Here is a 198,932-nt window from a genome sequence, read left to right as displayed (position 1 = left end):
AAGCACAGACACACCCAAGCGGGAATAGCTCAGTTGGTAGAGCACGACCTTGCCAAGGTCGGGGTCGCGAGTTCGAGTCTCGTTTCCCGCTCCAAATTCTTACCTCAATAAAAATATCCACAACGAATAATCGCGTTGGGGACGTTTTGTTTCGTCATTGACATACTCTTGTAAACAGACTTATCCACAGGTTCGGGTATTATTCCTGGAATGCAAAAAGCTTCGCCGGGTAAATAGTATCATTTTAACTAATTGAAATTATTGACTTAATTATCATTTCAAATTGTTAATGCGATCACTTGACGATTTTTTCCTTCTTGAATATCAATGTGTTTTTATTTTTATACACAAGCTGTGGATGACTTAAGCGTCGCGCGGCAGACCCTTCTCAATGACCCTGACCAAACGTTGTTTCTTCGGTAGCTGCACCTCAACTACGCAGGCATTTCGCTTCTCGATTTGCTGAGCAACCGCCCAGTCTATGTGTTCGTCGAGAAGTGGGTGCTCACCTCTGCGACTTTCCAGCGCGAGAATAACAGCGTCATTCCAGGGAGCATTACCCAACGCAACGGCGATATTTCGCAGCCAGCGCAGGTGGCCAATACGACGAATGGCAGACCCCTCCGTGACTTTTAAAAACCACGCTTCGCTCCAGCTAAACAGCTCTATTAACTCCGGAGCATGAAGCTGCTTGCGCGGGTTGAAGTCATCCTCTGTCGTCAACTGTGAATAGCGGTTCCACGGGCAAATGAGCTGGCAATCATCGCAGCCGTAAATTCGATTCCCCAACAATGGACGAAACTCTTCCGGTATCGGGCCTTCCAGTTCGATAGTGAGATAAGAGATACAGCGGCGCGCATCTACGGTGTAGGGTTCAACGATGGCCCCGGTGGGACAGATTGTCATGCAGGCGACGCATTTCCCGCATCCTTCTTCTGCTGGTTGGTCGACCGGCAAGGGTAAATCGATCAGTAATTCCCCGAGGAAGAAAAATGAACCGGCTTCGCGATTGAGGATTAGTGAGTGCTTACCTGTCCAGCCAAGCCCGGCTTTTTCCGCCAAAGGACGCTCAAGAATGGGCGCAGAATCGACAAAAGGTCTAAAATTCAGCGAAACGCAGTGCTGTTGAATCATCTCTCCCAGCTTTTTTAAGCGGTTACGTAGCAGCTTATGGTAGTCGCGGCCAAGCGCGTAACGGCTGACGTAACCCAGAGAAGGGTTCTTCAACGTGCTGGCAAAGGCCGCTTTGGCAGGAAGATAGTTCATACGTACGCTGATGACACGTAGTGTACCGGGCAATAATTCGTGGGGGCGGGCGCGCATCATGCCGTGACGGGCCATCCAGTCCATCTCTCCGTGGTATTGTTTATCCAGCCAGGCCTGCAGTTTGGGCTCTGCTTCGCTGAGGTCGGTATCGGCAATACCGACCTGCTGAAAGCCAAGCTCCAGCCCCCACTGCTTAATATTTTGCGCTAACTGATTGAGATCGAGGGGCTCTGACATGACGGACCATACAATGAAGAAAAACCCCGCAAGTATACCACACTCCATCTGGCACGCCGATGATATCAGGCGGATGGAGCGAGAGGCGGCAGACAGTTTAGGGCTGACGTTGTATGAGCTGATGCAACGGGCGGGAGAGGCGGCGTTTCAGGTCACCCGTGAGGCCTATCCGAACGCCCAACACTGGCTGGTGCTATGTGGTCACGGCAACAACGGCGGTGATGGTTACGTGGTGGCAAGACTTGCCAAAGCGCAGGGTTTTAATGTTACGTTGCTGGCGTACGAGAGTGATAAACCGCTCCCCGAGGAAGCGCAGCAGGCGCACGACGCCTGGCTTAACGCCGGTGGCGTTATTCATGCTGCTGATATTAACTGGCCAGACAGCGTGGACGTCATTATCGACGCGCTGTCAGGTACTGGCTTAAAAAACGCGCCGCGTGAACCTCTCCCGGCGTTGATCGAACGTGCCAATAGCCACCCAGCCCCTACAATTGCAATCGACATTCCCTCCGGCCTGCTTGCGCAGACGGGGGCGACGCCGGGGGCAGTCATCAACGCTGCGCATACCGTTACCTTTATTGCGCTCAAGCCAGGTCTGCTTACCGGTAAAGCACGCGATGTCACCGGACGTCTGCATGTTAACGCACTCGGGCTGGACGACTGGCTGGCGGGGCAGAACGCGCCGCTGCAACGTTTTGATGCTCAACAGCTTGCGCACTGGCTAACGCCGCGTCGGCCCACCTCACACAAAGGCTCCCACGGTCGGCTGGTGATTATCGGCGGCGACCACGGCACGGCAGGTGCAATACGTATGGCCGGTGAAGCGGCGTTGCGTGCGGGGGCCGGGCTGGTCAAAGTATTGACGCGCAGGGAGAACATTGCGCCTGTTCTGACTGCCAGACCAGAACTGATGGTCGATGCGCTGACGCCGCAGACTCTGGAAGAGAGCCTGGCATGGGCGGATGTTGTGGTGATAGGACCAGGGCTTGGTCAGCAGGAGTGGGGCAAAAAAGCGCTGCAAAAAGTGGAGAATTTTCGCAAACCGATGCTCTGGGATGCGGATGCGCTGAACCTGCTGGCAATCAACCCCGATAAACGTCACAATCGCGTGATCACGCCGCATCCAGGTGAAGCCGCGCGACTGCTGGGCTGTTCCATTGCAGAAATTGAAGACGATCGCTTACTTTGTGCACAACGTCTGGTAAAACGGTACGGAGGCGTAGTAGTGCTGAAAGGCGCGGGTACGGTTGTTGCTGCTGAACAAGCTGAGTTAGGTATTATTGATACTGGCAATGCAGGGATGGCCAGCGGCGGAATGGGGGATGTGCTTTCCGGTATTATTGGCGCATTGCTCGGACAGAAGCTTACCCCGTATGATGCAGCATGTGCGGGATGTGTTGCGCACGGAGCGGCGGCGGATGTGCTGGCGGCGCGTTTTGGTACGCGCGGCATGCTGGCGACAGATCTCTTTACCACGCTACAGCGTATTGTTAACCCTGATGTGATTGACGTTTATCATGATGAATCGAGTAATTCCACTACCTGATGAGCAGGCAACTTTAGACCTGGGACTGCGGGTAGCCAAAGCCTGTGACGGCGCGACGGTTATATATTTGTACGGCGACCTGGGGGCGGGTAAAACCACTTTCAGCCGGGGATTTCTGCAGGCGTTAGGTCATAAAGGTAATGTAAAAAGCCCCACCTACACGCTGGTTGAACCCTATTCACTCGATAACTTGATGGTATATCACTTCGATTTATACCGACTTGCGGACCCGGAGGAGCTGGAATTTATGGGGATCCGCGATTATTTTGCCAATGATGCCATCTGCCTGGTGGAATGGCCGCAACAAGGTAAAGGTGTACTGCCAGACCCGGACGTCGAAATACACATTGAATATCAGGCGCAAGGTCGAGAGGCGCGCGTAAGCGCAGTCTCCTCATCGGGTGAATTATTGCTGGCGCGTTTAGCCGAATAACCTTAAGGGTGGCGGGATGATTTATCGCATCAGAAACTGGCTGATGGCAACCCTGGTCCTGCTGTGCGCGCAGGCAGGGGCCGCCAGCCTCTCCGATCTTCAGGTTTCCAATGGCAATCAACAGGCGCGGATTACGCTGAGCTTTATTGGCGAGCCTGAATACGCCGTGAGCCAGGACGGGAAACGCACCGTCGCGCTGGATATAAAACAAACCGGAGTGATTCAGGGATTACCGCTGCTGTTTAGCGGCAATAATCTGGTGAAATCTATCCGCTCCGGCACGCCAAAAGATGCGCAGTCCTTGCGTCTGGTGGTGGATTTAACCGAGAACGGCAAGGCCGAAGCCGTTAAACGCCAGAACGGCGGCAATTATACCGTTGTGTTTACCATCAAAGCGGATGCGCCACCGCCGCCGCCTCCACCTCCAGTGGTTGTTAAGCGTGTTGAAACGCCGGTTGTCGCCCCTCGTCCTGCCGAGCCTGCGCGTAACCCGTTTAAAGCAGAGAACGATCGCACCACGATGGTGACCAACAGTAATACCTCCACACGACCTGCGGCGCGCGCCAGCACCGGCAGCGGTGAAAAAGTGGTTATTGCCATTGATGCCGGACACGGCGGGCAGGATCCGGGGGCGATTGGCCCTGACGGCACGCGTGAGAAAAACGTCACGATTGCCGTGGCGCGTAAACTGCGCAGCTTGCTCAATGATGACCCAATGTTTAAAGGCGTACTCACCCGTGATGGCGATTACTTTATCTCGGTGATGGGGCGTTCAGACGTCGCACGTAAACAAAACGCCAATTTCCTGGTTTCTATTCACGCGGATGCCGCGCCAAACCGTGATGCCACAGGTGCTTCCGTTTGGGTGTTGTCGAACCGTCGGGCGAACAGTGAGATGGCCGGCTGGCTGGAACAGCATGAAAAACAATCGGAGCTGTTGGGCGGCGCGGGCGATGTGCTGGCAAACAGCCAGTCCGATCCTTATCTCAGCCAGGCCGTACTGGATCTGCAGTTCGGTCATTCGCAGCGCGTCGGGTATGATGTGGCGACCAGCATGATCGGCCAGTTAGAACGTATTGGTTCGATGCATAAGCGCCGTCCGGAACACGCCAGTCTTGGCGTACTGCGTTCGCCTGATATCCCATCTGTGCTGGTTGAAACCGGCTTTATCAGTAACAACAGCGAAGAACGTCTGTTGGCGAGCGATGATTACCAGCAGCAACTGGCTGAGGCGATATACAAAGGATTGCGTAACTATTTCCAGGCGCACCCGATGCAAACCGGACCGCAGGGCGCGCCGGCGCAAACCGCCAGCGCCATATCGGCGGGTAACACGTTAACAAATTAAGGATTAGCCATGCCGATTCAGGTTCTACCGCCACAGCTGGCGAACCAGATTGCCGCAGGCGAGGTGGTAGAACGGCCTGCGTCAGTGGTGAAAGAGCTGGTGGAAAACAGCATCGATGCCGGTGCGACGCGCATTGATATCGATATTGAGCGCGGCGGCGCGAAGCTTATCCGTATTCGTGACAACGGCTGCGGGATTAAAAAAGACGAGCTGGCGCTGGCGCTGGCGCGTCATGCCACCAGTAAAATAGCCTCGCTTGACGATCTTGAGGCCATCGTTAGCCTCGGATTTCGTGGCGAAGCGCTGGCAAGTATCAGCTCCGTGTCTCGTTTAACCCTGACGTCGCGCACACAAGAGCAGCCTGAGGCCTGGCAAGCCTATGCTGAAGGGCGCGACATGGATGTGACGGTAAAACCTGCTGCGCATCCAGTGGGAACCACACTGGAGGTGTTAGATCTGTTCTACAACACCCCGGCGCGGCGCAAATTTATGCGCACCGAGAAAACTGAATTTAATCATATCGACGAGATTATTCGCCGCATTGCGCTGGCGCGTTTTGATGTGACGATTAATTTGTCTCACAACGGCAAAGTGGTGCGTCAGTACCGGGCAGTGGCCGCGGATGGGCAGAAAGAGCGCCGGCTGGGCGCGATTTGCGGCACGCCGTTTCTGGAGCATGCGCTGGCGATTGAATGGCAGCATGGTGATTTGACGCTGCGCGGCTGGGTGGCCGATCCTAACCACACAACGGCGGCACTGGCAGAAATCCAGTATTGTTATGTGAATGGTCGGATGATGCGAGATCGGCTGATCAACCATGCTATCCGCCAGGCCTGTGAAGATAAGCTGGGAGCCGATCAACAACCCGCTTTTGTGCTGTATCTGGAAATCGATCCGCATCAAGTGGATGTCAACGTACACCCAGCTAAACATGAGGTCCGTTTCCATCAATCCCGCCTGGTGCACGATTTTATTTACCAGGGCGTGTTGAGCGTCCTGCAACAGCAGCTTGAAACGCCGCTGCCGTTGGCTGATGACGACGAACCCGCTCCAAGGCACATCCCGGAAAACCGCGTTGCTGCCGGACGTAACCATTTTGCCGAGCCGGCTCCCGCGCGTGAACCTGCGACACCGCAGTACTCAGCTGGCGCTGGAAACGGCAGTAGTGGCGCAGGCCGTCAGGCGAGGGCCAGTTGGCCTCATGCCCAACCCGGATACCAAAAGCAGCAGGGCGAAATTTATCAGAAACTGATGCAGACGCCGGCTCCAACGCGTAAAACGCCGGTCTCTGAAACATCATCGGTACCTCTGAGTGGCAGTAGTCAGGGCTTTGGCCGGGTGCTAACGATTGTCGGTGCAGACTGCGCGTTACTCGAGTGCGATGGCCATATTCGGTTGCTGGCATTACCGGTGGCTGAGCGTTGGCTGCGTCAGGCGCAATTAACGCCGGACCAGGGGACCGTTTGCGCCCAGCCGTTGCTGATCCCTTTACGTTTAAAAGTCAACGCCGATGAAAAAGCGGCGCTGCAAAAAGGACAGAGCCAACTGGCTGAGCTGGGCATTGAATTTCAACTGGATGCGCAGCATGTGACCATCCGGGCGGTGCCTTTACCCTTACGCCAACAAAATTTACAAATCTTGATTCCTGAACTGATAGGCTACCTGGCGCAGCAATCCGTATTCGAGCCGGGTAATATTGCGCAGTGGATCGCACGTAACCTGATTAGCGAGCATCCACAGTGGAGTATGGCACAGGCGATTACGCTGTTAGCGGATGTTGAGCGGCTCTGCCCACAACTCGTGAAGGCACCGCCGGGTGGTCTGTTACAACCTGTTGATTTACATTCGGTAATGAATGCCCTGAAACATGAGTGATACCCGTAAGGCGAGCCTGCCAAAGGCGATTTTTTTGATGGGGCCAACGGCCTCCGGTAAAACGGCACTCGCAATTGAATTGCGTAAAGTTTTGCCCATAGAGTTGATAAGCGTTGATTCCGCCCTTATTTACAAGGGAATGGATATCGGTACAGCAAAGCCCGATGCAGATGAATTACAGGCCGCGCCGCACCGATTACTGGATATTCGCGATCCGTCGCAAGCGTACTCCGCTGCGGATTTTCGTCGCGATGCGTTAGCCGAGATGGCCGACATCACCGCCGCGGGGCGTATCCCGTTGCTGGTGGGCGGCACAATGTTATATTTCAAAGCCTTGCTTGAAGGGCTGTCGCCGTTACCGTCGGCGGACCCGGAAGTCAGGGCCAGAATTGAGCAGCAGGCGGCAGAGCAGGGTTGGGACGCGTTACACCGACAGCTTCAGGACATCGATCCGGTGGCTGCGGCGCGTATTCATCCAAATGATCCGCAAAGACTTTCCCGGGCACTGGAAGTTTTTTTCATTTCGGGTAAAACTTTAACGGAGCTGACACAAACGTCAGGAGATGCTTTGCCGTATCAGGTGCATCAGTTTGCAATCGCCCCGGCGAGCCGTGAACTGCTCCATCAGCGAATTGAGCAGCGTTTTCATCAGATGTTAGCTTCAGGTTTTGAAGCAGAAGTCCGGGCGCTTTTTGCCCGTGGAGATTTGCATACGGATTTGCCTTCCATTCGTTGTGTAGGGTATCGCCAGATGTGGTCATACATTGAAGGTGAAATTTCATACGATGAAATGGTTTATAGAGGTGTTTGCGCCACGAGGCAGTTGGCGAAGCGACAGGTAACCTGGTTGCGTGGTTGGGAAGGGGTGCACTGGCTTGACAGTGAAAAGCCTGACCTAGCGCGAAACGAAGTATTACAGGTTGTTGGTGCTATCGCGAACTGAATGTGTACAATTGAAACGTATCGTGCGCAATTTTTCAGAATCGAAAGGTTCAAAGTACAAATAAGCATATAAGGAAAAGAGAGAATGGCTAAGGGGCAATCTTTACAAGATCCGTTCCTGAACGCATTGCGTCGGGAACGTGTTCCAGTTTCTATTTATTTGGTGAATGGTATTAAGCTGCAAGGTCAAATCGAGTCTTTTGATCAGTTCGTGATCCTGTTGAAAAACACGGTCAGCCAGATGGTTTATAAGCACGCGATTTCTACTGTTGTCCCGTCTCGTCCGGTTTCTCATCACAGCAATAATGCCACCGGCGGCACTGGCAGCAACTACCATCACGGTAGCAACGCGCAAGGTTCATCTGCGCAACAGGACAGCGAAGAAACCGAATAAGGTTATTAGCTGTTTTACATACGGGGAGCCAGCGATCCTGCGTTCCCCGTTGATTTATATTAAGGGGTTGACGCTTGTTTGACCGTTATGATGCCGGTGAGCAGGCGGTACTGGTACACATCTATTTTTCGCAAGACAAAGATATGGAAGACCTCCAGGAGTTTGAATCTCTGGTTTCTTCCGCCGGTGTCGAAGCAATGCAGGTGATTACCGGGAGCCGTAAAGCACCGCACCCGAAGTATTTTGTTGGTGAAGGTAAGGCAATCGAAATTGCCGAAGCCGTAAAAGCGACTGGCGCTGCGGTGGTGATTTTTGATCATGCTCTGAGCCCCGCCCAGGAACGTAACCTGGAACAGTTGTGCCAGTGTCTTGTTATCGACAGGACCGGTCTTATTTTAGATATTTTTGCCCAGCGTGCGCGCACCCATGAGGGTAAGTTGCAGGTTGAGCTGGCGCAGTTGCGCCATATGGCTACGCGTCTGGTCCGTGGCTGGACCCACCTTGAAAGGCAAAAGGGCGGGATTGGTTTGCGCGGTCCGGGTGAAACCCAGCTCGAAACCGACCGTCGTTTGCTGCGTAATCGCATTTTGCAAATACAGTCGCGCCTGGAAAAAGTTGAAAAGCAACGTGAGCAGGGGCGGCAGTCGCGCAAGAAAGCGGATGTCCCAACCGTATCACTGGTGGGATATACCAACGCCGGAAAATCCACCCTGTTCAACCAGATCACCGAAGCCCGGGTTTATGCAGCGGACCAGCTGTTTGCGACCCTGGACCCAACGTTGCGCCGCATAGACGTGGCGGACGTGGGTGAGACCGTGCTGGCGGATACCGTAGGGTTTATCCGCCATTTGCCGCACGACCTGGTGGCGGCATTTAAAGCCACCTTGCAGGAAACACGTCAGGCAACATTGCTGCTGCACGTTATTGATGCTGCAGATTTTCGTGTGCAGGAAAACATCGAGGCAGTCGACACGGTGCTCGAAGAGATCGATGCGAATGAGATCCCGACCCTGCTGGTGATGAATAAAATCGATATGTTGGATGACTTTGAGCCGCGTATCGATAGAGATGAAGAGAATAAACCCATTCGCGTTTGGGTATCAGCGCAAACGGGGATTGGTATACCACAACTTTTTCAGGCTTTGACTGAGCGACTTTCCGGTGAGGTGGCGCAGCATACGTTGCGTTTGCCGCCGCAGGAAGGGCGTTTGAGAAGCCGGTTTTATCAACTTCAGGCAATAGAAAAAGAGTGGATGGAGGAAGACGGCAGCGTAGGTCTGCAGGTTCGTATGCCGATCGTAGACTGGCGTCGCCTCTGTAAACAAGAACCGGCACTGGAAGACTATGTTGTCTGATCTGACGGATATGGCCTGAAGATTTTTTCGCCTCTATACCTTGTGGATTTTGTGCGGCAGGAAGGCGGCAAGTCCTGAAATCTCCAGGAGCATAGTCAACTATGTGACTGGAGTTGAGGGACGCAGCCAACGCATCGGCAGCGCAAAAGACGCAGGTATAGCATCGCATAACAAATATGGAGCACAAAAATGGCGTGGAATCAGCCCGGTAATAACGGACAAGACCGCGACCCCTGGGGAAGCAGCAAACCTGGCGGCAACCCTGAGGGAAATGGAAACAAAGGTGGTCGCGAGCAGGGACCTCCCGATCTGGACGATATCTTCCGCAAACTGAGTAAAAAGCTCGGTGGTCTGGGTGGCGGTAAAGGTACTGGTTCTGGCGGCGGTAGTTCATCGCAAGGCCCGCGTCCGCAACTGGGCGGTCGAGTTTTTACTATCGCAGCGGCCGCCATCGTCATTATCTGGGCGGCTAGCGGTTTCTATACCATTAAAGAAGCGGAACGTGGCGTGGTGACACGCTTCGGTAAATTCAGCCATTTGGTTGAACCGGGTCTGAACTGGAAACCGACCTTTATCGATGAAGTGACACCGGTCAACGTTGAAGCCGTGCGTGAACTTGCCGCATCCGGCGTTATGCTGACCTCTGACGAAAACGTCGTGCGCGTCGAAATGAACGTACAGTACCGCGTGACCGATCCGCAGCGTTACCTGTTTAGCGTAACCAGTGCGGATGACAGTCTGCGTCAGGCAACTGACAGCGCCCTGCGTGGGGTTATCGGTAAATACACCATGGACCGTATCCTGACCGAAGGGCGTACCGTTATTCGTAGCGATACCCAGCGGGAACTGGAAGAAACAATCCGTCCGTACAACATGGGTATCACCTTGCTGGACGTCAACTTCCAGGCAGCACGTCCGCCGGAAGAAGTAAAAGCCGCGTTTGACGATGCTATCGCAGCACGTGAAAACGAACAGCAGTACATTCGTGAAGCAGAAGCGTACACCAACGAAGTTCAGCCGCGTGCAAACGGTCAGGCTCAGCGTATTCTGGAAGAAGCGCGTGCGTATAAGACTCAGACCATCCTGGAAGCACAGGGTGAAGTGGCTCGCTTCGCAAAAATTCTGCCGGAATATAAAGCCGCACCGCAAATTACCCGCGAGCGTCTGTATATCGAAACCATGGAAAAAGTGCTGAGCAATACCCGCAAAGTCCTGGTTAACGATAAAGGCAGCAATCTGATGGTTCTGCCGCTGGATCAAATGCTGAAAGGTGGTAGTGCGCCAGCAGCAAAGACTGACAGCAGTTCAAACCTGTTGCGTCTGCCGCCAGCAACGACTTCCAGCACTGGAGCAAGCAATACATCGTCCACCAGTCAGGGCGATATTATGGACCAACGCCGCGCGAATGCGCAGCGTAACGACTACCAGCGTCAGGGGGAATAACGATGCGTAAGTCAGTTATTGCGATTATCATCATCGTTCTGGTAGTTCTGTTCATGTCTGTCTTTGTGGTCAAAGAAGGCGAGCGCGGTATTACTCTGCGCTTTGGTAAAGTTCTGCGTGACGATGAAAACAAGCCGCTGGTCGTTGCACCAGGCCTGCACTTCAAGATTCCGTTTATTGAATCCGTGAAGATGCTCGATGCGCGTATTCAGACCATGGACAACCAGGCCGATCGCTTTGTTACCAAAGAGAAGAAAGACCTGATTGTTGACTCCTACATCAAGTGGCGCATCAGTGACTTTAGCCGTTACTACCTGGCAACGGGCGGTGGCGATGTTTCTCAGGCGGAAGTCCTGCTGAAACGTAAGTTCTCTGACCGTCTGCGTTCTGAAATTGGTCGTCTGGACGTGAAGGATATCGTTACCGATTCCCGCGGTCGTCTGACCCTGGAAGTTCGTGACGCGCTGAACTCCGGTTCTGCTGGCACGGAAGATGAAGTGGCGACTCCGGCAGCAGATAGCGCGATTGCCGAAGCGGCTGAACGTGTTCAGGCTGAAACGAACGGTAAAGTACCGGTCATCAACCCGAACAGTATGGCGGCATTGGGCATCGAAGTGGTTGACGTGCGTATTAAGCAAATCAACCTGCCTGCTGAAGTGTCCGAGGCTATCTACAACCGTATGCGCGCTGAGCGTGAAGCGGTAGCGCGTCGCCATCGTTCACAAGGCCAGGAAGAGGCGGAAAAACTGCGTGCAACGGCGGACTATGAAGTCACTAAAACGCTGGCAGAATCTGAGCGTCAGGGCCGTATCATGCGCGGTGAAGGCGATGCAGAAGCCGCTAAGCTGTTTGCCGATGCGTTTAGTCAGGATCCTGACTTCTACGCCTTCATCCGTAGCCTGCGTGCTTACGAGAAGAGCTTCGAAGGCAACCAGGACGTGATGGTCATGAGTCCGGACAGCGATTTCTTCCGCTACATGAAGACACCGAGTTCCGCGACACGCTAATCGCGTTCCAGCGGTTTTAAAGCAGCAAAACCACCGGCATCTCCAGGGATGCGGTGGTTTTCTTTTTATATAAGGGCGATGGATGAATTCAACAATTTTGCTGGCGCTCGCGCTGGTTTTGGTGCTGGAAGGGCTGGGTCCGATGCTTTATCCCAGCGCATGGAAGAAAATGATCTCTGCAATGGCGCAACTTCCCGAAAATATTTTGCGTCGTTTTGGTGGAGGTCTTGTGGTTGCGGGCGTTGTGGTCTACTACATGTTGAGGAAAACGATTGGCTGATTAATAAGTAGACTAATTTGCAGATTTTCGCATGCAAAAAGTGCTGTATATCTGAAAAAGCGGTGGTAGAATCCATTTTTAAGCAAACGGTGATTTTGAAAAATGGGTAACAACGTCGTCGTACTGGGCACCCAATGGGGTGACGAAGGTAAAGGGAAGATCGTCGATCTTCTGACTGAACGGGCTAAATATGTTGTGCGCTACCAGGGTGGTCACAACGCAGGCCATACTCTCGTAATCAACGGTGAAAAAACCGTCCTCCATCTTATTCCATCAGGTATTCTTCGCGAGAATGTCATCAGCATCATCGGTAACGGTGTTGTTCTGTCTCCGTCCGCGCTGATGAAAGAAATGAAAGGACTGGAAGATCGTGGTATCCCGGTTCGCGAGCGCCTGCTGCTGTCTGAAGCTTGTCCGCTGATCCTTGATTATCACGTTGCGTTGGATAACGCTCGTGAGAAAGCGCGTGGCGAGAAAGCGATCGGTACTACCGGTCGTGGTATCGGTCCGGCTTATGAAGACAAAGTAGCTCGTCGCGGTCTGCGTGTTGGCGATCTGTTTGATAAAGCAACCTTCGCTGAAAAACTGAAAGAAGTGATGGAATATCACAACTTCCAGCTGGTGAATTTCTATAAAGTTGAAGCAGTTGACTACCAGAAAGTGCTGGATGATGTGATGGCTATCGCCGACATCCTGACCTCGATGGTTGTTGATGTTTCCGATCTGCTGGACCAGGCGCGTAAGCGTGGCGATTTCGTCATGTTTGAAGGTGCGCAGGGTACGCTGCTGGATATCGACCACGGTACCTATCCGTACGTAACGTCCTCCAACACCACCGCAGGTGGCGTGGCAACCGGCTCCGGCCTGGGCCCACGTTATGTGGACTACGTTCTGGGTATCATCAAAGCTTACTCTACTCGTGTAGGTGCGGGTCCGTTCCCGACTGAACTGTTTGATGACGTTGGCGAGTTCCTGTGCAAACAAGGTAACGAGTATGGTGCGACCACCGGTCGTCGTCGTCGTACCGGCTGGCTGGACTCCGTTGCTGTACGCCGTGCAGTACAGATTAACTCCCTGTCTGGCTTCTGCCTGACCAAACTGGACGTACTGGACGGTTTGAAAGAGGTGAAAATCTGTGTCGCTTACCGAATGCCGGATGGCCGTGAAGTAACGACTACTCCGCTGGCAGCAGACGACTGGAAAGGTATCGAGCCGATTTACGAAACCATGCCGGGCTGGTCTGAATCTACCTTCGGCGTGAAGGAACGTAGCGGTCTGCCGCAGGCTGCACTGAACTACATCAAGCGTATTGAAGAACTGACCGGTGTGCCGATTGATATTATCTCAACTGGCCCAGACCGTACTGAAACCATGATCCTGCGCGACCCGTTCGACGCATAATTCTGGTTATAGCGTGGCGTCGAATGGCGCTGCGCTTGCAATATCTCAAGCCGGATAAGGTGCTTTGCATCAGAATCCGGCTTAAAATCACGTAAGTTCCTCGCTTTTTTCCTTCCCGAACTGAAATAAATTAGCGACCTGGCTGGTGGCTGGTTTATCATCAATATAATTAATACCACCAGGTTTATCCGTTTTATCCCTTTTCCTGAGGTTGATGTGCAGTTAACAAGTTTCACCGATTACGGATTACGTGCGCTAATCTACATGGCGTCACTTCCCGAAGGACGTATGACCAGTATTTCTGAGGTGACAGAAGTCTACGGCGTGTCCCGTAATCATATGGTCAAAATAATCAATCAACTTAGCCGGGCGGGCTTTGTTACTGCTATTCGAGGAAAAAATGGCGGTATCCGCTTGGGTAAACCCGCTAAGGATATTGGTATTGGTGATGTGGTTCGCGAGCTGGAACCCTTATCGTTGGTCAACTGTAGCAGCGAGTTTTGCCACATTACCCCGGCCTGTCGACTCAAACAGGCGCTTTCTAAGGCAGTGCAAAGTTTTCTCACGGAGCTGGACAACTACACACTTGCTGATTTGGTTGAAGAGAATCAACCGCTTTATAAATTATTGCTGGTGGAATAATGAAGTCCAAAGTATTTCGCGTCGCATCGCGGCGGCAACTGAGCGAGTCGCCAGGAGCTTACAAAAGTAAGTTACTGGTGGGAGCAAAGGCAGCCAACAAAGAGGCGTCGTGAAAGACGAAGGAATTCCATCAGAGCTGACAATGGAGGAACCTCAATGTCACAAGATCCTTTCCAGGAACGCGAAGCTGAAAAATACGCGAATCCTATCCCAAGCCGGGAATTTATCCTCGAACATTTAACTAAACGTGAAAAACCGGCCAACCGCGATGAGCTGGCCGCTGAACTCAACATTGAAGGTGAAGAGCAGCAGGAAGCACTGCGCCGCCGTCTGCGCGCGATGGAGCGTGACGGACAACTGGTCTTCACCCGTCGTCAGTGCTATGCGCTGCCGGAGCGTCTCGACCTGCTGAAAGGTACCGTTATTGGCCACCGTGATGGCTACGGCTTTCTGCGCGTTGAAGGCCGCAAAGATGACCTGTACCTGTCCAGCGAGCAGATGAAAACCTGCATTCATGGCGATCAGGTACTGGCGCAGCCACTGGGCGCGGACCGTAAAGGTCGTCGCGAAGCGCGTATTGTGCGCGTACTGGTGCCAAAAACCAGCCAAATTGTCGGTCGCTATTTCACCGATGCTGGCGTTGGGTTTGTCGTCCCTGACGACAGCCGTCTGAGTTTCGATATTCTGATCCCGCCGGAAGAGGTGATGGGCGCTCGTATGGGGTTTGTGGTCGTCGTTGAACTGACCCAGCGTCCGACTCGCCGCACCAAAGCGGTGGGTAAAATTGTTGAAGTGCTGGGTGACAACATGGGAACCAGCATGGCCGTTGATATGGCCCTGCGTACTCATGAAATCCCATATATCTGGCCGCAGGCTGTTGAGAAACAGGTCGCCGGACTGAAAGAAGAAGTGCCGGAAGAGGCGAAAATAGGACGTGTCGATCTGCGCGACCTGCCGCTGGTGACTATCGATGGCGAAGATGCGCGTGACTTCGACGATGCGGTTTACTGCGAGAAGAAACGCGGCGGCGGCTGGCGTTTATGGGTGGCGATTGCCGACGTAAGCTATTACGTTCGCCCGCCGACTCCGCTGGACCAGGAAGCCCGCAGCCGTGGCACATCCGTTTACTTCCCGTCGCAGGTTGTCCCGATGCTGCCGGAAGTGCTTTCTAATGGATTGTGTTCGCTCAACCCGCAGGTGGACAGGTTGTGTATGGTCTGTGAAATGACCATTTCGTCGAAAGGCCGTTTAACCGGCTTTAAATTCTACGAAGCGGTCATGAGTTCCCATGCACGTCTGACCTACACCAAGGTCTGGCACATGCTGCAGGGCGACCAGGAGCTGCGTGAGCAGTACGCACCGCTGGTCAAACACATTGAAGAGCTGCATAACCTCTACAAAGTGCTGGATAAAGCCCGCGAAGAGCGCGGCGGTATCTCGTTTGAAAGTGAAGAGGCGAAGTTTATCTTCAATGCTGAACGCCGTATTGAGCGTATTGAGCAGACGCAGCGTAACGACGCGCACAAGCTGATTGAAGAGTGCATGATCATGGCGAACATCTCAGCGGCGCGATTCGTTGAGAAAGCCAAAGAGCCAGCGCTGTTCCGTATTCACGATAAGCCGACGACCGAAGCGATTAACTCGTTCCGTTCCGTCCTGGCAGAGCTGGGACTGGAGCTGCCAGGTGGCAACAAACCTGAGCCGCGCGATTACGCTGAACTGCTGGAGTCGATTGCTGACCGTCCTGACGCAGAAATGCTGCAAACCATGCTGCTGCGTTCGATGAAGCAGGCGATTTACGATCCGGAAAACCGTGGTCACTTCGGCCTGGCGCTGCAATCTTATGCACACTTTACTTCACCGATCCGTCGTTACCCGGATCTCTCCTTGCACCGGGCGATTAAGTATCTGCTGGCGCAGGAGCAGGGCCATAAAGGCAACACCACGGAAACGGGTGGCTACCATTATTCGATGGAAGAGATGCTGCAACTGGGTCAGCACTGTTCGATGGCCGAGCGCCGTGCTGACGAAGCCACACGCGATGTCTCTGACTGGCTGAAGTGCGACTTCATGCTGGATCAGGTGGGGAATGTCTTCAAAGGCGTGATTGCCAGCGTCACCGGATTTGGCTTCTTTGTCCGTCTTGATGAGTTGTTTATCGACGGTCTGGTGCATGTCTCCTCCCTGGATAACGACTACTATCGTTTCGACCAGGTTGGGCAGCGCCTGACGGGGGAATCCAGCGGTCAGATGTATCGCCTGGGCGATCGCGTGGAAGTTCGCGTGGAAGCAGTCAACATGGACGAGCGTAAGATCGACTTTAGCTTGATCTCCAGCGAACGTGCGCCGCGTAATGAAGGTAAAACTGCGCGCGAAAAAGCCAAAAAAAGCGATGCGGGTAAAAATACCGGTAAACGTCGTCAGATGGGCAAAAAGGTGAATTTCGAGCCGGATAGCGCTTTCCGCGGTGAGAAAAAAGGCAGAGCCAAACCTCAGGCGGAAAAGAATGCGGCTGAGAAGAAAGGCGACAAAAAAGCGAAAAAGCCATCGGCAAAAACGCTTAAAATTGCTGCCGCCACCAAAGCTAAACGTGCGGCGAAAAAGAAAGTCGCACAATAACTGCCATAAACAGTAAGCCGGGCAATCTCGTGTTGCCCGCGTTATGCATAAACTATTAACGAGTACATTCATGAGTGAAATGATTTACGGCATCCATGCGGTGCAGGCTCTGCTGGAACGTGCGCCTGAGCGCTTCCAGGACGTCTTTATTCTCAAAGGTCGTGAAGATAAACGCCTGCTGCCGCTGATCCACGCACTGGAAGCACAGGGTGTTGTCATTCAACTGGCTAACCGTCAGTTTCTGGATGAGAAAAGCGAGGGTGCGGTACATCAGGGGATTATTGCTCGTGTGAAGCCGGGCCGTCAGTATCAGGAAAACGATCTGCCGGATCTGATTGCTACGCTCGATCAGCCGTTCTTTTTGATCCTCGATGGCGTCACCGACCCGCATAACCTGGGGGCATGCCTGCGTAGCGCCGATGCCGCTGGCGTACATGCTGTAATCGTACCGAAGGATCGTTCCGCTCAGTTGAATGCTACGGCGAAAAAAGTGGCCTGCGGTGCGGCAGAAAGCGTACCGCTGATCCGCGTGACCAACCTGGCGCGCACCATGCGTATGCTGCAGGAAGAGAATATCTGGATCGTCGGAACCGCTGGCGAAGCCGACCATACTCTCTACCAGAGCAAAATGACCGGACGTCTGGCGCTGGTGATGGGCGCAGAAGGTGAAGGTATGCGCCGTCTGACCCGTGAACACTGTGACGAACTCATCAGCATCCCGATGGCAGGTAGCGTTTCGTCGCTGAACGTTTCAGTTGCGACGGGCATCTGCCTGTTTGAAGCAGTCCGCCAGCGCAGCTAAACTATCTCCCTTATTTCTCTCTTCTCTCAAGCCATCTTTCGGGATGGCTTTTTTGTGACCGTTGTCCCATGCGTTCTCTCTGCTGCCTGACCATACTTAAAGCGACGGCCATTGACGGAGGGAGACACAATGCACTGGCAAACGCATACCGTTTTTAACCAACCTGTACCTCTCAATAACAGTAACTTATATTTGTCCGACGGCGCGCTGTGCGAAGCGGTTATCCGTGAAGGCGCTGGCTGGGATAGCGATCTTCTCGCCAGTATTGGTCAGCAGCTAGGGACTGCCGAGTCGCTCGAACTGGGTCGTCTGGCCAATGCTTTTCCACCTGAACTATTGCGCTACGACCCGCAGGGGCAGCGGCTGGATGATGTGCGTTTTCATCCTGCCTGGCATTTGCTGATGCAGGGATTGTGCGCCAACCGTGTGCATAATCTGGCCTGGGAAGAAGACGCGAGGCAGGGAACATTTGTTGCCCGGGCGGCGCGTTTCATGCTACATGCACAGGTTGAAGCAGGCACGTTGTGTCCGGTGACCATGACGTTTGCCGCTACGCCGCTGTTACTTCAAATGTTACCCGCCCCCTTTCACGACTGGCTGACGCCGCTGCTAAGCGACCGTTATGACTCGCATTTACTGCCCGGTGGGCAAAAGCGTGGGCTGCTGATCGGCATGGGCATGACCGAGAAGCAGGGTGGTTCAGATGTGCTGAGCAATACCACACAGGCAGAACGTCTTGTCGACGGCTCGTATCGGCTGGTGGGACATAAGTGGTTTTTCTCCGTGCCGCAAAGCGATGCCCATTTGGTGCTGGCCCAAGCAAAGGGCGGCTTATCCTGCTTTTTTGTACCGCGATTTTTACCTGACGGGCAGCGTAATGCCATCCGTCTTGAACGACTGAAAGATAAGTTAGGCAACCGCTCCAACGCCAGCTGCGAGGTTGAATTCCACGATGCGATTGGCTGGCTATTGGGCGAAGAAGGGGAAGGTATCCGCCATATCCTGAAGATGGGCGGGATGACGCGTTTTGACTGCGCGCTCGGCAGTCACGGCATGATGCGACGTGCTTTTTCCATCGCGATTTATCATGCGCACCAGCGACAAGTTTTTGGCAAGCCATTGATTGAACAGCCGATGATGCGTCAGGTATTAGGCCGGATGGCGCTCCAACTGGAAGGTCAGACGGCGCTACTGTTTCGGCTGGCGCGGGCCTGGGACCGTCGTGCTGATGCCAAAGAAGCGCTGTGGGCCAGGTTGTTCACGCCAGCAGCGAAATTCTCCGTTTGCAAGGTCGGTATGCCGTTTGTGGCTGAGGCGATGGAAGTGCTGGGCGGGATTGGCTATTGCGAGGAGAGTGAGCTGCCGCGCCTGTATCGTGAGATGCCGGTAAACAGTATCTGGGAAGGCTCCGGCAACATTATGTGCCTTGATGTATTGCGGGTACTGACAAAACAACCCGGCATCTACGATATGCTCAGCGAAGCCTTTGCGGAGGTAAAGGGGCAGGATCGGCATTACGATCGAATGGTGCGTCAGTTGCAGCAGCGTTTACGTAAACCCAGTGAGGCATTGGGACGGGAGATTACGCAGCAGCTTTTCCTGCTCGGTTGCGGGGCGCAGATGTTGCGTTATTCTTCTCCGCCAGTGGCGCAGGCCTGGTGCCAAATGATGCTTGATACGCGGGGTGGACTACGATTGTCTGAACAGGTGCTGAACGATTTGCTCCTGCGGGCAACGGGGGGGTTACGGTAATAACTTGCCTGATGGCGACGCGGGTGCGTCTTATCATGCCTACGCTCAGTCCAGGTCAGATAAGTTTACGCCATCCGGCAATCTGTTACGCATAAAGTATGGCCTGTACGCGCCAGTTGTCGGGCTGCTGGTCTTCGTACATCTGAATGATCCGATACCATGAGGCACCTTGTTCATCCGCTTTTAACGCGATTACACGTTCTACATCCTGCAGATTTCCTGCAATGTTACTGACAGAGATCAGGCCAATTTCGTTCAGGCCCGTAACGCAGTCAGCACTGGCGAATTCGGCAGACTGCGCCGTAGTGCCTGCCAGTCCGGCAGAAAGCAGCAGTGAGGATAAGGCAAGAGATTGTTTCATCGTCAGCTCCATTATTCGTACCCCTACACACGGCAGGGCATTCCATCGCGATAATAAACCTCAAGCTTCCTGCTGTTGGTTTATTGTGCACAGGTAAACGCATAGAGGCGCAAAGCAATGTAAAGCTGACTAAATTTCAACCCAATGTTATTTACGATACAAAATTGCCTGTGAATACCATTGGCCTGTCACGATGGTTTCATCTACTAATAAAACCACGTAGTAATCAGCTTTAGCCGCGACGGCTTTGGCACGGATCTCTGCCAGCGCATCATCCGGAGAGCCTCTTACCAGCGCGCTAACCGTCCCTAATCGCTGTAACCCATTACTCTGGTCACGGCGGATCTCCTGCGGGTGGTCGGCAACGGGCGGTGCGGGTTGCGGCGTTCCCTGTAGCACGCTACAGGCGCTTAAAAACATAACCAGCAACAAAGAGGCAAACCGACGCATAACTCTATCTCGTTTCCTGATAGCCATAGTGTAGTGCCTTATTAATTTCCCTTTAGGGGAATGTTCCCGAATTGTTATCTCTCACGCGATTTTCGAATGAAAATGTTGCGAAAGCGTAACCCAGTTCTCAACATTATGAATCATTGCCGAACACATTCGCTTGCGTTAAGCATTGCTGCATGGCATACCAGAAAAAAAGGGGCAACAAATGATAGAAATTGAGACACGACAGTTAGCTGGTATCCCTGTCCTGCACGCCGTTCCGGCTGGTAAACGCGAATGTTCACTCCCTTGTATTCTCTTTTATCACGGGTTTACATCTTCAAGTCTGGTCTACAGTTATTTTGCTGTTGCGCTGGCTCAGGCCGGATTTCGCGTCGTCATGCCAGATGCGCCCGAACATGGCGCCCGCTTTAAAGGTAATGCTCAGGAGCGAATGTTCCGCTTCTGGCATATATTGCAGCAAAACATGCAGGAGTTTACGACGTTACGTGCGGCTCTGGTGGCAGAAAATTGGCTTTCAGATGAGCGGCTTGCCGTCGGTGGGGCATCGATGGGGGGAATGACTGCATTGGGCATAATGGCGCGCCATCCTGAGGTTAAATGTGTAGCCAGCCTGATGGGCTCAGGCTATTTTACCCGGCTTGCGCAGACGCTTTTTCCTCCTTTACAGGTTCAGACCCCAGAGCAACAGGCGGAGTTTGATGCCGTTATCGCCCCGCTTGCCGAATGGGATGTTACGCATCAGTTGCCACGCCTTGCCGACAGGCCGTTGCTGCTGTGGCATGGACAGGATGATGATGTTGTACCGGCTGTTGAAACCTTCCGCTTACAGCAAGCGCTGATTCAGGCAGGTTTGGACAACAATCTGACCTGCCTGTGGGAAGCGGGTGTACGACATCGCATCACGCCAGAAGCGTTGGCCGCAACAGTGACGTTTTTCCGCCAGCACCTTTAAACGCGCATAATGCTCACGCCCTGAGCTTCAAGCTGTTGCAGAATCTCAGGGTTTGCATTTTTGCCGGTAATGAGCATATCGATTTGATCGGCGCGACTGAACAGCATTCCCGCACGTTCACCGACTTTACTGCTATCGACCAGCACCACCAGTTTACCCACCACGTTAAGCATCTTCTGCTCGGCCATCGCGGTCAGCATATCGGTTTTATACAGTCCGTCCGCGGTCAACCCTTTGCCGCTGGTAAACATCCAGTGTCCGGCATACAGGCTATTTTCACTGCCTTGCGGGCTAAGCGTGATGGATTGGCTTTTGTTATATTGCCCTCCCATGATGATCACGCTGTCATGCTCCTGGTCGATCAGATAGTTCGCCAGCGGCAAATAATTGGTGATGATCTGCACCGGCTTGCCGCACATTTCGCGACCCAGCAGGAAAGCGGTCGATCCGCAGTTGATCACTACGCTTTCACCCGCATTCACAAGCTGGGATGCTGCCTTGGCAATGCGAACTTTTTCATCGTGGTTCTGCGCCTGGTGAAGATTCATTGGCGTCCAGCGCGGCCGCTGCTGGGTAATAGCTTCTGCGCCGTTGCGTACTTTCTTGAGTTTGCCGCTTTCGTCGAGCTTGTTGATGTCCCGGCGCGCAGTGGCGGGTGAAATCCCCAGACGCTCAACTACGTTCTCAACGGTAACAAAGCCCAACTGCGCCAGCATATCCAGCAATATTTGATGTCTTTGTGCTTCAGTCATGAGCTATTCCGATACAAATTGATTTGAAAAGATGATATTTGAAATAGCCTGGAAATACTAAAGTAAATGGGAAAAAAATGCCGGGATGGCCCGGCATTTTGTGTGGATCACAAGAACGATTTAAACGGTAAATCCGGTTCAATGGTGAAGCAGTCATCAAAGCCGCGCGGATAGTGATATTCAAAGTTATCTTTGTCCAGCGGCCAGGTGAACTTGCCACCTACCTGCCAGATGAATGGCTTAAAGCCATACTTAAGGCGATCTTTTTTCATCTCCCACAGTACGCGGATCTCCTGCGGATCGGCCTGAAAGTTTGACCAGATATCATGATGGAAAGGGATCACCACTTTTGTATTCAGGGCCTCCGCCATACGCAGCATGTCAGAACTGGTCATTTTGTCCGTAATACCCCGTGGGTTCTCGCCGTAGGATCCGAGTGCGACGTCGATCTGGTGCTCGTTGCCATGCTTTGCATAGTAGTTGGAGTAGTGTGAGTCGCCGCTATGATAAAGCGTACCGCCCGGCGTTTTGAACAGATAGTTTACTGCGCGGGCATCCATACCATCCGGCAGTACGCCAGCGGCTTTCTGATCGGCGGGCAGGGTGATTAACGCAGTACGATCGAACGCATCAAGCGCATGAATTGCAATATCTTTCACTTTTACCACATCGCCTGGTTTTACCACGATGCAGCGCTCTTTTGGTACACCCCAACCGATCCACAGATCCACACAAGTCTGCGGTCCAATAAACGGCACGTCGTCGGCACAGTTCTGCATGACGGCTGCCGCAACATTTACGTCGATGTGATCGTTATGATCGTGCGTGGCCAGCACCGCATCGATCTGACGAATGGCAAACGGATCAAGAACAAACGGCGTGGTGCGCAGGTTTGGCTGCAGCTTCTTCACCCCTGCCATGCGTTGCATCTGGTGACCGGTTTTCATCAGCGGGTTACCGTGACTCTGTTTGCCCGTGCCGCACCAGAAATCGACGCAGACGTTAGTCCCGCCTTCCGACTTCAGCCAAATTCCGGTACAGCCGAGCCACCACATCGCGAAAGTACCTGGTGCGACCTGTTCCTGCTCGATCTCTTCATTCAGCCAGCTTCCCCACTCCGGGAATGTGCTCAGGATCCATGATTCACGCGTGATGCTTTTTACTTTACTCATCGCAATTACCTTCATGTTTGTTCAAGTTGAATCAAATTGTGATTTGTTTTGATTGATACTGACATCATTTTCTCAAGAAGGCAATGCGTTGATTTTTGGTGTTGAATGAAAAATTGTTAACAAATTACAACGTGACAAGATGGTTTATATGAAATGTATTTTTGTATTTTATTGTTTTGATTGGTTTTATTTTGAAGCGAATGAATTAGGAGTAAATCCACTCTGCAAGTAAGAGAATTATTTGCGTACTGCATCACATTTAATCAAATTCAATCTTGTTGTGATTACTTTTGAAAATTAGAGTGAGGGCACAACATCCTGGGCATCTGTAATGAATGTTCAGCAACTTCGTCTACTGGAGATCGTTATGGAGATCCTCTACAACATCTTTACCGTCTTTTTTAATCAGGTCATGACCAATGCACCGTTGCTGTTGGGTATTGTGACCTGCCTCGGCTACATCCTGTTGCGTAAAAGTGTCAGCGTTATTATCAAAGGCACGATCAAAACGATTATCGGTTTTATGTTATTGCAGGCAGGGTCGGGCATTCTGACCAGCACGTTTAAACCGGTAGTGGCGAAGATGTCCGAGGTTTACGGTATCAACGGTGCGATTTCCGATACCTATGCCTCCATGATGGCAACCATCGAACGTATGGGGGATGCCTATAGCTGGGTAGGGTACGCGGTACTGTTGGCGCTGGCGCTAAACATTTGTTACGTGCTGCTACGGCGGATTACCGGTATTCGTACCATCATGCTGACCGGGCACATCATGTTCCAGCAGGCGGGCCTGATCGCCGTCTCTTTCTACATCTTTGGCTATTCCATGTGGACCACCATCATCTGTACCGCGGTGCTGGTGTCGCTCTACTGGGGCATTACCTCCAATATGATGTACAAGCCGACCCAGGAAGTGACCGACGGCTGTGGTTTTTCCATCGGTCACCAGCAGCAGTTCGCCTCCTGGATTGCTTACAAAGTCGCGCCGTATCTGGGTAAGAAAGAGGAGAGCGTAGAAGATCTCAAGCTGCCAGGCTGGCTGAATATCTTCCATGACAACATCGTTTCTACCGCGATTGTGATGACCATCTTCTTCGGGGCGATCCTGCTCTCTTTCGGCATTGATGTGGTTCAGGCGATGGCGGGTAAAACCCACTGGACGGTGTATATCCTGCAAACCGGTTTTTCGTTTGCTGTCGCTATCTTCATCATCACCCAGGGCGTACGTATGTTCGTTGCTGAACTTTCAGAAGCGTTCAACGGTATCTCTCAACGCCTGATCCCGGGCGCGGTACTGGCCATCGACTGCGCGGCGATTTATAGCTTTGCTCCTAACGCGGTGGTCTGGGGCTTTATGTGGGGGACCATCGGCCAACTGATTGCGGTGGGCATCCTTGTGGCCTGCGGCTCTTCCATTCTGATTATCCCAGGTTTTATCCCGATGTTCTTCTCGAACGCCACTATCGGCGTATTTGCTAACCACTTTGGCGGCTGGCGCGCAGCGCTCAAGATTTGCCTGGTGATGGGGATGATCGAAATCTTCGGCTGCGTCTGGGCGGTGAAGCTCACCGGTATGAGCGCCTGGATGGGCATGGCGGACTGGTCAATTCTGGCACCGCCGATGATGCAAGGCTTTGCCTCCATCGGCATGGTGTTTATGGCCGTCATTATTCTGATTGCACTGGCTTATATGTTTTTCGCAGGACGCACGTTGCGTGCTGAGGAAGACGCAGAAAAACAACTGGCAGAACACTCTGCTTAATAAGGAGTTCCGATTATGACCGTACGTATTCTGGCTGTGTGTGGCAATGGGCAGGGCAGTTCCATGATCATGAAAATGAAGGTGGACCAGTTTTTAACCCAGTCAAATATTGACCATACGGTAAACAGCTGCGCCGTGGGTGAATACAAAAGTGAACTGAGCGGAGCGGATATTATCATCGCCTCTACGCATATCGCCGGTGAGATTACCGTTTCTGGCAATAAATATGTCGTTGGCGTACGCAACATGCTGTCTCCTGCCGATTTTGGACCAAAACTGCTGGAAGTGATCAAAGCGCATTTTCCGCAGGACGTGAAGTAAGGGGCGGCATATGAAATTACGTGACTCGCTGGCAGACAATAGTTCCATCCTTTTGCAAGCCGAGGCCAGTACCTGGCAGGAAGCGGTAAAGCTTGGCGTGGATCTGCTGGTTAAGGCTGATGTGGTTGAACCACGCTACTACCAGGCCATCCTTGATGGCGTTGAGCAGTTTGGCCCGTACTTTGTGATTGCGCCAGGCCTGGCGATGCCGCACGGCCGTCCGGAGGAAGGGGTCAAGAAAACCGGTTTTGCGCTGGTGACGCTGAAAACGCCGCTGGTGTTTAACCACGAAGATAACGACCCGGTCGATATTCTGATAACGATGGCGGCAGTTGATGCCAACACACATCAGGAAGTGGGCATCATGCAGATCGTGAATCTCTTTGATGACGAAGCCAATTTCGACCGTTTACGCGCCTGCCGCACCGCGCAGGAAGTGTTGGATTTAATTGATAACGCCACTGCGGCGGCTGTTTAAAAGGATACTAAAATGTCATTACCTATGTTGCAGGTTGCGCTGGATAACCAATCAATGTCTTCCGCGTATGAAACGACGCGTCTGATTGCCGAAGAGGTCGATATCATTGAGGTGGGCACTATTCTTTGCGTGGCAGAGGGCGTGCGCGCCGTTCGCGATCTGAAAGCGCTTTACCCACATAAAATTGTACTGGCGGACGCCAAAATTGCCGATGCGGGGAAAATCCTCTCCCGCATGTGTTTCGAAGCCAACGCTGACTGGGTCACCGTCATCTGTTGTGCCGATATCAACACCACCAAGGGTGCGCTGGAGGTGGCGAAAGAATTTAACGGTGATGTACAGATTGAACTGACTGGTTACTGGACCTGGGAGCAGGCGCAAGAGTGGCGTGACGCAGGGATTGGGCAAGTTGTATATCACCGCAGTCGTGATGCGCAGGCGGCGGGCGTGGCGTGGGGAGAAGCGGATATCAGCGCGATCAAGCGTCTGTCCGAGATGGGCTTTAAAGTCACCGTCACCGGCGGTCTGGCGCTGGAAGATCTGCCGCTGTTCCAGGGAATTCCGATTCACGTCTTTATTGCCGGCCGCAGTATTCGCGATGCCGCCTCTCCGGTGGAAGCGGCCCGTCAGTTCAAACGTTCTATCGCCCAACTGTGGGGATAAGGAGCGACTATGTTGTCGAAACAGGTCCCGCTCGGTATTTATGAAAAAGCACTCCCCGGCGGGGAGTGCTGGCTGGAACGCTTGCAACTAGCGAAGGAACTGGGCTTTGACTTTGTCGAAATGTCGGTTGATGAAACCGACGCTCGCCTGGCGCGTCTTGACTGGAACCGCGAGCAGCGACTGGCGCTGGTGGCCGCTATCGCCGACACCGGGATACGGGTACCGTCCATGTGCCTGAGCGCTCATCGTCGTTTTCCGCTTGGTAGTGAAGATGATGCGGTACGCGAACAGGGGCTGGAGATCATGCGTAAAGCCATTCAGTTTGCGCAGGATATCGGTATTCGCGTTATTCAAATGGCGGGTTACGACGTTTATTACCAGCAGGCCAATAACGAAACGCGTCGTCGGTTCCGCGATGGGCTGAAAGAGAGCGTAGAGATGGCGAGCCGTGCACAGGTGACGCTGGCGATGGAAATCATGGATTATCCACTGATGAATTCGATCAGTAAGGCACTGGGATACGCCCACTATCTCAACAATCCGTGGTTCCAGCTGTATCCCGATATTGGCAATTTATCGGCGTGGGATAACGACGTGCAGATGGAGCTGCAGGCGGGAATGGGCCATATAGTTGCCGTACACGTGAAAGATACCAAACCCGGCGTATTCAAAAATGTGCCGTTTGGTGAAGGGGTTGTCGATTTCGAACGTTGTTTTGCGACGCTCAAACAGAGTGGGTATTGCGGGCCATACCTGATTGAGATGTGGAGCGAAACGTCGGACGACCCGGCACGTGAAGTGGCGAAGGCGCGCGACTGGGTGAAAGCGCGTATGGCCAACGCGGGCCTGGTGGAGGCAGTGTAATGCAAAAACGTAAACAGCAGGTTTTTGAGGCCAACATGGATCTGCCGCGCTACGGGCTGGTGACGTTTACCTGGGGTAACGTCAGCGCCATCGACCGCGAACGCGGGCTGGTGGTGATCAAGCCCAGCGGCGTCGACTACCAAACAATGACAGTGGATGACATGGTGGTTGTGGATCTGCACGGTAATGTGGTGGAGGGACGCTATCGTCCTTCTTCCGATACCGCCACCCATCTGGCGCTGTATCGCCGTTATTCCTCTCTCGGCGGCGTGGTGCATACCCACTCAACCCACGCAACGGCATGGGCGCAGGCAGGTCTGGCAATTCCTGCGCTCGGCACGACGCATGCTGACTACTTCTTTGGCGATATTCCCTGTACCCGGGCTTTAACTGAAGCTGAAGTTCAGGAGGAGTATGAACTTAATACCGGTAGGGTGATTATTGAAACGCTCGGGGAGGTGGAACCTTTACATACGCCTGGCGTAGTGGTGTACCAACATGGCCCGTTTGCCTGGGGCAAAGATGCTCACGACGCGGTACATAACGCTGTGGTGATGGAAGAGGTGGCAAAAATGGCATGGATTGCGCGTGGCATTAATCCGGCGCTCAGCCCCATCGACAGTTACCTGATGAATAAGCACTTCATGCGTAAGCACGGCCCAAATGCCTATTACGGCCAGAAGTAAGAAAAAACGTTCCGGAGCCAACTCTTCATGGGGATGAGATCGGTCTGGCTTCGGGATTGTTTTGCAAAAAAAAGCCCCCAGTGAAGGGGGCAAGTCAAACTGTGGCAATGTTCTCGTTGGTTGTTTCTGGTGCTAGCGATAAATATCTGCACTGGCGTGCATATTTCCGTTACTACCGGGTTCCCTGGTGAGGATCACGTGATAGTAGGTTGCGCCTTGCGCATCGGTTTCTTCATTCAGGGCCTGAGTGGCTTCACTTTCAGTGGCGAAGTTATGATTTATGTAAATAACGCCTAAGCTCTGCACATCATCCATATTCCTGGCCTGATGATTGTCAATTTTGATGGCTGCCGTTGCATTTGCACTGAGCAAAAGTACAGCCAGAAGGGTCAAAACACGGGCTCGCATATGTACCTCCTCGACTGCGGTCTCTGGTTAGCTCTCTCCTGTGAGTGGATAACTTCTGATTTAATTTTAACCGCTGCCGGCGCAGTCGATAGCGACCATTTCTGATGCAATTGTTCAAAAAATTACCGCAAAGCCATCTTTTCTTTAATTAACAATCAGCTGATGCCTTCCGCTACGGTTAAAAATACCTGCCTTACGCGCATAAGCTCTTACCAAATAGTCAATTTAATCGGGTGAGTACGCCGTTTATAGTGAGCCAGATAATTAATATAACTTTATGATAATTAGGTAAAAACTTATGGATACTTCATTCATGGATTTCAGCTATTTCGTGATTATGTTTATGGTCGCGCTGGTGGCTGGCTTTATTAACGTGGTGTCGGGCGGCGGTGGTTTTCTCTCTATTGGCGCTCTCTTAATTTCTGGTTTACCCCCGGCTAATGCGCTGGCAACCAATAAAATTCAGGCACTGGGTAGCTCGCTAACCTCCGGAATTTACTTTTTACGCCGGGGACATATTAATGTGCAGGAGCACAAATATGTCTTTTTATCTGCCTTTATCGGTTCTGCGATGGGCACAACGCTTATCCAGTTTATTGAACCGGACGTGTTGAAGAAACTGCTGCCGATCCTGATTATCGCGGTCGCTATCTACTTTATTTCTGCGCCTAATCTTAGCGAACCGAAAAGGAAGCAGCAGGTATCCCTGTTTCTCTTCTCGTTGATCTGCGGGGGAGGTATTGGGTTTTATGATGGTTTTCTCGGTGCCGGGGCCGGCTCCTTTTATACGCTCTGCTATATCCTGCTGTGGGGGTACAGTATCGATAAAGCGCAAATCCACTCGAATTTTATCAACCTGGCGTCGAACATTGCCTCGATTCTGTTCTTCATTTTCGGCGGTAAAATGATCTGGTCGCTGGGGCTGGTGATGTTTGTCGGGCAATCCCTTGGCGCACGTCTGGGTGCGACAGTCGTACTGACGCGCGGCAAGAAAGTCATCCGACCCATGATTGTCATCGTCTCTATTTGTATCAGCGTCAAAATGCTGCTGGATATGTATTAATGGCGACATGATAAATAATCGTACAAGCACCTTGAGTTTAACTGCTGACCCCAGTATTATGACGCGTCATTTTTCAGCCGACCTTTAACACGTTCCTTGCCTCCATGGGCCTCGGCTGACCCAGACAGGAGGCTGAATAATCCGTAAGGAGCAATTCGATGCGTCATTACGAAATCGTTTTTATGGTCCATCCTGACCAGAGCGAACAGGTTCCGGGTATGATCGAACGCTACACTGCTGCCATCACTGGTGCAGAAGGCACGATCCACCGTCTGGAAGACTGGGGCCGCCGTCAGCTGGCTTACCCGATCAACAAACTGCACAAAGCTCACTACGTTCTGATGAACGTTGAAGCGCCGCAGGAAGTGATCGATGAGCTGGAAACTACCTTCCGCTTCAACGATGCCGTTATCCGCAGCATGGTTATGCGTACTAAACACGCTGTTACCGAAGCATCTCCGATGGTTAAAGCGAAAGACGAGCGCCGTGAGCGTCGCGATGATTTCGCTAACGAAACCGCAGATGATGCTGAAGCTGGGGATTCTGAAGAGTAATTTCTGATGACCAACCGTCTGGCGTTGTCCGGCACCGTGTGCAGGGCTCCCCTTCGAAAGGTCAGTCCATCAGGAATTCCTCATTGCCAGTTCGTGCTTGAGCATCGTTCTGTGCAGGAGGAAGCCGGGTTTCACCGGCAGGCGTGGTGCCAAATGCCCGTTATTATTAGCGGACACGAAAACCAGGCCATTACTCACAGTATAACGGTCGGTAGCGCAGTGACCGTTCAGGGGTTCATCTCTTGCCACAAGGCAAAGAACGGCCTGAGCAAAATGGTTCTGCATGCCGAGCAGATTGAATTGATAGATTCTGGAGACTAGCCATATGGCACGTTATTTCCGTCGTCGCAAGTTCTGCCGTTTCACCGCGGAAGGCGTTCAAGAGATCGACTATAAAGATATCGCTACGCTGAAAAACTACATCACCGAAAGCGGTAAGATTGTCCCAAGCCGTATCACCGGTACCCGTGCAAAATACCAGCGTCAGCTGGCTCGCGCTATCAAACGCGCTCGCTACCTGTCCCTGCTGCCGTACACTGATCGTCATCAGTAATCGGTCACGGTCCATTAATACGACTTTGAGAGGATAAGGTAATGCAAGTTATTCTGCTTGATAAAGTAGCAAACCTGGGTAGCCTGGGTGATCAGGTTAACGTTAAAGCGGGCTATGCTCGTAACTTCCTGGTACCACAGGGTAAAGCTGTTCCTGCTACCAAGAAAAACGTTGAATTTTTCGAAGCGCGTCGCGCTGAGCTGGAAGCTAAACTGGCTGACGTTCTGTCCGCTGCTGAAGCTCGTGCTGAGAAAATCAACGCACTGGAAACCGTAACCATCGCGTCTAAAGCTGGCGACGAAGGTAAACTGTTCGGTTCCATCGGTACTCGCGACATCGCTGACGCTGTAACTGCAGCTGGCGTTGAAGTAGCTAAGAGCGAAGTTCGTCTGCCGAACGGCGTTCTGCGTACCACTGGTGAGCACGAAGTGAGCTTCCAGGTTCACAGCGAAGTGTTTGCTAAGCTGACTGTAAACGTAGTTGCAGAATAAGTTTTTATTCTGATGACCGCGTAAAAGCGCCGGCCCTGTGCCGGCGTTTTGCTTTTCTGTTCCCCCGCTTTTCTCTCTGGCTATTCTTTATCCTTTTCGGGATAATCACAAAAATAAAACATTATTTCAAAGTGGTGATGGAATGGAACCAACGCACCAACCTCTGTTTGCGCGTAAAAATGTTGTCTATCTGAGCGCGGCGTTCTGCTGCCTGCTGTGGGGGAGCGCCTATCCGGCGATCAAAAGCGGATATGAGATCTTCCAGATTGCCACGGATGACATTCCCTCAAAGATTGTCTTTGCCGGATATCGCTTTCTGTTTGCGGGAATATTGCTGCTAATGCTGGCGATGGCGCAGCGAAAACCGATTGGTCGGTTAAGCCCGCGTCAGTACGGCCAACTCACGCTGTTGGGGCTGACGCAAACCTCGCTGCAATACATCTTCTTCTATATTGGCCTGGCTTTCACGACGGGGGTGAAAGGGTCCATCATGAATGCGACCGGGACCTTCTTCAGCGTGCTACTGGCCCATTTTATCTACCATAATGACAAACTGAGCTACAACAAAGCGCTGGGCTGTATCCTCGGCTTTGCTGGGGTGATGGTAGTGAACTTTAGCAGCGGAATGGATTTTAGTTTTAGCCTGTTAGGAGACGGCTCAGTAGTGATGGCGGCCTTTATTCTTTCTGCTGCCACGCTATATGGAAAACGTATTTCTCAGACGGTGGACCCGACGGTAATGACAGGGTACCAGTTGGGCGGTGGCGGTCTGGCGTTGGTTATCGGTGGCTACGCTTTTGGCGGCACGCTGACCGTACACGGTGCGTCTTCGGTAGCAATTCTGGGCTACCTGACGTTACTCTCTTCGGTCGCCTTTGCCTTGTGGAGTATTCTGCTCAAGCATAATCGTGTGGGGATGATTGCGCCGTTTAACTTCCTGATCCCGGTTTCGGGGGCGGTGCTGTCGGCGATATTCCTCGGCGAAAACATTCTCGAATGGAAATACGCACTGGCGCTGGTGCTGGTCTGTTCGGGGATCTGGTGGGTGAATAAGGTGAAGCGCTGACGCTTCACCTTGATGCCTGATGGCGCCGCTTAACGGGCGCGAATAAAACTGCCGTTTGGCTGGCGGGTAAACAGAACCTGCTGGCCATTCCCGGTATCAATGGTTAATCCCGTCACCACGCCATTGGCATTCTGCCTGATCTGCACCATCTGACCGTCTTTCAGGTTGCTTAGCGGTTTTCCCGCGCCTTCAACCTGCGCCATTGCATACACATCGGTTGGCGGGAGGTTATGGTCACGGAAGACCTGGGCCAGCGTTTTGCCCGAGTCTACGCGATAAGAGCGCCACTGTTGCTCAATTCCGCTATCCTGTTGGAAAGGTTGCGTCTGCGGCTGAGATTGCTGCGCCTGCGGCTGCGCATCAGGTTCTCCTTCCTGGATTGGCTCTGGAGCAACCGGAGCGACCTGGCCGGGATCGTTTTGCGGGGCGACTAACTGTGCCTGTAGCTGAGCCTCGGTTGGTGGCTGCGACTGTGACTGTAAATCCAGCTGGGCAGTACGCGTCACCACAGGGGCATCGCTGGTGTCACTGGAAGGAAGCAGGAAACCTATCACCAGCACGATAGCAGCAATAATAATGCCGCGGCGGTGCATAGGCGGTAGCGGATCCATAATGCGAAAATTGTCCGGTGCATGCCAGATTTTCGCCAGGGTTGGTTTTAATTCAAAGCGCCCGGGCATGGCTTTCCTCCTGCTCCGCGTCTCGTTCCTCGATCATAGAGTATAGATGGCTAACGCTATGATGTTCGTCATATTACCCGCTTTCGTGACGTCAACGCGGGATATTCCTATTGTTTATGTTTCCTCGCGATTTGTCATCTGTTCCCGAGACAAAGTTTTACCGGATGCGGCATGGCTGATATGCTGCCCGCTACTTTACATCCGATGAAAGGAAATATGATGGCTAACCCGACTTTTGACACTATCGAAGCGCAAGCAAGCTACGGCATTGGTTTGCAGGTAGGACAACAGCTGAGCGAATCCGGACTGGAAGGACTGTTGCCTGAAGCGCTGGTAGCGGGTATCGCTGACGCGCTGGAAGGTAAGCACCCGGCAGTGCCGGTTGATGTTGTGCATCGCGCGCTGCGTGAAATCCATGAACGCGCTGATGCAGTACGTCGCGAACGCTTCCAGGCTATGGCGGCTGATGGCGTCAAATATCTGGAAGAAAACCGTGAGAAAGAGGGTGTGAACAGCACTGAATCCGGTTTGCAGTTCCGTGTTCTGACTCAGGGCGAAGGGGCTATTCCGGCGCGTACTGACCGCGTTCGCGTGCATTATACCGGTAAACTGATCGACGGTACCGTGTTTGACAGCTCTGTCGCACGTGGCGAACCGGCTGAATTCCCGGTTAACGGCGTAATCCCTGGCTGGATTGAAGCACTGACCCTGATGCCGGTAGGTTCGAAATGGGAACTGACTATTCCTCAGGAACTGGCTTACGGCGAGCGTGGTGCTGGCGCGTCCATTCCTCCGTTCAGCACGCTGGTGTTCGACGTTGAGCTGCTTGAGATCCTGTAAGCAGTGACTTCTGTTCCCCCCGAGGCCGGGGGGAGCAAAAAAATAGCGTGAAAAGCTATAGTTACGTCGTTGTCGATATTTTATCTTGCAAATGCCGCATCAGCGTGTATTTTTGTGAGCTGATTCGCGCTATCAGAGTGATATGACACTCACTTTAAACATTAAATTAACATTATATCTAAATCTTAGTATTCATCCCGCCAATTCTTACCTAATATCGATGAGTCCTGATAACAGGATCGTCGTATCATAGACACACTAAAGGCCGTAGAGCCTGAACAACACAGACAGGTACAGGAAGAAAAAACATGGTAGATCAGGTAAAAGTCGACACCGCTGAAGAGGCGTCGTCTGAACAGTCGCTACGGCGCAATCTCACAAACCGTCATATTCAACTTATTGCTATTGGTGGTGCTATCGGTACTGGCCTGTTTATGGGCTCCGGTAAAACCATCAGTCTCGCCGGACCGTCGATCATCTTTGTATATATGATCATCGGTTTTATGCTGTTTTTCGTGATGCGGGCAATGGGTGAATTGCTGCTCTCGAATCTGGAGTACAAATCGTTTAGTGATTTCGCCTCCGACCTGCTCGGGCCGTGGGCCGGGTATTTTACCGGCTGGACCTACTGGTTCTGCTGGGTCGTTACTGGGATGGCAGACGTTGTCGCGATTACCGCGTATGCGCAATTCTGGTTCCCCGAACTGTCAGACTGGGTCGCCTCGCTGGCGGTGATTGTGCTGCTGCTGAGCCTCAACCTCGCCACCGTAAAAATGTTCGGTGAGATGGAGTTCTGGTTTGCGATGATCAAAATCGTCGCCATCATCGGCCTGATTGTCGTCGGTCTGGTGATGGTGCTGACGCACTTCCAGTCGCCAACCGGCGTTCAGGCATCGTTCACGCATCTGTGGAATGACGGTGGCTGGTTCCCGAAAGGTCTGAGCGGCTTCTTTGCCGGCTTCCAGATAGCGGTGTTCGCGTTTGTGGGTATTGAGCTGGTGGGAACGACCGCTGCGGAAACCAAGGATCCTGAGAAATCTCTGCCGCGCGCCATTAACTCGATTCCAATCCGTATTATCATGTTCTACGTGTTCGCGCTGATCGTGATTATGTCCGTAACGCCGTGGAGCTCGGTAGTACCAACCAAGAGCCCATTCGTTGAACTGTTTGTGCTGGTTGGTCTGCCTGCTGCGGCGAGCCTGATCAACTTTGTGGTTCTGACTTCAGCTGCCTCTTCCGCAAACAGCGGCGTGTTCTCTACCAGCCGTATGCTGTTCGGCCTGGCGCAGGAAGGCGTTGCACCGAAAGCATTTGCCAAGCTGTCTAAACGCGCAGTTCCGGCGAAGGGGTTAACCTTCTCCTGTATCTGTCTGTTGGGCGGCGTGGTGATGCTGTACGTGAACCCGAGCGTGATTGGCGCGTTCACCATGATCACCACCGTGTCGGCGATTCTGTTCATGTTCGTCTGGACCATCATTCTTTGCTCGTACCTGGTGTACCGCAAGCAACGTCCTCACCTGCATGAAAAATCAATCTACAAGATGCCGTTAGGCAAGCTGATGTGCTGGGTATGTATGGCGTTCTTCGTCTTCGTACTGGTACTGCTGACGCTGGAAGATGATACTCGTCAGGCGTTGATGGTGACGCCGCTGTGGTTCATCGCGCTGGGTCTGGGCTGGTTGTTTATCGGTAAGAAACGTATGGCGGGTATGCGTTAAGCGTTGTCATATCGGACACAAAAAAGGCCACATAAGCAGTGGCCGAATTCGGACTTCAGGAAGGCGCTCTCGGGCGCCTTTTTTTATTCACCTGCGAGGGCACGCGGGAACAACACATTGTTTTCCAGGCTGATGTGTTCCATCAGGTCATCGATCATTTCGTTAATGCCGTTATACATGGCTTTCCAGGTGGTGCAGGCTTCTGGCGGCGGCGTCACGTTGTGGGTGATGTGTTTGATCACTTCCACCAGTTCACCCGCATCGTCATGTTCGCTTTCCATCACGCTGATTGGCCCCATCGCCTGGCTACCCATGCCCTGTTTGATCATCGGGAACAGGATCTGCTCTTCTTTCATCATGTGGCTGGACAGCTCTTCATGCAGCATGGTCAGGTTTTTCGCCAGACCGCGCGGTACGTTCGGTTTGTCTGCGTGAACGCGTTCAACTTTTGTGGCCTGCAGGATCAGCTCCGGCAGCTGTTCGCGGTGTCTGTCGTGATAACGCACGATGATATGGTCGATGATTTCAGCCAGAGCCACGGTACGCCAGTCTTTCTCCAGCGGCTGTTCAGCCAGCTGCGCAAGCTGCGCCTCAATAACGTCTAAATCCAGCTCTTTACGCGCGGCAGCGCGTGCCAGCGTTTGCTTACCGCCGCAGCAGTAATCCATATCGTATTTACGAAACAGGGCCGAAGCGCGAGGAATAGAGAGCGCCAGTTCACCTAAAGGTTGATCGCGATAAGACATTGCCGTTACCTCATTCTCAATAATATAAGATGTATTTTAAATACAACTTATGGCGAAGGATATAACCCTTTCGGGGTGGGGTGTTTTGTGATGAACGTCACGAAAATTTCTTATTTCGTTAAGGTGCTGAATCTTATTGGAAAGGTGAGGGGCGGCGAAAAAAGCGGCTCGACAGGATTAAATAAGCGCACGCCGCTGCCGATAGTTAGACCTCAGACAATACCTGCATAATAAAAAGGCTACAGATGTTCAAACGAATCAAAGTGATAACCTTACTTATCACCGTGTTACTCGCCCTGGGCGCAATGCAGCTCATCTCTGCGGGCGTCTTTATTGGCGCGCTCAATAACGATAAGCAGAACTTTAACGTGTCTCAACTTTCCAGCCAGAATGTGGCCGAGTTTACCGATGCGTGGATTAGCCTGAACCAGGCTCGCGTCACGCTCAACCGGGGCATGCTGCGTTTACAGGGAACGATGGCTAGCGAGATTAACGGCGGTCAGTTGAAGGAGCTGGTGAACACAGCAAATCGCCTGTTGGCCGAATCGAAAGAGCATTACGATAAATACTACGCTCTACCGGAAACGCCGGGGCTGGATGAGCATCTGGCCGATCGACTGGAAGAACAGTACGGCATCTATTCTGCGACGCTGGCAAAAATGAACGCGCTGCTGGCTGAAGGAAAGCTGGAAGAGATGTTCAAGCAGAACGCCGAGCAAAAGCAAACGGCCATGCAGGAAGTTTATCGGGAATGGCGTAGCGCGCAAACGGCGCTGGCCACTGCCGGGGTACAGGACAATGAGAGTGACTACCAGAAGATAATCTGGCTACTGTCCGCGGTGATGCTGATTGTCGTCACCGTAATTATCGCCAGTTGGCTGGCGATGCAGCGAGTGCTGCTCAAGCCGCTCCACGAGGTGATGGGACATATTCGCCATATTGCCGCAGGTGATTTGACTCACCGCATCAACGCCGATGGCAGTAATGAAATGGCGCTGCTGGCAGGCAACGTCCGCGACATGCAGCAGGCGCTGGCGAACACGGTCAGCGTGGTGCGTGACGGGGCTGACACCATCTATACCGGCGCGGGTGAAATTGCCGCTGGCAGTAACGATCTCTCTTCACGTACCGAACAGCAGGCCGCCTCTCTGGAGGAGACTGCAGCCAGCATGGAACAACTTACCGCAACCGTGAGACAGAACGCAGATAACGCGCGTCAGGCGACCAGTCTGGCAAAAAATGCTTCGCAGACGGCGCAGAAAGGCGGGACCGTGGTTGATGGCGTGGTGCGTACGATGGATGAAATCGCCACCAGTTCCAGCAAAATTGCGCAAATTACCACTGTTATCGACGGCATTGCTTTCCAGACCAACATCCTGGCGCTGAACGCGGCGGTAGAAGCGGCGCGCGCTGGCGAACAGGGGCGTGGCTTTGCTGTAGTCGCAGGTGAGGTGCGCACGCTGGCGCAGCGTAGCGCTCAGGCGGCAAAAGAAATTAAGGCGTTGATTGATGACTCAGGGAATCGGGTCAATGCCGGTACGGCGCTGGTGCATGAGGCGGGTGAGACGATGGCGGAAATTGTCAGTGCCGTCACCCAGGTTACCGATATTATGGGAGAAATTGCGTCGGCCTCTGATGAACAGAGTCGGGGTATCGATCAGGTCGGTCAGGCGGTGGCTGAGATGGATCGCGTCACGCAGCAAAACGCCTCGCTGGTGGAGGAATCCGCTTCCGCCGCAGCCGCGCTCGAAGAGCAGGCCGCACGGTTGAACCAGACGGTGGCGGTGTTTAAAGTTTAACGTCTGCTCCGGCCTACAAGATATTATCCAGTAGGCCGGATAAGCGGAGCACCATCCGGCACATTATGATTGTGAAACCACCATGACGCTGGGTTTCTGCGGCTTGGCTCTGACGGCTATCACTACCCCAACCATCAGCAGCGTAATACCGCTTACCGTCAGCAACGGTGGAAATTCCTGGCGCAGTATAAAGGTGTACAGCAGGCCAGCCAGCGTTTCGAAGACAATCAACGGGCCGAGGATCACTGTCGGCAGCTTCTGGCTGGCGACGTTCCAGCACAGTGCGCCAACCCAAGAACACAATACCGCAATGGCTATCATCAGGCCGATAAACACGGCTGGACGCGGACCGAAGGGCAGAGCGAAGTCCGGCGTTTGCCCGTTCAGCCACAGGCAGGCGGCAATATAGCCGAGCAGAGAAACAGGCAGCGTTACCAGAGCCTGAGCCGTCGCCCACATCATCGGGTGCTTATCCGGATTCTCGCGCAGCCAGCGGGCATTACGCAGCGCATACCACGCCCAACACACCACCGAAATCAGCGCCAGTGCGATGCCAGAGCCATATCGCCAGCCGCTAAAGTCAGGGAGTCCCTGATTCAGCTCCGAGATATTCACGCACAGCAGGCCTATACCAATCAACACCAGCGCAGGCGACAAACGCCACCATGATAATTTGCCGTCACGCTGGCTGTAGAGGAGGTTAGCGAAGACCGGGATTACCACCGGCAATGTACCAATAATCATCGTGGAGACCGGTGCGCCGGTGCGCTGGATGGCGCTTGCCAGGCAAACGTAATAAATCAGATTCCCCATCATTGTTAGCGTCAGCGCAGTTACCCAGTCTTTCCGCCCGAGTTGACGCAGGCGCACACGTCCCAGCCAGGCAATCGGCAATGCGATCAGCCCCAGCGCCAGATAGCGCCCCATCGACTGCAATACCGCCGGGTATTCCGGTACGATCAGCGGTCCAACAAAAATTAATCCCCACATCAGCCCGGCCAGCAGGGCATACAACACACCGCTAATCATTTTTGATATCCACATCGCTTAATAATACGTCGAGTGTAGGCAGGAAAAATGCCGCCGTATTGTATGAGATTGCTGATCAACGCCGGACGACTTGTTTCTGATAACGCACTGGCGTAATGCCGTAGCGATGGGTAAACGCGCGGGTGAGATGCGACTGGTCGGTGAGGCCGGTTGCGGCGGCGACCTCTGCGGCGGGCATACCGCAAGTGAGAAAACCTTTGGCTCGCCACAGGCGGATCGCCATCAACATCTGGTGCGGCGTGACGTGGAAATGAGATTTAAACTGGCGCTGAAAATGCCAGGGACTCAGCGATGCAACCCGCGCCAGCTCGTCGAGCGTGACCGGATGCATATAATTATCGTGCAGATACTCGCGTACTCGTTCAAAGCGATGCGCCCCCTCCGGCAATACCGGTGCATGGCGGGCCAGCGGCTGGAACGTGTCGATCAGATCGAGCAATAGTCCTTTTTGCGCCAGCGGATCTTCCGTGTTCCACAGGCCGTGGATCAGCGAGCAGATCTGGCGCGAGCGCAGCGGATCGTGACGCGTTACGTCATGAAACCACCAGTGGCGGATCCCAGTGACCTCTTCCAGAAGATCGGGCTCAAGATAAATCATCCGATAGCGCCAGCCATCGGCGGTTTCGGCCTCGCCGGTGTGCAGCTCATCGGGATTCATGGTGACGACGGAATGGGCGGGGGCCACGTACTGCGTGCCGCGATAACGAAAACGTTCGGCTCCGGCTTCTATCGCGCCAATGCCGAATGCTTCATGTGTGTGCGGCTCAAAGGCGTAACGTGAGATGTGCGCATGATACAGCTCTACGCCCGGCACCTGCGCCAGATGGCGAAAGCGGGCGCTGTCTTTCTCATCAATAAACTGCTCAGGTACACCTTGCACGTTTTCTCTCCCCACGCATCATCCTGTCATTATCAGAGAGGATGCGTGGGGATGCCACCACAATTAACTAATTTTTAACACTTACACGATGCCTTTGACGCTGTCAGCCAGCGAGGTGGTCGGGCGACCAATCAGTTTGCTCAGCGTATGGCTGTCGTCGAACAGACCGCCTTTGGAGGCGCCAGTGTCTGAGTCAGCCAGCATGTCCGCCAGTCCGGCAGGCAGACCTACACCTTTTAGCGCGGCGGCAAAATCAGCTTCGCTCAGGTTCTGATACACCACTTTTTTACCACTCTGTTTTGCCAGCTCGGCAGCCAACTGACTCAGGGTCCAGCCTGCGTCGCCCGCCAGCTCATAGGTTTTACCGGCGTGACCGTCTTCACTGATGACGCGCGCGGCGGCAGCGGCATAGTCGGCGCGGGTCGCTGAGGCAATTTTGCCTTCACCTGCAGCCCCGATAAACACGCCATGTTCCAGAGCAGCCGGTGCGCTGGCGAGATAGTTTTCGGTGTACCAGCCGTTACGCAGTAGCGCGTAGGCGATACCGGATTCAGCCAGCATCTGCTCGGTTGCCACATGCTCATCAGCCAGCCCCAGCGGAGAGGTGTCGGCGTGCAGCAGGCTGGTGTAGGCGATAAATTTCACGTGAGCGGCTTTCGCTGCATTAATCACGTTGCGATGCTGCGGGGCACGTTGTCCCACTTCGCTGGAGGAGATCAGCAGTAGCTTGTCGATATCCTGTAAGGCAGTTGTAAAGGCGGCTTCATCGCTGTAATCCGCCTGACGAACGGTAATGCCCTGCTGACTAAGCGCCGTCGCTTTAGCGGGATTACGCACGATTGCCACAATCTGGCTGGCAGGAACGGTTTTCAGCAGAGATTCAATAACGTGTTGGCCCAGTTGGCCGGTGGCGCCGGTAATCGCGATCATGGGGTGACTCCTTGGTATTGGTCTTGTGTTTAATCACGCTAACACCTAAACTTACTTTTAGTAAGTACGTACAAAAAGGTTAGTATGAAAATGACAGCTTCGACGCTCTCCCAGCAGTTACGCGATGGCAACTTGTTTGCCGAACAGTGTCCCTCCCGCGAGGTGTTAAAACACGTCACCAGTCGATGGGGCGTGTTGATTCTGGTGGCGCTGCGCGACGGTACGCACCGTTTCAGCGATTTGCGCCGTAAGATGGGCGGGGTCAGTGAAAAGATGCTGGCGCAATCCCTGCAAGCGTTAGAGCAGGACGGGTTTATCAATCGGGTGTCATATCCGGTAGTACCGCCGCACGTGGAATATAGTTTGACGCCGTTGGGTGAGCAGGTGAGCGATAAAGTCGCCGCGCTGGCGGACTGGATAGAACTGAATTTGCCGCAGGTTTTAGCGCAGCGGGAAGAGCGGGCGGCGTAAAGTATTGTCGGATGGCGGCTAACGCCTTATCCGGCCTACAGATTATTTCGACTCGTAGGCCGGATAAGACGCTATTGCGTCGCATCCGGCACGAAAATTACTTACTTAAATCCAGCTGGTAAATGGCGAAACCGATGTCATCGGTCGCGACTTTTTTCAGCGGATACTGGCCTTTCTCTTTAATAAACGCCGCGGCTTTATCAGACGGTGATGTTTCAAAGCGAATATCCAATGGCGTATCGCTGTGAATTGGCGCCAGACGCCAGTTGTTATCTGCCGCCGGATGAATTTCACCGGCACGCTTCGTCTCCGCACCAATCCACGCGGCCAGCACCGAGCGGTTTTCATCCGGAGAAGCAAACGCGATGTGGTTGTCGCCGGTTCCGGCAAACTTACCGCCGTAGGCGCGGTAGTTGTTGGTCGCGACGAGGAAGGTAGCATTCGGATCGATTGGTTTGCCGTTAAAGGTCAGATTTTTAATACGTTCCGCTTTCGGATTAATGGTCTGACATTCCCCGTCGTAGCGGGCGGGTTGTGAAACATCAATCTGATAATTCACGCCATCAATCACGTCGAAATTATAGGTACGGAAGCCGTCCCAGTTAATCAACGACTGTGGTTTGCTGCTGTGGATATCAATCTGATTGAACTGCCCGGCGGAACATTCCAGCCACTCTTTCACCTCTTTACCGCTGGCTTTCACCACCACCAGAGTGTTGGGATAGAGATACAAATCAGCGGCGTTACGGAAGGTTAACTGGCCTTTTTCGACTTCTACAAAGCTTGCCGGATCGTTCTTACGCCCACCGACCTTAAACGGCGCGGCGGCGGAAAGTACCGGTAGTTTTGCCAGATCCGGATCGCCCTGAATAAAGTGTTCCACATAGGCTTTCTGCGCGTTGTTCACCACCTGTACGGTCGGGTCATCCTGTACCAGCGCCAGATAGCTGTACATATTGTCGGCGGATTTACCGATCGGTTTGCTGACAAACTCACGCGTGGCGTCGTGATCGGCTTTCAGGATCTCAACGATTTTTTTGTCTTCTGCTGCCAGTGATTTTTTCGCTGCCGCGTCATAAATCGGACGTGCTTCGGCTTTCGCCTGGGTGACCTGCCATTTACCGCTGTCGTTATTCAGCACTAAATCCACCACCCCCAGATGATCGCCCCACATACCCGGCATTACCGCCGAAACCCCATTCAGCGTACCTTTTGCGATATCTGCACCTTTGATGTTGGCAAAGTCTTTACCAGGGAAAACGGCGTGAGCGTGGCCAAACATAATGGCATCCACGCCTGGGACTTCACTGAGGTAATAAACGGAGTTTTCCGCCATGGTTTGATACGGGTCGGCAGAAAGCCCGGAGTGAGCAACTACCACCACGACATCGGCTCCTTTTTCTCGCATTTCGGGAACGTATTTGCGTGCAGTTTCCGTAATGTCGTTCACCGTCACTTTACCGCTGAGGTTGGCTTTATCCCAGGTCATAATCTGCGGTGGCACAAAACCGATATAGCCAATCTTCAGCGTCTGCTTTTTCCCTTCTTTGTCGACAACCTCAGTGTCTTTGATCAGATAAGGCGTAAATAGCGGCTTTTTGGTCTTAACGTCGATGATATTGGCGTTAACGTAAGGGAACTTCGCCCCTGCCAGCGCGTTGTGCAGATACTCAAGACCGTAGTTGAATTCATGGTTGCCGAGGTTACCCACCGCGTAATCCAGGGTATTCAGCGCCTTATATACCGGGTGAGTTTCGCCCGCTTTCAGCCCTTTGGCCGCCATGTAATCCCCGAGCGGGCTGCCCTGAATCAGATCGCCATTATCAACCAGCACGCTGTTTTTGACTTCTCCACGCGCAGCGTTGATAAGACTTGCCGTACGTACCAAACCGAATTTTTCAGTCGGTGTATCTTTGTAATAATCGAAATCCATCATATTGCTATGCAAATCAGTGGTTTCCATTATACGCAGATCGACGGTCGCGGCATTGACGCTGGCTGCAATCAGCGTTGCCAGAAGCGTTGCACTAAACTTAATCATCAGGGGCATCCTTTTAAGATCTAAGCCACAAAAGAAAATGTATATAAATCTTCTTGCTTACAGAACTGTGAATCATGACATGAATATAGCGTTTAAAACCGCAGACGCTATCACAGTTGGCGGATCCCCTGACGATCGGGTATAAGTAAAACAACGAGTTAACACCACTGACAGAAACGAGGTGGAGAATGCTAGAACATGTATGCCAGCTTGCACGGAACGCGGGCGATGCCATTATGCAGGTCTACGATGGAATCAAACCGATGGAGATTACCAGCAAGCAGGATGATTCTCCGGTCACGGCGGCGGATATCGCCGCGCACAAGGTGATCCTCGAGGGATTACTGGCGCTGACGCCGGATATTCCGGTTCTGTCTGAAGAGGCGCCTCCTGGCTGGGATGTTCGCCAGCACTGGCAGCGCTACTGGCTGGTGGACCCGCTGGACGGGACCAAAGAGTTCATTAAGCGTAACGGTGAATTTACCGTCAATATTGCGCTGATCGAGAAAGGAAAGCCGGTTCTGGGCGTGGTTTACGCGCCGGTAATGAAAGTGATGTACAGCGCAGCAGAAGGTAAAGCGTGGAAAGAAGAGTGCGGCGTACGTAAACAAATTCAGGTTCGTGACGCGCGTCCGCCGCTGGTGGTCATTAGCCGCTCGCATGCCGATAATGAATTAAAAGAGTATCTGCAACAGTTGGGCGAGCACCAGACCACGTCGATTGGCTCATCGTTGAAGTTCTGCCTGGTGGCGGAAGGGCACGCACAGCTGTACCCGCGTTTTGGGCCCACTAACGTATGGGACACCGCCGCGGGCCACGCTGTTGCCGCCGCAGCCGGAGCGCACGTTCACGACTGGCAGGGGAAACCTCTGGATTACACCCCACGTGAATCGTTCCTCAACCCCGGCTTCCGCGTATCTATTTACTGAGCAATTTGTGCAGCAGGGCAATTACCTGCTGCACCTCTTCCTGCGTTAATGCGCCATCTTTTGCCCACTGCACGCGTCCGTCCTTGTCGAGTACGACGATAGCGGAGCTCTCTTCATCCAGTTGCCAGGCTTTACGCGCAATGCCATTGCTGTCGACAATGAATTGCGACCACGGGTAGAGCTTCTTATTGCTCTCCAGACTGCTGCGCACAAACATACCGGAGCCGGGGATGGCGTCATCTGTGTTGACGATAGTGGTGGTCTGGTATTTGTCGTGCGGCAGGTTGGCGGCTTTGATTGCCTCGATCAGTGTCGCATTTTTCTCTTTGGCGGAGGTGCGTCCGGCAATGTGTTGCACAATTCGCACTTTCCCAGGCAACTGCGCGCTATTCCAGCTTTTGTAGCTAAACTTATCGTTATCGAGAATCAGTTCGCCGCGATCGGCGATCCCCACCGGTGGTACGCGTTGGTCAGTCTCAAACTTATGTGCGGAGGCAATCATCGGCAGCAGCAGAAACGACAGCGCCAACAGTTTTCGTAAGGTCATAGGTTTTCCTTCTTTCTTTTATTTTGCAGGTGATCCGACCACTTGGGTCTGGAATTTAATCATATGTGCGATTGATGCTTTTTCCCGCAAGCGCGATGCCAGTTTGCGGACGGGCGCACAAATCCTGCGAAAAATGAAGGCTTATACTGAAGACAGCGAAGCGTTGAAAAGATAATTCTGAATAATTGTAACCTGAAGGTAAATAAACTTATACACGCTGGAAACATCAACGAGATAGTCTATAGTCATAGGGCATTAAAATTTGCGCCTGAGGATTGTCGGACCGATTGTGGTACCGCAAAGGCGTAATGCTCAGCAGGAGACAACAATGAAAATTTTCCAACGATACAACCCGCTGCAGGTGGCGAAGTACGTGAAGATCCTGTTTCGTGGACGGTTATATATCAAGGATGTAGGCGCTTTTGAATTTGATAAGGGTAAGATTCTTATCCCAAAAGTGAAGGACAAGCTGCATTTTTCCGTGATGTCCGAAGTTAACCGTCAGGTCTTGCGTCTGCAAACTGAGATGGCTTGATCAAGTGCTATGCAGTAGTTAAAAAAACGGCTCCTGGACAGGAGCCGTTGATGTTTCTGTAAGGCGTTACGACGCCTTTGCCTCTTCTTTTGCATCTGGCAGTTTTGGTACCAGAACTGTAGGTTTGCTGTCCAGACGCGTCACCAGCAGCTGATCGATCTTGTAGTTATCGATATCCACCACTTCAAATTTGTAGCCAGAATACTTCACCGAGTCGGTGCGTTTCGGGATTTTACGCAGCATGAACATCATAAAGCCGCCGATGGTTTCATAGTTGCCGGACTGCGGGAACTCGTCGATATCCAGCACGCGCATAACGTCATCAATCGGCGTACCGCCATCAACCAACCATGAGTTCTCATCACGCGCCACAATCTGCTCTTCCAGACCCTGGCCAACTAAATCACCCATCAGCGTGGTCATCACGTCGTTAAGCGTGATAATTCCCACCACCAGCGCATACTCGTTCATGATGACGGCAAAGTCTTCGCCTGCGGTTTTGAAGCTTTCCAGTGCTTCAGAGAGCGTCAGCGTGTCCGGGACGATCAGCGTATTGCGGATCTGTACGCCGCTGTTCAGCGCCATGCTTTGGTTCGCCAGTACGCGGTTGAGGAGATCCTTTGAATCGACATAACCAATGATGTGGTCGATATCTTCGTTACACACCAGGAATTTGGAGTGCGGATGTTCCGCCACTTTGTTCTTCAGGCTTTGCTCATCTTCATGGAGATCGAACCAGATAATATTCTCGCGCGAGGTCATTGAAGACGGGACGGTACGCGATTCCAGTTCGAACACATTTTCAATCAGCTCATGCTCCTGTTTGCGCAGAACACCCGCCAGCGCACCGGCTTCGACCACGGCGTAAATGTCGTCTGAGGTGATGTCGTCTTTTCGCACCATTGGGATCTTAAACAGACGGAAAATGTTGTTTGCCAGACCGTTAAAGAACCACACCAGCGGGCGGAAGACCAGCAGGCAGAAGCGCATCGGGTTGATGATACGCAAAGCCACAGCTTCTGGCGCAATCATACCGATGCGTTTCGGGGTTAAATCCGCGAACAGGATGAACAGGCCAGTAACCAGCGAGAATGACAGAATAAAGCTTAACTGTTCGGACAGCTCTGGAGCGAAGTACTTCGAGAAAAGGCTGTAAAACGCCGGGGAGAATGCTGCATCACCGACGATACCGCCGAGAATGGCGACCGCGTTAAGGCCAATTTGCACGACGGTAAAAAACATGCCGGGGTTTTCCTGCATCTTCAAAACACGTTGTGCGTTTACGTTGCCTTCATCGGCAAGCAGTTTAAGTTTTATTTTGCGTGATGCAGCAAGCGAGATCTCAGATATCGAGAAAAACGCACTCACGGCGATCAGGCAGAGAATGACTAAAATACTGTTTAACATATCTTATCTGACCGTTCAGGTCAGATCCTCGGAAGGGAGAAGTTGATACTCGTCGTCTTTCAAGCTGCAGGTGCGTTAGCTGCACTCATTCACCCCAGTCACATAGTTATCTATGCTCCTGGGGATTCACGAGTTTGCCGCCTGCCTGCAACTCGAAATCCATAGAGTATAAATCCAATGGAATATTCAATGAAAACCGGTCCGAAGGGAGTGGACCGGTAATTTCAGAAGCTAGTATAGCGTAAGGTACTGTAAAGTCGCCAGAGGGGGGAAATTATCCTTGTGGCGGCAGGCAAACGCCAATTCCGCCAATGCCACAATATCCATAAGGATTTTTATGCAGATATTGCTGGTGATCGTCCTCGGCATAGTAGAAAGGCGTTGCCGTAGTGATTTCTGTGGTAATGGTGCGCTCGTCGCCTGCGGCGGTCATAGCTGCCTGAAAACGCTCAAGGCTGGCCTGTGCGGCAGCGGTTTGTTCCGGCGTTAACGGGTAAATGGCGGAGCGATACTGCGTACCCTGGTCGTTCCCCTGACGCATGCCCTGCGCCGGATCGTGATTTTCCCAGAACACCTGCAGCAGTTGTTCGTAGCTGATAACATGCGGGTCATAGACGATGCGTACCGCTTCGGCATGCCCGGTGTCGCCAGAACACACTTCCCGATAGGTTGGGTTTGGGGTGTAGCCGCCGGTGTATCCGGCTGCCGTGCTGTATACCCCGGGTAATGACCAGAATAAACGCTCAACGCCCCAGAAACATCCCATGGCGAAATAAGCGGTCTCCATACCGTCGGGCACGTTGGTCATCGAATGTTGGTTAACCGCATGCAGCGTTGCCACTGGCATCGGGGTGTTGCGTCCAGGTAGAGCATCTGCTTGAGTAACAAGATGCTTTCTATCAAATAAACTCATGGCCGTTCTCCCGAAATCAGTCATTTGGGTTAAGGTTGTAACGAGACGCGTCTTTGCCCACAATAAACGGCGTGAATACGTCTAGAGTTAAACATAAGAAATATTTGGGTTGTCGTCTGTTTTTCAACTCTTATTGTTGATTTTTTGTTAAGCCGAGGAACGGCATAGTATTTTTTTCCAGGGGTGGGAAAAAAGGATATTCAGGAGAAAATGTGCCACATATCCGTCAGTTATGTTGGGTGGGATTACTGTGCTTAAGTGGCTCCGCCGCCGCCGCGAATGTTCGCTTACAGGTCGAAGGATTATCAGGACCGCTGGAGAAAAACGTCCGTGCGCAGCTGTCCACGATTCAAAGTGATGAAGTCACTCCAGACCGACGCTTTCGTGCGCGCGTTGATGATGCCATCCGCGAAGGGCTAAAAGCGCTGGGCTACTTTGAGCCGACTATTGATTTTGAACTACGTCCACCGCCGGCGAAAGGCCGCCAGGTGCTGATCGCCAAAGTGACCCCCGGCGAGCCGGTGCTGATTGGTGGCACCGAGGTGATTTTGCGTGGTGGCGCGCGTACGGATAAAGATTATCTGGATCTGTTGAAAACGCGCCCGGCAATCGGCACCGTGCTGAATCAGGGGGACTATGACAACTTCAAAAAGTCACTCACCAGCGTGGCGCTGCGCAAAGGTTATTTCGACAGTGAATTTAATAAAAGCCAGCTTGGAATAGCGCTTGAGCGCCGCCAGGCGTTCTGGGATATCGATTACAACAGCGGCGAACGCTATCGCTTTGGGCATGTCACCTTTGAAGGCTCGCAAATTCGCGATGAGTATCTGCAAAATCTGGTGCCCTTTAAAGAAGGTGAAGAGTACGAGTCGAAAGATCTGGGCGAACTGAACCGTCGTCTGTCGGCGACCGGATGGTTTAACTCCGTGGTCGTCGCGCCGGAGTTTGATAAAGCCCGCAAAACCAAAGTGCTGCCGCTGAAAGGCGTGGTCTCACCGCGCACCGAAAACACCATCGAAACCGGGGTCGGTTATTCAACTGATGTTGGACCACGGGTGAAGACCTCGTGGAAAAAGCCGTGGATGAACTCCTACGGCCACAGCCTGACGACCAGCGCCAGCATCTCTGCGCCAGAGCAGGTTCTTGATTTCAGCTATAAAATGCCGCTGTTAAAGAACCCGCTGGAACAGTATTACCTGGTGCAAGGCGGCTTTAAGCGTACCGATTTAAACGATACCGAGCAGGACTCCACGACGCTTGCGGTTTCCCGCTACTGGGACCTCTCCAGCGGCTGGCAGCGCGCGATTAACCTGCGCTGGAGCCTCGACCACTTTACCCAGGGTAACGTCACCAACACCACTATGCTGCTCTATCCGGGCGTGATGATCAGCCGGACGCGTTCACGCGGCGGCTTGATGCCTGTCTGGGGCGACTCTCAGCGTTATTCTATTGATTACTCCAACACCGCCTGGGGGTCAGATGTTGATTTCTCCGTTTTCCAGGCGCAAAACGTCTGGATCCGCACGCTGTACGATCGCCATCGCTTTGTGATGCGCGGCAACCTCGGCTGGATTGAGACCGGAGACTTCGACAAAGTACCGCCGGACCTGCGTTTCTTCGCCGGGGGCGATCGCAGTATTCGCGGCTATAAATACAAATCTATTTCGCCGGAAGGTAGCGACGGCAAGCTGAAAGGGGCCTCCAAGCTGGCAACTGGCTCGCTGGAATACCAGTACAACGTGACCGGTAAATGGTGGGGCGCGATGTTTGTCGATAGCGGTGAAGCGGTCAGCGATATTCGCCGAAGCGATTTCAAAACCGGTGCCGGGGTCGGCGTACGCTGGCAATCACCAGTGGGCCCTATCAAGCTCGACTTTGCCGTCCCGGTCGGCGACAAAGATGAACATGGTTTACAGTTTTACATCGGTCTGGGGCCTGAATTATGAGTTTATGGAAGAAGATAAGCCTCGGCGTGCTGATTTTTATCCTGCTGTTGTTAGGCACGGTGGCGTTCCTCGTCGGTACCACCTCGGGCCTGCATCTGATCTTCAAAGCCGCTAATCGTTGGGTTCCGGGGCTGGAGATTGGTCAGGTCACCGGTGGCTGGCGGGATTTATCACTGAAAAATATTCGTTATGACCAGCCTGGCGTGGCGGTGAATGCTGGCGAAGTACACCTGGCCGTGGGGCTTAACTGCCTGTGGAACAGCAGTCTGTGCGTCAACGATCTGGCACTGAAAAATATCAATGTGGCGATCGACAGCAAAAAGATGCCGCCATCCGCGCCGGCTGAGGAAGAAGAGAGCGGTCCGCTTAACCTTTCCACGCCTTACCCCATCACGCTTTCACGCGTGGCGCTTAACAACATCAATATCAAAATCGATGACACCACGGTTTCCGTGCTGGATTTTACCTCTGGCCTGAACTGGCAGGAAAAAACGCTGACGTTGAAGCCAACGTCATTACAGGGGCTGCTGATTGCTCTGCCCAAAGTGGCGGAAGTGGCGCAGGAAGAGGTTGTCGAACCGAAGATTCAAAACCCGCAGCCGGATGAAAAGCCGCTCGGCGAAACGCTAAAAGATCTGTTCTCACAGCCGGTGCTGCCGGAAATGACCGATGTCCATCTGCCGCTCAATCTCAATATTGAAGAGTTTCGCGGCGAGCAACTGCGCGTGACCGGAGATACGGATTTAACGGTCCATAGCATGCTGCTAAAAGTGAGCAGCATTGACGGCAACATGAAGCTCGACGCGCTGGACATCGACTCGAATCAGGGAACGGTAAAAGCCAGCGGCACGGCGCAACTGACCGACACGTGGCCGGTTGATATTACGTTAAACAGCACGCTAAACATCGACCCATTAAAAGGCGAAAAGGTGAAGCTGAAGGTCGGCGGCGCGCTGCGCGAGCAGCTGGAAGTCGGCGTCAATCTGTCTGGTCCGGTGGATATGGACCTGCGTGCACAGACGCGTCTGGCTGAAGCCGGATTACCGCTCAACATTGAGGTGGTGAGTAAGCAGGTTTACTGGCCGTTTACCGGTGAGAAACAGTTCCAGGCCGATGACATCAAACTCAAACTGACCGGTAAGATGACCGACTATACGCTGTCGATGCGTACCGCCGTGAAAGGTCAGGATATTCCACCGGCTACCATCACGCTGGACGCCAAAGGCAACGAGCAGCAGATCAATCTCGACAAACTCAGCGTTGCGGCGCTGGAAGGGAAAACCGAGCTGAAAGCACTGGTGGACTGGCAGCAGGCGATCAGCTGGCGTGGGGAGCTAACGCTGGATGGTATCAACACCGCAAAAGCGATCCCGGACTGGCCGTCAAAACTGAATGGCCTGGTGAAAACTCGCGGCAGTCTGTACGGCGGAAGCTGGCAGATGGAGGTTCCCGAGCTGAAGCTGACCGGCAACGTGAAGCAGAATAAGGTCAATGTGAACGGTTCGCTGAAGGGGAACAGCTACCTGCAGTGGACGATCCCGGGCCTGCATCTGGAACTGGGACGCAACAGTGCGGACGTAAAAGGTGAACTGGGGGTTAAAGACCTCAACCTCGACGCGACGATTGATGCCCCAAGCCTGGATAACGCGCTGCCGGGGCTGGGTGGTACGGCGAAAGGGCTGGTAAAAGTTCGCGGTACGGTTGAAGCACCACAGCTGCTGGCGGATATTACCGCCCGTGGTCTGCGCTGGCAGGAACTTTCCGTTGCTCAGGTACGTGTTGAAGGGGATGTGAAATCGGCCGAGCAAATCGCCGGTAATCTTAATGTTCGCGTAGAGCGGATTGTACAACCTGACGTGAATATTGGCCTGGTGACGCTCAACGCCAAAGGCAGTGAAAAGCAGCACGAGCTGCAGTTGCGCATTCAGGGTGAACCGGTTTCCGGGCAACTGGATCTTGCCGGGAGCTTTGATCGCAAAGAACAGCGCTGGAAAGGAGAGTTAAGCAATACCCGCTTCCAGACGCCGGTCGGTCCGTGGTCGCTCAACCGGGCTATCGCGCTGGATTACCGTAATCAGGAACAAAAAATTAGTATCGGACCGCACTGCTGGAACAACCCGAATGCGGAGCTGTGCGTACCACAGACGATTGATGCGGGCGCGGAAGGGCGCGCGGTGGTGAATCTAAACCGCTTCGACCTGGCGATGCTAAAACCGTTTATGCCGGAGACAACCCAGGCCAGCGGCGTGTTCACCGGTAAAGCCGATGTGAGTTGGGACACCACCAAAGAGGGGCTGCCACAGGGGCAGGTCACCCTGAGCGGACGTAACGTGAAGGTCACGCAAAGCGTGAATGATGCGCCGCTCCCCGTGGCGTTTGAGACGTTGAATCTGACCGCCGACCTGCACAATAACCGTGCCGAGCTGGGCTGGCTGATTCGTCTGACCAACAACGGACAGTTTGACGGACAGGTGCAGGTAACAGATCCGCAAGGGCGCCGTAATCTGGGCGGTAACGTCAATATTCGCAACTTCAATCTGGCGATGGTGAACCCCATCTTCTCGCGCGGTGAAAAAGCGGCAGGGATGATCAACGCCAACCTGCGGCTGGGCGGCGATGTGCAAAGCCCGCAGTTGCTCGGACAGCTGCAACTGAGCGGTCTGGATATAGACGGTAACTTTATGCCGTTTGACATGCAGCCAAGCCAGTTAGCCGTTAACTTCACAGGAACACGCTCAACGCTGGCGGGTGTGGTGCGTACGCAGCAGGGAGAAATTAACCTGAGCGGCGATGCCGACTGGAGTCAGATAGACAACTGGCGGGCGCGCGTCGCGGCTAAAGGCAGTAGGGTACGTATTACCGTACCGCCAATGGTCCGCCTGGATGTCTCGCCGGACGTGGTCTTTGAAGCCACGCCAAGCCTGTTCACCCTTGATGGCAACGTGGATGTGCCGTGGGCGCGTATCGTGGTACATGACCTGCCGGAAAGCGCGGTTGGGGTTTCCAGCGATATGGTCATGCTTAACAACAATCTGCAGCCCGAGAAACCGCAGACTGCCGGCATTCCGATCAACAGCAACCTGAACATCCACGTCGGTAACAACGTGCGTCTTGACGCCTTTGGTCTGAAAGCGCGTCTGACGGGCGATCTGAAAGTGGTGCAGGATAAGCAGGGGCTGGGGCTGAACGGCCAAATTAATATTCCGAGCGGTCGCTTCCATGCCTATGGTCAGGATCTGATTGTGCGTAAGGGCGAGCTGTTGTTCTCCGGTCCGCCGGATCAGCCGTTGCTCAACATCGAAGCGATTCGTAACCCGGATGCCACCGAAGACGACGTGATCGCTGGCGTTCGCGTCACTGGTACCGCCGATGAACCGAAGGCGGAGATCTTCTCTGACCCGGCAATGTCGCAGCAAATGGCGCTTTCCTACCTGCTACGCGGACAAGGGCTGGATAGCGAGCAGAGCGATAGCGCAGCGATGACCTCAATGCTTATTGGTCTGGGGGTTGCACAAAGTGGTCAGGTTGTGGGTAAAATCGGGGAGACATTTGGCGTAAGCAATCTGGCACTGGACACGCAAGGGGTGGGCGACTCATCTCAGGTGGTTGTCAGCGGATACGTACTGCCAGGTCTGCAGGTGAAATATGGTGTGGGTATATTTGACTCCTTAGCGACACTCACGCTACGTTATCGTCTGATGCCTAAGCTATATCTGGAAGCAGTGTCTGGCGTAGATCAGGCACTTGATTTGCTCTATCAGTTCGAGTTTTAGCAATGCGAATATTTGTCTACGGCAGTTTACGAACCAAACAAGGCAACAGCCACTGGATGACCAATGCCCTGTTGCTGGGAAATTTCAGTATCGATAACTACCAGTTGTACAGCCTGGGCCACTATCCAGGCGCCGTTCCGGGAAATGGAACAGTACACGGGGAAGTTTATCGTATTGATAACGCCACGCTGGCAGAGCTTGACGCTCTGCGTACCCGCGGCGGTGAATACGCACGCCAGTTAATTCAAACGCCGTACGGAAGTGCATGGATGTACGTGTACCAACGTCCGGTTGATGGCTTAACGCTGATTGAAAGCGGTAACTGGTTAGACAGAGACCAGTACTGATGTGAACACGCCACCTTCGGGTGGCGTTGTTTTATGTACCTGTTGCACTTGTATCAGGGCACAAAAAAGCCCCGACATGCGGGGCTAAGCATCAAAAGTAAAACTTACTTCTTCGCGCGCTCGAAGGAAGCAACGATTTCAGCTTTAGCAGCTTCAGCGTTGTCCCAACCGTCAACTTTTACCCATTTGCCTGCTTCGAGGTCTTTGTAGTGCTCGAAGAAGTGGGTGATCTGCGCTTTCAGCAGTTCCGGCAGGTCGGTCACATCTTTGATGTGATCGTATTCTTTGCTCAGCTTGGTGTGCGGTACAGCAACCAGTTTCGCATCTTCACCGGATTCGTCGGTCATTTTCAGTACGCCAACCGGGCGGCAACGAATCACTGAACCTGGCTCCAGCGGGTACGGAGTCGGGACCAGAACGTCTACCGGGTCACCATCCAGAGACAGGGTGTGGTTGATGTAACCGTAGTTGCACGGATAGAACATCGCGGTGGACATGAAGCGGTCAACGAACAGGGCGCCGCTCTCTTTGTCAACTTCGTATTTGATCGGATCTGCGTTAGCAGGGATCTCGATAACAACGTAGATATCTTCCGGCAGGTCTTTACCGGCAGGGACGTTGAGTAAGCTCATGTCTGTTTCCTTTAAATAAGCTATGGCAAACAAGTGGCGGGTATTATAGCCAACTCGCGCGGAATGTCTCCGCTTGTTTTCGCTTTCTCTGCGTGCATTTTCTTCTTTTCGCCTCTCTCTCGTGACAGAAAAATCCATATCTTCAGCCGCATTTTTCATAGCGAGATGAAAGCGATTACAAAGTTGTGATTAACGTTTTATTTACTTTTTTGAAGTGTGATGTAACGCAATCCGTTACATGCTCAATTGTCTATAGTTTTTTCGCAACGGTTAATTAACCAACAATAATCACCCTACGAGGACGCACTTATGTGGAAGCGCTTACTTTTAGTCACAGCAGTTTCGGCAGCCATGTCGTCTATGGCAATGGCAGCCCCTTTAACCGTAGGATTTTCGCAGGTTGGCTCTGAATCCGGCTGGCGCGCAGCAGAAACCAACGTCGCGAAAAGCGAGGCCGAAAAGCGGGGAATTACGCTGAAAATCGCTGATGGCCAACAAAAGCAGGAAAACCAGATTAAAGCAGTTCGCTCATTTGTTGCGCAGGGCGTCGACGCCATCTTTATTGCGCCGGTCGTGGCAACAGGTTGGGAGCCGGTTTTAAAAGAAGCGAAAGATGCCGACATTCCGGTCTTTTTGCTTGATCGTTCTATCGATGTAAAAGACAAATCTCTCTATATGACCACCGTCACCGCCGACAACGTGCTGGAAGGCAAATTGATCGGCGACTGGCTGATTAAACAAGTGGACGGCAAGCCGTGTAACGTCGTTGAGCTGCAAGGGACCGTCGGGGCCAGCGTGGCGATCGATCGTAAAAAAGGCTTTGCTGAAGCCATCGCCAGTGCGCCAAACATCAAAATTATCCGCTCTCAGTCCGGTGACTTCACCCGCAGTAAAGGGAAAGAAGTGATGGAGAGCTTTATCAAAGCAGAAAACAACGGCAAGAACATCTGCATGGTTTACGCCCACAACGATGACATGGTGATCGGTGCTATCCAGGCGATCAAAGAAGCGGGTCTGAAACCCGGCAAAGATATTCTCACCGGTTCTATCGACGGCGTACCGGATATCTACAAAGCGATGATTGACGGTGAAGCCAACGCCAGTGTCGAACTGACGCCGAATATGGCGGGGCCGGCATTCGACGCGCTGGAGAAATTCAAAAAAGACGGCACGATGCCTGAGAAGCTGACCATTACCAAGTCGATCCTCTATCTGCCGGATACGGCGAAAGAAGAGTTAGAGAAGAAGAAAAACATGGGCTACTAAGCCTTCATGAAAATGCCGGGGGGGCTGCGCTTGCCCGGCCTACATTACGCTCTTTTGTAGGCCGGATAAGCGTAGCGCCATCCGGCGTGATGCAGGGGGAATCATGACCACCGACCAACATCAGGAAATCCTCCGCACCGAAGGATTAAGCAAATTCTTTCCCGGCGTCAAAGCGTTGGATAACGTGGATTTCAGCTTGCGTCGCGGTGAAATTATGGCGCTGCTGGGGGAAAACGGAGCCGGCAAATCGACGCTCATCAAAGCGCTGACCGGCGTTTACCATGCAGATCGCGGCACTATCTGGCTCGAAGGCCAACCGATCTCCCCCAAAAACACCGCCCATGCCCAGCAACTGGGGATTGGCACCGTGTACCAGGAAGTGAACCTGCTGCCCAATATGTCGGTCGCCGATAACTTATTTATTGGCCGTGAGCCGCGGCGTTTTGGCCTGCTTCAGCGCAAGCAGATGGAAAAACGCGCGACGGAGCTGATGGCGTCATACGGTTTTTCCCTTGACGTGCGTGAGCCGCTGAACCGCTTTTCCGTGGCGATGCAACAAATCGTCGCCATCTGTCGGGCGATCGATCTCTCCGCGAAAGTGCTGATCCTCGATGAGCCGACCGCCAGTCTCGATACCCAGGAAGTTGAAATGCTGTTCGGACTGATGCGTCATCTGCGCGATCGGGGCGTCAGCCTGATCTTCGTCACTCATTTCCTCGATCAGGTTTATCAGGTCAGCGATCGCATCACCGTTCTGCGTAACGGCGGCTTCGTTGGCTGCCGTGAAACCCGGGAATTACCGCAAATTGAACTGGTCAAAATGATGCTGGGTCGCGAACTGGATACCCATGCGCTACAGCGTGCGGGCCGCACATTGCTTAGCGATAAGCCGGTGGCGGCCTTTAGCGACTTTGGCAAAAAAGGCACCATCGCGCCGTTTGATCTACAGGTGCGTCCCGGTGAGATCGTCGGTCTCGCAGGGCTGCTGGGATCCGGGCGAACGGAAACGGCAGAGGTGATCTTCGGTATTAAACCCGCCGACAGCGGAAGTGCGCTGATCAAAGGCAAACCGCAGACCTTGCGATCGCCGCATCAGGCTTCGTGTCTGGGAATCGGTTTCTGTCCGGAGGATCGCAAAACGGATGGCATTATTGCCGCCGCTTCGGTGCGGGAAAACATCATTCTGGCATTGCAGGCGCAGCGCGGCTGGCTGCGGCCTATCCCACGGAAAGAACAAAACGAGATTGCCGAGCGTTTTATCCGCCAGCTTGGAATTCGCACCCCCAACGCTGAACAGCCGATCGAGTTTCTCTCCGGCGGCAATCAGCAAAAAGTATTGCTCTCGCGCTGGTTACTGACCAAACCGCAATTCCTGATCCTCGATGAACCCACGCGTGGGATCGACGTCGGCGCACATGCCGAGATCATCCGCCTGATCGAAACGCTGTGCGCGGATGGTCTGGCGCTGCTGGTCATTTCATCCGAACTGGAAGAGTTAGTGGGCTATGCCGATCGGGTCATTATTATGCGCGATCGCAAACAAGTGGCCGAGATCCCACTGGCTGAACTGTCCGTACCGGCGATCATGAACGCCATTGCGGCCTAAGGAGACTATGGTGATGCCTCAATCCCTCCCTCAATCCAATCCGCCTAAACGGCGGTTCCGTTGGCCAAAGGGGATGCCACAACTGGTGGCGCTACTGCTGGTGCTGCTGGTGGATAGCCTGGTCGCCCCGCACTTCTACCAGGTGATTTTGCAGGATGGTCGGCTGTTTGGTAGCCCGATTGATATTCTCAACCGCGCCGCTCCCGTGGCGCTGTTGGCGATTGGTATGACGCTGGTGATTGCCACCGGCGGCATCGACCTTTCCGTGGGGGCCGTCATGGCTATTGCTGGCGCCACTACTGCGGCGATGACGGTGGCCGGGCACAGTCTACCGGTGGTGCTGCTTGCCGCCTTAGGCTCCGGCATTCTGGCTGGGCTGTGGAATGGGATTCTGGTGGCCATACTCAAGATCCAGCCGTTTGTCGCCACGCTAATCCTGATGGTGGCCGGGCGTGGAGTGGCGCAGCTTATCACTTCCGGGCAAATCGTCACTTTCAACTCGCCCGAGCTGTCGTGGTTTGGTAGCGGCTCGCTCTTACTGTTCCCTACGCCGGTAATTATTGCACTGCTCACGCTGGTGGTGTTCTGGCTGCTGACGCGGAAAACGGCGCTGGGTATGTTTATCGAAGCGGTGGGTATCAACATTCGTGCGGCAAAAAACGCTGGGGTGAACACCCGCATTATCGTGATGCTCACCTATGTGCTGAGCGGCCTGTGCGCGGCTATCGCTGGCATTATCGTCACGGCGGATATTCGTGGGGCAGATGCCAATAACGCCGGATTATGGCTGGAACTGGATGCCATCCTGGCGGTAGTCATCGGTGGTGGCTCGCTAATGGGCGGGCGCTTTAACCTGCTGCTGTCGGTGGTAGGCGCGTTGATTATTCAGGGCATGAACACCGGGATTTTGCTGTCGGGCTTCCAGCCGGAACTGAATCAGGTGGTCAAAGCCGTGGTGGTGTTGTGTGTGCTGGTCGTGCAATCACAACGCTTTATCAGCCTGATAAAAGGAGTGCGTGGTCATGATAAAACGTAATTTACCGCTGATGATCACCCTCGGCGTGTTTGTGCTGGGCTACCTTTACTGCCTGACGCAGTTTCCAGCTTTTGCTTCCACCCGGGTGATTTGCAATATCCTGACCGATAACGCTTTTTTAGGGATTATTGCCGTGGGCATGACCTTCGTGATCCTCTCTGGCGGGATCGACCTTTCCGTTGGCTCGGTGATCGCGTTTACCGGCGTATTTTTGGCGAAGGCCATTGGCTATTGGGGTATTTCCCCGCTGCTGGCGTTCCCCCTGATTTTGCTGATGGGCTGCGCGTTTGGCGCATTTATGGGGTTACTGATTGATGCGCTGAAGATCCCGGCATTTATTATCACTCTGGCGGGAATGTTCTTCCTGCGCGGCGTCAGCTATCTGGTTTCAGAAGAATCCATCCCGATTAACCATCCGATTTATGACACGCTCTCAAGTCTGGCATGGAAAATTCCTGGCGGCGGTCGCCTGAGCGCGATGGGGTTGTTAATGCTGGGCGTGGTGGTGATTGGCATCTTCCTTGCGCACCGTACGCGCTTTGGTAATCAGGTTTACGCCATTGGCGGCAACGCCACCTCTGCTAACCTGATGGGCATTTCTACTCGCAGCACAACGATCCGCATTTATATGCTGTCTACCGGGCTGGCGACGCTTGCCGGCATTGTGTTTTCCATTTACACCCAGGCGGGTTATGCGCTGGCGGGCGTTGGCGTTGAGCTGGATGCGATTGCCTCAGTGGTGATTGGCGGAACGCTGCTAAGCGGCGGCGTGGGAACGGTGTTGGGTACGCTATTTGGCGTGGCGATCCAAGGGCTGATCCAGACCTACATTAATTTTGATGGCACATTAAGTTCCTGGTGGACGAAGATCGCGATTGGCATTTTATTGTTTATTTTTATAGCGTTACAACGCGGTCTGACGGTGCTTTGGGAAAATCGTCAAAGCTCGCCGGTTACCCGAGTGGGTACGGCGGCAACACCAAAGTAACATCCTGATTTTCCAGAAAACATTTAAATACCTAAACTTTTTCCGGTTGTAGTCGATAGGTTCTGTACAGGTCTGTTTTAACCCTACAACCGGAAATATAACGATGCCAAAATCCCTTTCAATTCGATCAAGTTTGTTGGTGTTATTGTCTTTGCTGACTTTCCTTCTGTTACTGACCGGTGGTATGGGGCTATATGCCTCTACGCGTGTCATTACATCATTGATTTATAACGGTATTATGAGCACTGCGATGTTGACTGCTATCGTATTGCTGGCGGTTATTTGGTTTATGCTGCGAAATAAGTTTCTCAAACCGCTGGATAATATGGTTGAGCAACTGGAACGTCTGGCGACGGGGGATTTATCACCGTTTACCACGCTGTCGGCCAGCGCTGAATTCAACCGCCTGAACGCGGCAATGGATGACATGCGCCATGCGCTGGGCGACTCGGTACAACGCGTACGCGATGCCAGTTCGCAAATTGATATTGGCAGTCGTGAACTGACGGCCGGGAACCAGCATCTGGCGCAACGCACTGAATCGACAGCCACTTCACTGGAGCAGACCGCCGCCAGCATGGAAGAACTCACGGCGACGGTGAAACAGAATGCGCAGAACGCGGAACAGGCTCACCAACTGGCAAAATCGGTGTCGGATACCGCCGATCGCGGTAGCGAAATGGTGTGCTATGTGATCGAGAAAATGCGCGATATTTCCGGCAGCTCCAGCCGAATCGCCGACATCCTCAGCGTAATCGACGGTATTGCTTTCCAGACCAATATCCTGGCGCTCAACGCTTCCGTTGAAGCGGCGCGCGCCGGTGAGCAGGGGCGGGGCTTTGCGGTTGTTGCAGGTGAAGTACGTAATCTGGCCAGCCGCAGCGCCGAGGCGGCCAAAGAGATCCGCACGTTAATCAGTGATTCACACACCCACGTAGGGGAAGGTAGTGAGCTGGCGCAGCAGGCGGGCGAAACCATGGATGAGATTGCCAATGAAGTCATGCGCATGACCAAACTGATGCGTGAAATTGCCAGTGCGTCCCAGGAACAGAGTCGCGGCATAGAGCAGGTGAATATTGCGGTGATTCAGATGGATGAAACGGCGCAGCAAAATGCGGCGCTGGTACAGCAGTCGTCAGCGGCTACCCGCTCGCTGGAAGAACAGTCTTCAGCGCTAATCGAAGCAATGGCCGTATTTAAGCTACAGACAGCGTAACCGCGCGTAGGCCGGATAAAGGCGTTTACGCCGCCATCCGGCAATATCACCGTATTGTGCCGGATGGCACTTCGCTTATCCGGCCTGCAACGTGCTGTAGGCCGGATGTTGCGCTTACGCGTCCGGGAACTCGCGGATAAAGCGTTCTACATCTTCAACCATATGGTCGTTACCCACGAAGAAGGAGCGGCGCTGGTGCAGGCTTTCCGGGATGATATCCAGAATACGATTTTTACCGTCGCTCGCCTTGCCGCCCGCTTGCTCGGCCAGCAGGGCCATTGGGTTGCATTCATACAGCAGACGCAGTTTCCCTTCCGGGTGGCTGGCGGTGCTTGGGTACAGGTAGATCCCGCCTTTCAGCAGATTGCGATGGAAGTCCGCAACCAGAGAGCCAATGTAGCGCGAGGTGTACGGGCGCTGGGTTGACTTATCTTCTTCCTGGCAGAATTTAATGTACTTCTTCACGCCGTTCGGGAATTTGATGTAGTTACCTTCGTTAATGGAGTACGTGCTGCCTTTCGCCGGGAAGCGCATACGTTCCTGGCTGAGGCAGAATACGCCCAGAGAAGGATCGTAGGTGAAGGCGTGCACGCCACAGCCGGTGGTGTACACCAGCATGGTGGAAGAACCATAAACCACGTAACCTGCAGCAACCTGCTTGTTGCCCGGTTGCAGGAAATCCTCTTCCGTGACCGGAGTACCGACTGGGGTTACGCGGCGGTAAATAGAGAAAATCGTACCGACAGAGACGTTAACATCGATGTTGGATGAGCCATCCAGCGGATCCATTAGCACAACGTATTTAGCGTGTTCACAGCCTTCAAAGACGACGATTTCATCTTCTTCTTCCGAGGCAATGCCCGCCACAATGTCGCGCGCCTTCAGTGCAGCTTTCAGTTTTTCGTTCGCGAACAGATCGAGTTTTTGCTGAACCTCTCCCTGCACGTTCTCAGCACCGCTGGCACCCAGGATATCGACCAGACCGGCCTTGTTGATATCGCGGTGGATGATCTTGGCGCCCAGCTTTATTGCCGACAACAAAGCAGTGAGTTCACCGGTAGCATGAGAAAACTCGTGCTGCTTTTCGACAATAAATTCACCTAACGTTTTCATAACACTTTCCCTGCAATTTATGTGGAGTAAAGCGACCGCAACAATATTAACAAATATTTCCATTGTTGCGCTTAGGTGAATCGCGCCAGCAAACTGCGGAATATCCTGAAATGCGTTTCTCACTTGCCGGACATGTGCGTAAAATGGCCCCCAGATTAAAAAAGGATAGTGACGTATGCGCATTCATATTTTGGGAATTTGTGGCACTTTCATGGGCGGTCTGGCGATGCTGGCGCGCTCGCTCGGTCATGAAGTAACCGGTTCGGACGCCAATGTGTATCCGCCGATGAGTACCTTACTTGAGAAGCAAGGCATTGATCTGATTCAGGGTTACGATGCCAGCCAGCTCGACCCGCAGCCGGACTTAGTGATCATCGGCAATGCCATGACCCGTGGTAATCCGTGCGTGGAAGCGGTTCTCGAGAAGAACATTCCGTTCATGTCTGGCCCGCAGTGGCTGCATGACTTTGTATTGCGCGACCGCTGGGTACTGGCGGTTGCGGGTACGCACGGCAAAACCACCACCGCCGGAATGGCGACCTGGATCCTCGAAGCCTGCGGCTATAAGCCTGGCTTTGTGATCGGCGGCGTACCGGGTAACTTCGAGGTTTCTGCGCGTCTGGGCGAAAGCGACTTCTTCGTGATTGAAGCAGATGAGTACGACTGCGCGTTCTTCGACAAGCGTTCTAAATTCGTGCATTACTGCCCGCGTACGCTGATCCTCAACAACCTTGAGTTCGATCACGCGGACATCTTTGACGATTTGAAAGCGATCCAGAAACAGTTCCATCACCTGGTACGTATCGTGCCGGGCCAGGGACGCATCATCTACCCGGAAAACGACATCAATCTGAAACAGACGATGGCGATGGGCTGCTGGAGCGAACAAGAGCTGGTGGGCGAACAAGGTCACTGGCAGGCGAAAAAACTGACCACCGATGCTTCTGAGTGGGAAGTGTGGCTGGACGGTGAAAAAGTCGGCGAAGTGAAGTGGGGCCTGGTGGGCGAGCACAATATGCATAACGGTCTGATGGCGATTGCGGCCGCGCGCCATGTGGGCGTCGTGCCTGCAGATGCAGCTAATGCGCTCGGTTCATTCATTAACGCCCGTCGTCGTCTTGAGCTGCGCGGTGAAGCCAATGGCGTGACGGTGTATGACGATTTTGCCCATCACCCGACGGCCATTCTGGCAACGCTTGCGGCGTTGCGCGGTAAAGTGGGCGGTACGGCGCGCATCATCGCAGTGCTGGAGCCTCGCTCGAACACCATGAAAATGGGCCTGTGCAAAGACGATCTGGCGCCGTCGTTAGGCCGTGCGGACGAAGTGTTCCTGCTGCAACCTCCGCATATTCCGTGGCAGGTAGCCGAAGTCGCTGAAGCCTGCGTTCAGCCGGCACACTGGAGTGGCGATGTGGATGCCCTGGCAGATATGGTGGTGAAAACCGCGCAGCCAGGCGATCACATTCTGGTGATGAGCAACGGCGGATTTGGTGGTATTCATCAAAAACTGCTGGATGGCCTGGCGAAGAAAGCTCAGGCAGAAGCGGAAGAGTAAAAAAATGCCCGGTGGCGCTACGCTTACCGGGCCTACAACGTGTTAACGGATTGTAGGCCGGATAAGGTGATTGCACCGCCATCCGGCACTTTCAGCAGACGAAGAGGTTAGGCTTCGTTTTCCGCCAGTTCACGCAGATACTGGAAGATCTGACGGGAAGATTTTGGCGGCTTGTTGCCCGCTTTTTCTTTCCTGGCGTTACGCACCAGCGAACGCAGTTGCTGGCGGTCGGCGTCAGGCCACAGATTCATCACTTCTTCGATGGCTTCATCGCTACCGTCAACCATACGGTCACGCAGTTGCTCCAGCTTATGGAAGACAACGACCTGCTGGTTGTGACGATTTTTCAGCTTGTCCAGCGCCTGACGGATAGGATCAACATCGCGCTGGCGCAACATTTTGCCAATCAACTGCAACTGGCGGCGACGTCCTTCCATCTTAATACGCTGGGCCAGCTCAATGGCGGCACGTAAATCCGCATCAAGCGGGATCTTATCCAGCGCGTTTTTCCCCAGATCAACCAGTTCCGCACCCAGGCGTTTTAACTCCTCGGCATCGCGTTTAATTTCACTTTTACTGACCCAGATAATTTCATCGTCTTCGTCTTCGATGTCATCACCGGGAACGTCGTCGAGCCAGTCTTCGGGCTGCTTTGTCATTTCAGGCTCCTTAAAAAAAGAGGCTAATGTTACCAGTTAAGATGCGCACTGAAAAACGGTTCTCTGTTAGACTTCAGAGAAACTCTCTCTACATTATGGCATTTGCGATGAAAGTAATCTCACAAGTTGAAGCGCAGCGTAAGATTCTGGAAGAAGCAGTCTCGACGGCACTGGAATTAGCGTCAGGTAAGTCGGATGGCGCGGAAGTCGCTGTGAGCAAGACCACGGGTATTAGCGTCAGCACCCGTTATGGTGAAGTGGAGAACGTCGAATTCAATAGCGATGGTGCACTGGGGATTACGGTTTACCACCAGAACCGTAAGGGCAGCGCATCGTCCACCGATTTAAGCCCGCAGGCGATTGCACGCACCGTGCAGGCTGCGCTGGACATTGCACGTTACACTTCGCCGGATCCGTGCGCAGGCGTGGCAGATAAAGAACTGCTGGCCTTTGATGCGCCCGATCTGGACCTGTTCCACCCGGCGGAAGTTTCCCCTGATGAAGCCATCGAACTGGCCGCTCGTGCTGAACAGGCGGCGCTGCAGGCTGATAAGCGTATCACCAATACCGAAGGCGGCAGCTTTAACAGCCACTATGGCATCAAAGTGTTTGGTAACAGCCACGGCATGCTGCAGGGCTACTGCTCCACGCGTCATTCCCTTTCCAGCTGCGTGATTGCGGAAGAAAATGGTGATATGGAGCGTGATTACGCCTACACCATTGGCCGGGCGATGGGCGATCTGCAAACGCCGGAGTGGGTGGGGGCTGACTGTGCTCGCCGTACCTTATCACGCCTGTCTCCGCGTAAGCTGTCCACCATGAAAGCGCCGGTGATTTTCGCCAACGAAGTGGCGACCGGACTGTTCGGACACCTGGTCGGCGCGATCGCCGGCGGTTCGGTGTACCGCAAATCCACCTTCCTGCTGGATTCGCTGGGCAAACAAATTCTGCCGGAATGGCTGACTATTGAAGAACATCCGCACCTGCTGAAGGGACTGGCGTCGTCGCCGTTCGACAGTGAAGGGGTACGGACTGAACGCCGTGACATCATTAAAGAAGGCGTGCTGACTCAGTGGCTGCTGACCAACTATTCCGCACGTAAGCTGGGGCTGAAGAGCACTGGTCATGCAGGCGGGATCCACAACTGGCGAATTCCGGGACAAGGTCTAAGCTTCGAGCAGTTGCTCAAAGAGATGGGCACAGGCCTTGTGGTTACCGAGCTGATGGGCCAGGGCGTAAGCGGCATTACCGGCGATTACTCGCGCGGCGCGGCGGGCTTCTGGGTCGAAAATGGTGAAATTCAGTATCCGGTGAGTGAAATTACCATCGCCGGTAACTTAAAAGAGATGTGGCGCAATATTGTGACCGTGGGGAACGATATTGAAACGCGCAGTAATATCCAATGTGGTTCGGTATTGTTACCGGAGATGAAAATCGCCGGGCAGTAATACTCGTTAAGGCGTTAATTTTTAATAATAAAAAAGGAAGTGAGCAATGCGTAAACACCTGTTAGCGATCGTCGCGGCTTCAACGCTGGTTCTTGGTTCTTCTGCGTTTGCAGCCGATCTCGAAGATGACATGGGGATCCTCAACGACAACCTGAAAATTGTCGAAAAAACGGATAATGCGACTGAACTGAAAGACGCGTTAACCAAAATGCGTGCAGCCGCGCTGGACGCGCAAAAAGGTACGCCGCCGAAGCTGGAAAACAAATCCCCGGACAGCCCGGAGATGAAGGATTTCCGCCACGGCTTTGACACGCTGATCGGCCAGATTGACGGCGCGCTGAAGCTGGCGAACGAAGGTAAAGTTAAAGAGGCGAAAGCCGTTGCGGAAGAGCTGAAAACCACGCGCAACGAAAACCACAAGAAGTTCCGCTAATCTGCGCTATCCGGCCTGCATACCTGTAGGCCGGATAAAATCCTCCGCTACTGCACGCCCCATAAGTAAACGCTATCCCCATCACATTTTTTCATTTTTATCGTCCATTCATTGTTCGCACTTCCTTCCATTTTGCGGCCCACTCTTGCGATCTCAATCACATTCTTCCGGTGATAAATCGTGGTTCCAGCCCTTTTTGCGGCACAGATCACTATCGCTGCACACCTTTCCACTTCGAAGTGGAAAACAACTCGCTACAAACTTATAACCTCCGTCGCTAATTTACCCTCAGAGACATTAACGGGGTAAGACGAGTGAATAACGGAGCTGTAATGAATGACATGGGGGAATCGGTGGAACTGGCCGACCGCATGCTGGCGCAGGTGTATGCCTTGCTGCGTGAACGCAACATTATTCCCAACGCCGTACAGGAACAGATGCTGACGTCGCATGTTCGCGCCATGGCGCACCGCTCGGTAACGGGTGAACCCTTACCAGAAGTCGATGCCAGCTTGTTTGATGAAATATCTGCCGAGTCAATGGCGCTTGCCCGCGACGTGGTCGCCGAGTTTGGCAATCTTCCTGAGGAAGAGGCCTGGCTGCTGTCGGTGCACTTTGAAGTCGCGAAAGACAACCTTTAAGGAGAAAAAGATGGAACAGATTACCGTAGTGATTGGCGATCGTCTGGGTAAAGGCCAGAAAGTGGCGGCAGGCGTAGAGAAAGCGGGTGGCCGTGCTGTTGTGGTGCCGGGTGTTGCAGCAGATATGAAGCTGGGTGACGTGATGAAGGCGGAAAACGCCACCTTTGGTATCTCGTTTTGCGGCAGCGGTGGTGCGGGTGCGATTACTGCGCAGACCAAATACGGCTACAAAGCGAAATACGGCATGCGTTCGGTCGATGAAGGGGTAACCGCCATCAACGAAGGGTGCAACGTACTGGGATTCGGCTTTATGGACAAAGAAGAGCTCGGCGAGCGCCTGGTGCAGGCCTGGCAAAAGAAACACGGCGCTTAAGCATGAAAGAGCAATTCACCACCACGGTGAGAGTCACGGGTAAGGGCGAGACCAAAGCTCGCGCCTTTGCCGATGCCCTGAACCACGTTCAGGCTGCGGTGATGAAAGCGTCGCCGCATATCTTACTGCGTATTGAGCCACAGGATGTGCAGGTTGTTCAAGCGCGTGAATCGGTGCGTAAAGAGGCGTTTTTATTCCTCTTTTTGCGCCGGGAAAGACGCACTTTCAGCGTGGAGCTGGACGTGACCGTCAACGTGACTGCCATCAATCTCGACAAGGTGGATTTCGTTACGCAACGCTGATTTTCTATTAAAAGGCATAATTATGTTCCTGATAATATTAATAAAATCGCTCATCATCGGCGCGTTGGTTGGCGTTGGTGTCGGCGCTGGGGCTGCACGCATGTTTCATGCGCCTACCACTCAAGGGATGGGCGCGTTTCGTACTCTTGGAGAACTGAATTCCTGCGAAGGGGATCCGGCTTCTCACTTCTCGTTCGGCCTGGGCTTCTTCTTTAACGCCTGGGCTTCCTCCGTTGCGGCGGGGGCGTTCACTCAGGACGTCGACCATCGCATCATCCCCAACTGGGGCGCCGCCGCGCTGATGATTAAAAATCGCAACGTCGGTGAAACGCTGCACGATCCTAAGCGCATGGCAATTGCCTGCGGCGTTATCGGGATGATCGTGGTGACCTTCCTGAACCTCACTGCGTCATCCGTACCGGAAGCGCTGCAGGTTACCGCCGTCAAGGTGCTGGTGCCCGCGGCTAACCTGCTGGTTAACACCGTGATGCCGGTGATCTTCTGGCTGGCGGCGATCGACGCCGGTAAGAAATCCGGCTTCTGGGCCACCGTTTTTGGCGGCGCGGCGCAGCTGATCATGGGCAACGCCGTTCCGGGGCTGGTGCTCGGCATTCTGATCGGCAAAGGCGTCGAAGAGAGCGGCTGGAACCACGTCACGAAAGTGATGATGGTAGCTATCGTCGCGCTGTTTGTCCTGAGCGGCTTCTTCCGCGGTTTCGATATGAAGATGATCGAATCCTTCCATCTGACCGTGCCTAACTGGCTCGAACTTATCCACAACTCGCTCAGCGGCAAATAACGGAGGTCATCATGGAACAGAATAAAGGTTTTTGGTTCGCTGACTGGTCGTTCCCGATCTTTGTGGGCCTGCTCTCATCCGGCGTATTTGCCGGAACGCACATGTACTACCTGTACGGTATTGGCGCATTTAACGAAGTGGCTTTTGTGGCGATGCTGAAGGCGGGAATGGATACCGGCTCCTACGGGGCGGTGGCGGCGTTTGGCGCAAGCTTCCTGTTTGCCCGCATCATTGAAGGTTCGCTGGTGGGTATTCTGGATATCGGCGGGGCGATTCAGACCGGGGTTGGGTTAGGTGTTCCGGCGCTGCTGCTGGGCGCGGGCATTATCTTCCCGGTCGCCAACTTTGCCGCCTCGCTGGTCACTGGTCTGGTGATTGGTCTGGCGATTGGCTACATCATCATTCTGGCGCGTAAGTTCACCATCAACCAGAGCGATTCAACCTACGGTGCGGACGTCATGATGGGGGCCGGTAACGCCTCCGGCCGCTTCCTCGGACCGTTGATTATCCTCAGCGCGATGACGGCTTCTATTCCTATCGGAATCGGTTCTCTGGCGGGTGCGCTGCTGTTTTATCTGTGGCAAAAACCGATTACCGGCGGGGCGATCCTTGGGGCAATGATCCTCGGGTCCATCTTCCCGATTGCCATTAGCTAACTGTTGATTTGCAGGCCGGATAAGGCGGTTACGCCGCCATCCGGCATAGGAGAGAGCGATGTTTGATTTACTCCTGCGCCGTGCGCGCCTCGTTGACGATACGGTGAGCGATATTGCGCTCCAAGACGGCAAGATCGCGGCGTTGGGCGACGTTGATGGCCCGGCGCTGAAAACCATTGAGCTGGGCGGCGAGTGCTACGTCAGCGCAGGCTGGATTGACTCCCACGTTCATTGTTACCCGAAATCCCCGATTTATCACGACCAACCGGATAGCGTCGGTATTGCGACCGGCGTTACCACGGTCGTGGATGCGGGCAGTACCGGGGCGGATGATATCGACGATTTTTACACCCTGACCCGGGAAGCGGCGACTGAAGTGTATGCGCTGCTGAACATCTCCCGCGTTGGGCTTATCGCCCAGAATGAGTTGGCTAACATGGCCAACATTGACGCCGATGCGGTGCGCCAGGCGGTGAAACGCCACCCTGATTTTATCGTCGGTCTGAAGGCACGTATGAGCAGCAGCGTAGTCGGTGAAAATGGCATCACGCCGCTGGAGCGCGCCAAAGCGATGCAAAAAGAGAACGGCGACCTGCCGCTGATGGTGCACATCGGCAACAACCCGCCGGATCTGGATGAGATCGCCGAGCGCCTGAGCGCGGGTGACATCATTACCCACTGCTACAACGGTAAGCCGAACCGCATTCTGACGCCGCAAGGCGAGCTGCGGGCGTCAGTGACGCGGGCGATTTCACGCGGCGTGCGTCTGGACGTTGGGCATGGCACCGCCAGCCTGAGCTTTGCGGTGGCAAAACGCGCTATTGAACTGGGGATTTTGCCACACACCATCAGTTCCGATATTTACTGTCGCAACCGTATCAGCGGCCCGGTCCATTCTCTGGCGAATGTGATGTCGAAATTTCTCGCCATTGGGATGTCGCTTCCGCAGGTCATTGAGTGCGTTACCGCCAATGCTGCCGACGGCCTGCGCCTGAAACAGAAGGGGCGACTGCAGGTCGGTCTGGATGCTGATTTAACCCTCTTTACGCTTAAGCGCCAGCCAACCGTGCTGGTAGATGCAGAAAACGACAGCCTGCAAGCTGAACAACTGCTGGTGCCGCTTGCCGCAATACGTGCGGGCAAGGGCTATATGACCGAACAAGGGAGCGCGGAACATGCCTTCGATTTTTGAGAAATACGATTTAAAACAGGTGATTAATACCTCCGGCCGCATGACGGCGCTTGGCGTTTCCACGCCGCGACCAGAAGTGGTTGAAGCGGCGATGGCGGGGATGAACCACTATTTCGAGATGAAAGATCTGGTCAATAAAACCGGCGACTACATCGCGAAATTGCTGGAAGTGGAAGGGGCAACCGTTGTCTCTTGCGCCTCGGCGGGGATCGCCCTGTCGGTGGCTGGCGTATTGGTTAAAGACAGCGACTGGCTGCTGGAGAACCTGCACGTCACGCCCATCGAGAACAACGAAATCGTGCTGCCCAGAGGCCACAACGTCAACTTTGGCGCTCCGGTGGGTACCATGGTGGCGCTTGGCGGCGGTAAGTTAGTGGAAGCCGGTTATGCCAACGAATGTTCCGCGGCGCAGCTGGCTGCGGCCATTACACCGCGTACGGCGGCCATTCTGTATATCAAATCTCACCACTGCGTCCAGAAAAGTATGCTCAGCGTGGAGCAGGCTGCGGTGGTGGCGCGTACGCATAACCTGCCGCTGATCGTGGACGCGGCGGCGGAAGAAGATTTGCAATGCTACTACCGGGTTGGCGCGGATCTGGTTATTTATAGCGGCGCGAAGGCGATTGAAGGACCAACCAGCGGTCTGGTGATAGGTAAAACCCAGTACGTTGAGTGGGTGAAACGCCAGACGGCGGGAATTGGCCGGGCGATGAAGGTGGGGAAAGAGGGAATTCTTGGCCTAACCTGCGCCATCGAACTGTATCTGAACGCGCAGAAAGAGAGTGGCGCGGAGATGGTCGAGAAAATGACGCCGTTCATTAATGCGTTGAACCAGCTTAACGGCGTGAGCGCCCGCGTGGTGTGGGATAGCGCAGGGCGCGACATCGCACGCACGGAAATTAAGTTTGATGAAGCGGTAACCGGGATCGCCACGGGCGAACTGGTTGAAGCCCTGAAACAAGGCGAGTACGCGATTTACTTCCGTGGTTACAAAGCTAACGAAGGCATTATCGAAGCCGATGTGCGCAGCGTCGATCGTGCGCAGCTGGAGATTGTGGCCCGTCGAATTGGTGAAGTGATTTCGCAGGAGAAAAACGCATGAAACTGACCCCTAACTTTTATCGCGACCGCGTCTGCCTGAACGTGCTGGCAGGCTCCAAAGAAAATGCGCGGGATATTTACGCGGCGGCGGAAGGACACGTGTTGGTTGGTGTGTTGTCAAAAAATTACCCGGATGTCGCAAGCGCAGTAGCGGATATGCGTGAATACGCAGCGCTTATCGACAATGCGCTCTCCGTGGGATTGGGGGCAGGTGATCCTAACCAGTCGGCGATGGTCAGTGAAATTTCCCGTCAGGTGCAGCCCCAGCATGTTAATCAGGTCTTTACCGGTGTGGCCACCAGTCGCGCGCTGCTGGGCCAGCAGGAGACAGTGGTCAACGGTCTGGTCTCGCCAACCGGCATGCCGGGCAGGGTGAAAATCTCCACCGGTCCGCTAAGCAGCCAGACGCCGGACGGTATTGTGCCGGTAGAAACCGCGATTGCGCTGCTCAAAGACATGGGCGGTAGCTCGATTAAATACTTCCCGATGGGCGGCCTGAAATGCCGTGAAGAGTACATTGCCGTAGCGCAGGCCTGCGCCCGTCATGACTTCTGGCTGGAGCCAACTGGCGGTATCGATCTGGATAATTTCACTGAAATCCTGCAGATTGCCCTCGATGCCGGAGTGAGTAAAATCATTCCTCACATCTATAGTTCGATTATTGATAAGGTGAGTGGTAACACTCGTCCGGATGACGTACGCCAACTGATGGCGATGACCCGGGCCTGCGTAGGCTAACTGACTGATGAGGAAACTGACGTGCGATTTCCCAACCAACGTTTAGCACAGCTGTTTGACATGTTGCAAAACGAAGCGCTTCCACAGGACGAGCTGGCGCAGCGGTTGTCGGTTTCCACACGCACCGTACGGGCGGATATCACCGCGCTAAACGCGCTGCTCACCCAGTATGGCGCACAGTTTGTCCTCAGCCGGGGTAACGGTTATCAGCTCAAAATTGACGACCCGGCAAGTTATAACACCCTGCAAACGCAGCAGCCCAACGCGTTGCTTCGCATCCCTCGAACCAGCCAGGAACGGATACACTGGCTGGTGGTGCGTTTTCTGACGTCGGCTTTCTCGCTAAAGCTGGAAGATTTGGCTGATGAATGGTTTATCAGCCGCGCGACGCTGCAAAACGATATGGCTGAGGTGCGCGAGCATCTGCAACGTTATCATCTGACGCTGGAAACGCGTCCCCGCCACGGCATGAAGCTATTCGGCAGCGAAATGGCGATTCGCGCCTGTTTGACCGATTTGCTGTGGACGCTGGCACAGCAGGATCCGCAGCACCCATTAGTGATGCAGGAGGCGCTTAATGCCGGGATCCCTGAGCAGCTACAGCCCGTTTTACAGGATATTTTCGCTCGTTTTCATATTCGTCTGACCGATGAGGGCGAGCTGTTTTTACGCTTGTACTGCGCGGTGGCGGTACGGCGGATTAGCGAAGGGTATCCACTCCCGGATTTTGCCGCAGAAGAGGCCGATCAATCGGTGTGCCTGGCCACGCGGGAAATCGCGGCGGTATTGCACCGCCTGGCAGACAAACCGCTTTCCGTTTCCGAAGAAAACTGGCTACAGGTGCATATTGCTGCTCGCCAGGTACAAGAGATTGCGCCCAGTGCTATCAATGCGGATGATGACGAAGCGTTGGTCAATTACATCCTGCGTTTTATCAACACCCAGTACAACTACAACCTGTTGAATGACAAACAGTTACATGCTGACCTGCTGACGCATATTAAGACGATGATCACCCGGGTGCGTTACCAGATAATGATCCCCAATCCGCTGCTGGAAAATATTAAACAGCACTACCCCATGGCGTGGGACATGACGCTGGCCGCCGTCTCGGGATGGGGAAAATATACGCCGTACACCATCAGTGAAAATGAGATCGGCTTCCTCGTGTTGCATATTGGTGTCGGGCTGGAGCGTAGTTACAACATCGGTTACCAGAGACAGCCGAAGGTTCTGCTGGTATGCGATGCCGGAAATGCGATGGCGCGGATGATTGAAGCGGTGCTGGCGCGTAAGTATCCGCAGATAGAGATCGTCGATACCGTCACGCTGCGTAACTACGAACAGCGGGAAAGCATCAGCGAAGATTTTGTCATCTCTACCGCGCGGATCGGTGAAAAAGATAAGCCTGTAGCGATGATTGCGCCGTTCCCGACCGATTATCAACTGGAACAAATTGGCAAACTGGTGCTGGTGGACAGAACCCGCCCGTGGATGTTGAACAAATTCTTCGATGCCGCCCATTTTCGTGTAATTGACGAGCCAATGGATCAACAAACGTTGTTCAAAACCTTATGCCGTCAGTTGCAGGATGAAGGTTTTGTCGACACAGAGTTCCTTGATTCAGTGGTTGAGCGTGAGGCCATCGTCAGCACCATGCTGGGTGACAGCATTGCCCTGCCGCACGCCCTCGGTCTGCTGGCCAAGAAAACGGTGGTTTACACTATCCTCGCACCGCAGGGCATTGCATGGGGTGATGAAACGGCGCATGTGATCTTCCTGCTCGCCATCAGTAAAAGCGAGTACGAAGAAGCGATGGCCATTTACGATATTTTCGTCACCTTCCTGCGCGAGCGCGCCATGACACGGCTCTGCGCATGCCGGAATTTCACCGAGTTCAAAACGGTCGCCATGGAGTGCGTGAGCCGTTTTTGAGAGGCGTTATCCATAATTCGATGTAATGCGTATGTAATGCTAAACTGCATTACACATTCGATTCTACTGGAGGCATAATGGCCACGCTGAACGTCCGTCTGGATGACAAACTCAAAAATGAGGCTTATGCCGTGCTGGAAAAACTGAACATTACTCCAACGGAAGCTGTGCGATTACTGTTTCAGTACGTCGCGGAAACGGGGCGCATGCCAGTGAAAACCGTCACCGTTAGCGACAGCGAAGATACACTGATTCAGACAGTCCGGGAGAGGCTGGCCAGCCCGCAAAAAGGAATCAAGGTTAGTCTGGATGACTTATGAACTGGAATTCGACCCGAGAGCCTTAAAAGAGTGGCATAAACTGGGTGATAAGGTGAAGGCTCAGTTTAAGAAGAAGTTGGCCGACGTGTTGTTGAACCCCAGAATTGACTCTGCCCGTTTAAACGGTCTTCCAGATTGCTATAAAATTAAGCTTAAATCGTCCGGCTATCGTCTGGTGTACCAGGTTCGGGATGAGGTTGTGATCGTGTTTGTTGTCGCGGTCGGCAAGCGAGAACATTCGGCCGTTTATCTCGATGCAAACAAACGGCTTTAGCGATCAACGCAAATGATGCACAACCTGGTTGCTGCTGCCGCGCCAGATCAGCGCCGGGTCTTTAAGATCCTGCACGTATTTGCCATCGACCAGTACGTTGATGAGATCGACCACCTGCATTTGCGCGGCGTTGAGTTCATCGAGCTTGTAGCCGGTCCACACCCAGATATCTTTGCCGGGGCACTCAGCGCGAACGCGCTGCACTAGTTGCAGGATTTCCGGCACGTTTTGCGGATGTAGCGGATCGCCACCGGAGAGCGAGATCCCCTGACGCTTGATTCGCGTATCGTTCAGATCGGCAATGATCTTGTCTTCCATCTCTTTGGTAAATGGCTTGCCGGAATTGAGCCGCCAGGTGCTTTTGTTATAGCAACCGGGACATTCATGCACGCACCCGGACACAAACAGCGTGCAGCGGGTGCCGGGGCCGTTAACGATGTCGACGGGATAATATTGGTGAAAGTTCATAGCTTGTAACCATGCCGGGTGGCGCTGCGCTTACCCGGCCTACAATAAGAGTGCGGTCCGTAGGCCCGGTAAGCGCAGCGCCACCGGGCATTAACGTAACAGCGGATTAACCTATCTGCCCGTTACCCAAATGCTTAACGCGGCGTTTCACTTCTTCCTGCTTACCGGCGTTAAACGGACGGGCGTCCGGGCTGCCTAAATAACCGCAGACGCGGCGGGTGACCGACACGCGCGCGGCGTCGTGGTTACCACATTTCGGGCAGGTAAAGCCTTTGCTGGTGCACTCGAACTCACCGGTAAAGCCGCACTCGTAGCATTCATCAATTGGCGTGTTGGTCCCGTAATACGGCACGTGCTGATAGCTGTAATCCCAGACGTCTTCCAGTGCTTTCAGGTTGTGCTGAATATTCGGGTATTCGCCGTAGCAAATGAAGCCTCCGTTCGCCAGCGGCGGGTATGGCGCTTCGAAATCGATCTTGTCGTACGGGTTAACCTTTTTCTCCACGTCGAGGTGGAAGCTGTTGGTGTAGTAACCTTTGTCGGTGACGCCTGGCACCACACCAAACTCGGCGGTATCCAGACGACAGAAACGATCGCACAGGTTTTCACTCGGCGTGCTGTACAGGCTGAAGCCGTAGCCGGTCTCGTCTTTCCACTGATCGACTGCCTGACGCAGGCGTTCGACAATGGCGATAGCTTTGGCGCGAAGCTGCTCACTGTCGTACAGATGTTTGTCGCCAAACAGCGCGTTAATGGTTTCGTGAATGCCGATGTAACCCAGCGAGATGGACGCGCGGCCATTTTTAAAGATTTCTGACACGTCATCGTCCGCTTTCAGACGCACGCCGCAGGCACCTTCCATATACAGGATTGGGGCCACGCGAGCTTTCACGCCTTCCAGACGCGCAATGCGGGTCATCAGCGCTTTACGTGCCAGCACCAGTCGATCGTCGAGCAGTTTCCAGAAGGTGGCTTCATCGCCGTGGGCTTCCAGCGCGATACGCGGCAGGTTGAGGCTGATAACGCCGAGGTTGTTACGCCCGTCGTGAACCTGTTCGCCGTTCTCGTTTTCCCACACGCCGAGGAAGCTGCGACAGCCCATCGGCGTTTTGAACGAACCGGTCACTTTAACCACCTGATCGTAGTTCAGGATGTCCGGATACATACGCTTGCTCGCGCACTCCAACGCCAGCTGTTTGATGTCGTAGTTCGGATCGCCAAACTTGTGGTTCAGGCCGTCGCGAATGGCGAACACCAGTTTCGGGAACACGGCGGTTTTACGATTTTTACCGAGGCCCGCAATGCGGTTACGCAGAATGGACTGCTGGATCAAACGTGATTCCCAACTGGTTCCCAGGCCAAAACCGAAGGTGACGAACGGCGTCTGGCCGTTAGCGGTATGCAGGGTATTCACTTCATACTCGAGGGACTGGAATGCGTCGTAGCACTCTTTCTCGGTACGGGAATGCGCATAACCGTCGGCATCCAGGATCTGCCACTCTTCAGCGGTTTTGCGATGCTTGTTAAAGCTCTCGGTCACGAATGGTGCGAGAACTTCGTCAATACGGTTAATGGTGGTACCGCCATAAATATGGCTGGCAACCTGCGCGATAATTTGCGCGGTGACGGCCGTCGCGGTGGAGATGGATTTTGGCGGCTCAATCTCCGCGTTACCCATCTTAAAGCCCTGCGTCAGCATGCCTTTCAGGTCGATCAGCATGCAGTTAAACATTGGGAAGAACGGAGAGTAGTCGAGATCGTGATAGTGAATATCACCACGCTCGTGCGCCTGGACGACATCACGCGGCAGCAGGTGCTGACGCGCATAGTGTTTGGCGACGATACCGGCCAGCAGGTCACGCTGCGTCGGGATCACTTTGCTGTCTTTGTTGGCGTTTTCGTTCAGCAGAGCAGAGTTGGTTTGCTCAACCAGACCACGAATTTCCTGGTTCAGACGGCCACGCTTTTCACGCTGTATATCACGGTCGTGGCGATATTCGATGTACGCACGGGCGAGTTGTTTGTACGGACCAGACATCAGCTGGTTTTCTACCGCTGTCTGGATCTCGTTGATATCGACCTGGCTGCGCTCATTCATCTGGCTACTAACGACTTCTGCGACGGTGGCACAGTAATCTGCGTCATCGACTCCCGCTGCTTTAGCTGCACGCAGAATGGCTTCTTTGATGCGCTCTGATTTAAACGGCACTTTACAGCCATCTCGTTTCATCACATGCGGTGTCATGATCACTCCATATTTATAAGAACAGGTTATCCACAGAGGTTGGGGAAGCGGCCATGGCTTTATTCATCTCTATTGCCAATGACTTCCCGCAATCCTGACCCACTTTATCCACAATTTCACCGTAAAGCGGTGCACTGTAGTTGTAGCAATTGTAGTCGATTAATACAACATATTGGGTCGGCGTGCATTTTAAGTTCTATATGTAGTGATTTGCATCAAGGATGTTTACGATTTATTTGATGTAGCGCAAAGTAAAAATCGGAGCGTACAGATGACGGGCAGTACAGCGATTGTAAATTGTGGGCAGAAAATTCTGATTAATTATTCAACAAAAACAGGAAGGTAAAGCCGGGCAGGCATCTGCTGCCCGGAACACACTATGACGACAGCGACTGCATCCAGTGGATACCTGCATTAATGAAGGCTGCCGAGGCGACGAGACCCAGAATGAGTGGTACAAGGTAACTGCTCTTCACGCGGTTTTCTGGCACTTCCTGAGCTGGTGTCGTTCCAGTCGAGAGCAGCGCCAGTACTTCTTCGGCAGACGTAGCGTTAAGCATGGCGTTTCGCATCTCATCCTCAACCAGCGACGAGGTGAGCTGGGTGAGCAGTTGCATATGCGTTGTACCCGCTTCATTTGGCGGGATCGCCAGCAGGAACACTAACCGTACTGGTTCAGGCCCTTCAAGACCCGGCCACAGTATTGGCTCGGGAAAAAGGGCGACGCAGAACGACGCCTGCACGACGGAATCACATTTTCCGTGAGGGACGGCCAGCTCTTCTCCCAGCGCGGTTGGTCCTTCATTTTCACGGCGCAGAACGCTGTCAATAAAAGCGTCTTTATTGGTAATGAGTCCGCATTCAGACAATGCTGAAGACATATACCGGATGATCGCATCGGGAGACGATTGCGGCGGATCGATAAAAATTAGCGTCTGACGAGTCAGTGTAGACAATTCCATGTTTTATGCCTCCGGTTGCGCTTTGACGTGGATCCAGATCGTTTGCCAGCCCGCCAGTTCGCAAACGCCATTAAAGGGGGTTCCTGTCAGGAGATCTGTCCCCGTCACGGGTAAGAAAAGTGTTTGTGATGCGCCAGTGACATTCACAATACCGTAGACAGTTTCTTCCTCTGTCTGGTGGTGGCGTTTGACGCCAAATAGCGCATCCGGCAGTGTAAGGACTTGCTGAGCTGCTGCCGGTGAGAACGCGGGATGTTGTTGGCGAATGCGCAGTAATGTCGTTAGTGCGGCATAGATCTTCGCTTGTCGGGATTCTGGCGTGACTAATGCCTGATGCGTGGTGGCGAAATCCAGTTTTTCACGGTTAATACGGCGATTGATCCCTGACGCGTTCAACCCTGCGATATCATTTTCGCTACCGAGAAGGCTGTGGTAGTAAATTGCAGGAACGCCCTGCAACATAAAGAGGATGGCGTGAGCGGCGGCAAATCTGGCAACCTGCGTGTCGGGAGCTTCTCCCGGTTCGCTTAACGCGCTCAGAAAGTTAATGTTCATCTCGTACGGCGACTGGCTGCCGTCTGGATTGGTGCGCCAGGAAATTCGTCCTTGCTTACGTTCTACTTCACTGACCAGGAACGCTTTTTCTTCCGTCGAGAGGATGTTTTCGACAGGTCGCAGGCCAATGCCGTCATGGCTAGCGAGGAAATTGAAAAATGTAGTGTTGGCAGGAAAGGTTTCTTGCTCCAGGCTTTGCGCCCACTGGCGTAGCCAGCGTGCGTTGCCGCGCAGGCAGGCATGCAGTGTCAGCGGTGGTAGCGGGAATTGATACACCATATGAGCCTCATCCCCGGCACCCAGATAGCTGATGTTTTCCTGATGTGGCACATTGGTTTCGGTAATCAGCAGGCAGTCAGGCCAGATCTCTTCCAGGATCGCCCGCCAGAGTTTGATTACCTGATGGGTTTGCGGCAGATGAATGCAGCGGCTGTTTTTCTCTTTCCACAAGAAACCGACGGCATCGAGTCGAATTGCCTGGGCACCGCGTGAAGCATATTCCAAAAGAATATCAATACTTTCCAGTAAAACCTCGGGTTCACGGAAGTTAAGATCGATTTGATCGGCGCTGAATGTGGTCCATATATGCGCCGTTTCCCCTGTTTTAAGCGTGAATGGCGTTAATAAAGGAGATGTACGCGGACGTGTGATCCGGCTGTAATTTTCATCCGGATCGGCGTTGATAAAGTAGTTCTGGTAGCGAGGCTCACCATGCAAATAGCCCTGGAACCAACGGCTTTGCTGTGAAATATGGTTAATCACAAAATCGAACATTAAATTGAAATCGCCCGCCAGCGCGGCAATATCTGACCACTGCCCAAGATGGGGATCAACTTGTCGGTAATCCACCACGCTAAAACCGTCATCGGAGGTCCAGGGGAACATCGGCAGCAGGTGAATGTCACTGATCGTCCCCTTCAACCACAGTTTTGCAAACTGGTGGAGAATCGATAGGGGATTTTCTCCTTGCGCGCAGATGCTATCACCATAGGCGATCATCCAGATACGGCTTTGATCTAACGGAATCGTCGTTTGCGTTTTGGGTTTCCAGCGTTGGATAAGCTGTTCAATCTTCGCTGCGATTGCCTGATGATCCGCTTGCGGATAGAGCTGTGTCAGCGTGTCGCGGATAAATGCTTTAGGTGGGGAGATATTCATACTTTTGCGTCACGCTCCGGCAGTGAGAAAAGGAAATCGCATGTGGCGAAAGGCGCAATTTCGCGGCAGTGCTTAACGGGTTCTTCCAGATAGTTAATCTGCGGCATTTCTTGCAGCAATGGTGGGAGTTCAACAGGATGCTCACCGGCATTGAAAATACGTAATATTGTTCCATTTATCGTCTGGGCGTGTGGCAGCGCCGAGAGCATGAGCGGCTCAGGCAACGTCAGCAGACTGAAAGTTTCTGGCAGTGAACGCGGTGTGAAATTGAGCGTGAAGCGCTCCAGACGGTTGTCCAGCGTATTCAATTTCTGGTTCTGCCAGCTGAAAGGCTGACGTAAAGCTCTTTCCTCAAGGCGGCGTAATGTCAGATGGTCGGCACGCTCGCTAAGTGTCAGGGTCAGGTTAAAGATCAGGGGCTTGTGGAGCTGGGCCTCGGGCGTGTAAACGACGGTATTATTGATGCCGGAAGCGCGTCCGGGGCGCCAGGCCAGATCGTCGCGTCCCAGAACGCCTGTCGATTTGAAGAGCGTCAGCGCCACCTGCGATGTTGTGTTTTGCAGGATCTGATACTCTTTCATGCCCAGGCTGTTTATGACCAGAGCGTTGTCGTTTTCCGCAATGGCGATAATTCCCTCGCTGGTTTCGATATCGACAGGTTTCTCACGATAGTTTTGCTGCCAGTTCGCAGGGGCGTCGGCAATGGGGCGGTGAATAATGCCGAAAGGCTGAGAGGCTATTGATTCCTGGGTATGAATATCGCTGTTGATCAGCAGGCGCAGGCGGTGGTCGCAAACGTTGTTTTCTAAACGGGCATCAATAAAAAGATGGGCTTCGCCCTGACGGAGTTCGCAAACAACCTGTACCGGGCATTCTTGTGTTGCGCGTTGGCTTAATGAATAGGGCAGGTTGAGCGTGATGCCCAGCGTTAAGCGCTCGACGTGCTGGCTCTTTTCGCAGGCGAGAAGTGTGAAGTGATTGAACTTTTGGGGGATATCACCTTGCAGCGGTGAAAAATCATAACTGTCACCTGCATCCGCACAATCTTCGAAGGTCAGCAGGTCGGACAGAGTTCTGCCGGTACGTTTATCCCGTAGCGTCAGTGTTCCGTCATCAAGGCTGAGTCGATAATGGTCATTTTCAATATGGTTTTCGGCATAAGGGCGCAGCGTAGAAACCGTGTGCGTGCCCTCGCGAACGGCAATATTGATATAACCCAGTGCGGGCAGTTCCTGCGTGTCGATAGCGACCTGCGAGCGATAATAAGGCGGAAGCTCAACCTCTTTTTCTCCCTGCGGCGTAACCTGAATCACGCGTCCACCGGAAAGCTCTGTTTGTTCAATAATGCTAAATGAGAGAGTCTGCTCGCCAGCGCAGAGTTCAAGGGATGGTGTGCTGGTATATAGCGTGGCGTTGACAACCCCGGACCAGGGCGTCGCGCCAGGGTTCACCACAAAGAGGTCGTTCTCCTGGCTGCTGGCAATGGCCAGCTCTTTAATCACCAGATTCCACAGGCTATGGCTGAGCTGTTCCGTCTGTTCCAGGCGATGCAGAATATCCCGGTTGGTGGCATCACTGTTACACCCGCCTATGGAGTCATGGGCATGGTTGCGTAACAGGTTTTTCCAGATTCGATCAACCCACTGGAGGTTGACGTGAATATCATGATGGCGGGCCAGCGCAATAGTCGGTTCCAGCTTGCCCAACAAAAATTGTTCGATATCGTAATTTTTCTTTTTAATGTCGTAACGAACGGAGCCGATGGTTTTGTGGATCCTGGTATAGCGCGGGGATTTCAGTTCGCCTTGCCAGCAGGTAAATCCATCGGCTTGCTGACGAAGCGTATCAACAAACGCTTCCAGCGATGATATCTGGAACCGATCGCCTGTAGGGGAGCGTTCGCTGACCGTCTGCAGAATCTCGGGTAACAGAGGATCAATATTGACCTGATCGCCGCCGCAGGGCAGGAGTAAGTCATGCAGACCGGCGCGTTGGCGGATGAGATTCACCATTGGAAAGATTTTTTCCTGCAGGTGGGCATCGTCCGGTTGAATATTTTTGGCTGCCCCGTAGCCAAACAGCATTGCGCAGGCAATGACTTGCGAACCTGACGGCGCACGCCAGATAAACTGGCTCTGTGCAACCTGCGTGTCATGATCAATGCCGCGCCAGAACACGATGTTGTCCAGGTTGCATCCGCGAAGCAGCGTCGGGAGCTGGCTGTTATGACCAAAGGTATCGGGCAGATATCCCACCATCATGGCGTGGCCCAGTTTACGCGCGGAAAGTATGCCGTACTTCAGGTTGCGGATAATCGATTCGCCGTGAACGTTGAACGTATCCGTCTGGGTGTACCACGGGCCGATGTAAAGCCGCTTGTTTTTGACCAGCAGCTTCAGGCGGTCAGCGTATTGCGGATTGACGGCCAGAAAATCCTCAACCACGGCGGTTTGTCCGTCGAAATGGTAACAGGTGTAATCGGCGTAACGTTCTAATGTATCAATAACATCGGCAAAGTTTCGCGATGCCAGGATATTGCTGTCCTGCAACGTGAAATACCACTCTTGATCCCAGTGCGTGTGGGCGATGACATGGATATGACTCATTTTACTTTCCTGAATTTGTTGCCAGTTTCGGGCTGAAGAAAAGTACGCCCAACGCGCACACCAGAGAGCCTGCGAAAACGCTTACCAGATAGCCGGTGACGTTGGTGGCGAGCGGCCATCCCCAAACGGCAGGTAGCGGTAAGGATTGTTTGACACCTAACGTTGTGGCGATGAATGCGCCAGACATTGCGCCGACCATAAAGACGGGGATCAGACGCGGGTTTTTCAGAATAAAGGGGATCGCGCCTTCGGAAATGCCAATGAATCCCAGCAGTAGTGAGGTACTACCGATAGTTTTTTCTTCATTATTGAACACATCAGGAAGACCGAAGCGGTTATTGAGCAATGCGGCAATGCCGACGCCGATTGAAGGGATGACGATAGCCAGTTCTCTGGCTGTTAAATCGAAGGTATCGCTCACGCCGTTAAGTCCCAGCGCCACCGACCCCGCAGCTTTGTTAATTGGCCCGCCGAGGTCGAAAGCGGTACCTGCTGCGATCATCAGCGAGTAAAAGCTGCGCCCGGAGTCTCCGGCGGAAGTAAAAAAGGCCACCATCGCCTGATTCAGCGCGCCAAAAATGGGGTTAATCAGATACTGCATCACAATAACCAGTGTAATACCGGTACACAGTGGCACGATCAGCATGGTTTTTATGGTGGTGATTTGCTGACGTACTTTTATTGTATCGTTGAGCCATTGCACCAGATGACCGACAAAAAAGCCGATGGCGATTGCGCCAAAGAATCCCGAGGGCATAAAACCTTCGAGATTAAAAAAGCGCTTGTAGACTTCGTCAGACATAATTCCGCCGATAAGACCAGGTATCAGTGCGGGTTTCCCGGCAATTGAAAAGGCGAGGTACATGGCAAATACCGGGTACATAAACTTGATGACCATAAAGCCCAGTTTATCCAGCACCTCGAACGGCGTTCCGGCGATGGGAATAAATTGCCCGGTTATTTTCGCCACCGCCATAAGTAATCCACCGAGAACGACAACAGGCAGCATATAGCTGATTGCTGCCATAATATGGCCAATAAATATCTGCCATGCGGAACGATGCTCTTCGGGTTCGTCAGTTATTTGGGTGGAGCCTTTGCTCAAGGCTAGCGCCTGGCGAATATAGCGCTCGGTATTCTTAATCAGTTCTTGGGTACGAATTTTAAGATGTAGCGTGTTTGCGAATCGTTCAGCATCCTGGATAGGAACGTCCGTTGCCAGTATGACAGCGTCAGCGCTGGCGATATCTTGCCGGGAAAGCTTATTTTTGACCCCATCGCTTCCTTGTGTTTCTACCTTAACGTCAAAGCCATTTTCTTTCGCCCAGGTGACAATTTTGTTGGCCGCCATAAATGTATGGGCGATACCTGTAGGGCACGCCGTTACTGCAACAATTTTTAGTTTTGTCATTGTAAAATCTCTAAAAATAGGACTGCGGAAATTATAAAGAGAAATAAAAGAACCATTAAACGTTTGGTGATACTAATTGCGTATGGGCATACCTGTATCCTGATAGTGTGATTCGCATTGCAGTGTCAGGTATAAGATACGAGTATGATTATTCTATCTTTAGTTAAAGAGTGCTGTTTTATGAATTCTTTTCAAGGTAGTGAAAGATTAATATTCGAATATATACAGTGCCATGCACATGAAATTTCTGATATTTCCGCTAAAGTGATTGCGACCGAGACCTTCACGACGACGACGTCGGTGAATCGGGTGTGTAAGAAAATGGGGTATCAGAGTTATACCGAACTGCGTTATAAATTTTCACGAGACAGACGTGTTGCCGAACCGGTAAAATATAGTGTTGGCAACGAAAAAACAGAACTAATTATACAATTATGTAACCTGCTGAGTAATTCAAGTCATATATTTTTATATTCACGTGGTGCATCGCTGACCAGTTTGAATTACCTTTCTCGCTTTCTTTCACTGGCGAGTTTACCCCATTTAATTCTCAATGATATTCATCAGCTTACCCGGGTCTCGCGAGGAACGCTGGTGCTGATCAGTAAATCGGGAGAAACCGCTTCTTTAGTTGAGATGGCAAGAAATGCTTTGCGAAAAGGGCTAAAAATAATTGCGATTACCAGGAGAGAATCGTCGTTAGCGGCGCTGGCTACGCTGTGTTGGCCCCTGGACATTGATATCGATGCGATTTCCTTGTACCAACGGGAAGGTCAACTGGAGTTGTTGACCGTTGTTGACCGCATCGGTTGCTATTTGTTGCAACACGATGCGGCGTAAAACATCAGAGTTGCTTAACGATACCCAGACGCACGGCGTAATCATTTTCATGATTTCCGTGGTCATTGATGTAGGTTTTATCAAGAGACACTAGCTCAACATACGGGGTCCAGCCATCGTCCAGTTTATAATTGAACGCCACGGTATGCTCCCAATACGTATCATCACCCGTTCCCTGGTCGACACCATCCTGCCAGCGGAAGCGGGGATTATAAGACATGCCAAACTTGCCGATATTATAGGCAAACCAGATATCGAACTGGTGAGATTGACGGCGAGTGTAACCGCTGCCGTCTAATTCTCTGTCACTGTGTGAGTCATTTACGGTGTTATAGCGATAACGCGCGGAGAGATTAAGTCCATTATCAAAAGACTTCCATCCCTGAATAAAGGGACGGTAATGCGTGTTGCTGGTGGTAAATACAGTAACCATCCCCGGCGCAATTGCATAACCATCGCCTAAATCAAAACGCCAGCGTGTTTCTATTTCTTGAGCGGCTTCAGTGACACCTTTATCATCGGGGTCGTTACGATCGGTATCGCCAAAAAATGTGTCATTGTGATTTTGTGCAGCCTCAACGGAAAAATAAAATCCATTATCGGCCTGGTGCATGACTTTAATACGTGAGTCATTAACGTCAGAGTTGGTGTTATGACCAAAGCGTAAATCAACAACAGTATTTCCACACCATCCCTGGCTGCTAATCAGTAATGCTGAAAGAGAACATGTTCTAATAAGATTTTTCATAATATCCTGCCGGGTTATATAATAAGAGGCAGGGGTATTTTTGTTTTATTCTCCAGCGCTTGTAAATTTTATCATGGTACATTTCAGGTATCGCTATACGTCACTCCTGAATTGAATAATAAAAGATACGGATAAAGATGCTTATCCGTATCTTTGCGGCGTTACTTCTGCAACCACCAGACGGCCTCAAAAGGACGTAGTGTCATGTCCCCTGGTTGGCTGGCGACCTCGGCATAGTTGTGCATCAGCACCTGCCAGTTTCCATCGGCCTGGACTGGCTGCCAGTTCTGGAAGGTATCGCTCAGATTAGCAATGACCAGCAGTCGCTGCCCTTGCCACTCGCGTTGGTAACACCACAGATGTGGGCTGTCCGGTAACAGATCCTGATAGTCGCCCCAGGTAATAACTGGCTCCACTTTGCGCAATGCGATCAGTTTCTGATAGGTGTAGAACACCGAGTCGGTATCGTTCAGTGCTGCAACCACGTTGATCTCCGCCGCGTTGTCACACAGATTGATCCATGGCTCGCCCTCGGTAAAGCCCGCGTGTTGGCTGGCATCCCACTGCATCGGCGTGCGGCTGTTATCGCGGGATTTACTGGCGAGGATCGCCAGCAGTTCGTCGGCATCCCGCCCCTGACCGTTCAGTTCGGCAAACATGTTATGGCTTTCCACATCGCGATAATCGGTAATCTGGCTGAAGTGCGGATTGGTCATGCCGATCTCTTCACCCTGGTAGATATAGGGCGTGCCCTGCATGCCGTGCAGCACCATCGCCAGCATTTTGGCCGACGGAATGCGGTATTTACCTTCATCGCCAAAACGCGACACGATGCGCGGCTGATCGTGGTTACACCAGAACAGCGCGTTCCAGGCCTGATTGTGCATGCCCTGCTGCCAGTGACGGAACAGGGTTTTCAGCGCGACATAATCGGGTTTGGCTAACGTCCACTTCTCACCGTTGGGGTAATCCACTTTCAGGTGGTGAAAGTTAAAGGTCATCGACAGTTCGCAGCCATTGAGTGCGGCGTACTGCTGGCAGTTTTCCAGTGTGGTGGAAGACATCTCGCCCACCGTCATCAGGCCGCGTGGCGTGAAGACGTCGCGGTTCATCTCGCGTAAAAACGCATGCGCGCGCGGGCCATCGGTATAAAAACGCCGCCCATCGCCGTCGGGATCGTTCGGGAAGTCCTGATCTTTAGAGATAAGATTCACCACGTCGAGGCGCAATCCGTCCACGCCGCGATCGGCCCAGAACTCACAGACTTTTTTTAGCTCGGCGCGTACCGCCGGATTTTCCCAGTTCAGATCGGCCTGCTCCGGAGCAAAGAGGTGCAGATAGTACTGCTCGCTTTCGGCGTGCCAGCCCCAGGCGTTACCGCCAAATTTGGAACGCCAGTTATTCGGCGGGCTGTCTGGCGTGCCGTCGCGCCAGAGATAAAACTGACGATACGGGCTGTCTTTATCCAGCGCTTCACGAAACCAGGCGTGCTGGGTTGAGGTGTGGTTAAACACCATATCGAGAATAATACGGATGCCGCGCGCTTTCGCCTGCGCCACCAGTTCGTCAAAATCTTCCAGCGTACCGTAGGCCGGATCGACAGACAGGTAATCCGCGACGTCGTAGCCGTTATCAACCTGCGGCGAAATATAGAACGGCGTCAGCCAGATGGCATCAACGCCCAGTTTTTGCAGATAGTCGAGACGCTGCGTCACGCCGCGTAAATCGCCGGTGCCGCTGCCGGTAGTGTCCTGAAAACTCTTGGGGTAAACCTGATAGATAACGCCGTTTTGCCACCAGTGGGGAATATTCATGGTTGTTTCCTGGAAATACGCTGGGGCGCAACTGCGCCCCGAAGAAAAGTTAGATAATTTGTAATGTGCCCAGACGGTATTTACGCTGGTAAACAAATGAGGTCAGTATCATTGGGATAACAATCGCAATGACCATCGCCATGCCAAATACCTGCCAATAAGTCGGCTGGATGGAGAGGATGCCCGGCAAACCGCCGACGCCAATCCCGTTTGCCAGCACACCGTTCAGGCCGCACAGCAGTCCGGCGAGACCGGAGCCGATCATCGCGCACAGCATCGGGAAGCGGTATTTCAGGTTGATCCCGTACATTGCTGGTTCAGTTACTCCAAGATAAGCAGAGATCGCGGCAGGAACGGAGATTTCACGTTCGTTGTGCTTGCGACTGGAGATAATGATCCCGACCACCGCAGAAGCCTGAGCGATATTCGACAGTGCGATCAGTGGCCATACCGGCGTGCCGCCCATGCTCTGAATCATCTGCATGTCGATAGCCAGCGTGGTCTGATGCACACCGGTGATCACCAGTGGGGCGTACAGGAAGCCGAACAGAGCCGCGCCAATCGGAGCAAAACTGCCGGTCAGCAGATGGCGGACCGCAAACGCGACACCGTCGCCGATCATGCGGCCAAACGGACCGATAAAGGCGTGCGCAAGGAATACCGCAAGGATCAGCGAACACACCGGGACGATCACCAGATACAGGTAATCCGGCACGATGCGCTTCATGCGTGTTTCAATAAACCCGAGCGCCAGCCCGGCCAACAATGCCGGAATGACCTGCGCCTAGTAGCCCACTTTCTCAATGCTGAACAGGCCGAAGTTCCACACTTCCGGTACCTGCTGACCGAGCAAATAAGCGTTCATTAACTGCGGTGAAACCAGGGTTACGCCCAGCACAATACCGAGGATCGGCGTACCGCCCATTTTCTTCACCGCCGACCAGCAGATTCCGACCGGCAAATAGAAGAAGATCGCCTCGCCAATCAGCCACAGGAAGTCGTAAAGGGTTTTCAGCGAAGGATGCATCTGCGCCAGCGTCTGGCCATTGCTCATCGGCAGATCACCGATCACGTTACGAAAACCTAAGATCAAGCCGCCGCTAATCAGCGCGGGCAGCAGCGGGAAGAAGATCTCCGCAAAATGAGAAATCAGCTGTTCATGCCATTTCATATTCTGCCGCGCCGCTTTTTTCGCCTGCTCTTTGTCGGCGCTGGCTTGTCCGGTAGTTGCCAGCAGTGCTTTGTAGTAATCACCTACCTCGGTGCCAATCACCACCTGAAATTGCCCGGCGTTGGTGAAGCAGCCTTTGACCATCGGCAACTGTTCGATATCTTTCGGCCTGGCGTTCGCAGGCTGATTCAGCACAAAACGCAGGCGAGTAATGCAGTGACTTACCGTGGCGATATTGTCGCGCCCGCCTACCAGCTCAATCAGCTGGTCGATGTCTGCTTGTTTTATTTTGCTCATGATGACGTGTGTTCCCCGTAGGCCGGATAAGACGCGTTAGGTCGCCATCCGGCAACTCTCGCGTTGTTGGCGCCAGAGTATATCGTCGATGAATATTTAAAAATGGGAACGTTCCCGAAACGCAGCGAAGATCACAAATTAACGCTCAGAAAGCGGTCAGGAGAGGGTGGAAGGAATAACGATTTGTCGTGGTTCACTGCGGCCGTTGATCTGCTCGATCAGCTGCGAGGCCGCTTGTCGCCCGGCTTCGGCGTATCCTGGGTCGACGGTGATAATTTCCGGATGGAGGAATTTCATCAGCGGCGTGCTGCCCACGCTCGCCAACTGCAGGTTCTCAATTCGCTGCTCCTGCAGGTATTTGCTGACCCCAAGGGCGAGGGTGTCCGTCGCGCAGACTAGTGCGGTGGTTTCCGGGGTGATGACACTGGCGGCCTGCTCATAGCCCTGCTTCATGGCCAGACCCGGCAGCGCGGCAACCGGATGCAGTTTGTGTTTCTTACAGAATGCCAGATAAGCTTCATGGCGGCGCTTACCGGTGGTCACGTCGCTATGAGGAACGCCAAGAAAGCTAATATGGCGATGCTCGCGTTCATATAAACGCTGCATCAGGGTGCGAATGGCACCCTCATCGTCATAGCAGACCGAGGCAAAGCCTTTGGCATCGCGTGCCAGCAGCACCAGCGAATCCTGCCAGGTGGTGAGCATGGATTCAGTAATGCCGGTAAAACCAAACAGCACCACGCCGTCAATGTTGCGGCGTCGGAGCATGCCGAGATGTTCTTCAACCAGCTCAGGAGAGAACTGGCTTTCCATCATGATCGGGTCGTAACCCTGCTCATAAAAGGCGGGCAGCATAGTCTGCACGGCGAGATTTTCCGAAAGTGAGTCCAGACGCGTGACGATAATCGCCACTACCTTGTCGCTTTGCCCACGCATGGCGCGTGCGGAGCGAGAAGGGGAAAAACCGTGCTGATTCATCACCGCTTCAACGCGCTCGCGGGTGCGTTCACTCACGCCGCTTTCATTGTTGAGCACACGGGAAACGGTTGATTTTCCCACACCGCTTAAGCGGGCGATGTCTTTAATGGTCAGCCGATTTTGCATCCTGTTTTCCCATGTTGCGTGTGAAGTTATGCCAAATAGAGAATAACTTTACTCAAGCGCAGTGCAATGGGCAAAGTCTGGTATACATTTGGTTTAGTTTCCGTGCTGTATCATACCGCCATAATTGCCACAAACCTTATGGTTTTCTGCGTATAATCCGCAGCGCAAATCTTTCACTTACCGGAGGCTATATGGATCCCGATCCCACCCCTCTCCCGAGACGGAGAAACAACCCTTTCCGGTAAGCCTGTCTTTCACTGTCTTACCGGATGCGTAAGACAGTGACGTTCTGACGTCCCTGTTACGATTTTGAGATTGCCATCAGGCAAGGCTTTGCCACGCCTGAAGGATTTACTGCGCCTGTTAAGACTGGCGCAGGGGGACTGCCTATGTTCAAAAATATTACTCGCCAGCTATTTGCCCGGCTAAACCGCCATCTACCGCATCGTCTGGTGCATCGCGATCCGCTACCCAATGCGCAGACCGTTGCCAGCACACCGATCCCACCCTCGCTGAGCGAACATTGCCTGAAAATGGCGCTGATGGACGAAGCAGCGCTGTGGAAAACGTTCGGCGCGCACCCAGAAGGGTTGAACGCCGCAGAAGTCGAGAACGCTCGCGAAATCCATGGCGAAAACCAGTTGCCGGCGCAGAAGCCGTCGCCCTGGTGGGTGCATCTGTGGGTCTGCTACCGCAACCCGTTTAATATTCTGCTGACCATCCTTGGTGCGATTTCCTATGCCACTGAGGATCTGTTCGCTGCCGGCGTCATCGCGCTGATGGTCGCCATCTCGACGCTGCTGAATTTTGTGCAGGAGGCACGTTCCACCAAAGCGGCGGATGCGTTGAAAGCGATGGTCAGCAACACCGCCACGGTGCTGCGCGTTATCAACGAGAAAGGGGAGAACGGTTGGGTTGAACTGCCGATCGATCAGTTGGTTCCTGGCGATATTATCAAACTGGCGGCAGGGGATATGATCCCGGCCGATCTGCGCGTGGTACAGGCTCGTGACCTGTTTGTGGCTCAGGCTTCGCTGACCGGTGAATCGCTGCCGGTAGAGAAAGTTGCAACCAGCCGCGACCCGCAGCAAAGCAACCCGCTGGAATGCGATACCCTGTGCTTTATGGGCACCAATGTGGTGAGTGGCACGGCGCAGGCCATCGTGATTGCGACTGGGGCCAATACCTGGTTCGGGCAACTGGCGGGCCGCGTCAGCGAGCAGGAAAGCGAGCAGAATGCCTTCCAGAAAGGGATCAGCCGCGTCAGCATGCTGCTGATCCGCTTTATGCTGGTGATGGCGCCGATTGTGCTGATCATCAACGGTTATACCAAAGGTGACTGGTGGGAAGCGGCGCTGTTTGCGCTGTCTGTGGCGGTGGGGCTGACTCCAGAAATGCTGCCGATGATCGTCACCTCGACGCTGGCGCGTGGGGCGGTGAAGCTGTCAAAACAAAAGGTTATCGTTAAACACCTCGACGCTATCCAGAACTTTGGCGCGATGGATATTCTGTGCACCGATAAAACCGGCACTCTGACACAAGATAAAATAGTGCTGGAGAATCATACTGATATATCTGGAAAGCCCAGCGAACACGTCCTGCATTCTGCGTGGCTGAACAGCCACTACCAGACCGGGCTGAAGAATCTGCTGGATACGGCAGTGCTGGAAGGCGTGGACGAAGAATCCGCCCGTCGGCTCTCTACCCGCTGGCAAAAAATCGATGAGATCCCGTTTGATTTCGAACGTCGCCGCATGTCGGTGGTGGTGGCAGAAGAAACCGATGTGCACCAGTTGGTCTGTAAAGGGGCACTACAGGAGATCCTCAGCGTGTGTACCCAGGTGCGCCACAATGGTGAGATTGTTCCGTTAGATGACAACATGCTGCGTCGGGTGAAACGCGTCACGGACACGCTGAACCGTCAGGGGCTGCGCGTGGTGGCGGTGGCGACGAAATACCTGCCAGCGCGTGAAGGTGATTACCAGCGTATTGATGAATCCGATCTGATCCTCGAAGGCTATATCGCGTTCCTCGATCCGCCGAAAGAGACCACCGCACCGGCGCTTAAAGCGCTGAAAGCCAGCGGTATTACGGTGAAAATTCTGACGGGCGATAGCGAGCTGGTGGCGGCAAAAGTGTGCCATGAAGTGGGGCTGGATGCGGGCGATGTGGTTATCGGTAGTAGCATAGAGGGGTTAAGTGACGACGAGCTGGCAACGCTTGCCCAGCGCACCACGCTGTTTGCTCGCCTGACGCCAATGCACAAGGAGCGTATTGTCACACTGCTCAAGCGCGAAGGTCATGTGGTCGGCTTTATGGGGGATGGCATTAACGACGCTCCGGCGCTGCGCGCGGCGGACATTGGTATCTCCGTTGACGGCGCGGTTGATATTGCACGTGAAGCGGCTGATATCATCCTGCTGGAAAAGAGCCTGATGGTGCTGGAAGAAGGGGTAATCGAAGGACGCCGTACTTTTTCTAACATGCTGAAGTACATCAAAATGACGGCCAGTTCTAACTTCGGTAATGTGTTTAGCGTGCTGGTGGCGAGCGCCTTCTTACCGTTCCTGCCGATGTTGCCGTTGCACTTACTGATTCAGAACCTGCTGTACGATGTATCCCAGGTGGCGATTCCGTTTGATAACGTTGATGAAGAGCAGATCAAAAAGCCGCAGCGCTGGAATCCCGCCGAGTTGGGCCGCTTTATGATCTTCTTTGGACCGATCAGCTCTATCTTTGACATTCTGACTTTCTGCCTGATGTGGTTCGTCTTCCATGCCAATACGCCTGAACATCAGACATTGTTCCAGTCTGGCTGGTTCGTGGTGGGCCTGCTGTCGCAAACGCTGATTGTGCATATGATCCGTACCCGTCGCGTGCCGTTCATCCAAAGCCGCGCCGCATGGCCGCTGATGCTGATGACGCTGGTGGTAATGGTGGTGGGCATTGCATTACCGTTCTCGCCGCTGGCCAGCTATCTGCAATTGCAGGCGCTGCCGCTGAGCTACTTCCCGTGGCTGATTGCGATTCTGGCGGGTTACATGACATTAACCCAGCTTGTGAAAGGTTTTTATAGCCGCCGCTACGGCTGGCAGTAATCCTCAACTTCTCTTCTGCAGGATGGTGTTAATACCATCCTGCATTTCTCTTTTTCATTCGAAAGATATTCTCCCGAAATATTGGTGTTTTATTTTTATTGAAATGCTAACGCGGGTTGTTAGTATCAAATCGCCTTCCTTGCGTTGTTTTTTTATCAATAAAACGATCTGTATTGCAAAAATGAAACAGTGTGCTAAAAATTTTAAGCATCTGCTATTTTTTGTGAACGTAGTCATCGAAATAAATTGTTACACCAGTTAGTCTGCGCAGGTAACGTCGTTAAGAAAGTTTCTCGCTGCCCGTTTTTAATTCCGGCAGTCATTTGCTCTGCAAGCTATTCCTGTTAATGGATATTATGAACTTCTGGAGAAGGACAAATGAAACTGACAAAAAACCTGTTAAGTCTGTGTATTGGCGCGTCTGTATTACTGGCGAGTCATGCAACGCTGGCACAAACCTTTCGCGCCGCAGATGTGCATCCGGCTGATTACCCGAACGTTGTTGCCGTGAAACATATGGGGGAAAAACTTAGCGCCGCCACCGAAGGTCGTCTGGAGATTAAAACCTTTCCCGGTGGCGTGTTAGGCGACGAAAAACAGATGATTGAGCAGGCACAATTAGGCGCTATCGATATTATTCGTGTCTCAATGACACCAGTCGCCGCTATTCTCCCTGAAATTAACGTGTTTACACTGCCATATATTTTCCGTGATGAAGACCATCTGCATAAGGTTCTCGACGGCATGATTGGTCAGGAGATTGGCGACCGCCTGACGGCCAACACCAAATCGCGGCTGGTGTTCCTCGGCTGGATGGATGCCGGAACGCGCAACCTGATCACCAAAAATCCGGTGGTGAAACCGGAAGATTTACACGGTATGAAAATCCGTGTTCAAGGGAGTCCGATAGCGCTGGATACCCTGAAGGCGATGGGCGCTAATTCTGTTGTCATGGGCGTCAGTGAAGTATTTAGCGGTATGCAGACCGGTGTTATTGATGGCACGGAAAATAACCCGCCAACGTTTGTTGCGCATAACTATTTGCCGGTCGTGAAAAACTATACCTGGAGCAAACACTTTATTATTCCTGAGCTTTTTCTGTTCTCGAAAGCCAAATGGGATAAGTTGAAAAAAGAAGACCAGGACCTCATTATTAAACTCGCCAAAGAAGCACAGGTAGAGCAACGAAAACTTTGGCAGGATTATAATGCAAAATCGCTGGAGACCATGAAAGCCAACGGCGTTCAGTTCCACGATATTGATACGGACTATTTCTATAAAGCCACGCAGTCAGTGCGGGATAATTATGGTAAAGACCACCAGGATTTGATCAAACGAATTCAGGATGTGAAGTAATTCATCAGGTGGAGGATATCAACCCTCCGCCTGAATCTTTTGATTAATTCGAGGTGATGATTATGGGTGAATGCTATTCATCGGTAATGGATTTTCTTTATCGGGTGTCAATGTGGATTGCCGGTATCGCATTATTAGTCATGGTCGCCATTATCCCCATTGGTATATTCGCGCGTTATGTTCTGAATAACGCCCTGTCATGGCCTGAACCCGTCGCTATTCTGTGTATGGTGACATTCACCTTTATTGGCGCGGCGGTGAGCTATCGTGCAGGCTCGCATATCGCGGTAAGTATGGTGATTGACCGTCTGGGTGATGCTTCCCGCCGTTATTGCTCTGTAATCGCTGACGTTATGTTAGTGGCGATAAGCCTTTTTATCCTCTGGTACGGAACCAATCTCTGTCTTGAGCTGTGGGAACAGCCCGTGGCCGAATTCCCACTTTTAAGTGCCGGGCAAAACTACCTTCCATTGCCGATTGGCTCTGCCATAACGCTGCTGTTTATCGCAGAAAAGATTTTCCGTGGTCCGCAGTACCAACGTCCCGTTGTCATGCTGGGATCGACCAGCTAGTTACCGCCCCCATTTCAGAAAGGAAAGCAGATGGATGCATTTATTCTCGTCTTTACGCTCGGCATTATGCTGGCAATTGGGGTACCGGTAGCGTATGCGGTTGGCATTAGCGCCATCATTGGCGCCTGGTACATTGATATTCCGCTGGAAGCGGTGATGATCCAACTGACCAGCGGGGTGAATAAGTTCTCCCTGCTGGCGATCCCGTTCTTTATTCTGGCCGGGGCTATTATGGCCGAAGGGGGAATTGCGCGGCGACTGGTGAACTTTGCCTATATTTTTGTTGGCTTTATTCGCGGCGGACTGTCGCTGGTAAACATTGTGGCATCAACCTTTTTTGGCGCTATTTCTGGATCGTCTGTAGCGGATACCGCATCCATTGGTTCGGTAATGATCCCGGAAATGGATAAAAAAGGTTATCCGCGCGACTTTGCCGCGGCGGTAACGGCCAGTGGTTCGGTGCAGGCGATTCTTACGCCGCCCAGCCATAACTCGGTTATTTACTCGCTGGCTACAGGCGGAACGGTGTCGATTGCCGCACTGTTCATCGCCGGGATCCTGCCGGGCCTGCTGTTAAGTTTCAGTCTGATGGTAATGTGCGTGGCTTTTGCGCACAAGCGCGGTTATCCAAAAGGGGAACGCGTACCGTTTCGCCAGGCGCTGAAGATTTTCGTCGATACGCTGTGGGGCCTGATGACGGTTGTGATCATCATGGGCGGCATCCTGTCAGGTATCTTTACCGCGACGGAATCTGCGGCGATTGCCTGCCTTTGGGCCTTCTTTGTCACCATGTTTATCTATCGTGACTATAAATGGTCTGAGCTGCCAAAGCTGATGTTCCGCACGGTGAAAACGGTCACGATCGTCATGATCCTGATAGGCTTTGCCGCTGCGTTCGGCGCCGTTATGACCTATATGCAGTTGCCGATGCGTATCACTGAAGCCTTCACCAGCATCTCGGACAACAAATACGTCATTCTGATGTGCATTAACATCATGCTGCTGCTGATCGGTACGCTGATGGATATGGCGCCGCTGATCCTGATTTTGACGCCGGTTCTGCTGCCAGTGACCAACGCGCTCGGCATTGATCCGGTCCATTTTGGCATGATCATGCTGGTGAACTTAGGGATCGGCCTTATTACGCCACCGGTAGGGTCGGTGCTGTTTGTGGCCAGTGCGGTGAGTAAGCAGAAAATAGAGCAGGTGGTAAAGGCGATGCTGCCGTTCTACCTCGTGCTATTTCTGGTGCTGATGCTCGTGACATACATTCCGGCGATTTCACTGTTCCTGCCGAAATTGTTTGGCGTGATGTGATAAATGCCCGGTGGCGCTCACGCTTACCGGGCCTACAAACTACGCTTGCGTAGGCCGGATAAGGCGAAGCCGCCATCCGGCACAAGGAGACTTAGCGACGAACGGCGATCGCTTCAATCTCGATTTTCACGTCTTTCGGCAGACGGGCAACTTCTACGCAAGAACGCGCCGGGAAGGTCGCGTTGTGCTCGGTGAAGAATGCTTCGTAGGTCGCGTTTACGGTGGCGAAATCGTTCAGGTCTTTAACGAAAACGGTCGTTTTTACGATGTCGCCCACTTTCAGGCCTGCTGCTTCAACGATAGCTTTTACGTTTTCCAGCGACTGACGTGCCTGAGCGGATACGTCTTCCGCTACGGCACCGGTTTTCGGATCGACCGGGATCTGACCGGAAGTGATTACCATGCTACCCAGGTCAACGCCCTGAACGTATGGGCCGATTGCTGCTGGTGCATTTTCCGTCGCGATAGTCTTGCTCATGATTTCTCCTGAATTTACAGCGGTAGTAGAATGTTCCCGCCCATTATACACGTCATCCTTCACACTGCCTCTTCGTTGGCTACGTCCTCTTACCCTGGTCACATAGTTTACTATGCTCCCAGTGATAATCGGACTTGCCGCCTCGATGCATTGCGAATGCTTATGTGTAACGGGAGCCGGGATCTCATAACCAACCCCAATTAATTGGCCAGCACCACATAATGCGAAAACTCTTTTTCACAGTATTTGCATTTGAGTGCGATGTCATCGGCACGTTTTTTCACTGCAAAACTGGAAGAAACCGGCTCAGCATGACTGATGCAGTTGCTGTTCGGGCAAACCAGCACGTTATCGATACGCTCAGGCAGGCTCGGACGTGATTTACCCACCACGTCGTAATCGTCAATGCGGTTTACCGTTGCCTGCGGGGCGTACAGGGAGAGCTGGTTAACCTGCTCGTCGGTCAGGAACGTATTTTCGATTTTAATCAGATCCTTACGGCCCATCTCGCCAGACGGCAGGTTCAGACCGATGGTGATACGTTGGTCAGTTTCCGTCAGTTTGAACAGCGTCAGCAGCTTAAAACCAACCTGTGCGGGAATGTGGTCAATCACGGTGCCACGTTTGATGGCTTCAACCTGCAGTTTGTTATCGTGTGTCATCTCTTTTTCTCCCTTACAGTGCCAGTTCGCTATTCAGTACCAATGCCAGTAACGCCTGGCGGGCGAAGATGCCGTTGCCAGCCTGCTGGAAATACCAGGCGTGCGGCGTCTTATCGACGTCGGTGGTGATTTCATCGATGCGCGGCAGCGGATGCAGCACCTTCATGTTCGCTCTGGCACCGTTCAAATCGCTGGCGCGCAGGACAAACTGTGCTTTCACGTTGGCGTATTCGGACGGGTCCAGACGCTCTTTTTGTACGCGGGTCATGTAGAGGATATCGACCTCCGCCATCACTTCTTCGATGGTGCCGTGCAGGCTCCAGGCGATACCTTTTTCGTTCAACATATCCAGAATGTATTGCGGCATGGCCAGTGCGTCCGGGGCGATGAAGTAGAAACGGTTACCTTCGAACTTCGCCAGCGCCTGGGTCAGGGAGTGGACGGTACGGCCATATTTCAGGTCACCCACCATGGCGATGTGGAGATTGTCCAGGCGACCCTGAGTTTCCTGAATGGTAAACAGGTCCAGCAGCGTTTGGGTGGGATGTTGGTTGGAGCCGTCGCCTGCGTTCAGTACCGGAACGTTACCGGAGAACTCCGTAGCCAGACGCGCGGCGCCTTCCTGCGGATGACGCATGACGATGGCGTCGACATAGGTGCTGATGACGGAAATGGTATCGGCCAGGGTTTCGCCTTTTTTGCCCAGCGACGTGTTGCTGCTGTCAGAAAAACCCACCACGCTGGCGCCCAGGCGGTGCATGGAGGTTTCAAAGGATAAACGGGTGCGGGTTGACGCTTCAAAGAAGCAACTGGCGATAACCTTATGCTTTAACAGCTCCGGCTGTGGGTTAGCTTTTAATTTCGCCGCCGTCGCGAGGACCAGATTGAGGTCATCGCGGCTGAGGTCGTTTATGGAAATGATGTGTTTTTGATAGAGCGGGTTAGCCATGTTTATCTCCTGACGCCTGGGCAAAAAAAAAGCCCCTCAATTGAGGGGCTCTGAATGGGTGATCAACGGAAAGAAAAACGGCAGGCCAGCGTCCTTTTTCAGACGCGGTAAGACAAAATGTCGTACACACTGAACCATACATCCTCCCGGCAAATTGTCCGCGATTATACTCAGCTCCGTTATGGGATCAAGCGGAAAATGCACAATTTATTCACCGCAAACGGTTCTTATGAATTTTAATTCATTTTAAATAGATAGTTAATCTGCTTGTGCACCAGCCCCGTTCGCTGCACAACTCGCGGCGCAACCCAGACAATACTGCTGCCAGCGATGACACCCAGAATCTCTGGTAACGCGTGGTAATCGAGGATTCTGGCAACGGCACGGCCATAACCTGCCGCCGTGTGGATGAGGATAAATTCGCTATTGTGCTCAACGCTGACCACCATTTCAGCAATCGATCGGGCAGCATCAGGAGCGGGGCGCGACTGCGGATTTACAGAATAAATTTTTTGCCCTTTTGTATTTCTTATTTTTATAGCCCCGAGCAGTTTCAGCAGACGGGATACCGTTGACTGGCTAATTCCGGTAAAACCATGGTGTTGGAGATCGCGGCGAAGCGCTTCCTGAGAAAGGTAGCTTTTTTCGCTAATCAGGCGCTGACAAATCGCCAATTGTTTCTGCTCTTTGGTCGAGTAATCATCGAATTCCTTCATAAATACACCCTAAGCTTATCATTTGTATCAATGTGATGGCGAAATTCACCACATTTGCAGTATCAATAACGGCTCAAACGGGCGGTTGCGCAGAAAAACGAGAATGCGCTCAAAAAAGCCGTCGGGATCCGACGGCTAAAAGGGCTACAACATCGCGCCGATACTCAGGACGGCCATGTTCAGTAACGTCAAAATGAGCAGGAGCGGGGCGACCCATTTCAGGTAGCGCACGTAAGGAACACGGGCGATGGCTAACCCACCCATCACGACGGCTGAGGTGGGGGTAATCAGATTCACAATGCCGGAAGCGGATTGATACGCGGTGACGACCAGATCCCTCTGTACATGCGCGAAGTCGGCCAGCGGGGCCATAATGGGCATCGTGAGCACCGCCAGGCCAGACGAGGAAGGGACCAGGAAGGAGAGCAATACTTCCAGCCAGTAGGTTACATTGATGAAAATGGTGGTGGACAGACCGGAGACTAAATTTTCGGCGCTGTGCAAAATAGTGTGGGTGATCATGCCGTTGTCCATCACCACGACGATACCGCGTGCAATGCCGATAATCAGCGCCACGCCAAGCAGATCCCGCGCACCGTCAATGAAGGTACTGGTGAAGGCTTCTTCACTCATGCGGGCAATCACGCCGACGATAATGGCAGAACCCAGAAAGACTGCGGATATTTCTGCCATCCACCATCCGAGTACCGCGACGCCATAAATCATTACCGCAAAGGCGGCGGCGAATATCAGCAGGATCCACTTACGCGTGGCTGTGAATTCAAGATTGGTATTGCCGCGATTGCCGAGAAAATGCGCACGGTTTTCCTCCATTTTATCCGCCACAATCGACAACTCCGGGTGATTGCGGACTTTGCGCGCATAACGCATGACCCACACCACACAGATAACATAGCCGACGACCAGCAGCAGAATGCGCATCAGCATTCCCTGGGTGAAGGGGATCCCGGCGGCGTTAGCCGCGATAACCGTTGCGAAAGGGTTGATTGTCGAGCCGAGTGTGCCAATGCCCGCGCCGAGCAGAACGGTGGCGGCGGCAACCAACGGATCAAAGCGTGCGGCCATCATGACCGGAACCAGCAATGTGTAAAAAGGGAGTGATTCCTCCGCCATCCCGTAAATCGTACCTCCGGCGGCGAAAAGTCCCATCAGAATGGGGATCATCCACTCCTCTTTACCGTTCAACCTGACCGTCACGCGCTCGATACCTGCGTCGATGGCGCCTGTTTTGTTTACTACGCCGAGAAACCCACCAATAATCAGGACAAACAACGCCACATCAATTGCGCCTGCGGTATAGGTTTCGTGGTTGTAAAGACCGTCAATCGGGGCCAGCAGTACAGCGGTAAAACCTTGCGGGTGCGCCTCTGTGGGGGCATAAGTACCGGCAACTGGCACTTCTTTGCCCAGAGTAGCATTCATCGCCATCTGGTATTTCCCTGCCGGGACTATCCAGGTCATAACCGCGACGAGTGCAATGAGAATAAACAGGATGGTATATGCGCTGGGAAATTTGAATTTGCCCATGATGTTCTCCGGATAGCTTGGGCATATGCCGTCAGGCGACATACGCCCGCTGGGGTTAGTCGCCGAGGGTCGCTACCATTACCGCTTTAATGGTATGCATCCGGTTCTCTGCTTCGTCGAAGACGATGGAATGAGCTGACTCAAAAACCTCTTCCGTGACTTCAAGCCCTTTCAGGCCGTAGGCCATTTCGATTTCACGTCCAACCTTTGTGTGCTCGTTATGGAAGGCGGGCAGACAGTGCATAAATTTCACATTGGGGTTACCGGTTGCGTTGATGACCCGCTGGTTAATTTGATAGGGCGTCATCAGGCTAACGCGTTCTGCCCAGGCTTCTTTGGGTTCGCCCATAGAGACCCAGACATCGGTGTAGAGGAAATCGACGTCGTATACGCCTTCCTCAACATCCTCTGTGAGCGTAATGCGTGCGCCAGTCACGCTGGCAATTTCACGGCATTCGGCAACCAGCGCCTCGTCAGGCCAGAAGGATTTAGGTGCGACCAGACGGATATCCATCCCCATTTTCGCTGCGCCAACCATCAGCGAATTACCCATGTTATTGCGGGCGTCACCGAGATAAGCGAAACTCAGTTCCGGCAAGGTTTTACCCGGGGCGTGTTCCAGCATGGTCATCAGATCCGCGAGGATTTGGGTGGGGTGAAATTCATTTGTCAGTCCATTCCAAACAGGAACACCGGCAAATTGCCCCAGTTCCTCCACAATGTCCTGGCCGTATCCGCGATATTCAATGCCGTCGTACATGCGGCCTAGCACGCGGGCAGTATCTTTCATTGATTCTTTATGGCCGATCTGCGATCCACTTGGGCCGAGATAGGTCACCTGTGCGCCTTGATCGAAAGCGCCGACTTCAAAGGCACAGCGGGTACGGGTTGAGGTTTTTTCGAAGATCAGCGCGATATTTTTACCGACCAGCGTCTGTCTTTCGCGCCCGGCCTTTTTTGCCGTTTTTAACTCGATAGCCAGATCGATCAGGTACTGGATTTCCGTCGGGGTGTAGTCCAGCAGTTTGAGAAAATTGCGATTTTTCAGGTTAACAGTCATGAAAATGTCCTTATGTAGGCCGGATAAGGCGAAGCCGTCATCCGGCAAAAAAAAGTCCTACGCGTTAGCGTCGGTGGTTTCGAGACGAATTAGCGTGCCTTTGTCGCCGGCGAGAATGGCCGAGCCGTCGGCCAGTGAACCGATGCCAGCAATCCCACGACAGTGAGAGACGAATTCCGCGCAGGCGGTGACTTTGGGGCCCATTGAACCGGCGTCGAATTGCATTTCACCGAGCAGTTCCGGGGTGACCTGGGACAGTGGGCGCTGGGTAGGTTTGCCCCAGTCGAGGTACACGGCATCAGCATCGGTGAGGATCAACAACGCATCGGCATGGAGTTGGCGGGCGAGCAGGGCGGCGGAGAGATCCTTGTCGATCACTGCTTCAATGCCGTGGAAGCCATCGGCTTTTTCCACCACCGGTACGCCGCCACCGCCGTTGCAAATCACCAGATGATCGCGGGCGATCAATGTGCGAATAGCATCACTTTCAACGATACGTTTGGGTTGTGGAGAGGGCACAACGCGACGGAACGCTTTACCATCGGCTTTGAAAATCCAGCCTTTTTCCGCGTGTAGCGTTTTAGCCTGAGCGTCGTCGTAAATCGGTCCGATATATTTGGTCGGATTACTGAAGGCTGGATCGTGGGCATCGACTTCAACCTGAGTCAGCAGGACGCTGATTTCACGTTGCGGCAGCTGGTTTTTCAGAGCTTGTTGCAGCATATAGCCAATCATTCCCTGACTTTCCGCACCGAGAATGTCGAGCGGATAAGGGGTGACGCGGTCATAAGCGCTGTTCTGTAACGCCAAAAGTCCAACCTGTGGGCCATTGCCGTGCACCAGAATCACGCGCCATTGCTGTGTGAGCTGAGCGATAGTCTTTGCCGCCAGCTCAATGTTCTTGCGCTGGATGTCAGCTTCCAGCGGCTCGCCGCGTTTGAGCAGCGCATTGCCGCCCAACGCCACAACCAGAGTAGGTTTGTTTTCCATGACTTTTCCTTAAATACCGTCGCGTTCCAGTGGGCAGCTCATGCAGCGTGCGCCGCCGCGTCCACGTCCAAGTTCGTCGCCAGGAATGGGTAAAACGGTGATGCCCGCTTTGTCGTATTTCTCGTTGGTCCAGATGTTGCGCTCATAGCCCACGACCACACCGGGGCGTAGCGTCAGGACGTTGTTGGCGTCATTCCACTGTTCGCGTTCAGCTTCGAAGGCGTCGCCCCCGGTGGTTATCAGCGTGATTTGGTCGAGGCCCAGCGCTTTTTCGAGGGCATGTACCAGAGTACTTTCCTGGGTGCGTTTCAAGCCGCCGCGCCCGTCTGGCGTCAGGGTCCAGCACTGGACATCCGGGCGTACCACTTCCGGGTAGACGGAGAAGGTATCGATATCAATGTGGGTCATGACGGTATCGAGGTGCATACAGGAGCGATGTTTCGGCAGTTCAACCGCGATGACGCGTTCAGCCTGGCGATGCTTAAACAGCGACTGGGCAAGGAATTCAATGCCCTGCGGCGTGGTGCGTTCCGACATACCGATGAGTACCGCGCCGCGACCAATGACCAGCACATCTCCACCTTCTAATGTGGCGTGGTCGTAATTAATATTTTCATCGCCGAAATATTTAATAAATTCACCATCAGCAAATTGAGGGTGCCAACGGTAGATCGCCCGCAGGTTATTGGTTTCTCTTTGCCGCGCGGTTTTTGCCATTGGGTTAATTGACACACCGTTATATATCCAGCATGAGGTGTCGCGGGTAAATAAGTGGTTTGGTAATGGCTTCATAATAAAGTCATTAATATCGTGAGTATCGACCACCATATTTTTGATTGAGGCAGGAATTTCTCCATAGGTTAGCCCACCGCTTAAATGCCGGGCCAGTTCCCGGTGCTGCATATCTGCAAGCCAGGCGCGAATATCCGTGGCGAAAGCGGGGCCAAGGCGATAATCAGAGATTTGTGTCTCCAGCAACCAGTCTTTGGCATCTTGGACATCTAAGGTTTGTGTCAATAAATCAGTGAGTAACAGAACCTCAATCCCTTGCTGACGTAACGTGTTGGCGAAAATGTCATGCTCTTCTCCTGCACGTTCTACCGAAAGAACATCATCAAAAAGCAGTTCCTGGCAATTTGATGGCGTCAGCCTTTTTAAGCTGAGATTAGGGCGATGTAGCATTACGCTACGTAATTGACCGATTTCAGACCCGACATAATGCTTTTCCATCATTATTCCTTTAATACTATTTTAAAAAATAAAGAGGATGTGCCTGCAAATAATATTTATTGCAGCCATGACTTTTCAGCTGATTTCGGAATCTATATTTAGATCTTATTTGATGAGGAAACGTGATTTATTTCACAGTCATGTCGACATTTGACTTTTGATGTTTAATTTATGATATGGCTCGGAGAATTAATAAAATAAAAATATGAATAATTGAATTACTACGCGGGAATATGTCTTGTTATTTATCGGTGTTAATTTTATGTACACTTTTAGTGTGCTGCAATATAATTAATGCATTGATTTATTTGTGCTTTTTTCTGCGTGGTGAATTATTATGCGAATATATGATTTTATTATTTGCGCGGTAAAGTTTATTTCAAAATAAATATGACGATGAAGGAGGATAGCGAAGGAGAGGTGAACTGTGATCTATAGCTGGTTTTTCTAATAAAACTTTTAATAACAGTATATTACTGATCAGATTGAAAAAGGGTAGCCGAAAGTTATGCAAAGTTTATGCATAACCTGTTGCTGAGAGTTAGCAATTATTTAACACCATCAGCGATAAACATGCGTTGACGCAAAATATCGGCAAATAGCAGTAGTATGGCAGGCCGTTTTTTCGTATAACAACTAAAATGAAACGATGTTTTAATTAAGGGGTTTGAGATGATTGTTGGCAATATTCACAACCTGGATGCCTGGCTGCCGGAAGAGCTGCGTCAGGCAATTGAACACATTAAAGCGCATGTGACGGATGCGACGGAAAAAGGTAAGCATGACATCGACGGCGATCGTCTGTTTTATCTGATTGCCGAAGATATGACGGAGCCGTTTGCACAGCGCCGCGCCGAGTATCACGCCCGCTATCTGGATATTCAGATCCTGCTCAAAGGCCAGGAAGGAATGACCTTCAGCACGCAGCCTGCGGGCGCGCCGGAAACTGACTGGCTGGCGGATAAAGACATCGCCTTCCTGCCGGAAGGGGTACAGGAGAAAACGGTGGTGCTGAACGAAGGTGACTTCGTGGTGTTCTATCCGGGTGAAGTGCATAAACCGCTGTGCGCGGTCGGTGCTCCAGCGCTGGTACGCAAAGCCGTAGTGAAAATGCAAGTGGCATAAGCGTATTTGCCGGGGGCGGCTTCGCCTTGCCCGGCCTACGAGAGCGCGGTTGTAGGCCGGATAAGATGCTTAGCATCGCCATCCGGCATTCTTTTCATCCATGCCCTCACTTCGCCAGCGTCGCCACCATCACCGCTTTGATGGTGTGCATCCGGTTTTCCGCCTGATCAAATACGATGCTGGCGGGTGATTCAAAGACCTCATCGGTCACTTCCATACCGCCGTGCAGACCATATTCCTGTGCCATTTGTTTGCCAAGCGTGGTTTGATCGTCATGAAACGCGGGCAGGCAGTGCAGGAATTTCACCTGTGGATTGCCGGTCAACGCCATCATCGTGCTATTAACCTGGTACTTACGCAGCAGCGCAATACGTTCGGCCCACTTCTCTTTTGCTTCGCCCATTGATACCCAGACGTCGGTATAGATAAAGTCCGCACCTTTCACGCCCGCGGCGACATCTTCGGTCAGCGTAATATTGCCGCCGTTTTTCTGCGCCAGCGCTTTGCACTCTGCAACCAGACTTTCCTCTGGCCAGCAGGCCTGCGGTGCGACCAGGCGCAGATCCAGCCCGGTTAACGCAGCGGCTTCCAGCATGGAATTGCCCATATTGTTGCGGGCATCACCGGTGTAGACCAGCGTCATCTCATTAAACGCTTTACCCGGCAGGTGTTCCTGCATAGTTAACAGATCCGCCAGCAGCTGGGTGGGATGAAACTCGTTGGTTAATCCGTTCCACACCGGAACTCCGGCATATTCCGCCAGCGTCTCGACAATCTCCTGGCCGTGTCCCCGATACTGAATACCGTCGTACATGCGGCCGAGCACGCGGGCGGTGTCTTTGATCGACTCTTTATGGCCAATCTGGCTGCCGCTTGGCCCGAGATACGTCACGCGAGCGCCCTGGTCGTATGCGGCAACTTCGAAAGAGCAACGGGTGCGGGTTGAGTCTTTTTCGAAGATGAGCGCGATGTTTTTACCGGTGAGCTTTGCGACTTCAGTGCCGTTTTTCTTATCTGCCTTTAGCTGCGCGGCGAGCAGGAGCAGTGACGTGAGTTCAGCAGAGGTGAAATCAAGCAGTTTCAAAAAATGTTTATGATAAAACGCAGACATGGTTCCCTCACATGGCTTAGGCCATTTATTGAATTAAAATTCAATTTATATGGATGTTTATTCATTTGCAACCTTGTTTAACAAATCTTTCCAGGAAAGGTGGAGGCAATGACAGCGGTATGTGACAATAAGAGTATCGGCAGGACATTATGAGGAACGAGCCATGGCAAACCCGGAACTACTGGAAGAACAGCGTGAAGAAACGCGCTTGATTATTGAAGAGTTACTCGAAGATGGCAGCGATCCAGACGCGCTGTACACCATTGAGCATCACCTTTCCGCGGATGACTTCGAAACCCTGGAAAAAGCGGCAGTAGAAGCCTTCAAGCTGGGTTATGAAGTGACCGAGCCGGAAGAGCTGGAAGTGGAAGAAGGCGACACGGTTATTTGCTGTGACATTTTGAGTGAATGTGCACTGAATGCGGAGTTGATCGATGCTCAGGTTGAGCAACTGATGAACCTGGCTGAAAAATATGATGTGGAATACGACGGTTGGGGCACCTATTTTGAAGACCCGAACGGCGAAGAAGGTGAAGACGGCGACGATGAAGATCTCGTCGACGAAGATGATGACGGCGTGCGTCACTAAGTCATCTACTGACCTGCGGTAGCCCAGGCTGCCGCAGGCCAAGGACAATGTATGGATTATCTGCAAATACTCTCCCCGATCCACAATTTCCTGCACTGTAAAACGCCCCAGGCCTGGCTTGATAAAGCGCGAGACCCGGCTAATCTGCCTCTGTTATTGACCGACCACCTCGTCTGTGAGCTGAAAGCGGCGCAAACGGCGATGCTGCTGGTGCGTAAGTATGTCGCAGATAAACAGGGATCTCAGGCGCTGCTGGACTGGCTGAAACCCTATGAAGCGTTTGCTTTCAGAGAAGGGGATGAGCCGGATTTTATCGCGCTGAATAAACAGATAAGCAAAAGCGTGATGCCGCAAACCGACGATCCGTGGGGACGCAAGCTTATCGACAGCATGGTTTTGCTGATCAAAGAAGAACTGCATCATTTCTGGCAGGTGCGTGAGGCGATGATGAGACGCAACATTCCCTATATTAAGATTACCGCCAGCCGTTACGCCAAAGGCATGCTCAAAGAGGTGCGCACCCACGAGCCGCTGACGTTAATCGATAAACTGATTTGCGGGGCTTACATTGAGGCGCGTTCCTGTGAACGGTTCGCCGCGCTCGCACCGTATCTGGATGACGATTTGCAGGCGTTTTATCTGTCGCTGCTGCGATCCGAGGCGCGGCACTATCAGGATTACCTGGCGCTGGCGCAGCAGGTTTCAACCGATGATATCAGTAGCCGGGTGCAGTTTTTTGGCGAAGTAGAAGCCGCGTTGATCACCTCTCCTGACGATGAATTCCGCTTTCACAGCGGTGTGCCAGCTTAGTTCCTTTCTTTGACGCGCGTGCCCATCGCCGCGCGGTTTAATCCTTCCTGTTTCTGTTAGCAAAATCTGGTGGCTGGAAATAGCTCGCTGCTGCCGTAATAATCAAAACATCGAAGGGGAAATATATCCCTGTAACAGAGACGATTTGGCATAAGGATGGTTAATGAACTGGGTACACGTTTTGTTGGCAGGTTATATCGGGGCGGTGATTGCTATCGTCGTCGGCATGTTTCGCAAAAAAGGCTGGCTGGGCAAGGTCTCCGGCGCGGTGGTCTTTGTGGTGGCGATTATCGCGTGGAATCTGTTTGATGTGCACTACCTGATCCCACGCGAAAGCCCGGATTATGGTCTGACGGATGCGCAGAAATTTGAAAACGCGATGCTGTCCATGCCCGTTTATCAGGTGCTTAAGGAGCAGGAGCCAGCGCTGTGGCAGAACATCCTCACCCAGGCAACGCAGCTGAAAGAGGCGGGGAAAAGCGAGCAACAGATTATCGACGCTATTCAGCCGCAGATCCTACAGGTACAGATGGCGCGTTTGCAGCAAGCGCCTGATGCCAACGTGATCGAGTATATGAAGATTAATCTCGAGCAGATTGCCGCGGTGGCAAAAGTGGGCAATGACGAATGTTTTCGCTTTTTGTTCCCTGCTGTGAAAGGCGGGATTAACCCGGTGCGTATTATTCCGCGCGAGCTCATGAACCGTCGTATGGCCAGCGACATGAGTATGATGCACGCGGCCTATGGCCCGAACAAACATACGGTTACGGCGGAAGAAAAACAGTTGGCGCTTCAGGATCTGCAATCCATCAGTCCGGGGCTGGTACAACGCTTTGGACCGGATATCCAAATCATGGCCGATCCGAGTAAAGGCGTGGGCAAAGAGAAAGTCGCCTGTGAAATGGTGCAAGATTTATGGTCACAGGTGCTGAAGCTGCCAACCGCTCGCGCGGCTGGCGTTATTCGACTGATGCTCTCAGCCGAGATGCAGTAACGCGGTTAAAGCCTCTCGGCGTAAGGTCAGAGGGGCTTTAACATTCGCACTTCACAATCTACGTGCCCGGTACAGCCCAGCGCTTCGCTGATATGCTCAAAGCCTAAATGCTCATACAGGCGGATTGCCTCAGTCAGAAACGCCGTGGTCTCAAGATAGCACTGCTTGAAACCTTGCTCACGGGCATGTTCAAGCGCCATCAGCGCCAGTTTTTTCGCCAGCCCCTGACCGCGCGCGCTCGACAGGAAGTACATCTTTTGCAGCTCGCAAATGTCTGGTTCACTACATCCTAACGGTGCAACACCACCGCCGCCCACGACTTCACCGTTTTGCTCAACCACCCAGTAGGCCGCGCCCGGCTGGCTGTAAACCTGGAACAATTCGTCCAGATTAGGGTCGGCAACGGTGTAGCCTTTATCGGCGGTAAGGCCGTATTCAGCGGAAACTTTGCGGATAACGCGGGCAATTGCGGCGTTATCATCGGCAGAAATTCGGCGCAGCGTTGCCGCGACGGAGGTAATGGCACTCATAGCGAACTCATGACATAAAAGTGAGACATATGCAGTTAATACCACTGCGGTGAGGGGAAGCGCAAGCGAGGATAATTCAATAAAAAGCCTCTGAGCATATGCGTCAGAGGCTTTTATTGTCTGCGGCGTCGGATGCGCTACGCTTATCCGACCTACGTTGACGGTGCCCGTAGGCCGGATAAGCGCAAGCGCCATCCGGCAAACGTACGGGCACGATTTTTACAGCGCGGCGATAACTGCCTGCTGCTCAATCAGCTTCGCTTTGGCTTCTGCGTAACCGTCCAGCTTCTCACGCTCTTTGGCGATGACCGCTTCCGGTGCGCGGGCAACGAAACCTTCGTTGGACAGTTTGCCTTCGATACGGGCAATCTCACCTTCGATTTTCGCCACTTCTTTTGCCAGACGCGCCAGCTCATCTTCTTTGTTGATGAGGCCAGCCATCGGGATCAGCAGCTCGGCGCCGTCGATGATTTTGGTCACGGAGACCGGACCTTTGTCATCGGCTGGCAGCACGGTGATACTTTCCAGACGCGCCAGGTTCAGCAGGAAGCTCTTGTTGTCGTTTACACGACGCATCGCGTCCGCGCTGCAACCACGCAGCAGCAGCTCCAGCGGTTTGCCCGGGGCAATGTTCATTTCCGCGCGAATATTACGTACGGCAACGATCGCCTGCTTCAGCCATTCGGTATCGGCCAGCGCCGCTTCATCTACCTGAGCCGCGTTATATTCCGGGAACGGCTGTAGCATGATGGTATCTGCGGTGTTGCCACAAATCACTTTCACGCGCTGCCAGATGGTTTCGGTAATGAACGGAATGATCGGGTGCGCCAGGCGCAGCAGACCTTCCAGCACGGTCACCAGCGTATTGCGGGTGCCGCGCAGTTCAGCATCAGTTCCTCCGGTCATTACCGGCTTGGTCAGCTCCAGATACCAGTCGCAGAACTGGTTCCAGGTGAACTCGTACAGGATGCCCGCGGCGATATCGAAGCGGAAGTTATCCAGCGCTTCGCGGTACGCTTTGATGGTCTGGTTGAATTCAGCGAGGATCCAGCGGTCTGCCAGAGACAGGGTCATTTCGCCGCCGTTGAAACCGCAATCATTTCCTTCAGTGTTCATCAGCACGAAGCGGCTGGCGTTCCACAGCTTGTTACAGAAGTTACGGTAACCTTCCAGACGCTTCATATCCCAGTTGATGTCGCGGCCAGTAGAGGCCAGCGCCGCCAGGGTGAAACGCAGGGCGTCGGTGCCGTGCGGCTCGATGCCGTTCGGGAACTGCTTCTCGGTACGTTTGGCGATCTTCTCGGCCAACTGCGGCTGCATCATGTTGCCGGTACGTTTTTCCAGCAGCTCCGGCAGTGAGATACCGTCGACCATATCCAGCGGGTCGATAACGTTGCCCTTGGATTTGGACATCTTCTGGCCTTCGTCGTCACGGATCAGACCGGTCATGTAGACGGTATGGAACGGAACCTGCGGCTTGCCGTTTTCATCTTTGATGAAGTGCATGGTCATCATGATCATGCGGGCAATCCAGAAGAAGATAATGTCGAAGCCGGAGACCATCACGCTGGTTGGGTGGAACTGACGCAGCGCGTCGGTGTTTTCCGGCCAGCCCAGGGTAGAGAAGGTCCACAGCGCGGAGGAGAACCAGGTGTCGAGAACGTCTTCGTCCTGACGCAGCGCAACGTCGGCGCCGAGGTTGTTTTCCTGACGCACTTCGTCTTCGGTACGGCCAACATATACGTTGCCGTCGTTGTCATACCATGCCGGGATGCGGTGACCCCACCACAGCTGACGGGAAATACACCAGTCCTGAATATCGCGCATCCAGGAGAAGTACATGTTTTCGTACTGCTTCGGTACGAACTGAATGTCGCCGTTTTCAACCGCTTCAACCGCCGGTTTTGCCAGCACGTCGGCACGGACGTACCACTGGTCGGTCAGCATCGGTTCGATAACCACGCCGCCACGGTCGCCGTAAGGAACGGTCAGATCGTGAGGTTTAATTTCTTCCAGCAGGCCCATCGCATCAACGGCGGCAACCACTACTTTACGCGCGGCAAAGCGTTCCAGCTTCTGGAACTCAGCCGGGATTGCGTTGGAGTAAACGTCGGACTCTTCACCTTTGGTGTCGTACACTTCCGCGGTTTCACGGATGTCACCGTCAAAGGTCAGAATGTTGATCATTGGCAGGGCGTGACGTTTCCCGACCTCGTAGTCGTTAAAGTCGTGTGCCGGGGTGATCTTCACGCAGCCGGTGCCTTTTTCCATATCGGCGTGTTCGTCGCCGACGATCGGAATACGGCGGTCAACCAGCGGCAGAATAACGAATTTGCCGATCAGATCTTTATAGCGCGGATCTTCCGGGTTCACGGCCACGCCGGTGTCGCCCAGAATGGTTTCCGGACGGGTAGTCGCCACGACCAGGTAATCTTTACCGTCTGCGGTTTTCGCGCCGTCGGCCAGCGGATAGCGGATGTGCCACATCGAGCCTTTAGACTCGCGGTTTTCCACTTCCAGGTCAGAAATAGCGGTGCGCAGTTTCGGGTCCCAGTTGACCAGACGCTTGCCACGGTAAATCAGGTCTTCTTTGTACAGGCGAACAAAGACTTCTTTCACGGCATTGGAAAGACCTTCGTCCATAGTGAAACGCTCGCGCTCCCAGTCAACGGAGTTGCCGAGACGGCGCATCTGGCGGGTAATGGTGCCGCCGGATTCCGCTTTCCACTGCCAAATTTTATCGATAAACGCTTCGCGACCGTAGTCATGACGGGTTTTACCTTCTTCAGCGGCAATCTTACGCTCAACCACCATCTGGGTAGCGATACCCGCGTGGTCGGTACCAGCCTGCCACAGGGTGTTTTTACCCTGCATGCGCTGGTAGCGAATCATGGTATCCATGATGGTTTGCTGGAAAGCATGACCCATATGCAAACTGCCGGTGACGTTCGGCGGCGGGATCATGATGCAGAAGGACTCTTTGCTTTCATCGCCGTTAGGTTTGAAATAGCCCTGCTTTTCCCAGTGCTCGTAAAGCGGCTGTTCGATATCTTGTGGGTTGTATGTCTTTTCCATTATTTCCAGGTTGCCGTATTCAGGTTAAAACCAGCCACGCGGTAAGCTTTGTAGCGATCGCGTGCCGATTGTTTCAAAGAATCTTCGTAAGGAACGAAGTCTATCACTTCTGTGAAAGCGGTGGCAAAATCTGCAAAGCCAACGCGCAAACTGATGAGCAGGTCGCGCGGGCTGCTATTGCGTTTCTCCGGCCAGGCAATCTCTACCGGCGCGCCGCCTCTGGGGCCTTCGCCCGCCAGATTATGCGGAACAAAGCTTTCTGCCGGTCTTGCCCACAGGGCTTCATCCAGTCGAAGAGCCTGCTTTTCGTTTTCACAGGCGATAAGCACGCGCTTGCCAGCCCGCCAACGTTCTGCGGCAATTTCACACACCAGTTGCTCGACGGCGCTTAAACCATCTTGTTGTGTGTCGTTGTCCAGAAGATAGAACGTCGCATTCTTCATATATGGGGCTTCTTGTGGTGGATTTAAATGCAAAGCCGGGTGGCGCTACGCTTACCCGGCCTACGGTTGAGTGACGTTGTAGGCCGGGTAAGGCGAAGCCGCCACCCGGCGTTTTACATCACTCTTCGCCGTTAAAACCCGCGCGATTGAGCAGGAACTGCGACAGTAACGCGACCGGACGACCGGTTGCGCCTTTGGCTTTCCCTGAACGCCATGCGGTACCAGCGATATCCAGGTGCGCCCAGTTGTACTTACGGGTAAAGCGTGACAGGAAGCAGCCCGCGGTGATGGCGCCGCCAGGACGTCCGCCGATGTTCGCCATATCCGCAAAGTTAGACTCTAACTGCTCCTGGTATTCATCACCCAGCGGCAAACGCCACGCGCGATCGCCAGCCTGCTCGGACGCACCGATCAGCTCATGCGCCAGCGGGTTGTGGTTCGACATCAGGCCGGTGATGTGATGGCCCAGCGCAATCACGCACGCGCCGGTCAGGGTCGCAACGTCAATCACCGCCTCCGGCTCAAAGCGCTCGACGTAGGTTAACACGTCGCACAGCACCAGACGGCCTTCGGCGTCGGTATTGAGCACTTCAACGGTCTGACCAGACATAGTGGTCAGCACGTCGCCTGGGCGATACGCGCGGCCACCCGGCATATTTTCGCAGCCCGCCAGTACGCCGACGACGTTGATGGGCAACTGAAGCTCGGCCACCATGCGCATTACGCCGTACACTGCCGCCGCGCCGCACATGTCGTACTTCATCTCATCCATGCCTTCGGCTGGTTTGATGGAGATACCGCCGGAGTCGAAGGTTAACCCTTTACCGACCAGCACAATCGGACGCGCGTCTTCGGACGGATTGCCTTTGTACTCGATGACTGACATCAGCGACTCGTTCTGCGAACCGTGACCGACGGCGAGATAAGAGTGCATACCCAGCTCTTTCATCTGCTGCTCGCCGATCACGCGGGTCACAACATTTTTGCTGTAGCTGTCTGCCAACTGACGCGCCTGAGAGGCCAGATAAGCTGCGTTACAGATGTTCGGCGGCATGTTGCCGAGATCTTTCGCCGCTTTAATGCCAGCGGCGATTGCCAGACCGTGTTGGATCGCACGCTCACCGCTGGTCAGCTCGCGGCGGGTCGGCACGTTGAAGACCATTTTACGCAGCGGGCGACGCGGCTCGCTTTTGTTGGTCTTCAACTGGTCAAAGCTGTACAGCGTTTCCTGTGCCGTCTCAACGGCCTGGCGCACTTTCCAGTAGTTATTGCGCCCTTTGACGTGCAGCTCAGTCAGAAAGCAGACGGCTTCCATTGAGCCAGTATCATTCAGCGTATTGATGGTTTTCTGAATGACCTGCTTGTACTGGCGCTCATCAAGTTCGCGCTCTTTGCCACAACCAATAAGGAGAATTCGCTCAGACAGAACGTTAGGAACATGGTGCAGCAACAGGGTTTGACCCGGTTTGCCTTCCAGTTCGCCACGACGCAGCAGTGCGCTGATGTACCCGTCGCTGATCTTGTCGAGCTGCTCTGCAATCGGAGAGAGGCGGCGTGGTTCAAAGACACCCACGACGATGCACGCACTCCGCTGTTTCTCCGGGCTACCGCTTTTTACACTGAACTCCATGCACTACGCTCCTGAATCTTAAAGACAACGGCGGTGGCTACGGATAGAATTGCAAGCTTTCGTAACTCATACCCGCTGTTGCGGTGACTTCGTGTTAATCTTAACGTTATTACGGCATTGGCACGTCAGAACAATTTCTGAGAGGTGGATCCGTTGAGTATAATGATCTTAGCGACGATTTCGACGACTCAAGAGAATAAATGACGTTTAAGCCATGAAACAAGCTAAATTCCGGCAAAAGACGGGTTTTTACGGGCGTATTTAAAGTGATAATCATAAGATATCTGGTTCGGGAAACGCTCAAAAGCCAACTTGCGATCCTATTCATCCTGCTTTTGATCTTCTTTTGTCAAAAGTTGGTCAGGATCCTTGGTGCGGCTGTTGACGGTGATATCCCGGCAAATCTGGTGCTCTCGCTGCTGGGGCTGGGCGTGCCAGAAATGGCGCAACTTATCTTGCCCTTAAGCCTGTTCCTCGGGCTGCTGATGACGCTGGGCAAACTGTATACCGAAAGTGAAATTACGGTCATGCATGCCTGCGGGCTGAGCAAGGCTGTGCTTGTTAAAGCGGCGATGGTGCTGGCGTTGTTTACCAGTATTATTGCGGCGGTCAACGTGATGTGGGCCGGACCGTGGTCCTCCAGACATCAGGACGAAGTCCTGGCGGAGGCGAAAGCGAACCCCGGTATGGCGGCGCTTGCTCAGGGGCAATTCCAGCAGGCGACCAACGGCAGTTCGGTGCTGTTTATCGAAAGCGTTGACGGCAGCAACTTCAAAGACGTGTTTCTCGCGCAAATCCGCCCGAAAGGCAACGCTCGTCCTTCGGTCGTCGTAGCTGATTCCGGACATCTTACCCAATTGCGCGATGGCTCTCAGGTTGTGACGCTAAACCAGGGGACGCGCTTTGAAGGTACCGCGCTGCTGCGCGATTTCCGCATTACCGACTTCCAGGATTATCAGGCGATTATCGGCCATCAGGCCGTGGCGCTGGATCCAAACGATACCGAACAGATGACCATGCGTACGCTGCTGGCGACCGACACCGATCGCGCCCGCGCGGAGCTGACCTGGCGTATCACGTTAGTATTCACCGTATTTATGATGGCGCTGATGGTTGTACCGCTGAGCGTGGTGAACCCGCGTCAGGGTCGCGTGCTGTCGATGCTGCCGGCAATGCTGCTCTATTTGCTGTTCTTCCTGGTTCAGACATCGCTGAAGTCGAACGGTGGCAAAGGTAAGCTGGATCCGGTGTTCTGGATGTGGGTGGTTAACCTGGCTTATCTGGCGCTGGCGATTGTGCTTAACCTCTGGGATACGGTGCCGATGCGCCGCTTGCGTGCCCGTTTTATGCGTAAAGGAGCGGTATAATGCAGCCTTTTGGTGTACTTGACCGCTATATCGGTAAAACCATTTTCACCACCATCATGATGACGCTGTTCATGCTGGTATCGCTCTCCGGGATCATCAAGTTCGTTGACCAGCTGAAAAAAGCCGGGCAGGGGAGCTACGATGCGATGGGCGCCGGGCTGTATACCCTGCTCAGTGCGCCGAAAGATATCCAGATCTTCTTCCCGATGGCGGCGCTGCTGGGGGCATTGCTGGGGCTGGGCATGCTGGCCCAGCGCAGTGAACTGGTGGTGATGCAGGCGTCTGGCTTTACCCGTATGCAGGTGGCGTTGTCGGTGATGAAAACCGCGATTCCGCTGGTGCTGCTGACGATGGCCATTGGCGAATGGGTCGCACCGCAGGGTGAACAGATGGCGCGTAACTACCGTGCGCAGCAGATGTACGGCGGCTCGCTGCTCTCTACCCAGCAGGGTTTGTGGGCGAAAGACGGTGACAGCTTTGTCTACATCGAGCGGGTGAAAGGCGAGGCCGAGTTGGGCGGGATTAGCATCTACTCGTTTAACGACAAGCGTCGTCTGCAGTCTGTACGTTACGCTGCGAGCGCGACGTTTGACCCGGAGCAGAAGGTCTGGCGTTTGTCGCAGGTGGATGAATCCAACCTGACCGATCCGAAACAAATCACCGGTTCGCAAACGGTGAGCGGCACCTGGAAAACCAACCTGACGCCCGACAAGCTCGGCGTCGTGGCGTTGGATCCTGACGCGCTGTCGATTAGCGGTCTGCATAACTACGTGAAGTACCTGAAGTCGAGCGGCCAGGATGCCGGACGCTACCAGCTCAATATGTGGAGCAAAGTCTTCCAGCCGCTATCAGTGGCGGTCATGATGCTGATGGCGTTGTCGTTTATCTTTGGTCCGCTGCGTAGCGTCCCGATGGGGGTGCGTGTGGTGACGGGGATTAGCTTCGGTTTTGTGTTCTATGTGCTGGACCAAATCTTTGGCCCGCTGACGCTGGTGTACGGCATTCCGCCGATTATCGGTGCGCTGCTGCCAAGCGCCAGCTTCTTCCTGATAAGCCTGTGGCTGATGCTGCGTAAATCGTAATCACAGTAATCGTAGGCCTGATGGCGTTGCGCTTTTCAGGCCTACTCCGGACCCGTAGGCCGGATAAGGCGTTAAGCCGCCATCCGGCAACGTAATACGGGCTAGCGTTTTCTCCCACCCATCAAACTCCCCAACATGCCGCGGATTATCTGATTAGTAACCTGTCGCGCCGCGCTTTTCGCCACGCTCTGTACCACGCCATCGCGCTTGCCGCCGCGCGGCCCTGTGCTGCCAAATAAAATATCCTTCAATCCACCGAGGATACCGCCATCCACCTCGACCGCTTTACCGTTGGCGGGAGGCGTATTTTGCTGCTCGGTACTGGCCTGCACGCCTTGCTGTAAACGTTCATAGGCGGACTCTCGGTCGATATCTTCTTCATATTTGCCGTACAGCGAAGAGTGATTAATCAGCCCGTTGCGCTCGTCGTCCGTCACCGGTCCCATCCGTGAGCACGGCGCAATCACCATCGCCCGTTCAACCACCGACGGGCTGCCTTTGGCGTCCAGAAACGACACCAGCGCCTCGCCGGTTCCCAGCTCCTGAATGGCTTTTTCGGTATCAAATGCCGGGTTGGCGCGCATTGTTTGTGCCGCGGTTTTCACCGCTTTCTGATCTTTCGGCGTGAACGCGCGCAGGGCGTGCTGCACGCGGTTCCCCAACTGACCAAGCACGTTGTCCGGAATATCCGACGGGTTTTGCGAGACGAACCACACGCCGACCCCTTTCGAGCGGATCAGACGGATCACCTGTTCGATTTTATCTAGCAGCACCTGCGGGGCATCGTTGAACAGCAGATGCGCTTCATCAAAGAAGAACACCAGTTTTGGTTTCTCCAGATCGCCCGCTTCCGGTAACTGTTCGTACAGTTCTGAGAGCATCCACAGCAGGCTGGCGGCGTACAGTTTGGGCATCTGGTAGAGCTTCTCTGCGCTGAGAATATTAATCATCCCTTTGCCGCTGGCGTCGGTACGCATCCAGTCTTTGATGTCCAGCATCGGTTCGCCAAAGAAGTGTGCCGCTCCCTGCTGCTCCAGCGACAGCAGTCCGCGCTGAATAGCCCCGACCGAAGCGCTGCTGATATTGCCGTACTGATTCTGGAAGGATTTAGCGTTATCGCCGATGTACTGAGTGATGGCCCGCAGGTCTTTGAAATCGAGCAGCAGCAGGCCCTGGTCATCGGCAATGCGGAAGATAATATCCAGCACGCCGGACTGAACGTCGTTGAGATTCAACAGACGAGCCAGCAGCAGCGGCCCGAGGTCAGATACCGTGGCTCGCACCGGGTGACCCTTTTCGCCGAAGATATCCCACACCGTGACCGGATTACCATGCGGTTGCCAGTCGGTAATGCCGATGTTTTTCAGGCGGGCGAGCAGCTTTTCAGAGGCTTGTCCTTCCTCGGCCACGCCGGTTAAATCACCTTTCACATCGGCCATAAATACCGGTACGCCAATCTCGGACAACGATTCGGCCAGCTTTTGTAGTGTGACGGTTTTACCAGTCCCGGTGGCGCCGGTAATCAGCCCGTGACGGTTGGCCATGCCTGGCAGTAAAAACAGTTCGGTGTCCGGCGTGCGGGCAATTAGCAGGGGTGCGCTCATTGAGATTTCCTCCATTTATCCTGCCTGGAGTATAGGCAACCGTGACGCACTCTTCACCGCTAAATTGCGGAGATTGTGAGGAGAATTTTACCTTCCTGGAATAGCGGGGAGAATAGCCGGGAAGCTTACGCTTCCCGGCAAAGACGATCAGAAGTCGGCTTTCAGCACCACGCGGTAGCGGGCCTTGCCGTCACGCACGTGCTGGATTGCTTCGTTAATTTGCGACATCGGGTACAGCTCGGTGGTAGGCGACACCTTGCTGCGCCCGGCAAACTTCATCAGCTTGCGCAGCTCGAATGGCGTTCCGGTCGCCGAACCGGAGATGCTGCGATCCCCGGCAATTAAGGTAAACGCCGGAACTGGCAGCGGCTTCAGCACTGCACCGACGGTATGGAAGTTACCGCCGTAGGCCAGCGCTTCAAAATAGGGTTGCCAGTCGAGATCGACGTTAACCGTGTTAATGATGAGATCGAACTGGCCCGCCAGTGCTTTTAGCGCATCTGGATCGCGGCTGTTGACCACTTTATCCGCCCCCATCGCCAGCACTTCCTGCTCTTTCGCCGGATTGGAGCTGAACGCGGTCACTTCGCAGCCCATCGCATGCAACAGCTTAATGGCGATATGCCCCAGCCCGCCGATGCCGATCACCCCGACGCGGCTGGTGGCGGTGATATGGTGTATCAGCAGCGGTTTGAACACCGTGATGCCGCCGCACAGTAATGGGCCAGCTGCCGCCAGATCGATACTCTCCGGCAGCGGGATCACCCACTGCCAGTCGGCCCGCAGCTTCTCGGCAAAGCCGCCGCGATTAAGAATAGTGGGAACGGAACCTTCCAGGCAGTTGATTTGATTACCGCTGATACAGGCGTCGCAGTGCCCGCAGCTGCGCGCCGTCCAGCCAATACCGACGCGCTGACCAACCTTCAGACCCTTATCCTGCGCCGCGCTGCCGAGAGCTGCCACGCGACCAATCACCTCATGCCCGGCAACCAGCGGATACTGAGAGAATCCCCATTCGTTGTCGATCATTGACAAATCAGAATGGCAGATACCGCAGTAATCGACCTGGACTTCGACATCTTCCGGCTTAAGCTCCCCCGCATCATATTCATAGAGTTCGAGTTCGCTGCCCGCCGCTTTTGCGGCGTAGCTTTTTATCATCGACATCGTGTTTCCCTCAGTGTGGTGTTGAACTGGAAGTGTAGAGCATGGGGAAACGGGACGCTTCGCAGAAGGGGGGATTAAGAAGCGGGTAAACTGTGATGATGGTTACAGGTAAGAAAGGTAATGCTGAAATTTTCAACACTTAGCGAGCCAGACACACGCTGGCGCTTGCATGGTGGCGCACGACAGGTATAATCCACAACGTTTTCCGCATCCCTTCCGTGCCGGAGTGGCGAAATCGGTAGACGCAGTTGATTCAAAATCAACCGTAGAAATACGTGCCGGTTCGAGTCCGGCCTTCGGCACCATCGGAACATCAATAGACGTCAACGGACGTCTTTTTTTGTGCCTGAAATCCAGTATTCGCAAGGCTTTCCTCGCTTTTTCACTCAACCTAAGTCAACCTGATTCAATCTACATCAACTTACTGATGCGGGTACAACTGCGGGTATATCCCGGTTCGATTATGTTTGTACCCACACAGGACCCTTGAAAGGATACTCATCATGGCTCTGAGTGATGTGAAGGTTCGTTCGGCTAAGCCTGAAGCAAAAGCCTACAAACTGACTGACGGTGATGGCATGGTTTTGCTGGTTCACCCTAACGGCTCCAAATACTGGCGACTGCGTTATCGCTTTGGCGGTAAGGAGAAGATGCTGGCCCTGGGGAAATATCCTGAAGTGTCGCTGGCGGATGCCCGGGCACGCAGGGATGAGGCCCGTAAACTATTAGCTAATGGCGTCGATCCTAGTGAGAACAAGAAAGCTGTTAAGGTAGAGCAGGAGCAAGAGGCGATAACGTTTGAAGTGGTCGCCAGAGACTGGCATGCCAGCAATCAAAAGTGGTCGGCATCGCATAGCGCCCGTGTATTGAAAAGCCTCGAAGACAATTTATTTGCTTCAGTTGGGAAGCGAAATATCAAAGATATTGGTACTCGTGACTTACTGGTTCCAATTAAAGCAGTGGAAAAGTCAGGACGCCTTGAAGTGGCTGCGCGTCTTCAACAGCGAACAACGGCAATAATGCGCTTTGCAGTACAGAACGGCTTAATTGATTACAATCCTGCACAAGAGATCGCTGGTGCGATCGCAACAGCTAAACGAAAGCATCGCGCTGCGCTAGATCTCAACCGAATTCCTGAGTTACTCCATCGTATTGATAACTACACCGGCAGGCTATTAACGCGGTTAGCTGTGGATTTGACGTTACTGGTTTTCATCCGTTCGAGCGAGTTACGTTTTGCTCGCTGGACAGAAGTGGATTTTGAAACGGCTATGTGGACGATTCCGGGCGAGCGTGAGCCACTGGAAGGAGTTAAGCATTCTCAACGTGGTTCGAAGATGCGTACTCCACATCTTGTTCCTTTGTCGCGACAAGCTCTCGCTATCTTGCAAAAGATCAAAAGCATGAGTGGAAACCGTGAGCTGATCTTTGTGGGCGATCACGATCCGCGTAAACCTATGAGTGAAAACACGGTGAACAAAGCTCTGCGAGTGATGGGCTATGACACGAAAACGGAAGTATGCGGACATGGTTTCAGGACGATGGCGTGTAGTTCTTTGATTGAATCGGGATTGTGGTCGAGGGATGCAGTAGAGCGGCAGATGAGCCACCAGGAGCGAAGTTCTGTACGGGCGGCTTACATCCATAAGGCGGAGCATCTGGGGGAGAGGAGGTTGATGCTGCAGTGGTGGGCGGATTATCTGGATGCGAATCGTGATAAGGGGGTGAGTCCGTTTGATTACTCTAAAGACAAAAAACGATTGCAATGATTTGTTAAAAGTTCCTGCAGATCAAACTATCGCTAATTGGCATATGACCCACTGGAACCTATGTCGGGTATCTATGCCCGACATGTATCCTGAATTTAAACATGTTGAATATGCAGGTCTTCCTGTCCATACGTTCAATGTTGTCCTAACTGAAGTAATTTAATTTCAGCTTGAATTTTTTTGTTTTTTTCGCATTTTGGGATACGATTTGCATCGTTAAGCACAACGATAAGGACCATTATGATCCGCTGCCATCTTGCTCGGCTCATGGGCGAACATAAGATGCGAATAGCCGATGTTGTCAGGGAAACTGGCCTGAGTCGCAACACTATCACTTTGCTTTATAAAGAGACGGCTCAGAAGGTTGACCTGGATACATTAGAAAGGCTTTGCGTGCTTTTTGACTGTGAAATACACGATTTACTGCAAAAGGTTCCTGCTTCGCAGAATCGTTCAGAGAAAAATTAATGACATTGATTAACCTAAAAGATCTCGAGGCCCATCTTTGGCATGCAGCCCATATCATCACTGGGCCTATTGATGCGTCAGATTACAAAACGTACATTTTTCCCATCCTGTTCTTCAAACGCATTTGTGATGTATATGACGAAGAATTTGCCGATGCGATGGAGAGCGTTGGGGATGCAGAGCTTGCCAAAGGGAAGATGTTTCACCGTATTCAGATACCAGAGAATTGTCACTGGCGTGATGTATTCGCTGAAACCAAAGACATCGGCCAGGCATTGAAAGATTCCTTCCGTGGTATAGAACTGGCAAATCCTAAACTGCATGGCATTTTTGGCGATGCCAGCTGGACCAATAAAGAACGCCTTTCTGATGAGTTGCTGGCTACGTTACTTAATCACTTCAATAAGGTAAACCTTGGCGTTTCTAGTGTCCGTGACGATGATATGGGGCGCGCATACGAGTATCTGATCAAACGCTTTGCAGACAAAGCTAACAAGAAAGCCGGTGAGTTCTATACCCCACGTACTATCGTTCGCTTGATGGTTAACATTCTTGATCCAAAAGCCGGTGAGAGCGTTTACGACCCTGCTTGTGGTACTGGCGGTATGTTGCTCGAGACTATTCACCATGTAAAAGAAAATGGTGGCGATCCGCGCTTGTTAAAAATTAAAGGTCAGGAAAAAAACCTGACCACTGAAGCCATCGCGCGAATGAACCTGTTCCTGCACGGTCAGGAGGATTTCGATATTGTTCGCGGGGATACGCTGCGTGAACCTAAGTTTTTACAAAGCGATCGTTTAGAAACCTTCGACTGCGTTGTTGCCAACCCACCATTTAGCTTGAAGGAATGGGGATACGATCTGTGGTCGAACGATCCCTATGGCCGTAAGCAATATGGCCTAGCGCCTAAAACAAATGGTGATTTTGCCTGGGTGCAGCATATGTTTGCTTCACTTAACGACAAAGGGCGTATGGCTGTCGTGTTACCTCATGGTGTGCTGTTTCGTGGTGGATCTGAGGGGGCAATTCGAACCAAATTGCTGCAAGAGAATCGCATTGTGGCGATTATTGGTGTCGCTTCCAACCTGTTCTATGGGACTGGGATTCCTGCGTGTATTTTGGTACTGCGCAAATCACGCCCGGCAACGCATAAAGATCATGTATTGATCATCAATGCTGAAGAAATCTATACCAAGGGGCGCGCGCAGAATACGCTGTCCAACAAGCAGGCCGATGACATTTACCAAATCTATCATGACCAGGCGCGACAGGGGCCAGATGCAAAAGAAATCGAAGGCGTTGCACGCTGGGTACCTCTGAAGGAGATTGAAGAAAATGACTTCAATCTAAATATTGCTCGTTATGTGCAAAAGCCACTCGAAGAAGAAACCATCACTGTGGAAGAGGCGCTCAAAGATTTTCAACGAAAGTTGGCTGAACTGGAAAAAGCAGAAGAGGAGCTGGAAGCCCTGCTTATCAAAGAAGGGTTCGAGGTATGAGTAATAAAAAGCTGGAAGAATTGCTCTGGGGAGCTGCTGAGTTTCTTCGCGGCCAAATCGACGCATCAGACTACAAGCAGTATGTCTTCCCGTTGCTGTTTTACAAACGCCTGTCAGATGTCTATCTGGAAGAATATAACGAAGCGCTGGAACTCCATGAAGGTGATGCTGAATACGCCGCCATGCCGATGTTTCACCGTTTCAACATTCCCTCTGAAGCCAGTTGGGAAAAGGTCCGAAATACCAGTAAAAACATTGGTGAAGCGATCCAGAATGCGCTTCGACTAATTGAAGCCAATAACCCGCGTTTACATGGCGTCTTCGGTGATGCGCAGTGGACCAATAAAGAGCGCCTGCCCGATCATCTGCTGGCTGATCTGATTGAACATTTCAGTAAAATTCCGCTCGGTATTCAATCTGTCGCCCAGGATGATCTCGGTGAAGCCTACGAATACCTGATTAAAAAGTTCGCTGATGATTCCGGCCACACGGCGGCAGAGTTTTACACCAACCGTACCGTCGTGCATTTAATGACGCGCATTATGGGCTTAAAACCGGGTGAAACTGCCTATGATCCAACGTGTGGCACTGGAGGGATGTTGCTAAATGCTGTGATGGACCTTCGAGCAAGAGGTGAAGAATGGCGCTCTGTGCACCTTTATGGCCAGGAAGTGAACCTGCTGACTTCTGCTATCGCCCGTATGAATATGTTCTTGCACGATATTGAAGAGTTTGATGTGCTGCGTGGTGATACTTTGGCTGAGCCAAAGTTTATTGAAAACGATCGGCTCAAGCAGTTTGATGTGATTTTTGCTAACCCGCCGTACTCCATCAAAAAATGGAATCGTGACAAGTTCGCCGCCGATCCGTATGGTCGAAATCTTTATGGTGTACCACCGCAGGGCTGCGCTGATTATGCATTTTACACTCACATTATCAAAAGTTTAAAACCCGATGCCGGTCGTGCTGCCATGCTCTGGCCACACGGTGTGCTGTTCCGTGATTCTGAGCAGGCCATTCGTAAACAGGTGATTGAATCGGACATCATTGAAGCGGTGATTGGGTTAGGGCCGAACTTGTTTTATAACTCGCCGATGGAATCGTGTGTGGTTATTCTTAATTGCAATAAATCACCTGAACGTAAAAATAAGGTGTTATTCATTAACGGTGTGGAAAATGTCACCCGCGAACGTGCTTATAGTCGTTTATCCGATGCTGATTTGGCGGTGCTCAGTGAGGCCTACTTTACCCCTGAGAACCAAAGCGACATTACCGCTTTGGTTGATATCGAGGTGATTAAAGAAAATCTATACAACCTGTCGATTCCGCTGTATGTGCAAGCACAAAGTAACGAAGAAGCACATGATATTGAACAGGCCATTGAAGCGTGGAAAATCAGCCGTGTGCAATTAAAAAAACAGACCAATAAGTTATTTAAAAGCCTGAGTAAACTGGGGTATAAACTTGTCCGCGAGGAAGTACAGTAATGAGTGATAAACAAATCGTTAAATTTGGTGATATTTGCCGAGAATTTAAACTCACTACTAAAGACCCAATTGCCGATGGTTATGAGCGCTACATTGGCTTGGAGCATTTGGATTCCGACTCGCTTAAAATAAAACGCTGGGGAATGATTGCGGAAGATAACCCAAGCTTTACACGCGTATTTAAGAAGGGGCACATACTTTTTGGTAAGCGTCGTCCATATCTAAGGAAGGCTGCTATTGCAGAGTTTGATGGGGTTTGTTCCGGCGACATTATTGTTATGGACCCGATAACAAAAAAAATACTACCAAGCGTTTATCATTTGGTTTTCAAGAACAGAAAATTCTGGGATTTTGCAGTACAAACTTCATCAGGGTCTTTATCACCAAGGACTAAGTTCTCGTCATTAAAAGAATTCGAAATATCCCTGGCTAAAATATCAGAACAAAAAACGCTTGCGGATATAAGTACAAAACTATCTGTTGTTGACAATAAAATATTTGAGATGCTGGATTCGAGCAGGCGATTCATAAACTCATTTATTGATAGTTATATTGTATCTCAAGTTAGAAATATTAAAACTGAAGGGCATCAAGATTCAAGATATGGTCGAATTCCTAAAGGATGGGAAGTCCATGAACTAAAGGATGTCTGTGACTTAATTATCGACTGTAAAAACCGAACTCCCAATTTTTATAACGAAGGAATCCCTGTGATACGTACTTCCAATATCCGAGAAGGGAAGATCGTATGGGATGATATGAAATTTACGGATGAAAATGACTATAAAATTTGGACTGAACGTGGAGAGCCTCAATTTGGCGATGTGATCATTACGAGGGAAGCTCCTATTGGTGAAGTGTGTCTAGTACCCCAAGACACCAAGCTATGTCTGGGGCAACGTATGATGCTGTTTAGACCAAATAAAACTATTGTTACACCAGAATTTCTTCGATGCGCTTGTTTATCTAAATTTTTCCAGCGTCAACTACTAGCTTTGGCTAATGGGTCAACAGTTGGCCATGTCCGTGTTGGAGAGCTAAAAAAGACAAAAGTGATTTTGCCTGGACTAGACCTTCAGAGAAAGTTATCGGGAATATTTAATGAACTCGAAAAAAATCATGAGATATTGCTTGAAAAGTCACGAAGTCTGACTTCAGTATTTGAGCAGATTGCTTAAGGAGATTGAATGTTTAACGAACAAACCGTCACAGAAAATGGAATTATCGACCGTTTAAAAGGTTTAAGCGGGGTCAAGTGGACATACTGCCACGGAGAAAATCTGCCTAAACAAGCGCAGGATATCTTCGTTGATGAGTGGCTAAAGGACGCGCTTTGTTCGTTAAACCCTGATATCGGCAGACAGCCTGACTATGCTGATGAGGTCATCTATAAACTTCGAGGAGTGGTTTTAGAGGCCCGCCATACCGGTCTGGTGAAGGCCAATGAAAACTTCCAGGAATGGTTGATGGCTGACAAAAGCTTGCCTTTTGGCGAGAATGGCGACCATATCACCATCAATCTGATTGATTTTGACAATATAGAAAATAACCACTTTGTGGTGGCAAAGCAGGTCCACTATATCGCGGCCACTGAAGTCTATTTTGATATTGTCTTGTATGTGAACGGTATACCACTGGTGGTGGGCGAAGTTAAAACCGCAACGCGTCCCAGCGTGACCTGGCAAGACGGTGCTGCCGATTTCATGGGCGGCAAAAAGTACTATTGGAAAAATGTTGAATCTTTCTTTGTCCCCAACTTGCTGTGCTTTGCCAGCGAAGGAAAAACCTTTGCCTATGGCGCAATTAATGCCCGAGTTAAAGACTGGGGGCCCTGGCATAATACTGAGCTTCGTGATGAGATTCTGCCGGGATTAGCATCGGTACTCAACAGCTGCGAGAGTTTGTTAAATCCACAGACCTTACTGCAGCTACTGGAATCTTTCGCATTATTTTCAACCGTCAAAACGGGCAAAAATACTCCGCCTAAACGCGTTAAAATCCTGCCGCGTTATCCGCAATTTGAAGCAGCAAAACAAATTGTTGACCGTGTTCGCAGAGGCTATCCAAAAAAAGGTCTGATTTGGCATTTCCAAGGATCGGGTAAATCCTTGTTGATGCTTTACGCAGCCAAAATGCTGCGTGCCGATAATGCGTTAAAAAACCCGACGGTACTTATCGTTGTGGACCGGCGAGATCTGGACAGCCAAATTAACGAAACTTTTGGTGGGGCCGACGTTAAGAATCTGATTAAAGTACCAAGCTGCAAAAAGTTGGGCGAATACATTGAGCAAGACAGCCGTGGCATTTTAATCACCACCATCTTTAAATTTAAAGATATCGAAATTGACGATAGCAACCCCAATGGCCTGAATAACCGTGACAACATCATTGTGTTGGTTGACGAAGCTCACCGTACCCAGGAAGGTGGGTTAGGCGAGAAAATGCGTTGGGCGTTGCCCAATGCCCACTTCTATGGCCTGACTGGTACTCCGATTTCTGGCATTGATCGTAATACATTCAAGTTGTTCGGTGCCGAAGAAGATCCGGGTCGCTATATGAGCCGCTATAGCTATAAGCAGTCGATCCGGGATGGCGCAACTAACCCGGTGAAGTTCGAACCTCGGCTGGCAGAACTCCGAGTGGATCGTGATGCTATCAACGAAGAATTCGAGCAACTGGCTACCGAAAACAACCTGGATGAAGAAGAAAAAGCAGCATTGTCCAGGCGTGCAGGCAAGCTGGCTATCATGCTGAAATCCCCCAGACGCATGGCTGCAGTAAGTAATGATATTGTTGAGCATTTTACCAGCCATGTTATGCCGAAAAAGATGAAAGGCATGGTGGTAGTATATGATCGCGAAGCCTGCGTACAAATGTATTACCTGCTCGGTGAAAAGCTCGGTTTTGATGCAGTTGAAGTAGTTATGAACGTTGACCAGGCTCCGATTAAAGCTGAAGAGGGGGGTAAAAAAGATAAGCTCAACAAGGACTGGCTTAAATGGCATGATGAGTTGGATCTGCCTGTCAAACAAGTCGATTTCGAACGCTGGCAGCACATTGATGCAGAAGAACAAGTACAGAAGGATTTGATTGAATGCTTTAAAGATCCAGAGCATCCATTACAGCTTATCATCGTTACCGCCAAGCTGCTTACGGGCTTTGATGCACCAATTTGCTACTGCATGTACCTCGATAAGCCTTTACGCGATCATACGCTTCTGCAGGCTATGTGTCGTACCAACCGATTGTACGAAACTGATGATGTACGCAAGAACATGGGATTAATTATTGACTACCTCGGCGTTTTCGAAAATCTGCGTACCGCTCTGGCCTATAACCCTGAAGAAATTGAAGGGGTTGTAGAGGGAATCGAGGCATTTAAAGAGCTATTGCCGTTACAACTGAATAAATGTCTGGCCTTCTTCCCTGGTGTGGATCGTTCCATAGAAGGTTTTGAAGGTATTATGGCCGCGCAAGAATGTCTGCCAACTAACGAGAAGCGTGATGAATTCGCTGCCAGCTTTGGAGTGTTATCTAAGTTATGGTCAGCTATCAATCCAGATCCTTTTTTAACCCCTTATCGTCAGGACTATAAATGGCTGGCGCAAATTTATGAATCGGTGCGTCCGGTGGGGCAGACAGGTGCGCTTGTTTGGGCTGCGCTTGGTCCTGAAACCATCAAAATGATCCATGAGCATACTGATATCAATCGTATTCGCGATGATATTGACGAGTTGGTCATGGACGAGCACGCTATTTTTACCCTGACCGCTAAAGAACAGGAACAACGTGCCAAGCGCCTGGAGATTGATCTTATGGGGCGTTTGCGCGGCAGTCATGATCCTAAATTTGTGGCATTGGGCGAGCGTTTGGAAAAACTGCGTCAGGACTATGAAGCTGGTGTTATCAAGGCCATCGACTGGTTGAAAGGCCTGTTGGATGCTGCGAAAGATACCGTAAAAGCCGAGCGCGAAACAGGCGAGCGCCCAGTAACTGAAGCTGATAATAAACAGGCTTTGACCAAGCTTTTCCTCGAAACACGCCCAGAAACTACCCCTAAGTTAATCGGTGATGTTGTAGAGCAAATTGATAAAATCGTCAAAGCTACACGCTTTGATGGCTGGCAAAACTCCAACAGTGGCCCGCGTGAAATCCAAAAGGCGCTTTTGTTGACCTTGGCCCAGTTTGGACTAGGGAAAGATAAAGAGTTGTTCCGGAAGGCGTATGGGTACATTGAGGGACATTATTGAGTTTAATTAATTATCAAATTTAAACCACCTTCTATGGAGGTGGTTTTTTATCTACTTTAATAGCTAGTATGGGGAGGTTATTTCTCCCTTTACAGAAATATAACGACAGTTATCTATTGAAGATGCGGATGGGCAATGGGCTGAAATTAGTCTCACTGGCTCTGGTGAAATAGGCTGAAGAGCATGGCGTGATGCAAAGATTTATTAAATCAGGTAAATCAATGAAATGTTAACGAACGTTTTAACTGGATCTATTTTATAGAGATATTATGTTCATAACCCTAAATGAGTCACGGAAAATCACAGAGCGCTGGCTGGTGGAATATAACAGCGAGGAGCCTCATGAATCTCTGAATAACTGATCCCGGAAGAGTACCGACTGATGACCGAAAACCCTGGACTCTCAAAAAGTGCGTGGAACTAAAACAAATGTACTTACAGTTTTACTTCCCTTGCTTCAGTATATGCATACGGGCAATGTTGTCACCCCGTTGTCTGTCAGTGTGTTGGCCAGGTATTCAAACCACGGGCGTTTCGTGTCGTATTCAGGATAGTATTGCAGCATACTGCCGCAGAGGTGATAGGTGTAGCGGTCGTAAGGAGCAGTCTGTGCAACTATAAAATCAAGACGTCAGATAGATAGCATACGGATTTCAATCAAAGCAAGTTTAACTTTATTCTGTGTAGTGTTGTGCCGTAAAAAATACCGTTTCCATTTTATTCGTTTAGCATCAGGCACAACTAACCACAGATGTACTCTATTCGTGGACATATTATGGCTTATATAATTTCCTGCTTTATACAGGATATTCTCAATGGAGTTGCGAGATAGTGAAGATTTAAAAGCATGTTTGCACTGAACAAAAATAGTGTCATCCCCTTTTCGCAGAATAAGGTCGATACCGCCATCATTAAACCCTGCTGTGAGCCCTCTATATTCCACTTCATAGCCCTCAGCCTCAAATGCCTGACCAGTAAATTTTTCGTAAAGAGAACCCCAGCCATGAGGATCAAGATCGGCAAAATGACCGGTAAACAAAAGAGTATTCTCTGTGCGAACTGAGTAGGTTTTCATACTGTGATCCAGTTTAAGGTATCCAGCCTGAAGTACAGTTCCAATACCCTTCATAATCAGCCTCCTGCAGTAAGCAATTAGGTAATGTCAAACGCATAGTGATTGTGAGAAAAGCGCACTTCAAACGGTTCTCTCCCGTTAATAAATCATGTTAACTCGCGAGAGAATCTTCTTGAGGGCCTTCGGATGATGCTTGCTCCTCAGTTGGCGTTGCTGCAGAAGTATCAGGGTTCACATCGTTACACGGTGGTTGGTTCCTGAGCCAAGTCTCGAATAAATGCCCAAATTTAGATCCCAGGTAGATATCTTCAATCTGGGAAATTATATAACCTATAACACTAATAATAGCGGAAGCATAAATCAATAAAAACAAGATAAACAACCCTGTTTCTTTGCTTCTCCAGAAAGAATAGATGGCATCCCATCCTGCATAGATAAACATAGCAACTGCAAATACCCCGAACAAGGTAGTTATCATGTAGGATCTGCGGACAATCTTAGTGTTAACACTGAACCCTTCCTCAGGATAGTGACCGATAATAGTGTTTTTCAGAAAACCTCGCAGACGTACATCCAGCGAGCTAATATTTTTAGCCGCCATACAGGAAACCAGTTGGTGACAATGCCACACAGGCAAATACATTCCCAGTTGTTCATATAAAAGTTTCATCTGAACAAGAACATGCGGCGTTGTTGTTTTTTCTTTTAATGCATCAATTTTTGAAAAAATCTCTACTTTCTTATCCGCAGGAATTTTATCAAACTGGTATTTTCGTTTAGGTCGTGGGTTACCAACGATTTTTCCTGTCCAGTCAATGACTTTTTTTATCAAATACAGAACTACGGGGATTAACAATCCCGTAACAATATCAATCCCAGAAATCGATGACATTATTATACTCCTTAAACACGTAATATAAACACTCACGCCAACTAGGACAGCATAGCGAGTTATACTGTTTCAGTACAGATGAATTGTTTTAGATATCACTTGTTGATACAAATACAGCTATGTCGTTAATCGTATCCACTTTATTTTTTTCTCAAAATGCAGAACTCTCTTCTCATCGTGATGTTCCGGAAATAATTAGAATAAATCGATGGGCCTATATGAGAATTAATGCTGATTTATCTGTTGTTCTAAAGCAAGGTGTGTTTATCGTGATAATAAAATTTATTTATTTATTTGAGTGTAGGGTTGTTATTCCTTGCTTATTGATTTGGCATCATTGCGATGTATGTATATCAGCGATACTACAGGTGTTTAAAGCGAGTAGTTTACTGAATCTTGAAAGTTAATCTCAATCAGTGACTGGATTAGCTCTAGTTTTTATGAAGATCAAAGAATTCTTGATAAAGATAATGGCCATATAGTCGGAGTGTGAACCAAGTGTAGTGATTGTTCTAAAAATACGAAAAGATATGATGATGCCAATGAGTTAAGAATCATTGGCATCAAGGGGTAGGCGTTGACAGTGTTATAGGGGGAGCGATGTACAAACGAATAAGAAAGACACATACGGGGATTGTGGTTATTGAGACAGCATTAGGGAAAGTTCGAAAAACTGTGAGGTTGTATCGAACCGATAAGGTGTGGGTGGTATCAGTTCGAGAATCATATAGCTCGGAGAGGGGATAAAGGATTATAGGGAATCCACGGACAGGTGTTCTTTTGCTGAACAGCATTAAACCCCTGTCTGTTAATGAGGGGAATACATAGCTCAGTAGCCCGATGCTCCTGCCCCGGATTATTCTAAATAACAGCTATTTCGTTTTGAGCGCCTCTTATTCACGAGTAGCTGCGGCAATCAATGAAAAAATAGCATCTTGCCGGGGACGGATAATAGTTACCGGAATATGCCCTCGAAGTCTTTTACGTAATATTGATTTCTGGCTGATAAAGTAATGCTGAAAGCCATCCATTACGTGATAATGGAGATCTTCAGTCCGTCCTACAGTGACAACAACAGGTTGAGTGAAACCATCGTGTACCAATGATAACTCCAGTATTTTTTGCTCGACCGGACTTATGGTCTCCGGATTATAGTCGTTTGCTGTGACACACTCAGTCGGTACCCACTGTACGCAACCGACGGGTTCATCGCGAAACGGTCCATGATAATGTATAAATCGTTGCAGGCTATTTAGTGCGGCTATTTTCTCTACATCATTCATACCTGATAGCCAGTGAGAAAGTGAATGTACGATATCTTCGGGTAACATAATTTTCATTCCAGAATTTGCAGACAGCCTCCAGTCGTAATCGTTGCTATTATGACTGTCACTGCTAATAGCATTAATACTTCAATTAAGCTGGTGACATCGTGGCTTATAGAATGGGATGAGGTAGTAGTCACTCTGCGTTAATGCTTTCAATGGCCACCTGCATTGAGTTAACGCACGGAGGATCTTTGCTCTGCCGGTACCCTTCGTTTATTTGATAGTCGCTTTGGCTGTTTGAGCGTAACCTCTTCATGAGGTTGCTTCGTTTGTGAAAATTTTTGTGCAGTAATTTTCGGTTCCGGTTGTCAGTTGTTTCCTGGTTTCAGCCCGTAGATGCTCCGTTTCAGCTGGTGATATAAATGCGGTCCGCTGTAGAAAAAGGCAAAACCGGGTACCGTATAAAAGGTTACGTAAACGTGCATCCATCCCCAGCTGGCTAAGAAGCCGGTGTTTCTCATTCCATATTTTGCTTTTTGGGGCATCTAATTCTGCAATTAGCTCTTCGCGGGTCTGATAGCCAGACCAGATTGCCTGAAGCATTCGCATCCGGAATGGTGTGATCTTTCTGTCGAGCATCTCCCGGTATAACAGCAATGACATATAGTCCATCAGAGGTTCTTCCAGATGAAATATCTGTGGTACCTCTGATAATCCTCCCGGGAGCGTCGGAGATTTCAGAAAATCTGCCAGAAGGCTTTTTTCAGGGCAGTGACCGGGAGGGGCAGTAAGCAGTTCACAGAGTTGCTGACTGGTGACCATCATGGATAATTCGTCATGCATCATACAGGGAAGATCCCCCCACACCCTGAGTATGAGTTTGTCATTGAAGAAGATCTCGTCGCTGATTATCAGTGCCGGATGGCCAAATATTTCCTGTCTGAGTGCGTAGAAAAGGAAAACATGCTCCCGTGGTCTGAGGCATAAAATCAATAATGCCCTTGGATCCCGAGTGAGTTGTTTTATAAGTGATGGCAGAGTGGTAATCGCTTTGCATTGACTGTCGGGTAGAATCGACGTTACCAGACTCTGCACGGCACTGACCACAGGCCAGCAGTCACCGTAAAGGATAATGGTTCCGCTTGCTGGAAATGTCATTTTAGGTTCAGTCATTATCCATGCCCTCCTTCACGGGGTGTGGATTTCCCTTTCTCAGATTATTCCAGAGAAGCGTGGCCTGTGAGGTGTCTGCATTACCGATACGGCTGCGGGTCAGGTGTTTTTTTTCTCCTGGACTTCGTTTTTTACGAGACTCAGGAGGCATTACGCGGGTGACCTGTATTTCATAACGGTACACATTGTTAACCAGTAACACCTCCCGACTTTCAACGATCACCCTTCGGGTTTTATTGCGCACATAAGCCATCAGGTAGCTGGCGCGCTGAACAGGAATACGGAACGCTTCCGAAATCTGACAGCGGTTCACCCAGTTATGTTGCTGCATACACCACCATGCCACTAAAATATACAGAGGTTCTCCATGGTACTGGCGGACGCTTTCCGGGATGAAGCTGGTATCATGGTTAGTCCTGCCGGGATAATGAATATCATTTTCCGGAAAGATAAGTTGCTTCTTTGCATGTGTATTGTCAGGGTTCATAAAGACTTCTCCACTAATAATATAAAATGAATGGTAGAGGAATAAAAATATTTTTATTTATGTTTTATGAGTCATTGTTCGCTATTGAAGGTAACTATTGCTTTACTCTTAAATATAGCTAACAACAACAGTCATTGCTGCAGAAAAATTACCCGTCTTAATATCATTGCCTGGTATGGGTTCAACTTTTGCTCTGTATTTTTTTATAATTCTGCCGCCGGAAGTATTATCGAGATTAATAGTCCCCATATCTGCATTCGTATTAAATTTAACCGGAGTTCCGGACTCATCAACTATCGACAGTCTGAAGCCATTGTATTCTCCTTGTGTATTTTTAAGTGTCACGGAACTGTCTGCGTCAGCAAGCGTTAGGCCGTTAGTCTCAAACTTTACAGCCAGTGCTGCTGCAAACGGTGTCTGAGTGCCGATATTTTGTTGTGCTGTTACCGTAAAGGGGATTTCTCTGGCCTCCATAGTCTCTTTATACTCGGTGTAAAAACGTCCCATCCGGATCACTGACGGTGAAATAATAACACTACCAGATTTCTCAGGAATAAACCTGAGATTAAAGGCGGAAACGCTTAAAGGTTTGAATGAAACAGAGGGTGGATTAATACCTATCGGGTTATAGGGTAATATATTAATTACGCTTGATGGCATGCTTATGTTCAAAAAAGTATTTGTAAATACCTGATAGACAAAAATACGTAACGTCAGTGTTCCGCTTCGGTTATATACTTTCTCCGGTTCCATCTGTTGCCCAAACACCTTTGAGCTGGACCAGCCAGAAAACCCTGCCTGTATTTCCTCCCATGTAAATGTTACGGGCGACCCTCCCCCTTCCTGAACAATGATATCCATTCCAAGACCACTTTTTTTTATAGCAGTGACTACCTCTGCCAGATTATAAAGATTAAGAGTAGTGTAGTAAGAAGGCCCGTAACTTTTCCATTTTGTATAACAGGTATAACTGATGGGAACGGTAACCCTATGTAATTCCTGACCTGTGGCATATTGCCCACCCTTCAGATTAATATTTTGAATACTGACATGTCCATTCGCGTCACAATATGACCAGTCGATGGCTGCCTGCGCAGAATTACAGACAGCAAGGAATATTAACGACCCTGACAGAATCAATATATTTAGATTTAATAACCGTTTAATCATGAAGCAGCCTCCCCATCCTTAAGCGCGCAGTTCAGGGCGCCGCAGGTATAGCGGTTCATCTGCAGTCCACCGTAGTCGTCGACATAGCCCACCCACAGGCGCGCCATACCGGACGGGAATGTTGCCTGAAGCGGCAGACTGCCGAAAGGAGGGACCATCACAGCTTCACTGAATCCAACCAGCCGGTGCTCGCGGTCGGGACCAAGCCAGGCCACGGTAATGTAGTAGGGCGTCGGGTTGGTCAGAATTATCCGGGAACCCTGATGCTCCACCACCAGTTTTTTCTCTGGCATATCGTTGCTGCCCCTGACTATGGACGCGGGTCTGTAAAACAGCTTCAGTCTGCTCTGCAGGGCAAACTGGAGAACGTTGGTGGTGTCCGGCTTCGGTGGAACCCCCCGGACGTTAAACCAGAACAGAGTTTCACGGTCCTGCGGCAGTTTTTCCAGCCCTCCGCTCCGTACCTGCGTGATGCGAACCTGCGTCTTCTGGCCGCCATCAATACGCTGCAGAGGTGGCAGAACCATGAGTGCGTTCGTCCGTTTACCGCTGCTGTCATCCACCCAGGACTGGGCGAGAAATGGCATATCCCTGCTGTCGTTGTTCAGCGTGATGGATACTGCTTTGTCCTTGCTGTTCATGATAATGCGGGTTCTGTCGACGTTGATGGTGGCGAGTCCCGCCTGGCTCCACGCTACCGCCAGTACGAACGCCATCGCATTTGCTAATCTGCTTTTTTTCACTTTTCCCTCCATCAGATAGTGCTGTACTTAACCGGGTCTATTTGCAGGGCAACAACAGTGGCCCCTGGCTGAGCGTAAACTTCTCAGGCAGGGTTAACCGACACTGAACTCTGCCGTCCCAGGACACGGCAATACCCTGTCGGTCCTCGCTGCAGATGCCAGCCATATAAGTCAGTCCGTCGTCGCCAACCATACCCAGCGTTCGCCCTGAACGTGATGAGACCACCTGTGCGCCGAACGGCGGTGCCTTGCCGTCAGCTAGGCGCAGACTCCCCATGACCTGCTCACCCTGGCTGGCGTTAAGCCGTCGGTATCCGATAGCACCCTCTGTCAGCGTCTGGCTTATCACCGAGTCGGTAATCTCCACATCATCCGGCAGGGCGGTAACATCAACCGCGATATCGCTGCGCTGATAGCTGCCGCCGCCACTGACCACAGCAATGCCAAAGTGGTTGGTGATGCCGCTCCCGCCCGCAACCGGGATGCCGGCCACTCCATCGGTATCTACCATCACCCGGGGTTCGTTGCCGGACACGGACTGGCTGAAGGCCACACCCTGCCGGGTGGCGGTGACCGAGCCATACCAGCTCAGACCCAGACTGCGGTACTGTGCTGGCTGCAGGGTGGCATCTGCACCAAGCTGGCCCCAGGGCTGTCGACTCTGAAGGCTGCCGCTGAAGCTACTGTTGTTGCCGCCGTCTTTATCCTTGTGGGTACCGGCGCTGATGTTCCAGGTAGTGTCGGGATTATGAAAATCGCTGTAGTTCAGATTCTGCTGCATGCTGCCCTGGTTATCGCGCTGGGCGTTATAGCTGATCTGGCGGCCTTCACCCCAGGGAATGGAAAACGACATATACACCTGATTTTGCATATTGCCTCCGGCATACTGGTTGCGGGCGAGGGACAACGAAGCGTTAATGCCCCTGATGCCGCCCAGACTGAAGGTTTTATTCAGGCTGAGCATGTAGTTGTTGTTTGATTCAGCATTCCAGTAGTTCAGCCGACTGAGCGATATAGCGGCACTCATGGCTGGCCCGGAAAAGTACTGGTTGTAAGTGATGGTATAGCTTTGCTTTTCGTGCCACACATCGCCGCCGTCTGCTGCTGCGCGTTGCAGATATTCCGGTAAGGAAAGATAGTTGCGGTCCGAGAATCGATACCCCACAAACGCCAGCGTACTGCCGGTTTTATCGAAGGTTTTTGCATAGTTAATCCGGTAGCTGTAGCCGGACGGTTTTTTCCCGTGCGGCAGACGCGCATCTGAGCGAGTAATGTCGGCGGATACGGCGCCAAGAAGTCCCATATTCTGGCCAACCCCGAGCGCGACGGACTGATAGTCGCCAGCGGAAGCAATGACACCGCCGTAGAGTGACGTGTTATTAAACGCCCCCCAGGTGGCCTCACCCAGCATAAAATCCGGGCTGACAGCGCGGTTGTTATGTAGCCCACCGTACAGCGGACGACCCGCTGCCACCTTGTAACGGAGCTGCCCTTTACGTGCCATAAAGGGTACGCTGGCAGTATTGACCTGCCAGTTGTGCGTGGTGCCGTCGCTTTCACGCACGGAGACATCAAGGTTGCCGCTGATATTTTGGCTCAGATCAGGCAGCACAAAGGGACCGGGGGAGACCCGGGTCTGGTAGAGAATGCGTCCGTTCTGGCTGACCGTCACCTGGGCGTTGCTGTTCGCAATCCCGCTGATTTGTGGGGCGTACCCCTGCAGGGAGGGCGGTAACATTCGCTCATCGCTTGCCAGCGTCAGACCGGCAAAACGGAATGAGTCAAATATGGCGGAACTGAGATACGTTTGCCCCAGCGTCAGCCTGGACTGTATCTGTGTTAACGGTCGGAACAGGTATATCTGTGGCAGATAGAAGTCTGACTGAGAGGCGTTGCCGCCGCTGTCATAGCGGCTGTACTGGTAATCGCTGCGCAGACGCCAGGCACCCAGGTTGAGCCCGGCAGTGCCGTACAGACTGTAACTGGTGGATGACTCCCCCTGTTGTGGCATGTAGCGGTTCGCCATAAGGTTATAGTCCAGGAGCGCGCCGGCTACGCCATGACTCCAGCGGGAGGGGGGGACCCAGTTAAGGTCCTGATACTGCATCCAGGCTTGCGGCAGAGTAAAGGTCAGCCGCTGTTCTGCGGCGTTGTACCGTATTTTGCTGTCCGCGGTGTGCAGGTCCAGACAGTGACTGCCGTCGACACCAGGAACTGGCTTCAGTTTACGGATGATGTCATCCTTAAGCCCCAGCAGATCCACCATGCCTGGCGTGACGCAGATGACCGAACTCTTATTACCTGAAACTGGCACCACGTTGACCGGGTATTGCTCACGTACCGACTGGTCGTTCAGCCAGATATCAAGCAAATAGTTTCCCGGCGCAATATAGCCGTCCTGGTTGAATGCTGACAGGTCTACGTTTTTATCATTCGCCGCGTTTAACAACTGAGCGTTGAACTCCGTCGCCCGTGCCGACAAAGCGGAATACGTCAGCATTATCAATATGGTAGGCCGGGTCAGTTTCATAGCATCGGGGTCGCTGTCGTCGTCCATGTAAGAAAGAGTGGGGAGATACACTTTTCGCAGACAAAACCATCCCGTCGCCGCTTCCGGGACGGTTTTGATAACCACTGCGTTTTTTATTTGGCTGTAAAAATTACATATAGGTCAGGGTGTAAGTGACTGTGGAATCTACAGAGCCTGGGGTGACAGCACCGGTTGCGAGAAGGCGGGCAAAGAAGCGCAACTGGTTATCACCAGCCTGCAGTTGCTGGGCATCACCGTCCGGCATAGCTGTGTTTGCTTCAATAACGGTGTTGTTATCACTCTTGAGCAATTGAACGGCGACGTTCTGGGCGGTTCCTGTGCTGACGTAACCCTTGTTGTCTGTTGTACCAGTCCCACTGAAAGAAACCTTAACTTTGGACATCAGGCCTATCGGATTGGGATTAGTCGCTCCAGTATCCGGGTCGAATGCACATTGAGTCAGACGAATAACGATGGGCTGTGACGGGGTGGTGTCGTTAGCTGCACTAAGTTGTCGGTAAGAAATCTGACCAAAGGACACGACAAGCGCATCGTCACCAGGGGCAACAGTGCAGGGAGAGTTAGTGATAGTACCAGTGAAATGGATTGTCCCACTCCCGAAAGGACCAGTTGTTGGTGGTGCAGCGGAGACCGTCGCACCAAACATCATTGCAGCGGTAGCCAAAACGGTCAGTGAAGTTTTTTTTAACATAACAATTCCTTGGTTTTTAACGAGAATGTCCCGGGTAAATATTTTGATGGCATGAGGCAGTCGGCTGTATGAACAATCGTTCTGACATGGAATAAATGCTGACATTGGCAGACAGAAGTAAAAAAACGAATTGGTTAACTGACACCATCAACTCTGACTCACGCGGGGATATTTATAAGAAAAGTCTTAGAATGATTAAATGTAGTAATATCGATCGTATCGATCGAGTAAGTCGATCGTAATTTAAGAATAATTTGCAAAATTACTATTGGATGAGAGATTATAAGGTCTCTAATCTCTGCTATCATTATGGAATGTGCTATATAGCTACTGCGTAGATGAAAAATAATCCTATTGTTGATTTTTTAAATCTCTGTAAGATATTGCTTTTTATAATGCTCTGTTGGTTTGCTATATAAAATTGTTTTTAAGTTAAATATACTGTTAGATAGCATTAATTATTGGTTTTTTTCTGTGTCATGTAATTTTTCTGATATTTTGAACTTCTTTACAAAATATTAGTATCCTCTTGGCACTAAAATATTAATTAAGTTACTTATTTTAAATTGTGTGATCTGTATCACTAAATCCTGGTTGGTATTGGTTGCGCCATGTTTATGATTATTTCCAAATATGGTTTTGAAGATATTCTGCTGGAAAGCCATGTCGCTTTAGATCCAAGCCGTATCGCTGCACAGGTGGTCAGCGGTATGGGGGTCCTGGGGGCAGGGACAATTATCATTCAGAAGCAAATCGTAAAAGGGTTGACCACAGCCGCTGGTATGTGGGTCACCGCGGCCATTGGACTGGTGATAGGTAGCGGTTTGTACGAGATTGGTATTTACGGTGCTTTTCTGACTCTTGTTGTGCTGGAAGTGTTTCGTCAATTGAGTAATCGCTTGCTCAGCAGACACTGTGGATTGCTGGTCAAACTCAGCCCGCAGAGTGTTTCGAGGGTATGTACGATGCTGCAGACGATGTCAATCCGTTTTGATTTTCGGTCACTGAAAGAAAATCCGTCTGAAGATAAAGTATGGGAATTATTTCTGGTACTGACATTACGTCCAGGAAAATCAATAAGCAATCTTTGTCCGGAGATTCTGAAGATTGAAGGGGTGAAATCAGTCGCTATCAGATAAGTTGTTAGAGAAATATGGAGTTGTTGACCAACACCCGAAGTGTGAAAAAAAGACACAGGCATCTATCTCTGAATGAAGATGTCCGTGTGCCTGAAGACAGCGGGTTATCTCTGAATCCAGAACATTATCATTGCATGTGCTCTGGTCACTGCATATCCAATAATTTTTCCCTGACATCAACAGATACCAGTTAGTCAAAACCAGCTTTTCTTTTAGCCAGTTCTGTTTTATTAACTCTAATGTATTTTTTAACCCTTTATACCTTTTCATCATGCCCAGTCGCTGAAGCTCGTTCAGTAAAATATGACAAAGAGATGGGGTGTCAGTTGTGAATGGTTCCGGTAATTCGCACGATGGCGGGAGGACATATGCTGGCCCGGTTACAGGATTCAGACACCGGACCAGAAAAACTGGTGCGATGAATGCTATTTTTTTTCCATTTGAAGAGGCTGCGTTTACCCAGGCCAGAGTATGATAACGCAACGTTTCCTCATGTGAGTCTTCCTGAACAATATTACTATTAGTAATTTCATCCAGTCGAAACTGTATTGTCGCCAGATAATTATCTGGTGATGTAATTGATATTTGTTTACGCATTATTTAACTCCTGAAAGGAAGGTGCAGCGGGGATGATGTTTGTACGGAGATGTTATTCAGCGTGGAATAAAAAAGAGGGACTCCAGGGTCCCTCAAAGCTTAATACACTTAAGTCTCATTTTGAAATCGTACCAAATCTTCATGAGGAGAACTGGTAGGAGTTTTCTTTATGATGTAGGTATGTTTAACAATACTGTGATTTAGATCTGATATTTGAACATACGCAACGTATAGCTGGGGGGCGTCTTTAGTTTCGTCACTCAGTCAGGGAAAGATACTGGGGCTCTGTGTAATCGCTGCAGATCGGAACGACAGGGCATTTTCCTGTAATAATTTATGCTCAGCGTCAGAGAGGCCCGCCTGGGTTCTGTCCACTCTGAAGACGGTTATTTTTGTTTCATTACTCTGATACAGATCATTCGTTATTCGGGTTGTATTGTATGCCTGACGGAGCAGAGTTTTCATTGTATGGAAACACTTCTCCGGAAGTGAGTCGTATCGGGAAAGGTAAAAAGTGTCCTGGTTGAGCATCAGTAGTGTCTGATATGAGTGGGGAGAAATATTGCTTCCAATCCATCTGAGAATTGTTGGTGGTGATGGCCTGCCCCTCAATTGTCGGGTTGCTGCCAGTTCACTTACTTGTCGGTAGACGGTATCCTGAAAACATCCGATTGTCTCAGGGCCAGGGCAGTCCAGCGTCAACCGAAATACAGCCAGACGTGGGTACTGGTCGATGGCCTGCTGAACTACCCGCTTTACTTGCTGCATTTCTGCCAGCTCATCGTTTAAATACTCCATAAGATTTCCTGAAATAACATGAGTGTTAAAGCGATCTTCATCATATTAAGGAAATAACCCATGCCCAATCAGTTCGCATCTGATTGCTTGTCAGTTTCTTCGATACTGTAGATGCCTGTTCCGCATGAAGTGCAATGCTTTTTCCCACTGTAATGATTTCCACACCACACGCAATGCCAGAACAGCACCATTACAGGTGCATCCAGATTGCCGATGATTCTGCGTAGTTTTTGGCATCGGGCTTCGGCTTTCACTTCAGGATCGAGATGAGTACATTGCATCAGAACGTTCGTCGTCACTGTTCGCTGGTCATGTTCAAACCAGGGGGCCTCACCAGATGAACCCGCATGAAGTATCAACTGACAGCCACAGGAAGAGCAGGTCCATACCCTGCCTGGTGACTGCATCGCGTCTTTAGCAGTCACAATATGCCCGTCACGATTCTTAGCAAGGTAGCATTTCAGCATGCGCATGCCAGTACCTCGACCAGGATGTTATGTTCTGTAATGTATCTATCGGTCTGGTAGGCCAGACTGCACCGTCTACCGTTGTGTGCGAGGAAGAATTTGGCAAACATCTTCAGACTCCTGAGGGCTGGCGCAAGTCGTTCCGAAAAGGGAAGTCTGCGCCTTGCGATTAGATGGATTAAAGGGATTAAAAGGGGGGATCGGTATGGCTGTCACATAATGGAATGCTGACGTAAAAAACTGTCAGACTCAGAAATCGAAACTTCGTCGGCGCACGGTGAACCGATGACCAGCTACTCCGTTACAGCCATACAGTAAGCGCGTATTTTTATGCTCAATTCAGGTCGTATGCTCCGGTACATTGCGCATGCCGCTCGGTACCGGATCGCTGTTACGGACAGGTATCCGATCTTCACAGTGGCCGGGTGGCACGAATGTAATCCTCAGTCAGTGCCGATAAACCATTGAACTCTTTTTGTCGTGTATTGATCCACTTCTTCAGTGTGGTCGGAAGCAGCAGATGCAGTACGTACCATGCTTCCGGCTCAATCCCTTTCACCAGCTCACACCAGCACAGCAGCATCAGTGATTCACGTATACCGGGCTGTGGATACTGGCGGAATAGCAGCGATAACTGCTCTGCAAGGGCACTGAGTCCCAGCCGGTAACATTCACTGCGCAATATCCCCGCCAGCGATGGCCCTTCAGCACGTTTAATGATTCGTCCCGCTACTGATTCTTCTTCCACACAAGCAGCCTGTGTTACCGTCAGCAAAAACTGCGGAATAATGAGCAGTCCGGTAAGCTCGTTCGGTAACGAGCAGGACGTCACGGTCAGCCTGTGCCACTTTTTAATTTCAGGCTGGCAGAGCCCCTGAGTGACCTGCAGCCGGGTGAGGTCATCAAGCCAGGCCTGACAGTGCGCGGTAAAAATGGTTGAGTTCATCTGTAAATCCTTATCGTTGAATCGCAGACAGCGCCGTTCCGCCAGTGTGAAGCGGTGCGGGAAACGGCATCTGTGGAAAGTAATGCGGGATTGGGGGGGAAGATGTGCTTTCGTCTCTGGCATCAGTTGCCGGTAAACAGCAGATATTCATCCATCATCAAGGTTAAAACGGGATCACTATCCTGGCGGTCACCCAGCCAGAGATAAAGCGCGTCGTCTGGCTGTCCGACCAGACGCTCCAGCCAGTCGCAAGGGTCATCCCCGCACATCAAATCGCGCCAGCACAGCCAGACTATTTTGTATCGGATTTCCTGACTGGTCAGTCGCTGTAGCATCACCAGCAGTGCCCGTTGTACCGGGAACTGCTTCAGTCGGGCGCATTCACTCAGCAATATGCCTTCCAGCATGGGATGGTGAAGCAGCAGCGTGGTGTCTGAATCCAGCCGGGTGGACATGTCCTCTGTCACCGTGATGACCGGGGGTTGATTACCGCAGAACAACCGGTACAGAGCATGAGGTACCACGGTAGTGACCTGCCCCGTACCCGTGAAGCGGAGCGAACCTATGGTGAGCTGATGACTGGCCTGGATGTTCGGTTGACACAACCCATGTCGTACAGCCAGACGGGTGAAATCGTCCAGCCAGCGCTGGTAATGCTGCAATAGGAAGTCATGACGGGAATACGGCGTTTTCATGACAACGCCTCTACGGGAGTTACAGTAAGTTTGTGGGTCATTGCCAGGGCGGAATTCTCCCCACGGGATGCATCAATACGGGCCTGCAGCCAGGCTTCGACTTCACTCTGTCGCCAGCGGGAACTGCGACCAAACTTGATGGGTGCCGGAAACTCACCGTCTTTGATGAGCTTGTAGAACCATTTATCTGTTAACCCTGTGAGCCGGGTGATAAAAGCCATATCGACAAACTGGTCTTCAAGCAGGGAAGGTTTAATTGTCATGATGAGATTCTCCGGTAGCTAAGTAAGTACCGGAGTCGTGTGATGAATCACTGTAGCTTTCTCCGGCATAACAACCGGAACTGACGTAAAAAAGTGCGTCGTTTTATCGAAGCCCTCGCGGTCTGCCCAGTCCACTTGCGGGTGGTACCTCGCTGGCCCCGTAGTAAGTCTGCCCGTGTTTTGATTTCTCCTTGGCGAGATAGCTGATGATGTAGCGCAGGTTGTCGATGGCTGTAGCATCATCGTAATTGACGGGGCGGGTGATATCGGCTTCGTAGCATTTCTTACGATCACAGCGATTGTGGTACCCCTCACCCTGTGTAATCTTCTGCCAGACAGCCCCTGCCTGTTCAGCCACCGGAAAGGTGGCCTGGTTATGGTGACCATCAAGATACATCACAATATGGGCATGGCATTTGTGTCGGGAAGTACACTCCAGCACCCAGAAGTGACCCACGATGTTGCTCTCTAACATCAGATGTTCTGTTAACTGGCGTACCTCCCTTTCTGTCTCGTACCATCCGTGATGGTTATAACGCCATGTGTCATTCTGATAGAACACATCGAGTCTGAGGGGCTGAAGGCGGGAGTAACGTTCCAGTAGCTGATCAAGATGGTGGTTCAGTAACGACAGCAGGAACCAGTTCATTGTGTATTTGCGGTTCCAGGGCCAGGGAAAGTCCATGATTTAATCCTCTGTAGTGTGTGTACAAAGGAAGGTGGTGATACGTAATTTTTATGCAGGAAAGTCACAGTATTTCTGTTTACTGAGCAGTACTGTGGGGACAGGAGATATACAGACGGGTTAAGCGGATCAAAGCGGGAGGGGATATGAAGAGGAAGTTCTTAAAACATGAAGACCTTAATTATACTAAAAACCCAAATGTTCGTTCCTGGTATCCAGGCTGTCCTGACAGCATCATATTCAGTATTTTTACGTGAGAGCATATTACTATGAATTGATAACGAAAGAGAAAGATCAAAAAAATAAACTTGTTGATAATGAAGGTGTTTAAGGTTAATTGTTATGCACTTTCCCAAAAATGCTTAATAGGCGATTGGCATGTCAGAACGAATAACTTTCAATGTAACTAATTCTGAGACTCTGCGTGTTGTTGATGAATACAGCAAAAAACAGAAGATCTCACGGTCGCAGGTTATTTCCACATTGCTGGATGCTACCGCTCCGGTACTGAAAGATATTAATCGTTATTATCAGCTTGCGGACGAACTTAAGGCCCGGCTACTGTCTGGTGTCTACCAGCAGGATTTGCCTCGCCGAAGAAATGTTGTGACTGCTGAAAAGTACTGCATGGAAATCTGGGAAAGTAAGCTCCAGGTTGGAAAAGGGTATGACTTTGACAGCGTCAATGGCAAGGTGCATGTTCGCGAACATAAACGACACTACCGTCGGGATAATGCAGTTGGCAGGGTCGAAAATCGACATATCAAAGAGCTCTGTCAGTTTATCCTGGATAGGTCAGAACAGGATGCCCGTTACGCCTGTTTTATCTATACCGAAAGGATTATATTTGCTGATGCCGAGACCTCAGAACTCTCCTCATCGCCAGTCAAGTTTGCGGCAGGTGACGCTGTGATTTTGCTGGCAAAAGATGTGGTTTTTAACGAGTTTTTTTTTGATATAGGTAAGGCGCTTTTTATCAATGTGGTTGATCTTATGTCATACGGTACAAGTGGTATCCCGGAGACGACAGGAGACCCACGAGTTCACTGCTGGGTGCCAATCCTGTTTAGTGGGAAAAATGCTGTGATAGTACCTGTGTACCTGATTGACCCTGCTACGGCCCCGACGTTAAGAAAACCAGACAACATAACAGTGGTCTACCAGGGCAAAAAGTAACGTTGATTCTTGTTCCTGCCATGCCATGCGTTTTCATCTATCCCGTGGCAACCTTAGACTCATCTAGGTTGAATTACCTTGTGCCGGTGAAAGTCAGCAATATGATAAAGAATATATTGCGCTCTACTGTAGACTCTCTGTCTGACATGAACCGGAGTTCTAGGGCATAAGTCTTGATATCTGATACGCACCAGCGCGTAAAGGCAGTTGGTGTGATCTGGATGTAGCGTAATAAGAAAGGTTTTTGCTGTACTCATCATCGTGACCGCTTCCGAAGAAGATATAATTTCTCTTGCTAAGACTGATGGCTTGTAGCGTTCATTCTGGCATGTTGTTGACTGGTTCTGCCAGACCTGTACTGGCTTAATGGTTACATACGGCACAGGGGTTAAATAATCGATTTTTCACACCTGTAGGTGCGTAGCGCCACGGGCCATAAGGATACGATCTTATGTCAGATAATGCCGTAAGCTCTTAGACAGTGGCTCCTGATTGCATAGGTGTTCAGGGTATTGATAAATTCGCATAATTCATCCGTGTAAGAAAACCACTCTCGACCAAGTCCCTTCTGATCCAACCTGTATTTTTTAAAGAAAAGATGTAATGCGGATTCTGTCTCAATACCCCCTGCGGGTATTATGGAGATAAGACTCAGGCTGGTATTATGTTGTTGCTTCAAGGTATCCACGCGTTGCCTGAGATTACCTGATATTCCAATCTTGACCCTTTCCTGAGGTTCATCCAGTAAAAAGTACACATCCGTTTCACCATTGAGATAGGGCTCGTAATCAAGCCATGGAGCGGTGAATTCATTGTTATTACTGATGTCAGGTGACAGAAGCAGGGGAAGTGCTGCCTGCCAGGCCTGCTCCAGACATTTTTCCTGCTGTTTTTGCAAAAAGGGTTGCATCAGAGCAGTACAAGCAACGTGGGTTCCCAGTGGTATGTAAGATCCATGACGCGAAGGAGCAAACTGTCCTGTTGGCATCCAGGTATGCCGAATTTCCAGCTTATCGCCAACCGTCTCCGGTACACTTCTCAGGCCGATCTCCTTGCCCTGATAGGAGGCCACTAGTTTCTGAGGCAAATACCATTTCAAAAAACTTAAAGGTAGATTGTGGGCATGCTGCTTTTCAGGCTGATGTTTTTTTATAAACGCCTGATATTCGACACTCCCCAGCGCTTGTGCAATAAATCGAATTTTTTCGCTATCGCTCTGTGCCTTTAGCCATGAATACGCTATTTTCCCGGCTTTGTTCATCTCATTTTCTTCCTTTCTTCAATGAGGTCAATGCGGCAAACGCGAGCTCGATACCAAAATCATGTTTATGACCATTTTGACTAAACGACCACTTTTCTTCTCCCCCGCGATTAAGTAACTCTCTGTATAAGTGATTGAGCCCCACACGACCGTTGGGGGCTGCTTTTTTCTGATGGTAATCCAGCGCGCTATAATTATTAATGCAACAAATCTTAACGGTACCGTCGTAACCCAATCCGATAAATTGCTTCACGAGGTAGGCCAGATAGCCGATCATATAGTCCTGAAACCATGGGCGTGAAAATACTCTGTCACAGGCATGTGGCAGGTAGGCATCATGAATATCTAAATCCCACTCCCGGCTTAAGATGGTGACCTGCTTGCCATTAAAGTGGTAATAGGCATAAAAGCGCACACCAAATACCCAAGGTTCCAGCCAGGGATTATTGGTCGGGATCTGTTTGTGATGTCCTGCTAATACCCGGCTGACCGTTTCATCATAAAATTCAAGCAGTTCAATGATGTCTTTAACTGTCGTGGGAGGAAAATCCTCGCATTCACGTATTACAGCCGACATGACTTTACCGGATACCCGGGAAATATGGCCTTCAGCGATCTTACGTATCAAGCTTTCCGGCACATGGCGGTCAGGATGAATGGCATTTTGCAATTCTGCGATATACGGTGCCAGAAGCTGGCTAAAAACACGCTTTTCTTCATGGCTGGCAAGGCCATAGAACGACATGTACTTATCGCTAAGCTGACCAAATACTGTGCTGAGTTCCGACCAGTTATGGCAGTTATAGCGTAATGCCACTGCATCCCGGGCGTAGCTTAGATTAATATTGAGCGACCGTGAAATGTATTTAGCGTGGGCTTTTGCTTCAGCGCATGTAGGGAGTTGTTTCATGGTTTAAGTCTCTAGTCTGTCTTATGTGCTCACGAACCATAAGAATCAAAGACACTTAACCAAAAAAGATTTGATAAGTCTGCGCTGCATTCCGCTTTGGCCGTGAGCTGCCGGGTCGCGCTAACCTTGTGCTTAACGTATTGGAAAGTGGCACCATTGTCAACAGAGCCACTGACCATGCCGGGCTAATAGAGAGGTTAGACATGAAGCGAGGTGCGATGCTGGCAGGCATCAGGTGAGGGTCTGATACCACACTCCAGCCATTGTTTCTGAATTATCAATGTCCGCTTCTGGACATAGACGAAATTCATGCTCTGCAGGGGCCGTAGCAAGCGAAAATCGGAGGTTCGGGAAGGTTGTGATTTGCTTTTAACCTTTGTAGTTTAGAAGTATTATTTTGAGATTAATCCACTTCCAATCGTCATCTTTTCGCTGTTGGTGAAAAGCTATTTTTAAGGTTACTGCCTCATGGAGTTCTGGATATTTATAATTGCTATTTATTTGATTTATATTATTTTTTTCAAAAATAAGAAAGCTAAGTCCTCAGGCTCTTATACTTCCGCTCCTGTGAAAGCACCACCTAAAGAATGGCTTGCTAACAACAAAAAAAATCAGGCGGTAATGCACAACGATGACAGCGAAGATGACAATCTGGCTACGTTTACACTAAGTGGCGGACGGAATGTCGAATACAGCATAACTGCCACTCAACGCCAGAATCTCTCAAAAACTACCGGTGCTTTGGCTCGCTGGATTTTACCGGGAGAGGTGATCACAGTCGGTGGGGTAGAGGTTACCGGTGGCCACTTCTATCTTGGACAGCGAATGAAACCTGCCGGGCATAACTCAGGTGGTTATTATGATGATAGTAGCGAGGCATCGCTAATTGACGACACGCTTAAGATATACCCCACACCTTACATTTATGAAGATAGTTCATTAGGGTACTGGCCCAGTTTTTCCTCACTTTCACCTGAAGCTCGTGGCGCGTACCTGAGTTGGCTTGCAAGCGATAGATGTGACACTTCTTGCCCAATTGGTTACGTTTTTATTTATCTGTATGGTCTGGAAAGACGGGCACTTGTTGACAGCAGGAACAACAGTATATCTGACGATGAGTTCTATTCTCTTTTCAAAGAGATCTGCCGTCTCAGATCGGTTTTCAATGAAAACCGATCTTTCCGGAACTACTCGTCCCAGTTACTTGAAGCGATGTCCATTCTTCGCCCGAACGAAAATCTTGCAGCAGCTCTCGGCAATGATTCGGAGTTCAGCAATGGCATGCAGTTCAGGCTAATCCTTGCAAAGACAGTTGAGGCAGGAGCCCCGGTGCCAGCTGATCTGGCTCTGACGTGGGTGACAAACCATACTGAATACTCATTGCGAACCCCCGCCCGCCGCTGCGCGAAAGAATTTGCTGCACTTTTTAAACGGCGTTACACCTTTAAATACGATGAAGGGATAGTCGTGAAGCCGAATAAAGCGCGTCTGCGTTTAGATTACACACCTGCAAGTCCTAGTTTGCGAGGTATTCGGCTTCCTGTTCCCGACTTGCCTGATCCAAGTGCATTGAAAGGCCCTGTTCAGAAGCTTATGACCCTTGCCGATATATGCACAAATGAACTGGATGCTTACAGTCGTTACCTTGGTAGAAAAGGCACGTCAGCAAATGATACCGCTGCAATTTTGTTGCTGCCTTCAGAAATCGTTAACGAAAGCGCAGAAAAAATATTAAGTGCATTCAAACGGTGGGCTGATGACGCGATCCTTAGTAAGGCTGGGGTAGTTTCAGTTGCTGACTACTGGTCACATATGAATGCTACCTGTCCGGCGAAGATCAATAAAAAAGAGGCCGACTTGATGCAGGCCTTTGCTCAGAAAATGGGGTACTGTCTGGCTCCTGACCCCTATTACCACCACGTAAAAGCAGATGTCGATGGTGTTCTTGTTTTATTCCCTGCTGGTGAAGGTGGACGCTTCTCTCCTTCTCCTGAATTTATCACAGCTGTATTGACGCTCCGATTAGGAGCGGTAGTCGCCTTGATTGACAATTCTCTCGATCAAGCCGAACAGAAAGTGCTCGAGAATGCCATAAACAACAATGCCGGCTTCAGCGATGATGAAAAGCGCTCTCTACACGCATATTTAACGTGGCAGCTTCATACCCCGGCTAATATGACGGGAATGAAAAGCCGGATTGAATTACTTGGTGCTGCGGAAAAATCAGCTGTGGGTAAGATTATCGTTAGTGTTGCTTGCTCTGATGGCAGAATTACGCCTGCCGAAGTCAAACAGCTTGAGAAGATTTATACAAGCCTGGGGCTGGATCCTTCATCCGTATCAAGCAATATCCATCAGCATTCCGCAACTGAAACTGCTCTCGTTTCATCTGTACCAGCTAATCAGTCGACGGCAGGGTTTACATTGGATGCCAATGTACTTGCCCGCCACGAATCTGCCACTGATGATGTTCGTAAATTACTGAACTCGATTTTCACTGAAGAAGAACCAGAACAACCAGAAAGCGCTCCAGCCTCATTAACCGGGGAAGAGGGCCTTGACCCCGCTCATAGCCAACTTTATCGCAGGTTGCTGGATAAAGAACAATGGTCCAGAAAAGAGGCGACAGAGTTGTGCAGTAACTGGAACCTAATGCTCGGCGGTGCGCTTGAGGTGATCAATGATTGGTCCTATGCGGTGGTTGATGCACCAGTGCTGGAAGATACTGATGATCATATTTGGGTTGACCTGGAAATAGCCAAAGAATTAGAGGGTTAGTGAATGTCTGTAACACGTATAAGAGTGAAAGAACGCGACGCTATTATTCAGTCACTTAAATCAGGAGTAACGCCAAGGATAGGTATTCAGCATATCCAGGTTGGTCGCGTGAATGAGATAACTGCCCTCCATCAGGATATTGAACGGATAGCTGATGGTGGGGCGAGCTTCAGACTTATCATCGGTGAGTACGGTTCTGGTAAAACGTTCTTTTTAAGTGTTGTGCGGTCTATTGCGTTAGAGAAGAAGCTGGTCACGGTCAGTGCAGACCTTTCTCCCGACAGACGTATTCACTCATCGGGAGGTCAGGCTCGTAATCTCTACTCCGAGCTTATGAAAAATATGTCCACCAGAAACAAACCAGATGGCAATGCGTTAATTAGCGTTGTGGAAAGGTTTGTTACTGAGGCAAGGAAGGAGGCTGATGCGAACGGCTCCCAGGTATCATTAGTAATTCATAAACGCCTTGCCGCTTTGTCAGATATGGTGGGCGGATATGACTTTGCGAAGGTCATTGACGCATTCTGGCGCGGGCACGAGCAGGATAACGAAACCTTAAAATCCAATGCCATTCGCTGGTTGCGAGGCGAGTACACTACCAAAACTGATGCCCGTAATGATCTCGACGTTAGAACCATTATCTCAGACGCCTCATTCTATGATTCTTTGAAATTGATGAGCCTTTTTGTCCGTCAGGCAGGCTATGCCGGACTTTTAGTTAGCCTCGACGAGATGGTGAACCTCTTTAAGTTGAATAATACGCAAGCGAGAACAGCCAACTACGAACAGATCTTGCGGATCCTGAATGACTGCCTGCAAGGCTCCGCCGAAAATATTGGTTTTATCCTCGGGGGGACGCCAGAGTTTCTTTTCGATCCACGTAAGGGGCTCTACAGCTATGAAGCGCTCCAGTCGCGTCTGGCAGAAAACCGATTCGCACAGAAAGCAGAAGTGATTGACTACTCGTCTCCCACGCTGCATCTTGCCAGCCTCACTCCTGAGGAACTGTATATTTTACTGAAAAATCTTCGTCATGTTTATGCTGGTGGAGATCCCGCGAATTATCTGGTACCAGATGATGCTCTGACCGGGTTTCTACATCACTGCAGCAAAACCATCGGAGATGCTTACTTTCGAACTCCCCGCAATACCATAAAAGGTTTTCTGGATATGCTGGCTGTGCTGGAACAAAACAGAACGATGAACTGGCAAGCGCTCATCGAGGGGGTGGCGATTGAAGAAGACAAGCCCAGCGATATGGATGACGCCATTGTGGAGGAAAGCGATCACGATGATGGTCTGGCGAATTTCAGACTATGAGCAGTGCCTACAATAGTCTCGATCCCCGTGTCCGTAGGTGGGTTTATAAGCAGGGCTGGTCATCATTAAGGCCCTTGCAGGAGAGTTCTATTCCAGCAATTTTAGCCCGTGATCGTGATGTACTAATTAGTGCAGGTACAGCAGCGGGTAAAACAGAGGCTTTCTTTCTGCCTGCCTGTTCGGCGGTTGCAGATCTCACCGGTGGATTTGGCATTATCTATATCAGCCCGTTGAAGGCATTAATTAACGATCAGCACCGTCGTCTTGAGAGTCTTGGTGAAGCCCTGGAAATGCAAGTGACGCCCTGGCACGGGGATGTACCACAAAGCAAAAAGAAGAAAGCACGGACAAACCCGTCTGGCATCTTACTTATCACACCTGAATCACTTGAGTCTTTGCTCATAAACTCATTGGGTTGGCTCAAACAGGCGTTTTCTTCAGTGGCATACATTGTTATTGATGAATTCCACGCTTTTATTGGCTCAGAGCGTGGTATACAGCTGCTTTCTCTGCTTAATAGAATTGACCATGTGCTAGGACGCCAGTTAAATCCAGTTCCCCGTATCGCGTTGAGTGCCACGCTGGGAGAGCTGGAAAAAGTGCCAGAACTATTGCGCCCGGATAGGAGATTACCTTGTGAAACGGTAACAGACAGTAATAGCACAGCCACACTGCAGGTTCAGGTTAAAGGTTATCTTGAGCGGGTGCCCGAAAAAGGAGAAGAGCTCCAGAGCTCTGCCGAACAGCTCGTCTGCGCGGATATTTTCAGGCTCTGCCGTGGCAATTCCCACTTGGTCTTTGCTAACAGTCGAAAGCGTACTGAAAGCATAGCGGCAACACTGAGCGACATGTGTGAGGCAAATGTCGTTCCTAACGAATTCTTTCCTCATCATGGTTCCCTGGCCAGGGAGTTACGTGAGACGCTTGAAGCCCGACTGCAGAAAGGGAATTTGCCCACAACCGCTGTTTGTACAATGACGCTAGAGCTGGGTATTGATATTGGTAAGGTGCAGTCGGTCATACAAGTTACACCTCCGCATTCTGTTTCCAGTCTGCGTCAGCGTATGGGACGTTCAGGGCGGCGCGGTTCCCCATCGGTGCTGAGAATGTTAATTACTGAATCTGAACTTACCGCAACCAGCAGCATTGTGGATCATTTACGTCTGCAGTTGGTCCAGGCGATGGCAATGATCAGGTTGATGATCTCTAAACGCTGGTTCGAGCCTGCAGATGTCCGGCAGAAACATTACTCAACGCTGCTACACCAGATCCTTGCTATTACTGCGCAATGGGGCGGAGTTCGTGCCGATCAGCTCTGGTCACAACTTTGCCAGACAGGTCCGTTCCGGAATGTCGATATAAATGACTTCAAAAGTCTGCTTACACATATGGGGATATGTGGCCTGCTCACTCAACTTGCCAGCGGTGAAATAGTTGTCGGGGCTGCGGGGGAGAAGTTGACTAATCACTATACGTTTTATGCCGTATTCAATACACCTGAGGAGTTTCGGATTGTTACGGGAAACCGAACTCTTGGCACAGTGCCTGTAGACTCCCCACTTTTGCCTGAGCAGCACATCATCTTCGGCGGACGGCGCTGGAAAGTGACAGAGATCGAGGTCGAAAAAAAGGTTATCTATGTTGAGGCGACTAAAGGCGGGCAGCCGCCACAATTCAGTGGTAGCGGGATGTCTGTTCATGATGTTGTTCGCCAGGAGATGCTCGCTATCTATAGGGAAAATGATTACCGTATCGTGGTAGGCAGCAAGAGAGTCGATTATGCTGATGCTGCTGCCAGAAGCCTCTTTGCGGAAGCCAGTAATAACTTCCAACGCTACAATCTACAAAATGACTGTTTTATTGCCACCGGTCAGAACTGCTATGTGATCCCGTGGATGGGGGATAAAATTGTCAATACAATTACGTCCCTGCTTATACGTTGCGGCTTTAAAGCCAGTTCATTTGCAGGTGTGATTGAGGTAGAGGATTCAAACGTTGCCTCTGTCCAGCGTGCACTTAAGAAAATGTTATTGTCGGGGTTACCTTCAGAGTTTGAGCTTGCTGCAGTTGTTCCTGACAAGTATCTGGATAAATATGACGAGTATTTACCAGAGTCTTTGCTTGCGAAAGGATATGGGGCAAAGGCGTATGATATGGAAGGAACGTGCATCTGGCTGCAGAAATACCTTCAGTAGACTGGATATGTAGTCAGGGTATAAATAAGTCATTTATACCCTGATTTTTTTACTTCCCGGTGGACTTACTTGGCTTTAGTCCCGGAGTGTTGCCAGGAGTATCTTTATTATCTCGTCGGCGTTGATCCGGTTTTCCTGTCGATTTAGCAATTGGCTTTGGACCAGGTTTAAGACCCATGGTAGTTATCCTTTAGAGATGTAAGAGGGAAGTCCTCAACATTGGTATATTGGATACTGAGAAATTTTTCAATGGGAGTGATCAACGGCCGAATTATTAACTCGATATTGTGAGCAATGTCTGTTTTTAGCATTAAGTAGACTAGTTAACTTGGAAGTCTGCTATGGGCGAGGAGTGGACATTAACGCTGAGTTAATGGACGGCTGAAAATGGTAACGTTTTTGTGTTAGTGTGTCTTAATCAGAAAGTATACAGGCTTATATTGACTTCCATACATCCTGTGAGGTTGAGTCTCTTTTGCATATCGGAAAAAAACTTCAAAAGACTCTAAATTAAAAATGGCACTATTTCTCACAAGAGATAGAATGTCATCTTTCTCTAGCAAACATCCATTTTTTTTCAAATTACTTACTGGGTTTAAATACTCATGATAATTAAATTGACTAAGATTTATCCATGCGTAATTATTACAATTTGATAAGCCCCAGATATTTACAGCCCTGGGGCAACCAGCTATCACTGGAACCCCTTTTTCTTTCCCTATTTTATTAAAAGCATCCAATTCTTCATTAATGGTGATATATACTTCACAATCATCAGGGGCATTTATTTTTGGTCTGCGCGGAAACATTACCAGCACATGAAACCGGTCCTCTTTATGAAGATATTTTGAGATATTGCTAAACTCTCGGGATATCCACGGAAACACTGGGGCGATATGGCTATATTGTTCCTGTAAAATGTTTTTGAGCGCTGGTACTAAATAGTATTCAGCACTGTGTTCACTAATGTAACTAGTGGCCATACATTTCCTTGCACTCTAACGCCCCATCCACCGAGATTTTACTCATACCATACACCTGAGAGTTTAACCAGTAATTTTGTTTAACAAATTAGCATGGCTATCAAAATCGTGGTGATTCACACTATCTTGATCCGGGTTAGTTCAACATGGGAGCGGAACTGCGGATATTTGATTTGTAGATCACGTGAATACATAAGTTGAAAGTGTATCTTCTATCATTGCCTTACAACGAGAGAAAACGACAAGTCAAAAAGGATTCATGATGCTCAGCAACGAGTTTTTGCGCTTTTTCCAAACTTTAGACACAGCAGATGTACCTGGCGATGTTAGAAAAATTGCGAACTTAGTGTGGGATAATATGGATAGTATTATCCCGTTAGGTACCGCGCAGGGCCAGCGGATTCGTCGCATCGTCGATCTGGCGCAGTCTTCATGGGATACCCTCAGTCCGGAAGTCCTGCCACTGCCTGAGCAGAACTCCGAACGTGTCCCCACGTTCAGTCGGCTAAAAAGGCTGTCCGTTGGACCGTTCAGAGGATTTGCCAGACAGGAGGAATTTGATCTGGATTCGCGTCTGGTGCTGATTTATGGGCCTAATGGTACCGGGAAGTCCAGTTTCTGCGAAGCACTTGAATATACATTATTGGGTAGCGTTGCTGAGGCTGAAAGTAAACGCTTTCGTAATCAAACCGACTATTTTAGAAATGCATACGTCAATCAGTTTTCTGCGCCTGTGATTACTGGTGTTGGATCTCAAGGGCATGATGTGGAAATTGAGAATAACGAAGCACTGCACCGCTTTTGCTTTGTTGAAAAAAACCGCATCGACAACTTTTCAAGAATTGCGGCACTGGCCCCGGCAAGGCAGACCGAACTAATTTCAACGTTATTCGGGCTGGATGTATTCAATGATTTTGTCCGAAATTTCACTGCGGAGATTGATGGCAGATACATCGATCTGATAGGCGTAAAAGCCGCTCAACTTGCAGAAAAACGCCGCACACTCGAGGGAGCCATCCAACAACTGGAAGCGGGTAAGACGGAGCTTGAAGGACTAGTTTCTGAGGAACATACGCTGGCTTCTGGGTACCGCGAGGGCCTTTCTTTTCAGCAGATGATGATTGAATTAAAAGGGGATGAGCAAAATATCGGGACCATCCGGCAGCTTGAGGCAGAGTTACAGAAACCTCTTCCGAACAAGAGTCACCTGACCTGTGCGATGTTGAAGGACTTAAATGGCTCTGTTGAAACTGTATTGGCGGATCTGTATGGCAAACAGAAACAACTGGCAGAGGCGAGCCTGCAGGTTTCGTTTAAAAGTTTATTCGAAGCAGTCGTCCAGTTACAGAGCTCCAGCCCAGAACAGTGCCCTGCATGCCATACCCCACTCCTGCAAGCTACGAAAAACCCCTACAGTCATGCCAGTGCAGAATTGCTGAAGCTTGAGTTTTTGTCAACGTTGCAGGGTGAAATAGCTCAGTTGGAACAATCATTCAGCCAGCAGATGTACCGCGTCTCACAAGTTGTCGGCACCTGTTGCCAGTTTCTTCCTCATGAAAATGTTCTCGAAAGATTCCGAGAAGAGAATGGCATCGCTTTGTGGCGTGATCTGCATCAACCAGCAGGCGATGGTGTCACTCCCTGGTCTCTTCTGGAGAAACAGGTGTTTCAGTTGGAAGAAGAAGATAAAAAAACAGAAGCAGCTGCTAAATTGCGGGAATCCCGGCAGCGTGATCTTGTGGGGCTGCGTGAGTCAGAACGCCAGATAACAATATTACAAACAAGAAGAAGTACGACAGAAAGGGCCATCGCAGCGGCTCAGTTGTTGATTGGTAACTTTGATACGGAAAACAGGCAACTTATTGAAGAGGTTGTACTTGAGGAATCCGTTGTAAGAAAAAATAGAGAAATCTCAGGAGCCTATGCCCGGTTCGTATTGCAGTTGAGCGCCTATAAAGATGGTTTGCCTCAGCAGTTGGTTGCGAATCTCGGAGACAGCATTGTTATTTTGTACAATGCATTCAACCGTAATGACCCTCCAGGAGAAAAGCTTGCTGTTATCAAACTCCCCCTGATGCAGAATCAGCGGTTGGAGGTGGCATTTCAGAACAATCCAGCGCAATATTTTGATGCTTTACATGTGCTCAGTGAGGGGCATGTTCGCTGCATAGGGTTGGCTATTTTGTTGGCAAAAAACATCAGTGAGCAATGCCCACTTTTGATATTTGATGATCCGGTCAATGCTATCGATGACGATCACAGAGAATCTATTCGAAGAACACTGTTTGAAGACGCCTTCTTTGCAGATAAGCAAATCATCCTAGCCTGCCACGGAGAAGAGTTCTTTAAAGACATACAGAATTTATTGCCAGCTCCAGTGGCTGCCCAATCCAGAACTTTCAGTTTTTTACCACGTCTTGACGAATTGCATATCCGCGTGGATTTTAACTGTGCCCCTAGGAACTATATTCTTTCAGCGAGAAGTCATTATGGACGTAATGAGATCAGGGAGGCGCTGACTAAATGCAGGCAGTCACTTGAATCGCTGATGAAGGGGAAAGTCTGGCGTTATGTAAACAAACACGGTGACGGTAACCTCAGTCTTAAACTGAGGTCAGCAACTGCACCTATTGAGCTGCGTAATCTCTCAGATCAATTGAAAAAACAAATTGGTCGTGCCGATTTTAATGACCCAAATAAAAATGCCGTGTTTTCTCCCATCGAGGTTTTGACCGGCTTTAGCGGAGAATCACGTGAATGGCGATACCTCAATAAAGGTACGCATGATGAAAACGACAGGGCAGAATTTGACAGGGCAACTGTAGAAGCCATGATAGGTGCAATCGAGGCGCTCGATCAGGCCGTGGGATAAGATTAGAACTAAATCCCCGTGTGATTTAGTTCTACAAAGATGAAGTGGTCGATAAACGTTGGCCACTTCATGAAGGAGGCTTTTAAAACCACGATAGGTCCGCTTCTGGCAGATAGCGGTCGGCTCGTTACAGAGCTAAATAAAAGATTAGTTGCGATGTGCCCTTAACAATGAGGGCCACCTCGGAGATTGTCAGGCTGATTGCGCCAATTGCCGATGCAGGACCTGCAGACTAGTTCCCGCCGCTGCCCATGCAGAAGCCGAGCCGACCACATACAGGTTTTGCTTGGCGCGCGAGACGGCTACATTGATTATGTTTGGCGGGCTTGCCGCCCACTGACGCGCCCTTTGCTGACTCGCTTTCGGCGCACCCAGCAACAGGATGACCGTGTCCGCCTCTCGGCCCTGGAACGTGTGGATCGTGCCTACACGATCACGGCACCACTCATCCAACTTTACGCCGAACGTTCGCAGCAGGTCGGTTTCTCTGTCGAGACGCCGACGCATGTTCTGCTCTACGATCTTGAATGGTGTAATGATAAATACGTCTGGATTTGTAATGCCCGATGCTGCCAGCTCTTTTAGCATTCGTACAACCGCTTCGCCCTCATCGGGACACCACTTCGTCTCAGCATCGCCATTGATATCCACCCAGCGAGATCTCCCCAATGCCGAGCCGATAGATCCAGGTCTTTTAGGCCCGACAGCATGGACCATCTGCCCGGCATAGGCGATGGAGTTAGAAACATCGAACATTGGGTTCTGACAACGCCTGTGAACGAGGAGTGGCAGCCCGATTTCTCGATCACCTACGTCCATGACGAAGGTGGATTTGAAGCGTGATGCCTGATCAGCAAGGGTCTGCGTAGATGCTGCGGGGGCAGACCATTCGACTTGGTCAATGTCAAAGAACTTGCAGATTTCGGCGTTCAGCTTTTCAGGAAGTGAAACTACAGGTGGGATTTGCAACGGGTCACCTACCACGATGGAGCGCTTTGCCCGCATGATAGCTCCAACTGCTGCCTGAGGAACGGCCTGGCCCGCTTCATCTACAAGAAGCCAGCCAATGCTCTCTGGTGGCAGATCCCCGAACATCGTCCGAACAGAGGCGAATGTCGTGGACACGGTTGGCACAACCATGAAAAGGCTCGACCAAAGGTCGGGGAGAAGTTCACGGTGAGCGGAAGACTGGAAGGCACCAGCCACCATGCCCGACATCAATAGCCCAAGATTGTGTTGCAAGCGGCTGGCCGAAGCATCAATGAACGCTTTATGCACAGTCAGGGCAGCGGCGAAAAGATCCTCTCGCAGGTGATGAACCTCATCGGGAAGCCATGGCGCAGTAAGGTGGATAGCCTCGTGCTCGCGCTCGAAGAATCTCTCATCAACGACCCTGTCTCCCATGCGGTTTCGTGCCTCTGCCTCGGTTGCCTTCAATTTCGAGACAGCCTGACATTTGCTGGAAATTTCCTGGTCGAGTTGCTGTAACTGGGACTTAATATTGCTCCACTTAGTCCTTGCAAGCTCCAGGGCACCGTCTGTCTCCTGCGCCCGTAAGACTGATTGCTGCAAGGTCGCCGAGAGCTTCTGCAGTGTCGATCTCCACGACTTCCAGGCCGCAGTCGCGAACAAACGGGAGAAGAAACCTGGACGGCAAGCAAGGTGGCTGTTGAGCATGATCTTGTCCTGCTCGATCTGCGATTTTGCCTTCTCATGCTCCCATTGGTAGGATTCAGCAGTTTGGTGTGCCTCTTCGACAGCTTCAATCAGACTCGGACGACGCTGTTCCACCCTTTGTAGTTCGGTAGTCGCTCCCTTGAGCGCCTGGATATCCCGTCGCATCTCTTCGATGCTGGCGATTTCGGCGTCTACCGTCTCCTTGAGTTTAAGGAAAACGGTTCGTGCTTTCCGCCAGGCCGCTAAAGCGTCCGCTTCGTTGGTGCTGGGCCGCTCATTGACGACCACGCTGGGCATCACGCGATCGATGATTTCGCCAGTTTGTTCATCTTTGATCTCACGCAAGACGTTTAAGCCGCGAGCTGCTTTCAGGTAGGTAAGGAAACCACCGTCTTCATTCCACCAGAAACTTTGCTGGAACGCGCCTCGGTTGCTGCTCTTGCCGAGAGCTGCGGCGATCAAACCCCAGGTTTCGACAGGGTCGGAGGGGATGTCCCCCTCGGCCTCGGCTTCGAAATAGCCGGCGCGTTTGGGATTCGCAATCAGGTCGCTGATGGACCGGAAGTAGGCGATCTGTTCATGGCGACCATTGGCTTCCTTGAGAGGAAGCTCTTTACTGACGTTTTCGACTGCTTTGTTATTGGAGGAGGCTACGACGATCTCATGGCCCCTCAAGGATGCATGTAACTTGTAGAAGTGCAGGAATGCATTGGAACCGAATGCCAGCTTCTCGCCTGTTGTGGAAAAGGCATCCTGCGGTTTATTGAAGCCGCACATCGCCGTGGCCCGATCAAGAATGCACCCAACGACAATATCTCGCAGAAGAGTGGTCTTTCCAGTACCCGGTGGTCCATTGACACCGATGATACCTGGAGCATCATTCAGCTCAGCACGCGCCGCATTCACGGCAGCCTGTTGAAGCAGTACCAATGGATGGCCGCCTTTCGAAGGCCAACGAGCCTGCGGCATGAGCGACGGTGCGACGAAAGGCTCAACTGCGGAAATGGGCGATAGCACGTCGATTTTTTGGTCAGGCCTGCCAATTCCCATATAGCGGCGCAAACCGGTTCCGGCTTTGCCCGTCTCGAGCAATTTGGTTGCTTCACCGAGATCTTCAAGATAGAAGGAATTCAGTAACGAAGATTCAGGCGGCGACTTGGCCTTGAAATGATGAAACACCTTAATCGCGAATGTGGGTGGCTCAACCAAATGTTCGGGTACACCGAACTGAGACACAAGCCATTTATAAGCATTAAGAACGACATCCAAATCGATCGGTATGGGTTCTCCATCCTCGTTGTGGCGGCGAACTATTCGATTCAGATGCTCAATAATGCGCGGCTCAACATTCGGCCAATTCCCTAAGCTCCCAAGCTTCAGATCGAGAGCCGGCTTGAGTGCCCAGGCAAAACTGGAAACGGCAACGCCTTTTTCCTCAAGCACATAGCCTTCTTTGTCGATCAGGATCGAGCCGATGGCCGCTTTCTTACCGTCCGGGCGTGAACGCTCCTCATCCTCGCCAAAAACCTTGACCAGCTCGTCCGTCGCCTTGTCGAGAGCGATGGAGCCGAGGACGACCTCGAAATAAAGCTTATAACTGGGCTTGCTGCGGGCATTTGGTCCCCATGGAGCACCTCGCTCCAATAGAGCAACCCTGGAGCGGTCGCCGGTTGCCATATCCTCTGGGCGTTTATAACCTTGAGGCGACAGTGCTTCGAGGGCTGTCCATGCTGCCAGTATTGCTCGCGCATCATTCGCCTTATCTGACGGAAAGAAAGACGGGAGTGGACCTAGATCAATTTGGCCTTTGTCGAATTGCTCTCGCATGGCAGTGTCTGGGATAGCCTTCGGTTGCAGTTGCTCTACAGCTGCAGGTGCACTGTGGGGCACAGCTTGAGAAAATTGTATGGACGCCGAATCGGGATTACATGTTGATGGGTTGGAAGCCGACATGGCGACCTCGCTGCGGTCGCTAAGTGCAGTTAGAGATTGCTCGATTTTAGACGTCAGCGTCCGTGCCCTGGCAGTGTTGCGAAAGGTCAGCTCGCTCAATAGCTGTTCAAGTTCACTAACATTGTTGCGGGACTGGTCGAAGATTGCTTCCAGGTCGAAGATTGATTTTTGCGCATACTGCCGTGTCTTCATTTATTTCTGCGGCTCCATATCCCTTCAGTTAAGAGATATTATGCTAATTAGCATGATTTCTAAAACGGTTAACTTCCGCTCTTGGCACTAAACGGACATCGTTCAGTCCTATACTGCACAAGGTCAATTACGTGTTAATCAAAATTCAAAATAATTTCAGACAGATATTATCTTCGTGAATCTCCCGCATCTTTTCCGGATTGCGGGGCTTGTTATTTTTCACGCTGAGATCTTCGTATGCAAAAGTTGGACGGCCTTAAGGCCTTTGAGCAACCCCTGGCTTCACTGCCACACCCGCTTCGAAAACTTATCCTTGCACGTCTTCGCAGTCTTACGCAGTACGAGCCGGTAATCGGTATCATGGGTAAAACTGGAGTGGGGAAGTCGTCGCTCTGTAATGCCCTGTTCCAGGGCGAAGTCACACCGGTCAGCGATGTTAAAGCCTGCACACGTGATGTGCTGCGCTTTCGGCTCTGCAATGGCAATCACAGTCTGATGGTTGTTGATTTACCTGGTGTGGGCGAAAGCGAGCAACGCGACGAGGAATATACAGCACTGTATCGTCACATCCTGCCGGAACTGGATTTAGTGCTGTGGGTTATCAAAACCGATGACCGTGCACTGTCAGTGGATGAACACTTCTATCGCAAGGTGATGCTGGCGTATCAGCAGAGGGTTCTGTTCGTGGTTAATCAGGCTGACAAGGCCGAACCCTGCCATCAGTGGAATACCACCAGCAATACACCATCTCATAGCCAACAGTCGACAATTGAGGCCAAGCGGAGCGCTGTACAGCAGCTCTTCCTGCCGCACCATCCAGTCTGTGTTATATCGGCCCGAACGGGGTGGGGGCTGGATGCGATGGTAGAGGCGATGATGCGTAATCTGCCTGATCGGGCCATCAGCCCATTGACGACACAACTGCATGGAAGGCTCTGCACAGGTTCACTAAAAAAGGAAGCCCGCGAGCGATTTAGCAATGCCGTAGATGAAATGATTGGCACTGTGGAATCGTCATCTTTTCTGCCTGCGCCTGTAAGGGCTGTGATTCGAACCGTGCGGGAAGCCGTGGTGGCCGTTGCCCGTGCCGTCTGGGACTGGATTTTCTTCTGACAAACCACTTATGACGGACACACCTTGTCCTGCCTGCGCTCAATTAATGAGCGGTTAATCCACCATTAACGCGCAAGGGCGCATTGCAGCTGTATTCCTCGTACTGAAAAAATATGCTTTCCCATGTCCATACCCTGTCCGGCCCCTTCGTTACACTAATCACTTAATTTTCAGCCTGTTAACGGGATGGAGAAAATCTAATGTTCCAGACTGAGCGTCGCCATGAACGGCTGGCGGTTCGGCTGTCTCTCATTATCAGTCGCCTTGTTGCTGGTGAAACACTGGATATGGCTCTTCTTGCCGCAGAGTTTGGCGTGTCGATCCGTACTCTCCGCCGAGACTTTCGTGAGCGACTGATGTACCTGGACCTGGAATATCGCGATGGCACCTGTCGTCTGCTCTCAGGAAGCCATCAACGCGAACTGGCTGTACTGACTTTTGCTCGTCAGTCAGGCGTGGAGGCTCTGTTTCCTGATATGGATAACCACATGGTCAGCTCACTGCTGAGTGGACCTGGTGAGTCTCCGTGCCTCATATGGGCAGAGTCGGAGTCATTGCCACCACCCAGGCCAGGCATATTTACACGCCTTGTCAGGGCCATATCAGAGCATCGCCGTGTGACGCTGCTGGCTGAAGGTTGTCGCTGTTCAGGGCTTGCACCATACCGCCTCGTACTCTGCGACGGGAACTGGTATCTGACTGGAGAGCATCATCATCGCGTGGCGGTGTTTCCGCTGAACGATATCCATGCGGTTACCTTGCACCCGGAATTGTTCGTGCCTGACCTTCAGATTCGCAACGTTCTCGCCGAACCGGAATTACTCAGAGCCCTTCCCCATTTTCACGTTTTTCACTCACTGCTCGCCAGAACCGGCGACGGTCTTTTACCTCATAAGGAATCATGATGAAGAAATTACTGACTACAACGGCGCTGGCCGTCAGTCTCTACGTTGGTGCTGCTTTTCCGGCGTTTGCCGAAACTGTCGTGGGTACCGTCAAATTCTGGCAGTACATGCAGGCGGATGGCTGGAAATCAGCCGATGGCATGGACAATGACACGCTGAACAATACGCTCTACCAGGCCAGTGTCATTGGCAATTACCCCTGGACTAAACAATTTCTGCTGCGTCAGCGGGGAGGTGGTGCTTATTTTCTCGCCGATAAGAAAACACATACCGTGCGCAAGCTGAATCTGAAACCTGCCAGCGGTTATTACTCCGACCTGACATCGGTCTATCAGGGTGAAGACCAGGGGAAAGGGTGTTACTTCACTATCATCGACACCCAGTATCAGCTGGAGCTGGTTAATGAACCTCACAGCAAGCAGGTGCTTGCTGCATTTCCGGAAAACTGTGTCAACAAACAGCAGCAGGCTGCCCTGGCGGCGAAGCGTTCTGCCTCAGAGCAGAAATTGCAGCAGTGGGTAGCCCAACAGAGTCTGGCTGAGTTGTGCCGACGAACTGGCAACTGCTGAAGCAACGGAACGGACGAATAATAAGGAATCTGCATCATGAAGAAATTGTATCCACCTGTGCTTGCCGTTCTGACAGTTATCGGTGCAATGAGTGCCTCTGGCTGCGACAGCAAGGAAGATGCTGGCGTGAAAGCGATCGCCAAGTTTAAAGACCTGACTCCACCACCATTCAGCAAGGTTGTCTCGCATAAATCCGATATTGCCCAGGAATGGGTAAAGAAGGATGCTTTCGGCACACCGCAATATACGGTGATGAAAACCAACCAGTCGCCGGAAGGCTGTGAGTCAGGCAATTATTACTACATTGCGGATATGCAGCAGAAAACGGTGCAGCCTATGATTGCTGCCCTGTGTCTTGCGGACAATATCACCCTGAGCTTCCGGATTGAAACCGACAGCTACACGGGTGAGAAATCGGTGGTGTATTCACACGATGGTAAGGAAATGGGGAAACTTTATCTGCCGGTGAATCAGGAGAAAAATCCATGATGAAGCTGAAAGGCGTTATCTCAGCTTTCGCTCTGAGCCTCTGTCTATTGTCACCGGCTCAGGCCGAAGAACAGCGTTACATTAGTATCCGCAACACAGACATGGTCTGGGTGCCAGGTAATGTCTGCGTCTGGCAGTTTCGCCTGGACAACGGTGGAAGTGGCGAAGGGTTCGGGCCTCTGACACTCTCCCTACGTCTGAAAGATAAAGGGGGGAACACGCTGGCGATGGGGAATATGACGGTGGCTGCATTTGGCGACAGCGATGTCACCCGCTCTCAGGAAGCCTCGCTGGAGAACGAATGCGTGGAAAACGTCAGCTCCGTCGAAATCATGAAGGCAACAGAAGAGCGTAATGGTTACCAGATTGACCTGCCACTGTCCGTTTTCGACCCGCAGTACTACCGACCGTTACAAGTCACGGTTGTCGGTGGTAAGGCATCTTAGCAGATTCGTTATCCGTTTGATTCAGCCCCTGTCGCTTATGACACAGGGGCTTTTTGTTTTAAGGAGACTATATGGCTGAACTCACTGAATTGCCTGATGGATCGTTTACGCGCCAGCAAGCAGAGGCTGTTTCGTCTCAATATTCCAATGTTGCTATAGAGGATGACCAGGGGACACATTTCCGTCTGGTTATCTGTCATGAGGGTTGCATGGTATGGCGAGCCTGGAACTTTGAGCAGGATGCCGGTTACTGGCTGAACAGATATATCGCTCGTTATGGCATCCGCAAATTCCCTGAATAATCATCACCAGAGCCTCACCGTTATAAACAAAGTCAGGCCACACTGCCTTCGGGAAGTGTGGCCTTTTGTATTTTTAACCACTGCATATGGAGCTACCTATGCGATTAGCCAGCCGCTTTGGCCGTATAAACCAGATACGCCGTGACCGGCCTCTGACCCACGAAGAGCTGATGAGCCATGTCCCCAGTGTGTTCGGGAGCGACAAGCATGAATCTCGTTCAGACCGTTATACCTACATCCCTACCATCACCATCCTCGAAAGCCTGCAGCATGAAGGCTTTGAGCCGTTCTTTGCCTGCCAGACGAAGGTCCGTGACTTGAGCAAGCGGGAGCACACCAAACACATGCTTCGCCTGCGTCGTGCCGGTCAACTGACCGGGCATCAGGTTCCGGAAATCATTTTGCTCAACAGTCATGACGGCTCCTCAAGCTATCAGATGCTGCCGGGGCTATTTCGAGGCGTCTGTACCAACGGTCTGGTCTGCGGCCAGTCATTCGGAGAAGTGCGGGTATCGCATAAAGGCAATGTCGTCGAGAAGGTGATTGAAGGGGCTTACGAAGTGCTCGGTGTCTTTGACCGGGTGGAAGAAAAACGTGATGCCATGCAGTCACTGGCGCTGCCAGCACCCGCCCGTCATGCACTGGCAAATGCCGCACTGAAGTATCGATTTGGTGAGGACCACCAGCCGGTCACGGTATCGCAGTTGCTGACCCCACGTCGCCGGGAGGACTACAGCGATGACCTGTGGACTGTTTACCAGCGCGTGCAGGAGAACCTGATGAAAGGAGGTCTGTCAGGGCGAACCGCTCAGGGGAAAAGCAGCCGCACCCGTGCCGTTACCGGCATCGATGGAGATGTGAAGCTCAATCGCGCCCTGTGGGTGATGGCAGAAAACATGCTCGAGTTTTTCGGGCGCTAAGTAACAGTTCTGGCATAAGGAGATAGTTTAATGGATACACAAAACATTCAGTTCACTGAGCCGACTGTAATTACTGCCTCGGTGGTCCCTGACGAGTTACGTATCGGCTTCTGGCCACAGCACTTTGGCTCCATCCCACAATGGATAACCCTTGAACCTCGCATTTTCGCCTGGATGGATCGGCTGTGTGCCGATTACCAAGGTGGTATCTGGCGCTTTTCGACACTCAGCAACGGCGGCGGTTTTATGGCTCCCGAGTCAGATCACGATGAGAAGTGGACATTATTCAACAGCATGAACGGCAATGGCGCAGAGCTTACCAGTGAAGCTGCAGGGATGGTCGCCTGTATGATGGCTTACAACCACCACGCATGTCGCACCGAGTGTGACGCGATGACTGAGCACTATTATCGCTTACGCGACTACGCGCTGAACCATCCAGAGTGCAGCGCCATTATGCATCTCATCGACTGAGGGATACCGAACATGAATACTGCATTATCCCCGCTGTCATCTCAGCCTGAACTCTTTCCACTGGCGATTATGGCCCAGCATGGTTGTTTGCTCCACGCGACCTCCGGATTAACCCCCTATGCCCAACGCACCATTCGTCGCGCCATCAACCTGCTGGATAAATATCTGCGTCAGCCCGGTATATCCTTTACCTCAAGTACTGCTGCCCGTGACTGGCTTCGGTTACAGCTGGCAGGACAAGAACGGGAAGTGTTTATGGTGCTCTATCTCGATAACCAGCATCGTTTACTGGAGAGTGAAACGCTATTTGCCGGTTCGATTAACCATGTGCAGGTCCATCCCCGTGAGGTAGTGAAATCAGCGCTTCGCTTCAATGCTGCGGCCGTTGTGTTGGCGCATAACCATCCATCCGGTGATCAGGAGCCCAGCCAATGTGACCGCAACATTACGGGCAGGCTTAAAGAAGCGCTGGCACTGGTTGATGTGAACACTCTCGATCATCTGGTTATCGGATCAGATGGAATTGTGTCGTTTGCAGAGCGAGGCTGGATATGAAGGTACTGCAATGAAATCTACTGACTCAGAGAACGATTCATTTCTCAAGTAGGGTCTGAATTGTAATGTGACACCTTGCTTTGGCGCTCGTCTGGTACAGGAGGGAAACCGACTTCACTATCTGGCTGACCGGGCCAGCATTACCGGTGAATTCAGCAACGCAGAATCTTTGAAGTTGGATGAAGTATTCCCACATTTTATCAGCCAGATGGAGTCGATGCTGACTACTGGTGAAATGAATCCTCGCCATGCCCACTGTTTCACCCTGTACCACAATGGTTTCACCTGCGAAGCCGATACCCTTGGCAGTTACGGCTACGTATACATCGCCGTTTACCCCACTCATCGTTAACTACTTTCACAAGAGCAAATATGAAAACTCTACCTGCAACAACTCCGCAGGCGGCGACGCTATGTCTGTCGCCCGTGGCAGTGTGGCAAATGCTGCTTGCACGCCTGCTGGAACAACATTATGGCCTGACACTCAACGACACACCATTCAGTGATGAAACGGTAATTCAGGAACATATCGATGCCGGTATATCTTTGGCCGATGCCGTTAATTTTCTGGTGGAAAAGTACGGGCTGGTTCGTATTGATCGCAGGGGATTCGACTGGCAAGAACAGTCCCCATATCTGCGGACAGTCGATATTCTGCGGGCGCGACAGGCAACTGGTTTATTGAAAAGAAATCGTATTAGCGCGGCACGGTGAATATTGGGAATAGCCTTCCTGATTCACACTGCAGCTTTCTTTACTTATTTAATTTACTCATTCCAAAAAGCACCTGCCGATGCTGGTTGGTGCTTTTACTTATATGGACGAAATATCATGCAAATAGAAGCTGTAATTTTTACTGGGCACATTATCGCGAGTACAATCCGGGAATACTGGGCCGTCGTTGTTGATGGTTTTGACGCATGCGGCGAACAAGCTTATGATCCAGCTTAATTTCTTTTCCTCATGAAGGGACGGGTATGGGCAACAGAATGTGGATGATCCGCGGTGACGGCGGCAAGCTCTATGACGATTTTCGCGACAAGAAAATTGTAGGCATCGGTTGGTCTCAGCTGGCTCCATTAGTCAAACCCGGCCTATCCCGAGCCCAGTTACTCGCCTTATACCAGGAGGCAGACCCTTTAACAAAGCTGGGAACTGCGCGTTCTGGTGCATCGCAGGTCTGGCGTTTTGTGAACGAAATCCAAAAGGGTGATTGGGTTATTACCTATTCGCCAGCCAACCGTACTTATTTGCTAGGTAAAGTTACTTCAGACTTCCAGTATCATCCTGAATGGGTGGAAGAGGGGATGGGTATCGCTCGGCAGGTTAAATGGAATACTCAAGAAATCGAGCGCGATCGATTGTCTGTTGCTACCAAAAACACATTGGGCTCCACGCTGACGGTTTTCCAGCTTCCAGAATATGCTCTAGAAGAGCTTTTGCAGGATAAGAAACCCACTGCAGATGTAATTACTCAGAATCCAATTGTGATAGATGAAGATGAGGTCGTTTCTGATCCGCTCCGCGATATGGAAATGCTGGCGTTTGAGGGTATCAAAGACCGCATCAACTCTCTTGATTGGGACGAGATGCAAAATCTGGTTGCCGGAGTTTTACGCAGTATGGGCTATAAAACGCAGGTGTCACCAGCGGGAGCCGATCGGGGTAAAGATATCATTGCTTCACCTGATGGATTCGGCTTTGAAAATCCACGTATTATCGTTGAGGTAAAACATCGCAGGGAGCAAATGGGAAGCCAACAGATCCGTAGCTTTATTGGCGGTCGCCATAAAGACGATCGCGGGCTTTATGTCAGTACCGGTGGTTTTACAAAAGATGCTCGCTATGAGGCCGATCGTTCGACGATACCACTGACGCTCTGGACGCTTGATGATCTCGTCCGTGCTCTTATTGAGAACTATGAGCAAGTTGATATCGAGACCAAACTTTTGGTGCCTCTGAAGAAAACGTTCCTACCTGCCTGAGTCTTGCTTTGACAGCCATATCGGTGTCCTACTTGTATGGCTTTATATCCCACTAGTAATGTCTATTTTTTGTACGGATTTTAACTTGTGGGTACAAGTGCGGGTACAACCATTTATTCCTGATTTTAAACTACATTGATATCAGTTTGTTGGGTGTTAAATTCGAGTCCGGCCTTCGCACTCACCCTCTAAACACCTCTTTCCTGTGCCACTCCACAAACCCTTCTTGTGGATAATTTTCGCGCATCATCGGTAGAGCAATCTCTTTCCCGGCAAAATCCCAGAATAGTCTGCCCACTATGCCGCTGCCATTTACTGCGGGAGATACCTGAACTCGCATATTCTCATCCAGGCCAATCGAACCTTTATCAAAGGCTTTATGGTGGATTGCGCACAGCGCCAGGCCGTTTGAAGTCTCGCACGGGCCGCCGTGCTGTTTCCATTTGATATGGGCGGCTTCCAGGGCGACAGAGGTGCTGTCGTGGCGCATATTGAAGCCACAAATAGCGCATTCATAGTTATAAGCGCGCAGAACCTGCTGGCGGAACAACGGGTCCCGCTGTTTACGGATTTGCAGGATATCAAATCCCAGTTCATCCGCGATCTCTTCCTGGATGCTTTCGGTGAAGTGCGCCTCGAGGATGTGCTGGGCCAGGGCGTTGATGAGGTTGTTACTCTTTTTCAGCAGGGCAAAATGTTGTTCATCAAAGCCTCCGGCAACGTTATGCGTCACCAGTTCTCCGGCTGGGGGCTGTTTGCTGCTGCCGGAAGTTGAACAATGCTCGGCATTTTGTAGCTCCCAGAACCCATCTCCCTGTAAGCGCCAGAAGGGCATATCGGGGCGGTACTGCGCGCGCTGTGGCCCAAATCGCTCCAGCAGGCTATGCAACGGGTCGCGAACTTCCGTACCGTAGTTAAACAGGCGACCGTGACCCCGCTGATAACCCGCCAGCACATGAAGCAGCAGCAGGGGCTTGTGCGGCGCGCGCTGCTCGCCTTTACGCCAGATGGTGATGTCGGCAATTGCCTGTTGCAGGGTTTTACTGGAAGTCATTGATTTCATTATCAGGTAAATAATTGCGATGATGCTCGCAAAATATCACCTGATCAAGAGGAGTGAGGCCGATACACTATCGACGTCACTTTATCGCTTGCCGTTTTTTCAGAAAGTCTTTGGTTAAAGGAACCTGCCCGATGAATGAACTACCTGACACGCTGCCGCGCGAGTACATCATCAAGGCCATTCACGCCTATGACTCGGGCTTCTCGCATCGTTTCAAAGAGGCACGGCTTTACGAGCTGGAATTTCAGGGGCGTCGCTATCCGTCAAAAGCCATTGCCGGAATTGCGGCGACGCTTTTGACGGGTAAAGCGTTTACCCCTCAGGATTTCTCCGGCGGTATCAGTTCGAAATGCGTCAGATTATTGACTGAGCAAGGTTTTCATATTGTTCAGGATAAAAAGCGCGCTGCGGCGGTGAGCGACACGATCTTTCCTGAAGAACTCGAAGCGCAAACTGAATATATAGAAGGGGCAGCGACTCAGGTGACCGTGAATCGCTATGAGCGCGACCGCAACGCCCGACAGGCAGCGCTTCGCCATCACGGTTGTCAGTGCAAAGTCTGTGGCATCGATATGTCAAAGGTCTACGGTAAGATTGCCGAAGGGTTTATCCATGTTCATCACCTGGTACCCTTATCGGCAATTAAAGAAGACTACCGCCTTGATCCCATCAATGACCTGATCCCCGTGTGTCCAAATTGTCATGCTATGCTGCATCGGCGCATACCGCCATATACCCCAGAAGAACTGAAAAATATGCTGTGCTAAACGCTCAAGAAAGGCGCCCGCAGGCGCCTCAATTACAATCACACACTCACCCCTTCAACGCTTTCCCCGCAATTACCCCGATAAACTCCAGCACCTGTTTTTGCTTACGCACGGAGAGCTTTTCCACGGCGCGCAGGGATTTCATCAGTTCTGACTCTTCGGGTTCGGCAGTGCGGGCGGTGAGTACGATGCAGCCTTCCATTACACGCACATCAACGTCGGTGCCGGTGTCGAATCCGGCGGCTTTCAGCCACAGGCCCTTCATCACAATGGACGGAAATCGGACGTACTTCACCGGAATACGGCTGTAATCAGGATAACGGCTCGCATAACCCACCTTCAGGCGACGGTTATCTGCGGCGTGGACTTCTGGATCAAATGAAACTGCAATACAATGCGTATCAGTCATGATGGCTATTCTCGTGAAATAGTTGCTGTGATTAGCGATGCGGAGGTGTTGGCGCACCTTCGCATCGCGCTAATAAAACCCCTGTAAATTACGCCAGTATCCTGGGGGAAGTCCAGATGTAAATAAGATGAAATAAGCGCGAATAGCACGCTTTCGGAATAAATAGAAAACGCCTTCACCCCAATAAATCCGGTATTATTCACCGTATAAATCCATTCCCCTCCAGTCCGCTAAATACCTGCCATTTCCAGAAAATAACGCTCCTCTGCATCTGGCCAAAAATGCGATCTAACTCACTGAAGCAAATAGTAAACTCTGAAACAACACCGTTTTGTACACTTTGCTTTACACTTTTGGTGATGTGTATCACAAATATCACTCCGTGAAGTGATCCGACTCTCACAAAATGAGGTGTACTCATTCACCAATACATTATGAGAACAGCCTGGAAAGTTATGTTTTCAGTATTTCCACTCTCCGCAGACACACTACGACGAATGGCAAATCGAAACGCAAAAAAAAACTTGTTGAATATTAACGGGTAAAAAAATGACGTGTGATTTGCATCACCCACATTTACAGCTTTTTAAATTATTGCCAGTGATTAATGTTGACCGGGCTATTTCCATAATCAATCAAATCTTGCATAGTGCCTCCACATTATTTCTCCCCCTGAATCAGGAGGCGAATAGTTATATTTCATCAGGATTTGTTGATGAACCAGGTATGATTTACTTCACATTAATACGTACATGACCACTGTTACTGGAGAAACAAAATGAATTATCCGGCAGAACCCTTCCGTATTAAAAGCGTTGAAACTGTATCTATGATCCCGCGTGATGAGCGCCTCAAGAAAATGCAGGAAGCGGGTTACAATACTTTCCTGTTAAAGTCGAAAGATATTTATATTGACCTGCTGACAGACAGTGGCACTAACGCAATGAGCGACAAGCAGTGGGCCGGAATGATGATGGGTGATGAAGCGTACGCGGGCAGTGAAAACTTCTATCATCTGGAAAGAACAGTGCAGGAACTGTTTGGCTTTAAACATATTGTTCCGACTCACCAGGGGCGTGGCGCAGAAAACCTGTTATCGCAGCTGGCTATTAAACCTGGGCAATATGTTGCCGGGAATATGTATTTCACCACCACCCGTTATCACCAGGAAAAAAATGGCGCGGTGTTTGTCGATATCGTTCGTGACGAAGCGCACGATGCCGGTCTGAATATTGCGTTTAAAGGTGATATCGATCTTAAAAAATTACAAAAGCTGATTGATGAAAAAGGCGCAGAGAATATTGCGTATATCTGCCTGGCGGTGACGGTTAACCTCGCGGGTGGGCAGCCGGTCTCGATGGCTAACATGCGTGCGGTGCGTGAACTGACAGAAGCGCATGGCATTAAAGTGTTCTACGACGCTACCCGCTGCGTAGAAAACGCCTACTTTATCAAAGAGCAAGAGCAGGGTTTTGAGAACAAGAGCATCGCCGAGATCGTGCATGAGATGTTCAGCTACGCCGACGGTTGTACCATGAGTGGTAAAAAAGACTGTCTGGTGAACATCGGCGGTTTCTTGTGCATGAACGATGACGAAATGTTCTCTTCTGCCAAAGAGTTAGTCGTGGTCTACGAAGGGATGCCATCTTACGGCGGCCTGGCCGGACGTGATATGGAAGCCATGGCGATTGGCCTGCGCGAAGCCATGCAGTACGAATATATTGAGCACCGCGTGAAGCAGGTTCGCTACCTGGGCGATAAGCTGAAAGCCGCTGGCGTACCGATTGTTGAACCGGTAGGCGGTCACGCGGTATTCCTCGATGCGCGTCGCTTCTGCGAGCATCTGACGCAAGATGAGTTCCCGGCACAAAGTCTGGCCGCCAGCATCTATGTGGAAACCGGCGTGCGCAGTATGGAGCGCGGAATTATCTCTGCGGGCCGTAATAACGTGACCGGTGAACACCACAGACCGAAACTGGAAACCGTGCGTCTGACTATTCCACGTCGTGTTTATACCTACGCACATATGGATGTCGTGGCTGACGGCATTATTAAACTTTACCAGCATAAAGAAGATATTCGCGGGCTGAAGTTTATTTACGAGCCGAAGCAGTTGCGTTTCTTTACTGCACGCTTTGATTACATCTAAAAAATAGTTATGGCCCCATCACGTGATGGGGCTTTTTTGTATTCCTTTTCCATGAACAGGAAGCCTTTGCGGTGCCCGTTACCGTGACATAACTAAAAAAAGTAAACCCTGACTCCGACATTTTTATTATCCGCATGATGTACAAATGACAGCTGTAATTATAACGAATAGTCTACAGGAACATTTATCATGGATATTAATGCCATTGAGCGACAGAGTAGTACCCCCGGACTGATTAGCGGAACCATGTTGGTTATCGCGACCGTAGTGGGTGGCGGGATGTTCTCCCTGCCGATTGCGATGGCCGGCGTATGGTTCCCCGGTGCGTCTGTTATTCTTCTATTTATCGCCATCATGATGTTATTAACCGGTCTGATGCTGGTCGAAGTTAACCTACATTATGGCGCCGGTGCCAGTTTTAATACTTTTACTCAGGATTTATTAGGCCGGAAGTGGAATATCGTGGTTGGTATCGCTTTCGGCTTTGTGCTGTATATTCTGACCTATGCCTATATCTCCGGTTCGTCGGCGGTGATGGCGCAAACCGTGTTCAAATACAGCGGTGTGCGCTTTCCGGCGAATATCTCGGTGGTGATCGTCAGTATGCTGGTCGGCGCGATTGCCTGGTATAGTTCCTTGCTGGTCGGACGCATCACTACCGTGCTGATTATCGGTAAGTTTGTGGCGTTCTTTGCCACGTTCTCCGGGCTGATTGGCCATATCGAAGTGGCAAAACTCATCGACAGCGTGGCGGTGGCGTTGCCCAATTCGCAGTATCTGCCGTACATCCTGATGACGCTGCCGTTCTGCATCATCTCGTTTGGTTTTCACGGTAACGTGCCAAGCCTGGTTAAACTGTATGGCACAAGCGGAGTCTCGAATATTACGCGTTCGATTATCATCGGTACGCTGTTTGCTCTGCTGCTGTATATTTTCTGGCTGGGCGTGACGATGGGTAACATCAGCCGTTCCTCATTCCCGCCGATTATCGCCAAAGGCGGCAATATCGATGTGTTTGTCGAGGCCATCAGCGGGCTGTTCACCAGCCGATATATGGATCTGATCCTCACCTTTTTCGGCAACTTCGCGGTAGCCAGTTCCCTGCTGGCGGCGACGCTTGGCCTGTTCGATTACATCGCCGACCTGTTTCACTTCCCGGACGACGGCATGGGCCGCCTGAAAACCGCGCTGGTGACCTACTTCCCGCCAGCCGCCGTGTGCTTCTTCTTCCCGAACGGTTTTGTGCACGCGATTGGTTACGCCGGTCTGGCCTTTACCATCTGGAGTGTGATCCTGCCGCCGTTCTTGGTGAAAGCCGCGCGGAAACGTTTCCCAACCGCCAGCTATACCGCGCCCTGTAATAACACCGTGCTTAACCTGGTGATTGTCTGCGGAGCGGTTGTCTATCTGACGGTTGTTCTGGACGTATTTGGTCTGCTGCCAACGTTTCGTTAGACGGAGTCAAAATGAAAAACGTGTTGTCTGTTCAGTCGTCGGTCGTTTATGGCTATGCCGGAAATAAAGCCGCTGTGTTGCCGATGCAGCTCTCGGGGATCGATGTCTGGCCGTTTTACACCGTACAGTTTTCCAACCACACCCAATATGGGATGTGGCAGGGCATGGCGATGCCGCACGGCGAGCTGAGCGCGATCATCAGCGGGCTGGATGACCTGCAAAAGCTGGCGCAATGCGATGCCGTATTGTCCGGGTATCTTGGAGATAAACGCCATTGTGAAGAGGTGAAGTACGCCGTCTCCACCATTCGTCAGCGTAATCCGCAGGCGCTCTATTTTTGCGATCCGGTAATGGGCGACCCGCAAAAAGGCTGCATTGTCGCGCAGGGCGTGGAGTCATTTTTTGTCGATGACGCCATTCAACTGGCCGACATGATGGGACCGAATCTCTATGAGCTGGGCGTGCTGACGGGCAGACAACTGCGTAGTTTTGACGAGGTGGTGGAAGCGGCGCGGCAGCTGGTGTCGTGGGGCGTAAAGAAGGTGCTGGTGAAGCATCTCGGCGACTGTTCGCGGAACAAACAGGCGTTTGAAATGCTGCTGGTGACGCCGGAACAGACGTTACACATTGCCCGGCCGCTGTATACCTTTGCCAAAATGCCGGTCGGCGTTGGGGATCTGATTTGCAGCGTGATGCTGGCCTCACTGCTCAATGGTTATGAGGACAAGCAGGCACTGGAGCGGACCACCAGTGTTGTTGACGCGGTAATGCGGCTGACGAAAGAGCATGATTCGTATGAACTGCGGCTGATAGACGCGCGTCACCAGATTATGGACCCACAGGTTCGCTATCAGGCAACGGTGATCTGACGCCGCAAGGGGGCTATGTGTTTCTGACATTGCTGAGGTTTCAGCATCCGCTGGTCTACCGTTTTGCATGGCTTCGTCTGCGGGTCAGGGTGTTAAGGGCGTTCAGGCTGCGTAAGTGAAAGGGGGCGTGCTTTACTCTGCGGCGCTTGCGCCTTATCCGGCCTACAAATGAGTGCGAAACGTAGGCCTGATAAGCGAAGCGCCATCAGGCATAAGTGCCCAGTATTACACGCGGAAGTAGCGTGGTGGAATCAACGCGGAAAAGGCGTCGAACTTCTTCACCATCTTTTTCCAGAACAACATAACAACAATCCTCGATTTGAAACATCGGCGCTATTTTAGTCAGCGCCGACAAATCGTAAAGTCTGGCGCCTCGTTCCGTTTCCGGGGAGGTGTAAACCTTTTTGGTCACCGCGTCGTCAAATACGGTTGCCGCAAATTTGACGGGGTTGACAATGGCTTACGCCATAAACCAGTAATAAAAGAGGCCAACCTTTAAGCCGAGGATCACGATATAGGCGCAGCAGTATTTCATGGTGCCAGACATGATCTGGTTGGCCTGACCGTCCATTTTTGTGGCGGATACCGCGATGGCGATGCTTTGCGGCGAAATCATTTTCCCGCCCGTTGCGCCAGAGGTGTTGGCCGCCGCCAGCCAGTTGGGATCGATATGCAGTTTGCTGGCGGCAATGGTTTGCAGTTTTCCGAACAAAATGTTCGAGTTGGTATCGCTGCCGGTAACGAACGTGCCCAGCGCGCCAATCACCGGGGCGAGGAAGACGTACGAGCTGCCGGTCAGATCGACAATCGACTGCGCCAGCGTGGAGATAATCCCGCTGAGATCCATCACCGTGGCCAGCGCGACGATCGCCATAATTGCAACGATAGAGTTTTTAAGCTGGAAAATCGTTTTGATAAATACTTCCAGCATCCCGCGTGCGGACGCTCCCTGAATAAAACCACCGATAATGGTCGCAAAGATGATCAACATCCCTGGCGTGGTCACCCATTCAACTTTCAACGCCATCGTTTTGCCGTCAGCCAACGTGAAATGTAGCACCGAGGCCAGTTGTGAGGCTGCGCCTTTTATCGTCGGGAACAGCGGCGAACACATCAGGATAAACACAAAAATAAACAGATAAATAGAGCCAACTCGGAACAACACTTTTGCCGAGCGCGGCGTGGTTTCGCGGGTATGGCTGACTTCAATTCGCCACTCGGGATCGGTTTTCCCTTTGCGCAGACGGCTAACCATCGCCACGGCAAACAGGCTGACCAGGCTACCGGCAAAGGCGGGTAATTCAGCACCGAGATGAATAGCGACAAAATACTGCGGAACCAGCGTGGTAATACCGCAAATCAACGTGATCAGAAATACGCCGCGAATGGCTTTCAGGCCGCCGCCAATAATGCAGACAATCACAAACGGCAGCAGGATATTAAACAGCGCGAGCTGCAGAATAATGGTTCCGCCTAAGGTATAAACCGGCAGGTTAACCTGTTCCGCCAGAATAGAAACCGGGATCCCGACCGCGCCGAATGCAGTGGGAACGGTATTTGCCACCAGAGAGGCAATCGCCGCCTTCAGCGGATTGAAACCCAGTGCGATAAGAATACCGATCGGAATGGCGACCGCTGTACCATAACCCGCCGCGGCTTCAAGAAATCCACCAAAGCACCATGAAATCAGCAGCACCTGAATACGCTTATCTTCGCTTATACTGGCGAGAATATCGCGCAGAATATCCAGCGCTTTGGTCGCCTGCATGACGTTATAACTGAAGATAGCGCCGAGGATCACAATCACAATCGGCCATAATCCCTTCAGCGCGCCATAGCCTATCGCGGCTTTCAGATTTTGTACGGGCATTTCCCAGAATATTGCCGATAGTGCAGCGGTGAATACCAAAGAGATCAGTACTGAATAATGGATGGGCATTTTCAATTTCAATATTAAAAATACCATCAGTAGTAACGGAGAGAGTGCCAGGGCAAACATAAAATATTCGTTCATTGCTATTCCCAATTGGTTCATTAAACCTGATTTATATTTATGGTGGGGAGGCTACATTGCTGTTCTAATAAAGTATGCAAACTGAATCGCTTCAGTGAATAAAGTAATTATGATTTGTAGTTTTGTAACTATTGTAATCTTTTAATTAAAATCCAATGCCGGGTAAATATACTTAAGTGCCGATTGAATACCTATAAGTAGTTATTTAATAAACTTTTTAATAATGGTAGTGACAACAGTGGTAATCACTTGAAACTGTTTTCTAAGATGTTAATAACGCTGTGGTTTCCAATGTAAAAATGTGAGCGAGGCCGAAATAAATAAACCAGGGTATTGCATGTGCGAGTCGATTAGGGGATTATTTGGTTTTGTCATACAAATGAAAATACAGACATTTGCGATTGTCCTGATATAAGAAGAGGAGAGTCGTCATCAAAGGAAAACGATCAGAGCATCACCATGAACCCAGGTATTGGTAAAACCAGCAAACAGAAAAACTGGGCATGAAATACGAATGAACATTTGTTTGATATCGCGATATCAAGCGCAATAAACAGAAATGAAGCAATGGAGTAGTTATTGTGAATGTAAATTTCTTTGTTACCTGTATTGGTGACGCACTGAAATCACGGATGGCACGAGACTCCGTATTGCTGCTGGAAAAACTGGGTTGTCGCGTTAATTTCCCCGAGAAGCAAGGGTGTTGCGGTCAGCCAGCCATCAACAGCGGTTACATCAAAGAGGCGATCCCCGGGATGAAAAACCTGATCGCCGCCCTGGAAGACAACGACGATCCGATTATCTCCCCGGCAGGCTCCTGCACCTACGCGGTAAAAAGCTACCCGACGTATCTGGCGGATGAGCTTGAATGGGCGCTGCGCGCCGAGAAGGTTGCCGGACGTATGCAGGATCTCACCTCTTTTATCGTCAACAAACTGGGCGTGGTGGACGTGGGTGCCAGCCTGCAGGGCCGCGCTGTGTATCACCCTTCCTGTAGCCTGACCCGCAAACTGGGGGTGAAGGAAGAGCCGCTCACGCTGCTGAAAAACGTGCGCGGACTGGAGCTGTTGACGTTTGCCGATCAGGACACCTGCTGCGGCTTTGGCGGGACGTTCTCGGTCAAGATGGCCGAGATCTCCGGCGAGATGGTGAAAGAGAAAGTTTTACATCTGATGGATGCGAAGCCGGAGTTTTTGATCGGCGCTGACGTCAGCTGCCTGCTGAATATTGGCGGCCGACTGCAACGCGAAGGCCAGCCGGTCAAAGTGATGCATATTGCTGAAGTGCTGATGAGCCGCTGAGGGGAAAGAGATGTCGATAAAAACCAGCGATGTAGAATTTAAACTGCGCATTCGTCAGCAGATCGAAGATCCGATCATGCGCAAAGCCGTGGCCAACGCGCAGGAGCGTATTGGTGCGAATCGGCAGAAAATGGTTGATGAGCTAGGCCACTGGGAAGACTGGCGCGATCGTGCCAGCCAGATCCGCGATCACGTTCTGAGCAACCTCGACGCTTACCTGTATCAACTCTCCGAGAAAGTGACGGAAAACGGCGGCCACGTCTATTTCGCCAAAACCAAAGAAGACGCCACCCGCTATATTCTGCAGGTTGCGCAGAGTAAAAATGCGAAGAAGGTGGTGAAGTCCAAGTCGATGGTGACCGAAGAGATCGGTGTCAACCATGTGCTGCAGGATGCGGGAATTCAGGTGATCGAAACCGATCTCGGCGAATATATCCTGCAGTTGGATCAGGATCCGCCTTCGCACGTCGTGGTCCCGGCTATTCATAAAGATCGCTACCAGATCCGCCGCGTGCTGAACGAACGTCTGGGCTACGACGGTCCGGAAACCCCGGAAGCCATGACCTTGTTCATTCGCCAGAAGATCCGCGAGGATTTCCTCAGTGCCGAAATCGGTATTACCGGCTGTAACTTTGCCGTGGCGGAAACCGGCTCTGTTTGCCTGGTGACCAACGAAGGCAACGCGCGCATGTGTACCACGCTGCCGAAAACGCACATTGCGGTGATGGGCATGGAGCGTATCGCGCCGACCTTTGCCGAGGTGGATGTGCTGATCACCATGCTGGCGCGCAGCGCCGTGGGCGCACGTCTGACGGGCTACAACACCTGGCTGACCGGCCCACGCGAGGCGGATAACGTCGACGGCCCGGAAGAGTTCCATCTGGTGATTGTCGATAACGGCCGCTCACAGGTGCTGGGCTCTGAGTTTCGCGATGTGCTGCGCTGCATCCGCTGCGGGGCTTGTATGAACACCTGCCCGGCGTACCGCCACATTGGCGGACACGGTTATGGTTCTATCTATCCCGGCCCTATCGGCGCGGTGATCTCTCCGCTGCTCGGCGGCTATAAAGATTTTAAAGATCTGCCATACGCCTGTTCATTATGCACGGCCTGTGACAGCGTTTGTCCGGTTAAGATTCCGCTGTCAAAACTGATCCTGCGTCATCGCCGGGTGATGGCCGAGGAGGGTATAACGCCGAAAGCCGAGCGACGGGCGATCAAAATGTTCGCCTACGCCAATAGCCATCCGGGGCTGTGGAAAGTCGGGATGATGGCGGGCGCACATGCGGCGAGCTGGTTTATCAATGGCGGCAAAACGCCGCTCAAGGTTGGCGCGATTGGTGACTGGATGGAGGCGCGCGATCTGCCTGATGCCGACGGCGAGAGCTTCCGTAGCTGGTTTAAGAAACATCAGGCGCAGGAGAAAAAGAATGGATAACCGTACCGCGTTTTTAAATACCATCGCCCAGGCGCTGGGTCGCCCGCTGCGCTTCGAACCGCAAGCGGATGTCGCGCCGGTTAACGACTATGCTAACGAGCGCCTGACCGAACTTAGCCCGCAGCAGCGCTGCGATGCGTTTGTCCAGTTTGCCAGTGAAGTGATGCTGGCTCGCTGTGAGCTGACTCGCGAAGATCAGGCCGCAGACGCGGCGCTCCGTCTGTGCGAAGAATTGGGTCAGCAGCCGGTGGTGCTGAGCGGCGACAGCCGGCTGGCGGCGCTGGGCATTACCGAACGCTTGCAACAGGAATGCAACGCCGTGGTCTGGGATCCGGCGCGTGGCAGCGAAAATATTACCCAGGCCGAAAAGGCGAAAGTGGGCGTGGTGTATGCCGAGTATGGCCTGACCGAGTCCGGCGGCGTGGTGCTGTTTTCCGCGCCGGAGCGCGGGCGTTCCCTGAGCCTGTTGCCGGAATCCTCAATTTTCGTGCTGCGTAAAAGCACTATCCTGCCGCGCGTGGCGCAACTGGCAGAAAAACTGCATCAGAAGGCGCAGGCCGGTGAGCTTATGCCATCGTGCATTAACATCATTAGTGGGCCCAGCTCGACGGCGGATATTGAGCTTATCAAGGTGGTTGGAGTGCATGGCCCGGTGAAGGCGGTGTATCTGATTATTGAGGATTGTTGAGGCAGGATGGATAACCGCTCTGGCGCTGCGGGCCAGAGCGGTATCGACGTTATGCAATCATGCTGATGATCAATACGATAATCAGGCCAACCACGGAGTTCACCAGCTCCAGCAGACCCCAGGTTTTCAGCGTATCCTTCACCGACAGGTCAAAGTAGCCTTTGAACAGCCAGAACGAGGCATCGTTGATATGGGTCAGGGTGTTGGAGCCCGCCGCCGTTGCCAGTACCAGTAACGCCGGATCGACGCCCACCAGTTGACCGGTTGCCGGGTCGAGAATGGCGGCGCTAATAATCCCTGCAGCCGTCATGGCGGAGACCACGCCCTGACCGGTTGCCAGACGAATAAGCACGGTTATCAACCACGCCATGATGTACGGAGAGATATTGCCGTGTGACATCAGCATGCCGATGGTATCGCCAATGCCGGTATCAATAATGGTCTGCTTCAGTACGCCGCCCGCGCCGATGATCAGGATCACCATGGCGATGCTTTTCACCGCGTTTTCAAAGGCATTCATCACCCACTGCATGTCGTGACCACGCGCGGTACCAAACAGCACGAAGGCGACAACCATGGCGATAAACATCGCAATCGGTGAAGAGCCTAAGAAGTTGACCACTTCCCACGCCTGCGTCCCTTTCACCAGCCAGATGTTGGCGATGGTGGTGGAGATCATGATGATCGCCGGGATCAGCGGCACCAGGATAGAAACACCGAAGGATGGCAGGTTATTCTGGTCAACCGGTACGTCGGCCTTCATGAATGACGGCGTTGGGCGATCGAGGTTGCCGAGGAACTTCGGCAGGATAAGCCCGGCGCAGATCACGCTCGGAATAGTCACCAGAATACCGTAGATGTAGACCATGCCCATGTCCGCGCCGTAGGCGTTAACCAGCGCCACCGGACCCGGCTGTGGTGGGAACAGCGAGTGGGCGGTGGTGGCGGCGGCAACGGCAGGAATCGCCAGCTTGAGGAACGGGATCTTCGCTTCTGCTGCAATGACGATCACCAGCGGCGCCAGCATAATAAATGCCACTTCATAGAACATCGCCAGGCCGAAGATCAGACCAATAATGATTACCGACAGCTGCACATAGCGCAGGCCGAGGCGCGCCAGCAGCGTATGGGCAATCTGATGCGCCGCCCCGGAATCAACCATCAGCTTACCGATGACCGCCCCGAATACCACGATAATCGCCAGTTCACCCAGCGTGCTGCCAAAGCCGGATTTCATGGTGTGCAGCAGCTCCATTAAATCCATACCCGCCAGCATACCGACCGAGAGCGCCGCCAGCAGCAGGGCGACCATCGAGTTTATTTTGAATCTTAGATTGAGCACCAGCATCAGACCGATGCCGAATACGACCCACAGAATATTGAGAACGTGCATATAACGTCTACCTTTATTGGTTGAACTATTATGATTTTGGTTGAGATGTTACATATATTGGTTAACCATTGATGCGATGAATGTCACATTGCGTTACATGTTTACATTATTACTGAGCAACAGGGCCGTAAAATGGCGATCTCAATAGACTAAATCGTGATTTGGTTAACCAATTTTAAGCTTCAGGTTGACATGTCATACCAAAAGGAGGAATTTATGTGCCATATCGTCGAGTCCATAACGTAACGAGGAATAAAACATGGAACAGACATGGCGCTGGTATGGTCCTAACGATCCGGTCACCTTAGCGGATGTACGTCAGGCGGGTGCCACAGGCGTTGTCACCGCCTTGCACCATATCCCGAACGGGGAAGTGTGGACGGTTGATGAGATCCTAAAACGCAAAGCCATTATTGAGCAGGCGGGCCTGGTCTGGTCGGTCGTCGAAAGCGTGCCGATCCACGAAGACATTAAAACCCGTTCCGGCAACTATCTGCAGTGGATCGCCAACTACCAGCAAAGCCTGCGTAACCTGGCTCAGTGCGGTATTCGTACCGTGTGCTACAACTTCATGCCGGTTCTCGACTGGACCCGTACCGACCTGGAATACGTTCTACCGGACGGCTCCAAAGCGCTGCGTTTTGACCAGATTGAGTTTGCCGCCTTTGAGCTGCATATCCTCCAGCGTCCGGGCGCGGAAGCGGACTACACCGCCGAAGAGATTGCTCAGGCAAATGAACGCTTCGCCACCATGAGCGATGAAGACAAAGCGCGTCTGACCCGCAACATCATCGCCGGTCTGCCGGGTGCGGAAGAGGGCTACACCCTCGACCAGTTCCGCCAGCATCTTGCGCGCTACAAAGATATCGACAAAGCCGCGCTGCGTGAGAATTTCGCCGTCTTCCTGAAGGCGATTATTCCGGTGGCGGAAGAAGCTGGCGTACGCATGGCGGTACACCCGGACGATCCGCCGCGCCCGATCCTTGGCCTGCCGCGCATTGTTTCCACGGTGGAAGACATGCAGTGGATGGTCGATACGGTCAACAGCATGGCGAACGGTTTCACCATGTGCACCGGCTCCTATGGCGTGCGGGCGGACAACGATCTGGTCGACATGATCAAACAGTTTGGCCCACGCATTTACTTCACCCATCTGCGCTCCACGCTGCGTGAAGATAACCCGAAAACCTTCCATGAGGCGGCGCATCTTAATGGCGATGTCGACATGTACGAGGTGGTGAAAGCGATCGTTGAAGAAGAACAACGCCGTAAAGCCGAGGGTAAAGAGGATCTGATCCCGATGCGTCCGGACCATGGCCACCAGATGCTGGACGATCTGAAAAAGAAAACCAACCCAGGCTACTCCGCGATTGGTCGCCTGAAAGGGCTGGCGGAAGTGCGCGGCGTTGAGATGGCTATCCAGCGCGCTTTCTTTAGCCGCTAAAGCGAGTTGCCGGCCACCTGTCTGGCCGGCTTTTTCTTTTCTCATCCGTTGGCCTTTCAACGGGTTCTGGAGTTCACGATGACAACGACAATTGCCAATAGCGACCTGCCGGTTGCGCGCCCTGCATGGGACAGCGCGCGCCTGCAATCCCGCATTGTTCACCTGGGATGTGGCGCTTTTCACCGCGCGCATCAGGCGCTGTACACCCATCATTTGCTGGAAACCACTGACAGCGACTGGGGGATCTGTGAAGTTAACCTGATGCCGGGTAACGACTGCGTACTGATTGAAAATCTGCGCAAGCAGCAACTGCTGTATATCGTGGCGGAAAAAGGCGCGGACAACACCGTGCTGAAAGTGATCGGATCAATGAAAGAAGCGCTGCACCCGGATCTTGACGGATGTGACGGTATTTTACAGGCGATGGCGCGCCCGCAGACGGCAATTGTTTCGCTGACGGTCACCGAAAAAGGCTACTGCACCGATGCGGCCAGCGGTCAGTTAGATCTCAATAACCCGCTGATTAAACACGATCTGGCGAATCCGACCGCGCCGAAATCGGCGATTGGTTACATCGTACAAGCGCTGTACCTGCGCCGTGAGCAGGGGCTGGCGGCTTTTACCGTGATGTCCTGCGATAACGTGCGTGAAAATGGGCATGTGGCGAAAGTCGCAGTTCTGGGGCTGGCGCAGGCGCGCGATCCGCAGCTGGCGCAGTGGATTGAAGCTAATGCGACTTTCCCGTGCACTATGGTCGACCGCATTGTTCCGGCGGCGACGCCGGAAACGTTGCAGGAGATTGCCGACCAGTTGGGCGTTTACGATCCGTGTGCTATCGCCTGTGAGCCGTTCCGTCAGTGGGTAATTGAAGACAATTTTGTCAACGGTCGTCCTGACTGGGACAAGGTTGGCGCACAGTTCGTGGCCGACGTGGTGCCGTTTGAAATGATGAAACTGCGCATGCTCAACGGCAGCCACTCTTTCCTTGCGTATCTGGGCTATCTCGGCGGCTATGAAACCATCGCCGATACCATGACCAATCCGGCGTACCGTAAAGCAGCTTTTGCGCTGATGATGCAGGAGCAGGCGCCGACGCTCTCGATGCCGGAAGGCACCGATCTCAACGCCTACGCGACGCTGCTGATCGAGCGTTTCAGCAACCCGTCTCTGCGCCACCGTACCTGGCAGATTGCGATGGACGGCAGCCAGAAACTGCCGCAGCGCCTGCTGGATCCGGTGCGTCTGCACCTGCAAAATGCCAGCAGTTGGCGTCACCTGGCGCTGGGCGTGGCGGGCTGGATGCGCTACACCCACGGTGTGGATGAGCAAGGGCAGGCCATTGATGTTGTCGACCCTATGCTGGCTGAATTTCAACACATTAACCAACAGTACCAGGGCGCCGAGCGCGTGACGGCGCTGCTGGGGCTGTCTGGCATTTTTGGTCATGACCTGGCGGAAAACGCTGGCTTTGTGGAGACCATTATCGCGACGTATCAACAGCTATGTGAACACGGCGCACGTGAGTGCGTTGCGGCATTAAGCGCTGACGCATAACTTCCGAACTATGACGGGTCAATCAAAATATTGGTTTGGTTGACCCGTTTTCTGTTTTTGCCTTCCCGCAAATGCTATAGTTCGATACCTATTCCCCGTATCTGATTACACGCATCTGACGGACATAACACGATGAAATCGAACACTTCTCAGCAAAGACCCTACCAGGAAGTGGGTGCCATGATCCGCGATCTGATTGTCCAGACGCCGTACCAGCCCGGTGAACGCTTGCCGCCAGAGCGTGAAATTGCCGAGATGCTCAATGTCACTCGCACGGTGGTTCGCGAAGCGTTAATCATGCTGGAAATTAAAGGCCTGGTGGACGTGCGCCGCGGGGCCGGGATCTACGTGCTCGACAATGCGGATGCGCAGACTATCGACAGTACGGATGCAAATCATTGCAATGATGCGGGCCCGTTTGAACTGTTGCAGGCGCGACAGCTGCTGGAAAGCAACATTGCCGAATTTGCCGCGCTGCAGGCTACCCGCGAAGATATCGTCAAAATGCGCCAGGCGTTGCAACTGGAAGAGCGGGAACTGGCTTCCAGCGAGCCGAACGGTTCTGAAAGCGGCGACATGCAGTTCCATCTCGCCATAGCTGAGGCCACGCATAACAGCATGCTGGTGGAGCTGTTTCGCCAGTCATGGCAGTGGCGTGAGAACAACCCGATGTGGATCCAGCTCCATAGCCACCTCGACGATACCCACTACCGGAAAGAGTGGATGGGCGACCATAAACAGATCCTGGCTGCATTAATCAAAAAAGATGCCCGCGCGGCCAAGCTGGCCATGTGGCAGCATCTGGAAAATGTCAAACAGCGTCTGCTGGAGTTTTCAAATGTCGATGACATTGATTTTGATGGTTATCTGTTTGATTCCTGGCCGCTGGATAAAGTTAACGCCTGATTTTCCTTCCTCTCATACGCGGGCTATTGCAGCCCGCACCGCGTTTTCCGCATCCTCATTCATTGCCCGGCAGGGCCGCTTTTCACGTTCTGAAAGTCACGTAAAAAATTGTTTCCATCGCCTCGGATGAACATTTTTTCGTCCCCTTTGTGCGGTGCAAATTGATTTAAATCAATTAAAAACAACTTATTTTCGCATGCGAAAAAATGTGTCATTTACCTTATTTTTACCTTTCCGTGCTTATTTTTAGACAAAATGGGTCTGGGTTAAGTGAGAATCAACGCGATCTCTGCAGTAATCAGGATAAGGTTTACCGGCATAACTACACATAGAAACAAGCGGTTCGCGTAAATGTAGACATTAATAACGGTGCGTAACTTATTGGTCGTAATGATGTTTTGATTGGTGATATAGTTGATGTAAATGTTTCATGCTTTTTTAATCAAATGAATAAAATCCAATATTCGTAAAGCTAGCATTACACATTATTCCATAAACAAGTTATCTTCCATTTGAAATATCGTTCCATTCTTCATTGGTTTATTAACACTTTCATTACTATTATGACTGTATTTTACCGTTGACATGTTTTTACACTAACTGCATATTTCATCGCCATAAGCGTGTTATTACGTTCAGGAGTTGAAAATGCCATCTCGAGACTATCCCGATATTCGAAAACCCAGAGGGACCCGATCAAAAGATATGGTTCTTTTAAGTGCCCGTGTCGATACCTCTTTGTGGGAATATGTGCGAACGCTGGCATTTAAAACCCGTAAAAGTAAACAAGATATTATTGCTGAAGCATTAATGTTGCATCGCTCAGTTAATGAGAGTGAAAGTCTCGAGTAATTATCGCTGTCCGGTTTTGATTGAAAATCCAAAAATGAATTATGTCTTGCCACTTCATTATTACCTTCATTGGTATTTTTTTTGTGTGTTATTGGTATTGCCCCTTAATCCATAGCTGTAATGGCATTAGGGGTAACCTCCGTTCATGCAGCGGAAATTTATAATAAAGATGGCAACAAGCTGGATCTCTACGGCAAAGTAAAAGCAGCCCATTCCTGGACTGATGGTACTAATGCTGATGAAACCTACGCACGTCTGGGTTTTCGCGGTGAGACGCAAATCAACGATCAACTGACCGGTTACGGGCAATTTGAAAGTCAGTTTGATGCCGCTAAAGCAGAAGGTTCTCAGAATGGCGTTAATACACGTCTGGCGTTTGCTGGCCTGGATTATGGTCATGACGTCAGTTTTGACTATGGTCGTAACTATGGTATCGCTTACGATGTGGGAGCTTATACTGATATTCTCTCAGAGTTCGGCGGTGACTCCTTTGAAAATACTGACCGCTTCCTTACTACACGCACTTCTGGCGTTGCAACACTTCGCACCAAAAATCTGTTCGGTGCCGTTGATGGTCTGAACGTCGGGGCGCAATATCAGGGCCAGGATGACACCAATTCTGATCCGTCGAAACAGCATGGCAATGGCTACGGCTTCTCCCTGGTTTATGACAACATTGCGGATTCTGGCATATCTGCAATTGCGGCCTATACCAACAGTTCTGTGACTGCTCAGCAGAAACAAAAAGGTTGGAATGGCGAAAACGCAGAGTTCTGGGGCGCGGGTCTGAAATATGATGCTAATGCTATCTATGTAGCGACTATGTACGGAGAGTCCCACAACCTGATTCAGGATGCGGACAAAGCTGAGCACTTTGAAGCGATGGCTGCGTATGTGTTTGATTTTGGTCTGCGTCCGAACGTGGCTTACGTCCACGCGCGTGATAACAACAATAATGACCTGACCGAATACGTCGCGCTGGGTACAGACTACTACTTCAACAAAAACATCGTGGCTGATGTAGGTTACAAAATTAACCTGCTCGATGGTAAAGACAGCGATAACCAGGTTGCTGCGGGTCTGACCTATCAGTTCTAACTTTTTGTTCTGGTATGAAAAAGGCGTCCTGGTTAAGACGCCTTTTTTTATATCTGCCGGCGTTTAAACCGGCTGACTCTCTTCCTGCTGTACACCGCTAAACAGCCATTGCCAGAGGCCCATTGCCATAAAAATGTTGTTGATAACAGGAAGATAATAAACAATCCCAGTGCGCCAAACCGGCCAAAGTCTTTATAATCCTTTAGCGTGCCAATTAAACCCGCCAAAATAATCAACCCCAGTAATATTCTTTTAAACCACGACATGTATTTTCCCGAAGATAGTGTTGATGTTGAATTAATCTGTCCATTTTTACGCATTTTAAATTGAGTTTATAAATGAACGGACGGGAATTATAAATTGTCTGGTGGGTAATTACCGATTATTTGCGGTTTATTAAATGTTGACATTTAATTGCGGACTAATCCGAATATACCTTCTTTAGAAGGTTGCCGGTTATGCCCTTTTTGGCGAGGCGAAACGCTGTTTGTATAATTGTGTGAGGCTGATAAGTGCCGCAATAAACAACGCGACGGCGCCGCACACCGTGGCGTTAACGATCGCCAGTGCGCCGCTTCCCAGCAGGCTGGTTAATAGCGGCCCAAGTATTTGCCCAATGCCGTAAGTCAGAGTGACCAGGCCCAGCAGATTAATATTGCGCGGTACGCTAAGTTGTCGCGCAAGCGGCATCACCAGTGAAGTGGTTCCCATAAACGTTGCGCCAAAACCCACGCTGCTTATCACCAGCAGCGGCAAAGAGCCGCTGGCGAGCGTCATGAGCACGCAGGCGCTTTGAATCAACAAATTCGCCGTCAGGCATTGCAATACTCCCCAGCGTCGGGCGGCCCACAGCCAGGCGAAACACCCCGGAATTATCGATATGCCGACCAGCGACCAGAGATGGGCAGTCAACAGCGGCGAACCGGCGCTTTTCGCCATTAGCGGCAGGTAGGTGGCGACAATGATGTAGCCAAATCCGGACAGCCCGTACAGCAGCGCCAGCAGCCACCAGGACATAGGCTGATGCTCTGTTTTTACCGGGGCCGCGGCGGGGAGCACGTGGTCGCGAGATGGCAGGAGTATAACCAGTAGCACAAAGAACAGAGCCGAGGCTGCCGCCGCGCCCAGCCAGAGCGTGTGCGAGGACAGCGCAAAATGCAGACCGCTAATGACATATTCATTGCCCAGCAAAATGCCTGCGCCAACGCCGGAGAACAACGCCGCAATCACGAAGGGATGCCGGGTATGATACAGAACGATCATCGAGCCAAAGATCATCATACCGGCACTGGCGACGCCCGCCAGAAAGCGGATCAGCATCACCAGCGCGGGCTGCGTAAAGCTGGCCATCGCCAGAATCAGCCCTGCGGTAGCGAGCGCGGACGTTAGCAACATCGGACGTAAGCGTGAGGGGAGATGAAAGAGCCCAAAGGAGAAGAGCAGGCTTCCCGCCAGATACCCGGCGTAGTTGGCGCTGGCAATCCACGAGAGTTGGTCAAACGTAAATTGACCTTCCGACAGCAGCACCGGCAGCATTGGCGTATACAGAAAGCGTCCAATCCCCATGCCCAGCGTTAAGACCAGCATGCCAAAGAGCGCGACACTGATGGCATGGCGATTTGAATCTGGGCTTCCCTGGGACATACGGACTCTCATTTCGCGCTGTTAGCTGATGATTGTTATATTACATGCGTAAATGATAATGAAAAGTAAAAATAAAACCGCGTAACGCTGAATGCCATCAAAGGTTACGGCTGTAGACCCGCGAAACTTCCCCCCACGGATGATAGCCCGGCCCGTTAAAGTAAAACCCTGCTTTCTCGTATAAACTTTCCAGGTCAGTACACAGATGGAGCTGCGTAAAACCCAGCTGTCTGGCCTGCTGTGCAATATGTTCGATCAGGCGAAACGCCAAACCGTGACCACGATAGCGAGGATCGATATAGAGCGCGCATAGCCACGGCCACAATTCGCCGCGACTAATAAAATCATTGGTGATCAATCCAGCACAGCCAACAATGCTGCCACCATCCTGTAGCCAGTACCACTGCGGTAGCGGATTCTTTGCGCCAATACAACGGCGCAATGCATCCTCGTATACCGCCATGGAGTCTTCTGAGGCCCATTGCTGCTGAAAGTAAGCGGTGATCTCGTGCAGCTTTTCAGGTGTTTCGCGCAGGGAAAAAATGCGGATGTTCAACGTCATTGAATCTTTCTCCTTAAAAATTCGCCAGCGTCAGCAGGGACGGAATTTGCGACAACAGATATAACACCAGCCCGATTGAACCGCCAACCAACGTGCCGTTGACGCGAATAAACTGCAAATCTTTACCGATGTTTAACTCAATTTGCTGCGACATATCGCGTGCATCCCAACTTTTCACCGTGTCGCTAATATGGCGCGTCAGGAAGGTGGCGAACTCTGGCGCTACCTTATGCGCGGCCTGCTCCAGATGCCCATTTAGTGAGGCACGCAGGGCGCTGTCGGCTACCAGCGTTTCGCCGAACCACTGGCCGGCGCTGGCGATGCGCTGCTTCACGCGGGAATCATCTGCGTTAATGTCAGTTTTCACCCACTGACGCAGGTCTGCCCACAGCTCGCCAAGATAACGGTTGAAGGCTTCATCTTCCTTCAGATAGCTTTTCAGGCTTTCGGCCCGCGCGGCCATCTCCGGATCGTGTTTGAGCTTATCGATGAGCTTAAATGTAGCGCGATCGAAGGCATGGCGGATCTGATGCGCGCGATCGTGGCTGATGTCATCCAGCAAGGAGTTAACGGCATCAGACACCAGCTCGGCGCTGTGCTCGCCCAGCCATTCGGTTGGCAGGATCTTCGCTTTCAGCGGATGTTCAGTTTCCAGCCAGTGCACTACTTGTCTGGCGATAAACGCTCGTGAGCTGTCGCGCTGTAGCAGGGCGATCAGTTGGGCGATCAGCGTATCGAGCAGCACCTGATGGCGATTGTTTTTGGTCATGCTTTCCAGCATCAGCGCGCTGGTTCCGGAGAGATCGACCTTGTCGATGGCCTTGTGCACCGCCCGCTTGATCAGCCGCTGAATGCGCGAGTCGTCGGCCAGTTCGAGAAAACCGCTCATGATCTGCAACAGATGCTGGCCGATGCGCTGGGCGTTTTCCGGCTGGCTGAACCAGTTGCCGATCAACAGCGCCGGTTCATGGCGGCGGATCAGGGCTATCAGCGACTGGGTATCGAGGAATTTCTCTTGTACAAACTGACCAAGATTTTCGCCGATCCGATCCTTATTGCGCGGGATAATAGCCGTGTGTTGCGAGATAAACGGGATCGGCACCCGGCGAAAAAGCGCCACCACGGCAAACCAGTCCGCCAGCGCGCCGACCATCGCCGCTTCGGCGATTGCTTTGAGCCCGAGTACCCAGAAGTTAGGTGGCAGAAATAGCGTGATGACGAAGGTCGCGGCAGCGATCAGCAGCAATGAGAGCGCCAGTCGCTTGGCACGTTTGAGTTCAGCAATTTTATTCATAGGCTTAAGGATAGAGCCAGACGGGGGGATCGCGCAAAAAATGTGGTGCGCCTCCCATTTTCAGGTGGGCTGGGTTTACTCCGGGATCCAGTTATCCCACGCCGGTAAGGGACCAAGTTCTGCGACCAGAAAATCGATAAACGATCGCACCTTCGGATTGCTGTACTTGCTGGGAAAGTACAGCGCATACAGGGCATGAGTTTCACAGGTGATGGTGCCGTCGAGCATCAGCGGCGTGATCTCCTCTTTTTGAATATGATCGCCAATCAAATAAGTGGGCAAATATGCCACCCCCTGATCTTCTAACACCGACTTCAACAGCACCAGGCTGCTGTTGGCCTGGATCGGCATATGTAGTTTCAACTGATGCAGTCGATCCTGTTCATCTGCCACCTTCAGTACCGGCGTGAGGCCCGGGTAAACCAGGCAATCATGATCTACCAGATCGCTGCGACGCTGGGGCATGCCTTTTTTAGCGAGGTAGCCGGGTGAGGCACAGTACGCCCAGCGAACAGGCACCAGCTTGCGCATCGCATAGTTTTGCGGCGGCGCGGTGGAAATTCGCAGGGCAATGTCGAAATCCGTTTCGTTCAGATTGACGAAGTTATCGTTGAGATCGATATACAGATTCACATCCGGGAACTGGGAGCGGTATTTATCCACCAGGTTCACCAGCCGGGAATAACCAAACGCAATTGAGCAGGTTATGCGTAATTCACCCTGCGGGCTGTGGTAATAACCGGAGGTGGTATTCAGCGTTTCATCGAATTCTTTCAACAGCTTATTAGCGCGGTTGAAGAGATATTGCCCGGCGTCGGTCAGGGTAATACTGCGGGTGGTGCGTTTAATTAATGTCGTGCCTAACGTATCTTCCATCGCTGCCAGGCTTTTGCTGACCGCAGACGGCGAGACGTTGAGCTGCGCCGCGGCTTCTGACAATCCTCCGCAGTCGACGATTTTAGTAAAAAACTCCAGATGCTTGAGTGAAATCGGCGTACTCATAATTTCCTTAAATTCATAAGTGATTTGCAAAAACGGTACGAATAGGCCGTTACATTCGCCTTTTAAACATGCAACTATTGAATCACAGGAAACAACTTGCTGGCAAAATGAAAAAATAACAACTTAGGTGAGTTACGTCACAAATTAAAAGGAGGCGAAACGGAAACTCATCACATTGTGAATTTAATCTCATTAATTATTATTCTAAAGGTACCGATTATGTGGTCACGACTCGAACCCTACAGATCGTCGATTATTTTATTAGTTGCTCTGGTGATTGGCGGCTTATTAGGTATTTATGCCCCATCGTTTGCAAGTAAACTCCAGCCAATAGGTCAGATATTCTTAAACCTGTTATTTATGATTATTGTGCCGCTGGTGGGGATCAGCGTCATGTCTTCGATCGCCAGTATGACTGACCTGAAAAGGCTGGGGCGTATTATGGCGATTATCTTTATTGTTTCGATCGCGATGGCCTTTATTCCGGCGGCCGGGATCGTCGCGCTGGCGCTCTGGTATAACCCGGCGCAGGGCGTCACTATCGATCTCTCGCAGTCGGTGCAGGCGGGCAGCGGCAAGATGGATTTTGTCAGCATGATCACCACCAGCGACTTTATTGGGCTGTTCTCTAAGTCCAATATTCTGGCTCTGATCGTGATGGCGATCATCGCCGGTGTGGCGATTGGCCAGTCGGATCAGGCCGGTAAACGTATTGCGTCGCTGCTGGAAGACGCCAATACCGTGATCATGAAGATCGTTTCGATCATTATGAAGGTCGCGCCGATTGGTCTGGGCTGCTACTTCGCCGCCACCATGGCCAGTCAGGACTCTGCACTATTGTTAACCTTTGCCCGCGCCATCGGCCTGTTTATGGTTGCCACGCTGGTCTATTTTGTTTTTGGCTCGATTCTCTATTCGTATATTGGCGGCGGTATTCCGGCGGTCAAAGCCTTCTGGCGTAACGCGATTGAACCGTCTGCGACTGCGCTGGGGACCTGCTCTTCGCTGGGGACGCTCCCGGTGACGCTGCGTGCCGGTAAGGCGATGGGGATTAACCCGGAAATCGTTGATGTTTCCATTCCACTGCTGGTTAACCTGAACAAAGGCGGTGTGGCGATGATTGCCGCGCTGAAAATCGTCTTTATCTATTCCGTGCTGGGTATGGAATTCACCACCGAAACCTTCTTCCTGACGATGCTGATTGCGGTGCTCTCCGCCATTATCGTTGGTGGCGTGCCGGGCGGGGCGTTCCTCGGTGAAATCTTTATCGTTACCACGCTGGGCCTGCCGATGGAAGCAATCCCGATGCTGGTGGTGCTGGGCACCATTACCGATGCGCCGGCCACACTGATTAACGTTATCCATGATTTGAATGCGGCGCAGATTGTTGAACGGTTCGCTGGAAAAAAGCAGACCAACACTGAAATAAACTCTACTGCTGCGGTGGTATAGGTTTCACACGGATTAAGAACAGGAGATGTTATGAAAGACGCAATGAAGCTTGAGACGCAACTGGTTGTTGCTGGTCGTGACAAACGCTACACCCAGGGAGCGGTGAATCCGGTTATCCAACGTGCCTCTTCACTGGTATTTGATACCGTGAAGGACAAGAAATTTGCCACCGCCAATCGCGCAAACGGTGAGCTGTTTTACGGTCGTCGCGGAACCTATACCCACTTTGCCTTCCAGAAGGCAATGAGCGAACTGGAAGGTGGCGTTGGCTGCGCGCTGTACCCATGTGGTGCTGCGGCGGTGACCAACGCGATTCTGGCGTTTGTTCAGGGTGGCGATCATATCCTGATGACCGGCGCGGCCTACGAGCCAACCCAGGATTTTTGCAATAAGATCCTGAGTAAATTCAATGTGGAAACAACGTATTACGATCCGCTGATTGGTGCAGGTATCGTCGATCTTCTGCGTCCGGAAACGAAGGTTGTATTCCTTGAGTCACCAAGTTCTATCACCATGGAAGTCCAGGATGTGCCGGGGATGGTGAAGGCTATCCGCGCGGTGAATCCGGAGATTGTCATTATGATCGACAACACCTGGGCGGCGGGCGTGCTGTTCAAAGCGCTGGATTATGGCGTGGATATTTCCATTCAGGCGGGAACGAAGTACACCATCGGTCATTCGGACGGCATGCTGGGCACGGCGGTGTCTAACGCCCGTTGTTGGGATCGTCTGCGCGAGAACTCCTATCTGATGGGGCAAACGCTGGATGCCGATACCGCCTACAACGGCAGCCGCGGATTGCGTACCCTGGCGGTACGCCTTAAGCAGCATCAGGAGAGCAGTATCCATATTGCTCGCTGGCTGTCGGCAAGACCGGAAGTGGCGCGGGTGAATCATCCGGCGTTACCGGAATGTCCGGGCCATGAGTATTTTCAGCGTGATTTTACCGGAAGCTCAGGCCTGTTCTCATTTGTGCTGAAAAAGAGACTGACTGACGAACAGATGGCGAATTTCCTCGATAATTTCTCGCTGTTCCATATGGCCTATTCGTGGGGTGGATTTGAGTCTCTCATTCTGGCGAACCAGCCGGAAGAGCTGAACAGCATCCGACCGGCTGGAGAGGTGGATTTCAGCGGCACGCTGGTCAGGGTGCATATTGGCCTGGAGGATATTGGCGACCTGATTGCCGATCTCGAAGCGGGATTTGCACGCATTGCGTAAGGTGATGTGAGCGTAGCCGGATGCGGCGCAAGCGCCTTATCCGGCCTACATAGTTGTCGTAGGCCGGATAAGCGGGCAGGTTAGTTTTCAGTGACTAACGTCGTTGCCTCATGTTGGCGTACCCGTTTGAGTAAGCCTGCCAGCGTGAACACGACAGCGAGCCCCGCCGCAACCGCCAGCAGATGAAACGAAATCCTGCCACCGTTAAACCATAGCCAGCGTCCAATTTCGACAGAAACCGCCATCACCGTCAGGATCACCATATTCAGCGATGCCGAGACCGTTCCTTTAGGTAAGTTGTTGGAAAAAAGTGTAAAGCGGAACAGCGTCGGGAAGATCATCCCAATACCAAACGCATACAGGCTGGTTCCCAGCACCGACCACAGCCAGACGTGCGGCCACAGTAAATTGCCGACAATCAGCACCGTCAGCCCGCTCAGTTGTATAGGTGCGGCCCGCCAGATAAAGCGTGGTCGGGTCGGATCTTTCACGAAACGAACTACCACCATATTGGCGACGATCACTGCGCCAAACACCGGCGCCTGCGCCCAGGCAAACTGTGATGTGGTCATGCCGCCCGCATCAATCAGTATCACCGGTGAGACCGCCACCCAGCTCATCATCGGGATATAGCTTAGCGATAGCGTGGCTGCGCCAAACAGGAATACCCGGTTGCGGAAAACGTCGCGAAAATCGCGCAGTACGCCGCGTGCACTGAACGGCACCGCGCCGCGCTGGACGGTTTCCGGCATGGCTAGCATTAACCCAATCAGGGCGATAAGCCCCATGACGGCAATGATGGCAAACAGGATCTTCCAGTGTACAAAGTGCATTAGCGCCGCTCCGGAGAGCGGGCCGATAACCGGTGCAACCAACACAATGGAAGTGATTATCGCCATTAACTTAATGGCCTTCGTTTGCCCAAACGCCTCCTGTACCGTGACATAGCCAACGGTCGCGATAAAGCAAATGCTGGTGCCCTGCACAAATCGGGCGATCAGAAATTGCGTCATTGAAGTAGTAAACAGCGTGGCAGCGCAGGCGAGGGTAAAGATTAACGCCCCCGCAATCAGCACCGGTCGACGGCCAATCCGGTCGGAAAGTGGCCCCAACAGCCATTGCAGCGCCATGCCGCCTGCCAGATAGAGGCTCACCGCAGCGGGCGCCAGGCTGACGTCGGCGTTGAAATCGCGTACGACATTAATGATGCCGGGCTGAATCAAGTCCGTCGACAGATAGGCGGCGAAATCATACAAAATCAACGCAATAGGAAAAAATAGCGTCGTAGCGCGTTGGGAGAAAAACGCGAGAATCCGTTGCATAAAACAGCTCCTTGTCGGGAGAAAACCCTCAACGGGAATAGCGAAATTCAATACCGTCTTTGAGACGTCAGGCCGATGACAGAATAAAAGCAGACTGCAAATGTACTGAATTTCATGTAATCAAAAACGCTGCCTGCGTGAAGCGCAAACAGGAGAAACGCTCACTAACGCGGGGTCAGAAAACGTAACGATTACAGGTAACAATCAGCACATCGCACCTCAGGAAGAGTAAGTTGAACGGGTAATAACCATCCGCAGTGTAATGCGGATTGGATATTAATTAAACGAGTTTATCCTGTTTATGTGTAGAAAATCGCACCGCAAATCAGACTACGATGCTCTGCAAAAACCGCAGCGCGATAGCACAGCCGAAGATAATCAATACACCGCCAGCGATACGCTCTACCCACAGGATCCCTCTGGTTAACCGCCTCTGGATCTGCGGTAAACCGATGAACATCACGATCAGCAGATCCCAGCACAGCACCACGCTGGTCATCCAGATCCCGCTCATGGTTTGTTGTAGCAGCGTCACCGACGGGCCGAGCAGGGCAGTCATTAGTGCCAGATAGAACAGTGCATTTTTTGGGTTAAGCAGTGACGAACCCAATCCCAGCAGCAGCTGTTTACCAAATCCTGGACAGGTAGACCGGGCATCTGCTCCGGTCAGAGTTTGCGGGCGACTGCGTATCAGCAGGCTGCCTATCCACAATAAATAGAGCGCGCCCAGCAGCTCAATAATGGTAAACAGCAGGGGAAGCTGGCGCAGGATCCCCCAACCGATAATTGCCAGCAGGATATACAGCCCGTTGCCGATAGCGATCCCCACGCACAGCCCGGTGCTGTCGCGCATCCGGTATCGTACGGCATAACCGACCAGTAAAAAGAAGTCCGGACCGGGGCTGAGTAGTGCGACAAAATGTGCCAGCGCCAGCGCGGGAAAAGCAGACGGAAAAAGTACAGAAAGCAGCGACATAGCGACCTCAGACAATGAATCTGAGATCACCGTACGCCTGACGCAGCGCTAATTATTGTCTGATATTGATCGCCCCAACGCGTACTGGCGCGGTGTGGCGGCGGTGTAGCGAACAAAGGTGCGATGGAAATGGCTCTGGTCGGCAAACCCGCTCTGATAGCCGACATCGGCAATTTCGTCCCCGGCCCGCAGCCGCTGGCGGGCATAGTCAATCCGTATGATGTTCAGATAACTTCCTGGCGTCAGCCCGGTGTCCTGCTTAAAGGTACGGATCAGCGTTTCTTTACGCATGTGACACTCATGTGCCAGCTCACCGAGTGAGGGCGGAGCCTGCAGGTTGGACTGCAACCGTTCGCGCAGATACTGGCTGGCGGCGCTTAGGTTTTCCGGTGCTACCGATTGCAATGGTAGCGAACGTAGCAATGCTTGTGCGGCATCCGTTACCCGCGTCGTTTGCCGTTGCTGCATAAGTGCCACGAGGTTTACATAGTGCTGGAACAATTGCCGATCGCGGATAACACGATCGCGCGTGCAAAGCCGCTGATTGTTGTTCTGCGCAGGCAGATGGGCAAGGCACCACCGGGCATCAAGATAAAGCATGTGATAGCTGCGAAACTGTCCGTTAACAGGATTACAGCTGTGAGGTGCCAGCGGCGGGATCACAATCAGATCGCCCACCTGCAGATGGTATTCCTTGCCATCGCACAGGCAGCACGTTTCCCCCTCGAGAATTGCCCCAATCGAGAGCTGAGAGTGGTGATGCCGCTTATAGGCTTGCAGGCTTTGCCAGGTGCTGCGCAGTTCCAGCCACGGGAGCTGTTCATCACGCCAGAACGATTGTGGAATATCCCGGGTGTGCGTCACATCGCGTCCTCCCTGAAAGTAATGATTCGTTATAGCACAGGCCGAGTGGTGAAAAAGTGGGAATGTGCATTGAGATAGCGATTCTGCGTGACGGGTTCCAGACAAATGCAGACGTTACATAGGGACGTTTTCATCCCGGAAATCGTCTCGCAAACAGAGAAAGTTGCAGGTGAGGGTGTGGCTTCCTTATGGGGCTTGTTGAGCAAATTGTTTCCCTGCTACTTACTGGAGTGACTAATGACAGCCAGATAAAGACGCTGTTTAATTATATTTTGCAAACTGGCGATGCACCTCGCTTCAGTGAGTTTATTCGTGGGGTTGCTGAACGTTCACCGCAGCATAA

The 198,932-nt window shown here is 51.7% G+C and carries 182 protein-coding genes, 2 tRNA genes and 6 pseudogenes (1 of these 190 running past the window's edge); 112 read left to right on the top strand and 78 right to left on the bottom strand.

Going from position 1 to position 198,932, the window contains the following annotated elements; genetic code table 11:
- Positions 1 to 18: 18 nt before the first annotated feature.
- A tRNA-Gly gene (locus SK39_RS09170) sits at positions 19 to 94 on the top strand.
- A 269-nt stretch (positions 95 to 363) separates the two neighbouring features.
- On the opposite strand, the gene queG is transcribed toward SK39_RS09170, so the two are convergent.
- Positions 364 to 1,503, bottom strand: coding sequence for a tRNA epoxyqueuosine(34) reductase QueG (queG, locus tag SK39_RS09165; protein ID WP_003844973.1), 1,140 nt, complete (start codon positions 1,501 to 1,503; stop codon positions 364 to 366).
- Here queG and nnr point away from each other — a divergent pair.
- The 15 genes from nnr to SK39_RS09090 all read left to right on the top strand — a co-directional run bounded on the left by nnr (position 1,502) and on the right by SK39_RS09090 (position 19,342).
- Positions 1,502 to 3,049: a bifunctional ADP-dependent NAD(P)H-hydrate dehydratase/NAD(P)H-hydrate epimerase gene (nnr, locus tag SK39_RS09160; protein WP_032937772.1), complete on the top strand. Its 1,548-nt coding sequence runs from the start codon at positions 1,502 to 1,504 to the stop codon at positions 3,047 to 3,049. The two genes, queG and nnr, sit on opposite strands and share 2 nt — an antisense overlap.
- Positions 3,021 to 3,482, top strand: a complete 462-nt coding sequence (tsaE, locus tag SK39_RS09155; protein ID WP_003025570.1) for a tRNA (adenosine(37)-N6)-threonylcarbamoyltransferase complex ATPase subunit type 1 TsaE — start codon at positions 3,021 to 3,023, stop codon at positions 3,480 to 3,482. Before nnr ends, tsaE begins: the two co-directional genes overlap by 29 nt.
- Positions 3,483 to 3,498: 16 nt before the next feature.
- Complete coding sequence (gene amiB / locus SK39_RS09150; RefSeq protein WP_048216930.1) at positions 3,499 to 4,830, top strand: N-acetylmuramoyl-L-alanine amidase AmiB; 1,332 nt, start codon at positions 3,499 to 3,501, stop codon at positions 4,828 to 4,830.
- Positions 4,831 to 4,839: 9 nt separating this feature from the next.
- On the top strand, positions 4,840 to 6,705 hold the full coding sequence (mutL, locus tag SK39_RS09145; RefSeq protein ID WP_032937769.1) for a DNA mismatch repair endonuclease MutL: 1,866 nt from the start codon (positions 4,840 to 4,842) through the stop codon (positions 6,703 to 6,705).
- Positions 6,698 to 7,648, top strand: a complete 951-nt coding sequence (gene miaA, locus SK39_RS09140) for a tRNA (adenosine(37)-N6)-dimethylallyltransferase MiaA (protein ID WP_016149447.1) — start codon at positions 6,698 to 6,700, stop codon at positions 7,646 to 7,648. Before mutL ends, miaA begins: the two co-directional genes overlap by 8 nt.
- 84 nt (positions 7,649 to 7,732) lie before the next feature.
- Entirely contained in the window at positions 7,733 to 8,041 is a 309-nt protein-coding gene (gene hfq, locus SK39_RS09135; protein ID WP_003025584.1) for an RNA chaperone Hfq, read from the top strand.
- Positions 8,042 to 8,115: 74 nt separating this feature from the next.
- Positions 8,116 to 9,396 carry a ribosome rescue GTPase HflX gene (gene hflX / locus SK39_RS09130; RefSeq protein WP_032937767.1) on the top strand — a complete coding sequence of 427 codons (1,281 nt, stop codon included), beginning with the start codon at positions 8,116 to 8,118 and terminating at the stop codon, positions 9,394 to 9,396.
- 189 nt (positions 9,397 to 9,585) lie between these two features.
- On the top strand, positions 9,586 to 10,839 hold the full coding sequence (gene hflK, locus SK39_RS09125; RefSeq protein WP_003025593.1) for an FtsH protease activity modulator HflK: 1,254 nt from the start codon (positions 9,586 to 9,588) through the stop codon (positions 10,837 to 10,839).
- 2 nt (positions 10,840 to 10,841) lie between these two features.
- Positions 10,842 to 11,846, top strand: coding sequence for a protease modulator HflC (hflC, locus tag SK39_RS09120; protein ID WP_003025595.1), 1,005 nt, complete (start codon positions 10,842 to 10,844; stop codon positions 11,844 to 11,846).
- A gap of 82 nt (positions 11,847 to 11,928) precedes the next feature.
- Entirely contained in the window at positions 11,929 to 12,126 is a 198-nt protein-coding gene (locus SK39_RS09115; RefSeq protein WP_003025602.1) for a DUF2065 domain-containing protein, read from the top strand.
- 102 nt (positions 12,127 to 12,228) lie between these two features.
- A complete protein-coding gene (purA, locus tag SK39_RS09110) occupies positions 12,229 to 13,527 on the top strand; it encodes an adenylosuccinate synthase (RefSeq protein ID WP_003025606.1) in 1,299 nt (432 codons plus the stop codon).
- Between the two features lie 216 nt (positions 13,528 to 13,743).
- Positions 13,744 to 14,169 (top strand): nitric oxide-sensing transcriptional repressor NsrR, encoded by a 426-nt coding sequence (gene nsrR, locus SK39_RS09105; protein WP_003025609.1) that lies wholly within the window; start codon positions 13,744 to 13,746, stop codon positions 14,167 to 14,169.
- 156 nt (positions 14,170 to 14,325) lie between these two features.
- Positions 14,326 to 16,788 carry a ribonuclease R gene (gene rnr, locus SK39_RS09100; protein WP_003025612.1) on the top strand — a complete coding sequence of 821 codons (2,463 nt, stop codon included), beginning with the start codon at positions 14,326 to 14,328 and terminating at the stop codon, positions 16,786 to 16,788.
- A gap of 70 nt (positions 16,789 to 16,858) precedes the next feature.
- On the top strand, positions 16,859 to 17,590 hold the full coding sequence (gene rlmB / locus SK39_RS09095; protein ID WP_003025615.1) for a 23S rRNA (guanosine(2251)-2'-O)-methyltransferase RlmB: 732 nt from the start codon (positions 16,859 to 16,861) through the stop codon (positions 17,588 to 17,590).
- 129 nt (positions 17,591 to 17,719) lie between these two features.
- Positions 17,720 to 19,342 (top strand): isovaleryl-CoA dehydrogenase, encoded by a 1,623-nt coding sequence (locus SK39_RS09090; protein ID WP_048216929.1) that lies wholly within the window; start codon positions 17,720 to 17,722, stop codon positions 19,340 to 19,342.
- Positions 19,343 to 19,427: 85 nt separating this feature from the next.
- Here SK39_RS09090 and yjfN read toward each other — a convergent pair whose 3' ends face one another.
- Positions 19,428 to 19,703 (bottom strand): DUF1471 family protease activator YjfN, encoded by a 276-nt coding sequence (gene yjfN, locus SK39_RS09085; RefSeq protein WP_003025637.1) that lies wholly within the window; start codon positions 19,701 to 19,703, stop codon positions 19,428 to 19,430.
- Positions 19,704 to 19,850: 147 nt separating this feature from the next.
- Positions 19,851 to 20,180 carry a biofilm peroxide resistance protein BsmA gene (bsmA, locus tag SK39_RS09080; protein ID WP_003025640.1) on the bottom strand — a complete coding sequence of 110 codons (330 nt, stop codon included), beginning with the start codon at positions 20,178 to 20,180 and terminating at the stop codon, positions 19,851 to 19,853.
- 181 nt (positions 20,181 to 20,361) lie between these two features.
- Here bsmA and yjfP point away from each other — a divergent pair, with 181 nt between their 5' ends.
- Positions 20,362 to 21,111 (top strand): esterase, encoded by a 750-nt coding sequence (yjfP, locus tag SK39_RS09075; RefSeq protein ID WP_016149449.1) that lies wholly within the window; start codon positions 20,362 to 20,364, stop codon positions 21,109 to 21,111.
- Here yjfP and ulaR read toward each other — a convergent pair.
- Positions 21,108 to 21,863, bottom strand: a complete 756-nt coding sequence (ulaR, locus tag SK39_RS09070; RefSeq protein WP_003839504.1) for an HTH-type transcriptional regulator UlaR — start codon at positions 21,861 to 21,863, stop codon at positions 21,108 to 21,110. The two genes, yjfP and ulaR, sit on opposite strands and share 4 nt — an antisense overlap.
- Positions 21,864 to 21,970: 107 nt before the next feature.
- On the bottom strand, positions 21,971 to 23,035 hold the full coding sequence (gene ulaG / locus SK39_RS09065) for an L-ascorbate 6-phosphate lactonase (RefSeq protein WP_032937763.1): 1,065 nt from the start codon (positions 23,033 to 23,035) through the stop codon (positions 21,971 to 21,973).
- A gap of 367 nt (positions 23,036 to 23,402) precedes the next feature.
- Here ulaG and ulaA point away from each other — a divergent pair, with 367 nt between their 5' ends.
- From ulaA to SK39_RS09035, 6 genes are read left to right on the top strand one after another with little or no spacing between them, the layout of a single operon-like run.
- On the top strand, positions 23,403 to 24,800 hold the full coding sequence (gene ulaA, locus SK39_RS09060) for a PTS ascorbate transporter subunit IIC (RefSeq protein ID WP_048216928.1): 1,398 nt from the start codon (positions 23,403 to 23,405) through the stop codon (positions 24,798 to 24,800).
- Positions 24,801 to 24,815: 15 nt separating this feature from the next.
- Positions 24,816 to 25,121, top strand: coding sequence for a PTS ascorbate transporter subunit IIB (gene ulaB, locus SK39_RS09055; RefSeq protein ID WP_003025655.1), 306 nt, complete (start codon positions 24,816 to 24,818; stop codon positions 25,119 to 25,121).
- A gap of 10 nt (positions 25,122 to 25,131) precedes the next feature.
- Positions 25,132 to 25,599 (top strand): PTS ascorbate transporter subunit IIA, encoded by a 468-nt coding sequence (gene ulaC / locus SK39_RS09050; RefSeq protein WP_003025658.1) that lies wholly within the window; start codon positions 25,132 to 25,134, stop codon positions 25,597 to 25,599.
- A gap of 12 nt (positions 25,600 to 25,611) precedes the next feature.
- Entirely contained in the window at positions 25,612 to 26,262 is a 651-nt protein-coding gene (ulaD, locus tag SK39_RS09045) for a 3-keto-L-gulonate-6-phosphate decarboxylase UlaD (protein ID WP_003025660.1), read from the top strand.
- A 9-nt stretch (positions 26,263 to 26,271) separates the two neighbouring features.
- Positions 26,272 to 27,126, top strand: a complete 855-nt coding sequence (locus SK39_RS09040) for an L-ribulose-5-phosphate 3-epimerase (RefSeq protein WP_032937760.1) — start codon at positions 26,272 to 26,274, stop codon at positions 27,124 to 27,126.
- Positions 27,126 to 27,812: an L-ribulose-5-phosphate 4-epimerase gene (locus SK39_RS09035; RefSeq protein ID WP_003839510.1), complete on the top strand. Its 687-nt coding sequence runs from the start codon at positions 27,126 to 27,128 to the stop codon at positions 27,810 to 27,812. Before SK39_RS09040 ends, SK39_RS09035 begins: the two co-directional genes overlap by 1 nt.
- 132 nt (positions 27,813 to 27,944) lie before the next feature.
- Here SK39_RS09035 and yjfY read toward each other — a convergent pair whose 3' ends face one another.
- Positions 27,945 to 28,220 (bottom strand): DUF1471 family protein YjfY, encoded by a 276-nt coding sequence (gene yjfY / locus SK39_RS09030; protein WP_003025668.1) that lies wholly within the window; start codon positions 28,218 to 28,220, stop codon positions 27,945 to 27,947.
- A 298-nt stretch (positions 28,221 to 28,518) separates the two neighbouring features.
- On the opposite strand from yjfY, the gene SK39_RS09025 reads away from it, so the two are divergent.
- The 6 genes from SK39_RS09025 (at position 28,519) to SK39_RS09000 (ending at position 31,947) form a co-directional block, all read left to right on the top strand.
- Entirely contained in the window at positions 28,519 to 29,283 is a 765-nt protein-coding gene (locus SK39_RS09025) for a TSUP family transporter (protein WP_032937757.1), read from the top strand.
- Between the two features lie 158 nt (positions 29,284 to 29,441).
- Positions 29,442 to 29,837 carry a 30S ribosomal protein S6 gene (gene rpsF, locus SK39_RS09020; RefSeq protein ID WP_003025672.1) on the top strand — a complete coding sequence of 132 codons (396 nt, stop codon included), beginning with the start codon at positions 29,442 to 29,444 and terminating at the stop codon, positions 29,835 to 29,837.
- Positions 29,838 to 29,843: 6 nt separating this feature from the next.
- The gene (gene priB, locus SK39_RS09015; protein WP_003025674.1) at positions 29,844 to 30,158 is read left to right on the top strand and encodes a primosomal replication protein N; all 315 of its coding nucleotides are present in this window, start codon (positions 29,844 to 29,846) and stop codon (positions 30,156 to 30,158) included.
- A 4-nt stretch (positions 30,159 to 30,162) separates the two neighbouring features.
- Positions 30,163 to 30,390, top strand: coding sequence for a 30S ribosomal protein S18 (rpsR, locus tag SK39_RS09010; protein ID WP_000135199.1), 228 nt, complete (start codon positions 30,163 to 30,165; stop codon positions 30,388 to 30,390).
- 41 nt (positions 30,391 to 30,431) lie between these two features.
- Entirely contained in the window at positions 30,432 to 30,881 is a 450-nt protein-coding gene (gene rplI / locus SK39_RS09005) for a 50S ribosomal protein L9 (RefSeq protein WP_003025676.1), read from the top strand.
- Positions 30,882 to 31,023: 142 nt separating this feature from the next.
- On the top strand, positions 31,024 to 31,947 hold the full coding sequence (locus SK39_RS09000; protein ID WP_003844954.1) for a DMT family transporter: 924 nt from the start codon (positions 31,024 to 31,026) through the stop codon (positions 31,945 to 31,947).
- 29 nt (positions 31,948 to 31,976) lie between these two features.
- On the opposite strand, the gene SK39_RS08995 is transcribed toward SK39_RS09000, so the two are convergent.
- Entirely contained in the window at positions 31,977 to 32,627 is a 651-nt protein-coding gene (locus tag SK39_RS08995; protein ID WP_003025681.1) for a LysM-like peptidoglycan-binding domain-containing protein, read from the bottom strand.
- 219 nt (positions 32,628 to 32,846) lie between these two features.
- Here SK39_RS08995 and fklB point away from each other — a divergent pair, with 219 nt between their 5' ends.
- On the top strand, positions 32,847 to 33,467 hold the full coding sequence (fklB, locus tag SK39_RS08990) for a BamJ family beta-barrel-assembly machinery protein (RefSeq protein ID WP_003025685.1): 621 nt from the start codon (positions 32,847 to 32,849) through the stop codon (positions 33,465 to 33,467).
- 308 nt (positions 33,468 to 33,775) lie between these two features.
- Positions 33,776 to 35,185: a D-serine/D-alanine/glycine transporter gene (cycA, locus tag SK39_RS08985; RefSeq protein ID WP_003025688.1), complete on the top strand. Its 1,410-nt coding sequence runs from the start codon at positions 33,776 to 33,778 to the stop codon at positions 35,183 to 35,185.
- Positions 35,186 to 35,268: 83 nt separating this feature from the next.
- On the opposite strand, the gene ytfE is transcribed toward cycA, so the two are convergent.
- Entirely contained in the window at positions 35,269 to 35,931 is a 663-nt protein-coding gene (gene ytfE, locus SK39_RS08980; protein WP_003025690.1) for an iron-sulfur cluster repair protein YtfE, read from the bottom strand.
- A 245-nt stretch (positions 35,932 to 36,176) separates the two neighbouring features.
- Here ytfE and SK39_RS08975 point away from each other — a divergent pair, with 245 nt between their 5' ends.
- Entirely contained in the window at positions 36,177 to 37,730 is a 1,554-nt protein-coding gene (locus tag SK39_RS08975) for a methyl-accepting chemotaxis protein (protein ID WP_003844953.1), read from the top strand.
- 63 nt (positions 37,731 to 37,793) lie between these two features.
- Here the strand turns inward: SK39_RS08975 and SK39_RS08970 are convergent, their stop codons facing one another.
- From SK39_RS08970 to SK39_RS08960, 3 genes are all read right to left on the bottom strand, one after another.
- Entirely contained in the window at positions 37,794 to 38,759 is a 966-nt protein-coding gene (locus SK39_RS08970) for a DMT family transporter (protein WP_003025693.1), read from the bottom strand.
- Between the two features lie 76 nt (positions 38,760 to 38,835).
- A complete protein-coding gene (locus tag SK39_RS08965; protein WP_003025695.1) occupies positions 38,836 to 39,660 on the bottom strand; it encodes an AraC family transcriptional regulator in 825 nt (274 codons plus the stop codon).
- 81 nt (positions 39,661 to 39,741) lie between these two features.
- Positions 39,742 to 40,590 carry an SDR family oxidoreductase gene (locus SK39_RS08960; protein WP_048216927.1) on the bottom strand — a complete coding sequence of 283 codons (849 nt, stop codon included), beginning with the start codon at positions 40,588 to 40,590 and terminating at the stop codon, positions 39,742 to 39,744.
- A gap of 90 nt (positions 40,591 to 40,680) precedes the next feature.
- Between SK39_RS08960 and SK39_RS08955 the strand changes: the two genes are divergently transcribed.
- A complete protein-coding gene (locus SK39_RS08955) occupies positions 40,681 to 41,061 on the top strand; it encodes a winged helix-turn-helix transcriptional regulator (protein ID WP_003025698.1) in 381 nt (126 codons plus the stop codon).
- Positions 41,062 to 41,158: 97 nt separating this feature from the next.
- Here the strand turns inward: SK39_RS08955 and cpdB are convergent, their stop codons facing one another.
- Positions 41,159 to 43,102, bottom strand: coding sequence for a 2',3'-cyclic-nucleotide 2'-phosphodiesterase (gene cpdB, locus SK39_RS08950; protein ID WP_048216926.1), 1,944 nt, complete (start codon positions 43,100 to 43,102; stop codon positions 41,159 to 41,161).
- Between the two features lie 188 nt (positions 43,103 to 43,290).
- Here cpdB and cysQ point away from each other — a divergent pair, with 188 nt between their 5' ends.
- Positions 43,291 to 44,031, top strand: a complete 741-nt coding sequence (cysQ, locus tag SK39_RS08945) for a 3'(2'),5'-bisphosphate nucleotidase CysQ (protein WP_003025705.1) — start codon at positions 43,291 to 43,293, stop codon at positions 44,029 to 44,031.
- Here the strand turns inward: cysQ and SK39_RS08940 are convergent.
- Entirely contained in the window at positions 44,021 to 44,578 is a 558-nt protein-coding gene (locus SK39_RS08940) for a YtfJ family protein (RefSeq protein WP_003025707.1), read from the bottom strand. The genes cysQ and SK39_RS08940 overlap by 11 nt on opposite strands.
- A gap of 328 nt (positions 44,579 to 44,906) precedes the next feature.
- On the opposite strand from SK39_RS08940, the gene SK39_RS08935 reads away from it, so the two are divergent.
- Entirely contained in the window at positions 44,907 to 45,113 is a 207-nt protein-coding gene (locus tag SK39_RS08935; protein WP_003025710.1) for a DUF1107 domain-containing protein, read from the top strand.
- Between the two features lie 66 nt (positions 45,114 to 45,179).
- On the opposite strand, the gene paeA is transcribed toward SK39_RS08935, so the two are convergent.
- Both paeA and msrA read right to left on the bottom strand, forming a co-directional pair.
- On the bottom strand, positions 45,180 to 46,520 hold the full coding sequence (gene paeA / locus SK39_RS08930) for a polyamine export protein PaeA (protein WP_003025713.1): 1,341 nt from the start codon (positions 46,518 to 46,520) through the stop codon (positions 45,180 to 45,182).
- Positions 46,521 to 46,794: 274 nt separating this feature from the next.
- Positions 46,795 to 47,433, bottom strand: coding sequence for a peptide-methionine (S)-S-oxide reductase MsrA (msrA, locus tag SK39_RS08925; RefSeq protein WP_003025715.1), 639 nt, complete (start codon positions 47,431 to 47,433; stop codon positions 46,795 to 46,797).
- A gap of 212 nt (positions 47,434 to 47,645) precedes the next feature.
- Here msrA and tamA point away from each other — a divergent pair, with 212 nt between their 5' ends.
- Genes tamA through SK39_RS08910 form a run of 3 tightly spaced genes read left to right on the top strand, consistent with a single transcriptional unit; the run spans position 47,646 to position 53,499 of the window.
- Positions 47,646 to 49,379, top strand: coding sequence for an autotransporter assembly complex protein TamA (gene tamA, locus SK39_RS08920; RefSeq protein ID WP_003025718.1), 1,734 nt, complete (start codon positions 47,646 to 47,648; stop codon positions 49,377 to 49,379).
- Positions 49,376 to 53,152, top strand: coding sequence for an autotransporter assembly complex protein TamB (gene tamB, locus SK39_RS08915; protein ID WP_048216925.1), 3,777 nt, complete (start codon positions 49,376 to 49,378; stop codon positions 53,150 to 53,152). Before tamA ends, tamB begins: the two co-directional genes overlap by 4 nt.
- Before the next feature lie 2 nt (positions 53,153 to 53,154).
- Positions 53,155 to 53,499 carry a gamma-glutamylcyclotransferase family protein gene (locus SK39_RS08910; RefSeq protein ID WP_003025723.1) on the top strand — a complete coding sequence of 115 codons (345 nt, stop codon included), beginning with the start codon at positions 53,155 to 53,157 and terminating at the stop codon, positions 53,497 to 53,499.
- Between the two features lie 104 nt (positions 53,500 to 53,603).
- Here SK39_RS08910 and ppa read toward each other — a convergent pair whose 3' ends face one another.
- Positions 53,604 to 54,131, bottom strand: coding sequence for an inorganic diphosphatase (gene ppa / locus SK39_RS08905; RefSeq protein WP_003025726.1), 528 nt, complete (start codon positions 54,129 to 54,131; stop codon positions 53,604 to 53,606).
- Positions 54,132 to 54,440: 309 nt separating this feature from the next.
- Between ppa and ytfQ the strand changes: the two genes are divergently transcribed.
- From ytfQ to SK39_RS08880, 5 genes are all read left to right on the top strand, one after another.
- A complete protein-coding gene (gene ytfQ, locus SK39_RS08900; protein ID WP_003025728.1) occupies positions 54,441 to 55,397 on the top strand; it encodes a galactofuranose ABC transporter substrate-binding protein YtfQ in 957 nt (318 codons plus the stop codon).
- 103 nt (positions 55,398 to 55,500) lie between these two features.
- Positions 55,501 to 57,003, top strand: a complete 1,503-nt coding sequence (gene ytfR / locus SK39_RS08895) for a galactofuranose ABC transporter, ATP-binding protein YtfR (RefSeq protein WP_016149467.1) — start codon at positions 55,501 to 55,503, stop codon at positions 57,001 to 57,003.
- A gap of 13 nt (positions 57,004 to 57,016) precedes the next feature.
- Complete coding sequence (gene ytfT / locus SK39_RS08890) at positions 57,017 to 58,039, top strand: galactofuranose ABC transporter, ATP-binding protein YtfT (RefSeq protein ID WP_008323019.1); 1,023 nt, start codon at positions 57,017 to 57,019, stop codon at positions 58,037 to 58,039.
- On the top strand, positions 58,026 to 59,027 hold the full coding sequence (yjfF, locus tag SK39_RS08885) for a galactofuranose ABC transporter, permease protein YjfF (RefSeq protein ID WP_003025736.1): 1,002 nt from the start codon (positions 58,026 to 58,028) through the stop codon (positions 59,025 to 59,027). Before ytfT ends, yjfF begins: the two co-directional genes overlap by 14 nt.
- A 103-nt stretch (positions 59,028 to 59,130) precedes the next feature.
- Positions 59,131 to 60,243, top strand: a complete 1,113-nt coding sequence (locus SK39_RS08880) for a methyl-accepting chemotaxis protein (protein ID WP_075261956.1) — start codon at positions 59,131 to 59,133, stop codon at positions 60,241 to 60,243.
- Positions 60,244 to 60,357: 114 nt separating this feature from the next.
- Here the strand turns inward: SK39_RS08880 and fbp are convergent, their stop codons facing one another.
- A complete protein-coding gene (fbp, locus tag SK39_RS08875) occupies positions 60,358 to 61,356 on the bottom strand; it encodes a class 1 fructose-bisphosphatase (RefSeq protein WP_003025742.1) in 999 nt (332 codons plus the stop codon).
- 175 nt (positions 61,357 to 61,531) lie between these two features.
- On the opposite strand from fbp, the gene mpl reads away from it, so the two are divergent.
- Positions 61,532 to 62,911, top strand: coding sequence for a UDP-N-acetylmuramate:L-alanyl-gamma-D-glutamyl-meso-diaminopimelate ligase (gene mpl / locus SK39_RS08870; RefSeq protein ID WP_003844936.1), 1,380 nt, complete (start codon positions 61,532 to 61,534; stop codon positions 62,909 to 62,911).
- 107 nt (positions 62,912 to 63,018) lie between these two features.
- On the opposite strand, the gene yjgA is transcribed toward mpl, so the two are convergent.
- The gene (gene yjgA, locus SK39_RS08865) at positions 63,019 to 63,570 is read right to left on the bottom strand and encodes a ribosome biogenesis factor YjgA (protein ID WP_003025750.1); all 552 of its coding nucleotides are present in this window, start codon (positions 63,568 to 63,570) and stop codon (positions 63,019 to 63,021) included.
- 95 nt (positions 63,571 to 63,665) lie between these two features.
- Here yjgA and pmbA point away from each other — a divergent pair, with 95 nt between their 5' ends.
- The 13 genes from pmbA (at position 63,666) to SK39_RS08800 (ending at position 73,782) form a co-directional block, all read left to right on the top strand.
- On the top strand, positions 63,666 to 65,018 hold the full coding sequence (gene pmbA, locus SK39_RS08860; RefSeq protein ID WP_032937740.1) for a metalloprotease PmbA: 1,353 nt from the start codon (positions 63,666 to 63,668) through the stop codon (positions 65,016 to 65,018).
- Positions 65,019 to 65,064: 46 nt separating this feature from the next.
- A complete protein-coding gene (gene cybC, locus SK39_RS08855) occupies positions 65,065 to 65,451 on the top strand; it encodes a cytochrome b562 (protein WP_003025756.1) in 387 nt (128 codons plus the stop codon).
- Between the two features lie 332 nt (positions 65,452 to 65,783).
- Positions 65,784 to 66,092, top strand: a complete 309-nt coding sequence (locus SK39_RS08850; RefSeq protein ID WP_003025758.1) for a glycine dehydrogenase — start codon at positions 65,784 to 65,786, stop codon at positions 66,090 to 66,092.
- 10 nt (positions 66,093 to 66,102) lie between these two features.
- Positions 66,103 to 66,465, top strand: coding sequence for an SFCGS family glycine-rich protein (locus SK39_RS08845; protein WP_003830384.1), 363 nt, complete (start codon positions 66,103 to 66,105; stop codon positions 66,463 to 66,465).
- 2 nt (positions 66,466 to 66,467) lie between these two features.
- Positions 66,468 to 66,767, top strand: a complete 300-nt coding sequence (locus SK39_RS08840; RefSeq protein WP_003025762.1) for a DUF4312 family protein — start codon at positions 66,468 to 66,470, stop codon at positions 66,765 to 66,767.
- Between the two features lie 22 nt (positions 66,768 to 66,789).
- A complete protein-coding gene (locus SK39_RS08835; protein WP_003025764.1) occupies positions 66,790 to 67,566 on the top strand; it encodes a DUF4311 domain-containing protein in 777 nt (258 codons plus the stop codon).
- 11 nt (positions 67,567 to 67,577) lie between these two features.
- Positions 67,578 to 68,222: a DUF4310 family protein gene (locus tag SK39_RS08830; RefSeq protein WP_003830379.1), complete on the top strand. Its 645-nt coding sequence runs from the start codon at positions 67,578 to 67,580 to the stop codon at positions 68,220 to 68,222.
- 58 nt (positions 68,223 to 68,280) lie between these two features.
- Positions 68,281 to 69,414: an amidohydrolase/deacetylase family metallohydrolase gene (locus SK39_RS08825; protein ID WP_048216924.1), complete on the top strand. Its 1,134-nt coding sequence runs from the start codon at positions 68,281 to 68,283 to the stop codon at positions 69,412 to 69,414.
- Entirely contained in the window at positions 69,398 to 70,516 is a 1,119-nt protein-coding gene (locus SK39_RS08820; protein ID WP_048216923.1) for a DgaE family pyridoxal phosphate-dependent ammonia lyase, read from the top strand. The genes SK39_RS08825 and SK39_RS08820 overlap by 17 nt, the downstream gene beginning before the upstream one ends.
- Positions 70,513 to 71,253 carry a 2-dehydro-3-deoxy-phosphogluconate aldolase gene (gene dagF / locus SK39_RS08815; RefSeq protein ID WP_048216922.1) on the top strand — a complete coding sequence of 247 codons (741 nt, stop codon included), beginning with the start codon at positions 70,513 to 70,515 and terminating at the stop codon, positions 71,251 to 71,253. The genes SK39_RS08820 and dagF overlap by 4 nt, the downstream gene beginning before the upstream one ends.
- 21 nt (positions 71,254 to 71,274) lie before the next feature.
- Positions 71,275 to 73,188: a BglG family transcription antiterminator gene (locus tag SK39_RS08810; RefSeq protein ID WP_048216921.1), complete on the top strand. Its 1,914-nt coding sequence runs from the start codon at positions 71,275 to 71,277 to the stop codon at positions 73,186 to 73,188.
- Between the two features lie 77 nt (positions 73,189 to 73,265).
- Entirely contained in the window at positions 73,266 to 73,508 is a 243-nt protein-coding gene (locus SK39_RS08805; RefSeq protein WP_003839576.1) for a type II toxin-antitoxin system RelB/DinJ family antitoxin, read from the top strand.
- Entirely contained in the window at positions 73,498 to 73,782 is a 285-nt protein-coding gene (locus SK39_RS08800; protein WP_048216920.1) for a type II toxin-antitoxin system RelE family toxin, read from the top strand. Before SK39_RS08805 ends, SK39_RS08800 begins: the two co-directional genes overlap by 11 nt.
- A gap of 3 nt (positions 73,783 to 73,785) precedes the next feature.
- On the opposite strand, the gene nrdG is transcribed toward SK39_RS08800, so the two are convergent.
- The 6 genes from nrdG to SK39_RS08770 all read right to left on the bottom strand — a co-directional run bounded on the left by nrdG (position 73,786) and on the right by SK39_RS08770 (position 83,187).
- The gene (gene nrdG / locus SK39_RS08795) at positions 73,786 to 74,250 is read right to left on the bottom strand and encodes an anaerobic ribonucleoside-triphosphate reductase-activating protein (protein ID WP_032937736.1); all 465 of its coding nucleotides are present in this window, start codon (positions 74,248 to 74,250) and stop codon (positions 73,786 to 73,788) included.
- 106 nt (positions 74,251 to 74,356) lie between these two features.
- Positions 74,357 to 76,495: an anaerobic ribonucleoside-triphosphate reductase gene (gene nrdD / locus SK39_RS08790; RefSeq protein WP_003839582.1), complete on the bottom strand. Its 2,139-nt coding sequence runs from the start codon at positions 76,493 to 76,495 to the stop codon at positions 74,357 to 74,359.
- A gap of 377 nt (positions 76,496 to 76,872) precedes the next feature.
- Entirely contained in the window at positions 76,873 to 77,457 is a 585-nt protein-coding gene (locus SK39_RS08785; RefSeq protein WP_003839584.1) for a fructose PTS transporter subunit IIA, read from the bottom strand.
- Between the two features lie 3 nt (positions 77,458 to 77,460).
- Entirely contained in the window at positions 77,461 to 79,170 is a 1,710-nt protein-coding gene (locus SK39_RS08780; protein ID WP_048216919.1) for a sugar phosphorylase, read from the bottom strand.
- Positions 79,167 to 81,776, bottom strand: coding sequence for a glycoside hydrolase family 38 N-terminal domain-containing protein (locus SK39_RS08775; protein WP_048216918.1), 2,610 nt, complete (start codon positions 81,774 to 81,776; stop codon positions 79,167 to 79,169). The genes SK39_RS08780 and SK39_RS08775 overlap by 4 nt, the downstream gene beginning before the upstream one ends.
- 1 nt (position 81,777) lies before the next feature.
- Positions 81,778 to 83,187 (bottom strand): PTS fructose transporter subunit IIC, encoded by a 1,410-nt coding sequence (locus SK39_RS08770; RefSeq protein ID WP_071524311.1) that lies wholly within the window; start codon positions 83,185 to 83,187, stop codon positions 81,778 to 81,780.
- A 180-nt stretch (positions 83,188 to 83,367) separates the two neighbouring features.
- Between SK39_RS08770 and SK39_RS08765 the strand changes: the two genes are divergently transcribed.
- The gene (locus SK39_RS08765; RefSeq protein ID WP_003839591.1) at positions 83,368 to 84,027 is read left to right on the top strand and encodes a MurR/RpiR family transcriptional regulator; all 660 of its coding nucleotides are present in this window, start codon (positions 83,368 to 83,370) and stop codon (positions 84,025 to 84,027) included.
- A 4-nt stretch (positions 84,028 to 84,031) separates the two neighbouring features.
- On the opposite strand, the gene SK39_RS08760 is transcribed toward SK39_RS08765, so the two are convergent.
- The 4 genes and pseudogenes from SK39_RS08760 to treR form a co-directional block, all read right to left on the bottom strand.
- A complete protein-coding gene (locus tag SK39_RS08760; protein WP_048216917.1) occupies positions 84,032 to 84,775 on the bottom strand; it encodes an oligogalacturonate-specific porin KdgM family protein in 744 nt (247 codons plus the stop codon).
- A gap of 161 nt (positions 84,776 to 84,936) precedes the next feature.
- Positions 84,937 to 86,589, bottom strand: a complete 1,653-nt coding sequence (gene treC / locus SK39_RS08755; RefSeq protein WP_048216916.1) for an alpha,alpha-phosphotrehalase — start codon at positions 86,587 to 86,589, stop codon at positions 84,937 to 84,939.
- Positions 86,590 to 86,638: 49 nt separating this feature from the next.
- Positions 86,639 to 88,057: pseudogene (treB, locus tag SK39_RS08750) on the bottom strand (PTS trehalose transporter subunit IIBC).
- A gap of 156 nt (positions 88,058 to 88,213) precedes the next feature.
- Positions 88,214 to 89,161 carry a trehalose operon repressor TreR gene (gene treR, locus SK39_RS08745; protein WP_003025788.1) on the bottom strand — a complete coding sequence of 316 codons (948 nt, stop codon included), beginning with the start codon at positions 89,159 to 89,161 and terminating at the stop codon, positions 88,214 to 88,216.
- Positions 89,162 to 89,172: 11 nt separating this feature from the next.
- On the opposite strand from treR, the gene mgtL reads away from it, so the two are divergent.
- The 5 genes from mgtL to SK39_RS08725 all read left to right on the top strand — a co-directional run bounded on the left by mgtL (position 89,173) and on the right by SK39_RS08725 (position 95,504).
- Positions 89,173 to 89,406, top strand: a complete 234-nt coding sequence (mgtL, locus tag SK39_RS27820) for a mgtA regulatory leader peptide MgtL (protein WP_099975506.1) — start codon at positions 89,173 to 89,175, stop codon at positions 89,404 to 89,406.
- Between the two features lie 144 nt (positions 89,407 to 89,550).
- Positions 89,551 to 92,259, top strand: a complete 2,709-nt coding sequence (mgtA, locus tag SK39_RS08740) for a magnesium-translocating P-type ATPase (RefSeq protein ID WP_048216915.1) — start codon at positions 89,551 to 89,553, stop codon at positions 92,257 to 92,259.
- A 378-nt stretch (positions 92,260 to 92,637) separates the two neighbouring features.
- Positions 92,638 to 93,615: a TRAP transporter substrate-binding protein gene (locus tag SK39_RS08735; RefSeq protein WP_048216914.1), complete on the top strand. Its 978-nt coding sequence runs from the start codon at positions 92,638 to 92,640 to the stop codon at positions 93,613 to 93,615.
- A 62-nt stretch (positions 93,616 to 93,677) separates the two neighbouring features.
- A complete protein-coding gene (locus tag SK39_RS08730) occupies positions 93,678 to 94,187 on the top strand; it encodes a TRAP transporter small permease (protein WP_048216913.1) in 510 nt (169 codons plus the stop codon).
- 30 nt (positions 94,188 to 94,217) lie between these two features.
- Positions 94,218 to 95,504: a TRAP transporter large permease gene (locus SK39_RS08725; protein ID WP_003839607.1), complete on the top strand. Its 1,287-nt coding sequence runs from the start codon at positions 94,218 to 94,220 to the stop codon at positions 95,502 to 95,504.
- A 91-nt stretch (positions 95,505 to 95,595) separates the two neighbouring features.
- Here the strand turns inward: SK39_RS08725 and ridA are convergent, their stop codons facing one another.
- The 4 genes from ridA to pyrL form a co-directional block, all read right to left on the bottom strand.
- Positions 95,596 to 95,982 carry a 2-iminobutanoate/2-iminopropanoate deaminase gene (ridA, locus tag SK39_RS08720; RefSeq protein ID WP_000047544.1) on the bottom strand — a complete coding sequence of 129 codons (387 nt, stop codon included), beginning with the start codon at positions 95,980 to 95,982 and terminating at the stop codon, positions 95,596 to 95,598.
- A gap of 200 nt (positions 95,983 to 96,182) precedes the next feature.
- On the bottom strand, positions 96,183 to 96,644 hold the full coding sequence (gene pyrI / locus SK39_RS08715; RefSeq protein WP_003025816.1) for an aspartate carbamoyltransferase regulatory subunit: 462 nt from the start codon (positions 96,642 to 96,644) through the stop codon (positions 96,183 to 96,185).
- 13 nt (positions 96,645 to 96,657) lie between these two features.
- A complete protein-coding gene (pyrB, locus tag SK39_RS08710) occupies positions 96,658 to 97,593 on the bottom strand; it encodes an aspartate carbamoyltransferase (protein ID WP_003025818.1) in 936 nt (311 codons plus the stop codon).
- A gap of 36 nt (positions 97,594 to 97,629) precedes the next feature.
- Positions 97,630 to 97,731, bottom strand: a complete 102-nt coding sequence (gene pyrL / locus SK39_RS25630) for a pyr operon leader peptide (protein ID WP_003025819.1) — start codon at positions 97,729 to 97,731, stop codon at positions 97,630 to 97,632.
- On the opposite strand from pyrL, the gene SK39_RS27090 reads away from it, so the two are divergent.
- Positions 97,711 to 97,833: a hypothetical protein gene (locus tag SK39_RS27090; RefSeq protein ID WP_085951582.1), complete on the top strand. Its 123-nt coding sequence runs from the start codon at positions 97,711 to 97,713 to the stop codon at positions 97,831 to 97,833. The genes pyrL and SK39_RS27090 overlap by 21 nt on opposite strands.
- Here SK39_RS27090 and SK39_RS08705 read toward each other — a convergent pair.
- The 5 genes from SK39_RS08705 to arcA all read right to left on the bottom strand — a co-directional run bounded on the left by SK39_RS08705 (position 97,830) and on the right by arcA (position 103,137).
- The gene (locus SK39_RS08705; RefSeq protein WP_003839609.1) at positions 97,830 to 98,309 is read right to left on the bottom strand and encodes an arginine repressor; all 480 of its coding nucleotides are present in this window, start codon (positions 98,307 to 98,309) and stop codon (positions 97,830 to 97,832) included. The genes SK39_RS27090 and SK39_RS08705 overlap by 4 nt on opposite strands.
- Before the next feature lie 144 nt (positions 98,310 to 98,453).
- Positions 98,454 to 99,857: a YfcC family protein gene (locus SK39_RS08700; RefSeq protein WP_003839611.1), complete on the bottom strand. Its 1,404-nt coding sequence runs from the start codon at positions 99,855 to 99,857 to the stop codon at positions 98,454 to 98,456.
- Between the two features lie 55 nt (positions 99,858 to 99,912).
- Positions 99,913 to 100,917 carry an ornithine carbamoyltransferase gene (gene argF, locus SK39_RS08695; RefSeq protein WP_003025826.1) on the bottom strand — a complete coding sequence of 335 codons (1,005 nt, stop codon included), beginning with the start codon at positions 100,915 to 100,917 and terminating at the stop codon, positions 99,913 to 99,915.
- Between the two features lie 57 nt (positions 100,918 to 100,974).
- A complete protein-coding gene (gene arcC, locus SK39_RS08690) occupies positions 100,975 to 101,907 on the bottom strand; it encodes a carbamate kinase (protein WP_044699137.1) in 933 nt (310 codons plus the stop codon).
- A gap of 9 nt (positions 101,908 to 101,916) precedes the next feature.
- Positions 101,917 to 103,137: an arginine deiminase gene (arcA, locus tag SK39_RS08685; RefSeq protein ID WP_003025834.1), complete on the bottom strand. Its 1,221-nt coding sequence runs from the start codon at positions 103,135 to 103,137 to the stop codon at positions 101,917 to 101,919.
- Between the two features lie 672 nt (positions 103,138 to 103,809).
- Between arcA and SK39_RS08680 the strand changes: the two genes are divergently transcribed.
- Positions 103,810 to 104,262 (top strand): YhcH/YjgK/YiaL family protein, encoded by a 453-nt coding sequence (locus SK39_RS08680; protein WP_003839618.1) that lies wholly within the window; start codon positions 103,810 to 103,812, stop codon positions 104,260 to 104,262.
- A gap of 106 nt (positions 104,263 to 104,368) precedes the next feature.
- Here SK39_RS08680 and argF (SK39_RS08675) read toward each other — a convergent pair whose 3' ends face one another.
- Together argF (SK39_RS08675) and argL are read right to left on the bottom strand one after the other, a co-directional pair.
- Complete coding sequence (gene argF, locus SK39_RS08675; RefSeq protein WP_003839620.1) at positions 104,369 to 105,373, bottom strand: ornithine carbamoyltransferase; 1,005 nt, start codon at positions 105,371 to 105,373, stop codon at positions 104,369 to 104,371.
- Positions 105,343 to 105,438: a putative translational regulatory protein ArgL gene (gene argL / locus SK39_RS27815; RefSeq protein WP_371303384.1), complete on the bottom strand. Its 96-nt coding sequence runs from the start codon at positions 105,436 to 105,438 to the stop codon at positions 105,343 to 105,345. The genes argF (SK39_RS08675) and argL overlap by 31 nt, the downstream gene beginning before the upstream one ends.
- A 98-nt stretch (positions 105,439 to 105,536) precedes the next feature.
- Here argL and rraB point away from each other — a divergent pair, with 98 nt between their 5' ends.
- The 3 genes from rraB to SK39_RS08660 all read left to right on the top strand — a co-directional run bounded on the left by rraB (position 105,537) and on the right by SK39_RS08660 (position 107,766).
- A complete protein-coding gene (rraB, locus tag SK39_RS08670) occupies positions 105,537 to 105,962 on the top strand; it encodes a ribonuclease E inhibitor RraB (RefSeq protein WP_003025845.1) in 426 nt (141 codons plus the stop codon).
- 51 nt (positions 105,963 to 106,013) lie between these two features.
- Positions 106,014 to 106,772, top strand: a complete 759-nt coding sequence (miaE, locus tag SK39_RS08665; RefSeq protein WP_048216912.1) for a tRNA isopentenyl-2-thiomethyl-A-37 hydroxylase MiaE — start codon at positions 106,014 to 106,016, stop codon at positions 106,770 to 106,772.
- Positions 106,773 to 106,935: 163 nt separating this feature from the next.
- The gene (locus tag SK39_RS08660) at positions 106,936 to 107,766 is read left to right on the top strand and encodes a hypothetical protein (RefSeq protein WP_048216911.1); all 831 of its coding nucleotides are present in this window, start codon (positions 106,936 to 106,938) and stop codon (positions 107,764 to 107,766) included.
- A gap of 26 nt (positions 107,767 to 107,792) precedes the next feature.
- On the opposite strand, the gene SK39_RS08655 is transcribed toward SK39_RS08660, so the two are convergent.
- The 4 genes from SK39_RS08655 to pepA form a co-directional block, all read right to left on the bottom strand.
- Positions 107,793 to 108,296: a GNAT family N-acetyltransferase gene (locus SK39_RS08655; RefSeq protein WP_003025856.1), complete on the bottom strand. Its 504-nt coding sequence runs from the start codon at positions 108,294 to 108,296 to the stop codon at positions 107,793 to 107,795.
- Positions 108,297 to 108,515: 219 nt separating this feature from the next.
- On the bottom strand, positions 108,516 to 111,371 hold the full coding sequence (locus tag SK39_RS08650) for a valine--tRNA ligase (protein WP_048216910.1): 2,856 nt from the start codon (positions 111,369 to 111,371) through the stop codon (positions 108,516 to 108,518).
- The gene (holC, locus tag SK39_RS08645) at positions 111,371 to 111,814 is read right to left on the bottom strand and encodes a DNA polymerase III subunit chi (protein ID WP_003025862.1); all 444 of its coding nucleotides are present in this window, start codon (positions 111,812 to 111,814) and stop codon (positions 111,371 to 111,373) included. Before holC ends, SK39_RS08650 begins: the two co-directional genes overlap by 1 nt.
- A gap of 118 nt (positions 111,815 to 111,932) precedes the next feature.
- Positions 111,933 to 113,444, bottom strand: a complete 1,512-nt coding sequence (gene pepA, locus SK39_RS08640; RefSeq protein ID WP_003025870.1) for a leucyl aminopeptidase — start codon at positions 113,442 to 113,444, stop codon at positions 111,933 to 111,935.
- 153 nt (positions 113,445 to 113,597) lie between these two features.
- Between pepA and SK39_RS27560 the strand changes: the two genes are divergently transcribed.
- From SK39_RS27560 to lptG, 3 genes are all read left to right on the top strand, one after another.
- The gene (locus tag SK39_RS27560; RefSeq protein ID WP_212723231.1) at positions 113,598 to 113,648 is read left to right on the top strand and encodes a hypothetical protein; all 51 of its coding nucleotides are present in this window, start codon (positions 113,598 to 113,600) and stop codon (positions 113,646 to 113,648) included.
- Positions 113,649 to 113,710: 62 nt separating this feature from the next.
- Positions 113,711 to 114,811, top strand: a complete 1,101-nt coding sequence (lptF, locus tag SK39_RS08635) for an LPS export ABC transporter permease LptF (protein ID WP_003839630.1) — start codon at positions 113,711 to 113,713, stop codon at positions 114,809 to 114,811.
- The gene (gene lptG / locus SK39_RS08630) at positions 114,811 to 115,893 is read left to right on the top strand and encodes an LPS export ABC transporter permease LptG (protein ID WP_003025875.1); all 1,083 of its coding nucleotides are present in this window, start codon (positions 114,811 to 114,813) and stop codon (positions 115,891 to 115,893) included. Before lptF ends, lptG begins: the two co-directional genes overlap by 1 nt.
- 101 nt (positions 115,894 to 115,994) lie before the next feature.
- Here lptG and SK39_RS08625 read toward each other — a convergent pair whose 3' ends face one another.
- Positions 115,995 to 117,497: a helicase HerA-like C-terminal domain-containing protein gene (locus SK39_RS08625; RefSeq protein WP_003025876.1), complete on the bottom strand. Its 1,503-nt coding sequence runs from the start codon at positions 117,495 to 117,497 to the stop codon at positions 115,995 to 115,997.
- A gap of 147 nt (positions 117,498 to 117,644) precedes the next feature.
- Positions 117,645 to 118,664: an NADPH-dependent aldehyde reductase Ahr gene (gene ahr / locus SK39_RS08620; protein ID WP_048216909.1), complete on the bottom strand. Its 1,020-nt coding sequence runs from the start codon at positions 118,662 to 118,664 to the stop codon at positions 117,645 to 117,647.
- Positions 118,665 to 118,884: 220 nt separating this feature from the next.
- Between ahr and SK39_RS08615 the strand changes: the two genes are divergently transcribed.
- The 8 genes and pseudogenes from SK39_RS08615 to SK39_RS27555 all read left to right on the top strand — a co-directional run.
- Positions 118,885 to 118,969 (top strand) — tRNA-Leu (locus SK39_RS08615).
- 198 nt (positions 118,970 to 119,167) lie between these two features.
- Positions 119,168 to 120,433, top strand: a complete 1,266-nt coding sequence (locus tag SK39_RS08610; protein WP_048216908.1) for a tyrosine-type recombinase/integrase — start codon at positions 119,168 to 119,170, stop codon at positions 120,431 to 120,433.
- A 240-nt stretch (positions 120,434 to 120,673) separates the two neighbouring features.
- Positions 120,674 to 120,901, top strand: coding sequence for a helix-turn-helix domain-containing protein (locus SK39_RS08605; RefSeq protein WP_048216907.1), 228 nt, complete (start codon positions 120,674 to 120,676; stop codon positions 120,899 to 120,901).
- A complete protein-coding gene (locus SK39_RS08600; protein WP_048216906.1) occupies positions 120,901 to 122,400 on the top strand; it encodes a type I restriction-modification system subunit M in 1,500 nt (499 codons plus the stop codon). Before SK39_RS08605 ends, SK39_RS08600 begins: the two co-directional genes overlap by 1 nt.
- Positions 122,397 to 123,887 (top strand): type I restriction-modification system subunit M, encoded by a 1,491-nt coding sequence (locus SK39_RS08595; RefSeq protein ID WP_048216905.1) that lies wholly within the window; start codon positions 122,397 to 122,399, stop codon positions 123,885 to 123,887. Before SK39_RS08600 ends, SK39_RS08595 begins: the two co-directional genes overlap by 4 nt.
- Entirely contained in the window at positions 123,887 to 125,065 is a 1,179-nt protein-coding gene (locus tag SK39_RS26820) for a restriction endonuclease subunit S (protein ID WP_082139103.1), read from the top strand. The genes SK39_RS08595 and SK39_RS26820 overlap by 1 nt, the downstream gene beginning before the upstream one ends.
- A 9-nt stretch (positions 125,066 to 125,074) precedes the next feature.
- Positions 125,075 to 128,137, top strand: coding sequence for a type I restriction endonuclease subunit R (locus SK39_RS08585; protein WP_048216904.1), 3,063 nt, complete (start codon positions 125,075 to 125,077; stop codon positions 128,135 to 128,137).
- A gap of 101 nt (positions 128,138 to 128,238) precedes the next feature.
- Positions 128,239 to 128,561 (top strand): annotated as a pseudogene (locus SK39_RS27555) (integrase core domain-containing protein); the annotation flags it as partial.
- A 14-nt stretch (positions 128,562 to 128,575) separates the two neighbouring features.
- On the opposite strand, the pseudogene SK39_RS27550 reads toward SK39_RS27555, so the two are convergent.
- The 10 genes and pseudogenes from SK39_RS27550 to SK39_RS08540 all read right to left on the bottom strand — a co-directional run.
- Positions 128,576 to 128,756: pseudogene (locus tag SK39_RS27550) on the bottom strand (DUF7828 domain-containing protein); the annotation flags it as partial.
- Between the two features lie 12 nt (positions 128,757 to 128,768).
- Positions 128,769 to 129,266: a restriction endonuclease gene (locus tag SK39_RS08580; RefSeq protein ID WP_048216903.1), complete on the bottom strand. Its 498-nt coding sequence runs from the start codon at positions 129,264 to 129,266 to the stop codon at positions 128,769 to 128,771.
- 97 nt (positions 129,267 to 129,363) lie between these two features.
- The gene (locus tag SK39_RS08575) at positions 129,364 to 130,104 is read right to left on the bottom strand and encodes a hypothetical protein (protein ID WP_048216902.1); all 741 of its coding nucleotides are present in this window, start codon (positions 130,102 to 130,104) and stop codon (positions 129,364 to 129,366) included.
- Between the two features lie 893 nt (positions 130,105 to 130,997).
- On the bottom strand, positions 130,998 to 131,435 hold the full coding sequence (locus SK39_RS08570; RefSeq protein ID WP_048217405.1) for a ParB N-terminal domain-containing protein: 438 nt from the start codon (positions 131,433 to 131,435) through the stop codon (positions 130,998 to 131,000).
- A 249-nt stretch (positions 131,436 to 131,684) separates the two neighbouring features.
- The gene (locus tag SK39_RS08565) at positions 131,685 to 132,545 is read right to left on the bottom strand and encodes a hypothetical protein (RefSeq protein ID WP_048216901.1); all 861 of its coding nucleotides are present in this window, start codon (positions 132,543 to 132,545) and stop codon (positions 131,685 to 131,687) included.
- Complete coding sequence (locus tag SK39_RS08560) at positions 132,538 to 133,032, bottom strand: CaiF/GrlA family transcriptional regulator (RefSeq protein WP_048216900.1); 495 nt, start codon at positions 133,030 to 133,032, stop codon at positions 132,538 to 132,540. Before SK39_RS08560 ends, SK39_RS08565 begins: the two co-directional genes overlap by 8 nt.
- 108 nt (positions 133,033 to 133,140) lie before the next feature.
- The gene (locus SK39_RS08555; RefSeq protein ID WP_048216899.1) at positions 133,141 to 134,202 is read right to left on the bottom strand and encodes a fimbrial protein; all 1,062 of its coding nucleotides are present in this window, start codon (positions 134,200 to 134,202) and stop codon (positions 133,141 to 133,143) included.
- A complete protein-coding gene (locus SK39_RS08550; RefSeq protein WP_048216898.1) occupies positions 134,199 to 134,945 on the bottom strand; it encodes a fimbria/pilus periplasmic chaperone in 747 nt (248 codons plus the stop codon). The genes SK39_RS08555 and SK39_RS08550 overlap by 4 nt, the downstream gene beginning before the upstream one ends.
- 37 nt (positions 134,946 to 134,982) lie before the next feature.
- Positions 134,983 to 137,475, bottom strand: a complete 2,493-nt coding sequence (stdB, locus tag SK39_RS08545; protein ID WP_048217404.1) for a fimbrial outer membrane usher protein StdB — start codon at positions 137,473 to 137,475, stop codon at positions 134,983 to 134,985.
- 130 nt (positions 137,476 to 137,605) lie between these two features.
- The gene (locus SK39_RS08540; RefSeq protein ID WP_048216897.1) at positions 137,606 to 138,187 is read right to left on the bottom strand and encodes a fimbrial protein; all 582 of its coding nucleotides are present in this window, start codon (positions 138,185 to 138,187) and stop codon (positions 137,606 to 137,608) included.
- Positions 138,188 to 138,774: 587 nt separating this feature from the next.
- Here SK39_RS08540 and SK39_RS08535 point away from each other — a divergent pair.
- A pseudogene (locus SK39_RS08535) lies at positions 138,775 to 139,326 on the top strand (MgtC/SapB family protein); the annotation flags it as partial.
- On the opposite strand, the gene SK39_RS27085 reads toward SK39_RS08535, so the two are convergent.
- The 7 genes and pseudogenes from SK39_RS27085 to SK39_RS08505 all read right to left on the bottom strand — a co-directional run bounded on the left by SK39_RS27085 (position 139,309) and on the right by SK39_RS08505 (position 143,777).
- Complete coding sequence (locus tag SK39_RS27085) at positions 139,309 to 139,923, bottom strand: hypothetical protein (RefSeq protein WP_156182976.1); 615 nt, start codon at positions 139,921 to 139,923, stop codon at positions 139,309 to 139,311. The pseudogene SK39_RS08535 and the gene SK39_RS27085 sit on opposite strands and share 18 nt — an antisense overlap.
- Positions 139,924 to 140,187: 264 nt before the next feature.
- Positions 140,188 to 140,721: a hypothetical protein gene (locus tag SK39_RS27545; RefSeq protein WP_231593815.1), complete on the bottom strand. Its 534-nt coding sequence runs from the start codon at positions 140,719 to 140,721 to the stop codon at positions 140,188 to 140,190.
- 68 nt (positions 140,722 to 140,789) lie between these two features.
- Complete coding sequence (locus SK39_RS08525; protein ID WP_075261953.1) at positions 140,790 to 141,194, bottom strand: putative zinc ribbon protein; 405 nt, start codon at positions 141,192 to 141,194, stop codon at positions 140,790 to 140,792.
- A gap of 406 nt (positions 141,195 to 141,600) precedes the next feature.
- Complete coding sequence (locus tag SK39_RS08520; RefSeq protein WP_048216896.1) at positions 141,601 to 142,134, bottom strand: hypothetical protein; 534 nt, start codon at positions 142,132 to 142,134, stop codon at positions 141,601 to 141,603.
- Positions 142,135 to 142,256: 122 nt separating this feature from the next.
- The gene (locus SK39_RS08515; RefSeq protein ID WP_048216895.1) at positions 142,257 to 142,829 is read right to left on the bottom strand and encodes a hypothetical protein; all 573 of its coding nucleotides are present in this window, start codon (positions 142,827 to 142,829) and stop codon (positions 142,257 to 142,259) included.
- 62 nt (positions 142,830 to 142,891) lie between these two features.
- A pseudogene (locus tag SK39_RS08510) lies at positions 142,892 to 143,092 on the bottom strand (helix-turn-helix transcriptional regulator); the annotation flags it as partial.
- A gap of 103 nt (positions 143,093 to 143,195) precedes the next feature.
- Positions 143,196 to 143,777, bottom strand: a complete 582-nt coding sequence (locus SK39_RS08505) for a YagK/YfjJ domain-containing protein (RefSeq protein WP_048216893.1) — start codon at positions 143,775 to 143,777, stop codon at positions 143,196 to 143,198.
- A 378-nt stretch (positions 143,778 to 144,155) separates the two neighbouring features.
- Between SK39_RS08505 and SK39_RS08500 the strand changes: the two genes are divergently transcribed.
- The gene (locus tag SK39_RS08500) at positions 144,156 to 144,953 is read left to right on the top strand and encodes a hypothetical protein (RefSeq protein ID WP_048216892.1); all 798 of its coding nucleotides are present in this window, start codon (positions 144,156 to 144,158) and stop codon (positions 144,951 to 144,953) included.
- Between the two features lie 454 nt (positions 144,954 to 145,407).
- Here the strand turns inward: SK39_RS08500 and SK39_RS08495 are convergent, their stop codons facing one another.
- Positions 145,408 to 146,214, bottom strand: a complete 807-nt coding sequence (locus SK39_RS08495) for a GIY-YIG nuclease family protein (RefSeq protein WP_048216891.1) — start codon at positions 146,212 to 146,214, stop codon at positions 145,408 to 145,410.
- 1 nt (position 146,215) lies between these two features.
- Positions 146,216 to 147,124, bottom strand: a complete 909-nt coding sequence (locus SK39_RS08490; protein WP_048216890.1) for a hypothetical protein — start codon at positions 147,122 to 147,124, stop codon at positions 146,216 to 146,218.
- A gap of 468 nt (positions 147,125 to 147,592) precedes the next feature.
- Between SK39_RS08490 and SK39_RS08485 the strand changes: the two genes are divergently transcribed.
- Genes SK39_RS08485 through SK39_RS08475 form a run of 3 tightly spaced genes read left to right on the top strand, consistent with a single transcriptional unit; the run spans position 147,593 to position 153,417 of the window.
- Positions 147,593 to 149,902 carry a tellurite resistance TerB family protein gene (locus tag SK39_RS08485; protein ID WP_048216889.1) on the top strand — a complete coding sequence of 770 codons (2,310 nt, stop codon included), beginning with the start codon at positions 147,593 to 147,595 and terminating at the stop codon, positions 149,900 to 149,902.
- Between the two features lie 3 nt (positions 149,903 to 149,905).
- Positions 149,906 to 151,222, top strand: coding sequence for an ATP-binding protein (locus tag SK39_RS08480; RefSeq protein WP_000117524.1), 1,317 nt, complete (start codon positions 149,906 to 149,908; stop codon positions 151,220 to 151,222).
- Entirely contained in the window at positions 151,219 to 153,417 is a 2,199-nt protein-coding gene (locus tag SK39_RS08475; RefSeq protein ID WP_048216888.1) for a DEAD/DEAH box helicase, read from the top strand. The genes SK39_RS08480 and SK39_RS08475 overlap by 4 nt, the downstream gene beginning before the upstream one ends.
- A 404-nt stretch (positions 153,418 to 153,821) precedes the next feature.
- Here the strand turns inward: SK39_RS08475 and SK39_RS08470 are convergent, their stop codons facing one another.
- Positions 153,822 to 154,400, bottom strand: coding sequence for a hypothetical protein (locus tag SK39_RS08470; RefSeq protein WP_048216887.1), 579 nt, complete (start codon positions 154,398 to 154,400; stop codon positions 153,822 to 153,824).
- Between the two features lie 259 nt (positions 154,401 to 154,659).
- Between SK39_RS08470 and SK39_RS08465 the strand changes: the two genes are divergently transcribed.
- Positions 154,660 to 157,272, top strand: coding sequence for an AAA family ATPase (locus SK39_RS08465; protein WP_231593814.1), 2,613 nt, complete (start codon positions 154,660 to 154,662; stop codon positions 157,270 to 157,272).
- 192 nt (positions 157,273 to 157,464) lie between these two features.
- Here the strand turns inward: SK39_RS08465 and SK39_RS08460 are convergent, their stop codons facing one another.
- Positions 157,465 to 161,094, bottom strand: coding sequence for a DEAD/DEAH box helicase (locus SK39_RS08460; protein WP_048216885.1), 3,630 nt, complete (start codon positions 161,092 to 161,094; stop codon positions 157,465 to 157,467).
- Between the two features lie 237 nt (positions 161,095 to 161,331).
- Here SK39_RS08460 and SK39_RS08455 point away from each other — a divergent pair, with 237 nt between their 5' ends.
- The 12 genes from SK39_RS08455 to SK39_RS08400 all read left to right on the top strand — a co-directional run bounded on the left by SK39_RS08455 (position 161,332) and on the right by SK39_RS08400 (position 168,852).
- Entirely contained in the window at positions 161,332 to 162,207 is an 876-nt protein-coding gene (locus tag SK39_RS08455; RefSeq protein ID WP_048216884.1) for a GTPase family protein, read from the top strand.
- Positions 162,208 to 162,407: 200 nt separating this feature from the next.
- Positions 162,408 to 163,112 carry a helix-turn-helix transcriptional regulator gene (locus tag SK39_RS08450; protein ID WP_048216883.1) on the top strand — a complete coding sequence of 235 codons (705 nt, stop codon included), beginning with the start codon at positions 162,408 to 162,410 and terminating at the stop codon, positions 163,110 to 163,112.
- Positions 163,112 to 163,681: a hypothetical protein gene (locus SK39_RS08445; protein ID WP_048216882.1), complete on the top strand. Its 570-nt coding sequence runs from the start codon at positions 163,112 to 163,114 to the stop codon at positions 163,679 to 163,681. The genes SK39_RS08450 and SK39_RS08445 overlap by 1 nt, the downstream gene beginning before the upstream one ends.
- A gap of 36 nt (positions 163,682 to 163,717) precedes the next feature.
- Positions 163,718 to 164,170 carry a YfjS/YafY family lipoprotein gene (locus SK39_RS08440; RefSeq protein ID WP_048216881.1) on the top strand — a complete coding sequence of 151 codons (453 nt, stop codon included), beginning with the start codon at positions 163,718 to 163,720 and terminating at the stop codon, positions 164,168 to 164,170.
- The gene (locus SK39_RS08435) at positions 164,167 to 164,616 is read left to right on the top strand and encodes an IrmA family protein (RefSeq protein ID WP_048216880.1); all 450 of its coding nucleotides are present in this window, start codon (positions 164,167 to 164,169) and stop codon (positions 164,614 to 164,616) included. Before SK39_RS08440 ends, SK39_RS08435 begins: the two co-directional genes overlap by 4 nt.
- 71 nt (positions 164,617 to 164,687) lie before the next feature.
- Positions 164,688 to 164,918, top strand: a complete 231-nt coding sequence (locus SK39_RS08430) for a DUF905 domain-containing protein (protein WP_048216879.1) — start codon at positions 164,688 to 164,690, stop codon at positions 164,916 to 164,918.
- Between the two features lie 98 nt (positions 164,919 to 165,016).
- The gene (locus SK39_RS08425; protein WP_048216878.1) at positions 165,017 to 165,838 is read left to right on the top strand and encodes a DUF932 domain-containing protein; all 822 of its coding nucleotides are present in this window, start codon (positions 165,017 to 165,019) and stop codon (positions 165,836 to 165,838) included.
- A 30-nt stretch (positions 165,839 to 165,868) separates the two neighbouring features.
- Positions 165,869 to 166,312 carry an antirestriction protein gene (locus SK39_RS08420; protein WP_048216877.1) on the top strand — a complete coding sequence of 148 codons (444 nt, stop codon included), beginning with the start codon at positions 165,869 to 165,871 and terminating at the stop codon, positions 166,310 to 166,312.
- Positions 166,313 to 166,324: 12 nt separating this feature from the next.
- Positions 166,325 to 166,867: a RadC family protein gene (gene radC, locus SK39_RS08415; protein ID WP_048216876.1), complete on the top strand. Its 543-nt coding sequence runs from the start codon at positions 166,325 to 166,327 to the stop codon at positions 166,865 to 166,867.
- A gap of 55 nt (positions 166,868 to 166,922) precedes the next feature.
- The gene (locus tag SK39_RS25600) at positions 166,923 to 167,219 is read left to right on the top strand and encodes a type IV toxin-antitoxin system YeeU family antitoxin (RefSeq protein ID WP_181595378.1); all 297 of its coding nucleotides are present in this window, start codon (positions 166,923 to 166,925) and stop codon (positions 167,217 to 167,219) included.
- 20 nt (positions 167,220 to 167,239) lie between these two features.
- Entirely contained in the window at positions 167,240 to 167,581 is a 342-nt protein-coding gene (locus SK39_RS08405; RefSeq protein WP_048216874.1) for a TA system toxin CbtA family protein, read from the top strand.
- 263 nt (positions 167,582 to 167,844) lie between these two features.
- On the top strand, positions 167,845 to 168,852 hold the full coding sequence (locus tag SK39_RS08400) for a restriction endonuclease (RefSeq protein ID WP_048216873.1): 1,008 nt from the start codon (positions 167,845 to 167,847) through the stop codon (positions 168,850 to 168,852).
- 181 nt (positions 168,853 to 169,033) lie between these two features.
- Here SK39_RS08400 and SK39_RS08395 read toward each other — a convergent pair whose 3' ends face one another.
- On the bottom strand, positions 169,034 to 169,906 hold the full coding sequence (locus SK39_RS08395; RefSeq protein WP_048216872.1) for a phosphorothioated DNA-binding restriction endonuclease: 873 nt from the start codon (positions 169,904 to 169,906) through the stop codon (positions 169,034 to 169,036).
- A gap of 140 nt (positions 169,907 to 170,046) precedes the next feature.
- Between SK39_RS08395 and SK39_RS08390 the strand changes: the two genes are divergently transcribed.
- The gene (locus SK39_RS08390; RefSeq protein WP_003837147.1) at positions 170,047 to 170,682 is read left to right on the top strand and encodes an HNH endonuclease; all 636 of its coding nucleotides are present in this window, start codon (positions 170,047 to 170,049) and stop codon (positions 170,680 to 170,682) included.
- Between the two features lie 46 nt (positions 170,683 to 170,728).
- On the opposite strand, the gene symE is transcribed toward SK39_RS08390, so the two are convergent.
- On the bottom strand, positions 170,729 to 171,091 hold the full coding sequence (symE, locus tag SK39_RS08385) for an endoribonuclease SymE (protein WP_032937671.1): 363 nt from the start codon (positions 171,089 to 171,091) through the stop codon (positions 170,729 to 170,731).
- A gap of 778 nt (positions 171,092 to 171,869) precedes the next feature.
- Between symE and SK39_RS08380 the strand changes: the two genes are divergently transcribed.
- The 3 genes from SK39_RS08380 (at position 171,870) to pdxY (ending at position 175,564) form a co-directional block, all read left to right on the top strand.
- A complete protein-coding gene (locus SK39_RS08380; RefSeq protein WP_048216871.1) occupies positions 171,870 to 173,240 on the top strand; it encodes a tyrosine phenol-lyase in 1,371 nt (456 codons plus the stop codon).
- 189 nt (positions 173,241 to 173,429) lie between these two features.
- Positions 173,430 to 174,695 (top strand): aromatic amino acid transporter, encoded by a 1,266-nt coding sequence (locus SK39_RS08375; protein ID WP_003837156.1) that lies wholly within the window; start codon positions 173,430 to 173,432, stop codon positions 174,693 to 174,695.
- 11 nt (positions 174,696 to 174,706) lie between these two features.
- The gene (gene pdxY / locus SK39_RS08370; protein WP_003031569.1) at positions 174,707 to 175,564 is read left to right on the top strand and encodes a pyridoxal kinase PdxY; all 858 of its coding nucleotides are present in this window, start codon (positions 174,707 to 174,709) and stop codon (positions 175,562 to 175,564) included.
- Between the two features lie 460 nt (positions 175,565 to 176,024).
- On the opposite strand, the gene SK39_RS08365 is transcribed toward pdxY, so the two are convergent.
- A complete protein-coding gene (locus SK39_RS08365) occupies positions 176,025 to 177,578 on the bottom strand; it encodes an L-lactate permease (protein ID WP_003837161.1) in 1,554 nt (517 codons plus the stop codon).
- Between the two features lie 581 nt (positions 177,579 to 178,159).
- Between SK39_RS08365 and SK39_RS08360 the strand changes: the two genes are divergently transcribed.
- The 3 genes from SK39_RS08360 to SK39_RS08350 are packed head-to-tail and all read left to right on the top strand — an operon-like array spanning position 178,160 to position 181,005.
- Positions 178,160 to 178,879 carry a (Fe-S)-binding protein gene (locus SK39_RS08360; RefSeq protein WP_048216870.1) on the top strand — a complete coding sequence of 240 codons (720 nt, stop codon included), beginning with the start codon at positions 178,160 to 178,162 and terminating at the stop codon, positions 178,877 to 178,879.
- Between the two features lie 10 nt (positions 178,880 to 178,889).
- Complete coding sequence (locus SK39_RS08355; protein WP_003033254.1) at positions 178,890 to 180,317, top strand: LutB/LldF family L-lactate oxidation iron-sulfur protein; 1,428 nt, start codon at positions 178,890 to 178,892, stop codon at positions 180,315 to 180,317.
- Positions 180,310 to 181,005: a LutC/YkgG family protein gene (locus tag SK39_RS08350; protein ID WP_048216869.1), complete on the top strand. Its 696-nt coding sequence runs from the start codon at positions 180,310 to 180,312 to the stop codon at positions 181,003 to 181,005. The genes SK39_RS08355 and SK39_RS08350 overlap by 8 nt, the downstream gene beginning before the upstream one ends.
- 49 nt (positions 181,006 to 181,054) lie before the next feature.
- Here SK39_RS08350 and gntP read toward each other — a convergent pair whose 3' ends face one another.
- A complete protein-coding gene (gntP, locus tag SK39_RS08345; RefSeq protein ID WP_003033260.1) occupies positions 181,055 to 182,398 on the bottom strand; it encodes a gluconate permease GntP in 1,344 nt (447 codons plus the stop codon).
- Between the two features lie 259 nt (positions 182,399 to 182,657).
- Here gntP and uxuA point away from each other — a divergent pair, with 259 nt between their 5' ends.
- The 5 genes from uxuA (at position 182,658) to SK39_RS08320 (ending at position 188,252) form a co-directional block, all read left to right on the top strand.
- Positions 182,658 to 183,842 (top strand): mannonate dehydratase, encoded by a 1,185-nt coding sequence (uxuA, locus tag SK39_RS08340; RefSeq protein ID WP_003837169.1) that lies wholly within the window; start codon positions 182,658 to 182,660, stop codon positions 183,840 to 183,842.
- 78 nt (positions 183,843 to 183,920) lie between these two features.
- Positions 183,921 to 185,396, top strand: a complete 1,476-nt coding sequence (locus SK39_RS08335) for a fructuronate reductase (protein ID WP_032937658.1) — start codon at positions 183,921 to 183,923, stop codon at positions 185,394 to 185,396.
- Positions 185,397 to 185,528: 132 nt separating this feature from the next.
- Positions 185,529 to 186,302 (top strand): Uxu operon transcriptional regulator, encoded by a 774-nt coding sequence (gene uxuR, locus SK39_RS08330; protein ID WP_003033268.1) that lies wholly within the window; start codon positions 185,529 to 185,531, stop codon positions 186,300 to 186,302.
- A 648-nt stretch (positions 186,303 to 186,950) separates the two neighbouring features.
- Positions 186,951 to 187,154, top strand: coding sequence for a hypothetical protein (locus SK39_RS08325; RefSeq protein WP_048216868.1), 204 nt, complete (start codon positions 186,951 to 186,953; stop codon positions 187,152 to 187,154).
- A gap of 120 nt (positions 187,155 to 187,274) precedes the next feature.
- On the top strand, positions 187,275 to 188,252 hold the full coding sequence (locus SK39_RS08320; protein WP_048216867.1) for a porin: 978 nt from the start codon (positions 187,275 to 187,277) through the stop codon (positions 188,250 to 188,252).
- 47 nt (positions 188,253 to 188,299) lie between these two features.
- Here the strand turns inward: SK39_RS08320 and SK39_RS25595 are convergent, their stop codons facing one another.
- The 5 genes from SK39_RS25595 to SK39_RS08300 all read right to left on the bottom strand — a co-directional run bounded on the left by SK39_RS25595 (position 188,300) and on the right by SK39_RS08300 (position 192,754).
- Positions 188,300 to 188,518: a hypothetical protein gene (locus tag SK39_RS25595; RefSeq protein ID WP_048241701.1), complete on the bottom strand. Its 219-nt coding sequence runs from the start codon at positions 188,516 to 188,518 to the stop codon at positions 188,300 to 188,302.
- A 190-nt stretch (positions 188,519 to 188,708) separates the two neighbouring features.
- Positions 188,709 to 189,896, bottom strand: coding sequence for an MFS transporter (locus SK39_RS08315; protein ID WP_032937647.1), 1,188 nt, complete (start codon positions 189,894 to 189,896; stop codon positions 188,709 to 188,711).
- 97 nt (positions 189,897 to 189,993) lie between these two features.
- Positions 189,994 to 190,458 carry a GNAT family N-acetyltransferase gene (locus tag SK39_RS08310; protein WP_032937645.1) on the bottom strand — a complete coding sequence of 155 codons (465 nt, stop codon included), beginning with the start codon at positions 190,456 to 190,458 and terminating at the stop codon, positions 189,994 to 189,996.
- 13 nt (positions 190,459 to 190,471) lie between these two features.
- Entirely contained in the window at positions 190,472 to 191,752 is a 1,281-nt protein-coding gene (locus tag SK39_RS08305; RefSeq protein ID WP_048216866.1) for a DUF445 domain-containing protein, read from the bottom strand.
- A gap of 75 nt (positions 191,753 to 191,827) precedes the next feature.
- Positions 191,828 to 192,754: a LysR family transcriptional regulator gene (locus SK39_RS08300; protein ID WP_003845596.1), complete on the bottom strand. Its 927-nt coding sequence runs from the start codon at positions 192,752 to 192,754 to the stop codon at positions 191,828 to 191,830.
- 219 nt (positions 192,755 to 192,973) lie between these two features.
- Here SK39_RS08300 and SK39_RS08295 point away from each other — a divergent pair, with 219 nt between their 5' ends.
- Both SK39_RS08295 and metC read left to right on the top strand, forming a co-directional pair.
- Positions 192,974 to 194,206 (top strand): dicarboxylate/amino acid:cation symporter, encoded by a 1,233-nt coding sequence (locus SK39_RS08295; protein WP_003019196.1) that lies wholly within the window; start codon positions 192,974 to 192,976, stop codon positions 194,204 to 194,206.
- A gap of 30 nt (positions 194,207 to 194,236) precedes the next feature.
- On the top strand, positions 194,237 to 195,427 hold the full coding sequence (gene metC / locus SK39_RS08290; RefSeq protein ID WP_003019195.1) for a cystathionine beta-lyase: 1,191 nt from the start codon (positions 194,237 to 194,239) through the stop codon (positions 195,425 to 195,427).
- 80 nt (positions 195,428 to 195,507) lie between these two features.
- Here the strand turns inward: metC and mdtM are convergent, their stop codons facing one another.
- The 3 genes from mdtM to SK39_RS08275 form a co-directional block, all read right to left on the bottom strand.
- Positions 195,508 to 196,749, bottom strand: a complete 1,242-nt coding sequence (gene mdtM, locus SK39_RS08285) for a multidrug efflux MFS transporter MdtM (protein WP_044713030.1) — start codon at positions 196,747 to 196,749, stop codon at positions 195,508 to 195,510.
- Between the two features lie 325 nt (positions 196,750 to 197,074).
- Complete coding sequence (locus tag SK39_RS08280) at positions 197,075 to 197,725, bottom strand: LysE family translocator (RefSeq protein WP_048216865.1); 651 nt, start codon at positions 197,723 to 197,725, stop codon at positions 197,075 to 197,077.
- 48 nt (positions 197,726 to 197,773) lie between these two features.
- Positions 197,774 to 198,589 carry a helix-turn-helix transcriptional regulator gene (locus SK39_RS08275; protein WP_048216864.1) on the bottom strand — a complete coding sequence of 272 codons (816 nt, stop codon included), beginning with the start codon at positions 198,587 to 198,589 and terminating at the stop codon, positions 197,774 to 197,776.
- A gap of 185 nt (positions 198,590 to 198,774) precedes the next feature.
- Between SK39_RS08275 and SK39_RS08270 the strand changes: the two are divergent.
- Positions 198,775 to 198,932, top strand: a pseudogene (locus tag SK39_RS08270) (ISNCY family transposase); its annotated part runs 244 nt beyond the window's last position; the annotation flags it as partial.

Origin of the sequence: Citrobacter sp. BIDMC107 (assembly GCF_001037575.1) — a bacterium.
In the GTDB taxonomy this organism is placed as follows: Bacteria; Pseudomonadota; Gammaproteobacteria; order Enterobacterales; family Enterobacteriaceae; genus Citrobacter; species Citrobacter freundii.
Note: the sequence above shows the minus strand (reverse complement) of the source record. Positions and strands in the feature narration are given on the sequence as shown.

What these genes read in the sequence shown, in the direction of transcription:
- hflC (WP_003025595.1), top strand. Translation starts at nt 10,842, where the DNA reads ATGCGTAAGTCAGTTATTGCGATTATCATCATCGTTCTGGTAGTTCTG.
- SK39_RS08585 (WP_048216904.1), top strand. Translation starts at nt 125,075, where the DNA reads ATGTTTAACGAACAAACCGTCACAGAAAATGGAATTATCGACCGTTTA.
- SK39_RS08770 (WP_071524311.1), bottom strand. Translation starts at nt 83,187, where the DNA reads ATGACAAAACTAAAAATTGTTGCAGTAACGGCGTGCCCTACAGGTATC.
- SK39_RS08480 (WP_000117524.1), top strand. Translation starts at nt 149,906, where the DNA reads ATGTCTGTAACACGTATAAGAGTGAAAGAACGCGACGCTATTATTCAG.
- SK39_RS27545 (WP_231593815.1), bottom strand. Translation starts at nt 140,721, where the DNA reads ATGGAGTATTTAAACGATGAGCTGGCAGAAATGCAGCAAGTAAAGCGG.
- SK39_RS08350 (WP_048216869.1), top strand. Translation starts at nt 180,310, where the DNA reads ATGGATAACCGTACCGCGTTTTTAAATACCATCGCCCAGGCGCTGGGT.
- SK39_RS08830 (WP_003830379.1), top strand. Translation starts at nt 67,578, where the DNA reads ATGGAACAGAATAAAGGTTTTTGGTTCGCTGACTGGTCGTTCCCGATC.
- SK39_RS08310 (WP_032937645.1), bottom strand. Translation starts at nt 190,458, where the DNA reads ATGACGTTGAACATCCGCATTTTTTCCCTGCGCGAAACACCTGAAAAG.
- uxuR (WP_003033268.1), top strand. Translation starts at nt 185,529, where the DNA reads ATGAAATCGAACACTTCTCAGCAAAGACCCTACCAGGAAGTGGGTGCC.
- fbp (WP_003025742.1), bottom strand. Translation starts at nt 61,356, where the DNA reads ATGAAAACGTTAGGTGAATTTATTGTCGAAAAGCAGCACGAGTTTTCT.
- rlmB (WP_003025615.1), top strand. Translation starts at nt 16,859, where the DNA reads ATGAGTGAAATGATTTACGGCATCCATGCGGTGCAGGCTCTGCTGGAA.
- SK39_RS08355 (WP_003033254.1), top strand. Translation starts at nt 178,890, where the DNA reads ATGTCGATAAAAACCAGCGATGTAGAATTTAAACTGCGCATTCGTCAG.
- pyrI (WP_003025816.1), bottom strand. Translation starts at nt 96,644, where the DNA reads ATGACACACGATAACAAACTGCAGGTTGAAGCCATCAAACGTGGCACC.
- SK39_RS08470 (WP_048216887.1), bottom strand. Translation starts at nt 154,400, where the DNA reads ATGGCCACTAGTTACATTAGTGAACACAGTGCTGAATACTATTTAGTA.
- treR (WP_003025788.1), bottom strand. Translation starts at nt 89,161, where the DNA reads ATGCAAAATCGGCTGACCATTAAAGACATCGCCCGCTTAAGCGGTGTG.
- yjgA (WP_003025750.1), bottom strand. Translation starts at nt 63,570, where the DNA reads ATGACAAAGCAGCCCGAAGACTGGCTCGACGACGTTCCCGGTGATGAC.
- SK39_RS08475 (WP_048216888.1), top strand. Translation starts at nt 151,219, where the DNA reads ATGAGCAGTGCCTACAATAGTCTCGATCCCCGTGTCCGTAGGTGGGTT.
- SK39_RS08460 (WP_048216885.1), bottom strand. Translation starts at nt 161,094, where the DNA reads ATGAAGACACGGCAGTATGCGCAAAAATCAATCTTCGACCTGGAAGCA.
- arcA (WP_003025834.1), bottom strand. Translation starts at nt 103,137, where the DNA reads ATGGAAAAGCATTATGTCGGGTCTGAAATCGGTCAATTACGTAGCGTA.
- tamB (WP_048216925.1), top strand. Translation starts at nt 49,376, where the DNA reads ATGAGTTTATGGAAGAAGATAAGCCTCGGCGTGCTGATTTTTATCCTG.
- SK39_RS08465 (WP_231593814.1), top strand. Translation starts at nt 154,660, where the DNA reads ATGATGCTCAGCAACGAGTTTTTGCGCTTTTTCCAAACTTTAGACACA.
- ulaD (WP_003025660.1), top strand. Translation starts at nt 25,612, where the DNA reads ATGTCATTACCTATGTTGCAGGTTGCGCTGGATAACCAATCAATGTCT.
- SK39_RS26820 (WP_082139103.1), top strand. Translation starts at nt 123,887, where the DNA reads ATGAGTGATAAACAAATCGTTAAATTTGGTGATATTTGCCGAGAATTT.
- amiB (WP_048216930.1), top strand. Translation starts at nt 3,499, where the DNA reads ATGATTTATCGCATCAGAAACTGGCTGATGGCAACCCTGGTCCTGCTG.
- SK39_RS08325 (WP_048216868.1), top strand. Translation starts at nt 186,951, where the DNA reads ATGCCATCTCGAGACTATCCCGATATTCGAAAACCCAGAGGGACCCGA.
- SK39_RS08880 (WP_075261956.1), top strand. Translation starts at nt 59,131, where the DNA reads ATGCCAAAATCCCTTTCAATTCGATCAAGTTTGTTGGTGTTATTGTCT.
- SK39_RS08850 (WP_003025758.1), top strand. Translation starts at nt 65,784, where the DNA reads ATGAATGACATGGGGGAATCGGTGGAACTGGCCGACCGCATGCTGGCG.
- SK39_RS08845 (WP_003830384.1), top strand. Translation starts at nt 66,103, where the DNA reads ATGGAACAGATTACCGTAGTGATTGGCGATCGTCTGGGTAAAGGCCAG.
- SK39_RS08500 (WP_048216892.1), top strand. Translation starts at nt 144,156, where the DNA reads ATGTCAGAACGAATAACTTTCAATGTAACTAATTCTGAGACTCTGCGT.
- pepA (WP_003025870.1), bottom strand. Translation starts at nt 113,444, where the DNA reads ATGGAGTTCAGTGTAAAAAGCGGTAGCCCGGAGAAACAGCGGAGTGCG.
- mutL (WP_032937769.1), top strand. Translation starts at nt 4,840, where the DNA reads ATGCCGATTCAGGTTCTACCGCCACAGCTGGCGAACCAGATTGCCGCA.
- SK39_RS08595 (WP_048216905.1), top strand. Translation starts at nt 122,397, where the DNA reads ATGAGTAATAAAAAGCTGGAAGAATTGCTCTGGGGAGCTGCTGAGTTT.
- SK39_RS09115 (WP_003025602.1), top strand. Translation starts at nt 11,929, where the DNA reads ATGAATTCAACAATTTTGCTGGCGCTCGCGCTGGTTTTGGTGCTGGAA.
- ppa (WP_003025726.1), bottom strand. Translation starts at nt 54,131, where the DNA reads ATGAGCTTACTCAACGTCCCTGCCGGTAAAGACCTGCCGGAAGATATC.
- cycA (WP_003025688.1), top strand. Translation starts at nt 33,776, where the DNA reads ATGGTAGATCAGGTAAAAGTCGACACCGCTGAAGAGGCGTCGTCTGAA.
- holC (WP_003025862.1), bottom strand. Translation starts at nt 111,814, where the DNA reads ATGAAGAATGCGACGTTCTATCTTCTGGACAACGACACACAACAAGAT.
- SK39_RS08305 (WP_048216866.1), bottom strand. Translation starts at nt 191,752, where the DNA reads ATGAATAAAATTGCTGAACTCAAACGTGCCAAGCGACTGGCGCTCTCA.
- SK39_RS08600 (WP_048216906.1), top strand. Translation starts at nt 120,901, where the DNA reads ATGACATTGATTAACCTAAAAGATCTCGAGGCCCATCTTTGGCATGCA.
- SK39_RS08820 (WP_048216923.1), top strand. Translation starts at nt 69,398, where the DNA reads ATGCCTTCGATTTTTGAGAAATACGATTTAAAACAGGTGATTAATACC.
- SK39_RS08975 (WP_003844953.1), top strand. Translation starts at nt 36,177, where the DNA reads ATGTTCAAACGAATCAAAGTGATAACCTTACTTATCACCGTGTTACTC.
- SK39_RS08450 (WP_048216883.1), top strand. Translation starts at nt 162,408, where the DNA reads ATGTTCCAGACTGAGCGTCGCCATGAACGGCTGGCGGTTCGGCTGTCT.
- cpdB (WP_048216926.1), bottom strand. Translation starts at nt 43,102, where the DNA reads ATGATTAAGTTTAGTGCAACGCTTCTGGCAACGCTGATTGCAGCCAGC.
- SK39_RS08570 (WP_048217405.1), bottom strand. Translation starts at nt 131,435, where the DNA reads ATGTTACCCGAAGATATCGTACATTCACTTTCTCACTGGCTATCAGGT.
- SK39_RS08295 (WP_003019196.1), top strand. Translation starts at nt 192,974, where the DNA reads ATGTGGTCACGACTCGAACCCTACAGATCGTCGATTATTTTATTAGTT.
- SK39_RS08605 (WP_048216907.1), top strand. Translation starts at nt 120,674, where the DNA reads ATGATCCGCTGCCATCTTGCTCGGCTCATGGGCGAACATAAGATGCGA.
- SK39_RS09025 (WP_032937757.1), top strand. Translation starts at nt 28,519, where the DNA reads ATGGATACTTCATTCATGGATTTCAGCTATTTCGTGATTATGTTTATG.
- SK39_RS08970 (WP_003025693.1), bottom strand. Translation starts at nt 38,759, where the DNA reads ATGATTAGCGGTGTGTTGTATGCCCTGCTGGCCGGGCTGATGTGGGGA.
- ulaG (WP_032937763.1), bottom strand. Translation starts at nt 23,035, where the DNA reads ATGAGTAAAGTAAAAAGCATCACGCGTGAATCATGGATCCTGAGCACA.
- ulaB (WP_003025655.1), top strand. Translation starts at nt 24,816, where the DNA reads ATGACCGTACGTATTCTGGCTGTGTGTGGCAATGGGCAGGGCAGTTCC.
- rpsF (WP_003025672.1), top strand. Translation starts at nt 29,442, where the DNA reads ATGCGTCATTACGAAATCGTTTTTATGGTCCATCCTGACCAGAGCGAA.
- SK39_RS08400 (WP_048216873.1), top strand. Translation starts at nt 167,845, where the DNA reads ATGGGCAACAGAATGTGGATGATCCGCGGTGACGGCGGCAAGCTCTAT.
- nnr (WP_032937772.1), top strand. Translation starts at nt 1,502, where the DNA reads ATGACGGACCATACAATGAAGAAAAACCCCGCAAGTATACCACACTCC.
- stdB (WP_048217404.1), bottom strand. Translation starts at nt 137,475, where the DNA reads ATGAAACTGACCCGGCCTACCATATTGATAATGCTGACGTATTCCGCT.
- yjfP (WP_016149449.1), top strand. Translation starts at nt 20,362, where the DNA reads ATGATAGAAATTGAGACACGACAGTTAGCTGGTATCCCTGTCCTGCAC.
- SK39_RS27090 (WP_085951582.1), top strand. Translation starts at nt 97,711, where the DNA reads ATGTCGTACACACTGAACCATACATCCTCCCGGCAAATTGTCCGCGAT.
- mgtA (WP_048216915.1), top strand. Translation starts at nt 89,551, where the DNA reads ATGTTCAAAAATATTACTCGCCAGCTATTTGCCCGGCTAAACCGCCAT.
- SK39_RS08960 (WP_048216927.1), bottom strand. Translation starts at nt 40,590, where the DNA reads ATGATCGCGATTACCGGCGCCACCGGCCAACTGGGCCAACACGTTATT.
- nrdG (WP_032937736.1), bottom strand. Translation starts at nt 74,250, where the DNA reads ATGAACTTTCACCAATATTATCCCGTCGACATCGTTAACGGCCCCGGC.
- yjfY (WP_003025668.1), bottom strand. Translation starts at nt 28,220, where the DNA reads ATGCGAGCCCGTGTTTTGACCCTTCTGGCTGTACTTTTGCTCAGTGCA.
- ytfE (WP_003025690.1), bottom strand. Translation starts at nt 35,931, where the DNA reads ATGTCTTATCGCGATCAACCTTTAGGTGAACTGGCGCTCTCTATTCCT.
- ulaC (WP_003025658.1), top strand. Translation starts at nt 25,132, where the DNA reads ATGAAATTACGTGACTCGCTGGCAGACAATAGTTCCATCCTTTTGCAA.
- SK39_RS08430 (WP_048216879.1), top strand. Translation starts at nt 164,688, where the DNA reads ATGGCTGAACTCACTGAATTGCCTGATGGATCGTTTACGCGCCAGCAA.
- cybC (WP_003025756.1), top strand. Translation starts at nt 65,065, where the DNA reads ATGCGTAAACACCTGTTAGCGATCGTCGCGGCTTCAACGCTGGTTCTT.
- argL (WP_371303384.1), bottom strand. Translation starts at nt 105,438, where the DNA reads ATGAATAAACATCCATATAAATTGAATTTTAATTCAATAAATGGCCTA.
- SK39_RS09000 (WP_003844954.1), top strand. Translation starts at nt 31,024, where the DNA reads ATGGAACCAACGCACCAACCTCTGTTTGCGCGTAAAAATGTTGTCTAT.
- SK39_RS08300 (WP_003845596.1), bottom strand. Translation starts at nt 192,754, where the DNA reads ATGAGTACGCCGATTTCACTCAAGCATCTGGAGTTTTTTACTAAAATC.
- radC (WP_048216876.1), top strand. Translation starts at nt 166,325, where the DNA reads ATGAATACTGCATTATCCCCGCTGTCATCTCAGCCTGAACTCTTTCCA.
- SK39_RS08505 (WP_048216893.1), bottom strand. Translation starts at nt 143,777, where the DNA reads ATGGACTTTCCCTGGCCCTGGAACCGCAAATACACAATGAACTGGTTC.
- mdtM (WP_044713030.1), bottom strand. Translation starts at nt 196,749, where the DNA reads ATGCAACGGATTCTCGCGTTTTTCTCCCAACGCGCTACGACGCTATTT.
- argF (WP_003025826.1), bottom strand. Translation starts at nt 100,917, where the DNA reads ATGACTGTTAACCTGAAAAATCGCAATTTTCTCAAACTGCTGGACTAC.
- SK39_RS08575 (WP_048216902.1), bottom strand. Translation starts at nt 130,104, where the DNA reads ATGTCATCGATTTCTGGGATTGATATTGTTACGGGATTGTTAATCCCC.
- SK39_RS08380 (WP_048216871.1), top strand. Translation starts at nt 171,870, where the DNA reads ATGAATTATCCGGCAGAACCCTTCCGTATTAAAAGCGTTGAAACTGTA.
- rpsR (WP_000135199.1), top strand. Translation starts at nt 30,163, where the DNA reads ATGGCACGTTATTTCCGTCGTCGCAAGTTCTGCCGTTTCACCGCGGAA.
- ytfR (WP_016149467.1), top strand. Translation starts at nt 55,501, where the DNA reads ATGACCACCGACCAACATCAGGAAATCCTCCGCACCGAAGGATTAAGC.
- SK39_RS08390 (WP_003837147.1), top strand. Translation starts at nt 170,047, where the DNA reads ATGAATGAACTACCTGACACGCTGCCGCGCGAGTACATCATCAAGGCC.
- treC (WP_048216916.1), bottom strand. Translation starts at nt 86,589, where the DNA reads ATGAATATTCCCCACTGGTGGCAAAACGGCGTTATCTATCAGGTTTAC.
- SK39_RS08680 (WP_003839618.1), top strand. Translation starts at nt 103,810, where the DNA reads ATGATTGTTGGCAATATTCACAACCTGGATGCCTGGCTGCCGGAAGAG.
- SK39_RS08805 (WP_003839576.1), top strand. Translation starts at nt 73,266, where the DNA reads ATGGCCACGCTGAACGTCCGTCTGGATGACAAACTCAAAAATGAGGCT.
- mpl (WP_003844936.1), top strand. Translation starts at nt 61,532, where the DNA reads ATGCGCATTCATATTTTGGGAATTTGTGGCACTTTCATGGGCGGTCTG.
- miaE (WP_048216912.1), top strand. Translation starts at nt 106,014, where the DNA reads ATGGATTATCTGCAAATACTCTCCCCGATCCACAATTTCCTGCACTGT.
- arcC (WP_044699137.1), bottom strand. Translation starts at nt 101,907, where the DNA reads ATGGAAAACAAACCTACTCTGGTTGTGGCGTTGGGCGGCAATGCGCTG.
- SK39_RS08560 (WP_048216900.1), bottom strand. Translation starts at nt 133,032, where the DNA reads ATGAACCCTGACAATACACATGCAAAGAAGCAACTTATCTTTCCGGAA.
- pyrB (WP_003025818.1), bottom strand. Translation starts at nt 97,593, where the DNA reads ATGGCTAACCCGCTCTATCAAAAACACATCATTTCCATAAACGACCTC.
- queG (WP_003844973.1), bottom strand. Translation starts at nt 1,503, where the DNA reads ATGTCAGAGCCCCTCGATCTCAATCAGTTAGCGCAAAATATTAAGCAG.
- SK39_RS08765 (WP_003839591.1), top strand. Translation starts at nt 83,368, where the DNA reads ATGAATTCTTTTCAAGGTAGTGAAAGATTAATATTCGAATATATACAG.
- SK39_RS08365 (WP_003837161.1), bottom strand. Translation starts at nt 177,578, where the DNA reads ATGAACGAATATTTTATGTTTGCCCTGGCACTCTCTCCGTTACTACTG.
- SK39_RS08495 (WP_048216891.1), bottom strand. Translation starts at nt 146,214, where the DNA reads ATGAACAAAGCCGGGAAAATAGCGTATTCATGGCTAAAGGCACAGAGC.
- metC (WP_003019195.1), top strand. Translation starts at nt 194,237, where the DNA reads ATGAAAGACGCAATGAAGCTTGAGACGCAACTGGTTGTTGCTGGTCGT.
- SK39_RS08580 (WP_048216903.1), bottom strand. Translation starts at nt 129,266, where the DNA reads ATGAAGGGTATTGGAACTGTACTTCAGGCTGGATACCTTAAACTGGAT.
- SK39_RS08315 (WP_032937647.1), bottom strand. Translation starts at nt 189,896, where the DNA reads ATGTCCCAGGGAAGCCCAGATTCAAATCGCCATGCCATCAGTGTCGCG.
- SK39_RS08655 (WP_003025856.1), bottom strand. Translation starts at nt 108,296, where the DNA reads ATGAGTGCCATTACCTCCGTCGCGGCAACGCTGCGCCGAATTTCTGCC.
- SK39_RS08515 (WP_048216895.1), bottom strand. Translation starts at nt 142,829, where the DNA reads ATGAAAACGCCGTATTCCCGTCATGACTTCCTATTGCAGCATTACCAG.
- SK39_RS08435 (WP_048216880.1), top strand. Translation starts at nt 164,167, where the DNA reads ATGATGAAGCTGAAAGGCGTTATCTCAGCTTTCGCTCTGAGCCTCTGT.
- SK39_RS08760 (WP_048216917.1), bottom strand. Translation starts at nt 84,775, where the DNA reads ATGAAAAATCTTATTAGAACATGTTCTCTTTCAGCATTACTGATTAGC.
- ulaR (WP_003839504.1), bottom strand. Translation starts at nt 21,863, where the DNA reads ATGACTGAAGCACAAAGACATCAAATATTGCTGGATATGCTGGCGCAG.
- SK39_RS08840 (WP_003025762.1), top strand. Translation starts at nt 66,468, where the DNA reads ATGAAAGAGCAATTCACCACCACGGTGAGAGTCACGGGTAAGGGCGAG.
- dagF (WP_048216922.1), top strand. Translation starts at nt 70,513, where the DNA reads ATGAAACTGACCCCTAACTTTTATCGCGACCGCGTCTGCCTGAACGTG.
- SK39_RS08775 (WP_048216918.1), bottom strand. Translation starts at nt 81,776, where the DNA reads ATGAGTCATATCCATGTCATCGCCCACACGCACTGGGATCAAGAGTGG.
- SK39_RS08835 (WP_003025764.1), top strand. Translation starts at nt 66,790, where the DNA reads ATGTTCCTGATAATATTAATAAAATCGCTCATCATCGGCGCGTTGGTT.
- SK39_RS08335 (WP_032937658.1), top strand. Translation starts at nt 183,921, where the DNA reads ATGACAACGACAATTGCCAATAGCGACCTGCCGGTTGCGCGCCCTGCA.
- msrA (WP_003025715.1), bottom strand. Translation starts at nt 47,433, where the DNA reads ATGAGTTTATTTGATAGAAAGCATCTTGTTACTCAAGCAGATGCTCTA.
- SK39_RS08955 (WP_003025698.1), top strand. Translation starts at nt 40,681, where the DNA reads ATGACAGCTTCGACGCTCTCCCAGCAGTTACGCGATGGCAACTTGTTT.
- SK39_RS08935 (WP_003025710.1), top strand. Translation starts at nt 44,907, where the DNA reads ATGAAAATTTTCCAACGATACAACCCGCTGCAGGTGGCGAAGTACGTG.
- SK39_RS08485 (WP_048216889.1), top strand. Translation starts at nt 147,593, where the DNA reads ATGGAGTTCTGGATATTTATAATTGCTATTTATTTGATTTATATTATT.
- SK39_RS08700 (WP_003839611.1), bottom strand. Translation starts at nt 99,857, where the DNA reads ATGGGCAAATTCAAATTTCCCAGCGCATATACCATCCTGTTTATTCTC.
- ridA (WP_000047544.1), bottom strand. Translation starts at nt 95,982, where the DNA reads ATGAGCAAGACTATCGCGACGGAAAATGCACCAGCAGCAATCGGCCCA.
- SK39_RS08660 (WP_048216911.1), top strand. Translation starts at nt 106,936, where the DNA reads ATGAACTGGGTACACGTTTTGTTGGCAGGTTATATCGGGGCGGTGATT.
- SK39_RS08445 (WP_048216882.1), top strand. Translation starts at nt 163,112, where the DNA reads ATGAAGAAATTACTGACTACAACGGCGCTGGCCGTCAGTCTCTACGTT.
- yjfF (WP_003025736.1), top strand. Translation starts at nt 58,026, where the DNA reads ATGATAAAACGTAATTTACCGCTGATGATCACCCTCGGCGTGTTTGTG.
- argF (WP_003839620.1), bottom strand. Translation starts at nt 105,373, where the DNA reads ATGTCTGCGTTTTATCATAAACATTTTTTGAAACTGCTTGATTTCACC.
- SK39_RS08705 (WP_003839609.1), bottom strand. Translation starts at nt 98,309, where the DNA reads ATGAAGGAATTCGATGATTACTCGACCAAAGAGCAGAAACAATTGGCG.
- paeA (WP_003025713.1), bottom strand. Translation starts at nt 46,520, where the DNA reads ATGTTAAACAGTATTTTAGTCATTCTCTGCCTGATCGCCGTGAGTGCG.
- ytfQ (WP_003025728.1), top strand. Translation starts at nt 54,441, where the DNA reads ATGTGGAAGCGCTTACTTTTAGTCACAGCAGTTTCGGCAGCCATGTCG.
- SK39_RS09090 (WP_048216929.1), top strand. Translation starts at nt 17,720, where the DNA reads ATGCACTGGCAAACGCATACCGTTTTTAACCAACCTGTACCTCTCAAT.
- uxuA (WP_003837169.1), top strand. Translation starts at nt 182,658, where the DNA reads ATGGAACAGACATGGCGCTGGTATGGTCCTAACGATCCGGTCACCTTA.
- rnr (WP_003025612.1), top strand. Translation starts at nt 14,326, where the DNA reads ATGTCACAAGATCCTTTCCAGGAACGCGAAGCTGAAAAATACGCGAAT.
- SK39_RS08540 (WP_048216897.1), bottom strand. Translation starts at nt 138,187, where the DNA reads ATGTTAAAAAAAACTTCACTGACCGTTTTGGCTACCGCTGCAATGATG.
- SK39_RS08735 (WP_048216914.1), top strand. Translation starts at nt 92,638, where the DNA reads ATGAAACTGACAAAAAACCTGTTAAGTCTGTGTATTGGCGCGTCTGTA.
- SK39_RS27085 (WP_156182976.1), bottom strand. Translation starts at nt 139,923, where the DNA reads ATGCGTAAACAAATATCAATTACATCACCAGATAATTATCTGGCGACA.
- SK39_RS08800 (WP_048216920.1), top strand. Translation starts at nt 73,498, where the DNA reads ATGACTTATGAACTGGAATTCGACCCGAGAGCCTTAAAAGAGTGGCAT.
- pyrL (WP_003025819.1), bottom strand. Translation starts at nt 97,731, where the DNA reads ATGGTTCAGTGTGTACGACATTTTGTCTTACCGCGTCTGAAAAAGGAC.
- SK39_RS08375 (WP_003837156.1), top strand. Translation starts at nt 173,430, where the DNA reads ATGGATATTAATGCCATTGAGCGACAGAGTAGTACCCCCGGACTGATT.
- SK39_RS08525 (WP_075261953.1), bottom strand. Translation starts at nt 141,194, where the DNA reads ATGCGCATGCTGAAATGCTACCTTGCTAAGAATCGTGACGGGCATATT.
- SK39_RS09035 (WP_003839510.1), top strand. Translation starts at nt 27,126, where the DNA reads ATGCAAAAACGTAAACAGCAGGTTTTTGAGGCCAACATGGATCTGCCG.
- SK39_RS08725 (WP_003839607.1), top strand. Translation starts at nt 94,218, where the DNA reads ATGGATGCATTTATTCTCGTCTTTACGCTCGGCATTATGCTGGCAATT.
- SK39_RS08395 (WP_048216872.1), bottom strand. Translation starts at nt 169,906, where the DNA reads ATGACTTCCAGTAAAACCCTGCAACAGGCAATTGCCGACATCACCATC.
- hflK (WP_003025593.1), top strand. Translation starts at nt 9,586, where the DNA reads ATGGCGTGGAATCAGCCCGGTAATAACGGACAAGACCGCGACCCCTGG.
- lptG (WP_003025875.1), top strand. Translation starts at nt 114,811, where the DNA reads ATGCAGCCTTTTGGTGTACTTGACCGCTATATCGGTAAAACCATTTTC.
- SK39_RS08940 (WP_003025707.1), bottom strand. Translation starts at nt 44,578, where the DNA reads ATGACCTTACGAAAACTGTTGGCGCTGTCGTTTCTGCTGCTGCCGATG.
- rraB (WP_003025845.1), top strand. Translation starts at nt 105,537, where the DNA reads ATGGCAAACCCGGAACTACTGGAAGAACAGCGTGAAGAAACGCGCTTG.
- nrdD (WP_003839582.1), bottom strand. Translation starts at nt 76,495, where the DNA reads ATGACACCGCATGTGATGAAACGAGATGGCTGTAAAGTGCCGTTTAAA.
- SK39_RS08910 (WP_003025723.1), top strand. Translation starts at nt 53,155, where the DNA reads ATGCGAATATTTGTCTACGGCAGTTTACGAACCAAACAAGGCAACAGC.
- SK39_RS08730 (WP_048216913.1), top strand. Translation starts at nt 93,678, where the DNA reads ATGGGTGAATGCTATTCATCGGTAATGGATTTTCTTTATCGGGTGTCA.
- rplI (WP_003025676.1), top strand. Translation starts at nt 30,432, where the DNA reads ATGCAAGTTATTCTGCTTGATAAAGTAGCAAACCTGGGTAGCCTGGGT.
- SK39_RS08520 (WP_048216896.1), bottom strand. Translation starts at nt 142,134, where the DNA reads ATGAACTCAACCATTTTTACCGCGCACTGTCAGGCCTGGCTTGATGAC.
- SK39_RS08440 (WP_048216881.1), top strand. Translation starts at nt 163,718, where the DNA reads ATGAAGAAATTGTATCCACCTGTGCTTGCCGTTCTGACAGTTATCGGT.
- ulaA (WP_048216928.1), top strand. Translation starts at nt 23,403, where the DNA reads ATGGAGATCCTCTACAACATCTTTACCGTCTTTTTTAATCAGGTCATG.
- SK39_RS08825 (WP_048216924.1), top strand. Translation starts at nt 68,281, where the DNA reads ATGTTTGATTTACTCCTGCGCCGTGCGCGCCTCGTTGACGATACGGTG.
- SK39_RS08490 (WP_048216890.1), bottom strand. Translation starts at nt 147,124, where the DNA reads ATGAAACAACTCCCTACATGCGCTGAAGCAAAAGCCCACGCTAAATAC.
- SK39_RS25595 (WP_048241701.1), bottom strand. Translation starts at nt 188,518, where the DNA reads ATGTCGTGGTTTAAAAGAATATTACTGGGGTTGATTATTTTGGCGGGT.
- SK39_RS08405 (WP_048216874.1), top strand. Translation starts at nt 167,240, where the DNA reads ATGAAAACTCTACCTGCAACAACTCCGCAGGCGGCGACGCTATGTCTG.
- cysQ (WP_003025705.1), top strand. Translation starts at nt 43,291, where the DNA reads ATGCTAGAACATGTATGCCAGCTTGCACGGAACGCGGGCGATGCCATT.
- SK39_RS08625 (WP_003025876.1), bottom strand. Translation starts at nt 117,497, where the DNA reads ATGAGCGCACCCCTGCTAATTGCCCGCACGCCGGACACCGAACTGTTT.
- symE (WP_032937671.1), bottom strand. Translation starts at nt 171,091, where the DNA reads ATGACTGATACGCATTGTATTGCAGTTTCATTTGATCCAGAAGTCCAC.
- SK39_RS08610 (WP_048216908.1), top strand. Translation starts at nt 119,168, where the DNA reads ATGGCTCTGAGTGATGTGAAGGTTCGTTCGGCTAAGCCTGAAGCAAAA.
- priB (WP_003025674.1), top strand. Translation starts at nt 29,844, where the DNA reads ATGACCAACCGTCTGGCGTTGTCCGGCACCGTGTGCAGGGCTCCCCTT.
- hfq (WP_003025584.1), top strand. Translation starts at nt 7,733, where the DNA reads ATGGCTAAGGGGCAATCTTTACAAGATCCGTTCCTGAACGCATTGCGT.
- purA (WP_003025606.1), top strand. Translation starts at nt 12,229, where the DNA reads ATGGGTAACAACGTCGTCGTACTGGGCACCCAATGGGGTGACGAAGGT.
- ahr (WP_048216909.1), bottom strand. Translation starts at nt 118,664, where the DNA reads ATGTCGATGATAAAAAGCTACGCCGCAAAAGCGGCGGGCAGCGAACTC.
- SK39_RS08555 (WP_048216899.1), bottom strand. Translation starts at nt 134,202, where the DNA reads ATGATTAAACGGTTATTAAATCTAAATATATTGATTCTGTCAGGGTCG.
- ytfT (WP_008323019.1), top strand. Translation starts at nt 57,017, where the DNA reads ATGCCTCAATCCCTCCCTCAATCCAATCCGCCTAAACGGCGGTTCCGT.
- SK39_RS08455 (WP_048216884.1), top strand. Translation starts at nt 161,332, where the DNA reads ATGCAAAAGTTGGACGGCCTTAAGGCCTTTGAGCAACCCCTGGCTTCA.
- SK39_RS09040 (WP_032937760.1), top strand. Translation starts at nt 26,272, where the DNA reads ATGTTGTCGAAACAGGTCCCGCTCGGTATTTATGAAAAAGCACTCCCC.
- miaA (WP_016149447.1), top strand. Translation starts at nt 6,698, where the DNA reads ATGAGTGATACCCGTAAGGCGAGCCTGCCAAAGGCGATTTTTTTGATG.
- pdxY (WP_003031569.1), top strand. Translation starts at nt 174,707, where the DNA reads ATGAAAAACGTGTTGTCTGTTCAGTCGTCGGTCGTTTATGGCTATGCC.
- pmbA (WP_032937740.1), top strand. Translation starts at nt 63,666, where the DNA reads ATGGCATTTGCGATGAAAGTAATCTCACAAGTTGAAGCGCAGCGTAAG.
- SK39_RS08780 (WP_048216919.1), bottom strand. Translation starts at nt 79,170, where the DNA reads ATGAATATCTCCCCACCTAAAGCATTTATCCGCGACACGCTGACACAG.
- fklB (WP_003025685.1), top strand. Translation starts at nt 32,847, where the DNA reads ATGGCTAACCCGACTTTTGACACTATCGAAGCGCAAGCAAGCTACGGC.
- SK39_RS08650 (WP_048216910.1), bottom strand. Translation starts at nt 111,371, where the DNA reads ATGGAAAAGACATACAACCCACAAGATATCGAACAGCCGCTTTACGAG.
- gntP (WP_003033260.1), bottom strand. Translation starts at nt 182,398, where the DNA reads ATGCACGTTCTCAATATTCTGTGGGTCGTATTCGGCATCGGTCTGATG.
- bsmA (WP_003025640.1), bottom strand. Translation starts at nt 20,180, where the DNA reads ATGGCTATCAGGAAACGAGATAGAGTTATGCGTCGGTTTGCCTCTTTG.
- tsaE (WP_003025570.1), top strand. Translation starts at nt 3,021, where the DNA reads ATGATGAATCGAGTAATTCCACTACCTGATGAGCAGGCAACTTTAGAC.
- yjfN (WP_003025637.1), bottom strand. Translation starts at nt 19,703, where the DNA reads ATGAAACAATCTCTTGCCTTATCCTCACTGCTGCTTTCTGCCGGACTG.
- SK39_RS08785 (WP_003839584.1), bottom strand. Translation starts at nt 77,457, where the DNA reads ATGGAATTGTCTACACTGACTCGTCAGACGCTAATTTTTATCGATCCG.
- SK39_RS08565 (WP_048216901.1), bottom strand. Translation starts at nt 132,545, where the DNA reads ATGACTGAACCTAAAATGACATTTCCAGCAAGCGGAACCATTATCCTT.
- mgtL (WP_099975506.1), top strand. Translation starts at nt 89,173, where the DNA reads ATGTTGCGTGTGAAGTTATGCCAAATAGAGAATAACTTTACTCAAGCG.
- SK39_RS08995 (WP_003025681.1), bottom strand. Translation starts at nt 32,627, where the DNA reads ATGCCCGGGCGCTTTGAATTAAAACCAACCCTGGCGAAAATCTGGCAT.
- SK39_RS08420 (WP_048216877.1), top strand. Translation starts at nt 165,869, where the DNA reads ATGGATACACAAAACATTCAGTTCACTGAGCCGACTGTAATTACTGCC.
- SK39_RS08425 (WP_048216878.1), top strand. Translation starts at nt 165,017, where the DNA reads ATGCGATTAGCCAGCCGCTTTGGCCGTATAAACCAGATACGCCGTGAC.
- SK39_RS08320 (WP_048216867.1), top strand. Translation starts at nt 187,275, where the DNA reads ATGGCATTAGGGGTAACCTCCGTTCATGCAGCGGAAATTTATAATAAA.
- SK39_RS08280 (WP_048216865.1), bottom strand. Translation starts at nt 197,725, where the DNA reads ATGTCGCTGCTTTCTGTACTTTTTCCGTCTGCTTTTCCCGCGCTGGCG.